The organism is Phytobacter diazotrophicus (genome assembly GCF_052061655.1).
Classification (GTDB): domain Bacteria; phylum Pseudomonadota; class Gammaproteobacteria; order Enterobacterales; family Enterobacteriaceae; genus Phytobacter; species Phytobacter diazotrophicus.
This window is the reverse complement of the sequence record NZ_CM125428.1, coordinates 2,456,272-2,683,455: the sequence shown is the minus strand read 5'-3', so window position 1 is coordinate 2,683,455 and position 227,184 is coordinate 2,456,272. Positions and strand designations below refer to the sequence as shown.

The window sequence follows — 227,184 nt, the reverse complement described above, 5'->3', positions numbered from 1 at the left end:
ATACCGTACTCAGTTGATGAAAGACCTTGCCACTCTGGTGGACAAAGAAGTGGCCAGCGGTGAAGAAGCGGGGGCGATTGCGCAGTCCGGCTACGACAAAGCGCTCTACACTTTCTGCGGGTTGTTGCTACTGGCACTGATTGCCACCGGGTTCATCGCCCTGGTTATCTCCCGTAGCCTCTCTCGCCAGTTAGGCGGCGAGCCTGCTTACGCCGTGGAGATCATGAATGAAATTGCCTCGGGTAATCTGAAAGCCGACGTCAAACTGAAAGACAACGACACCCAGAGTCTGCTGGCAACCATCAAGTTTATGAATAGCAAGCTGGCCGATATTATCGATGGCATCATTCATGGCAGCGAAGCTATCTCCCTTGCCGCCAGTGAAATTTCTCAGGGTAACAACGACCTGTCTCAACGTACTGAGGAACAGGCCGCCTCACTGGTGCAGACTTCGTCTAACATGCAGCAGATTACGGAAAACGTAAAAAGCAACGCCGACAACGCCCGCCGGGCCAGCGAACTGGCGCGCGAAACGTCACAGACCGCCGTAAAAGGCGGAAAAGAAGTGGATGATATGCTCAAGCGGATGCATGAAATCTCCGACAGCTCGCAGAAAATCGTCGATATCATTTCTGTGATTGAAGGAATTGCCTTCCAGACTAACATCCTGGCGCTCAACGCCGCCGTTGAAGCCGCCCGCGCCGGTGAACAGGGTAAAGGTTTTGCCGTGGTCGCCGGTGAAGTGCGTACTCTGGCGCAAAAAAGTGCCAACGCCGCGAAAGAAATTAAGCAACTTATCGAAGGGACCGTCCATAAAATTACCGACGGCTCTCGTTATGCAGACACCGCAAGCCGGGCGATGGAGCAGATCGTCACCTCTGTTAATAAAGTGACCGATATTGTCGCGGAGATTTCCGCTGCCTCGACCGAGCAGCATCAGGGGATTCGTGAAATCAGCGTCGCCATCGACCAGATGGATCAGGTTACCCAGCAGAACGCCACGCTGGTGGAACAGGCCGCTGTCGCTGCTCACTCCATGTCTGAGCAAAGCGAACAACTGCGTAACTCCGTGCGTTTCTTCCAGTTAAAAATGCAAGACTCACGCTAAGAAAACGTGACGCCGGGAAACCGGCGTCTCTCAATCACCGTCACCCTTCTTCATTCCTTCGCAACTCTCTTCTGACATTCCTGATACTACATCCCAGAAAAACCCTTAGCATCATCCTGGAATACGGCTGGAATTTAGGTTTAGTACAAAGACCTGGTTACCATGCCACAACATCTTTAAAACGTTTCCAGATTTGAAAATCTACTGACAGGCGTTGCCGAAGGATCGGAATCAAACATCAGGGAGGATAATGATGGCAATAGGATATTTTTTAGTCAGAGGCGACAAAACCACCTGTGGCGGCGTCATTATTGAGGGGGCAGATGATCATACCATCATGGGAATACCGCAGGCACGAGAGTTCGATAGCGTAACCTGCGGCAGATATTCTGGCGTTTATAAAATAATAGGGGGTGTTCCCCAGACATTTCTTCAGGACAAAATGATGGCAGGGACGCTGCACAGCATGAGTAGCTGCCCATGCCGTTCTCGATTTATCGCATCTCAGCTCAACGATACATATGAAACAGGCGGAGGGGGCCGTGAGCCAACACAGCACGCGCAATCTGCCCATAAACCAAATTTGACCGCACCTGCTCCTGAACAGGAAAAACAGGAAGAAAAGCGCGAAGTGACGCTAACGATTGGCATTTTCTTTGATGGTACAGGCAATAACGCCGTCAATGCCGCAAACATGATGAAAGCATGTACAGCCGAACACTACCACATTTCAGGCAGGGAAGCCGAAACGCTTCTGGGTAAATGCGCACGAGATAAATTCGGTGTTTCAGGTATCGGCGCGACCAGTTATTTGGGGTATTACACCAACGTGCATTGGTTAGCGACGTTGTATAAACAATATTTTTCGCCAGAAAGTACTGAGATTCAGCATCCCATTTATATTGAGGGTATCGGAACTGAATCGGGTAAACCCGACAGTACTATCGGCCAGGGATTGGGGATATCCGACACGGGTGTTATTGCCAAGACAGACAGAGCCGTAGCTGTTATTGGTGAGCATATTCAGACAGTCCTGGCTGAATTGAATAATAATATTCCAGATACTCAGTTCATCATCCAGTCCCTCCAGTTCGATATCTTTGGTTTCAGCCGTGGCGCGGCAGCAGCCAGACATTTTGCCAACCGGGTATATGCGCGAGACCCGGCCATCATTAGCGCTATCCAGGATGGCATGCGAGGTATGTCCTTTACGGGGATGCCCGCCGGAAAGACCCGTTTTATCGGCATTTTTGACACTGTGGCTGCGATTGGCGCTCCGACAAATGGGTTCAATCCCCATAATGCCGACACAGGAGCAGTAAATATTGTGCTTCGTCCCGGCGTGGCAGTAAAAGTCTTTCACATCACGGCGGCACATGAATGCCGGTTCAATTTCGCGCTAAATAGCGTAAAACCCGCATGGCCGGAGCTGGCATTGCCAGGCGTACACTCGGACATTGGCGGAGGGTACCTGCCATTACTGGAGGAAAATCTTTTTTTGACGCGCCCGCAAACGGATACCGTGCCGCTCCGTCAACCCGGAGAAGAGACCAGAGGTTACTATCAAACCCTAAAACAAATGGCAATCCTCGATAATTACCCCTGCATTGCCCCGATCATGCGTACCAGTGAAATTTCTGCAGAGACCTGGTTTGATGACCGCATGCCGTCTGATCGCTACGGAGAGCCACAAAAGCGCAGCTATGCGGCATTAACGTTGCGACACCGAAATGTCAAAAACGACTGGTCGAAAGTAGTGCTACGAGTGATGCTCGATGCAGCGCAGGATGCGGGGGTGTTATTTGAGGATATTCAAGAAAACGATAATTTGAATCTTCCTCCTGAGCTGATTCCGCTTTGTAAAAAAGCGATTTCAATGGGAAAAGCCATGCGCTCCGGCCAGCAGCCGGAAAAATTTAGCGAGACAGAATTGAATTTAATCGCCACAAACTATATTCACTGCTCGGCGCACTGGAATGCCATTCTCACTGATTCGAGCGGCGTTATTCGTGGTGGCGCTTCCCCTGCCGAGCTGATTGGTTTTGTTAACCGGCCAGATGAAAATTGGACTCGAACGGTTTATAACATGGATGGGAAAAACGCATGATGTCAAAAATCCCCGCAGCCCTGATTTTGTTGATGGCTTTAAACGGCTGTCAGGCACATACACCGCAGACCCCGGAAGAAACCGGCGAAATGCCATACGGTAAGTGGCAATTCGCCTTTTTTACCCCTCACGCTTTACCCGCTGATGTCACGCGTGCGTTGATTATTGACAGCGAAGATGTCGTTTATACCTTCGGCACGCTTGATAGAGTACCCGGCTATCCCGGGACCATAGGAACCTGGAATAACCGGGTCCGGATGCATGCACATTTCAACAAAGCGCGCCATCCACCGGCCATGATGTTGTTCTGCTGGGACTCGGTGATCGACAAAAAAACGTACGAGACACGGATTGTGTTTCACCGCTCCATCCACGACACCATGATGACGCCAACCGGGAAAGATCGGTTAGGCAACACGGCATGGTACAAGACCCTGCTGATTGGTCTGGCACCGGAAGGGAAAGTCCGGATATGGCTGCAGAACAGCGCAGCGGGCGATAACCTTCCCGTTCAGCCACGAAGACTCACCACCCTGTCCGGGGATAAACTGGATGCCTGCAAAGGAATAACTAACCATTCTCAGGGTTATGGTTACACCAAAACAACCCGGGAGTTTATCAAGGATAAAACCTATCCCTACGGTCGCTGGTGATCCTGGCTGAAATAACGGACTGTTCCATGGACGGAGAAATCTATGACACGCAAAACCCCCGCAGCCCTGATACTGCTGATGGCTTTAAACGGCTGTCAGGCACATACACCGCAGACCCCGGAAGAAACCGGCGAAATGCCTTACGGCAAGTGGCAGTTCGCCTTTTTTACTCCTCACGCCTTACCCGCCTTTGTCACGCGTGTGTTGATTATCGACAGTGAAGATGTCGTTTATACCTTCGGCACGCTTGATAGAGTACCCGGCTATCCCGGGACCATAGGAACCTGGAATAACCGGGTCCGGATGCATGCACATTTCAACAAAGCGCGTCATCCACCGGCCATGATGTTGTTCTGCTGGGACTCGGTTATCGACAAAAAAACGTACGAGACGCGGATTGTGTTTCACCGCTCCATCCATGACACCATGATGACGCCAACCGGGAAAGATCGATTAGGCAACACGGCATGGTACAAAACCCTGTTGATTGGTCTGGCACCGGAAGGGAAAGTCCGGATATGGCTGCAGAACAGCGCAGCGGGCGATAACCTTCCCGTTCAGCCACAAAGGCTCACCACCCTGTCCGGGGAAGGTCTTGATGCCTGTAAACAGGTGCCGACACTGATTGATTTTAATTACAGTATTCCTGATGGATATGACCAGTACGTAAAAGATTTCATCAAAGATAAAACCTACCCCTACGGTCGCTGGTGATCCTGGCTGAAATAACGGACTGTTCCATGGACGGAGAAATCTATGACACGCAAAACCCCCGCAGCCCTGATGCTGCTGATGGCTTTAAACGGCTGTCAGGCACATGCGCCGCAGACCCCGGAAGAAACCGGCGAAATGCCTTACGGCAAATGGCAGTTCGACTTTTTTACCCCTCACGCCTTACCTGCTTTTGTCACACGTGCGTTGATTATTGACAGCGAAGATGTCGTTTATACATTCAGTACACTCGACTACACCGAGTCCGATCCTGCGGTTGTCGGGACCTGGAATAACCGAACGGGCAGCAGGAGTATTCGCTTCAACAAAGCGCGCCATCCACCGGCCATGATGTTGTTCTGCTGGGACTCGGTGATCGACAAAAAAACGTACGAGACACGGATTGTGTTTCACCGCTCCATCCATGACACCATGATGACGCCAAGCGGGAAAGATCGGTTAGGCAACACGGCCTGGTACAAAACCCTGCTGATTGGTCTGGCACCGGAAGGGAAAGTCCGGATATGGCTGCGAAGTAGTGCAGCGGGCGATAATCTTCCTGTTCAGCCACGAAGACTCACCACCCTGTCCGGGGAAGGTCTTGATGCCTGTAAACAGGTGCCGACACTGATTGATTTTAATTACAGTATTCCTGATGGATATGACCAGTACGTAAAAGATTTCATCAAAGATAAAACCTACCCCTACGGTCGCTGGTGATCCTGGCAAAAAGGATCTCTGGCTGATCCTTTTTGTTTTCAGTTCATAAATCGGTCTTGCGAAAAACCATTTTTACTGGGCTACCTGACCACCGCCTTCGGCTCCATAAACGCCGCTATCCCCCAGCGCCCCATTTCGCGACCGATCCCTGAGTGTTTAAAACCGCCAAACGGCGCTCCGGCTTCGTGTGCCAGGGTATTGATTTGCACCCGACCGGAGATGATACGCCCGGCGATACGCTGCGCGCGTTGCACATCTGCCCCCAACACCATCGCGCTAAGACCGTAATCCGTGTCGTTAGCGATTGCTACGGCGTCGTCATCGTCGCGATAGGGAATAATCGACAATACCGGGCCAAAAATCTCTTCACGGGCGATGCGCATACTGTTGTCCACATCGGTAAAAAGTGTCGGTTTCACAAACCACCCCTTCCCGCTGTTTTCCGGACGCCCTTCTCCGCCAGCCAGCAGACGCGCTCCCTCTTGCAGGCCAAGGTGTATATATCCCTGTACCCGCTGCCACTGTTTTTCGCTGACCATCGGGCCAATGTCCGTTTGCGGGTCGAGCGGGTCACCGGATTTCACCGCCGCAACCGCTTTGCGCAGCGCCTCTTCACACTCGGTTTTGCGCGATTGTGGTACCAGAATTCGCGTACCGGCGATACAGGCCTGACCGCTGTTCATAAAACCGGCCTGGATGGCAAGCGGTACCGCTGTCGCCAGATCGGCATCGTCCAGAATTAAGGTCGGAGATTTACCGCCAAGTTCCAGCGTCACGCGTTTAAAACTTTCGGCGGCATTACGTAAAATCGCCTTACCGGTCTGCGTCGAGCCGGTAAACGAAATTTTGGCAACGTCCGGATGACGGCTTATGGCCTCACCCACCACCGCGCCAAAGCCGGTAACGATATTGCAAACACCCGGTGGTAGCGCGGCCGTATGCAGCGCTTTCATCACCACATGGGTTTGTAACCCGCTCATCTCGCTTGGTTTGATCACCGCCGTACAACCAGCCGCCAGCGCCGCGGCGAGTTTGCCGCAGATAAACCCGGCGTTACTGTTCCACGGTGTAATAAGCCCAGCCACCCCGAGCGGTGTCATCTTCACCTGGGCTTTGCCAACCGCAGTGGAAAATTCAAATTGCCGTAAATCATGTATGACCTGATCAATCACCGCCACCGGATAACTGGCCATCCACGCGGAACGTGACGCCGGGGCACCGTACTCCTCGATAATGGCATGCAGCAGTTCATCCTGACAGGCGGCCATGGCATCACGCATTCGCTGTAAAACTGCCAGCCGCTCTTCAACACTTGTGTGCGACCAGTGAACAAAGGCCGCTTTTGCCGATGCAATTGCCCGCGCGGCGTCATCGGCATTTGCCATACGTATCCGCCCTGTTACCTCGGCGGTAGAAGGGTTATATAGATCGAAATAGTCCTCGCCCTGGGACCGGGTAAATTCGCCATTGATCCAGAGATGTTCAAGCTGTCGCATAGTGTCCTCCACGGTTAATGCAGCCAGTCTGGCACAGCTTTATCGCGCCGATAATCCGGGTTATCCTGCAAGGGTTGTTTCGATTATCAGGATAATCTATGCATCGTTCAGGTTTGATTGAACTGGAAGTGGTGATGGCGGTGCTGCGTCGGGGAAGCTTTCGTGCCGCAGCCCAGGAGCTGGGGATGTCGGCAACGGCGGTCAGTAATGCCATCGCCGGGCTGGAAACGCGTCTTGACGCCAGACTTTTTAACCGCACGACTCGCAGTGTCGCGCTCACCGAAGCCGGACAGCGTTTTGTCGCCCGCATCGGTCCGGCATTACAAGAGATCCAGCAGGCCGCGGACGAAATTCACAGCCTGCCTGATGAGCCTTCCGGTACCTTACGCATTAATGTACCGCAGGCTATCGGACAACTTTTTCTTGATGAACTGGTGATTGCTTTCCTGTCGCGCTATCCGCAAATGCGCATGGAAACCGCCAGTGATGCCCGCATGATCGATATTGTCGCCGAAGGGTACGACGCCGGGGTTCGTCTGGCGGAAGCGGTTCCACAGGATATGATTGCCGTGCCGCTGACGCCGGATATTCACATGCGGGTGGTCGCCACGCCACAGTGGTTTGCTGAACACGGCACGCCGCTCACCCCGGAAGCCCTCACCCGACAGCAAGGTATCTGCATGCGAATGTCGCACGGGGGGATTTATCGCTGGGAATTTGCGCGTCACGGCGAACAATTTGCCATTGCCGTGCCGCCGAGACTTGCCACCACCGATCTGTTTACATCCATTGCCGCGGTACGCGCCGGGCTCGGCATCGGTTTTTTGCCGGAATTATATATTGCAGATGATTTACGTTCAGGCCGGCTGGTCAGTGTGCTCAATGAGTGGACACAGCCCTTTCAAGGATTGTGTTTGTATTACCCCGGTCATCGCCATATCCCGGTGGGTTTGCAGGCGTTTATCGCCTTTATCCGCGAGTACAGGCAGCACTCACTGTAACCCGGCGCGATCCAGACTATAAATAGTCGCTAAAGGTCAGTCCACTTTCAGAGTGGTATAACAGCTTGAAAAACGCTACGGGGTGATCGTGGGTGATACCCGCATTCATAAGCGCGAAGAGACTGTGGCATTTTTACGGTAAGTGGCGAAAGCAACGCGGGAATGGCTTAAGGCCTGAAGGGGAACATGTCCCCTTTCAGGCAACTACTCAGGGCAAAGTACTGACGAATGAGATATCCCATGCCGTGGCAATAAGCGAAATACTGACGACCAGACCCATAACTACAGGCACCGCTCTTTCCAGCTTTTCCATTGCTTGTCCCTCTCTTTCGTTCATGTTGCGCCAGACTGCGGCAACAACGGATTCCCCTGGCCGAACGTATCGGCACTGGTGTGGCATAGTAAAGTATAGAAAAGATCTTCCGTCCTGACAGACCTTTTCACATTTTTCCGCCGATTCTGATGCGCGTATATTTGTTACTCTAAAAAGTATGTTGTAACTAATTCCATGCGAAAGAAAACCCGGCACAAGCCGGGTTCGTCACACGCCTAACAGAATGCCATTAGCACAGCGGTTTCACAGCCTGACGCATGCCCTGCAGCAGGATAGCGTCGAGATCCAGGGAAACCTGTTCTACCAGTCCACTGACTTGAGTCAGGTCCTGCTCCCAGTGTTCGCTGACCGACAATACCGCTTTAACCAGATCGCTAGTGCTGATCTGATGATCACCATGTTGGCCCCACAGTTGCTGGTAACGGGTGATCCAGTGGGCGTCATCCTGCACCGGATAGGCTTCGCCATTGCGGTCTGCACGGTAGAAGGCGATCAACGCGGCCAGCGCAAAGGTCAGGCGCGCAGGCAGTTTACCGGTAGCTTTCTGCCCTGCCAGCAGTTGCGGCAGAATGCGGGTGCGGAATTTGGTCATGCCGTTCAGGGCGATAGAGAGCAACTGATGTTTGATATACGGGTTACGGAAACGCCCGGTCACCGCGCTGGCAAAGGATTCCAGCTCATCACGCGGCAGGTCGAGCACCGGGATAATCTCTTCATAAATCGCTTTCTCAACAAAGGCACAGATTTCGGTATCGTTCATGGCCTCACCCACGGTATCGAGGCCCGCCTGGAAGGCAACCGGAACCAGTGCGGTATGCGCGCCATTCAGAATAGCGACTTTGCGTTCTTTATAGGGTTTGATGTCGTCGACAATCAGCACGTTCAGCGGATATTTGTCCAGACGCAGCTCGGCGGCCAGTGACTGCGGCCCCTGGATCACAAACAGATAGAAGTGTTCTGCGGTGTCGAGGAAATTGTCATGGTAACCCAGTTCCGCTTCAATTTTTGCCACTTCATCGCGCGGATAGCCAGTTACGATACGGTCAACCAGCGTTGAGCAGAAGGTGTTAGCAGAATCGAGCCATGCCACGAACGCATCGCCCAGCGCCCACTCCTGCGCATAGCGCAACACCAGTTCACGCAGCGCGTCACCGTTGTAGTCAATCAGTTCACACGGGATGATGACCCAACCTGTATCTGCCGCGCCGTTAAAGTGGCTAAAGCGTTCAAATAGCAGACGGGTCAGTTTCGCCGGGTAGCTCACCGCCGGTGCGTCATCGAATTTGTCGCCTGCGTGATAGCTGATACCGGCTTCGGTAGTGTTGGAGAAGACGAAACGCATCTCTGGGTTGTGCGCAAGTTTAAGGAACTCATCGTACTGCCCGTAAACACTGATTTCACGATTCACGGAACGGATCAGACGTGAGTCGCTAACCGCTTCGCCCTGCTCATTCAGGCCACGAATGATAGTGGTATACAAGCCGTCCTGGGTACTCAGAGAGGGAGGGAAGTCGCTGTCGATTGGACGAACAATCACCACACCGGCATTGAGGTCAGTGTGTTCATTCAATAAATCGATCTGCCAGTCGACGAAGGCACGCAGAAAATTGCCTTCGCCAAACTGAATCACACGCTCAGGGTAGGAAGCGCCGGGGAAATCGCGACGGTTAACTGTGTTCACAATGGGTTCCTTTTTTGATTAGTCATACAACCTAGGAAGATTGGTGTAATAACTTACCAAACTTTTCGACCATGAACCCCTGTTTTGATCAAAGCGAGACAACATTTCCAACGGCAATCACAAAAATACAACACCCGTCACAAAAACTTATAAAAGACACTCGTCGCCGTCATCGCCCCATCCGGCATTAGGGCATAGCGCGGGATCTCACCGACTTTTTGCCAGCCGCACCGGGTATAGAAAGATTCCGCCCCGCTCCCGGTACTGGTGTCCAGCACCAGTACCGTTTTTCCCTGCTCACGGGCAACGATTTCAAGGTGTGCCATTAATTTAGCGGCGATGCCCTGACGGCGCGCACGTTCATGCACCAGTAGTTTGGCGACATCGGCACGATGCGGCTGGTTTTCGGGCTGGTTAACAATAAGCTGAACGGTGCCGTTTATACGGCCTTCACTGTTTTCATCTACCAGTACGACACGTTCATTACGCCCTGCGCTGTCGGCCACACCCTGCCAGAAGGCGCGAGATTTTTCCCGCCCGAAAGGCAACATAAAACTGACGGACGCCCCGCCCTGCACGCAGTTTTCTAATACGTCACAGAGTTCATCAATACGGGCATGGATTTCGCGGGCATCAAGGAGGCGAACAGAAGAGGGAGTGGTCATTTTTATTCCTTAAAAGTAACCACTATGCGATTTACATATTTTTAACACAACATCCCGTGCTATAGGTTTTTGCTATGACGCTAGCGTTCGCGATGGTTTTTCGTCTTCATGGCGTACATTTTGGCATCCGCATCTTCCAGCCAGGCTTTTATATCGCCATTACCGTTATGATCGAACTCACTTACCCCCCAGGAAAAGGCAAGCTTCCAGGGTTTGCCCGACGACAAGTTCCAGGCCTGGGTCTGCTCCACCAGATACTCAACGGCAATCCACGCCCCTTGTTCATGGGTGTCGGAAAAAAGTACCGCGAACTCATCCCCACCATAACGCACTAACAAATCCGCTTCACGGAAGCTTTCGCGCATCACTTTCGCCATTGAGCGCAGGGCTTCATCACCCTCGCTATGGCCCCAGGTGTCGTTGATCTGCTTGAAACCATCGAGATCCAACCACGCCAGCGCTAGCGGCTCAGCGCGACGCCTGGCGCTATTAATCGCAAACTTCACAAGATTATCAAAAGCCCGGCGGTTAAACAGGCCGGTGAGTTCATCGGTGGTCGCGGCACTCATCACCGCAAACTCATTTTCCACGATCAGCGCAAAATCTTTCAGAATATCCACCTCGGCGGATGAGAAAGCGCGCGGGGTGCGATCGAGAAGGCAAAATGAACCGACCAGCGCACCGTCGGGCAGGCGCAGTGGATAGCCCGCATAAAAACGCAGATGGGATTCTCCTGTTACCAGGGGGTTATCACAAAAGCGCTCGTCGCTACCGGCATCGTTGACGATAAGCGGCGTTGTGCTGAGGATGGTGTGTCCGCAAAAAGAGAGATGGCGCGGCAGGCTTTCGTGGGCGGTTCCGTCACTGGTTTTAAAATGCAGTGTCTTTTCACCCACCAGGGTCACCAGCGCGATAGGAACATTGAACAACCGCTTTGCCAGCCTTGTCAGGCGGTCGAAACGTTCATTCGTTCCTGAATCAAGCAACCCGGATTCGCGCAACGATGCCAGGCGTTTTTCCTCATCAAAGGGAATAGCAGGAGTTTTCATAAAGAGCCTATCTCGCTAGTCAGTATCGGCAGGTGTCCGCGTTTATAAGGCGTGATCGAGCGATCGATTCGCGGTGTACAGGATAAAGCTTAGCGTATTCAGCACGTTTGTCAGTGTGAGTAGATTTGATTTTTACCGCGACGTTTTGCTTTATAGAGGGCGTCATCCGCCGCTTTCAGCCAGTCGGTAACGTTTTGCATCCCCTGGGTCGCACTGGCAATGCCAATACTCAGGGTACAGTGGAAGGCATATTCCTGAGTTACGCTCATCACAGCGGCGGAATCCATTATGCGCCCGGCAACGGCGAGCGCCTCTTCCTGTGTGGTGTCAGGAAGCAAAATCACGAATTCATCCCCACCCAGGCGCGCCGGGGTATCGGTTTTTCGCGTCGCGGCATGCAGAATCTTCGACACCGTGACCAGCAACGCATCGCCCACTTTGTGACCAAACCGGTCATTCACTTCTTTAAAGTTATCGATATCGATGAACATCAACATTGAATTGCGCGGCAGTTCACGCAGTTTATCCAGCTCATACTGGATACGTTTTTCCAGCAGGCGGCGGTTGGCAATATCCAGCAGCGGGTCCATCATCGCAATACGTTCCAGCTCGCGGCTTTTATTTCGCAGCTTTACGGCGATGTTGTCGGTCAGTACGCTGAGCGCCAGCATATAAATGGCAATCAGGGGCAACGTCGTGAACATGGTGCGCTGAGACACCTCAACATAAAAATCCATCCCCTGCGCAACCCAAGCCGCCGCAAAGGCAGCCAGCATCACCATCCCCGCTTTGCGCATCAGCTCAACGCCACCCGCCGAGAGGCGATCGGCGAGCAGGATCGTGGCAATGACTACCGATGGCAGGGGGTTAACCGACATCATGGCAATCCAGAAGCCACCCGCACCAGCGTCTAAGATCAGGTTTTGATGTTCCAGCGTCAGGGGAGTATCGGAGCGGCGGGCACGAATAAACGCCAGCGTCGGCCAGATAAAGGCATTAGCACCAAGTAAGAGTATCAGCCACAGGGGGCGATGGAGTTCCAGCAATACGGAGAGAATGGGAAAAAAACAGAGAAATGTCCCAAGAATACGCATCAGGTACATGCGTCTGACGAACCTGCCGCCAGTGATCCGCTCGCTTTTTTTCAAATTGTCAGATCCATTCATGGCGCAAGTTATTTCCGATACATATACTCGGTTATAGTATTGACGAAGAAAATTTGTAGCAAGTAATTTAATAACTTATCGCTATCGTTTTACCTTCTAACAATACTAATGCGCGCTTTCGAGACAGGCAGACCGCTGTCAAAAACCGACTGAGGATTTTAATGTGTCGTCGATTGGCGTCTCGCGCATACTGGCGCAATTTCGCCCTGCATTTTTGGAGCGATAAAGATACTCATCCGCCTCTGCGAGTAATTTATTAAAAGCCTCCGTCAACGAGCCGGAAAGTACCTTTCCGTTGCTGACACCAATACTGACCGTCAGGCGCAGTGTCTGGTTATGCCAGTGAAAAAGATGCTCCTCAACCGACTTACGAAGCCGTTCAGCCAACATAAAACCCTGCTGTGGAACGTCCGTGGCAGCTATCACCGCGAACTCTTCGCCTCCCATCCGGGCAATAACCCCCTGCTCCCCCAATTCCTGACGAACCTTCTGCGCAAACGCGGTGAGCATCCGGTCGCCGCACTCGTGCCCGTAGTTATCGTTAACGCTTTTGAAGTAATCGATATCCAGCAGCATGACCGTCAGATGTTTGTTGGCAAAGCCATTACTGTCATGGTTGAGCACTTCATACATGCCAGAACGGGAGTAAACACGGGTCAGAAAATCGTAGTCCGCGCGCAAAGATACATGGCGCATCAGACGGTTGATGGTTTCCACACTGACAGAGACGATGACCGGGCAAATTGCCATTGTGGCGATCCCCAGTCGGGCAGAAAACATGCGCGACATCTGCAACGGCGAGGCGACAAAAATATTGATCAACCCGTTGGCTACCAGGATGATTTCCAGCCCGCCGGTTATCAATGTCAGCAGGCAGGTCAGTGGCAAGGAGAAAGTGACGGCGCACCAGATAAGCGCTGGCAGCGGGAATGCCAGACTGCCCGCTCCCCCTACCCACACCGAGGCCAGCACGGAGATAATCAACGCCAGTACTGGCAACAGCGTTTTGCTAGTTAAAGCCAGCCGCGTATCCGGCCAGACGGCGGTCAGGATGCAAGGCAGGATCAGTACACCCGTCGAGAACTGCTCGCTGAACCAGTCACCAAAGAGCATCAGGAAATCCTGATTGATGACCACCCCCATCGAGCCGAAGGCACCGAAAAGCGCGCAGAGCATTGCCGACACCAGACAGTAGCCAAAAAGATTAAGCGCGTTTATGGGTTGCGGCGCATGACGCATCAGCCGCTGCTCGCGTTGCACCAGTTGCGCCATGGTTATGATAAAAACCATGTTAGAAAAGTTAATCACCACCGACGACCAGCCCCACGAGGTGGTTACGCCGTCGTAGAGGAGCATCGCCACAAAGCTCATCAGATAGTAAGGCCAGCGCTGTAAAAAAGCGTAACGGGCAAAGATCCCTGCCATCACTGCATTTAGCGGCCAGAAGAGCGAAAGCGCCTCGACCAGACGCAGCATCGCTCCAACAAAATAAAAGAGCGTGGTGATCAGAAAAATCACCGTCGCATTGATGAACGGCTGATCATTTCGCAGCAGGCGAAATGTGGGCGAAAAAAGAGCGCGCATTACATATCAATCCCAGGTAAGGATGTAGCAGGTCATTTCGACGCGGTAAAGACGGCGTATAGCTTAACATGTAATGTCGATATAACAGGCCTTTAACATGTGTTTGCCATTTAATTCATTAGTGTTATGAATTCATTTGCAGGACCAGCCAGTGATAAATCACCCCAACGATATAACGCTGCTGCACATCCGTGAGTTCAACACCGGCTGGAATACTGTGCCATTTTGCCAGACACCCCCGACAGCAGGTAGCCGTGGCATGCTGGGCAATAAAGACCGGATGCCCACGCATCGGCGTCTGTTTGCCATCATTCTGCGGTAGCGCGGGGGCCAGACGCCGGGCAACAAAATCGGCCGCATGTGCCGCGATAACCTCTGCGCCTTTATCCACACAGTACTGTCGCTCTTTTGTCCCTAATCGAAAGCGGGAACGAAAAGTGGAGCGGGCAAGCCGTGCAAACAAAGCGTCGTAGTCAGACATCAGTACACCGAACGCCCCAGTTGTTGGGTCAGCGCCTCCAGTAGGGCAATCCCCGCCAGTGAATTACCCGCCTCGTCCAGTTCCGGGCTCCAGACCGCAATGGCCATCTCTTGCGGCACAATTGCGACAATGCCGCCGCCCACGCCCGATTTTGCCGGTAACCCGACACGCCAGGCGAACTCACCGGCATTTTGATACATGCCGCTGGTTGCCATCAGCGCGTTGACCTGGCGTGTTTGTTGCGGCGTTAATACCGGTTGCGCAAGGTGCGGCGCCGTGCCTTTATCGGCCAAAAAGAGAAAAGTCCGCGCCAGTTCGACACAGCTCATTTTCAGCGCGCAGTAGTGAAAGTAGTTTTGCAGTACCGTGGCAACATCATTATTGAAGTTACCAAAGGATTTCATCAGCCAGGCAATCGCCGCGTTACGGGCGGAGTGTTCGAACTCGGAGCGGGCCACCACGCTGTCGAACGCGATATCAGGCGTGGCGGACAGTTTGCGCACGATTTCCAGCATCCGCTGGCGCGGGGCGCTCAGGCGGCTTTGCAACATATCGCAGACCACCAGCGCACCCGCATTGATAAACGGATTACGCGGTTTGCCCTGCTCTATTTCAAGTTGCAATAGAGAATTAAACGGCTGACCGGACGGGTCTTTACCGACACGCGTCCAGATTTCGTCCTCCTCGTAATGGTTCATCGCCACCACTAGGCTGAGGACTTTCGAAAGTGACTGAATGGAAAAGCGCTCGTCGGCATCACCCGCCTGGAAATGTTCACCGTCGACGGTACAAATGGCGATGCCCAATTTGTCCCCGCTGACGGTCGCCAGCGCGGGAATATAGTCTGCCACTTTCCCCAGACCTTTCAGCGGGCGTACCTGCTCAAGCAATGCTTCAAGTACGCTGTTATCCATGACTGTCGCCACACCCGATCCTTACTCGCAGCCGTAAAATGGGCTGCGAGTATAGCAAAAATCAGGCCGGGAGACGAAAGCGGGAAACGGCCTGCATAAGCGCGTGAGAATCATTATGCAGTTGCACGGACGCTTCGGTGGCATCCGTGACCAGCTCCCCGGTGCGGCGCGCCACCTTATTGAGCGAATGCAAACGACGGGTCATATGATGAATGCTCTCCCCCTGGCTTAGGGTCGCCGTGGAGATATCGTTCAGTAATCCGCTAAGATGCCCGACCAGGCCGGTGACCTGTTGCAGGTTATTTTCCAGTTTACTGACCGCGTGGGTACCGTCGTTAATGCCCTGCAAAGAGTGGTTGATCAGTTGCTGGATGGTTTGCGTCGAATGGCTGCTTTTACGCGCCAGCAGCCCCACCTCTTTGGCCACCACCGCAAAGCCGCGCCCGTGGTTACCCGCGTGCGCCGCCTCAATGGCAGCATTGAGCGCCAGAATATTGGTCTGGAACGCCACCCCTTCAATCAATTCGACGATACCGCGCATTTCAGACGCCCGGCCCACAATCGCCTGCATCGACTGGTTTACCGTCTCCATCATGCTATCGCCCCCCGCCGCGACTTTGCGCGCTTCATCAGCACGTTCACTGGCAAGCTGGGCATAGCCGCTATTGCCTTCAACATGGGATTCAAGGGTCGCGATATGTGCCGTCACGTCCTCAAGCTCTTGTGCCTGGCGGGTCGATTGCTGATACAGCTTCTGGTTGCCCTGCGCCAGGCTATCAATGTTATTCACCATCGAACGGGTGGCGTGACTCACCTGGCTGACCAGTTGCTGTAACCCGTGTTGCATGGTGTCGACGCTCAGGACAATCTGATCAATTTCACGGTTGAAGCGTTTGACCTCCGGCAATGGCGTGGAAAGGTCACCGGCGGCCAGGGTATTGATATGGGCAATAAGCCGACGCAGCGGTGAAATTACCCAGCGCGACATGCCAAACCAGACTGCAATGGCGATAACCACCAACAGCACGGGCACCAGCACAAACACCTGTTGCAGGCGCGCTAGCCCGCCCATTAAGGTCAGGCGACCTTCATCGGCCCGCTTTTCACTGGCCTGCTGGAAGCGCGCGTAGTTGTCGTTAAAATCGGCCTGAAACGCCTGGGCCGGAACGGCAAAGAACGCATCGATAGAATTGGTTTTCACCAGCCCGTCGGCCTGTTCTTTTATCGCCCCGTAGAAAAGCTGGTAACTGTTGATCAGCCCGTCATCTTTCGGTGGATTCATCGCAAGCCAGCCCTGCCAGGATTTCTGCGACGTCGCAAGCGCAGCCTGCGCCTCATCCATCAGGCTATGCCAGCTACCGTCAGAACCGGTCTCTTTATCCTGCATAAAATAGACGCCTGCGCGGTTAAGCAGATCGCTTGCCGCCAGTAACGCCACGCGGGCTTCATCGACTTTTACCTGTTGCAGGTGGGTTTGTTGATTGAGTTGTTCGTTATGCTGCGCATCGCGCAACGACAGGGTGAGAACGAAGGAGGAGGCAATCTGGAGTGCGGAAAAAAGCCCTATTATCCAGAAGATACCTGCCAGTAAGCCAAACTGCCGTGGTGTCAATTGCCGAAAAATTCGGCGGAAAATTTGCTTTAAGTTCATGATATTCTTCTATAACCTCACGATGCCCGCGAGTTTACGAAAGAAGTATGACGAAACCATGACATCCGCAGACGGCGCGCCCCCGCAAGGGCGCGCATAAGATCACAGGCGATCTTTCCATACGGTTTGCACGTTACAAAACTCGTGCAGACCGAAATGCGACAACTCACGACCAAATCCGCTTTTCTTCACACCACCAAACGCCACGCGGGCATCGCTGGCGCTGTAACCGTTAATAAAGACACCACCACACTCCAGGCGGGCGGCAAAATCCTCTGCCAGCGCCATATCGGCGGTAAAGACCGTCGCTGACAGACCGAAATCACTGTCATTGGCCAGTTCCAGCGCATGTTCCGCATCGCGCGCTATGGTGATGGCTGCCACCGGGCCGAACATCTCCTGACGGAAAGCGGTCATCTCTGGCGTCACATGGGTCAGCACGGTTGCCGGGTAGTAGTTCCCTGCCCCGGATGGTTTTTCACCGCCGAGGGCCAGGGTTGCCCCTTCGCTGACCGTCGCCAGTACCTGAGCGTGCAGTTCATCACGCAGGTCATAACGCGCCATCGGGCCAAGGTAGGTTGTCTCATTCAGCGGTTCGCCCTGGGGTAAGGCCGCCGCCGCCGCGATAAATTTCTCCGTGAAGGCATCGGCAATGCTGGCTTCAACAATAAAACGTTTAGCCGCCGCGCAAACCTGCCCGGTGTTCTGATAACGTCCGGCCACTGCTGCTTTCACGGCCAGATCGAGATCCGCATCACCAAGGACGATAAACGGGTCGGAACCACCCAGTTCGAGCACACATTTTTTCAGCGCGGCACCGGCCTGAGCGCCAATCGCCGCCCCGGCACGCACGCTACCGGTAACGGTTACCGCCGCAATGCGCGGATCGTTAATCGCCTGGCTCACGCCGTCGTTAGTGGCATTCACCCAGCCAAAGACGCCCTGCGGCACCCCGGCTTCGGCAAAGATTTTACCTGTCAGCGCCGCACAACCCAGCACATTCGGCGCATGCTTAAGCAGATAACTGTTGCCCGCCAGCAGAATCGGCACCGCACCGCGCAGCACCTGCCACAGCGGAAAGTTCCACGGCATCACCGCCAGAATCGGCCCCATCGGACGGTATTCAATGGTCGCCCGGTTGTGTTCAACCTGGGTGGCTTCTGAACCCAGCATCGCCGGGCCATGTTCGGCGTACCAGTCGCACAGGTTGGCGGATTTAGCGACTTCGCCGCGCGCCTGGGTTATCGGTTTGCCCATCTCTTGTGAAATCAACTGCGCCATCGCTTCGCCGTGACGGCGCAATACCTCACCGACCGCACGCAAAACCTGCGCACGCTCTTTGACACTTTTTTGCCGCCACTGGCGATAGCCTCTGGCGGCAAGTTCCAGGGCAGCGTCGACGTCTTCACGGCTGGCCCAGGGGGTAGCCGACAGGGTTTCTCCGGTCGCCGGATTCACAGAAATGGCATGGGTGGCAGATGAAATTGACATAATTCGCTCGCTTTCGCTGTTCAGGTATTGCGCTATCGTCGCTGAATTTGCTATTCCTGAAAACTGAATAATATTAACTTCACTATTCACGAATGGAGAACGTTATGGATTTAACGCAGCTTGAGATGTTTAACGCCGTGGCGCAGACCGGCAGCATTACCCAGGCCGCGCAAAAAGTGCATCGTGTGCCGTCGAACCTGACCACCCGCATTCGCCAACTGGAAGCCGACCTGGGTGTGGATCTCTTTATTCGTGAAAACCAGCGGCTGCGTCTTTCCCCCGCCGGGCACAGCTTTTTGCGCTACAGCCAGCAGATCCTCGCGCTGGTTGATGAAGCGCGGATGGTCGTGGCCGGTGACGAGCCGCAGGGCTTGTTTTCGCTCGGCTCGCTGGAGAGCACCGCAGCAGTGCGTATCCCGGCCACACTGGCGAAATATAATCAGCGCTATCCGCGCATTCAGTTCGATCTGGCAACCGGGCCTTCCGGCACAATGATTGATGGTATTCTCGACGGCACGCTGAGCGCCGCCTTTGTCGATGGGCCGGTGATGCATCCCGGTCTGGAAGGCATTCCGGTTTACCGTGAAGAGATGATGATTGTCGCCCCGCACGGCCACGAACCGATCACCCGGGCCGCCCAGGTGAATGGTTCCAGTATTTATGCGTTTCGCGCCAACTGTTCCTATCGTCGCCATTTTGAGAGCTGGTTTCACGCCGATCAGGCTGCCCCCGGTAAAATCCATGAAATGGAGTCCTATCACGGCATGCTGGCCTGCGTGATTGCCGGTGCCGGACTGGCGCTTATTCCGCGCAGCATGCTGGAAAGTATGCCCGGTCACCACCAGGTCGGTGCCTGGCCGCTGGCGGAAAACTGGCGCTGGCTGAACACCTGGCTGGTGTGGCGGCGCGGTGCGAAAACCCGCCACCTGGATGCCTTTATTGAAGTGCTGAAAGCCGATCCGCAGTCAGCCGTTTTTCCATAAAAATACTCAGCGGATCTTCTTCATAAGGGGCAAAAGCCTCCCGCTGCTGGTATCCGCAGCGTGTATAAAGACGGACTGCCGACTGCTGTTTAATGCCCGTCTCCAGGCGCAGCGTATGGCACTCACGCGCAACGGCCGCCGCCTCCAGGGCATTCAGCAGCTTATCCCCCAGTTGCTGACCGCGGTGGCGCTCATCTATATAGACCCGCTTCATCTCACCGGTACCATCGTCGTTAAGCACAATGGCACCGCAGCCGATCATCTCTCCGGACGTATGTACGATGGCTTGCATGATTACGCTCTCAGGTGGCAGGGTTGCCAGATCCAGCAGGTGATTACTCTCCGCCGGATAGAGCTGGGTTTGATAAGCATCCAGGGCGGCAATCAGAGTACGAATGCCCGGCTGGCTCGCCGAGGCGGGGATAAAGGTATACATGGGCTCTCCTGTTATGGTTCTGTTAAATTACGCGCAAACCCTGCTCACTTCGCCATACAATTAACTTATATATCCCTCTCCGGATTGCATAAATCGCGCCTGCGGCGGTAATTTACGCTCACGCGTAATCGTGATAACGGAAGAAAAATGAATACCAGAGCCCGCAAAGTGATGATCATCGGTACTGGCAATGTTGGCGCATCGGCGGCTTACGCCCTGCTGAATCAGAACATTGCCGAAGAGTTGATCCTTGTTGATTTGAACCGCGATCGCGTTGAAGGCCATGTGCAGGATCTGGCGGATGCCGCCGCGTATATGCCGGGCATGATGCATATCACCTGCCGCGATGCCGCCGACTGTGCCGATGTGGACATTGCGGTCATCACTGTCTCCGGCGGCCCGCTTAAACCGGGGCAGACCCGCCTGGACGAGCTACAAAACACCGCGCGTATTGTTAAAAATATCGTGCCGCAGATGATGGAAAACGGCTTTAACGGCATCTTTCTGATTGCCACCAACCCCTGCGACATCATCACCTGGCAGGTGTGGAAACTCTCTGGCCTGCCGCGCAGCCAGGTCATTGGTACCGGCGTGTGGCTGGATACCACCCGGTTGCGGCGCGCGCTGGCGCAGACGCTGGATATCGGCGCGCAGAGTATTGATGCTTTTATCCTTGGCGAGCATGGCGACACCCAGTTTCCGGTGTGGTCGCACTCGTCGGTCTACGGTTCGCCGATTGCCGATGTCTGGAAGCGCCGTACCGGGCAGACGATCGATTTTGACGGACTGGCGGAGAGCGTGCGCAAGCACGGTTTTGAAATTTACGCCCGTAAAGGCTGCACCGAGTACGGTATTGCCGGGACCATTGCGGAAATTTGCCGCAATATCTTTACCGGAAGCCACCGCGCGCTGGCGATCTCCTGCGTACTTGACGGTGAGTATGGCGTAAGCGACGTTGCTATCGGTGTCCCCGCGGTCCTGACCCAGAGCGGCGTACAGCAGATTATTGAGTTGCAGCTTGAAGAAGACGAAGTGGCGAAATTCAACCACTCCGTATCGGTAATAAAAGCCAATATCGCGCGCCTGCCCTGATAACGTGGCCCGGTTATTCCGCGATGGTTAACCGGGCAGGTAATACAGCAAGTTTCTGGCGGATATCGTCACCCAGGTGACTGTCGGTGACAATATCCGTCAGTGAATCAAGACGGGCGACGTTAAACAGCGACCACGCCCCGTATTTACTGCTGTCGGCCAACAACACCCGGCGCTGCGCATTATCAATCAATGCCCGTTTCAGCGCCGCCTTCTCTTCGGTTGGCGAGGTGATGCCTTTTTCCAGATCCCAGCCGTTGCAGCTTACGAATGCCAGATCCGGCCAAATCCCCTGCAACAGTTTACGACCATGATCGCCGATGCAGGACTGGCTGGTGTCATCAATACGCCCACCAATAATTGTCACTTCGATTTGCTTAAACTCGGAGAGGAACAGCGCAATGTGCAAATCGCTGGTGATCACCCGCAGCGGCAGATGCGTCAACTGACGGGCAAGTTCAATCATGGTGGTACCGGCATCAAGGACAATCGCGTCACCGGCTTTTACCAGCGACGCGGCCGCACAGGCGATGGCATGTTTTTCCGACAGGTTACGCTGCATTTTCTCATGCGTCGTCGGCTGCGAGGGGATAAACCGGTTAAGGGTAACGCCGCCGTGTGAACGGCTTATCACCCCTTCCTGATCGAGTTTGATCAAATCGCGGCGAATGGTGGCAGGAGACGCATTGGTGATGGTCACCAGTTGGTCTACCGTTACCAGATTATGGCCTTTCAGATAATCCATAATCTGTTCTAACCGGTTATATCCCTTCATATTATTCTCGTGTGATTTGCATAGCTAACTGGATGGAAACCGCCATGCTCTCCGGTTTCGCTTTTCCGGTCCAGGCGATATCAAAGGCGGTGCCATGATCCGCAGAGGTACGGATAAACGGCAAACCAGCAGTGATATTAACCCCATCGTAAAAGCCCAGCAATTTTAACGGAATATGTCCCTGATCGTGGTACATCGCCACCACCATGTCGTACATCCCTTCGTTGCACTGCATAAAGACCGTATCTGGCGGGCACGGGCCGTAAACATTGATGCCTTCGGCTTTCATGGCCTCAACCGCCGGACCTACGGTGGTGATCTCTTCATCGCCAAACAGGCCATTTTCTCCGGCATGCGGGTTCACCCCGGCCACCGCGATACGCGGATTTGCAAAGCCAACGCGCTTGAGGAACCTGTCCGCCACTCGAATCACCGTCTTGATACGATCCTGATTCAGGGTATCAAGGAATTTACGCAGCGCGATATGCGTAGTGACATGAATCACTTTGAGTTTATCGGTATAGAGCACCATCGCGTAATCATTAATGTTGGTCAGTTTCGCCAACAGCTCAGTATGCCCCGGATAGTGGTGGCCGCCTAAGTGCAGTGCTTCTTTATTCAGCGGTGCGGTGGCAATGGCTTTCACATCACCGGCCATCGCCAGCTCGGTCGCACGACGTACGCAGCGGTAGGCCAGATCGCCTGCCTGGGCTTGTACTTTACCGGGTTCCAGCGCCTGCGGATCCGCCAGCGGTTCATCCAGCACGTTAATCACGCCAGGGGCAAAATGGGCGTCGCTGACCAGGTTAATAATGCGCAGTTCCGCATGCGGCGTGATGTTCAGCGCCAGGATACGGTTAAATGTTTGGGCACAGCCCACAACCACAACCGGCGCGCCGGACAGTTCCCCTTCGACCAGCGATTTAATAATAATCTCCGGGCCAATCCCCGCAGGATCGCCCATCGTTACGGCAATAATGTTAGTCACTCGACTTCTCCTCAATAAAATGCAAAACCTTGCGCAACGTGGTTTCGTCGCCGAAACCGCCCGCTTTGGTCATCACTGGTCGTTGCCATTCGCAACCTGAAAAATATCCCCAGGGCACGCAACCTGCGGCGCGCCCACGAATCTGAAACCCTTTTGCCCCGAGCGCCCTGGCGACCGCTATCGCCACATCACCGCCCGAGAGATAGAGACCGTCAGGCGTACTGTGTTGCAGCACATCGCGGGTAAGTGCGCCTAAATAATCACAAATCCGCTCGCCGCACTCAGCGCGACTCACTCCCCAGCGCTCGCACAGCGCCGCCACCTGATGGCGCGCCTGTTCATCCGGGCAGGTATGGATCAGGCAATGGCGTCCACCGTTAAGCGCGGCGACAATCGCGGCGCGATAATCGGTGGCTGACGACTGAAAGACGTCATTGATATCAACAAAGATGTGTTCGCAGCGTGGATGTTGCGCGGCTACGCTCACCTGTTTTTGAGCGATTTCACTCATTGAGCCGACAACCGCCAGTACCACCGGCTGTTTTTGCGGCGCCAGACGACGTGACAGGGCATCACATAACCCGGCGGAACCCACCAGCAGCGGCCGTTCACTCGCCTGCATGGCATGGGTGATGATGTCATCCAGATCGGCGTCCGTTTGCGCATCCACCACCAGCAGCGCTGGCGCTTCCGCACTGCCACTCAAGAGCGCGGCAGGCAACTGCGAGGGCGTGATGTTCTGGCTATGCCCGCTAAACAGCGCCCCCACGTCCGCACGGGTAATCGGCGTTTTCGGATCGCTGGCAAACTCGGTGTCGGTAAGCAGCACGCCATTGACCAGGCATTTCCCCTCGCGGGTAATGCGCCCTGCCGCCGGAAATGCCGGGGCGAGAATCACTGCCTTCGCCCCCGTAACCCGTAGCATGGCCATCACTTCCGCCCCCGGATTACCGCGCAGCGTGGAATCTATCTTTTTCACCAACCACGCGGGTGAAGAGAGACGCAGTACGCTTTCGGTCAATGCTGCGACCTTCTCGTACGCCGCCGTCGCCGTCATCGCCCGGCTGTCGCTGTTATAAATGAGCGCCTGCGCATCGCTTTGATATGTCGCTTCCAGTGCCACTTCTACACGCATTCCTGTCTGCGCCAGGCTTACGCCCGCATCGTTTGCGCCTGTGAAGTCATCGGCCAGAATCACCACTTGCTGGACCGCGCTTTGTTTGTTCATCCCTACTCCGCGTCGTTACGTTCTGGCTATGATTATATTCAATCATAATTGATTATATGTGAGCAAGATCAACTTATTTAATTTGCGAATAAATTATAAATTTATGCCATACAGTGACCGTGATTGAAAAAAGATGATTGAGTTCAATCACCACAAAGACAGACAGGAGAACGTTGTGGTAACAATAAACAGCACCCTGATAAGCGGCGCAGGGGCCATTCCCGCTATCGCGCCTTTGCTTACGGGTAAAAAGAAACTCTTACTGGTCAGCGATGGCAACGTCATCAAACTTGCCGCAACGCAGCAAATTCTGACGCTACTCCAGGCAGAAGGCCGACTGGTACAGATTATTGACAACGTACCGCCGGAACCCAGCCAGCATGATGTCGCCCGTATTCTCGCCGATGCGCCAGACGCGGCATTTGATCTGGTCGTCGGTATCGGCGGCGGCAGCGTTCTCGACGTCAGCAAACTGTTATCGGTACTTTTTCACCCGCGCTCTCCGGGCCTTGACGCTCTGCTGGCCGGGGAAAAGCCGACCGCACGCGTACCGTCTTTACTGATTCCGGCCACCGCCGGGACTGGCTCCGAAGCCACACCGAATGCGATTCTGGCGATCCCGGAACAGAACACCAAAGTGGGGATCATCTCTCCGGTGCTGCTGCCGGATTATGTCGCCCTGCTGCCGGAACTGACCACCAGCATGCCTGCGCATATCGCCTCTTCTACCGGTATTGATGCGCTGTGCCACCTGATCGAGTGCTTTACCGCCACGATCGCCAACCCGGTAAGCGACAACGTCGCCCTGACCGGTCTGCGTAAGCTTCTGCACAACATCGAAACCGCCGTCAGTGAGCCACACAACCTGGCCGCGCGCCTCGAAATGTTATGGGCCTCTTATTACGGTGGGGCGGCGATCACGCATGCGGGTACCCACCTGGTGCATGCGCTCTCCTACCCGCTGGGTGGCACATATCACCTGCCGCACGGTGTCGCCAATGCCATTCTGCTGGCCCCCTGCATGAAAGTGGTGCGCCCGTATGCCGTCGAAAAATTTGCGCAGGTGTGGGATCTGGTTCCGGGCGCGGATACCACGCTCAGCGATGAGGATAAATCCCACGCGCTGGTGGATTACTTTGCCGCGCTGGTAAAACGCCTCAACCTGCCGGACAACCTGGAGGCGCTGGGGGTGCCGCGCGCGGATATTCCGTCGCTGGCCGATGCCGCCCTGAACGTTAAGCGCTTGATGAATAATGCCCCCTGCACTGTTGATCACGCCGCCGTGCAAGCGATTTACCAGACATTGTTTCACTGATTTTTCATGGAGAGATGTGCAATGAGTAAGAAAATTGAAGGCGTGCTGACGGCGATCGTCACGCCTTTTGATGAAGAAGGCGGATTGAACGTTCAGTCACTAAAAGAACAGGTCAACCGCCAACTGGCTGCCGGAAACGGTATTTTCTGCGGCGGCACAAACGGTGAGTTTTTTGTGCTGAATGAGCAGGAAAAAATCACCGTCACCGCAGCCTGTGTTGAGGAAGTGGCCGGTCGCGCCAATGTGGTGGCTCATATTGGCGAGATCGCTACCCGCGAAACGATTCGTCTGGGTAAACAGATTGAAAAGCTGGGCGTCGACGCGGTATCCGTGATCACCCCCTATTTTGTGCCCTTAAAACAAAACGAATTAATTAACCATTATACCGCTGTCGCTGATGCCCTTAGCGTCCCGGTATTTCTCTATAACATCCCTGCCCGCACCGGGAATACTCTTGAACCGCAAACCGTTCGCGTGTTGGCGGAACATCCAAACATTATTGGCATTAAAGACAGCGCAGGCAGCTATGAAAGCCTGAGCGGATTTCTGAACGCCGTAAAAGATATCGATAATTTCGATGTCCTTAACGGACCGGACTCCCTGATTCACCGGGGATTCGTGGAAGGGTGTTCAGCCTGTATATCTGGCCTTGCGAACGTCGCCCCGAATGAAATTAATGCGATCTGGTCGCATTTCAGGGCTGGCGACGTGGAAGGTTCTCGTCAGGCGCAAGAAAATGTCACCGGCCTGCGTACCGATCTCTATAGCGTAGGGTTCTCTCCGGCGGCGGTTAAAAAAGCAGTACAACTGATGGGCTATAACGTCGGCGAAAGTCGTTATGCCGTTTCATTCACCGAAGAACAACAACTGCAAATTCGCCAGATAGTGACGCAGTACGTGCGTTAAGGCGTTTTTCATTCGTCATTAGAATATTGGGCACCTCAGGTGCCCTGGCTTCACTCGCCCCAAAGAGAGGCAAAGATGAACACGTTTACTTCACAAGATACCCTGATCATTGTCGGTATAGTCATTGCCTATATCGTCTTTACCACCTGGCTTACCTTCCGTTTACGCAGTAAAAACTCCGGCGATTTTATGGAAGGCTCGCGCGCAATGCCGGCCTTTCTGGTAGGCATCTTATTGATGTCTGAGTACATCGGCGCAAAATCCACTATCGGTACCGCACAGGCCGCGTTTGAAGGTGGGATTGCCGCCTCCTGGTCCGTTCTGGGCGCGGCTATCGGTTTCCCGTTGTTTGGCCTGCTGCTGGTAAAACGTATTTATAACACCGGCAAAATCACCATCTCCGGCGCGATTGCGGAGAAATACGGCAACAGCACTAAGAACATCATTTCTATCATCATGATCTACGCGTTGTTGCTGGTAAACGTCGGTAACTACGTCAGCGGCGCGGCGGCTATCGCAACCGTGTTGAAAGTGAGTCTGCCGGTAGCAGCCTTTATTACCGCGATTGTCAGTACGTTCTACTTCGCTTATGGCGGGATGAAAGGGGTCGCCTGGGTTACCCTGCTGCACAGCGCACTGAAATATTTTGGTATCCTGGTGATCATGGGCTTCGCGCTGTACAAAACCGGTGGTTTCACACCTATGATCAGAGAGATGCCGCACTTCTACTGGACCTGGGACGGTAACTTTGGCCCAAGCACGATTTTCGCGTGGTTGATTGGCACCATTGGCTCTATTTTCTGTACTCAGTTCGTGATTCAGGCCATCTGTTCTACCAAAGACGTGAAATCCGCCAGACGTTCGACCTGGATTGCCTTCTGGTTCTGCCTGCCTATTTCCCTGGCGATTGCGGTGATCGGTGTGGCGGCAAAATACCTGCACCCGGAAATCAGCAGCCTGTACGCCATGCCTATCTTCCTGCAGGATATGAATCCGTGGATTGCCGGACTCGTGACAACGTCACTTGTTGCCTCCATTTTCGTGAGTGTGAGTACCGTGGCGCTGGCTATCGCCTCGCTGGTCGTCAAAGATTTCTACGTGCCTTACCGCAATCCAACGCCGGAACAGGAATTTAAAGCGACGCGCTGGCTCTCTCTGTTTATTGGCTTCCTGCCGCTGATTTTCGTGCTGCTGGTCCCGGAAGTGCTGAAACTGTCGTTCTTTACCCGTGCTATTCGGTTGTCCATCACCGTGGTCGCTGTGATTGCCTTCTATGCGCCCTTCTTTAAAAGCACCCGTGGTGCGAATGCTGGCCTGATTGGCGCCTGTGTCGTCACGTCTGTCTGGTATGTGCTGGGCGACCCGTTTGGTATTAACAATATGTATATCGCGCTGATTACCCCTGCGGTGATTATGGTTCTTGACCGTCTGATCCCGAGTAAAGAACACCCAAAAGCGCCAACACCCGTTCAAAATAGTGGAGTTTGATATGTCCGTTACCGTTAATCGTGATGGTGTGATTCGTCAACAGGAAGACGCACAGGTACTGAGTGCAATGCTGCCCTCACCCTGCCCGCAAAACCACGCGGCCAACATTCTGCCGCTACCTGATGGCACACTGATGTGTGTCTGGTTTGGTGGCACCCAGGAAGGGGTAGCGGATATTTCCGTGTGGGGCTCACGCCTCGCACCGGGCAGTGAGCGCTGGAGTGACGCGGTGAAGCTGTCTGACGATGCCACCCGCTCTGAGCAGAACCCGGTGCTCTTTCTGGCACCGGATAACGTACTGTGGCTGATGTGGACCGCGCAGATCTCCGGCAACCAGGACACGGCAATCGTCCGCTATCGCCAGTCGACCGACCTAGGTGTCAGTTGGGGTGAGATTGCCACGCTGCTTGATAAGCCTGGCACCTTTATTCGCCAGCCGATCACCGTGCTGGAAAATGGCAACTGGCTGCTGCCGGTCTTCTATTGCCGGACAAAACCGGGCGAAAAATGGGTGGGGAATGATGATGTCAGCGCGGTGAAAATCTCCGCCGACCAGGGGAAAACCTGGCGTGATGTGGACGTTCCGCAAAGTCTCGGCTGCGTGCATATGAACATCACCGCGCTACACAACGGCACGCTGGTCGCGCTCTTTCGCAGCCGCTGGGCGGATAACATCTATTACAGCCAGTCCACTGATGGCGGTGAAAGCTGGTCCGTACCGGAACCGACAACGCTGCCTAACAACAACTCGTCTATTCAGGTCACGACACTGGCGGACGGTAATCTGGCGCTGGTCTTTAACCACATGAGTGCCGCCGGTGCGCTGGAACGTCGCGCCTCCTTGTACGATGAAATTGATGATGGCGACGGACGTAAAGAGCCGGAAGTGACCGATGGGCGAAGCGCGTTCTGGGGTGCGCCGCGCGCGCCGATGACCGTGGCGATATCGCCTGACGGCGGGAAAAGCTGGCCGTGGCAGCGTTATCTTGATGAAGGCGACGGCTATTGCATGACCAATAACTCCCAGGAAAAACTGAACCGTGAGTTCTCCTACCCGAGCATCAAACAGGGTGCGGACGGCAGTTTGCATATTGCTTACACGTATTTCCGCCAGGCGATTAAATACGTGCGCGTATCACCGGAATGGGTTAAGGAGTCAGTGTGATTTTTGGCAATCTTAACGCCCTGCCGCAGGCAGGGTTACCTGCGGTGTTGCGCGATATTCTCGCGCTTCCCCAGTGTTCGCTCGATGCACTGCAGGCGCGCGATGACGGACGTTTTCAGTTACCGGGCGCAGAATGGTTCTGTACCCTTGGCCCGGCCAACACGCAACGGCGTGAAGACCGCCATACGGAATATCACCACCAGTGGGCGGATATTCAGGTACTGCTGACGGGGGAAGAAATTATCTGCGCCGGTACGCAAAATACGCCGCTGGCAACGGATGAGGAACGTAAACCGGATCTGTTTATCACCACAACCGCAGAACTGCCGGTCAGTATGCTACTGCAAGCGGGTGATTTTGCCGTGTTCTTACCAGGCGAACCGCATCAGGCACTGTGCGCGGCGGCGGAACCCATGACCGTTCGCAAAGCGGTGTTCAAAGTGCCGCGTTCACTGCTGGGGAGGTAAACATGCCACATGCGATTGTAACGGGGGCAAGTTCCGGGATTGGCGAGGCCATTGTCAGCCGCCTGCTTGAGCAGGGGTGGAATGTCACCGGGCTTAGCCGTTCAAAAATCACACGCGACAACACACATTTTAACAGTGTCTGTGTCGATCTCAGCGACAGCGCGGCGCTGCGTGATGTGCTCAATACCCTGCCTGTGCCCCATTCGGTCATTCATGCCGCCGGAATGATGACCGCCGCGCCGCTTGGCGAAATAACGCCTGAGGTCAGTCAGCGGTTGTGGCAATTGCATGTGCTGGCAGCGGAAACGCTGGTGAACCACTTCGCCCCACAGATGGCGTCCGGGGGCAGGATCGTGGTTATCGGTAGCCGGACATCGCGCGGCGCGGCGGGACGATCGCAGTATGTTGCTACCAAGGCGGCGCTGGTGGGAATGGTGCGCAGTTGGGCTGCAGAGCTTGCGCCGCGAGGTATCACGGCTAACGTGGTGGCGCCGGGGGCGACGCAAACGCCGATGCTCAGCGCGCCCGGACGCGAAAGCTCGCCACCTAATATGCCGCCCATCGGACGGTTGATTAAACCGGAAGAAGTGGCCGCGCTGGTGGGATTCGTCCTGTCACCGGACGCGGCGGCCATCACCGGTCAGGAACTGGTGATATGCGGCGGCGCATCGCTTAAGTAACCCAAAAGGGGTGACACTGTCACCCCTTTAACTTTCTCAACAGCTTATTTTTAACCACGCAAATAGACTTTGCCAATCAGATAAGTGGTGGCCTGGCCGCCAATCAATACCCTTTCGCCACGCGCTTCGCAGCGCAGTTCACCGCCACGGGCTGAGAGCTGGCGGGCCTGCAAAACAGTCTTACCGAGCTTATCCGCCCAGTACGGAATCAGCATGCTATGAGTCGAGCCGGTTACCGGATCTTCAGGTACTGATTCACCCGGACAGAAAAAGCGACTGACAAAATCGTGCTCGTCGCCCGGTGCGGTAATACAGACCATTTTGTTTAAGGGGATCATCGCGGCGATATCCGGGGTAACGGCTTCGACCTGCTGTTGATTGTCCAGCACCACCATGTAATCGCGTGCCACACGCACCTCTTTAGCCTGGGTGATACCGAGCGTTTCAAACAGCAGCGCAGGCGGCGTTTCCACCTTTTCTGTTTGCCAGGCCGGGAAGTCCAGCGTCAGCCAGTCACCTTTGCGACTTACGGTAAGCGGGCCAACAAAGCGGGTAGTAAAGTTAATATGCGTCTCGGGGTAGTCCAGATATTCGAAAATCACATGGGCTGCGGCAAGCGTGGCGTGACCACAAAGGTTGATTTCATACTGCGTGGTAAACCAGCGCTGCTCGAAACCGTCGTCGTTACGAACAAAGAAGGCGGTTTCCGACTGGTTATGTTGTTGCGCCATTTTCAACAGCACGTCATCAGGTAACCACTCCGTTAGTGGACAAACGGCGGCGGCGTTGCCGCCAAACGTACGGTCACTGAACGCGTCCACCATGTAGAAGTCGATTGTATGCATAGCCTTTCCTCTTGTTTTCCTTTTTGTTTTAGTTCGTTTTTCCCTTGTATTGCTTTTTGTTTCAACTGGCATCGTTGTGCCCCGCCGAAAAATGAGACATTGATCACAAAAAGTTTGTATTTTGAGCAGAATTAGATCTAAGATCTGCACATCTTCTTCTCCTGCTACCGCTCCCAAAATATATGACAACACAAATGGTTTCACGAAAAGTCGCGTGGCTCCGGGTGGTGACGCTTGCCGTTGCTGCGTTCATTTTTAATACCACTGAGTTCGTGCCCGTGGGGCTGCTGTCGGACATCGCGCAAAGCTTTGACATGGAAACACCGCAGGTCGGTATTATGCTGACGATCTACGCCTGGGTTGTGGCGCTGATGTCGCTGCCGTTTATGCTGCTGACAAGCCAGGTGGAGCGCCGTAAGCTGCTGATTGGCCTGTTCGTCCTGTTTATTGGGAGCCATGTTCTCTCCTTCCTGGCGTGGAATTTCCATGTGCTGGTAATAAGCCGCATCGGTATCGCTTTCGCCCATGCCATTTTCTGGTCTATTACCGCCTCCCTGGCCATTCGCCTCGCCCCGGCAGGCAAACGCGCACAGGCGCTAAGTCTTATTGCTACCGGTACGGCGCTGGCTATGGTACTGGGTATTCCGATTGGTCGCGTCGTCGGGCAATATTTTGGCTGGCGTACCACCTTCTTCGCCATCGGTTTTGGTGCGCTGGTCACCCTGCTGTGTCTGATCAAACTGTTGCCGAAACTGCCCAGCGAGCACTCCGGTTCGCTGCGTAGCCTGCCGGAACTGTTCCGTCGCCCGGCGCTATTGTCGATTTATTTGCTGACGGTCGTGGTGGTTACCGCCCACTACACCGCCTACAGCTATATTGAGCCGTTCGTGCAAAATGTGGCGGGCTTTAGCGGTAATTTCGCCACCTTACTGCTGCTGATTCTCGGCGGTGCGGGGATCTTTGGCAGCGTGCTGTTTGGCAAGCTGGGCAATAAACATGCCTCCGGTCTTATTAGCGGCGCAATTGGCCTGCTGCTCATTTCGCTGTTGCTGCTGCGCCCTGCGGCAGGCAGTGAGATGAACCTTGCCGTGTTGAGCGTCTTCTGGGGTATCGCGATTATGATTATCGGCCTCGGTATGCAGGTGAAAGTCCTGGCGCTGGCACCGGACGCGACTGATGTCGCCATGTCACTGTTTTCGGGCATTTTCAATATCGGGATTGGCGCGGGCGCGCTGGTCGGTAACCAAATCAGCCTGCAATGGTCAATGTCAGCCATTGGCTATGCGGGTGCCATTCCGGCGCTGGCCGCGCTGGTCTGGTCGGTCGTGATTTTCCGTCGCTGGCCGGTATCGCTTGAAGAAAGGCAGCAACCGCACCATATGTAATGCCTCACCGTCAGCGGGTCGCAGTTGCGCTACCGCTGACGGTATTTATCTCCCCGCATCAGGCACTGGCGGCCATCAGCGTAACGGCTGTCACATCAGGCAGCGGCGTGGTAGGTCGTAATGATTTCCAGCACGCCATTAATGATAAACTGCACCCCCATACAGACCAGCAAAAAGCCCATCAGACGAGAAATAGCCTCAATTCCACCCTTTCCTACCAGCCGCATTATCGCCCCGGAGCTGCGCAGACACCCCCAGAGGATCACCGCCACGGTGGCGAAAATCAGTGGTGGCGCAATCCACAGCACCCATTCAGGAAAAGCGTTGCTTTCGCGCACGGTCGACGCGGAACTGATGATCATCGCAATCGTCCCCGGCCCGGCAGTACTCGGCATCGCTAACGGCACGAAAGCGATATTGGCCGTCGGTTCGTCTTCCAGCTCTTCCGATTTGGTTTTGATCTCCGGCGCTTCATGCATTTTTTGCGGCGGGAAAAGCATACGAAATCCGATAAAGGCCACGATAAGCCCACCGGCGATACGCAACCCCGGAATCGAAATCCCGAAGGTGTTCATCACCACTTGCCCGGCATAATACGCCACCATCATGATGGCAAAGACATAGACAGAGGCCATCAGCGACTGGTGATTGCGCTGGGCGCTGTTCATATTGCCGGCGAGCCCTAAAAAGAGCGCAACGGTGGTGAGCGGGTTTGCCAACGGCAGTATCACCACCAGTCCAAGGCCAATTACTTTCAATAAATCCATCATCTAATAAGGCTCTCCAGGGCCAACAAACGTACCGGAGAGTATATCTTCATCGCGACCTGCCCGGCAGTGGCTTTGCTTATCTCTTTATTAATTAAGAAAAAACAAAGACATAGCTAACGCAAAAAGCAGACATAACGCGGCTTTAGCAAATCGTGGCATACGCTAATTCATTCAGTTGACTTATACTTGCCTGAGCAATAATATCTGCCGTGACTAATATACTTGCCGGGGCAACCACTGTGAAAAGCACAAGTGATCTGTTTAACGAAATCATTCCACTTGGTCGCTTGATCCATATGGTTAACCAAAAAAAAGATCGCTTACTTAACGACTATCTCGCGCCGCTGGATGTCACCGCCACGCAGTTTAAGGTGCTCTGTTCTATCCGCTGCCAGGGATGTATCACCCCGGTCGAATTAAAAAAGATCCTCTCTGTCGACCTTGGTGCGCTTACGCGCATGCTTGACCGACTGGTCTGCAAAGGCTGGATCGAAAGAAATCCTAATCCGCATGACAAACGCGGCGTGCTGGTGCAATTAACCACCGACGGCGCCGCGTTATGTGAGCAATGTCATCAATTAGTAGGGCAAAACCTGCATCAGGAATTAACAAAAAACTTAACGGCAGAAGAAGTGGCAACTCTGGAGCACTTGCTCAAGAAGATCTTGCCGTAACGAAAAAGAGGTATGACGATGTCCAGACGCAATACTGACGCCATCACTATTCATAGCATTTTGGACTGGATTGAAGATAACCTGGAATCGCCGCTCTCACTGGAAAAAGTGTCAGAGCGTTCGGGTTACTCCAAATGGCACCTGCAACGGATGTTTAAAAAAGAGACGGGGCACTCCCTGGGACAGTACATTCGCAGCCGTAAGCTGACTGAAATCGCACAGAAGCTGAAAGGCAGTAATGAACCGATCCTGTATCTCGCGGAGCGCTATGGGTTTGAATCGCAACAAACCCTGACGCGCACGTTCAAAAACTACTTTGACGTGCCGCCACACAAGTATCGTGTGACAGAAATACCCGGAGAGTCTCGCTATCTATTTCCGTTAAACCACTGTAATTGCTAATCGCCTGTTTTAAAGACGTATCGAGGAAATCATGAAACGTATTGCCTGTGCCGCCCTCACCGTGATGGTGTTACTGACCGGCCAGAGTTATGCGGAACAATTCGCACACACTGCGAAACAGAACCCACGTGACACAATGGTAATGCCCACCTCCCATGAACAGTCGCCTTTCGACTTTAACCACATGGGAGCCGGGAGTGATAAATCCGACGAATTGGGCGTGCCTTATTACAACGAGCGCACCTAATCGTTTTGCCCCGCCTTCGGCGGGGCTTTTTTTATCTCTTACGCCTGAACTGCCCGACGTAAGCGAAAACCAAACACATTGATGTACAGCCCCGCCATAATCAGCACCGCCCCGCCAAGTTGCAACAGGGACAACGACTCACCCAGCAGTAGCGCGGCACTGGCCATCCCGACCACCGGCACCAGCAGCGACAGCGGCGCCACGCGCCAGGTTTCATAACGCCCAAGCAGCGAACCCCAGATACCATAGCCGACAATCGTCGCCACAAACGCCAGATAAACCAGCGACAGAATAGTCGTCAGGTCAATACTGACCAGGCTTTGTCGCATCGACGCCGGGCCTTCAAAGACCAGCGATGCCACCATAAAGGGAATAATCGGAATCAAGGCGCTCCAGACCACCAGCGACATGACCGGCGGGCGTGAGCTGTGGCTCATGATTTTTTTATTGAAGATATTGCCGCAGGCCCAACTGAACGCCGCCGCGAGGGTAAGGGCAAAACCGATCATCGGGATGTGTTGCCCGCTCAGGCTGGCCTCAATCAGCACCAGCACGCCGAAGACCGCCAGCGCAATGCCCGCCAGTTGTTTCCCCTGCAGACGTTCGCCGAACACGCCTGCGCCAAGGATGATAGTGAAAAACGCCTGCGCCTGCAGAACCAGTGACGCAAGGCCCGCAGGCATGCCGAACTTGATGGCGCAAAACAAGAACGCAAACTGCCCGAAACTGATGGTCAGACCGTAGCCCAACAGTAAGCGTAGTGGCACTTTAGGGCGCGCAATAAACAGCAGTGCCGGAAAGGCCACCAGAACGAAGCGTAAACCCGCCAGCATAAGTGGAGGCATGTTGTGCAGCCCGACTTTGATCACCACAAAATTCAGGCCCCATACCACCACAACCAACAGCGCCAGCAGTCCATCTTTACGCGTCATTCTTCGCCTCTGATTTTTAAACTTTTGTAAAAATTTACGTTAACGCAAAAAACAGTCCAGAGACAGATCATTATTTTTGGCAGGTCAGTTTTGGCATCCACGGATAAATCAACCGATGTACATCACGCTTTATGCATGTTATTGCTGTTAGACATCACAAAAAACTATAACAACAGGCATTGTCGGGCAGGAAAATGATCTCAACACAAAAGCGCTCTACCGCCGCGCTACTGGCGTCGTCGTTGCTGTTAACCATTGGCCGCGGCGCAACGCTGCCATTCATGACTATCTATCTCAATCGCCAGTACGCCATGTCCGTTGACCAGGTGGGTTACGCGATGACGACGGCGTTGACCATTGGCGTGGTCTTTAGTCTTGGTTTCGGTATCCTGGCGGATAAATTCGATAAAAAGCGCTATATGTTGCTGGCCATCGCCGTCTTCCTGCTGGGTTTTAGCGCGATTCCACTGGTCAGCCATGCCGGTCTGGTGGTGTTATTTTTCTCGCTCATTAACTGCGCCTATTCGGTATTTTCGACCGTTCTGAAAGCCTATTTTTCCGATACGCTGGGCGCGGCGGCGAAAGCGCGGATTTTTTCGCTCAACTATACGTTTATTAATATCGGCTGGACCGTCGGGCCGCCGATCGGCACGATGCTGGTCATGTACAGCATCAATCTGCCCTTCTGGCTCGCGGCCTTCTGCTCCGCGATACCCTTGGTGTTTATTCAGCTATTTGTTCGCCGCGTGCGCGTGGCGCAGAGCAGCGAAAACAGCGTGGCCTGGTCGCCATCGGTGTTATTGCGTGACCGCGCGCTACGCTGGTTTACCTTATCCGGACTGCTGGCCTCCTTTGTCGCCGGGTCGTTTGCGTCTTGTATTGCGCAGTATGTCATGTCAATCGCCGACGGCGACTTTGCCGAGAAGGTCGTTGCCGTAGTACTGCCGGTGAATGCCGCAGTAGTAGTAACGTTGCAATATGGGCTGGGCAGTAAGCTGACGGCAAACAACCTGCGCCCGTTAATGGCCTTCGGCACCGTCTGCTTTGTGCTGGGGCTGGGCGGGTTTATGTTCTCAGGGGATAATCTCTGGTTCTGGGGCGTGTCGGCCGCCGTCTTTACCCTTGGCGAAGTGATTTATGCCCCCGGCGAGTACATGCTGATCGATAACATTGCCCCGCCGGGGATGAAAGCGAGCTACTTCTCAGCCCAGGCGCTGGGCTGGCTGGGCGCGGCAATGAACCCGCTGTTAACCGGGATTATCCTGACCACCCTGCCGGCATGGACGCTCTTTGTCATTATGATGGTCACCATCGTGCTGGCATGGCTGATGATGCTGCGGGGGATGCAGGCAAAACCACTGGGTGCGTTGCAGACAAGCTAACGCCCGTCTGTGCTTTAGCGGTTCGGGCGGATCTGCGGCGAGTTGTCGAGCAAACGAATGGCGGGAACAAAGCAGGCCGCCACCGTCGCCAGCACCACCGCCAGCGCGCAGGCCAACAGGACAGGCGTGCTGCCATAGTGCTGCGCCAGCGGACCGGCGGCAATTTCACCAACCGGGATCGCAACAAACGAGCCCAGCGCATCATAGGCATACACCCGCGCCAGTTTTTCAGGCGGGATATGGGTTTGCAGTGACTGCGCCCAGACCACGCCAAACAGACCAAAGCTCACGCCGGCCAGGAAGAAACCAGCCATCAATGCGGTCGTCGTGGGATAGATTCCCAAAGCCAGCAACGGCAACGCGCAAAAGTTAACCAGTATCACACCAATAAACAGATCGCGTCGGGGACGCCAGCGCAGCGCAATCAGCGAACCGGCAATCAGGCCAATGCTCTGCGCCGCCACGCCGAGCCCCCAGCCGGTACGGCCAAAGGTTTCATCCGCCACGATGGGGCCGAGTACCATCGCCATCCCACTAAAGGCTGCATTGACAATAGTAAACTGCACCACAATCGCCCAGACCCAGGTACGGGCGATAAACTCTTTCCAGCCATCGCGCAAATCCTGCAGGATATTTGATTGCGTTTCATGTGATGCGATTGCCCCAACACGAATCAGTAAGTAGAGCGGAGCCGAGGCCGCAAAGCCAAGCGCATCAATCGCCAGCCCCCATCCAGGACCGATAGTGCTGGTGAGCATACCGCCAAGCGACGCACCAATCACCGTACCGCCATACACGCCAAGCTGGATAAGAGCATTCGCTTCCCGCAGGGTACGCAGGGGCACCGTCTGCGGCACCATCGCCGAAGAGGCAGGCAACGCGATGCCTGCCGCCGCGCCGTTAAGCGCGCCGAGCACAGCCAGCAGCATAATGGTTGCGCTGCCGTCGAGCACCAGCCAGGCCACCATCCCCTGGGCCACTGCCGCTACCAGCGAAGAGGAGACCAGCACCAGGCTTCGTGAATAGCGGTCCGCCAGCACACCGCCGAGCAGCAAGAAGATAACGTTGAAGAGTGAACGTGCCGCCACAACCAGCCCTAAGTCCGTCGCGGAGCCGCCGATATCCAGCACCGCAAACGCCAGCGCAATCGGGGCAATGCCGTTTCCCAGCACGGTCAGCAGGCGGCCAAAGAACAGGTAGCGAAAAGAAGGAGAGTGAAAGGCCCGTTGGCCCCGCGACGCCATCACCTCAGTGTCCACAAATCTGCTCCGATTTATCCCTTTTTGTCGCCATTAATGGCTCCCTTGTGTCTGGTTCTGGCCTGGCCGAATAAATAAAGAAAGGACATGCAGGGTGACCTGCATGTCCAAAGTATTCTGTTTGTCGTTATGACTGGCGGATTACCACACCTCTTCCGCTATCTGCGTAACCAGGCGCACTTTATCCCATTGTTGCTCTGCTGTCAGCGTGTTCCCCTCCTCCGTTGAGGCAAAACCACACTGCGGGCTCAGGCAAAGCTGGTTCAGACTGACATATTTCGCCGCTTCCTGTAAGCGCGCTTTGATGCCTTCCGGGTTCTCCAGCTCCCCATTTTTGGTGGTAATCAGCCCCAGCACCACCTGCTGTTTGCCTGGGCGAATAAAGCGCAGCGGCGCAAAATCACCGGAGCGGTCATTGTCATACTCAAGGTAGAACGCATCGACATTCACGCTGCCAAACAATACTTTCGCCACCGGCTCATAGCCGCCTTCGGAAATCCAGGTAGAGCGAAAATTGCCGCGACAGACGTGCAGACCAATCGTTAAGTCCGCCGGTTTGCCTTCCAGCGCTTTGTTCAGTACGCGGGCATAGATTCGCGCCAGCTCATCCGGGTCTTCACCACGCTCGACTATCTGGCGGCGCTGATCGTCAGAGCACAGGTAGGCCCAGACGGTATCGTCCAGTTGCAGATATCGACAACCTGCGGCGTAGAACGCATGGATCGCGTCACGCCAGGTGGTCGCAAGATCGTCAAAATAGTCTGCCAGGTCCGGGTAGACGGTGGCGTCGATATCTTTACGGCCACCACGGAAATGCAGCACGCTCGGGCTTGGAATGGTCATCTTCGGCTGGGCATTACCGCTGATGCTTTTCAGGTAAACAAAGTCTTCCAGCATTGGGTGATCGCCAAAACCGAGTTTCCCGGTCACCCGCACGCCGTGTGCTTTGGTCTGCACACCATTGAACTGGATGCCTTTATCCGCGTCGTAACGCTCAACGCCCTGCAGACCATCAAAGAAATCGAAATGCCACCAGGCGCGGCGGAACTCCCCGTCGGTCACCACATGCAAGCCGCAGTCACATTGCTGCTGAACCACCTGACGGATAGCCTCGTTTTCCACTGTACGCAGTTGCTGTGCGCTGATTGTGCCCTGCGCAAATTGTTGACGAGCCTGTTTAATGGCATCCGGACGCAGGAAGCTGCCTACTACGTCTGCGCGGAACGGGGCCTGATGACGCTGCTGCATGGTGATCTCCTTGCACGCCGGGCCAGATAGTTTCCCGGCGTGATAGTTCATTATTTGAATTTTTAGCCTTCTGGATGGCTAAACGTCCAAATAAAATGTCATACGCAGCATCTGTGTGGCAAACGAGATTTTCTCATCACACATGAAAAAAATTCATCTTGCCGCGAAACTGTACCCTTCATCTTCCCAGCCGGTTATCCCGCCGATCATAATTTTCACCGCCAGCCCCAACCGCGCCAGTTTGAGCGCCGCACGGTCTGCCCCATTACAATGGGGGCCTGCGCAATAGACAACAAAGAGGGTATCCTGGGGCCATTGCGCCATGCGTTCTGGTGTCATTTGCGAATGCGGCAGATGGATCGCGCCGGGAATATGGCGCCTGGCGAAGGTCTCCGGGCTGCCCACCACATGTAACAACACAAAATCTTGCTCCTCGTGGTTTAACGCGTGGTGAACGTCGGCGCAATCTGTCTCGACGCTCAGGCGGCGCAAAAAGTGGCTGGCGGTAATCTCAGGTGAGGCGGCAGGAACTTCCGATACATAGCTCATAGTGCTTTCTCCAGGTTTGTGTTAACACTAATGTAACGAAAACAGGACACAGCGACTGTATAGCTTTATGCCAGATAACCGCAAAAACATGACAATTTCACTGCCCCACGAACATCAACACCTGGTCGTCGCTCTCGCTTATGACGGTTTATGTACTTTTGAGTTTGGCGTCGCCGTGGAAATTTTTGGTCTGCCACGCCCCGAACTGGGCGAGAACTGGTATCGCTTCGCCGTTGCGGCGGTGGATGAAGGGGAACTGCGTGCGACCGGCGGTATCCGCATTGTGACCGAAGGCGGCGTGGAACTGCTCGAACAGGCCGATACAATCATTGTTCCAGGCTGGCGCGGCGCGCAAATGCCGGTACCGGAGACGCTTTGCCAGGCACTTCGCCAGGCCCATCAGCGCGGATGCCGGATAATGTCTATTTGCTCCGGGGTCTTCGTGCTTGCCGCGGCCGGGCTCCTCAACGGACGAAAAGCGACAACCCACTGGCGCTACACTGATCTGCTGCGTCAGCGCTATCCGGCAATCGAGGTGCTGGAAGATGCGCTCTACTATGATGAGGGCCGCGTGATGACCTCTGCGGGTAGCGCGGCAGGCATCGATCTGTGTCTGCATGTTGTCCGCACCGATTTCGGTCGCGACATCGCCAATAATGTTGCCCAGCGTCTGGTGGTTCAGCCCCACCGCGACGGGACACAGACGCAAAAAGTGACGGCACCGGTGGCCCGTTCGCGGGAGAGCCAGTCGCTGGGTAAACTGTTTGATTTTGTGCACCAGCAACTCGCCGCAAGCCATACCGTTGAGTCGCTGGCCCGTCATGTCGGCATGAGCCCGCGCACGTTTTTACGCCGGTTTGCGGAATCCACGGGCACTACACCCGCCCGCTGGATTTTGCAGGCCCGTCTGCGGCGGGCCGAAGAGTTGCTAACCCAGTCACGAATGAATATCGACGTGATTGCCGAACAAATCGGTTTTAGCAATGGTGCCGCCCTGCGTCATCATTTTCAGCAACATTACGCACTCACCCCAGGACAATTTCGCAAAAAATTTACGCTGGTGAATAAATAGTTCACATAATTAAGCTATTGTTTAGATTCAATGAGGTAGTATTCCATTCAACGCGGCAAATAACGAAAGGTAAGTGAGGTTAGTATTATTCGATAAAAGGAGAGTATCCATGTTAGGAAATATGCATGTTTTTATTACAGTGCTGGGAATCATTTTATTTTCTGGTTTTCTTGCTGCTTATTTTAGCCATAAATGGGACGACTAATGAACGGAGATAATCCCCCACTAAACAGGCCCCTCGCGCCGATACGCCGCGAGGGGCCTTCTTTTTTGTCGTAATGCAGGCAAAAAAAAACCGCCAGTTCACACTGACGGTAAAATGCTTGCATGGATAGATTTGTGTTTTGGTCTATACGCTACCCTGTAGCCACAGGATTAACGGATCACGTTTAATCTACCCATCGTTTCCTAAATAAAGACTAAACGATGGCAAACTAAGCCCCGGAATCACATTTGTCATGGCCTTAATGTGACGCCACGCAAAATAGTGGGCCTTTATTTCCCTTTCATTACCAGACTCGCTGCCTGCGTAAAAATGGCGTCCTCCACCCCGTCGCCCCTGTTTCTGCCCTGACGCTCTATCTCTTCGATGATATTGTCCCGATTAATAACCTTACCGCCCGAAATCAGCCCAATAACGGCGGCCCCAATGGCTAATCCAATGAGTCCCGTACGCTCGTCATTGAATTTCATACCGTTCCCTCACTTTTTGACCTCTTTGTTGGGTCAGAAAAAATTTAGCATAGGGTTTACAGGCCGCCATTCATCGAGGTTAAAAAGCGATAAAAATCTTACTGAATGCAGGGTTTTTAGAGGGGAAGTCACCATATTGCGTATCCTGATAATAGAGACGAAAGACATCAATTCCGGCTAATCATCTGATTTTGCAACGGGCAAAACTGCCATGTCGGCAGAGCGTTGCCTGGTAGCATTCTCTGCCCCGCAGGCGAAAAAAAATGTAACGAAACCTGACATTCTGCGACTAAAGCGTGAGAGGTAAGCGCGTTATGTAACGTATCCGTTGCCTTCTTCTGCGGCAGTGCTGTCTCCTAACGGGCCGAAAGAGGTCACCCCTGTGCGCAATAAAACCGCCATCGTCAGACTGAAGATCATGACCGCCTTTTACAGACCAGGCAGGTGCCATTTTTAACGGAGCATAAGAGTAAAAATACGCAGGCAAGAAGACGATAAACAAATAGGGGTATAAGAGAGGATAAAATTTAAACCCCGGCCTTCGCCAGGGCGTTTATTATGCAGCTAATCTTGCATTATTATTCAGTGCCACTTCAGCCCATAATGTTCGCGGACGACCTTTTCCAGTGCGACGCGATCAACGGTTACTGCCGCCCGTTCTTCGGGAATGGCCAGCCGATATTCGCAGCCGGGGATAATGGTAGTTAGCCGATGCAATCTTTTTTTATAACGGATCCATTTCATATTCATCCCCTACCTCTACAGCGCAATTCATTCTTGCTTTATTTTATTGTAGTCAGGGTAAACCTTGAGCGTAATGATAAAGATCATCTATTTATTTTGTTTTATGAAAAAAACTAACGGGATACAGATTGTGGTGGCACAAATGTTAACATAATACGTCTAAATTTGCGTATCTGATATACAAGCAAACGTACAAAAGATATTCAGCCATCCTTCATATGAAAGTTGCATTTAAAATAAATAATGCGTTGCGCAAACACGCGGCTATTTTACCAGTCTGTTTCAGAAATACGCTTTGACGCTCAGTATCCCGCTTAAAAATAACCCACGGGATATCTCTTTTAGCAGCAAAACGTTCTGTCAGACGACGGATTCTTCCTCATGTCGCTGTTTGTCATACTCTTTTTGCGCAGCCTCCAGAGTCGGACCATGTTCCAGCGCCCAGTGGTAAAGCGCCTCGAAAGGTTCACGCAGCGAATGTCCTAAAGGGGTAATGCTGTATTCCACCCCAACCGGCATGGTGAGCAGCACTTTTCGGTATATCAAACCGTTGCGTTCAAGGCGCTTGAGAGCATCAGCAAGCGCCTTGTGGGTAATGCCATCCAGGCGGCGACGGATCTCATTGAAGCGCGAGGGTTCCGTGCACAGTACGGTCAGGATCAGAATCGACCATTTGTTGGTGATGTGCTCAAGCACCGGACGCGTTTTTCCTACTTCTCTCAGGCTGTTGCAATCAATTTTTGTCATGTCGGTATATCCATTGATATCTGGTATAAACAAAGTGCGTAATTGATACTAAATATAAAACTTATATCATCTGTTTTCCACTCACTGAGGAGAGCAATGATGAACAGACTCAATAATAAAGTGTCCGTCGTACTGGGCGGAGCCAAAGGCATCGGTCTGGCGATTAGCCAACGTTTCGCCCACGAAGGTGCCGCCACCTGGTTTACGTCTCGTCGGGATGAAGAGTTGCAGGCCGCCGCTGCCACCATCGGAAACAATGCCCTGCCATTGCGCGCCGATGTCAGCCAACAAAGCGAGCTCATCCGAATTATGGAAAAAGTGCAGGCCGAATCCGGTCATATTGACGTGCTGGTGATTAACGCCGGTATGTCGGAACATGCGACGCTGGAACAGATTTCCGCCGATCATTTTGAGCAGATTTTTGGGCTGAATGTCCGCTCTCCGGTGTTTGCGTTGCAGGCGGCCCTGCCCCTGCTGAAACCCGGCGCCAGCGTGGTGTTAATTGGTTCGATAGCCGACGTTATTGGCTCGGAAGGTTATGGGGTCTACAGCGCCAGCAAAGCCGCACTGCGATCTTTTGCACGTACCTGGACACGTGAACTCGCCCCTCGCGGTATTAGGGTGAATGTCGTCGCACCTGGTCCGGTGGACACGGAGATGATGGCCGCCGCATCGGAGGCGTTCCGTCAGGGGATCATTAGCGCCATTCCGTTAGGCAGAATGGGCACGCCGGAGGAAATTGCCAGCGCCGCGCTGTTCCTTGCCAGTGATGACAGTCGCTATATCGCCGGTGCGGAAATTTGCGTCGATGGCGGGCTGACCCAGGTGTAATAAAGACCGTGCTGTAAAGAGGCCGCTATGCGGCCTTTAATCAAACCCTTTTATATTCTGGAAAACAAAGGGGTAAAAATTGTCTTTATTGGCAAGCTTGTTCATGTGGCTGCGGTGCAATTTCCACAGCCCAGTGTCACGATCATCTAATATCCACATCGCCAAAGCAGCGGCCCGTTCTGGCAATGAAACACGTCGTGACTGGCCGCCTGTGCAGTATATTAGTGTAATTCAGAGAGAATTCTGTCCGGCGATACGCTGCCCAGGAAAGTATGGGCGGAGCTATCGAGCACAACCATCGCGGGCGTTACCTCTACGCCCAGCCGGTCTGCAAGTGCAGATTGTTGAATGATCAGATTTTTACATTTTTCCGTGCTGTCATTTGCCGGTAAAAATCCCGCCATCGCATTTTGCAGGCTTTTCGGACGATCTGACGCACACCATACTCTGGCCATATCTTCGATAACCGAATCTTTTATTGATGACGGAACCACTGTCAGAAATGACATGGTCAAACCTGCATCCGTATATTTCTTTATATTTTTGACGACGAAGCTGCAATAGACGCACTGATTATCTACAAAAACTAACAACTTGTGTTTTTCCGGACTGGCCTGAAAGGTAATAGGTTCAAGCGCAGGTAAAGAGTGTGAGATATCTTCATAGGCCATCTGCGGCGTGGTATCAGTGGCGGGGACAGACGACGCCAGCGCTGCAGAACTGGCTGAAATCATAAAAACTGCACTTAATGCTTTAAGAAAACCCCTCATTCCCTTTTTCCTTCCTGATTTGGTATCGGATTAACGCTACTGTGACGGTGCCAGTAAACGCCTTATCCATTATTTTTTCAGCATTTTATTGCATAACTGTGTGTCGTTTCGTTTAAGCAGGTCATCCCCGCAAGTCCGAACAGTGAAGCTGCGACATCACCTGCCACCACACTGGTGCATCCATAATGTCCTGAATAACGCCCATTATCGTCATTTAAGCCATTCCTTTCTTCCTTATGATTCTTCCATCGAATCAATTGTGACTGAAAGGAACCTGCTATGAACATCGCTACACACTCCAGTAAAGGCACAGCCGTGATCACCGGTGCATCAACCGGCATCGGTGCTATTTACGCCAATCGCCTGGCACGCATGGGTTACGACCTGATTATTGTTGCCCGCAATCACAACCGCCTGAATCAGATGGCAAGCCATATCACCGCCGATACGGCCCGCAATGTTGAGGTGGTGGCGGCCGATCTTGGCGATGCCCAACAACTTAACGCCCTGGAGAAAAAACTGCGCGACGATGCCAGCATCACTTTACTGGTCAACAATGCGGGCACGGGCACACACACGCCGCTGTTATCCAGCGATGTCGACCAGATGCAGGCGATGATTAACCTGAACGTGGTTGCGCTGACTCGCCTGACGTACGCCGTTGTTCCCGGATTCGTCGCACGTGGCAACGGCGCCATCATCAACATCTCTTCCATCGTCAGCATCGCACCGGAATTGTTAAACGGTGTTTACGGCGGAACAAAAGCTTTTGTGCTGGCCTTTAGTCACTCCTTGCACCACGAACTGGCCGACAAAGGAATACAGATCCAGGCCGTATTGCCAGGCGCAACGGCAACACCGTTCTGGGATAACGGCGGACTCCCGCTGGAGCAACTCGATAAAGCGATAGTTATGAGCCCTTATGACCTGGTGGATGCCGCGCTCGCGGGCTTTCTGCGCGGTGAACTTGTCACCATCCCTTCTTTGCACAACGAAGCAGAGTGGCTGGCGATGGAAAACAGCCGCAAGGCCATGATGCAACACCTTTCGAGCAATACCCCGGCTGAACGCTACCGCGACAGCGCTGGTCGCTAACCCTTTTATCCAACAGGAATGACATGATGAAACTCACCGGAAATACTCTTTTTATTACGGGCGGCACCTCAGGTATTGGTCGCGCCATCGCCGAAAAATTTCACCAGCTTGGCAATCAGGTGATCATCTCTGGTCGTCGTAAGGCGCTCCTGGAGAGCGTGACTGCCGCCAATCCGGGTATGGATTATGTGGTCCTGGATGTCACCAGTGCTTCAGATATTAAAAACGCGGCACAGCAAGTACTGTCTCGCTATCCGGCGCTGAACGTAGTGATAAATAACGCAGGGATTATGCCGTTTGATAATCCCGCCGCGGAACTGGATGACGAGATTGCCACCACGCTGCTGGATACCAATCTGCTGGGCACCGTTCGGGTGAGCGCCGCGTTTGTTGAGCATCTGAAACAGCAAGATGATGCGGTACTGATCAACAACAGTTCCATACTGGCCTTTTTGCCACTGGTCACTAACGCGCTCTATTCCGCAACCAAAGCCGCGATCCACTCTTATACCCTTTCCCAGCGCTTTTTGCTCCGCGACGCGGGAGTGAGCGTGATAGAGATTGCACCGCCGTGGGTGGACACCGATCTGATCTACAAAAGTGGCGATGCACGGGCAATGCCCTTAGCAGACTTTATCGAACAGACCTTCGAGAAACTGGCTACGGATAACCCCGAAGCCATTGTCGATAGCGTGCTCCCTGCCCGCGCCAACCCCGGTGCGAATGAACACGCAATGGTGAACGCGTTTAATCAGGCGATGGTTGAAAACCCAATCCCGGTTGCGTGATCGGATGTCGGGCAGGCAACTGCCCTTCGCTGGAGTTTATGATGCAAAACCACATTTCCACGCCGCAACGCCGCGCGCTCTGGGCGCTGAGTATTGCTTATTTTATTCAGGCAACAGGTTCCCTTTCCGTTGCCGGTAGCCTGGCGCCCATTTCCCATGAATGGGGACTGAGCGATGCGCAAAGCGCCCGTTTGCTCTCTATTTTCGGCCTGACGTTTGCCCTGGGTGCGCCGCTGGCGCAAGTGATGTTTGGCACGATGATGCGCAGAACCCAGGTCCTGGCAGGCATGCTGGTGTTCGCGCTGGGGGCCGCTATTTTTGCCGTCGCGCCGAATTACGCATTGCTGGTCATATCGCGTATTGTGATGGGGCTGGGGGCGTCGCTGATAGGTCCGGTGCTGGTGGCGTTGGGCGCTGAGTTAGTGTCCCCCAGGGAGCGTGGCAGCGCCATTGCCATGATTTTGCTGGGCGTGTCGATGGCAAGTATGGTGGGTATTCCGCTGGCCGCGTGGATAGCCAATGCCTGGGGGGCACGGTGTTTGTTTACCCTTGTCGCGCTGGTAAGTCTGATCACCGCTACAGGTGTGTGGCTGCTGGTGCCGAATGAGGTTAAAGGCGTCGATATCCGTTTGCGTCATGTCGGCCAGGTGCTGACCGACGGTAAATCGCTGTCCGCGTTTTTGGTGGTCTTTTTTATCACCTCCGGGGTATACGATATGTATGCGTTTATCTCGCCGATGATCCGCGACCGCTGGCACGGTGCGGCCACCGATGTCTCTATCGCGTTAACGGTTATTGGCGTGGCAGGCATACTGGGCAACCTTTTTGTCAGTCGTGCTGCACGCGTTTACAGTGCGGAGCGTTTACTGATCATCGGTATGACCTTGCTGGTCGCAGATATGCTGCTGATAACGCTGCTACCCGCTCAACTGGCGTGGTTGTTTATCCTGCTGGTGGTGTGGGCCTTTTCAACGGACCTGCTATGGCCAACGCAGCAGCGGCGCATCGTGGAAATCTCCTCAGCAGAAACGCGGGGGATTTCGCTGGCTTTAACCAGCGCCTTTATGTTCTGCGGTATTGGTTTTGGCTCAGCGGTCGCGTCCTGGCTTTATCCTCTGAGCGGTTTTTACGGTGTGATGATAAGCTCGATGCTGTTTTTGTTGCTGGCATTGGCCAGCCTGGGTATATCGGAGCGGCTACGCGCCCGTTCTGCGCAATGGGTAAATGTTGAATTGCCATAAAGAGGTTGCAATGCACCGGATAGGATTGATTATTTCTGACCACTTTCAGATGCTGGCATTGTCGACATTGACGGTATTTGAGTTTGCCAACTTCGTGGCTGAAAAGCCTTTTTACCAGTTGACAGTCTATTCCGAATCCGGTGGCAAGGTGCGTTCCTCCTCTGGTATTGGCGTGGATTCCGAACAGTTGAGCGACGAAACCCTGGTTGATTCCTGGCTGGTGGCGGGGGTGCTTTCCCCGGTAGAGGAGCCCGCAAGCCCGGCGGTGATTCATTTTCTGCAAACCTCTGCCCGAAAAGCACGCCGTATCGCGGGCATCTGCACCGGCGCCTTTGTGCTGGCACAGGCCGGGCTTCTGGCGCAAAAACGGGCCACCACACACTGGGCGCACTCCCGCAGTTTCACCACGCTGCATCCCGGCGTTCAGCTTGAAGATGACCGTATCTTTATTATCGATGACACCATCTGGACTTCGGCAGGGATGACCGCCGGGTTGGATATGGCGCTCGGTATGGTGGAAAAAGATCTGGGCGCGGAGATTGCCCGTATTGTGGCACATCGCCTGGTCATGAATCAGCGCCGTTCAGGTGGCCAGACACAGCATTCCGAAATGCTGGCGCTGGCGCCTCGCTCAGATCGCCTGCAAAGCGCACTCGAATATGCCCGCAACAACCTGCATAAAACGCTGACGGTAGAACTGCTGGCCGATGCCGTGCATGTCAGCGCCCGCCAGCTCAGCCGCCTGTTTCGTCAGGAAACGGGGAAATCTCCGGCGAAAGCTATCGAAGGATTACGGCTGGAAGCGGCAAGATTGATGATTGAACAAAGCCGCCTCTCCCTGGATACCATTGCCCGTGAAGCCGGTTTTCGCGACCGGCGTCATATGCGGGAGGTTTTTATTCGCGGCTATGGTATTCCGCCGCAGTCACTCCGTACGGGCAGGTAGTATTAAGCAGTAAGGTGCGTGTCTGCCCGCGTCCCCGGTTTTTGCAGACTCGCTTTTCGGTAGACGGACGGGGTGATGCCATAGCGTTTTTTAAAGGCTTTGGTGAATGATGACAGCGACAAAAAACCACACCTTTCGGCAATGATATCCACCGCCAGAACCCTTTCATCAATTAGTAACCGCGAGGCCAGCGCCATACGCAAATGTGTCAGCCACGATTGTGGCGTCTGGTGATAACTGTGCGCAAAATATCGGGCAAAGGTTGCGCGCGATAAAAAACAGCGCTCAGCCATTAACTCAAGGGTCCACGGGTACGCCGGATCCGCGAACACTGCTAATAACGCAGGCGTCAGACGCTTATCACTCATCAGCCGGAGCATACCCGGAGGCGGTTCTCGCAGTGAAAGTAAAATCCGCAGCATCATCGCCAGCAGCGTATTTGCCAGCCCTTTAACCATCGCCATACTGCCTGGCAAACTGTTCTGGCTTTCACGGACTAACATCGTCAGCAACATTTCCAGCTCCGGAAAGCTTTTGCGCTCCGCAGGCTGAAGATGGATTAGCTCGCTCTCTTCGGCGAACAGCCAGGTGCAGTCCGCCCCAAAATAAAACTCCCCGCACAACACCTCGACGGACGGTCCCGGACCTTCCGTGCGTACCTGCGTCAAAATGCCATTATGATGCCCCTGCGCGGGTACCACTTGTCCCCAGTCCACCAGGCTTTCAAGGATATGGGGCGAACCCTGAGGAAGCAGCAGAATATCTCCGGCACGCACGTTAAGGGTTTTACCTGCAATGTGCAGGCGCGCCTCCCCCCGCATAATGACATGCCATGGCACAATGCCGGCTGGCAGTTGCTGATGGTCAGCAGCCCATCGCCCGTTAAACCGACAATGAAGGTTAACCACGCATTGCGGTGCCAGCACAGCCAGTAATGAACTGAGGTTATCCACGCGCACTCCTGAGACGATAAGACAAAAAATAGCGGATTTGGGGGCAATAATAGCATGGCCTGCGCCCTATGATGTGTCCATCGCCAATACGGTGGCGCACATTAACTGACAGGAGAACACCATGAGCCGTTTAACCGCAATTCAGGTCGAAAATGCCACAGGCAAAACTGCCGAACTTTTCACAATGATCAAACGCGCAATGGGTAAAGTGCCAAACGCGTATCAGACGATAGGTATCGCGCCCGAGATCCTGGGCCAGGCGCTGCAACACAATGCCACGCTGGCAAAAAGTACGCTGAGTAAACAGGAGCTGGAAGCCATTAACCTGGTCGTGAGTGAACTCTCCGGCTGCGATTACTGCCTGGCCGCGCATACCTTAACGGGCAAAATGGCCGGTTACAGCCTCGCGCAAACGCAGGCACTGCGCCGGGGCGAATATCCGGATGATGCCCGTATTGATGCGCTGGTGAAATTCGTCGCAACCGTGGTCTCAACCCGCGGAACGCTGGCGGAAGAGACGGTAACCCGCTTCCTGGCGGCAGGTTTTAACGACCACCAGGTTATAGAAATAATCAGTGCGATCAGCGCGATTCTGTTCACCAACATGGTCAACCGCGTCAACAATACCGTGGTGGATTTTCCACCCGTAAACTAAACACACTCGGACATTAAGATTTCTATCATGGCGGTGACGGGTTCCTTTGCACATCATTACCCGCTCCGCCTTTCTCACGGGCAGGCACGGCCTGACGCACTACAATTTTTCCACCAGCGTTTTTAATTGCCTGAGTAAATCGTCTTTTTCATCTTCATCACTGCCTCCGTACGGCCAGGTAGACTGGCGAATAACCAGACGCGTCGGCAACAGCTCACGGATCCGCATCTGCGGGGCGGCCATCTGCTGAATCAACAACTCCACGGCGCGCTTACCGAGCTTGTTGAAATCCTGCGCGACAGTAGTCAGAGGCGGCTGGAAATAGAGGCTATCCGCTGTGTCGTCATAGCCGGTGACAGATACTGCCCTGCTACCGGTGCGATTGAGCTGTGCCAGCGCGCTCAACACCCCCAGCGCCATCTGATCGTTCGCTACGACAATGGCGCTGATCTTCGGATATTGATGTAACAGCTCAAAAGCTTTGTGCCAGCCGCTGGCCGCGCTCCAGTCGCCGAAGACCGTCACCGCATTACGCACACCGTGACGATGCAATGCTTCACGCCAGCTACTGAGCCGCATCCGCGCGGAGACCGAACTTTCCGGCCCCGCCAGTAAGCCAAACTCCCGATGCCCTAATTCCCACAAATGCGTGACGCAGGCACCGCAGCCCTCCATGTGATCAAAGCGCACACAGCAGACATCGGTCTCCGGCGAGATATCCAGAAACAGACAGCAGATATCCGGGTTCTCACTCACCAGTTTTTCCGCAATGCTCCCTTCCAGCGGCAGATTAATAATCGCGCCGCGGATGTTTTGCGCGCGAAACTCATTCAGTCGCGCCTGTAATGAGGGGTAATCGGCCGTCGCGGGCATCGCGATCGCCACCTCCAGCTCGTGGGCGCTGGCGTGACTTTTGATCGCGGCGGCTATTTGCGAAGGGGCATGCAGCGTTAACGACGCGGTAATCAGGCCAATCGACGGCGCCGATTTCCCGGCCAGTAATTGTGCCGAGCGGTTCGGCACATAGTGCAACGCCTGCATCGCGCGGATGACTTTATCGCGGGTACGTTCAGCCACCACCTCGGGTTTATTCAGCACGCGTGACACGGTTTGCTCCGAGACACCCGCCTCACGCGCCACATCTTCCAGTGTTGCCGTACGGCGTTGCATCGCCCTCTCCTTAACCTTGTGATAACAATGTCGCTCGCTAACATTCTATGTCGAAAAGACGACAAAAAACGGCGACTTTGGCATGGTTTCGTGATCGTGAATGGGTTTCACTTTCCCCAATATTGTGGCACCAAACAAAATATCTGATAACTCATCCATCTTGTCGGGCGAATGACATTTCATTTTATTATCAGGTATAGCGATGCAACATTACGATTCCCACGCGCGTCGTGGCCCCCGGTTCCACGATGTGCTTGCCCGTGAAGACTGGCAAAATCAGACCATTACGCACCTTAACCGCCTAGCGGCTCACCCGACGTTTACCAGTTGGCGAGACGTTTATGCCGCAAAGGAAAATCAGCCCTCAACGCACCGTCGTCTGCTGGACGGACAGTGGCAGTTTGCCCTGGCGCGCAGCCCGTTTGAGGTGGACGCCTCCTGGCTGGAAAGCGATCTGCCCGGTAGCCGCAGCACGCCAGTTCCTTCGAACTGGCAAATGGAAGGTTATGACACACCTATTTACAGCAATGTGCGTTACCCCATTGCAACCACCCCGCCGCGCGTGCCGGAAGAGAACCCGACCGGCTGCTACTCGCTGCTGCTTAACGTCGATGCGCACTGGCTGGATGAAGGGCAAACGCAGGTTATCTTTGATGGTGTTAATTCTGCCTTTCATCTGTGGTGTAACAGTGAATGGGTCGGTTACTCGCAGGACAGCCGCCTGCCTGCGGCCTTCGATCTGAGCCCTTATCTTCATACCGGCGAGAATCGCCTTTGCGTGATGGTGATGCGCTGGAGCGCAGGGACCTGGCTTGAAGATCAGGATATGTGGCGGATGAGCGGGATCTTCCGTTCGGTCTGGCTACTGCATAAACCTGCGCTGCACCTGAGCGATGTCCAGCTCACCCCACAGCTCGATGCGCTGTATCGCGACGCTGAACTGGTGGTTAACGTCATCGTCGCCGCCCCGACGCAAATGCTCGAGAACCTGACGGTCAACGTCGAGTTGTGGAACGACACACAGCGCATCGTCAATCATCAGCAACCGCCCGGTTCGCCGGTGATTGATGAGCGCGGCAACTATGCCGAACGCGCGGTGATGCGCCTGCCGGTCGAACGCCCGGCGCTGTGGAGTGCGGAGACACCGAACTGCTACCGCGCAGTGGTCTCCCTGTGGCGCGGCGATGAGCTGATCGAAGCCGAAGCCTGGGACATCGGTTTTCGTAAGGTTGAAATTGACAATGGCCTGTTGAAGCTCAACGGCAAACCGCTGCTGATCCGCGGCGTCAACCGCCATGAGCATCACCACCAGCGCGGCCAGGTTGTCACCGAAGAGGATATGGTGCAGGACATTCGGCTGATGAAGCAGAATAATTTTAACGCCGTGCGCTGCTCCCACTACCCCAACGCCCCGCGCTGGTATGAACTCTGCAACCGCTATGGTCTGTACGTCATCGACGAGGCCAATATTGAAACCCACGGTCTGGTGCCCATGAGTCGTCTCTCTGACGATCCGTCATGGCTCCCGGCATACAGCGCTCGCGTCACACGGATGGTGCAAAACAACCGCAACCACCCGTCGATTATTATCTGGTCGCTGGGCAACGAATCCGGCGGTGGCGGTAACCATGAAGCCATGTACCACTGGCTTAAGCGTAACGATCCGTCACGCCCGGTGCAGTACGAAGGTGGCGGAGCAAACAGCACGACAACCGACATTCTGTGTCCGATGTATGCCCGCGTGGAGAGCGATCTGCTGATACCGGCGGTACCGAAATGGGGGATCAAAAAGTGGATCAGCCTGCCGGGTGAGCAGCGCCCGCTCATCCTGTGCGAATACGCGCACGCGATGGGCAATAGCCTGGGAAACTTTGCGGATTACTGGCGGGCATTTCGTGATTATCCACGCCTGCAGGGTGGCTTTATTTGGGACTGGGCCGATCAGGCGATCACCAAAACCTTTGACGATGGCAGCGTCGGCTGGGCCTACGGCGGCGATTTTGGCGATAAACCCAACGACAGGCAGTTCTGTATGAACGGTCTGGTGTTCCCCGACCGCCGCCCTCACCCTTCACTTATTGAGGCCAAACATGCCCAGCAATTTTTCCAGTTTACGCTGCTGGCGCAAAACCCGCTGCGCATCAGTATTACCAGCGAATATCTGTTCCGCGCGACGGACAACGAAACACTGCACTGGCAGGTTCAGGCCGCAGGTGAAACCGTTGCCCATGGCAGTGTAGCTCTGGATATCTCGCCGGAGGGGCACAATGCGTTGACGCTCGCGAAGACGTTGACGCTGCCCACCGGTGCCGAAGAGGTGTGGCTGACGCTGGAGGTTATCCAGCCGCAGGCCACGGCCTGGTCAGAAGCCGGGCATCGTGTCGCCTGGCAGCAGTTCGCTCTCGCCGCCCCGCTGGTGCTGCGAACGCCTGTACGCCCGGCGAATGCACCAGAGCTTGAGGGCAGCGACAGCGCCTGGACGATACGCTGCGGCAGCCAACAGTGGGTTATTGACAGGCAAAGTGGGCTGCTTACCCACTGGCAGGTCGACGGCGTGGAACAGTTACTGACACCGCTGCGCGATCAGTTCGTGCGTGCCCCGCTGGACAATGACATTGGTGTCAGCGAAGTGGAACGCATCGATCCTAACGCCTGGGCCGAGCGCTGGAAGAGCGCGGGGTTGTATAACCTCACCGCGCGCTGTGTGCAGTGTGAGGCGCAACGTCTGGCCCATGAGGTGGTGATAGACAGCCGCTGGCACTACCAGAGCGGCGATGGCGTGGTAATTGTCAGCCACTGGCGAATGACCTTTGATGCCGAAGGCAAGCTGCATCTGGCGGTCGATGGCGAACGCGCAGGCACTTTACCGCCGCTGCCGCGTGTCGGGCTGAATTTCCAGGTGCCGGATCAGTCCCAACCTGTCTCCTGGCTGGGCTTCGGCCCGCATGAGAACTACCCGGATCGGCGCGCCAGTGCCTGCTTTTCCCGCTGGGCGTTACCGCTCGCTGAGATGACAACACCCTACATTTTCCCCGGCGAAAACGGCCTGCGTTGCGATAACAAAGCACTGGACTGGGGGCACTGGCACGTCGCGGGAGATTTTCATTTCTCTGTGCAGCCCTATAGTACCGCGCAATTAATGGAGACCGACCACTGGCACAGGATGCAGCCGGAAGATGGCGTCTGGATAACCCTCGATGGCTAGCATATGGGTATCGGCGGTGATGACTCCTGGACGCCCAGCGTACTGCGGCAATGGTTGCTGCTTGAGACACGATGGCAATATCAGTTAACGATCCACTTCCAATAATAATCGGGGGGCGTTAAGCCCCCTGGCATACAGGCATAACAAGATGGAACAGTCACAATGAAACTCTCTCAACTCGCACCAAGAGAACGACATAATTTTATCTACTTTATGCTGTTCTTTTTCTTTTACTACTTCATTATGTCGGCTTATTTCCCTTTTTTCCCGGTCTGGCTGGCGGAAGTTAACCATTTAACCAAAACCGAAACGGGAATTGTCTTCTCATCTATCTCGCTGTTTGCGATTATTTTCCAGCCGGTGTTTGGCCTGATTTCCGATAAGCTGGGGTTACGCAAACACCTGCTGTGGACCATTACGGTCTTGCTGATCCTGTTTGCCCCGTTCTTTATTTTTGTGCTCTCACCTCTGCTACAAATGAATATTTTCGCCGGTGCGCTGGCAGGAGGGATCTATTTAGGGATCGTCTTCTCCAGCGGTTCTGGCGCTGTCGAAGCCTATATTGAACGCGTCAGTCGCGCGAACCGTTTTGAATACGGTAAAGTTCGCGTTTCCGGTTGTATTGGCTGGGCATTGTGCGCATCGATAACCGGTATTTTGTTTGGTATCGACCCTAACATTACGTTCTGGATCGCCTCCGGTTTTGCTCTGGTGCTCGGCGTACTGTTGTGGATGTCCAAACCCGAAGGGAGTAACAGCGAGTTGGTCATCGACGCGCTGGGCGCCAATCGTCAGGCATTCTCAATGCGAACCGCCGCCGAACTGCTGCGGATGCCGCGTTTCTGGGGCTTTATTGTTTACGTGGTTGGCGTCGCCAGCGTCTATGACGTCTTCGACCAACAATTTGCCAACTTCTTTAAAGGCTTTTTCTCCAGTCCGCAGCGCGGGACCGAAGTCTTTGGCTTCGTCACCACCGGCGGGGAACTTCTCAACGCCACGATTATGTTCTTCGCACCTGCCATCGTGAATCGCATTGGGGCAAAAAACGCACTGCTGGCCGCCGGGATTATTATGTCAGCACGTATTTTGGGGTCCTCTTTCGCGTCGTCTGCGGTTGAAGTGGTTATCTTAAAAATGCTGCATATGTTTGAGTTGCCGTTCCTGCTGGTCGGCACCTTTAAATATATCTCCTCTGCCTTTAATCCAAAATTGTCGGCCACGCTGTTCCTGATTGGCTTTAACTTATCGAAACAGCTTTCGGGGGTGGTGCTGTCGGCGTGGGTCGGACGGATGTACGACACCGTTGGCTTCCATCAGGCGTACCTCATTCTGGGCTGTATTACCCTGAGTTTTACCGTTATGTCGCTGTTTACCCTGAAAGGCGGTAAAACGCTGCTGCCGGAACCAGGATATAACAGCGCCGCGTGATAACACGCCATGCAAGGGGTGACCAGGTCATCCCAAAAACGCGACGGCAGGCTATCTGGTACTGATGCGCCAGATAGCCGTCCGGGCGTGTAAGCGGTTAAAATAAAAAATATAAACGTTGCTTAATTAATTTCGCTATGTCTTAATAGCGCCATCGGTTTGGAATACAGACCTTATGAAAGCAGTTTTAGTAAAGCAGTCCTCAGTTCAAGTGTTATCCATAGATATCCTTCTTCGAGAGCCTCCTCCTAAGTGCCAAATAAGTCACTCTAACATTACAGGCCATTATTGCCACTCTGCGTGGCCCATAAAATTAAGGAAGTATCTATGTCTAATAAAATGACTGGTTTAGTAAAATGGTTTAACTCCGATAAAGGTTTTGGCTTTATCACTCCTGACGATGGCAGCAAAGATGTATTCGTACATTTCTCTGCAATCCAGAGCGACAGCTACAAAACGCTTGATGAAGGCCAGAAAGTATCCTTCACTATCGAAAGTGGCGCTAAAGGCCCTGCTGCCGGTAACGTTACCGCGCTGTAAGTTGCGCGCATTATCAGTGATGTTTACAACAGCGATGAAGACAATAGTCTGAGCAGATAAAATCTACTGATAAAAATAAACCCGCCGAGTGCGGGTTTTTTATTGCCTTACATTCAGCCAGCGGCTCGCTTTTATTATTTCCGGTTAGCGGACCGGTTATTAAACAGCCAGTGCATGAATTACCCCGGGGTAATTCACCCTCTGTCCTTGCAGCCCTTTCAACGACAGAGGGTTGTGTTTATTTTTTCAGACAGATGTTCCCCGCACCCGAATAGGCTCTTTGATAGCATTGACGGACAACAACCGCTGGAGCGCATTAATAGCGGTGTCCGTAAGTTCATGCCCTTTTGTCAAGACCATCAGTCCATTCGATGTCAGAATATCTTCCTCAACCACCCATCCGGGCAGCAGTTCGCGAATATGGGCAGAACGAACGCCACTCACGTTTGCGCGAAAATCTGACAACGCCTTAATGATGTAGTCGGGCAGTGGTGGCGTGGCCGCACGCAGAATTTCCCATGGCCGCTCCAGGCTCCAGCCACGGACGGCATGTTTTTCCAGTTCGAGCGCTGCACGCAGCAAATGCGCGCCTCGCAAAACCTCCAGAGGGACATTCGGCGCCGGCTCTTTCGCCTGGTGACGTATAATTCCCGCGACCAGTTCGAGGCGAGGAATGTTCTCAACCAACCGCCCGGCAACCTCCGGATGACCAAGCAGCAGTTTTTTCTCTTCATCCGTCAGTTTACGCTGGGCCGCATCGGCCTGGACGATATCCGCAGGAATACCGACACAGCCTATCTGGCTTAGTGACGCCGCGATGGTGTAAATCCATTCATCGGGCCACTCCAGTTTCGGCAACGCATGATTCACACATGAATACGCGAACGCGGAGCGCTGAAAAGCCCATGGCGCGACCATCGCGAGCACTTCGGTCAGCGTTTTCACCGAAGCGGTAAGCGTGGTGGCAAGCAACTCTTTTTCGGCACAAATAAGGCGATACTGGCGCACCGCCTCATTTAGCGTGGCAATCAGTTCGTCTTTTGGACAAGGCTTACACAGATAGCGAAAAATGGCGCCTTTATTGATAGCCGCAATTGAAGATTGCACATCGGCCTGACCGGTCAGCAGAATGCGAACACTGTCGGGAGAGATTTCCCGCGCTTTCGCCAGGAAAGTCGCCCCGTCCATGCCTGGCATACGCATATCGGACACGATGACAGCAAACTTGTCGCCCCAGCGAACGGCGTCAAGCCCGGCCTCACCGCTCTTTGCGACCACTACATCAAATTCCCCAAAAAGATTTCGCTCAATGGCGGCGAGCACATTGGGTTCATCATCCACGCACAGTACCCGAGCGAGGGCAGTATCAGTCATGATGGGTCTCCTTTATATGAGCAAGCATTTGCTGCCACAGAGGGAGCTGGTTCAGCATGCCTGTTTGTTCGAGATAATCGTTATCGGGTACGTTATTGTTCGCCAGCGCGACCGCAACATGTACGGTACCGATCGCACCGAAGCTATTATTTGTAAGGCGTGAAGGCTGAGCTTGCCGGGCAACGATCTCGACGAGATCGTCGGGCAATCCCCACAACGCCAGCATCCACGCGCCCAGAGCGGCGCGGCTCGTGGGGGAATGGCCTTTAATATCGGGAAGCAGCAGAGCAATATTGGCGAGCAATGCGGCGGTCGACTCCAGGCCCTCGTGGCAACACATGCGAGCGGCGAGTTGCGAGGCGAGAAAGGCCTTACGTTGTAACTCACTGACATCAGGGTCACTGTTCGCTTCGGTAAAAAATTCAGGTGTCTGGATTAATGACGATATCTGCTCCAGCCCCAGGTGGGTGATAGCACTGCCGATATCGTGAATTCGTGCCCCTCGTGTGAACCAGGCCGAATTTGCAATCTGCATAAACCTGGCCGTCAGCGCGGGATCGCGCCTGATGAGATCGGTTATGCGCGGGATATCACAGGCAGTCCCGGAAAGGCATTGTCTCAGTTCGGCGAATATCTCAGGTGTGGCAGGCAGGTGGTTAATATGCCCCGTTAAATCAATGAGCCCCGGATCGTCAATAGCCTGGCGTAGCGTGAGCGTGTTTTCGATCATCTCGATCAGTGCCGTACTGTCACACGGCTTAGATACAAACCGGTGCGCGACCTGGAGCATTCGTTGGGTTGATGTGGGCTCTGAATAGCCAGAAAGGATGATCCGTACCGTACCCGGCCAGCAAGCGCGAACCTGGGTGAGCAACTCAGCCCCATCCATAAAAGGCATGCGCATATCCGATACCACAACATCTGCCGGAGTCTGTTCAAGCATCGCCAGCGCATCAGGACCACTACTTGCAAAGCGGCATTCCCAATCAGGGTTATACATCATGACCGCTCTCTCAATGCCCGAGAGTATGCGGTTTTCATCGTCAACAAACATCACCTGCATGCCGTTCATCCCTCTTTGCGACTATGAAGCGGAAATTGCAATATGAACGTTGACCCCACACCTTCCTCAGACTCGCAGCGGATATGTCCCATGTGTTTGTCGATGACCGTCGAGTAGACAATCGCAAGCCCCTGCCCCGTCCCCTTACCGACGGCTTTGGTCGTGAAGAAGGGATCGAAAATACGATCCAGGATACCAGCGGGTATGCCGCTACCATCGTCCTGCACCCGTATTTCCATAAAGTCACCGTTTTGCTCAGCGGAGATGACAATACGGCCTTTTTCCTTAACGCCTTTCTGCAGGGTATCAGCAATCGCATGGGCGGCGTTGACCACTAAATTAAGTATGGCCTGACCAACCATATCGCGCAGGCATGGCAGCAAGGGCAAATCGTCGCCAAAATGGGTTTCCAGATCAGCGACATATTTCCACTCATTGCGCGCGACCGTTACGGTTGTACGGATGACTTCACGGATATCGACAGATTCTTTCTCATTTTGCGATGGGTGAGAAAACTCCTTCATGGCAGCGACAATTTTCGCAATGTGCTCAAGGCCTTCCAGGGACTCATCTAACGCTGAGGGAATCTGGCTGCGCAAAAAATCAATCCGGGCACGTTTTAAAACCGTGTCGAATGCCTCTATCGTCGGCTCATTGTCCAGTTTCTCACGCGCAACGTCGACCACCGCAAGCGCAGCATCAAGTACCTTTGTCAGCGTTGCATGGGCGGTTTTCACAAAACCAACATTGTCCGAAACATACTGAGTCGGGGTATTAATCTCATGCGCAATACCTGCGGCAAGCTGACCAATAGACTCCATTTTCTGCGCTTGCAACAGTTGGGCCTGCGCTAACCGTAATTCCGATAATGCTTTTTCAAGCTCGCGCCGCTCGTTCTCGAGTTCCATCGTCTTACGAGCAACGACTTTCTCCAGACCAATATTCTGTTCCAGAATGGCAAAAGGCGTTGTATGGCTATGCCTGGCCTCTTGTGCAATACGACGTTTCAGGACATCGATTGTTTTATCGCGGGCAAGAAGTTTGCGCTCATAATCGGCAAGTGACAGGCCCGCATTGGGTTCGTGGGTAAAAGAAGACATAATTTATCCTCCGATAGCGACGCCTGTGAATGTCTGGTTTACGTGCAGCCCGTTGTACTGCTCGCCGTAGGTAGAAAAACCGATCACATTGTTCTGGCGCATAATGTCGCTAATCGGTTCTTCAAGCCCTTCTTCTTCAAACTGGAGGCGGCGAAGAATACAATCGCAACCGATGATGACACGCGGGTCAGGAATTATTTCATGAACTTTTTCAAACGATTGCCTGAAGGTCTCGATGGGGTCTTCTGCTCTGCCAATCGAAATAATCAACCCCTCTTCAATCGCGCAATAGCAGGTTAACGAAAAATCGGCATTCCATTTCTGAATGGAGCGTACATAAGGTTCATCGCCAAGCGAGAGCACCAGCGGATTGCGAGAAAATATCGTGGGCGTTAACTCGTCCACGCTCAGGCCGAGAGATTCGGCGTAGACTTGTGCAGCAGGTTCGCCGTTAATTTCAAAAATGATCCGTTTCTCCGGATCGGCTTCGGTAATCACCAGTTCCACATCGCTGGGAACAAAGTGTTGAATTTTAAACGTCGCAAGAGGAGAGTGGGTCTCAATGACCGCAAAAACCGCTGCGTCTGATACAAATTTACCATTACCGTCGTAAATGAAGCTTTGTTCAAAGCGCAGGTCATCCCCCGCCGATCCCCCGATGATAGGCACATTCCCTATCTGCTGATAAAGATTAGCCACAAGTCGCTCTTCTGCCATCGAAAGCCCATCGACAAGCAACAGACCGAAGCGATTAATATTCGGCCTTGCCTCGCTGTCGAGACGGATTTTTTCAGCCATGTCCGCAATAACGGCGGAGTATTCAACTAAAGGATGAATCATAAAAGCGGAGGCCCGAAATTCGCTCCCTAAGCCCAGGCCGAGCATCCCTGAGTGCTGAAAACCATCCAGACCAATTTGCCCGGAGGAGGTGCATCCTATAAGCGTGCATGAAAAGGTTTTTTTTAATTCGCTGCCTAATATTTCAAGATCATAATCCGGAGAGCAAAAAAATAAGATGGTTTCAATATCCTCATGACCGATCTTATTGGCAAATTCAGCTACAGCCTGGACAGGATCGCGTAATTCACTACTTGCATATTTTAGTTTGACATTCACGGCATATTCTCCGGCTGAGAAAAGCGATAGTGTTTATTTTAAACAGTACATGCTCAAAAAGATGCTCGTCTGGATTCAACAGTTGGGGAGTCATAAAAGCTGCCACCAGGCCACTTGTGAATGCCTGTCTTAATTAGTTATACATGCATGGCATTTCTCTTCAAAGACGCACGTGAACTTTCTTTTCAGGCCGCCGTCTGGATCACTTTTGTTACCCTTTCATCCAAAACCCGGCTAATTAACGTACGTCTGTTTTTCGTTCGGCAAAATAGTGCGCAGGGGTGCTGCCCATCGTTTTTTTGAACATGGTGATGAAGGCATTCACCGATTCATACCCCAGGTTTGCTGCCACATTTTGTACCGAGACGCCGCTTGCCAGCGCCTGGAGCGCAAGGATCAGATGGAGCTGCTGACGCCATCGTCCGAAGGTTAGCCCTGTCTCGCGTAGCATCAAGCGTGCCAGCGAGCGCTCGCTGAGCGCCAGCCGTTTAGCCCACGCTTTAAAGGTGCTGCGATCCTCCGGATTAGTGACCAGCGCATCTGCCATGGCACGTATTTTGGGATGGGCCGAAACGGGCAGACTTAATTTCTGCTGCGGCATGGTGGCTAACTCGTCAAGCGTCACTCTGGTCAGTCTTGCGACATGGCTATCGGGCGGGTAATCGATGCCCTCACGCGTTAAGCGGTCCACCAACTCTTTAATCAGGGATGAAATCGCCAGCGTGCAACATTTTTCCGGAAGCGCAGTGGCGCCGGGTTCAATAAACAGATAATTGAGATGGGCGTTCCAGGTCGCTTTAGCGCTGTGAGGAACACCGCCCGGTATCCAGACTGCGCAATTTGGCGGCACTATCCATATGTCATTTTCGGCGCGACAGATTACCGCGCCATACAGCGCAATGATCAATTGCCCTTTGCGATGTGTATGTACCGGCACTTCGGCCTCGTAATCAATAAAATCAAGATGCCGCGCCACTGCCGGGCACGAGGTGGCATCAGGGTCAAATAATGTTGTAACGAATTGGGGCTTCATGTGATTGGCAACATTTAGGTATTTTTTGACAGAATAGAGTATTTAATAGCATACGCAAGCCGGTAATAATCCCCGGCATGAACACATTCGCTCTCTTTCACAGTCATTTTTTACGCGCTACCAGCAAGCTATTACGCCGTGTGGCTTCTCCCGCACTGCTGAACGACGCTAACGCGTTGCTCTATTCTGCAAAGACTTTTACCGCCGCGATGCTCGCCTATTTTATTGCGTTGTCGATAGGTCTTGAGCGCCCGTCATGGGCCATCATTACCGTCTACATTGTTTCGCAAACCTCGGTGAGCGCATCACTGAGCAGAAGCCTTTATCGCCTGGCAGGTACGGTCATCGGCGCCGGAGCGACCGTTTTGATCGTGCCCACTTTCGTGAACATGCCGGTGCTTTGCAGCGTGATGCTCACAGGCTGGATAACCTTCTGTCTCTATTTATCCCTCCTTGTACGCACTTCACGTGCGTATGCTTTTGTATTAGCCGGTTACACCGCGAGCCTGATTGGTTTTCCTGCGGTGTTTGATCCCGGCACTATTTTTCATATCGCCATTCTTCGCGTGCAGGAGATCATGATTGGTATTTTCTGCGCCGCACTTATTCACAGATACGTATTGCCCGCGCGTATTTCAGGGGTGTTCAACAACAAATTAGCGCAGACATTACACTCGGCCCGGCTGAAAATTGCCGACACCTTAGCAGGCAAACCCGATGAGCATTCCGATAGCCTTCATCTGGCGCTGGCACTGCAGTTTTTGCAGGGTATCAGCCACCATATCCCTTATGACTTTGCCCTTTCTGCGCCGGTCCGCCAGGCACGAAAAGCCATCCATGACAGGCTGGCTCGTCTGTTAATTGTGAATTGTGAATTACGCGATCGCTTACCGACGCCAGAACAGATACCCGTCGAGCTGCGGTTGTTGCTAAAGGATGTCCAGGCCTGGCTTACTCATGAGGGAGAAAGCGAGCAGATAATCAGCGCAGAGGCGCTAAAAAAACGCAGTGAACAGTTAACGGCGTTATACGCTTCGCAGACACCAACAATGACAGATGCGATACGGGCCAGTTTTACGCGCCACCTGACAGAGGCCATCGTGCTTTTACAGCAATGCGAACGCCTTTCTGATGCGGTTCGCCACGCGAAAAACACCCCTGCGCTGATGGAGGTCAAGGCTGCAAAAGGCTACGTATTCCACCGGGATCACCTTAGCGCTGCACGCACAGCGCTGGGGGCTTTCTCGATAATCTTAAGCGGCTGCCTGATTTGGATTTACTCAGCCTGGCCTGATGGCGCCACGGCGGTCTCTGTTCTTGGGGTCTGCTGTACGCTGTTTGCCAGTTTCGACACGCCAGCCCCCCACCTTGTGAAATATATTATGGGTTCCGTCTGGGGGGTACTGATAAGCCTGTTCTATAGCTTTGTCCTTCTTCCGCAAGTGACCGACTTCGCGGTATTGGTTGCGGCACTTGCCCCCGCCTATTTGCTGGCCGGATCGCTCCAGGCGCGCCCGCCCACCACATTTATGGCCATGGGGATCACCCTCACCCTGCCTATCCTTTGCGAATTAGGCGCGCATTACAGCGGGGACTTCGCTGTAGCCATCAATACCTCTATTGCCTTGTTTGCCGCCATCGGCTTTGCCGTGGTCAGCATGAGTTTGTTGCAAACGGTGCAGGCAGACGCGGCCATTAACCGTCTGCTGAAACTCTGTCGACGCGATATCCGGCGCAGCGTGAAAGGTGTTTTTAAACCCGATGAGACGCACTGGACCAATCTGATGATGGACAGAACTGCCCTTTTACTGCCGCGTTTGCAACGCAGTGAGCACGCCTCAGAACAGGTGCTTGAGCACATGTTGCACTATCTGCGTATTGGCCTCTCTGTCATGCATTTACGCCACTGTTATTCGCTGGCGGAAAGAAAAACAGCCAGGGAGATCAATGACCTGCTTTACCAGCTTATTCACACGAAAGACATACCCGCCGTACGCGAGCGCATTGCGTCAATGATTTGCCTCTCTCTGCCTGCGCCAGATGAACAATCGCGCCAGGTTGTCGACAGGCTTGTTGACCTGTACTGCGCACTGCGAAGTAGCAAGAAGGAGCAAGAAAATGCTGAATGACATCAATATTGGGGGGGTATTTCTCCCCGGTCTGCTGGTCATTGCGCTTATTAGCCTGGCCTGCACGCTGTTACTCGTGCCGCTGTTCTCTTTCAGCAGGTTTTATTGCCGTTTGCCTTGCCGCCCGCTGATTAGTTTCTCACTGTATATCGTCACTTTTTTCCTGTTCCTGCAGGACGCTAACGCGCTGGGGTTATTTGCATGAAATCGTTTCTCTCTTTATTGACCCGCTATGCGCTGACGCTAAGCGCAGCCGCCGTGTCAGCTATTCTGGCTTTCATGATGTGGAAGCATTATGCGCAGACGCCCTGGACCCGCGATGGTCGGGTTCGTGCGGATGTAGTGCAAATTGCGCCGGATGTCTCAGGGCCGGTTATCAGCGTGGCTGTCAGAGACAATCAGTGGGTGAATCGTGGCGATGTTCTCTATTCCATCGATCCGCACTGGTTAACGCTGGCGTTGCTCAGCGCGCAGGCTGATGTCGATGCTAAACGTCATGAAATGCTGATGCGCCAGGATGCCGCCAGACGACGTGTGCAGATAAAAGGCATGATTTCCGGTGAAGATTTGCAGCAAACAAGCAGCGCGGCGAATATCGCAACGGCCAATTACCATGGTGCGCTGGCTGCGCTGGAACTGGCTGAACTCAATTTATCCCATGCCACCGTGCGGGCGCCGGTTGCCGGTTATGTCACACATCTGAGGCTTCGCCCCGGCGACTACGCAACTGCCGGAGAAACAAAGGTAGCCATCGTCGACGCGCAAAGTTTCTGGGTGGTGGGTTATTTTGAGGAAACCAAACTGCGCCACATTCGCGTGGGAAATACCGCGCACATTGCGCTGATGGGCTTCGAGCCCGTCCTGACCGGCCACGTTGAAAGTATCGGGCATGGGATTGGTGATAATAATGACGACACGGGCGGTCTTGGCCTGCCACAGGTTGAGCCGACTTTTAACTGGGTACGTCTTGCCCAGCGCATCCCGGTGCGTATTCACATCGATAACTTGCCGCAAGGGGTCGAGTTAGTGGCAGGCTTGTCGGCAAGTATCTCCATCGCACCTTAGGCCACGCTGGTTGTGGCAGTTATCCAAATCATTCCCCTTACGGCGTGGATAGCACCGCGCCGGTTGTCTCTTGTGGCGGTCGGAATGACGTTTCTCGCGTCCCGTCACAATAACATTCGGTGCGCGTGGAAAATAAGATATATTCCGGAGGAAAAATTCAGCGTCCTTTTACGCTCTTTCTTAAGCGTTTTTAAATTCTGCGCGCGAATTTGTCGGCACACGATGAGTTAAATAGATTTAAAAATTATTCACCCGCAGGTGCCAGGCGTATTTAAAATTGTTATTCTGGTTGTGCTTAATCACCTCTCTCCTTAAGGAGCACCCATGCCAGAGTACTGTTTTTTTAAAAAGGGTAAGCATACCGTTGCTCTGAAAAAATCAGATGAACAACGCGCATTTCAGTTGACTGAGCAGGGTTATGAAAAGCAGTTTGAAGAGGTCATCGCCGCGAATGAAAAACAGGCGCTTGCCCGTTTTGCTGATATTCGCCGGGAAAAGGAAATCGATCAGCATAACTTCCTGGCAGGCGCTATTGCTATGCCGCTGATAGGCGTTATGACGGCGGCGGCAACGTCTCTTTTCAAAAAGAAGAAAGACGCAAGCAAAACATAACGCCCTTACATGAAGGGGCACCGGATTGACGGGCCGCAGTCCTGAACGTTGCAGCCCGCCAGCGGTGATAATCGTCACTGCGACAACATCCCCATTCACGCGTGAGCAGGGTTTATCTGTTTTATCGCCAGTTCCACGACATCTTTACTGAAAGAAAAATCACCGCTCAGTAACGCCGCAGCGTCAAACCAGCGCGCTTCAAAGACATCCGACGCGGCAGTCGGTTCTCCCCCCTGCCAGGCACAAACGACCGGGATCAGCAGATAATGGTAAAGAAGCTCGCCGGCGGCGTTGTAATCGAATGCTTCCAGGGGCACATCCGTCGACTGGTAAATAACCCTCAGCCCGGTCTCTTCGTTTACTTCACGCAACGCGGCCTGTTCTATGGTTTCGCCTGCCTCGATTTTTCCACCCGGAAAACCCCAAAAACCTGCGTCAGGTGGGTTAGAGCGACGTACAAGCAGTACACGAGATTCATGGACGATCACCCCCAGTACGGCGGCAACGGGATGTATGGTGTGTGGCATGATACGCTTTCCTGCGCGCACTGGCCGGGAGCGCCCGGCGCAGCGCCCTTAAATACGATTAATTTTTCACCCACTTACTCGCAGGCGCCTGATAGTTGCGAAAATACGCCACGACACTTTCGACATCCGTGGAAAACGGCAGCATATCGGCGTAACGGGCATGCATGAATCCCTCGGTAACCATTTTCTCCACCATCGCCTGTAGCGGATCGTAATAACCGTTGATATTCAGGAATGCGCAGGGTTTGTGGTGAATACCGAGTTGTGCCCAGGTCCACTGCTCGAAAATCTCTTCCAGCGTACCCGCACCACCAGGCAATGCGATAAAGCCATCCGATAGCGCCGCCATTTTGGTTTTTCGCTCGTGCATATTTTCCACGACGTGAAGTTCACTCAGCCCCTGGTGCGCGATCTCCTTTTCAAACAGACCTCGCGGCATAACCCCCACCACGTGGCCGCCGTGCGCCAGGCAGGCATCGGCAACGGCGCCCATCAGGCCAACCTTACCGCCACCGTAGACAAGAGAAATGTCGGCCGCCGCGAGGGTTTTGCCCACATAGCGCGCCGTTTCGATATACAGCGGATTTTCCCCGGAAGATGAACCACAAAAGATACCAATCGCTTTCATTACAACACTCCGTTGTTAGTGGAGGCGGTAATTTACCATATCTTTGTGTCAGCTTATTGCGCCTGTGGGTTGGACAATGTCGGTCGGCACATTCAGGGACTTAAATGCGGAACAGTAAATTTAATAAGCTCAGTTTTTGTTCCGTAATTGTTGCGTACACTCACGTTAACCATTAAGGAGGTACGTATGAATATCGATAGCTGGCTCAATCAACTGCTTAACGCGTTCACCGAACAACATAAACCTGCATGGATGCCACAATGCCTCTGGCTGTCACCGCAGCAAAAGATAACGATTATCCGGGAGTTGATCTGTCCGCTGAGTAAAAAGTAAAAAAATCATCTGGCGTCAGGGAGGCCAGATGATGTTGATAAAAAGTTCGGCCTCCCTACCAACAGCCGGGGCGTCCGTCAGTCCGGAAATTCACTCCTCTTCGGCTTCCAGTGCCCGCTTGATATCATTAAGTTTTGCTGTCTGGCGGCGCATCTCCAGCAGGTAGAGCGCTTCATAGGCTTCGATACCCACGAGGTTTTGTTCACCCAGCATATCTAAGTCCTCTACCAGTAACGCGATCTCTTCCGGCGTGATTTTCGGTCTCATCATCACTCTCCTTCGGGTTAAACAAGCCAGCTTTGCGTCAAAAGACAAAGGGTAAGTATAACGGCAGTGGCTCCTTTTAACGAAGCAGCTGCCTTTTGTTGGCCTGGTGCTATTCGTACTTGTTTCGGTGTCGCTGGCAGTAAAGCAGAAGATAATCTTCAAATGAGGGGGGTAAATTGAACGTTATCGCCTGTTGCACCACGTGAATACCGTAATGTTCAAAATAATCACTACGGGTTACGCGAAACTGGTCGATGAGGATTAGCGGTTTAGGATCAGACAGCGTGCTTTTTTGCTCGTCGATAACCTTCACTAAATACGTATCGGCATCTGTCGCAATAACATCATAACGAACAAGGCGATCGCCGGATTCGGCTGACAGGTAGTGCGTTTTTATGGATGAGTAAATCATTGGCTTACTCCTTTTATACGCGACTTATCAGAAGTATATCCGCTTAAATGAGGAGTGAAATAGTAGCGTTCACATTTCTTAGATTCGTATTTACGTCTTCCAGGTGATAATCCATTTCTGCCAAACGTAGACACAGCCCACATTGACAGGCCCGCTTATCCAGGCAGGCCATGGTCAAATAAATTTACCCTTTCATTGGGGACGCAAGCGGTCCACCAACGATCTCTATTTCAACGTCATGACAGATCTCAAACCCTTCCGTAAGGCGCCAGACACCGGTCATTATTTTTCCTGTATCCATATTCTCAACTTTATCATGGGTATAGTAAGCCACCTGCACAATACCCTGGTGCTGGATCCAGTAATAACCCTCTTTCATGGGTACACTCTGCGAGTTACTCGCCGGAATGAGTGCTATGCAAGGTCACTCAAAATACGCGGCAAAAGATAAAGACCCAACAGGAGAATTGAGTCATTCAGGATGTGGAAACCGTGATGCCGGGTGCCTCCCGGTGTTCCTGACGGTCAGTCAGAAACGCATTCGCTATTCGCGACTTGCATGGTATGAAGACCAGCCCCACCGCTGAGGGGGATTCATCACGTCAGAACGATTGTTTGTCGGCTTGCCATACCGAACCGTTTAAGTTTAGCCGTAAAAGGTACGTTTCACCAGCCTGGCCCGCCGCGTATGTGCGCCATAACGAATTAATGCAAAGTAAACACATTCTTGACTACCACATCGAAAATAGATAGCGAAAAAACTCAACTTCTTTTCCACCAGGCCGTTAATATAAATATGGGATAAAAAGTGAATGCAGATAGCCTGTCTGCGCGAGGAGAGAAAAATGCCGAAAATTTCTTTTGATCCTGAGTCCGGTGAACATAAGGTCATTGGTGTGATCACAACCGTCAATGTCACGCATGGCGGTTCCCTCTTCATTACTGAGACCGAAAACGGCGGCGTAACGACAACCACCGTCGAGTTTAATAACGGGGGATACGTCTCTTCTACACCAAACGAGGAGGGATTATGTGTCGCCAGCAAAGATGTGCTGATTACCTATACTGACGATCCGAATAACAAAGGCGGCATCACAATGAATGTGACCATGGATGAAAGCGTCAAATAAACGTCTGAGTACGGGTAATAAAAGCGTCGCTTTCAGGTCCTGCGGCGACGCTTTTAACGATGATTTATGCATTTCCTCTTTTGCTGCCTGATTAACTCATTTTGCCATACATAGAAAATCCTGATTCTTATGAATGGACAATTGAATATATCATCATTCCTGTTGAATGTTTAACTGACTAAACCATTTTGTCTGGAAAACACCTTAACTTTCATTTTGAATGTTTCGAGGTCGTCTTGCTCCGCAAGTAATATGATATTTCCGCGAATATTATTGATTTGCTGTCGGTGTACATCCGTCAGTTTTTGCGCGGCTACAGGCTGGAGGAGGATAGCGGAGAGCGTTATTAATTTTTCGCCTGACCGTTCAGATATCGCCCTGATAGCATCTGGGAAGTACCCAGGCGCACCGGCCATCACGCTGTTTATAATCAAGAAAAAATCGTCCATCGCGCACTCCCTCTCTTGAACGGGTTTTAGTACGGATTACTTCTATTAAATTACTTTTAATGTATAGCCTGGCAATAACGTTGTATTGCTATTATCAGCACAGTACAACACTGATTAACAAGAATTAATTATCGAGAAGAAGATCCCGATTAAGAAAATCACAATGTACTGCCCGCTTTGATGTCAGAGACAAACAGCCACCTGATTCGACGGCACAAGCGAATGACCGTCGAACCGGTGCGGAAAGCAGGTTATGAGGGAACCGAGCCTTCTTGCGCCGTCTGTTTTGCCAAAGTACGCGCCAGAATCGAAGAATATAACGGTTTTCCACCAAGAAATTGTGCGAGTAACGTCGCACCGAGGCAGGTAATAATCATCGGCAGTATGAGCTGATAATTATCTGTCATTTCCAGCACCAGGACGATCCCCGTTAGCGGAGCACGAACGGACGCAGCAAACAACGCCCCCATCCCGGCAATAGCAAACGTACCGGCTTCAAGCCCATAGGCCGGGAACAAATCCGCGACACCCACACCATAGGCGGTGCCGAGCACGGTACCTAACGCCAGCATTGGCGCGAAAATTCCACCAGGCGCCCCGGAGCAAAAACAGAGCAGCGTTGTGAGCAGACGGACCAGAAACATTACGATTAAGGCATAAAACGTAAACCCACCGCTGGCCGCATCAGGGATCAATTCAAAGCCGCCTCCTGCCCCAGGCGCATAAAGCAGCGCAAGGATGCCACATCCGCCGCCTATACATCCCCCTACCACCAGGGTTCGCCATGTTCGCCCGGCATAGATATGCTGAAAACCATCCTGAAAAAGAAAGACGAGACGATTGAATAATACGCCGACGAGGCCAAATAACATCCCCAACACGAGATACAGCCACAGCGTATTGACTGGCGCATTGGATAACTGCCCTACGGCGATGACCGGGCTTTCGCCATTAAATGTGCGAAATACAATGCTTGCCATGATCACGCCAATAAAAACGGCTTTGATGGAGATAAGGTTATAGCGAAATTGCGGCCTCATCTCTTCGAGAATAAAGAGAATACCCGCCAGCGGTGCGTTAAACGCTGCCGCCAGACCAGCAGCCGCCCCCGTTGCCAGTAATGAATGGCGCGCCTCACCATGTTTTATCCGCAACAGGTCAGAGACCATTCGGCCAATATTACCACCGAGCTGAACGGTAGGCCCTTCTCTACCGAGCACCATGCCTGCGCCGAGCGTTCCCATACCGCCAAAAAACTTCACCGGTATGACACGCCACCAGCGTACAGGGCGTAACTCTTCCAGCGCGCCTTCGATTTCAGGGATACCTGAGCCCGACGCCTCAGGCGCAAAACGCCTGACGAGAAAATAGCCCATCACCGCCAGCAGCCCGGAGATAATAAAGGCCATAATCCATAGCGCCCACCCGCTTAAGTCAGCCTGATGCAGAAAACTTATTCGCCAGTGCTGCACGGCATTGACGGCGCGAAAGAATGCAACGCCAGCAAACCCAACGAGCGTACCAACAATAGCAGCACAAATTAATACGGCGACGGGCGTCCGGTCACGGTACAGCAACGCTTTGAACATGCTCTTGCGTGCCAATTCCGTGTCAGGAACTTGCACATCTGATGAACCAGGAACAATCATTTTTTGCAATGTCATCTACCAACAAGGGGGGAGAGTTTAACGCACCTTGAGCCGACTAAACAAAAACGATGTCGTTACAGGACGTATCACTTCCCTTAAAACAGGTCCCTTCGCGCGGAATAACGCTCTGTCGTGTTGCTGTCAGCCCGCTGTCGTGTGGGTGTCGTGTTGCTCTTATCTGGCCCCTGGCATACTTCTGCCGGGTAAACATTCAGCCAGGAGAATAACCATGACTATTTTCACCATCCTCAGTCATACCCCGCTGTGGGTATGGATACTTTTTGCTTTTCTTATAATGCGGGGTTATGCCGCGCTCTCAGAGCGCGAAATGAATATCAGTCAGTTGTTTATTTTACCGCTACTCTTTCTGATTTGGGGAGTATGGGGTTTAAAGGAAGAATTTAATTTTAATGTTGCTTCATTAGTGGGAATGTTCAGCGGACTTGCGTTGGGTATTGTGGCCGGATGGCGGTTATGGAAAAACCAGCCTCGTTTAAAAAATAAACCGCATAGCGAAAAGATTATTCGCGCGGGCACGCCTCTGACACTGGTTTTTATTATCATGGGTTTTGGCTCGAAATATTGTCTGCTGGTTTGGTTGTCGTTGCATCCGGAGGGACACTATGCAGTACAATTCAGCGCTCTGTTCGGCGTTATTACCGGACTCGTTGATGGGTTGTTCTGGGGTGGAACGCTGAATCTGTTTTTCTCATGGCGCAAAATGTCGCCGCATGCACGAGGCGCTTAGGCAGACTCTGCGGCACTCTGGCACACCCTTTTGGTAAATTATGCGGCCTGCTGTAGTAACGCAGGCCCACGGAACATAATTACTCGCCGTTGAGTACCAGCTTATTATAGGCCTCTAATAGTTGCGTCTGAGAAACATAACGGTCGGCCACGAAAGAGATGGCGCCACATTTACCATTGCTAAACGTCACAAAGGTTATCTCTATCGCCAGGCTTTTTACAACCGCGCCGGGATAGATACAATTAATCTTACGTTCATAAGGTCTGACGTCGATTAATTCAGCAGGTTTATCTTTGATAAATAAAAGGACTTTCCTCATCTGGCATTCACATTAATTAACAGACACCTGAGTGGAATGTAATTATTACATGACACTGGCTGGCATCTTAATTTCAGGAATAATCTGAGAGCACATAACGCTCATCAAAGCGTCATGTTTTCCGGATTTATTTTATCCCTCCCTTACAGCCGAAAAAAAGCAAAGCATTCTGTGAAGATCAGGCGGCATTAAAAAATAGTCAAACGTCATGCGACCATCGATTAAAGGTAGACATACTTAATGAATAATTACACCAACACATTATTTCATTATCAACTATGTCGTTTAAATCACATTGCACCGCTTCGGTTAGCTCTTAAATTTAGCATTTATGTAGCATTTAATTACCACGGATAAAAAACCGGGCATCTGCCCGGTTTTTTATCCTATTTCTGGCCCTACTCGCTCAGGCCACGATTTTTCAGCATCGGTTCAATTTGCGGATCATGACCGCGCCACTGGCGATAAAGTTCAGCTAAATCAGTACTATTGCCACGCGACAAAATCGCTTCACGGAATCTTTGCCCATTTTCACGGGATAAGCCGCCCTGCTCCACAAACCACTGGAAGCCGTCGTCCGCCAGCATTTGCGTCCACAGATAGGCGTAATAACCCGCTGCGTAACCACCACCGAAGATATGGGCGAAGTAGCTGCTGCGATAACGGGGCGGTACCGCTGCAATATCAAGCCCTTCGCGGTGAATTGCCTGCGCTTCGAAGGCATCGACATCGCTAACCTGAGTCACGCCATCCAGACTGTGCCAGTTCATGTCCAACAAAGCCGCACTCAGCAACTCCGTCATGTCATAGCCTTTATTGAACCGGGTACTGCGCAACATTTTATTGCGTAGCGCTTCCGGCATCGGCTCACCGGTTTGATAATGGCGCGCATAACGCGTGAACACCTCAGGATGGCTGGCCCAGTGCTCGTTAATCTGTGACGGGAACTCAACAAAATCACGCGGCGTATTGGTCCCCGACAGGCTGGCATAGCGCTGGCGGGCGAACAAACCATGCAGCGTATGGCCAAACTCGTGAAACAGGGTGATGACATCGTCCCACGATAAGAGCGCCATCTGCCCGGCGGCCGGTTTCTGGTAATTGCAGACATTGTAAATAACCGGTTTGGTGGAAAGCAGCGTCGATTGCTCGATGAAATTCCCCATCCATGCGCCGCCGCTCTTTGAATCGCGGGCAAAGAAATCGCCATAAAACAGCGCCAGCCCTTCATCATTCTGATCGAATATTTCCCAGACTCGCACGTCCGGGTGGTAAACAGGAATATCGGTACGTTCTACGAAATGAATACCAAAGAGTTGGCTCGCAGCATAGAACACCCCTTCGCTCAGCACTGTGTTGAGCGCAAAATAAGGGGTTACTTGTGATTCGTCGAGATCATATTTTGCGCGTCTTACCTGCTCGGCATACCACGGCCAGTCCCAGGCCTGGGCGGTGAAGCCCCCCTTCTGTTCATCAATGACCTGCTGAATATCCGCCAGCTCACGTTCAGCGCGGGCTCGTGCCGCCGGAGCAATACCGCGCATAAAATCAAACGCGGCCTGTGGATTGCCTGCCATCTGGTCGGCCATTTTCCAACTGGCGTAATCCGGGAAGCCGAGCAATGACGCCTGTTGCGCCCGTAATTGCGCCAGACGCAACACGATAGCGCGCGTGTCATTGGCATCCCCGCGCGACGTACGTGACCAACTGGCAGTAAACAGCTTTTCGCGCGTCTGACGGTCCCGCAGCGCGGCCAGCGCCGGTTGCTGTGTGGTGTTTAATAGTGAAAGTAGCCAGCGATCGGTCAGCCCTTTTTCTCGCGCCGCATCGGCTGCGGCGGCGATAGCGTCATCGCTCAGTCCGTCGAGTTGATGGAGATAATCCACCACCAGACCACCGGCTTTGTCTGCCGCCAGCAGGCGCTGATTAAACTGGCTGGTGAGCGTCGCCGCCTCGGTATTTAATGCTCTCAGTACCGCTTTATCGTCAGCGGAAAGCGTCGCGCCAGCCAGTATAAAGCGCTGATACATCACCTCGACCAGCCGTAAAGATTCATCATCCAGACCGGCTGATTCCCGATTGCGCCAGACGGATTCAACGCGCGCAAACAGGGCGTCATTGAGATAAATATCATTCGCCAGTTGCGCAAGTTCAGCGGAGAACGCTTCGTCGAGTTGCTGTAAAAAATCATTGGTATGCGCGGAGGTCATCGCGAAAAAGACACTGGTCACTCGCGTCAACAACTCACCACTGCACTCCAGCGGCAACAGGGTATTATCAAACGTGGCGGGAGCCGGGTTTTGCGCAATGGCGGACACCTCGGCGCGTTTTTCCTCAACCCCACGGTCGAATGCGGGGCGATAGTGATCCTGATGGATAAGATCGAAGCGCGGTGCCTGATAAGGCAGCGTGCTGACATCGAAGAAAGGATTCGTTACCGACATAATTTACTCCTGAATGCGGTTAGTTACCCCAGACCAGACATCCATGGTATTGGCTGTGATGATCTATCAGTAGCACAAAGTGAAGATTTTTTGCCAGGCTTAACTTAGGTTACCGCCACCGAGCGGTGCGTGCTATGGTAATACACCACAAAAAGCGTTGAGGAACAGCAAGATGATAATTTTGGTTACCGGGGCAACAGCGGGTTTTGGTGAGAGTATCACACGTCGTTTTATTGAAAATGGACACAAAGTCATTGCAACAGGCCGCCGTCAGGAGCGCCTGCAAGAGCTGAAAGACGAACTGGGCGACAATCTGTTTACCGCGCAAGTTGATGTGCGTAACCGCGCAGCCATTGAAGAGATGCTGGCAAATTTGCCTGCTGAATGGAAAGAGATTGACGTGCTGGTGAATAACGCCGGGTTAGCCCTGGGACTCGAACCTGCGCATAAAGCCAGTGTGGACGACTGGGAAGCCATGATCGACACCAACAACAAAGGCCTGGTCTATATGACCCGGGCGGTGCTGCCGGGCATGGTGGAACGCAATCGCGGTCATATCATCAACATCGGTTCGACCGCGGGGAACTGGCCGTATGCCGGTGGTAACGTCTATGGCGCCACCAAAGCGTTTGTGCGTCAGTTCAGTCTGAACCTGCGCACCGACCTTAACGGCACCGCCGTTCGCGTAACCAATATCGAGCCGGGCCTGGTGGGCGGTACGGAGTTCTCGAATGTGCGTTTTAAAGGCGATGACGCGAAAGCCGAAAAAACCTATGAAAATACCAACGCCCTGACACCGGAAGATGTGACCGAGGCGGTCTGGTGGGTGGCGACGCTGCCAAAACACGTCAATATCAATACCCTGGAGATGATGCCAGTAAGCCAGACCTATGCGGGTCTGAGCGTACATCGCGCAGGCTAATTTTCCCGCCCCGGCCTGCGGGCCGGGTATGGGAACGGCGTCTATTTAATGGTATGGTAGATGGGTTAACCTCTTAAAAAGTAAGTGCGAATGATCGTTGAAACCCAGCTCAACCCGACGCAACCCGTCAACCAGCAAATTTACCGTATTCTCCGTCGGGATATTGTTCATTGCCTGATTCCGCCGGGAACCCCGCTTTCTGAAAAAGAAGTCTCGATCCGTTTTGACGTTTCACGTCAGCCCGTGCGTGAAGCCTTTATCAAGCTGGCGGAAAACGGTCTGATTCAAATCCGCCCCCAGCGCGGCAGCTATGTAAATAAAATCTCCCTGGCTCAGGTCCGTAACGGCTGCTTCGTGCGTCAGGCCATTGAGTGTGCGGTCGCCCGTCGCGCCGCCGGGATGATGACGGACAGCTATTGTTATCAGCTTGAGCAGAATCTCAATCAGCAACGCACTGCCATTGAGCGCAAGCAGTTAAATGATTTTTTCCAGTTGGATGATGAGTTTCACCAGAAGCTCGCGCAGATTGCCGACTGTCAGCTTGCCTGGGATACCATTGAAAACCTCAAAGCGACCATGGACCGTGTGCGCTATATGAGCCTTGACCACGTATCACCTCCGGAAATGCTGCTGCGCCAGCATCAGGATATTTTTGATGCGCTGGAAAAAAGAGACGCCGATGCGGTGGATCAAGCGATGACCCACCATCTGCAGGAAATCAGCGGTTCTGTGAAACTCATCAGCCAGGAAAATCGCGACTGGTTTAGCGAAGAGTAATTTCCCTCCTCCTGTTTTGTTTTTAAAACGTCGTGCTGTTTTTGTGCACTAAAAAGTGTGACGTTGATCAAAAACAAAAAATCATCTTAGCAAAAGCGTTTTCATAAGGCGTCCGTGACGGGGACGCCTTATGCCCCGGCATGTTTTGCGGATGATAAAAGGAGAAACCACCATGATGACTTATGATCGTAACCGTAATGCAATCACCACCGGCAGCCGCGTCATGATTAATGGCACAGGTCGTACCGGGAAAATTATCGCTATCCATGCCAATGGAATGACGCCAGCTCAGCTGCGTCGTAGCAAAACGGTAGAAGTGGAAGGTTGTGAAGGCCAGTTTGAACCTGTTGAACTGATTCGCCTTGGCCTGCACTAATGGTGTGATGCCGCCTGAGGGCGGCATTTAGATCAGAATTTCGCCGCGTACTGTGCAACCGTGGCTTTCGCGCCGTTCGCCAGCAATGCCTGATAGGCGCGCGTTACCTGTTCAACAAAGGTCGCATCTTTCGGCAGCTCAGTGCCAAAAATCGCCTCAATACCCAGCAATGCGTTAACGCGCGCTTCCCCTTCTGCACTGCCTGCTACAGCCTGCTGAATCACAGCTAGCAGCGGATCGCTCACTTCAATCGCATCGCCCTGCTCATCAACGCCGCCCACATAGCGCATCCAGCCTGCAATCCCCAGCGCCAGCAGATCAAAGGCATGCTGATGGACACGGTGCCAGCGCACGGAATCCAGCATACGCTGAGGCAGTTTCTGGCTGCCATCCATCGCAATCTGCCAGGTACGGTGACGCAACGCCGGGTTGCTGTAACGCGCAATCAGCAAGTCCGCGTAATGCGCCAGATCGACCCCTTTCACTTTCAGCGTCGGGGCCTGCTCCTGCAACATCAGGGCATGGGCAGCGCGACGATAGTTGTCGTCTTCCATGCACTCATTGATGTGCTGGTAACCGGCCAGATAGCCCAGATAGGCGAGGAAAGAGTGACTGCCGTTGAGCATACGCAGTTTCATCTCTTCAAATGGCACCACGTCAGCGACGAGTTCGGCCCCGGCTTTTTCCCATTCCGGGCGACCTGCCACAAAGTTATCTTCAATAACCCACTGACGGAACGGTTCGCAGGCCACACCCGCCGGGTCGCGCACACCGGTCAGTTGTTCAATTTTATCCAGCGTATCTGCCGTCACGGCAGGAACAATACGGTCAACCATTGTTGACGGGAAGGTCACGTTCGCGTCAATCCAGTCGGCCAGATCTGCATTAACCGCACGGGCATAGGCGCAAATAACGTTACGTGTGACATGGCCGTTTTCCGGCATGTTGTCGCAGGACATCACAGTGAAGGCCGCCAGCCCTTTAGCTTTACGACGCGCCAGCGCTTCAACAATAACCCCGGCGGCAGATTTCGGCTGCTGCGGATTTTGCAAGTCGGCGGCAATAAACGGGTGATCGAGCATCAATTGCCCGGTAGCCGGAGAGTGGCAATAGCCTTTTTCCGTAATCGTCAGTGACACAATCGCCACCTGCGGTTCGCACATCGCCGCAAGAACCGCTTCCAGACCATCAACCTGGGCATGCAGTGCACGTTTGGCGACACCGACAACACGCGCAGTCCACGCATCAGCAGACATTTCCGCCACGGTATAGAGATTATCCTGCGCTTTCAGATCAGCAATTTGCTGTTCGCCGACAATCAGGTTGACCTCACAGTAGCCCCAGTCGCTGCCATGCTCTGTTGCCAGAATGTCAGCATAGACAGATTGATGTGCGCGATGGAACGCACCGAATCCCAGATGCACGATGCGCGGGACAAGACGTTGACGGTCGTATGCCGGAACAACGGCATTCGCCTTTAACAGCTGATTTTCCATGGTTTTACTCATTTGATAGTTAAAAATCGCTTCATTGCGGTGAGTGACATCATCATGCTGTAAACCATCTCATTTGATTGGTATGACATCTTTGATTCAAGTCAACTACCATACAAGAAGGATGAGGTTTTGCAGTTTGTTTTTACTGAATTCATCCCCCTCCCAGAGAGGGGGCAAGAAAAGAGTCGTAAGTCTGGTTTTTATTATCAGTGTTGTCCCCACTGTTGGTACTCACCCTGGCGTTGGCGCGGCGCGGTCTCAGGCATTAGCGCCAGGCCAATCACCGAAATCACACCTAATACGATGACATACGCTGCCATACCGTAATAATGCCCACCGGTCATTTGCAGGATTTTCACCGCTACCAGCCCCAGAACACCGCTACCGATCAGCGATCCGACCTGCCAGATCAGAGCGATACCGCTGCAACGGATATGCGTCGGGAATAATTCCGGGAAGAATGATGCCTGGGGTGCGTAACACATGCTGTGGCCAAAGGTAATAACCATGACCATCGCTATCTGCGTCAGCCAGTAACTGTCCTGATTGATGGCGAGGAAGAACGGAACAATGGCAAGCACCTGCAATAAAGCCCCGGCGATGTAAACCGGTTTACGGCCAATTTTGTCGCTTAATGCCCCCATCGCCGGGATGGCAATAATTTCCAACAGTACGGCGACGATCATGGCATCCATCAGGATATTGGCGCTTAAGTTATTCGCTTTACCGTAGGCCAGCACAATCACGGTAAACATGGCGAAGGTACAGGCTTCGATTAATTTCGCGCACACCCCTTTCACCACAATCCCCGGATAATGACGGATAACCTCGACAACCGGACGGGATTCAACCGCTTTGGTTTCGCGGATTTTGGCAAACACCGGCGACTCATCAATACGTAAGCGAATAAACAGGCCAACGATGACCAACAATGCGCTCAGCAGAAAAGGAATGCGCCAGCCGTAATCCATCATCGCCTCTGGCGAGAGAACGCCGTTGAGTAAGGCAAAGAGAGCCATTGGCAACAGGAAGCCAGCCGGTGCACCAATTTGTACCCAGCTCGCAAAGAAGCCCCTGCGCGCCGGCACAGAGTATTCGGCGGTCATTAATACCGCCCCCGCCTGCTCACCTCCTACGCCAAAACCTTGTAAGACGCGGATCAGGATGAGTAATACCGGCGCCCAGATACCGATTTTTTCATAGGTTGGTAATAAGCCGATGCAGAACGTTCCCAGCCCGACGATTAAAATTGTGATAACCAGTGCTTTTTTACGCCCGACTTTATCGCCGATGTGACCAAAGACGATGCCGCCTAACGGACGGGCTAAAAAGCCCACAGCATAGGTGGCAAATGCGGCCAGGGTACTGATAAGAGGATCGGTACTGGGGAAAAAAAGGTGACCAAAAAACAGAACAGCGGCCGTACCGTAAGCGAAGAAATCATAATATTCCGCCGCAGTACCGATGGCCGACGCGGTGGCGACACGTTTGATAACAGGTGTGTTATCTGTTGCGTTTTTGATATCCACTGAACTTACCATAATCGTATTCCCGAGTAAGAAGCTTGTTATTTGGGCAACATCCTTATCAACGTGTTAACTACCAGTTCCACAACGTGCCATCTTCCAGCCGGGCGACCGGCAGACACGCTGGATCGTAGGGGTATTTTGCCGCCAGTTTTTCATCAAACTCGATGCCAAGGCCTGGTTTGTCGCCTGGATGCATATAACCGTTATCAAAGCGCCAGCTATGTGGGAAAACTTCGAGCATTTGCTCTGAATATCCCATGTACTCCTGGACACCGAAATTCGGTACCCACAGGTCAAAATGCAGCGCCGCAGCATGGCAGATCGGCGAGAGATCGGACGGACCGTGCGAACCGGTACGGACCTGGTAGAGTGAAGCGAAATCAGCGATACGACGCATACCTGTTATCCCACCCGCATGGGTAATCGTGGTACGGATATAATCGATAAGCTGCTCTTCAATAAGTTGTTTGCAGTCCCAGATACTGTTAAACACCTCACCCACCGCAATCGGCGTGACGGTATGCTGGCGAATCAGACGGAAGCACGCCTGATTTTCAGCCGGCGTCGGGTCCTCCATCCAGAACATACGGAACGCTTCAATGCTTTTACCAAAGCGCGCGGCCTCAATTGGCGTCAGACGATGATGCATGTCATGCAGCAGATGTTCGTGGAAGCCGAATTTGCTGCGCACGGCGTCGAACAGTTTGGGGGTAAAATCGAGGTATTTCTCGGTGGACCACAGTTGCTCTTCCGGCCACAAACCTTTGGTTGCCGGTTCGTAGGCGAGCCCTTTACCTTTCGCCATGCCGTAGGTGGTTTTCATTCCCGGTACGCCGCACTGCACGCGAATCGCTTTAAAGCCCATCTCTTTGTGCCGCGCGTAATCTTCCAGCACATCATCAATGGTGTGACCCGTTGTGTGGCAATAGACCATCACCCCATCGCGGGAAGCGCCGCCCAACAACTGATACAACGGCATGTTGGCGGCTTTAGCTTTGATGTCCCACAGCGCCATGTCTATCGCGGATATCGCCGACATCGTGACCGGGCCACGACGCCAGTACGCGCCTTTATAGAAAAACTGCCAGATATCTTCAATGCGGTGTGCATCGCGCCCGATTAACTGTGGGCAAAGATGATCTTTCAGATATGAGGCCACGGAGAGTTCGCGACCATTGAGGGTGGCATCACCTAGTCCAACAATGCCTTCATCGGTGGTGATTTTTAATGTAACGAAGTTACGCCCCGGACAGGTGACAAAAACCTCGGCCCCAACAATCTTCATTTTTCGTTCCTTACACCTTCATTGTGATGCAAGAAATTTATCTTTACGCATACTACCATACAAGTATAAAAGACAAGAAACCGATCCGTGATCACAAAAAAAGCGCCTGGATTTTACGCGCACCAAACGACGCAAGGCCGCGCCAGCTCTCACTGGTGCGGCCCTGGTAACCCTAAAGCATGTCTCTTAACGACATGACGTTTTACCTGACGCCACCTAAGCGGCAACTATGACTACCGGGCAGGCACATTAATTCGCCTGATGAATAGAACTAACCGCCTGATTCCGCCCCTGCACTTCGGCAGCATCTTCCAGGATGCTAAGATCGCGGTCTTTGACTTCTGGCATCAGAATCGCCGACACCAGGCCAATCAGTGAATAGACAATGACCATCGCCAGAATCGGCAGCCAGGAACCGGTCATGTTGCAGAAGATCCCCGCCAGAACCGGGCCAAAGCCTACCGCCACCAGACCACCCGCCTCTTTGGATATCGCCATCCGGGTAAAGCGATTACGCGAACCGAAGATTTCAGCCATGGTGATATTTTCCAGTGCGAACAGCCCCAGTACGGCAAAGTTATGGATAACAATCAACGCCGTCATGATGACGCCCGGACTGTAGCTCTTATCCACAACAATCGACAGCATCGGATACGCCAGAATGATCGCCGAGATATTCAACAGAATGTAAGGCAAACGGCGACCAAATTTGTCCGACAGCCAGCCCAGCAACGGAATGGTGACAAAACCAATGATGGAGCTGATCATCAACGCATCCGTAGGGATAGATTTATTGAACATCAGCGTCTGCACCAGATACCCGGCAAGGAAAGTTTGAATCAGACCCGAGTTACCAGCCTGGCCGAAACGTAAGCCGGTCGCCAGCCAAAACGATTTGCTCGTAAACATCGCCCCCAGCGAACTTTCTGATGACTTACTCTGCGCAGGTGCGTGTTCGCCTTCGTTAACTTTCTCAAATACCGGGCTTTCTTTGAGGTTCATTCGCAGCCAGATAGCAAAGATCATGACCACAACACTCGCCAGGAACGGAATACGCCATCCCCATGCCAGCAGTTCTTCTCTGTCGAGAGCAAAGAACATCACCGCCCAGATAGCCGTTGCGCTCAGCGTACCGCAGTTAGTGCCCATCGCCACCAGCGAAGAGATAATGCCTCGCTTCCCTTTTGGCGCATACTCTGCCAGCATGGTCCCCGCTCCGGAAATTTCCGCACCGGCACCCAGCCCCTGAATAATACGTAACGTCACCAGCAACACAGGGGCAAATATGCCAATTTGCGCATAGGTTGGCAGTACGCCAATTAATGTCGTGCAGATCCCCATCATGGTGATGGTAATAAACAGCACTTTTTTGCGACCAAGACTGTCGCCCATTTTGCCGAAAATAAACGCACCGACAATACGTGCGATATAGCCTGCACCGTATGTTCCCATCGCAAGAATAAGCGCCATCGCTGCGGATTGTTCAGGGAAGAATATTTCATGAAAAACCAGTGCTGCGCCTAATGAATAGAGCTGGAAATCCATAATTTAGAGCGTTATTGCACGCCTCTATGGGATTGTCTGTAATTCCTGAGGATTTATCAGTTACTTGCCGCGTGTGAAATGCATCTTTCGTTCTTTTGCATATCACCTGCGGCGTTTTCATGTCCCATCCATGCCCCATCACCACCATTTGCATAGCTCTTTGCAGAACCTAACCTTACAGAGAAAATCGAACGCGACGGGTAATTTCATTCAGTTGTCATCAGGTATTAAAAACAGGAATAGAAGATGCTTTTGGCAATTACACCTTAGCGCTGACACTTGATGTCAGCAGAAAATGCGGCCCGAACATACGAGCAAGGGCCGGTAATCATTTGAGCGGCACAAACAACATCACACCATAAGTGTCAACTTTCAGGCCTACTTCGCCGTCCTGGCCTGCTCAACTTTCAGGCGTTCACTGGCACCGAGACGAAGCTGGTCTAGTTGCTTGATAATCCCTCCGGCATCAACCATAGGATGAGGCTGGCCAGGCTGGCGTTCTTTGAGGCGGGCAACCGTTTCAATCATTCCATTGCTGAAAGGGTGTGCAGTGAGGTGTACTCTTATCGGATTGCGCGGATCGTTCACCATTTTTTTGATGCGATCAATACTGCTGATGTAAGCCTCAACCTGCTTTGGTCCGTCTATTGCGTTTAAGCCAAGACCACCCACGGTAATGGCTTTATAGGTTTGTTCACCATCCTTAACGTCATAAACATATGATGTAGTGCCCCAGGTATGTCCAGGTGTTGCAAACGCCTGAATATGTGTATCTCCCACGGTCAGTATTTCGCCATCCTTGATCTCAAGGTCGGCAACAGGTGGCATGGTCCATGCTCCTGGCTTACCCTGTGACTTTTGAGCATCCTGACGTGCTTCGATCCAGCCTTCATGGGTCATGCCGACTTTCGCGCTGGTCAAGGACTTGAGGCGAGAAATGCCTCCAGCGTGATCAAAATGACCATGCGTTACCAGAATCAATCTGATATCAGCAGGGTCAAAACCGAGTTTTTTGATATTCTCAAGGAGCCTGTCGGTGTACGGCTCATACAACGTATCGATTAAAACCAGGCCGTCACTTGTTTTCAGTAGCCAGGCCGATACCCAGCATATTCCGACATAGTAAACATTATCAAAAACCTTAAAGGGGGGAATTGACTGGATTTCACTGTTATTCAGCCACTTGCCTAACTTCTCTGGCATTTTTCCGGTTCGTCCAAACTCTGTGAACAAACCATTAATGGTTGATGATGGACCACAGCCTGCCATAGGTGTTGCCCCTGCTGCGTTGGTTTCTGATGTCTGAGCGTTCACGGCCCCTCCTGTCATCAGGAGGATTAAGGTCAGTAAAAGAGAGCGGGCTTTCAGCATGTTGCATTCCATTGTAGATTGAACAGGCTTTGTACTATAGTTGCTTAATTCGAACGAATATACCGCTAAAAAAGCAATAATGAGTTGCACAAAACGGACGTTAGGGGAAATATGGACCGTCTTACAGCCATGAAGGTTTTCATCAATGTGGTCGAACTGGGGAGCCTGACGGCCGCTGCAAACAGGATGGAGATTTCACGAGCCATGGCAACCCGCTACATTGCTTCGCTCGAAAGTGAGCTCCGGGTACGATTGCTACACAGAACCAGCCGTTGCCTCGGCCCGACCAGTGACGGCTGCAATATTCTGTCTTATTGCCGACAAATTATTGCACTGAATGAAGATATTGATTTGGCCACAGCAGGCAGACACACCGAACCTCAGGGGCTGATTCGTGTGGCCAGTAGTATATCGTTCGGGCAGTCTTATCTGGCGGGTGCCATCACACGCTATGTTGAGCTATTTCCAAAAACTTCAGTTGAAATGGTGCTAGGGGATCATGCGGTAAACCTGAATGAGGGATCTGTCGATCTGGCAATCATTGTGGGTAGTGAACCCGCACAGGGCATGATTTCACGTTTGCTGACCCGCTGCCCTTCTGTTGTTTGCGCGGCTCCGGCCTATCTCGATCGCTACGGAGTACCCGGTCATCCTGAGGACTTGCGCCAGCACAACTGTCTTAATCACACCCGTTTTGGTAACACGTGGCGTTTCTGCCCTCCGTCGGAAGAACCGAACATGCCTGTTATCGAAGTGGAGGTCTCAGGAAGTATTGCTGCAAATGATGCCATGGTACTGCTCTCTGCAGCACTGAACGGAAAAGGGATCGTACATTTACCCGCTTTCGCATGCTCATCGGATATTCAGTCCGGGGCACTGGTAGCCTTGTTTGCTGACTACCAGTTACCCCAACTGGATGTGTATGCCGCATATGCCTCGCGTAAGTACTTACCCGCAACCACCCGGTCGCTGCTGGATTTCCTGTTAACCGATATCATCCGTTCTTAGGGGATTTTTGTAATCATAGCCATATGGGCTACAAGCTTGCGACAAACGTCAAGCGATTTGAATGAAACAGGTCAGGTTGGTTGTAGAAACTACCGTTATGTTGTGCTGGGTCAGCTATGAGCGAGGAGCGGAAGTTCGCGGCTGCTTTCCGCTGACGAAGGCTTGGTACATAAGTGAAATGAGGACCAGTCAGATGCATTTTATGAATAATTGCTATTATTTTTCATTCTCAGGCGTTCTATAAATAATCTGAACGCTGCTGAATTGTTTTTCCGCTCTGGATAGAAGATATGGTAACCCGGAAAACTTTGACACCACTCTTCTAACATGCGCACAAGCTTGCCTGCGTTCACTAACTCTCTGGCCTGGGCTTCGGTAAGACAGGCTATCCCCGCACCCTGTACTACTGCCTCAATGATCAGATCGGTATCATTGAAAGTAAGCTGTCCATCAACTCTTACGTTGACTTTTTTTCTTCCGTCGTCAAACTCCCAGATATAATTTCCTCCATTTGTTGGCAGTCTGAAATTAATGCAATTATGAGCTGCCAGCTCAGCCGGATGTTTCGGTAATCCGTAGCGTTCAATATACGTGTGGGAAGCAACTACTGACATTCTCATATCCGGGCTTATGCGAAGTGCAACCATATTCGTTGCGACTAATTCGCCAAGGCGGACCCCCGCATCAAATCTTTCGGATATGATATCCCTGAATCCGGAATCAACGCTGATATCAAATTTTACGTCAGGATAATCTTCGTTGAACGTCCTGATAACAGGAAACAGAATTTGCCTCGCTGCATAGGGCGGAGCAGTAATACGAATAGATCCTGACGGTTTTTCCCTTAACGCTCCGACTTCGTTGAGACCCAGAGCGATGCTCTCAAAAGCGGGCTGCAGAGTGTTATAAAGCTGTTCTCCGGCCTGAGTCAGGGAAACCTGGCGGGTTGAACGTGTAAAAAGCCGTACGCCCAGACGCATTTCAAGCCGTTTAAGGGCATGACTCAAAGCAGACTGTGATGTTTCCAGTCGCACCGACGCTTTTGTAAAACTGAGCTCCTCAGCAAGAGTGATGAAAGTATTTAAGTCAGTTAAATCAATCTTATTCATGATGAATTATTCAGGATTTATTAATTTTCAGTATAACCATTATACTGGTTTATGTCTTAATTTCATTTTTCTGTTCATTTATAGTTCAGTTTCTGCCGTAGTTAAACACAAAGCCTCGCAATGCAGGGCAAAGGACAGGTACAGAAAATGAACAGCATCTCACGACGTACTCTTCTGGCGGGTTCCGCCTCAATTGCAGCGATATCATCCCTTACGGGCATCCCTTCATTCGCCGCAGTGAATAAAGACCCGAAAACGGGGACCACTCCTTACTCTCCCAATGCCGGCATTTATCGCCACACGCTGGGGTCGGCAGAGCTTTATTCAATCACAGATGGTTCAAACAGTTTTCCGCGCAGGGATAACTTTGTCTTGAATGCCAGCCCACAGGTTGTCGCATCGGAACTTACAAACAATTTTTTAGATCCGGACACAATCACGCTGACCTTTACTCCTGTGCTCCTTAAAACAAAAGGTCAAACGGTAGTGATTGACACGGGGCTGGGGGAAAATGCGTTTCAACAAAGTAAGGGCATCGGGGGGCAGTTCCACCGGAACCTTTCGGCAGCAGGATTCAGTACAAAACAGATTGATAAAGTTTTAATTACGCATTTTCATGCTGACCACATCGGAGGCTTAATTACGGCTGATAATAAGCCAGCATTTCCGGACTCACAGATTTATGTTCCGGCAGCAGAATATGCGTTCTGGATGAGTGACAGCAATATGAAAAATGCCGCCACAGAAGGAATAAAAACGAACTTTGAACGTGCCAGACATATATTTGGCATAATTGGAACCAACCTGCATAAATTCGAACCCGATGAAGAGGTTGCCCCGGGGGTAACGTCTATTGCAACCCCCGGCCACACCCCGGGCCACTCTTCATTTATAATCAGTTCTGAAAATCACACCGCCATTGTTCAGGGGGACGTGACAACGCATCCGGCTCTGTTTATACGCCATCCTGAATGGCATGGATGGTCAGATATGGATCCTGATTTGGCTGAAAAAACTCGTCGACAACTTTATGACCGGATTGTGAAAGATAAGATCCTTCTTCAGGGTTTTCATTTTTCATTCCCCTCGATGGGACATGTAGTTAAACCTGATGATGGTTACCAGTTTGTACCTTTAATGTGGGATCCATCGTGACAGAACGGGCATCATCATGAATGCCAGTACAGATACATGAATCGCCACGGGTTTAACAGACACCTCAGAGTCATTTAAGATGGCTTAAAGAGAGGTGCCCATGAGCGGTAAGCGTTATCCCGAAGAGTTTAAAACTGAAGCAGTCAAACAGGTTGTTGATCGCGGTTATTCTGTTGCCAGCGTTGCAACACGTCTCGATATCACCACCCACAGCCTTTATGCCTGGATAAAGAAGTACGGTCCGGATTCTTCCACTAATAAAGAACAGTCAGATGCTCAGGCCGAGATCCGCCGTCTCCAGAAAGAGCTGAAACGGGTTACCGACGAACGGGACATATTAAAAAAAGCCGCGGCGTACTTCGCAAAGCTGTCCGACTGAGGTACGCCTTTATCCGTGACAACTCCTGTTGCTGGCCTGTTCGCCTGCTCTGTCGGGTGCTGGATGTTCATCCCAGTGGTTTTTACGCCTGGCTTCAGCAGCCGCATTCACAACGCCATCAGGCAGACCTGAGACTGACAGGACAGATTAAACAGTTCTGGCTGGAGTCGGGATGCGTCTATGGTTATCGCAAAATCCATCTGGATCTGCGTGACAGCGGGCAACAGTGCGGAGTAAACAGAGTCTGGAGACTGATGAAACGTGTCGGAATAAAGGCTCAGGTCGGATACCGAAGCCCGCGGGCACGTAAAGGCGAGGCCAGTATCGTGTCACCCAACAGGCTCCAGCGACAGTTCAATCCGGATGCTCCTGATGAGCGTTGGGTAACGGACATAACCTACATCAGGACCCACGAAGGCTGGCTGTATCTTGCCGTTGTTGTTGATCTGTTCTCACGCAAAATTATCGGCTGGTCCATGCAATCCCGGATGACAAAGGACATTGTCCTGAACGCACTGCTGATGGCTGTATGGCGGCGTAATCCCGAAAAACAGGTGCTGGTTCATTCGGATCAGGGCAGTCAGTACACAAGCCATGAGTGGCAGTCGTTCCTGAAATCACACGGCCTGGAGGGTAGCATGAGCCGTCGCGGTAACTGCCATGATAATGCGGTTGCAGAAAGTTTTTTCCAGTTGTTGAAACGTGAACGGATAAAGAAAAAGATCTACGGAACGCGGGAAGAAGCCCGCAGTGATATTTTTGATTACATCGAAATGTTTTATAACAGTAAGCGTCGGCATGGTTCTAGCGAACAGATGTCACCGACAGAATATGAAAACCAGTATTATCAACGGCTCGGAAGTGTCTAGATTATCCGTGGCGATTCAAGTATCTTTTCAAAGCCCTCCATGTGGAATATGAAGTTAACACTGATGCTAATGACTTGGACATTCTGAAAATTAACCGTACTTCGAATTGGGGTAAAACTGACTTTGCATATCTTACCAGCGCCCTGAGACTGGAGATTTGTCGAAGCGAAAATTTAGTAACCAATTCAGACGGGGAAAATCATATGTGGCTGTTTCATCAGATTAATGAGTAACTACCAAAAACCAAAAAAAAGCCTGCTCGGACGAACAGGCTACAAAATATCAGGAAAAGACTTTTATCATGTGGCGCCGGGTGCCTCCCGGTGAAACGCTGACTGGCTGCAACGTTCCGCATGCATATAAACTCAAAGGCTACCAGTAATGCCCCACCGCAAAGGGGGATTCACCACTTGGATAATGTAATTTTTTTATTCACATAAGGTCAAGCAATTGCATGATGTGTGCGTGTTTAACGAATTAGTTTTTGTGCATAAACCGAAAATCAACTTCAAGGTTGCTGATGATGTCTGCATACATTTCCAATCCCAGAATAAAACAAGCCAGCAATATCAGCGCGGTTATCCATTTTCTCATCTGCAATCCTTTGGCCGCCAACGTTGACATCATCGGCAAGCATCAGTCTGTACAGATAATAATGTAGCATGCAACCTGCTGCGAAGCATCCAGCCAACAGGAAGGTGGTTGTTGTTATTTTCATGCGTTCTACCCGCTATCGTTTCATCAAATATATGCGACAGCGGGTAAACAATCGTTCAACTTGCAGTCAACGGATATGCGCGATTTCCACAAGCGCAGTCTGATATTTGTTAAATCCGCTTACTGATACGGGACGTTCAAACGAAGTTTCTGCAGACTCTGATTCCAGCGCTGCTCCATAGAGGCCCCACAAAATTAGAAGCTAATTATCACTTTCTTTTGCCGCAAGTCTGATAATCACTTCCCGGCCCATCATCAGAGCCCCAGTAAGGTTTATTGCCAGAAACAATATCCCTCTGCTCTTCTTTGTTTTCACATTGATGTAAACCAGGAAAAGCACGGCTGGGAGCAACGCTCATCCCCACATTAGAAATGCTGGAACATCCTGAGATGATAAACATAACGCAAATTGAAATTAACTTTTTCAACGTCTGCCCCTGTAACAACTCAATTAACTAATAGACCGCAGCCACTAAATTAGCAGTTTACCTGCCAGAATTATCGCTGAGTTTAAAGGTTGTACAGCCGCCAGACTGTCAAATGACTCACACACTCCAGAAACAAAAAAGCCCCGCGAAATGCGAGGCTCTGAATTTGTTGCTTACGAACAGGTATAAAATCCCATCGTTGGAAGAATCCTAACCACTTATTTTGAACATTGCAAGTATTGTGTCGATATAATCCGCAAAAATGGTGCTAACGTGTGACCTTCCGTAATTGTGCCTCCGCGAACGCTTCTTCCTGCCAGCATTTTGTTACCAGCTTATCTATCACCTCTGCATATCCGCTGTACCATTGATACTGCGTAAGGTCAGGAACGATCTTTTCCACAATGACACGCGCCAGGCTGGTAGGCACACGGCTGAACCGGTTTCCATTGCAGCGACCGCAAACCTTCATGACAGGAACACCAATCAGTTTTGTGCGTTTCTCATCAAGGACAGTCCCCTTTCCTTTGCATCCGCGACAGGTGGTACTGATAACGCCCTTTCCATCGCATTGCGTACAGATGTCCTCAACTTGTTCATTTTTAATTTTTGGCTCGACGCCCTTAACTCCCGGATGCTTAACAACATCCTTTTTGGAGCGGAGGATCCCCTTTCCATCACAGTGAGGACACATTGATTTGCTGGCCGCAGACCGGGAATAGTCGGCATATGCAAACTGCACCAGAACAGCCAATATTTCGGTGCGTGCTTTATCGCTGAGTTTCATCAGTACGGGATTTCTAAGAGATTGTGCGTACCGCATCAAGCCCTCTATAGCTGTCTGCGGATCGCTAATTCCAACCTTAGCCAGGAACAGCGAGAAACCCAGGGGGGCTTTTGACTGCACCATTCCCTGAGCAGCCATTACATCGGTTATTGATAGAGCATCATTGCTTGTCGCCGGAGTTTCATCATTGAGCTTCGGTGATTTTGGCGAATAGAATTTCGGCAAGGATTCGAGGTTCATGCTGCTGCTCCCGCTGTTTGCTGTGTGGTCTGTTTAACTGGCTCGCTATGGCGCTTTACGGCGGGCTGTTTCGCCCGCGCTACGCTTTCGGCCTGGTACTGGATGTAATGGTCGATTCTCACGCTCTCACCTTCCCCTCTTTCAACCAGATAACCTGCGTGCGGGCCATCCCCTCCAGTGCGCAGACATGCGCATATTCGGCGTCGACCAGCCGGGTACGGCGATCGATTTCGTCATAGCAGGCTGAGCATGCGATTGTTGCAATGAGGTCAGGCGGTTTTATACCTGTGCCGCATAAGCCGGCGAGTCGTATATGCGCCAGAACGCTGGTTTCATCGTTGCCGTTACAGACGCCGGGTATGCGTACCTGACATTCACGTCCGCGAGCGGCTTTGCATAAGTCAGTCATTACGCCTCCTGCTTATCGCGTAATTGCTGAAACTCGCAGTTCTGTGGAATGGTCAGAGCCAGGCCGAATTGTGCGCACCAGGCTTCGACTTTGCAGAGAAAATCGTGCATTTCCCCGGTATCAAGGTCGGAGGTATGCCGCGGCTCCCAGTGAGTGGTTTTCTCTCCGGTAATGAAGTCGGTATAGGTGACCTCTGTACAGCCGAGATAGGTTTTCTTGAGATTGCGTTTAACCCATTCCGGTGTCGCGTCAGTACGCCCGGATTTGATGAGATACTTGCTGATTTCGGAGTACCACATGTGGCTGAGGCTGTTCTGAGAAATGCTGCGCTTCTCGCGCCAGGGCTTTATCTGGAGGCGGTAGCACTGACCATCGTTAAGGAACGGCTGGAGTTGCTGACCAACGGCGGCAAAATTGCCGCGGTGGAGTTTGATGCCGTTTTGAGGAAAGTTCACGCTTCACCTCCGAAGAGGTCAGGCGCTGAATGCAGAAAATCGCAGTTGCATTTCTGCATCTGAGACAAGGTGATGTGTGGCTTGTGTTCGCGCATTTAAGTCCCCTCAAATGCGCACAGGTCGTCAGTTGTTCAGGCTGATACTGGTATTATGAACAGGTGTACAGAAGAAATCAACGAACCAATAAATGCCAGTTATTGGATTTGTTGCTTGTTTAAAAACTCTTCCAGGCTTTTGATTTTATGTGTTTTTACATATTCATCAATATCAAGGAGCATTGGTTTCATTCCTTCAACAATTTTTTCTTTGACTTCGGAATTTAATGCATCAATGCTGTAAATATATGTTTTATAAGACTCAAAATGACTAGCCCCTTTTGCTTGATACCTTAATACTTGCATTGCATCTAATCCAATCGAACCAACTTCTAAAATACGAAATTTTTCTTTATCTATGATACTAGATTCTAGAACCGTATAATTACTTAATTCCTGTTTGTACTTTAACAAAATCTCATTCTTTTCTCTTTGGTATTCTTGCTGTATTGGATAAAATATTTTATAGGTATAATCCCTAACATCTTCCAGCATGCAATATAAAAAAGCATTATAATATGCTGCCTTCATATCTTCTATGATTTCAACTGGGGTTTTAACTTCAATAAGTGACTTTTCAATATCTGCAACATGTTCATACAGACTTCTGCGGGTTATACCTTTATGTTCTTTAAGTTCTAATGATGCGGATGCTATGGATATGCTACACAGTGGGATCAAAACAGAACGCATTTGATTAACAATCTTTTCTGCCTCATTTAATTTTTCCCTTAACTTAAAGGTAATATTAAAAAAATTAAACTCATGAATATTATCGATCTCTATCAATCCAAAAACAAAAAGGATAAAACCTGCTGATACTGATACAGCCCCACCGCCGACATTACCCCATAAAGAGCCTATCACGCCTATAATAACGAACAGAATACCAATATAATAAATAGCATTCTTATTCGATTTTTTTACATCTTCACAAGTCATATATTAATCCTTTGTAAATAGAAGACCATATTATCGTGACATTGGGATTATATCAGGCCGAGTTCTCTTTCATTAAGCACAATTCACGCAGATTTGCACGCACAAGTGCCTCAGCGAACGGCAGCAGTAGCGCGTTGCCACACCGGGCCACCGGTTCTCTGGAAAAAATAGATTACGTTAGGTCTGTTACTCCGACTCACCAATAAATTCTGGTGCCAGGTCATGAGGAAAATTCCACTTACACCCGGTTTTCTCACTCAATCTCTCGATAATTTTGAAAATTTGGGCGTAAACATACTCATTAACAAATTTAACCAAGTCCTCCCATTCATTTCTTCCGCCGACATGCATACTAATTTCATAATTTATTTTTATATAAAATTCTGCGCCATCAAATTCTATCTCAGGAGATTTTCTAACTGAATCATGCTCTCCATTGTGAGCATAACGCTCATTTCTCATGCTGATAAGTTCTTTGTGAAATGGTTTGAGATTCTTGGGAATCTTTCGATCCGATATACGACTTACATCCTTACCATCAGCAAATAAACGAGAATAAGTGACAACAAATGCTGTGGTTAACATTTCTTGTTCATTAACGGAATCCATAGTACATTCAAATCCAGTGGTGCGGAGTCTATGAAGCATATAGCGAAGGCTTGCGACAGTTGTCATCACCTTCGTTAAGCGCATCAAATTTTTAACATCTTCATCAGCCTTTTCTAACAACTCATTTACGCGTGAAATGTATCTTTCCAGCTCATCTCTAATTTCATCTTGGAGGCTGTTAAGTGCTTCCTGGATGGGCTTTGTTGAATAAATCAGATTTCGGGTAAGTCTCCCCCGTAGCGGGTTGTGTTTTCAGGCAATACGCACGCTTTCAGGCATACCTGCTTTCGTCATTTTGTTCAGCGCTCGTACCAGGGCCATAGCCTCCGCAACCTGACCATCGTAGTCACGCAGCGTCAGTGACCCCCCGAACAGCTGTTTTACCCGGTACATTGCCGTTTCCGCTATCGAGCGACGGTTGTAATCTGTTGTCCATTTCCACCGCGCATTACTCCCGGTCATTCGCTGATTAGCCACTGCACGGTTACGGTCTGCATATTCACCGGGCCAGTAACCCGCACCTTTTCGGGGAGGGATAAGCGCGCTGATTTTCTTACGCCGCAGTTCATCGTGACAGAGCCGGGTGTCGTAAGCGCCGTCTGCCGATGCTGCCCTGATTTTTCTGTGAGTCTGCCGGATAAGACCCGGGAAGGCTTCTGAGTCCGTCACATTGTTCAGCGACAGGTCTGCACAGATGATTTCATGTGTGTTGCTGTCAACGGCTAGATGCAACTTTCGCCATATACGACGGCGTTCTTTGCCGTGTTTTTTGACTTTCCATTCGCCTTCACCAAAGACCTTCAGCCCGGTGGAATCAATCACCAGATGCGCGATTTCACCCCGGGTGAACGTTTTGAAACTGACATTAACCGACTTTGCGCGCTTGCTGACACTGGTGTAATCCGGGCAGCGCAACGGAACATTCATCAGTGTAAAAATGGAATCAATAAAACCCTGTGCAGCCCGCAGGGTCAACCTGAACACGCGTTTAATGACCAGCACAGTCGTGATGGCAAGGTCAGAATAGCGCTGAGGTCTGCCTCGTGAAGAAGGTGTTGCTGACTCATACCAGGCCTGAATAGCTTCATCATCCAGCCAGAAAGTTATGGAGCCACGGTTGATGAGGGCTTTATTGTAGGTGGGCCAGTTGGTGATTTTGAACTTTTGCTTTGCCACGGAACGGTCTGCGTTGTCGGGAAGATGCGTGATCTGATCCTTCAACTCAGCAAAAGTTCGATTTATTCAACAAAGCCCCAGTGAAGTACAAACATTCGGTTTACCAATTGAACAGGGATAACACTCACCGCAACTAATAACCGGATCAACCGAAACACGCTCACCGATACGTTTTTTATCAATCCCTTCACCCACCGCGTCGATAATGCCGAAGAACTCATGACCAATAACGCGCGGGTATTTTGCAAAGGGATTATGGCCACGATAAATATGGCTGTCTGAACCACAAATTCCGGCGAGTTTCACCTTTACCCTGACTTCGCCTGCTGCGGGTACAGGCAATGGACGCTGTTCAATGACCAGATTATTTGGCTCGCTGATAACCACACTTTTCATACGTAAATTCCTTACATCCTTTATTGCGATGAGGCGAATTTACGCAACTGAGCTACTACCATACAAGTATAACGATCAAAAAAGCTGCGAGCGATCACAAAAAACGGGCGCTTACGCGCGCCCCCACCCGGCAATGATAATCAGCATGCCGCAAAGTGCGATGGCGGCCCCCGTCCAGTCATACAGGCTGAGTTTCACACCTTCTACCACCCTCAGCCATAATAAAGCCGTGCAGACATACACCCCGCCATAAGCGGCATAGACTCTCCCGCTGGCGGCAGGATGCAGGGTCAGCAGCCAGACAAAAAACGCCAGCGCTAACGCTGCCGGGATCAGTAACAGCGGCGTAGCGCCCCGTTTCAGCCACAGCCACGGTAAAAAGCAGCCGACGATCTCACATAAGGCAGTCAGGAAAAATAGCAGGGTTGTTTTGATCATCTCTCGCGTTTTCATTGTGTCGTGGTTGAACTATCTTAACGGATAACCCACTAATATGTGGACACCCGGTAGGGTATCCGCCCAGGGATGAATCGAGTAGAATTGCTCTGTAGCTTTTAGATCCCCTCAAGAAGGAAATTGCAATGAACATTTCACTTAGCAAACGCCTGTGCCTGACGGCAATGCTGACGCTGGGTGCCATCGTGTACACCGCCAGTGCCCCAGCGCAGACCAATAAGTTAGTGATTGAATCCGGCGACAGCGCGCAAAGCCGCCAGCAAGCAGCCATGGAAAAAGAACAGTGGGATGACACCCGTTCGCTGCGCCACAAAGTTAACAAACGTGCGGAAAAAGAGTGGGATAAAACTGACGTCGCCTTTGACGCACAGGATAATTGCCACAAAAGCGCTAACGTCAACGCATACTGGGAACCCAACACCCTGCGTTGCCTTGACCGCCGTACCGGTCGTCAGATTACGCCATAACCCCTTTCGTACTACGGGCGTTTCCCCACGCCCGTCTTTGCTGTCGTCAAAAAGGATGTCCTATGACCGACGTTGCCCATGTCAAACTTCGCCCGCTCGAACGTGAAGATCTGCGTTTTGTGCATCAACTGGATAACAACGCCAGCGTCATGCGTTACTGGTTCGAAGAACCGTATGAAGCCTTTGTCGAGCTGTCAGATTTATATGACAAGCATATTCACGATCAAAGCGAACGCCGTTTTGTGGTGGAATGTGATGGGGACAAAGCCGGACTGGTCGAGCTGGTTGAGATTAACCACGTCCACCGCCGGGCCGAGTTCCAGATAATCATCTCGCCAGAGCATCAGGGAAAAGGTCTCGCCACCCGCGCGGCAAAGCTGGCGATGGATTACGGCTTTACGGTGTTAAATCTCTATAAGCTCTATCTGATCGTGGATAAAGAGAACGAGAAAGCCATCCATATCTACCGTAAACTCGGGTTTATGGTGGAAGGCGAATTGATTCACGAATTTTTTATTAACGGCGAGTACCGTAATACTATCCGCATGTGTATTTTCCAGCAGCAATACCTGGAAAACCATAAAAGCAGCGGCGGGACATTGCTGAAACCCACCGCACAGTAAGCGCGGTGGTGAATGCCATTAATAGTATTCGATGGTGTTCTTAATGCTGTATTTCTTCGCAACAGAAGGCGTCACGCTCGTATCGACAATCTCCAGTTGGCAGGCTACCGGGTTATCATGCTTGTCGTACTCGCAGGTCTGTTTGACATTACCCAGTGGTTTATCATTCAGCGTGCTGACCGACGTATAATCGAGCTTCTTACCTTTTATATTCGATGGGGTCGAGACAACCGACAGATGCATATCTTTCGAGATTGTTGATTTGCCCAGTGGATAGCCTTCGTCATCGTAACGGTAGTTGACTTCAACATCTTTACCACGCGCGGAAGAGATAAAGCCGCGCTCATCCGTATCCCACGTCAACCCCGCACTGGGAAATTCCGCCAACTGACATTTCCCCTGTAGACGAAGACGTTTTTCCTGGGTGTCCGCATCAAGGTAATAGTTGGCGTCCAGTACCAGTGAAACCCCGGTGTTGTTTTCAAGGTCATGCAGTTCCAGTGAATCGAAACACCCTTCTTTGGACATCGTGCCGCTGACGCGCTTCGATACCTCACCTTTTTCATTCAGTAATGTCTGGCTGAAATCTTTTACTGGACCGCGCAGTGGGTCAAAGTCGAATTCATTCGAAAAACTCGCCATCTCCGGCGTAAAAGATACAGGTCCTTTGTTGTCATCACACCCCGCCAGAATGGCCATCAGCGCGATGAGTATCATTTGTTTTTTCAATAGGTTCACCCAAATATCACAATGCGTTGCGCTTATCTTAGCAAATCTTGTAATTATTCGGGCAGAGACAATATCATTTCATCACATAAAGAGCGATTTCGCGCCCGTAAGGTTCCAGGCAACACCACAGACGGCCAGTAACAATAAAAAGAGCGCCGCACAGGCGGCAAAACGTCGACTTTGCGTGACAGGGAGAAAACGTTTGATGGCGACGATATAACCCGCCATGACGGCAAAATCGAACACGATCCACAGCAGGCAAAGCGTGGTAATGCTGGCGGTAAAATCGCGGCTAATGGCAATGAACTGCGGGAAAAATGAGACAAAAAAGAGGATATCTTTTGGATTGGAAATACCGGTGAAAAATCCGCGCATAAACCCACCTGCCAGCACAGCCTTACCCCCCTCCTGCACCGGCCTTTGCGCCCAAAGCTCACGTAATGACTGCACCGCCCCCCAGCCAATAAATACTGAACCGCCGATGCCCAGCAGCGCCAGATACCCTTTGTCGAGCGATACCGCTCCGGCGAGAGCGAGTACGGCCAGGGTTATCAATACCAGCGAGGAGAGATTTGTTCCCAGAAGGGTTAGAAACGCCCTGGCATACCCCACGCGCGCCGCCGTCCCGGTCACTAACAGCACAACGGGACCCGGTGTTAAGAGTAAAAAAAGCACTGCGATAACATACGCGCTCAGGAGCGCAAGATTTAGTTCAGCCATAACGCGTTTCCCCACATTATTTTGTTGTTCAGGGTAAAGGCGTGCGCACCGAATGAAAAACGAGTTAAACTGGCTTCAATCGTGAGTAAAACTCAATGTAAATAAATCGCAATGAAACAAAATATCCCTCATCTCTATGCCTTACGCGCCTTTACCGTAGCGGCACAATCCAGCTCATTCAGCCAGGCCGCCGAATTACTCAATGTTACCCCAGGCGCAGTCAGCCGCCATATCCGCACGCTGGAAGATCACTTCGCTTGCCAGCTTTTTGAGCGTAATGGGCCGAAGGTGATGCTTACTGATGCCGGGCGCATGCTGGCAGTACAGTTACAACAAGGATTTTCACAACTGGAGAATGCATGTCGGCAACTGCGCAGTACCCATGTACAGCTGCGGCTCAAGGCTCCTTCCACGCTGACGATGCGCTGGCTACTAAATGTGATGGCAGATTTCCGGGCGCAAAACGAGACGCCGGAAGTCGAGGTGTCCAGTATCTGGATGGATATCGACAATGTCGATTTCACCAAAGAGCCTTTCGATTGCGCCATCCTGCTGGGCAATGGACATTTCGGTGCGGGAACGCGCTGTTTGCGACTGTTTGATGAATGGCTGCTCCCCCTTTGCGCTCCTGATTTGCTTGATAAGGCGCGTGATAATCTGGCGGCCTGCGAGCTTATTCACCCCTCACGTGACCGCCGGGACTGGCGGCGTTGGCTTAACAACAGCAGTTTGTATAGTGGGTTGAGTCTGGCGGGCGGCAAAGTGTTTGATACCCTCGAACAGGGCATGATGGCAGCGATGGGGGGACATGGTGTAACAATTGGCGATCTTCTGCTCAGCCAGAGTGCGATGGATCAACATTTACTGGTCGCCCCCTTCCCGCAGGCGATCGCTTCCGGCGAGGGCTATTACCTGGTCTGGCCTGGCGATTCGGCACGGCAAAATAATATCGACAAACTTGCCCTTTTCTTGCAAAAAAATATCCCTCGCTATGTACATAGCGATATAACGATACAAAACTAAGATAATGCGCATTCCTGTTTTGCGCAGATTTCGCTTAGCCTTACTTCTCAGTGCCAGGCATATTGAGCATTATTAATTAATAAGGAGTCGCAAATGAAACATTCACTCTGGTTAGGTGCACTATTGTTCATCGGCTCGGCATCTGTTTATGCCGCACCGGATTCCTGTGAAAGAGTAAAAAACGATATACAACAACGCATTATAAATAACGGCGTACCAGAATCAGACTTTACGCTTACCATCGAACCCAACGATCAAAATAGCGCGTCGGGTGCTCAGGTTGTGGGCCATTGTAGTAACGATAACTGGAAAATTCTTTATACCCGCACCCGGGGTAGCGCGAATGCACAATCGGGGGAAATAACGCCGCTAGAAAGTGACAAACCCGCCGCACAGTAAATTCATTGCCCTACAAAAATAATGGGGATTGGCCCTCTTCTTGATCCCCATTAAGATCCCCCTGACTCTTATTAAGTAGCATCACTCTCATCGTTAGCATGCTCGTAATTTCGACGGGTAATATTTTTCTATTATAAGCTATAACGGAGTGAGCTATGTCCATTGTTGAGAGTGGTGGCGGGATCAGCCGCCGAACACTCGTGAAATCAACTGCGCTGGGTTCGCTGGCGCTGGCGGCAGGCAGTTTTTCGCTGCCTTTTGGCATGCGGACCGCTGCTGCAGCGGTTCAAAGCGCCCTGCAACCCGCAGAGGATAAAGTCGTATGGGGCGCCTGCTCCGTCAACTGTGGCAGTCGCTGTGCGTTGCGTTCACACGTACGCGATAACGAGGTCTACTGGGTCGAGACAGATAATACCGGGGAGGATGTTTACGGTAATCATCAGGTTCGTGCCTGCCTTCGCGGACGTTCAATCCGTCGTCGTATCAACCATCCGGATCGCCTGAACTACCCCATGAAGCGCGTGGGTAAACGTGGCGAAGGTAAATTCGAACGCATCTCCTGGGATGAAGCACTTGATACCATCGCAGGTAGCCTGAAAGGGATTGTGGAAAAATACGGTAACGAGGCGGTGTACATTAACTACTCCTCCGGTATCGTCGGCGGCAATATCACCCGTTCTTCCCCTTCTGCCTCTATTATTGCCCGCCTGATGGCCATTTACGGCGGCTTCCTCGGCCAGTACGGCACTACAGTACGGCGCAGATCGCCTATGCGATGCCTTACACCTACGGCTCCAACGAAGGCAACAGTACGTCAGACATCGAAAACACCAAACTGGTGGTGATGTTTGGCAACAATCCGGCTGAAACCCGTATGAGCGGTGGCGGCATTACTTATTTTCTTGAACAGGCGCGCGAACGTTCCAATGCGCGCATGATCGTTATCGACCCGCGTTATACCGATACCGCTGCCGGGCGCGAAGATGAGTGGATCCCGATACGTCCGGGCACCGATGCCGCACTGGTTGCCGGTATCGCCTGGGTATTGATTAACGAAAACATGGTCGATCAGCCATTCCTGGACAAATACTGCGTCGGGTATGACGAGAAAACCCTGCCAGCGGGCGCGCCAGCCAATGGTCATTACAAAGCCTATATTCTGGGCCAGGGCGACGACGGCATTGCCAAAACGCCGCAATGGGCTTCTGCCGTGACCGGCATCCCGGTCGACCGCATTGTGAAACTGGCGCGTGAGATTGGTCAAACCAAACCCGCCTGTATTTGCCAGGGCTGGGGTCCGCAGCGTCAGGCAAATGGCGAATTAACCGCCCGCGCTATCGCGATGCTGCCCATTCTGACCGGTAACGTCGGTATCAACGGCGGGAACAGCGGCGCGCGTGAGTCCACCTATACCATTACCATTGAACGCATGCCGATGCCGGAAAACCCGGTAAAAACCAAAATTTCCTGCTTTAGCTGGACCGATGCCATTGAGCGCGGCGCAGAGATGACCGCCCTGCGTGACGGTGTTCAGGGTAAAGACAAACTCGACGTCCCGATCAAATTTATCTGGAACTATGCCGGTAACACCATCACCAACCAGCATGGCGACATCAACCATACCCATGACGTTTTACAGGACGACAAGAAATGCGAAATGATTGTCGTCATTGAGAATTTCATGACCTCATCAGCGATGTACGCGGATATTCTGCTGCCCGATTTAATGACCGTTGAGCAGGAAGATATCATCCCGAATGATTACGCCGGGAACATGGGTTATCTGATCTTTATCCAGCCGGTTACCGCACCGAAATTTGAGCGTAAGCCGATTTACTGGATAACCAGCGAAATCGCCAGGCGCCTGGGGCCGGATATTTACCAGAAATTCACCGAAGGGCGTACACAGGAAGAGTGGCTTAAGTATCTTTACGCCAAAATGCTGGCAAAAGATCCCCAACTGCCGTCCTATGAGGATCTGAAAAAAATGGGGATTTACAAGCGTAAAGACCCCGCCGGGCACTATGTGGCCTATAAAAAATTCCGCGACGATCCGCAGGCTAATCCGCTGAAAACGCCCTCGGGCAAAATTGAAATCTACTCCAGCAGCCTGGCCAGGATTGCCAATACCTGGGAGATTCCAGCAGGGGAAGTGATCAGTCCGTTACCGGTTTATGCCTCGACGCCAGAAGGCTGGGACGACCCGGCGCGTAGTAAATATCCGCTACAGATGTTCGGTTTCCATTACAAATCCCGTACCCACTCCAGCTACGGCAATATCGATATCCTTGAGGCCGCCTGCCGCCAGGAGGTGTGGATTAACCCGATTGATGCGCAAAAACGCGGCATCGTCAGTGGGGATATGGTCAGGGTGTTCAACGGACGCGGAGAAGTACGCATTGCCGCTAAAGTCACTCCGCGCATCATGCCGGGAGTGAGCGCCATGGGCCAGGGGGCGTGGCACAACGCCGATATGCAAGGCGATCGCGTTGACCATGGTGGCTGCGTGAACACGCTGACCACCCATCGTCCGTCACCGCTGGCGAAAGGTAACCCGCAGCACACCAATCTGGTCGAAATCGAAAAGGTTTAAGGAGTAGCCGATGACCACACAATATGGATTTTATATCGACTCCGCGCGCTGCACCGGCTGCAAAACCTGTGAGCTGGCATGTAAGGATTACAAGAACTTAACCCCGGATGTCAGCTTCCGCCGCATTTACGAATACGCAGGGGGAGACTGGCAGGAAGATAACGGCGTCTGGCACCAGAACGTTTTCGCCTATTACCTCTCCATCGCCTGTAATCACTGCGAGGATCCGGCCTGTACCAAAGTCTGCCCCAGCGGGGCGATGCACAAACGCGAAGATGGCTTTGTGGTGGTGGACGAAGATATCTGCATCGGCTGTCGTTACTGCCATATGGCCTGCCCGTACGGTGCGCCGCAGTTCAACGCTGAAAAAGGCCATATGACCAAATGCGACGGCTGCTACAGTCGTGTCGCCGAGGGCCATAAGCCGATTTGCGTGGAATCCTGCCCGCTGCGTGCGCTGGACTTCGGCCCCATTGAAGAGCTGCGTAAAAAATACGGTGAGCTGGCGGCTGTCGCCCCGCTCCCGGCGTCGCACTTCACGAAGCCGTGCATCGTGATTAAACCTAACGCCAACAGCCGCCCGACAGGGGATACCACCGGCTATCTGGCAAACCCGCTGGAGGTGTGAGATGGGTAACGGATGGCATGAATGGCCGCTGGTGCTGTTCACGGTATTAGGGCAATGCGTGGCAGGTGGCCTTATCGTCACCGGGATGGGCTGGATGGCGGCGAAAAACGATGCGCCCGGACAGCAGCGAATTACGCGGAGCATGTTCTTTCTTTGGGTGTTAATGGGCATCGGCTTTATCGCCTCCATGGTGCATCTCGGTTCGCCGATACGCGCACTGAACTCACTCAACCGGGTGGGCGCCTCTGCGTTAAGTAACGAAATCGCCGCTGGCTCGATTTTCTTCGCCGTAGGCGGCTTCTGGTGGCTGGTGACAGTGCTGGGTAAAATGCCGGCTACGCTGGGCAAATTCTGGCTGGTGGTCAGCATGGTGCTGGGCGTAGTATTTGTTTGGGCTATGAGTCGTGTCTATCAGATTGATACGGTACCAACCTGGCATAACGGATACACCACCGCCGGGTTCTTCCTCACGATGCTACTCGGCGGCCCGCTACTGGCGGCACTGCTGCTGCGTCTGGCACACGTCACTTTCAATGGCGCGACCTTCGCCTCGCTGAGCGTGGTGGCGCTGCTGGCAAGCCTCGGTCTGGTGATTCTGCAGGGGATGAGCCTTGCCGGGATCCACAGTTCCGTGCAGCAGGCCAGCATGCTGGTGCCAGCCTGGAGCGAAATGCAGGTCTGGCGTATGGTCCTGCTCGCCGCAGGCCTCGGCTGTTGGCTCTGTCCGCTGATCATGCGAAAACAGCCACGTGCTGTCAGCCTGCTTGCCGGTGTCATACTGGTGGTTGCAGGCGAATTGATTGGGCGCGGTCTGTTCTATGGGTTACATATGACTGTCGGTATGGCGGTTGCAGGTTAAGCAGAGATTCCGGGAACGTAATGACTGACACTTTTTACACAGATGATTTCGCTTTTTCGGCACGCATTCTGGGGGCGCTGTTTTACTACCCGCCGGAAAGTGAACAGACGCAGGCGCTGATCGCCGCATTCCGTCAGGGGGAATGGCAAACCCAGTGGCCGCTGGCGCCGGAGGCGTTGACCCCGCTCGTGCCGTTATTTTGCGCAGAAAGCAAAGAAACGATTCCCGAGGCCTGGCAACGGCTATTTATCGGCCCGTGGGCGCTGCCTGCGCCGCCCTGGGGATCCGTCTGGCTGGATAAAGAAAGCGTACTCTTTGGCGACTCCACGCTGGAGCTTCGCCAGTGGATGCGTGACAACCACATTGTCTGGGAGGCCAGTCAGAATGAGCCGGAAGATCATTTTGGCACCCTGCTGATGCTGGCGGCCTGGCTTGTTGAGAATCAGCGCTACGCCACCTGTGATGAGCTGCTTGCCTGGCATCTTCTGCCCTGGGCCGGACGCTTTCTTGAGATTTTTGTAGCGGAAGCCCGCCACCCGTTCTGGCAGGCGGCTGGCAGGCTTGCCCAGTTAACGCTTAGCGACTGGCAGAGCCGTTTATTAATGCCGGTTGCCCAAAAAGCGTTATCGCGTTAATCCCTCACAATGCGCCCTTAAGGTGACAACGTCACTTTAAGGGCGCATTTTTAAGACAATTCTTTAGTTCCCGCTCTTAGCCGTTATCCCATCAGCGATAGCGTAAATCCTCCGCAAAATCCGCAGGTTAAAAGATTCGCGCCAAACTGGAATCCTTCCCAGGTGCTTGCTATAGCTCAAATACCCTGCCGAACATGGCATAACAACACGCAACTCTCCGTTGCCATAACGCATGCACACAGGGAGACACACTGCAATGCACACTTCCGCACTCTCACGCGCCCTGCTGTTTACTGCGACGATTGCCGTCGTACTGGCGCTCCTGGTTTGGGGTATTGGTCTGGATACAATCAGAGCCCGCCAGGTGGATTTGGTCTATCTCGGGCAACAACATTTGATTCTGGTGTTCAGCTCTATGTTCTTTGCTCTGCTGGTGGGTATTCCCAGCGGGATTGCGCTTAGCCGCCCGGCTGCGCGCGGTGTCGCCGAATACGTGATGCAGATTTTTAACGTCGGTAACACGCTGCCACCGCTGGCCGTACTCGCGCTGGCGATGGTCATCATCGGGATTGGTGATAAACCCGCCATTATCGCCCTTTTTCTGGCCTCACTGCTGCCCATTGTGCGTAACACCTATGCGGGGCTCTGCTCGGTTCCGGCATCGCTGCTGGAAGCCGCAAACGGTATCGGTATGACCAAATGGCAACGGCTGTATCAGGTGGAGTTGCCCAATGCACTGCCGGTGATCCTCTCCGGGGTGCGTATCGCCACAGCCATCAACGTGGGCACCGCACCGCTGGCCTTTTTAATCGGCGCCAGCAGTTATGGCGAGCTGATCTTCCCGGGCATCTATCTGAACGATTTCCCGACATTGATTCTGGGTGCGGCGGCAACCGCGCTATTTGCCCTGATTCTGGACACGCTGCTGGCGGCGCTTGGGCGTTTTTTGAGCCCTCACTCAGCCTGAACCCAATAATAAGAAAAGGAATCCCTATGAGACTGACTTCACGCCTGTTGGGGCTATTGAGTGCCACGCTGCTTTTTACGGTAAGCGTGCGCGCCGCCCCACTGATTCTGGCGACCAAAAGTTTTACTGAGCAGCATATTCTCTCGGCCCTGACGGTGCAGTATCTGCAAAAGAAAGGGTTTCAGGTGCAGCCGCAAACCAACATTGCCACGGTGATTTCCCGTAATGCGATGATCAACAAACAGGTTGATATGACGTGGGAATATACCGGCACCTCGCTGATTATCTTCAATCACATTAAAGAGCGTATGACGCCGGAACAGTCTTACGAAACGGTAAAACGACTGGATGCAAAACATGGCCTGGTGTGGTTAAAACCTGCCGATATGAACAATACCTACGCCTTTGCGATGCAGCGTAAACGCGCCGAGGCCGAGCATATAAATACCATGTCGGACATGGTGGCGAAGATTGAGCAGATTCGAAAAACCGATCCTAAACATAACTGGATGCTGGGGCTGGATCTCGAATTCTCCGGGCGTAGCGACGGTATGAAACCCTTCCAGCAGGCCTATAACCTTGAGCTGGACAGGCCGCAAATCCGTCAGATGGACCCCGGGCTGGTCTATAACGCCGTCCGTGATGGCTTCGTCGATGCCGGTCTGGTCTACACGACGGATGGCCGGGTAAAAGGCTTCGATTTGAAAGTGCTGAAAGATGATAAAGGCTTCTTCCCCAGCTATGCCGTGACGCCAGTGGTGCGTAAAGACACGCTGGAGGCCAATCCGGGGCTGGAAGAGGCGCTTAATACGCTTTCTGGTCTGCTCAACAACGACGTCATCATGACGCTCAACGCAAAAGTCGATATTGACCATCAGACGCCACAGCAGGTGGCGCACGACTTCCTGCGTGAGAAAGGTCTGCTGTAAGGAGCGCCTATGGATACGATTCACTACATGATGGATAACTGGAGCTATCTGGCAATGCTCACCTTCCAGCACCTCTGGCTGGTGCTGCTTGCGGTCGGTCTGGCAATTGTGACGGGCGTGCCGCTGGGCATCCTTATCGTAAGGCATAAATGGCTGGCAACGCCCGTGCTGGGGCTGGCAACGATTGTGCTGACCATCCCGTCGATTGCCTTATTCGGCCTGATGATCCCGCTTTTCTCGCTGATCGGTCAGGGGATTGGCGCCCTGCCCGCTATCACCGCCGTCTTCCTCTACTCCTTGCTGCCGATTGTGCGTAATACCCATACCGCGCTGGACAGTCTGCCTCCCGGCCTGCGTGAAGCCGGGCGCGGCATTGGCATGACCTTCTGGCAACGTCTGCGCTGGGTAGAGATTCCCATGGCGCTGCCGGTGATTTTCGGCGGCATCCGTACTGCGGTGGTGATGAATATTGGCGTTATGGCCATTGCGGCGGTCATTGGCGCAGGCGGCCTGGGGCTACTGTTGCTCAATGGTATCGGCGGCAGCGATATCCGCATGTTGATTGCCGGGGCGCTGATGATCTGTTTACTGGCCATTGTGCTCGACTGGTTACTGCATCGCTTGCAGGTGGTTCTGACACCGAAGGGGATTCGATAATGATAAAACTGGAAAATTTAACTAAACAATTCACCCAGAAAAACGGCCAGACCGTGAAGGCCGTTGACAATATCAACCTGCACGTGCCGCAAGGTGAAATGTGCGTACTGTTGGGCCCGTCCGGCTGCGGCAAAACGACCACGCTTAAGATGATTAACCGCCTGATTATGCCCAGCAGCGGTAAGATCCTGGTCAATGACAAAGATACCAGCGACATGGACACTGTCAGCCTGCGTCGTAATCTGGGCTATGTTATCCAGCAGATCGGTCTGTTTCCCAATATGACCATTGAAGAGAACATTACCGTGGTGCCGCGCATGCTGGGCTGGGATAAAGACCGCTGTAAACGCCGTGCCGAAGAGTTAATGGATATGGTGGCGCTGGATGCGAAAAAATTCCTTCACCGCTATCCGCGTGAGATGTCCGGCGGTCAGCAGCAGCGTATCGGGGTGATTCGCGCACTGGCGGCGGATCCGCCGGTCCTGCTGATGGATGAACCGTTCGGCGCGGTCGATCCCATTAACCGCGAAGTTATCCAGAATCAGTTTCTGGAGATGCAGCGCACGCTGAAAAAGACCGTCATGCTGGTCAGCCACGATATAGATGAAGCGTTAAAGCTGGGGGACCGGATTGCGGTGTTCCGCCAGGGGCGTATTGTGCAGTGCGCCAGCCCGGATGAGCTGCTGGCCAAACCGGCGAACGAGTTTGTCGGCTCTTTTGTCGGCCAGGACCGTACATTGAAACGTCTGCTGCTGGTTTCCGCAGGGGATGTCACCGACCAACAGCCGACGCTGACGGTACGTGAGTCGACGGCGGCTCAGGAAGCGTTCGCGATGATGGACGATAACGATATTCGCGCGATTACCGTGGTGGATGGCGACGGTAAACCGCTGGGTTTTGTGAAGCGTCGCGAAGCGCGTGGCGCGCAGGGTGATTGCGCCGGGCTGTTGCATCCGTTCCGAATTACCGGGAAAGCTGAGGATAATCTGCGCGTGGTATTGTCGAAGTTGTATGAGAGTAATACCAGTTGGATGCCGATTGTTGATGAAGCCGGGCGCTACAACGGGGAGATTTCACAGGATTATATTGCAGATTATTTAAGCTCCGGCAAAACACGCCGGGTGCTGAATATTCACAGCGATGCCTGACCCCGGCTGGCGCGACGCTTAGCCGGGCTACGTATGAGGTATGTGCCGCACCAAACGCGTAGCCCGGATCAGGCGCTTGCGCCGCCATCCGGGTCTGGCTGCCGGTTTACGCCAATACACGCTCGGCGGCCAGCATCCCTTTCGCCATCTGCAAATTGATATACTGCGCCAGGTCGCGCTGTTCGGCACGCGGCAGATAAGGTAACTCACCCACCAGCGGCGCAGGCAACTTGCGGCTGAGAACATTAATAATTTCAGCGTAATGCGCAAGCCCTGGGTTAATGCGGTTAGCCACCCAGCCAATCAGCGGCAGACCATCGCTGGCAATCGCCTGAGCGGTCAACAGCGCATGGTTGATACACCCTTCCTGTATCCCCACTACCATCAACACGCCCATTTGCTCTTGCACAACCCATTCGGAAAGCGGACGCAGATCGTTCATCAGGCTACGCCAGCCGCCCGTCCCTTCCACCACCACATGATCAACCTGCTCGCACAGGCTGGCCAGGCCATTGGACAACAGGGTGTAATTAATCGCAGAACTGTGCGCCACGCTACTTTCATCTTCGCTAAACGCAATGGGATTGACAGCAGAATACGGTAAATCAATTGAAGACACGCTTTGCAGCACCAGCGCGTCTTTATTGCGCAGGCCTTCCGGTGTCTCTTTGCTCCCTTTAGCGACTGGCTTGTAACCCGCGACGGTACTGCCACAAGCGGCCAGCGCCTGTAGCAGCGCGCGGGACACCACTGTCTTGCCGACAGACGTATCAGTACCCGTTACAAAGAAACGCTTAAGCATCGCTAACTCCACCGTTATGCTACGAAAATATAAATCAGGAAAATAATTCAGTAGCGAAAGTCTACGTTAGGGATGCGGTGTTCAGCTTGAGATAGCGCAATTTTTAGTAGAACAGTGTAAAAATGTTACCCCTGCAACAAACGAATCAACAAGGATCCGTTATACATCGCGTCCTTCACTAGTGCCGCACCTGCCATAGTGCCCTGATTGGTGAATTGTGTGCTTTCGACGGCGATATGTTTGCTGTAGGCGGGCAGCGCCTGCTGGCGAATGCAGTCAGCAATCGCCGGGAAGAGGATATCCGCCGCCTTACTGAGCGGCGAACCGATGAGAATTTTTTGCGGATTGAATAAATTCACCATGATGGCGAGAATGCGACCGACATTCGCCCCCACGCCACTGATAATGTCTTTCGCCAGTAAATCGCCCTGTTGAGCCGCTTCACATAACGACTCTACCGTCAGCGGCTGTTGGTGCAGCATGGAGCTCATGGACTGGCTCATGCGTAGCTGCGCCAGTTCCAGCACGCTCTCCACGCTGGCAATGGTTTCCAGACACCCGTGATTACCGCAGTAACAGCGTTTACCGTATGGGTCGACCTGCGTGTGGCCGATCTCCACCAGGCTACTGCTACCTGCGTGAAGCAGGCGACCATCGGTAATGACACCGGCCCCAACGTTATGGTCGATAACCACCTGGATAACGTCACGCGCCCCGCGCGAAGCGCCAAACAGCGCCTCTGCCATGGTCCAGGCGCTGATATCATGCTGCACATAGACCGGCACACCGGTGTGCTGTTCCAGCATTTCACCCAGCGGCATATCTTTGACGTCTTCATAAAACGGCATGCGGTGCACAATGCCATGTTCCGTGTCGATAATCCCCGGCAAGGTGATAGCAATGGCGGTTAAACGCTCCAGCTTCTGCTGATGACGGATAAAAAACTGATCGATATGAACAATGATGCGCTGCAGCAGCGGCTTTTCGTCGGTCAGCGGAAGCTCCTGACGCTCTTCCACCACCAGTTTGCTACTTAAATCGCGTAAGGAGAGGAAAATCTCCCCGCGGCTGATGCGCAGCGAGAGATAATGCCAGGCTTCGGTCTCCACCACCAGCCCAACGGCAGGCCGCCCGCGGCTGCCCGGCTCCTGAATTTCGGTCTCCTGTACCAGGTGCGCTTCAAGCATTTCCCGCACAATCTTGGTAATACTGGCTGGCGCAAGCTGCGCCAGACGTGACAGATCGATGCGCGACACCGGGCCAAGCTGATCAATCAGGCGGTAGACAGCCCCTGCATTGGTCTGCTTAATTTGATCAATATGCCCAGGCTGACTATCAGCAACCACCTCTTACTCCCTTTATTTTTGAGCTCGAAATAAACTTTGGGATATGGTGAAGCACTTCAATAGTCGCCGTCAAATATTTACGTAGGCTTGTGATTTACCGCACGTTTTGCGGGCGTATACTGTCCACTTTTTATGCATTCGCCGCAGAAATGAGTTGCTGCCTGAAACGCTGTGCCGCTGTGCCCTGTTCATGATGCTTTGCCCATACGAGCCACATTTCCGATACCGCATCCGTTTCCAGAATCGGTACCCAACGCATTTCTGTCAATTGCACACGCCGGAATGAGGCGGGCAGAATCGACACCCCAAGTCCCGCCGCCACCAGACCAATAATGGTCATCGCCTCCCCCACTTCCTGGGTAATCGACGGTGTCAGGTTATAACGGCGCAACAACCCAAGAATATCGTCATACAACCCGGTTCCCACATGCGGGTCGAAAAAGACAAACGGCTCCCGCGCCAGCTCGGCCAGCGATACGCCGCTTTTCGCGGCTAAAGGGTGATCGCGATGAATCATCGCCAGTAGCGGCTCGCGCAAAATCACCTGCCAGGCCAGCGTGTCAGGCAGCAAGGTATTGCGCATCAATCCAAGGTCAAGTTTGCCCTCATTGAGCGGGGCAATCTGCTCACGGGTATTGATTTCCCGGGTCTGGATATGCACATCCGGGTAAGACTGGCGAAACGACGACAGGGTGTCAGACACTGCGCTAATAAACGGTGCCGATGAGGTAAAGCCAATGCGCAAATCGCCGGTTTCCCCCTGATGCAGGCGGGACGCCCGGCTAACGGCATCATCTACCTGGCTTAATATCTGCCGACTATCTGCCAGAAATTGTCGACCTGCGGGCGTCAGCGACACGCTGCGGTTGGTACGCGCCAGCAGCTTCGCGCCGATTTGCTGCTCAAGGATTTGGATTTGTTGGCTCAGCGGCGGCTGGGAAATATTTAACCGCGCCGCCGCATGGCCAAAATGCAGCTCTTCGGCGACAGCAATAAAATAACGGAGATGGCGAAGCTCGATATTCATATTTTAAACATATCATTTGAGATTATTAATATATTAGACAGAACAATGACCGTTTCATACCCTTAAATACATCCCCGCCTGACCGGGATGTAAACTTAAGGATTTCAAGTGAGCCGTACAACTACCGTTGACACTCTTCCGGCAAGTGGTGTTGATGAAAATAATCGTCCTTTGCCGACACAATTTATTAAACGTGGTACCCCCCAATTTATGCGCGTCACCCTGGCGCTCTTCTCCGCCGGACTGGCCACCTTCGCCCTACTTTATTGCGTGCAGCCTATTTTGCCGGTGCTGTCACAGGAGTTCGGCGTCTCTCCGGCAAACAGCAGTATTTCACTCTCTATCTCTACCGCCATGCTGGCCATCGGTCTGTTATTTACCGGACCGTTATCAGACGCGGTTGGCCGTAAGAAAGTGATGGTGACGGCATTGTTGCTGGCCTCATGCTGTACGCTGCTTTCAACGCTGATGACCAGTTGGCACGGCATTCTGATCATGCGTGCCCTGATTGGGCTGTCACTGAGCGGAGTTGCCGCCGTGGGCATGACCTACCTTAGTGAAGAGATCCACCCCAGCTTTGTCGCCTTTTCCATGGGGCTATACATTAGCGGCAACTCGATTGGCGGCATGAGCGGACGCCTTATTAGCGGCGTGTTCACTGATTTTTTTAACTGGCGTATCGCGCTGGCGGCGATTGGCTGTTTTGCACTGGCTTCCGCGTTAATGTTCTGGCGTATTTTGCCGGAATCTCGTCATTTCCGTCCGAGTTCGCTACGCCCGCGCACCCTGTTCATTAATTTTCGCCTGCACTGGCGCGATAAAGGATTGCCCTTATTATTCCTTGAGGGTTTCCTGTTAATGGGCTCGTTCGTTACCCTGTTTAATTACATTGGTTATCGGTTGATGCAGTCGCCGTGGTTTTTAAGCCAGGCGGTGGTGGGGTTACTTTCCGTCGCCTATTTAACCGGTACCTGGAGTTCACCGCGCGCCGGGGCAATGACCGCCAAATATGGTCGAGGGCCGGTGATGATCGCCTCGATTGCAATTATGCTTTCCGGTCTTTTATTAACGCTGCTCCCTTCACTGTGGGCGATTTTTATCGGTATGCTGCTTTTTACTGCCGGTTTCTTTGCTTCCCACTCCGTCGCCAGTAGCTGGATTGGCCCACGCGCGCGCCGCGCCAAAGGGCAGGCTTCATCGCTATATTTATTCAGCTATTATCTGGGCTCAAGTATCGCGGGTACGCTTGGTGGTGTGTTCTGGCATAACTATGGCTGGAACGGTGTGGGCGGCTTTATTGCGCTGATGCTGTTACTGGCGTTATTTGTCGGCAGCAGACTGCATCGCCGCTTACGCTAAAGCGGTATGAGTTAACATAGGGCCCCGGTCTATTTTCGGGGCTTTTGCTCTGTGCCCTGGCAGATCAGAACATCCCCAGTATCGACGATGCCCCTAATAATTCACGTACTGCGTCAAGCACCATAAGAGCAAATATGATCCACACAAAGGGATTCATCATTTAGGCTTTAGGGTTGATTCAACGTATGTCACCTGCGACTTTTTCATTATGGTTCAGTTGGTAATGTCCCACCATAAACCGGCGAATAATCTTGTTTGTCCGTTGATAAGTGCCTGAATCTCTGTACTCTCATTCATATCGTTCCGAACCCGCTTGCAGAGGCAATATGGATAACAATCAAAACTATCAATCCCTTACCCGCACTTTCACCCGCCTGAGCCGTTTCCAGCACCTCTCCGCCATCGTCGGATGGGACATGTTCGCCATGATGCCGCCAGGGGGCAGCACCGCCCGTGGTGAGGCGCTGGCTGAACTGGGCGTGCTACAACACCAAATCCTGACTGACAAAAAGGTTGGTGAATGGCTACGCAATGCCCTGCAAGAAGATCTTAATGATGTGGAACAGGCAAACCTGCGCGAGATGACGCGCCACTACCAGCAGGCCGCGCTGCTGCCGGAATCACTGGTGGAGGCCAAAGCGCTGGCGGGCAGCAAGTGTGAACATGCCTGGCGCACTCAGCGTCCGGCAAATGACTGGGCCGGGTTCAGCGCGAATCTGAAAGAGGTGGTAAAACTCAGCCGCGAAGAGGCGACGATCCGCGCCCAGGCGAAAGGCTGCTCGCCGTATGACGCGCTTCTGGATATTTTCGAACCGGACATGACCAGCGCCCGTCTGGACGTCCTGTTCGCCGATCTGAAATCCTGGCTCCCGGACCTGCTGCAGCGTGTGGTTGACAAGCAATCGCGTGAAACGCTGATTGCCCCCGTCGGCCCGTTCCCCGTCGCCACCCAGCGCGAACTTGGGCTGGAAGCCATGACGCTGCTCGGTTTCGATTTTAACGCCGGGCGTCTCGACGTCAGCGCGCATCCGTTCTGCGGCGGCGTGCCGGAAGATGTCCGCATCACCACCCGTTATGATGAAAATGAACTGCTGAGTGCGCTGTTTGGCGTGGTGCATGAAACCGGGCACGCCCGCTACGAGCAAAACCTGCCGCGTCAGTGGCTGGGGCAACCGGTCGCGCTGGCGCGTTCTACCGCCATCCATGAGTCGCAAAGTCTGTTTTTTGAAATGCAGCTTGGTCGCAGCGAAGCCTTCCTGAAACGTCTGCTGCCCGCAATTATTCAACGTTTCGGTGCACAACCCGCGTTTGAAGAAGGTAACTTCATTGCCTGGAATCAGCGCGTTAAACCCGGCTTTATCCGCGTCGATGCCGATGAAGTCAGCTATCCGGCCCATGTGATCCTGCGTTATGAAATTGAGCGAGCATTGATTAACGGCGAAATAGAAGTGGACGATATTCCTGCCCTGTGGAATGAAAAAATGCAGGCATGGCTGGGCTTGTCCACCGAAGGTAACTACCGTAACGGCTGTATGCAGGATATCCACTGGACGGACGGCGGGTTTGGCTACTTCCCGTCGTACACGCTTGGTGCGATGTATGCCGCTCAACTTTTCCAGGCCGCGCGAAACGCCCTGCCAGGGCTGGATGAGGCTATTGCGCAAGGTGATTTTTCCGCACTGTTTGACTGGCTGCGGCAGAATATCTGGCAGCACGGCAGCCGTTTCTCCACCTCGCAGTTGATTGAACAGGCCACCGGCGAGGCGTTGGACAGCCGCTATTTCCGCCACCATTTAACGTCGCGTTATTTGTAATCATCCCCGGCACAGTTCACGCACCGCGCGCTGAACTGTGCCAGCCCATCTCTTTGAAAGGCAAAAATATGGTTGTGCTTCACCCCATGTCTGAAACGGAATTTGCAGGCTTTCTGGCCTATTTTATTCCCGACTATGCTGCGGAGATTGCCGCTAATTATCACCTGTCCCAGGATGAGGCGTTGGTGCAGGCAAAAAGAGAAATTGCCAGCAGCTTGCCCGACGGTGTGAAAACGCAAGGTCAAAGCCTGAAAAGCATCGTGCATGCAGAAAACGGCAGCGAAGTGCAGATTGGCTATTTATGGTACCGGGCGAATGGGGAGGATCAATCGGCATTTATTTATGACTTTTACCTCCTGCCCGCGTTTCGCGGTAAGGGGCTCGGTAGCCGTGCGATGCAAAGTCTGGAGGCTCTGCTGGCAGGCGAAGGTATCCGGCAAATCAAATTACGCGTCGCTGCCGAAAATGCGCATGCCAAAAACGTTTATGAAGCGAATGGCTATCAGGTCACCGGCTATAACATGAATAAATTGCTTTGAAGCATGCCGGGGGGACACGCCGGGTCTCCAGACTGGCTTTCAGTCCCCCTTTCTGACTTTATTCGTGCAATCACGATGACGCCACCTTACGCATGTTAATTCATCAACTGACAACAACAAACATAACCTTTTGAAAATAAATATTTTACCCATCATACAGAAACCGCAAGCTGTGACTCCCGGCTCGTTTGTACATCCCGTTACACGCCGAAACCAATCACTCACGGAAAGATAACATCTCTGTCGGTATAGTCTCTTCAACGGCCCCGCAGTGGGGTTGAACGATGAAACCAAATTCGAGGATATCAGAATGAAAAAAGTATTAGCTCTGGTTGTTGCCGCTGCTATGGGTCTGTCTTCTGTTGCGTTCGCTGCTGATACCGCAGCCACAACTGCAGCTCCGGCTACTACCACCACTACTGCTGCGCCTGCCGCTGCACCTGCTGCTGCGCCGGCTAAAACCACGCATGCGAAAAAAGTTCACAAGAAAAAAACCGTTGCACAGAAAGCTCAGGCCGCTAAGAAAAAACATCACAAAAAAGCAGCAGCTAAACCAGCTGTAGAGCAGAAAGCTCAGGCTGCTAAGAAAAAACACCACAAAAAAGCAGCGGCTAAACCGGCTGTAGAGCAGAAAGCTCAGGCAGCTAAAAAACACCATAAAAAACACGTAAAACACACTGCAACTAAACCAGCTGCTCAACCGGCTGCATAAGTTACCGTGTAATACCCCGCCTGCTGTACAGGCTGAGTAAATCGTCGGCGCTGAACCCTGAGGTGAAGCGCCGTTTTTCTCTGGAGGGCCTATGCTGCGACGTTATCGTTTCGAGTTCATCCTGTTAATGCTGATTGTCTGCGCGCTCATTGCCCTTCGGCTTTTTCTTTCCTGATGTAGCACGCTGATTTTACTCCCACTTTTTTCTCGCCCCGTCTATAGTTTATAAACCTGGGTTCACATTTAATAATCATAATTACCCCACCAGAGTGTGATATGCGAAAAACCGTTGTGCTATTGCTGGGATCGTTTTTTCTCTTTTCTGCTTACGGACATGCCGACGATGGTGATGATGACACCATTGATGCGGCTCAGATCAAGACGCTGTTCTTTGGTCATGATGATCGCGTTCGCGTTACTACACCGACCCGCTCCCCCTGGGATGCGATTGGGCAACTGGAAACGGCCAGTGGCAATTTATGTACCGCGACGCTTATTTCTCCTCACCTGGCCTTAACCGCCGGGCATTGTCTGTTGACGCCGCCGAACGGCAAACCGGATAAAGCGGTAGCGCTGCGTTTTGTTTCGCAGAAAGGAACCTGGCGCTATGAAATCCACGGCATCGAAGGGCGCGTCGACCCGTCTCTGGGTAAACGGCTGAAACCCGATGGCGATGGCTGGATCGTGCCGTCATCCGCCGCCCCCTGGGATTTTGGGCTGGTTGTGCTGCGTAACCCGCCGTCCGGCATTACACCGTTACCGCTGTTTGTGGGTGATAAAGCGGCGCTGACGGATGCGCTAAAAGTGGCAGAGCGCAAAGTGACGCAGTCGGGTTATCCGGCCGATCATCTGGACACGCTGTACAGCCACGAAAATTGCATTGTTACCGGCTGGGCGCAAAACAGCGTGCTGTCGCATCAATGCGATACGTTACCCGGCGACAGCGGCTCGCCGTTGATGCTGAAAACCGCCGAAGGCTGGCAGCTTATTGCGGTCCAGAGTTCAGCCCCGGCCGCCAAAGATCGCTGGCGCGCCGACAACCGGGCCATTTCGGTGACCGGTTTTCGTGACAAACTCGAAGCGCTGGCAAAAGAGTAAATCAACCCTGCCGCAGATGACGCAAATGTAAGATGTCGTCCAGCGGCATGGGTTCGCTAAACCAGTAGCCTTGTAACTGGTCGCAACCGGCCAATCGTAGCATCTTCATCTGTTTTTCATTTTCCACGCCTTCGGCCACCACCATCATTCCCAGCGCACTGGCGATGCGAATTGTGCCACTCACCAGCGCCGACGCTTGTTCATCATCATCCACCAGCCCGGCCAGGGATTTATCAATTTTGATCGTTTCAAAATTGAAGCGACGCAGGTAGCCGATACTGGAGTATCCGGTACCAAAATCGTCCAGCGCGACCGACATGCCCAGCGCTTTCAGGGTGGTAATGGCGATATGCGCACGCTCCGGATTTTCCACAACATAGGTTTCGGTCACTTCCAGTTGCAGGCGTGCTGGCGGGAAGCGCGTACTTATCAACACTTTCGCCACCTTGTCCTCAAAATCCGGGTCGCGAAATTGCGCCGGGGAGATATTTACCGACAATTTTAAATCGCTGTGCGCCTGCAGATCGTTACAGGCGCGACGCAGAACAAACTGCCCCAGTTCGTAAATCAGCCCACTGGTTTCCGCAATCACAATAAAATCATCGGGTTTAAGTTCGCCAGCCGGGCGGCGCGGCCAGCGGACAAGTGCTTCGACGCCAACCATCGCCAGGCTACGCGCATCCATAATGGGCTGATACCAGACATCGAATTCACCGCGCTCCATACCGTTACGGATATCATTTTCAATCAGCAATTGCCGCTCACGGGCACTGTTCAGCGCCGCATCGTAATGCGTGATGCGCCCTTTGCCGATACTTTTTGAGTGATACATGGCGATATCGGCACGGCGGAAAAGCTCAGTACTGGTGCACTCCACCAGCGTGCCGCTGGCGATGCCAATACTGGCTCCAATATGGATCGTCCGCTCTCCCACCTGGATGGGGTTATTCAGATACGCCAGGACATACTCGGCAAATCTTGCGGTCTGCTCCTCTGCCCAGGGGCCGCCAACGGTCATGGCAAACTCATCGCCCCCCATCCGTGCCAGCATCCCCTGCGTCGGCACTTTCTCCCGTAACGTCTGGGCGATGGTTCTGATCAGTCGGTCCCCCACATCATGCCCGTAAATGTCGTTCACATCCTTGAACCCATCAAGATCGACAAAGGCGACGCTCATCATACTGGTGTCGCCCCGCGCGGCGAGTTTATCGAGATGTTCAATCAGGGCGCGGCGATTAGGCAGGTGGCTCAGCCAGTCGGTTAGGGCAATCTGGCGAGCAATATTTTCCCCTTTCGCCAGCTTATACAACCCGGCGCTGCTCAGGATAATAAACAGGAGGATCAATTCCGATGCCAGCAGGGCGATTTGACGAATATTGGCAGAAGCCGCCTCGGCCGCCTCCGCGCCCGGCAGGCGCCGTGACCAGTCTAACCAGCCCAGCACCTCCCCCGCCGAACTTTCCAGCGGCACGGCGAATTCATCCGGCTTCTGCTCCGTGAACGCTAAATCGGCTATCTGGAAGGTATCGCCCAGCTCTTTAAGGATTTGTGTATTCAGGTGGCGGGTGATCACCAGATAACGCCGGGTATTATCATTAACCGCTAAATTACCCACCATCGGGCGGATAAGGCCAATCCCTATAAATGCGGTGCCGCTGCGGGTACGGGTAATCCCGGCATAAATTTCATTGCTGGAAATCAGCGAAGCCGAATTATTACGGATGAGCGCCTGTAAACCCTTGCCAAAAAAATCGAGCGAATGTTCCGTAAATGTGGCGCTGTGAAACGCTCCCCATAAGACGTTGAAGTTTTCATCAAGAATAAAGGTGCCGTCATAGAGATTATTGACTTTAAATCCCTCGCCCCAGGTTTTATAGAGCCATTGGGTATCGAGCTGTGGGCGATACGCTTCCCGCACCGCGTCATCCCAGACGGCGTTATCAATGACCAGCGAGCGCACGCGATTTACCGAGGTCTGAATCGCCCCCTGCACAGACAGCGCGGTGCGATGTTCATCAATTTCGTTGGCTTTACTACTGATCAGATGCAACGAAAGATAAAGCAGTGCAACGATGGAAAAAATAAGCCCAATCCCTGCCAGGAAGATCATGACGAACAGGGTTTTGGCATTCGGGATATTCCGCCAGCTAAATGGGTTCAACATGCACTGCCCCCTCTATCCTTAACAGGAAAAACAGCCAGTTGAGGACTTCCGTTAACTAAGCGTATTACAGACGGTGGATTTCGCTGCCCCAAATTCGGGCAGCGATCACATCAGGCGAGTTTTATTAGTATCATACCAACAATCAATAAGATAACCCCTATCCAGCCTTTATTATTCAGGCGCTGGCCGAAGAGGATCCAGCCCGCCGCCAGGGTCGCGGCAATGCCGAACCCACCCCAGAGCGCGTAAGCCACTGACAAATCTATACCTTTTACCGCCTGAGACAGCGCGGCAAAGGCACCAAGCACCGCCACCAGCGAGCCAATCCCGTATAATTTATGGCGAAAACCCGCTGAAAATTTAAGGAAAATATTGCCGACGATCTCCAGAACGATAGCCACCGCCAGCCAGACGCCGTGAACCCACTCAAACTGTTGCATTGCGGCGCTCCTGCGGCGTCTTAGCCGCTTTCCGGGTGCCCGATTTGATAAGCACAATCCCGACCACCAGCGTCATCAGCCCGGCAATTTTCATCGGCGAGAGCACTTCATCAAACAACACAACGCTAAACAGGGTGATCAATAAAATACCGATCCCCTCCCACAGGGCATAAGCCACCCCGAGGGCAATCTTTTTAACCGCGAATGATAATAAAATATATGACAGTGCAATCATCACCAGCATCAGAATAAAACCGGTGTGTCCGTTGGTCACACTTGCCCACTTCATTGATAATGTGCCGGTTATTTCAGCCACGATGGCCAGCGCTAATAATATCCAGTAAATCATCATGCTTCTCCTGCTTGAGAATATAATCCTGCAGGGTTCTTCCCTAACGGAAAACCCGATGCGTAAAAAATAAAAGTCGCGTAATTTACGCGAGCCTAAGCAGAGAGAAAAGGACTATAGCGCCGAGCGCCAGTGTTGTTCGCCGGAAAGCAGAAAGACAGAAGAAGTAAGACGGGAAAAGCCAGAAATGAACGTCCTGAACAGATTATCCATAAAATTACAATATCCGCACATTGCTTCTCATCGTGGCGGAACGATTGTCCTCAGTAGTAAAACACGCCCTATTTCTACCACAGGGCCTGTTTTTCCTCAAATTCTTTTCACTTCTTTACCTGTGCTCACCGGGTTTGTGGAAATGGCATCACAGCCGCTGGTGAAAAATATCGGCGGCGGCAATACAGATTATTGTTCCGATTTCATCGCCAGCGCACGGTCTTCGGCGAGTAAATTCCACGAGGCAATAAACAGCCCGGCAATCATTGGCCCCAGCACAAAACCGTTAATGCCAAAGAATTGCAACCCGCCAAGCGTAGTCAGCAAGATTAAATAATCGGGCATCCGGGTATCTTTGCCGACTAATAATGGCCGCAGGATATTATCAGCCAGCCCGACCACCACGACAAAATAGAGCGTCATCATTGTACCGGTGATAATTTCCCCGGTGGAGAAGAGAAAAATAGCCGCCGGAACCCAGATAAGCGCCGTACCGACCGCCGGGATCAGCGACATGAACGCCATCAGCGAACCCCACAGCAGGCTGCCGTTAATGTCGGAAAACCAGAAGCCGAAGCCTCCCAGCGCCCCCTGCACAATTGCTACCACCAGTGTCCCTTTCACCGTGGCGCGGGAGACGCTGGCAAATTTATGGAACAGGCGGCGTTTGATTTTGTCCGTCAGCGGAATAGCCGTAAATATTCTGCGAACCAGCCGGGAGCCGTCTTTCAATAAAAAGAACAGCAGATAGACCATCAGACAGAAACTGACGGTAATACTCAGGGTATTTTTACCAATAATCACCGCGCTGCCCGCCAGATATCGCCCGGAGCTCAGCGCCACACCAGATAATTTTTCGCGAATGGCGCCGACAGAGTCAAAGTCATTTTCACGTAAATATCCCTGCGCCCAGCCGGGCAGATAACTAATACTGTCAGTAAAGAGCTGTGGCAAATCCGTGGCGTTATTTTGCAACCGTTGATAAAGCGCATTAATTTCCGCAATCAGTGACGTGACAATAATCATTAATGGAATAAAAACTAACACGCAGATAAGCAGTACGGTCAGCAACGAAGCAATACCGTCACGCCCCCGTAACCAGCCGGATAATTTCACCCGCAGCGGATAAAAAATAAGCGCCAGAATAACGGCCCAGATAATGGCTGCATAGTACGGCTGGATCAGGCTAAAAAACGCCACACTGACCAGCAACAACAGAACGATAAAAAAGAAATTATGGGTTTTCAATGCCGTCATTTTCGCCATCCAATGGTTAAACTGCTGCTAAGTGTAGTGGCTGGCCCACTGAATGTAAAAAACGTCCGCCGCCGCGAAATAATAAAATAGCGTTTTTTCCCGTATTATTCTCATGGTTGCCTGCGGCCAGGCGATGGCCTGAAATACCCGAATCGCGCATTTTTTCATCATCCAACAAAAATCCTTGTGTCATCAATCCCTTCACAAAAATCGCAGCGAGGCGGCTTGATCGATGCCCCTTCCTGACGATACTGTATATAAACACAGTAATACATAAAAACAGTAACCATGGATGTTTCAGCGGCGAAAGCCTCACCTTTATCAGGACGTCTACAGGTTTGTCAGGCAGCCTTATGCCTGCCATTACGTGGGAGCGACATGCAATGACAACCAGCGCTTTTCCCAGCCCGGCGGCCGATTACATCGAAGGTGCGATCGACCTGGTGGCACACTTGATTAGCCACCCGTCAGCAACCTATGTGCTGCGCACCGCCAGCGATGCCATGTGCGGCGCGGCGATCCTGCCCGGCTCCTTACTTTTAGTGGATAGCAGCCTGCAGCCGGCGGATGGCGATATCGTCGTCGCCCGCCTGCTGAGCGGTTTTACCGTCCGGCGTTTACGCCTCTCACCACCGCGCCTGGTGGCAGAGAACGAAAACTATCGCACGGTGTACATTGATGAGGAGGAAGGCGCACATATCGTGGGCGTCGTCACCACCATCATCACCACGCCCCGGCGCAGCCTGCACGTGCGCGCAGCCAGCGTGCGGGGGTGAAGATGCGGTCATACCAGGCGGATACCGGCGTCGATAAAAAAGAGCCCCCCGGTACAGCCACGGGCGTCATCGGAGGCGACAAACAGCGCCATGGCGGCAACGTCCCGGCCTTCAAGGGTGATATCCAGCGACTGCATAGCCTGGATCTCCTTTTCAGATTCCGGCGTGCGCCACAGCGCCTGCTGACGTGGGGTGGAAATCGCCCCCGGCACGATGCAGTTAACGCGAATGCCCGATGGCCCCAGTTCGCGCGCCAGCGTCTGGCTTAGCCCGACAATCGCCGCCTTTGACGTGGTATAACCGGACATGCCCGGTCTGCCCTTCATAAAGCTGGTGGAGCTGGTCAGAATAATGTTGCCGCCCTCGCCTTTTTGCATCAGCGCGGCAACGGCCTGGCTGGCAAAGAATTGGTGGTCAAGATTCACCGCCAGGCTCTCGCGCCAGGCTTCCGGCTCCACCGTGAAGGTATTGGTCCGGTCGTCACGGGCGGCGTTATTGATCAGCACATCAATGCGGCCTTCCTGGGCGGCAATGTCGTTGATCGCTTCGCGCAACGCGGCAATATTTCGCACATCGACCGGATGAAAACAGGCGCCTCGAGCTTGCGCCAGCGCACTCCCCGCCGTCATATCAATATCCAGAAAGTGTACCCGGCTCTCCTGCTGGCGAAACGCCGCCACCAGATCCGCGCCAATTCCGCTGGCCCCGCCGGTGATCACCACCACTTTGTTTTGCAAACTCCCGTAACGGGTATAACGATGTTCGGTCATCTTTCTGTCCCATCTGGCGCCAGTAACGCCTGCATTATAGAACCGTTGAGGGTAGCGCGTTTGACGCCAGACAGATAAGCAATGGTTGCGCCAGCCTGGCGCGCCACACCCCCAGGTTAAGGTGACATACCCATGGGCGCTGACATTAAGTGACAACGTCACGTGATAACCCTGCTGGCGCGGTTCCGGCAGCGCCTTTTTGACAGGCGGCATCATTAATCCATCGACGCCAAAGATAATGGCTTTCCTGTTCATTACCTCCCTTAGCGTTAGTTGATTCGCACGCCGCTTGCGGCATCAAATAGATGAGCATGACGGGCATCCGGCAGGATTTTCAGCGTTTCACCCGGCAGTGCCGCCACGCGCTGATGAAACAGCGTGGTCACTTTTTGCTGGCCGATATTGAGCAGAATCTGCGTTTCCCAACCGGTGGGTTCCACCACGTTGACATGGGCATCGATCGACGCCGCAGCCGTCAGCACAAAGTGCTGCGGTCGTACCCCGTAGAGCACTCGCTGCCCGATATCCAGCCCCGGCGTCTGGGCTACCGGCAGGGCAATGCCGTCATCGGTCATCACGATGCCAGGCCGCTCCACGTGCCCGGTGAACAGGTTCATCGACGGCGAACCGATAAAGCTCGCTACAAAGGCGTTGGCCGGGCGGTCGTACAACTCCAGCGGCGTGCCTACCTGCTCAATATGCCCGTCGCGCAGCACCACGATACGGTCGGCCATGGTCATGGCCTCAATCTGATCGTGGGTGACGTAAATCATGGTGGTGTTAAGCCGCTGATGCAGCGCCTTGATTTCAGTGCGCAGCTCCACGCGCAGTTTGGCGTCGAGGTTAGAGAGCGGCTCATCAAACAGGAACAGACGCGGGTGGCGCAGGATCGCGCGGCCCATTGCCACGCGCTGGCGCTGCCCGCCGGAAAGCTGCGACGGTTTGCGCGCCAGCAGCGGCGTCAGCCCTAACGTGTCGGCGGCCTGGCGCACCTGGCTGTCAATTTTCGCCTTCGCCACGCCCTGCATTTTGAGCGAGAAACCGAGGTTATCCGCCACCGTCATGTGCGGATAGAGCGCGTAGTTCTGAAAGACCATCGCCATGTTGCGCTCCTGGGGCGAGAGATCGTTAATCACCTCGCCGTCCAGAATCAGCTCGCCGCCGTCGATACCCTCCAGCCCGGCAATCATACGCAGCAGCGTTGACTTTCCACAGCCGGACGGCCCCACCAGGGCAATAAATTCGCCGTGGTGAATGGTCAAATCCAGACCAGGGATAATGGTCTGCCCGTTAAAACGTTTTGCGATGTTGTTGAGTGTCAGGGTTGCCATTATTAATCCTTAAGTCCACCAGCGGTTAAGCCCTGTACCAGATAGCGCCGCACCAGCAGGGTGAAGGCAACCACCGGCAACATCACCAGCGTGCCGCTGGCGGCAATTTTGCTCCACTCCCACCCTTCGTATTGCAGGAAATTCACAATGGCGACCGGGGCGGTAATGGCGTTAGTACGGGTTAAAATCAGGGCGTAGAAAAAGTCGTTCCACGAGAAGATGAAACAGAGAATGGCAGTCGCCGCGAGGCCCGGTTTGACCAGCGGCAGCGACACCCGCCAGAAACTGCCCCACAGGGAGCAGCCATCCATCCACGCCGCCTCTTCCAGCGTGACCGGAATGGCGGCAAAGAAGGTCTGCATCAGCCAGATAACGACCGCCAGGTTAAAGGTGAGATAGACAATCGCCAGTCCGATGACGGTGTCCTGCAAGCCAAGCCAGCGAAAGGCGAGAAAAAACGGAATGGTAAAGGCGATGGGGGGCGCCATGCGCGTCACCAGGATCCACAGCGCCACATAACGACGGGCGCGAAAGCGCCAGCGCGTCAGCACCCAGGCGGCAGGTACGCCGAGCAGGAGCGAAAATACTGTGGAAATCACGCTGACCATGAGGCTGTTGCCAAACGGCTGCAGGAAATTCCCGGCAATCAACTGGCGATACGCCTCCAGCGTGGGCGTGAAAAACAGCGTCAGGTCGAACGCATCCATTGACGGGCGCAACGACATGATGACCATCCACAGGAAAGGTGAGAGAAACAACACCAGCAGCAGTAACGCCGCCAGCGTGCGTTTGCCTTTGAAACGCCACTTTTTGCGCCGCGTAACGGTGAACGCGAGCGGACGGCGTTCATCAGTGTGCTGTACTGTCATCATTCCACCCCGCACGGCCAATCAGCCAGCTTAAAATAAACACCCCGACCAGGATCACCACCGCGATGGCGCTGCCGTATCCCCACCAGGAAAAGTTAAAAGCCTGAATAAAACCATAGTAGTTAGTGACTTCCGTCACCGAGCCCGGTCCGCCGTCCGTGAGGATGTAAATCAGCGGAAAGGCTTTGAAGCTGTCGATCAGACGAAACAGAATGCACACCGCCAGCACCGGTTTGAGGTGCGGCAATACGATGTAGCGGAAAATGGGCTTTGTTGAATAAATCAGATTTCGGGTAAGTCTCCCCCGTAGCGGGTTGTGTTTTCAGGCAATACGCACGCTTTCAGGCATACCTGCTTTCGTCATTTTGTTCAGCGCTCGTACCAGGGCCATAGCCTCCGCAACCTGACCATCGTAGTCACGCAGCGTCAGTGACCCCCCGAACAGCTGTTTTACCCGGTACATTGCCGTTTCCGCTATCGAGCGACGGTTGTAATCTGTTGTCCATTTCCACCGCGCATTACTCCCGGTCATTCGCTGATTAGCCACTGCACGGTTACGGTCTGCATATTCACCGGGCCAGTAACCCGCACCTTTTCGGGGAGGGATAAGCGCGCTGATTTTCTTACGCCGCAGTTCATCGTGACAGAGCCGGGTGTCGTAAGCGCCGTCTGCCGATGCTGCCCTGATTTTTCTGTGAGTCTGCCGGATAAGACCCGGGAAGGCTTCTGAGTCCGTCACATTGTTCAGCGACAGGTCTGCACAGATGATTTCATGTGTGTTGCTGTCAACGGCTAGATGCAACTTTCGCCATATACGACGGCGTTCTTTGCCGTGTTTTTTGACTTTCCATTCGCCTTCACCAAAGACCTTCAGCCCGGTGGAATCAATCACCAGATGCGCGATTTCACCCCGGGTGAACGTTTTGAAACTGACATTAACCGACTTTGCGCGCTTGCTGACACTGGTGTAATCCGGGCAGCGCAACGGAACATTCATCAGTGTAAAAATGGAATCAATAAAACCCTGTGCAGCCCGCAGGGTCAACCTGAACACGCGTTTAATGACCAGCACAGTCGTGATGGCAAGGTCAGAATAGCGCTGAGGTCTGCCTCGTGAAGAAGGTGTTGCTGACTCATACCAGGCCTGAATAGCTTCATCATCCAGCCAGAAAGTTATGGAGCCACGGTTGATGAGGGCTTTATTGTAGGTGGGCCAGTTGGTGATTTTGAACTTTTGCTTTGCCACGGAACGGTCTGCGTTGTCGGGAAGATGCGTGATCTGATCCTTCAACTCAGCAAAAGTTCGATTTATTCAACAAAGCCACAGAAAGAATGCGAGAGTGGTTATCAGGAACATAATGGCTGTCTGTAATGAAGAAAAACCGGCTCGTTGTTCATCCTCAGGATACTGGACAGCCACCACCGAAGCGCAGACAAGTCGGCTATATGAGGCGCCAAGAAATAAGGTGATAAACAGACCTGCATTATGATAACCCACCGCAGGAATCAGCAAACTTGCCACAAAGAACAGCGTTGATAGTGTTGCCAGCATTAGCGTGGATAAACGCGCTGTTAGAACCCCTGTTATTTTTGTAGACAGATAACCTGCAATCCCGCCACTTAAGAACAATACGGGCAACAGGTTTTGTTGTGCTGCCATATACTGCGTCATTAATGGCGTTATTATGGGAATAATCAGCATTGGACTAAATTGTGCCAGAGCCGTACAAGAGGCAAATAATAAGGTTTGCGTATCAATAGGCAGTCTGGTTTTCACGCCTGATGAGACCGTATCCCTGGGGATGATAAAGACTATCAAGGGTAAAGAGACCAGGCAAAAACAACTGATTAACCACAGCGCGGTATGCCAGGCATAGCGCGAGCACAAAAATAATATAACGGGCATTCCTATAATGCTTACCATCGAAAATGACGCAATCACCGTCGCCAACATTTTTCCGCGCAATTGTGCCGGTGCATTATTTATCAATAGACTTGTCCCCACCCCCATTGTCGTACCGCCCACCAACCCTGCGCAGAATCGTAGTATAAGTAGAAGACTAAAACTGGAGGTAAATGTCATCAAAAGTGTCAGCAAGCCTAACAGTGTCATATTGGCGATTAAAAAACGTTTCTTATTGAAACAACCAATCCAGTAAAAAGCGACAACGCCCGAAATGACTGCCCCCAATGTATACATACCGGACACATAGCCTGAGAAGGATACGGGAACGGCAAAGTCTGCTGCCATAAAGGCAAAAATAGGGTTGAACATCATATATTCCAGCGCATTCGTGAACTGGATAAAAGCCATTACAATAGCAATACGCATAAGGGCTTTATGATTAAACGTCTGTATGGCCTGAGACATAGCAAGCAACCTGTGGATGAAAGATATCTGAGTGTAACTGCTATCAATGCTGTGCATTAGATGGTAAAAATGGCACTTATTGTTATCAATAATGGGATAATTGATGCGAGCGGCCCTGGATTTTACCAGCGTGAAAGTGTTCATTGCTGTGGTTGAAAGAGAGAGTTTTGTGGGGGCATCGAAAGTTCTTGAAATGCCAACATCCAACGTGAGTCGTTGTATTTCTCAGTTAGAAGAAAAACTGAATATTCAGCTCATTGAGCGCAGCACCCGCCATATGAAACTCACCCAGGCGGGGCATCTACTCTACATCCGGGCGAAGCCACTACTGGAGGCGCTTGAGCAAACTGAGACAGAATTAACGTTGCGGCAGATGCAACTCAAAGGCCCATTACGTATTTGTATTCCCAATGAAATAGGTCCTGCATTGCTGGGTTCTGTTATTGCCGATTTCGCCTGTCAGTACCCGGAGCTGGAGATCAGCTGCGTCACAAATTTGTCAGGTTTAGAATCCCTCCGCGATGATCTTGATTTAGCTGTCATTGTTACCCGTGGTCAGATGGATGACAGTGACTACATCGCCCGTCATCTGATGACTATCCCTTGTACCGTTGTTGCCGCCCCCGCCGTCATTCAGCGTTATGGCACCCCTTCTCATATACAGCAATTTGAAGAGTTACCCTGTATTACAACGGTCAGTGCGCTGAAAGGCGCCCCCTGGCAGTTTGTCGATAAAAAGGGGGGATTCGAGACAATTAAGGTTAACGGGCATTATCGGGTAAACAGCGGAGAGATGGCAGGACGAGCCGCTATAGCAGGCGTCGGTTTTGCAATTCTGGCGAAACAAGCCTGCCAACCCTATATTAGCGATGGCCGGTTAATCGAGGTTGAGTTTGAGCAATCGGCAGCGCCATTGCAATTATTCGCGCTTTATTCAGATCGGCGTTTTTTGCCTGCTAAAACAAGAGCGCTCATTGATTTCATGCACCAGAAATTAAGCAAGATATCCTGAGCAATATAAGGCGATATTGAATCGCCACTGAGCGTCCCGTCAGCACAATAAATATCTTCGTAACACAGAATATTTGCTTAATGCCAGGGGTGGAAGTGGAAGTGGAAGTGGAATTATCTGGCAGAATTTTCGCATTCCAGGTGGGGATTCCGACGGCGCAAAGTTGATATTAATTACCGGGCATATCGGTAAGATTACTGTGTCTTATTCATAGCAAAACTTAAAATAAGCCCGGAGAAAAGCATCCCCAGGCTTTATTCTATGGTTAAGCTGATTTGTAACGTGCTTCCAGCTTGTCCAGAAAATCAACCAGTACCTGGTTCATTTCGCTGTAATCGTGCGCACGCAGTTCTTCTGGTGTATTAACGAAGCGATATTCTGCGGCGCGGTCCAGATCTTGCGCAGAATGTTCGATCAAATGCTCCACAATATCCGGCGTCAACTCCATGTGGCACTGGAAACCAATGACACGATCTGTGTATGAAACGATCTGACGTGGGCATCCCTCACTGTAAGCGATGATTTTCGCATCCGGCGTCAGACCCGGCATATCGTTATGCCAGTGGCCAACTTCGAGCGTCTTCGCAAAGTGAGAGAACATCTCATTGTTGCTACCGTCTTCTGTCAGCATGATCGGGAATTTACCTATCTCTTTTTCAGGGCTGTGTGCGAACGACGCGCCCAGGGCTTCACCGATCAACTGTGAGCCAAGGCAGACACCCATAACCACCTTACCGGTATTAACAGCAGAATAAATGAGCGCCTGCTCGGCTTTAGAATCGAAGTGCGGACATTCTTCCACTGTTGTGGCTGGATCTTGCGGGCCGCCCATAACGATCAGGAAATCGATGCCTTCAGCATCGGATGGCAACGCATCTCCTGCGTATACGCGTGAAAAAGTCACATCATGACCGTGGCTTCTGGCCCATGTTTCATATACGCCTGGGGCTTCAAAACTTTCATGTACGATAAAGTGTACTCGCATTAGGATAGGCTCCTGTAATACCTATGATATTCTGCAAATTCAATGACGCCTCCATCCAGTAAAGCTTTACTTCGGATGGTTCCAGGGTCGATATCATAAGTGCAGGAGCTAAATCTGAAATGCCAGGTAGTATAGATAAAGCGCCAAGACATGATGAAGCCACAGGGTGGTCAAGCACCGCGATAAGTTATCAGCGTGGAGAGACTGACCCTCCCCATCACCATATTGAGGGGCAACTGCTGTTTGCCACCAGAGGAGTTATGCTGGTTGAAACAGAGAATAACCGATGGGTAATACCGCCTCAGCGTGCATTATGGCTACCGCCTCTTCAGATCCATAGTTACAACCTGCTTTCACATACTGACCTGCGGGCCATCTATTTCAGCCGCAGCCTTATCGCAGAATGCGCGAATTTTACCAAGAGTAATCAGGTGCATGTGATTACGGCTACAGCACTGGTGAAAGAGCTGATAGCCGGGCTCTTTAGTGATGACTACAACAAACCGAGCCAACGGAAAATGGCTTTGTTACTTCTGGAGATTCTCAGCGAGGCGCCCCCCTTAGCTGCGGAGCTTCCAATGCCGCATGATGAGCGATTAGCCTGTGCGGCCAGAGAATTATTGGTTAACCACCGTTGGGAAGCATCGCTTAGCGATCTGTCTTTTATCGCCACCATGTCCGAACGTACATTCTCGCGATTATTTATTAAAGATACGGGATTTAGTTTTAGAACATGGAAGCAGAGAGCCAGGATTTGTGCTTCGTTAGATCTTCTCGCCAATGGCGTCTCAATTAAACAGGTCGCTTATCAGCTTGGCTTCTCATGCCCGGCTGCATTTACAGCCGCTTTTCGCGCCATCCTGGATTCAACGCCACGCGATTTTTTACCTTAATCCATTATCGGTGTGGAACGTCTTCCTGATGCCCGGCGTTCGCCCGGTTCTGGCGGTCATTTTTCTCTGGATGACAGCACACAACATTCTTTATACGTTTATCGGCCCCTTTCTGACACTATCGGGCCTGCCCTCGCAAATCGGCCTTATCCTGCTTCTTGATAATGTCGGTGCTGCATCATTTCCATGGGCGCTCCTGGCGTTTATGGCTCTCGCATTTCTCTGCGCGTATTTCGCCAAAAAACATGCTTTCAGGCCTGGGGCCAGACATCATTAATGGGTCACCAGGCTGGAATAGACATAACGATGTCCAGCCTTAACACGACGGGGCTGCGCTGTACTTCTGACAGGTACATACCAGCCCTCCCTTTGCATCAACACGACGCAGACAAGGATTAACAACACCTCACGACAGGCGCTTTATCCGGCAGGTCGTAATCCGCGAAGAAGCAAATTCAGCGCGGCAATGCCCTGTGCAAGGCGCTTATCGCTTTCATGACCGTCGGCAATCCAGAACGCGGCTTCTGCCAGGCTTCCGTAAATCAACGATGCCAGCCCCTGCGGGTCGGCCTCTTCAATAATGCCTTGCTCGATCAGATCGCGAATCAGCGACTGCATTGAATGCACGCAATGACGCTGTGATTCAGGTGAGAAACCGCCCAGTACCGCCTTTGCATCGCGCAACATAATGCGTTGATATTCAGGCTCCAGCGCCATCTCAAGGCAAGCCCTGCAACGGTTGCAAAAACCTTCCCACGGATCTGTTGCAGCACTGGAAATCGCCTGCAGGCGTTGATCCATTTCGTTATCGATCTGGTCCACCACCGCGGCCAGCAAGCCTTTTTTATCGCCGAAGTGATAATAGAGCGCGCCACGCGTCAGCCCTGCCTGCAACGTCAGATCATCCATCGAGGTTTCAGCGTAACCAAATTCTTTAAAAAATTGACGGCCAGTCGCCAGCAATGTCGCTCTTGTCTCTTCCATCTCAGCACGGGTACGGCGAACCATGATTTTTCCTTTACATACGCAGTGAATGATTATTTACATACAGGGCGTATGAATATAGGATTACATTCATACGCCCTGTATGAATTGTCGCTGCGCCACCGCGCTGTGGCAAGCAAATGCGAATGGAGAATGAGATGGCAACGCTCTATCGAGACCTTTTTTCTGCACCCGGCACTGGCCGGTTTACCGCTGCCGGCCTGCTGGCACGACTCCCATTGCCGATGGCCGGAATCGGAATGATCACGCTGTTTTCGCAAAAACAGGGAGCCTATGGCCTGGCGGGGGCGATTTCAGCCACCTTTGTGCTGGCCTACGCCCTGCTGTCGCCGCAGATCTCTCGCTATGTGGATCGCTATGGACAATCGCGCATTTTGCCTGCGGCGACCGCGGTCAGTATCTTCGGTTTTCTCATCCTGATAGCCGGTTCTCACTGGGATGTCGCCCGTTGGATCCTGTTTCCGGGCGCCTTCCTGGCCGGGTTTATGCCCAGCATGTCAGCCATGGTACGAGCGCGCTGGACGGCGCTCTATCGAGGAGATCCCCGTCTGCAAACCGCCTATTCGCTCGAAACGGTACTTGATGAACTGACGTTTATCATGGGGGCACCGCTCTCTATTGGCCTCTCCATTACGCTGTTTCCGCAAGCGGGCCTGCTGCTGGCTGTCTTTTTGCTCATCTCGGGGGTTTTTACCCTGGTGATACAGCGGGGTACGGAACCGCCAACGGTGACAACCACGCGCGCCACGGCGCACCGGGGATCGGTGATGGGGATGAAAAGTGTACGGCTTCTGACACTGCTTATGGTCGGGATGGGCATGATTGTCGGCACGGTGGATATCGTGAGCGTCGCTTACGCCAGAGAGTGGGGATATCCGGCGGCGGCCAGCCTGATTTTAGCCGCCTATGCCATCGGTTCGTGCCTGGCTGGGTTGCTGTTTGGTTCATTCAGGTTAAAAACTCCACTCAGTCGACTGTTGTGGCTGGGGGGGCTGGCAACCGCAGCTACCACGGTTCCTCTGATCCTTGTTACCCACCTCACCACATTGACCCTCGCCGTGCTGGTGGCAGGCCTCTTTTTTGCTCCAACGATGATCGTCGCCATGTCGCTCGTTGAACGCCAGGTGGATGAACATCAGTTAACTGAGGGCATGACCTGGCTACTGGCCGGGCTGAATGTGGGGGTTGCGCTGGGCGCGGCGATAGCCGGGCAGGTCGTTGATAACAGCGGAGCGCGGTTCGGTTTCTCCGTTGCGCTCTGCGCTGGCGTCACTGTACTGCTCATCGCATTCCTGAGCCATTTAACGCTTCGTCGTCAGGATAATTGTGCCTGATACGCTGTTCACATAAGGAACTGATTAATGAATATATTATCTGGCGCGACAACGGCTCGCGGTTTATGGACACCGGTCCTTGCCGTCGGTCTGGCGACATTTTCTGTGGTGACGACGGAAATGCTGCCAGTGGGGTTGCTGACAGCCATCGCCGGGACGCTCTCTGTCACGACAGGAAACGCGGGGCTGATGATTTCTTTACCGGCACTCCTTGCCGCGTTATTCGCGCCGTTTGTGGTTATCGCATCGGGGGGTATAGATCGCCGCGTGATACTGTGTGGCCTTCTGGTGCTCTTAGTGATGGCCAATCTTACCTCGGCACTGGCGCCCAACCTGACCATTATGCTGATAGCGCGGGCACTTGTTGGTTTCTGCATGGGCGGAATATGGGCGATTGCGGGCGGTCTGGCGGCGCGTCTGGTACCGGAAAGCGCGGTGGGTCTGGCGACATCCATTATATTCGGCGGCGTTGCGGCCGCATCGGTACTGGGTGTGCCGCTGGGGGCGTTTATTGGCGATGCGATTGGATGGCGCTGGGCATTTGGCTGCATGGCACTTTTCAGCACACTCGTACTGGTGCTCCATCTTGCCGTTATCCCGACGCTGCCTGTGGCTGTCTGTGCCAATATCGGCCAGTTCTTTGCACAACTGGCTAACCGCAAATTACTGGCAGGATTGCTCCTGACGCTGTTGCTTGTCACCAGCCACTTTGCGGCCTTTACCTTCGTACGCCCGCTGTTGATCTCCGTGTCAGGATTCAATACCCAATGGATTGGGGCGATCCTCTTCGCTTACGGTATCGCCGGTATTATGGGTAACTTTCTTGTGGGCATCTACGCTGCCCATCATACGCGGCTCACCCTAATGGCCGTCGCTACCGGGCTGGTAGTGACGCCGGTGCTATTTCTGAGCAAAGGGCAAAACATCATGGGTGGCGGCGCTATTTTGATTTTCTGGGGGCTGGCATACGGTGGGCTGTCAGTTGGGCTGATGACCTGGATGATGAAAGCGGCGCCTCGGGCCGTGGAAATTGCCGCAGCGCTTTATGTCGGCATTTTTAACACGGGAATTGCCACAGGCGCATGGGCCGGAGGAAAGCTCGTCGACGCGTTAACACTGACTGCCCCTCTCTGGCTGGCCAGCGGCTTAGCGATTGTCGCGCTGCTGTTGACCGTAATGGCGGGTTTCACTTCGACCCGAACAGGATGACACCATCTCAAGCTGGGGGGTAAAAGCACGTACTCCCCGGCTCCTAAGGTGAGAAGATCACATGTGGATTTGTATGAGCCCTGCACACAACCTACTTTTTGCTTTCGCCCGAAACCCCGTGGATCTTCGCAGAGTGTGAATTCGCTCACGCTCGTCTTGCCATAGCAGATTATGACTGGTTGGTAGCGAAACGTTTATGACTCCTCATACGGCAAAGCGGTAACTTTGCTCGCGTCTCTACATCATCAAGCTTCCTGTATGAGGAATCGAGGGTATCATGAATAAAAATTACTCTATCAGTTGCCTGTTTTTCCTGTTCTTCTTTATCGGCTGGGGGTGTTGCTATCCCTATCTGTCACTTTGGCTGACGGAAACCATTGGTATCAGTTATACAGATGTCGGCCTTGTCTATTCATTTACGGCTATCATCGCGGTTTGTGTGCAGCCGCTTTTTGGCTTTATTTCAGACAAACTTATCTATCGCAAACATCTGATGTGGATGCTTGCCATCATTATTACGTTGTTTGCCCCTTACTGGATTTATATCTTCGCTCCATTGCTCAAATACAATGTGATACTTGGCGCGCTGGCGGGCGGGGTCTATATCGGAATGGCCTATGGCGCTGGCTGTGGCATTTGCGAAGCCTATATTGATAAGGTCAGCCGTGCCTCCGGGTTTGAGTTTGGCCGTGCGCGCATGTTCGGCGGGATTGGCGCCGCTATCGGTACGTTTGCAGCGGGTAAGCTCTATGGCATCGATCAGAACATGATTTTCTGGCTGGCCAGCGCTGCCGGTGTCTGCCTGCTGGTCACCGTCTGGAAAACCCAGGTCGATACATCTCCTGTCGGCCTGCAGCCACAAAGCAAAGCCACACCTGTGACTTTTAACGATGCGGTTGCCCTGTTGAAGATGAAAAAATTCTGGTTCTTCGCCATCTATATGATTGGCGTCGGCGCAGTTTATGAAACCTACGACCAGCAGTTCGCTATCTACTACAGCCACTTTTTCGAGAGCAAAGCACGAGGCGCAGAAGTCTTCGGCTACCTGACAACCGGCCAGATCTTCCTTGATGCACTGGTCATGTTCTTTGCCCCCTGGTTCGTCAATAAAATCGGTCCGAAAAACGCGCTGCTGTACTGCGGTATGATCATGAGCCTGCGAATTATCGGCTCTGCCTGGGCGATCGGCCCGGTCTCCATCAGCTTGATAAAGCTGCTGCACGGCTTTGAAAGCTCAGTACTCCTGGTTGCCGCATTAAAATACATCGCTGCAAACTTCAATCCTTTCCTTTCCGCCACCGTGTATCTGATTGGTTTCCAGTTCGCCAAGAGCTTCAGCTCCATTTTTCTCTCCACTGGCATTGGTCATATGTACCAAAGCATGGGTTTCACCAGCAGCTACGTGGTACTTGGCAGTATCGCCCTGTGCTTCACCCTGCTCTCCTTTGTCACGCTCGATAAAGCGCGATTTTTCGCCCCGCAGCCCGCAGTCGCACACTAACTTCACGAGGTAATCTGGATGTCTGATTTATATTATGGTGCCGCTTATTACGATGAATATATGCCGGAAGAACGCCTGGCGAAGGACATTGCGCTGATGCGTGAAACGGGTATTAATGTGGTGCGTATTGCGGAATCCACATGGAGCACGCTGGAACCTCAGGAAGGGGAATACAATTTTTACCATATCGATCGCGTACTCGACGCAATGCACGACGCGGGTATAGCAGTAATTATCGGCACACCGACCTACGCCGTACCCTCATGGCTTGCTGCAAAACATCCGGACATATTGGTCACCACCGTCAATGGCCAACAGAAATACGGCCCACGGCAGATTATGGATATCGTTAATCCCACTTTCCGCCGCTATGCGGAAAAAATTATCCGAACACTGATGGCGCATGTGCAGCACCACCCGGCCATTATCGGCTGGCAACTGGATAACGAAACCAAGCACTACGATAATGTCGGGCACTATATGCAGGCGGGATTCGTGCGCAGCCTGCGGGAAAAATACACCAGCCTCGACCAGTTGAATCACGACTTCGGCCTCGACTATTGGAGCAACCGCATTGATAGCTGGCATGACTTCCCGTCGGTCGAAAACACCATCAACGCCAGCCTCGCCTGTGCTTTTTCGCGCTATCAGCGCCAGCAGGTGACGGAATATCTGGCCTGGCAGGCAGAAATAGTGCGTGAATACGCCCGGCCACAACAGTTCGTGACCCACAATTTTGACTTCGAATGGCGCGGCTATTCGTTCGGCGTACAACCACGGGTGGATCACTTTGCCGCCGCGAAAGCGCTGGATATCGCCGGGGTCGACATTTATCACCCCAGCCAGAAGCATCTGACCGGACGGGAGATCGCTTTCGGTGGCGCCATCACCCGCGCGCTGAAGGGGGGAAATAACTATTTCGTTCTGGAAACACAGGCGCAGGGCTTCGCCCAGTGGACACCTTTTCCGGGCCAGTTGCGGCTCCAGGCTTTTAGCCACGTGGCAGCGGGCGCGTCAATGGTTTCCTACTGGCACTGGCATTCCATTCACAACTCTTTTGAAACTTACTGGAAAGGATTGCTAAGTCACGACTTTTCGCGCAATGCCACATGGCAGGAAGCGGCGACTATCGGTGCTGATTTCGCCCGCCTCTCACCTAAACTAGCCGGGCTGCGGTCAGAAAACGATGTTGCCCTACTCATCAACAACGAAGCGATGGACGCGCTTAACCAGTTTCGTCCGGGTGATGCCCAGGGCAATGTCTATAACGATATCTTCCGTCGCTTCCACGACGCACTGTACGACGACAATATCGCTCTGGATATTATCAATGACGTCAATGAGGATACGTCACGCTATAAAGCACTAATTGTGCCTGCTCTTTACGCCGCTGATGACGGATTGCTGGAACGTATAAACCGCTATATTGAGCAAGGCGGGAGGGCATTGATTGGCTTTAAGTCAGGATTTAGCGACGAAAATGTGAAAGTGCGCACCAGCACACAGCCGGGGATTCTGCACAAAGCCTGTGGCGTGAGCTATAGCCAGTTCACATTGCCAGAGGAGGCAAAGGTTATTGCCTGTACACCAGCGCTTGATTGCCGGGAAAACAATGACGCGGAATTATGGATGGAGCTTCTGACACCCGCGCCAGGCACCCGCACCCTGCTGCGTTATTCTCATCCGGCCTGGAGTGAATACGCGGCGGCTACAGAGGCGGATTACGGAAATGGCCGGGCGCTCTATGTCGGCTTTCTTCCTCACAAGCTACTGATTAGTCAGTTATTTGATAGTCTGACCAGAAACCAGAACTTACATTCACGTACCTCCGGCTACCGCTATCCGTTGGTCACCAGAACGTTGCGTAATTCTGACGGTAAACTTATACATTTCCTGTTTAACTATAGCGGAGATAACCAGGAGACTATCGCGGAAACAGCAGGCACTGAGCTGCTAAGCGGCAAAACGATGACCCACGGCGAGCCATTGCAACTTAAGGCGTGGGAAGTAAAAATTATCGAAAGCTAACAATCACATAATCCCCATGCGGAGAAGGTATGGAACTTGATATCAATGAACTTTTGCATTTTTCACCATTGGTAAAAACCTTCACCTTCAACGCATGGGTGGTTGCCGGTTTTACCCCCATCACACGAGGCTCACAGCTCGACTACTATATTAATCGTCCGCTGGGAATGAAGGGCTATATCATCACGCTGACCCTGCGTGGCCAGGCACGAGCGAACGCTGGTGGGCGGGAAATTTTATTGTGCGAAAATGAACTGGTGCTGTTTCCACCGGGTGTTCCCCACCATTACGGGCGAGATGAGCATAGCGAGTACTGGGACCATCTGTGGATATACTTCATTCCCAGGCCCTGGTGGATAGACTGGCTTAAATGGGATCACACCACCTATGGCATTAGCAAAACCACGGTGGACGATCCCATGCAACAACAGGCGCTGCGAGAGTTGTTCCATGAAGTGATCCGCTATCACAACGACACGTCACCCATCTCCGAAGCAATGGCCATGAATGCGCTGGAACGATTGATCTTAAGCTGCTTCCAGTTACAGCAAATCAGCAAACGTCATGTGCATGACCCACGCATTAATGCTGTGTGCAACTATCTGAACGAACACATCACGCAAGAGATAAAAATAGAGACACTGGCGGCTATGGTCTTTTTGTCGCCTTCGCGGCTGGCACATCTTTTCAAGAACGATCGCGGGCAAACCATTCACGCCTGGCGCGAAATGCAGCGTATTAATCGCGCAAAATGGCTTTTACAAACTACAACGCTGCCGATGAGTAAGATAGCAGCCTCGATAGGCTATAACGATCCGGTTTATTTCACGCGTATTTTCCGCAAACATAACGATATCCCGCCGGGGGAATACCGTAAACGCTATATCACCATGAAATCGCTTCAGGTTTCTTCTCTTTCGTAAAGAGGCCACGCTGTTTCAGGTAATGACGTCGAAATATCAGCGCCATGCGCAGAGCTGATGGTCGCCTCTTTCCACAATCCCTTGGCAAAAACGAACATTACGTGTGTTTTGGCAGAGAGCCATCTATTACGGAAACTGGATCTCAGAAAAAGATAACCCGTGGTGCGCGACGTAGCGATTAGCTGAACGCGCCATCCTCTTCATACTCACCACAGCCTGAATCACAGCCCGGAGATGCAAATGTCCCCGTTTCCCGGCGCACCCCATATTTCTCTTTCCGGGTGGAGGTACAACGAAAAAGGTGTCTGCGCCGCTGCTCTGTAATGGTGCGAAAAATTGCACCATGCACACTCTCCTGACAATGACCTGCCGATTACTCAACGTTTATGTGCAATGTGCACACTTCATTGTGTTACCTCTGCCCGGCTATTTTTGGCATACCTCTTGCTATTTGTTGCATAGCCATTCAGATAGCCACTCAGAGGTTTCACAATGTCAAACAGCAATGATTTTCCGCTCGTCGAAGCGCCCGCCTCCGGGCGTAAAGGCGTATTTTCGATCTCCATGGTTTTGTTCAGCTTTACTTTTTTTACCGGCACGATGTTCGCAGGCGGCAAACTTGGCGTCTCCTTTTCTATCGTTAATCTTTTATGGATTGCGGTTATCGGTAACTTCTTGCTGGCCCTCTACGCCGCTTCGCTCGGCTGGATTGCCGCCCGTAGCGGGCTGAATACCGTACTGATGGGCCGCTTTTGCTTCGGAGAGATCGGCAGCAAGCTCGCCGATTTTATTCTCGGTTTTGCCGAACTGGGCTGGTACGCCTGGGGGACGGCAACGGTCGCCATCTCACTGGTCAAAATCCTCGCCCTGCCCGCCGCCATGACCATCCCGCTAATGATCCTGTTCGGCATCCTGTTCTGCGTCACTGCGCTGGTGGGTTACAAAGGTCTGGACGCGCTGTCTCGCGTGTCGGTGCCGCTGATGTTTATTCTTTTGGTGGTGTCAATGTACCTTGCCGCCCATCACGCCGGTGGCTGGCAGGCGATGACCAAAATTGAACCGGGCGAAACCATGACCTGGTCTGCGGCTATCACCATGGTCTTTGGCACCTTTGCCAGCGGCGCGACCCAGGCAACAAACTGGACCCGGTTGGCCAATTCCAGCCGCACCGCTATCGTTGCCAGTATGAGCAGCTTTCTCATCGGTAACGGGCTGATGATTGTTGCCGGAGCGTGGTGCGCTATCGTCTATCAGCAGGCCGATATTGTGGAAGTGCTGATTTTGCAGGGGCTATCGGTCGCCGCGGTGGTGATGCTGTGCCTCAACCTGCTGACCATTCAGGGGCCGACGATTTACAACGTCTCGGCCGCCGCCTGCCATCTGCTGCGCAGCGAGCGCCGCCGTACCCTGACCGTGGTCGCCGCTGGCGTCGGCATTGTGCTGGCTATTGGCGGTATGTATGAAATGCTGATCCCATTCCTCGTTCTCCTGGGCAGTATCATTCCGCCCATCGGCGGCGTGATCCTTGCCGACTACTGGTTTTATCGCGGCGGTCGTTATCCTCTGCTGCAAACGGCCCGTTTACCGCGCTTTAACTGGTTGGGACTGGGCGCCTATGCAGTGGGCGCAGTGGTGGCGTATCTGTCGCCGTGGATCGCCCCGCTGGTCGGCATTACCGTCTCCGCGCTGCTCTACATCGCCCTGACGCGTCTGAGCAAACGTCAGCCCGCCGCTGATTCGGTCGCGGAGCAGTAATTATGAGCCTGACGGTCAGCGAAATCCTCGCCCTGGAGGAACTCTCCCCTATGCGCCTGCGTGCCGGTAAACAGGGGCTGCAACTGGCGGTTCGCTGGTACTACGTGGCGGAAAATGAAAATATCGCCGAATGGATCATGGGTGGAGAACTGGTCTTTATCACCGGCATCAACCATCCCCGCGATGAAGACAACCTGATTCATTTACTGATGGAAGGCAAACAGCGCGGGATAGCCGGCATGGTGATCCTCACCGGTGACGCGTATATTCAGGCGATCCCCCCTCGCCTGATCGCGCTGGCCGACGAGCTGGGCATTCCGCTGATCGAACAGCCCTATCTGTTAAAGATGGTGATTGTCACCGAACGCATCGGCACTGCGCTGGTGCGCAGTGAAAGTGCTCTGCAATCGCAGCGCGATATTCTGTTGCAACTGTTAACCGGCGATTTTCCCGATCTGCACATCCTGCAGCAACGCGCTATCCACCAACAACTGGATTTTAGTCGTCCCCTGCGGGTGGTGGCATTGCGTCTTGAGGGGATACAAAACCTGTTTCGCCAGTTTCCACCGGGGCAGGCCGAGGCCTGGTTACAGCAGGCGCGACGTATCATCCGTCAGCGATTGCAGCAGCAGCTCAATCAACAGGAGAATCCCTTTCCGCTGGTAGAGCGCAGCAATATGTTTATCTTCCTGTTGCCGGATGAGGACGGTGAGTTTTATCAGCAGAAAACGTGGTTAGCACAGTGGCTGCTCGCGTTGGCGGAAGGTGACGACAGGCTATCGCTACTGTGTGGCCTTTCCGCTCGGGTGCAGCAATTACAGGACTATCAGCGCGCGCTATCGCAGGCGCGTCAGGCCCTGGATCTTAGCGATACTCTGCGCCCGGCCCAGCGCATTACCGACTATCAACAACTGGGATTTATTAAGCTCCTCTCTGCCATCGGCGACCCTGCGCTGCTGAGCGATTTTATGCACGACACTCTTGGCTGCCTGATAGAACGCGATCGCAAAAGTCCGTGGCTATTGATGGAGACGCTGGAAACACTGCTCCAGGAGAACGGAAACGTGGTCAGAGCCGCCGAGCGGCTTGGCATTCACCGCAACACGTTACATCAACGCATCCAACGCATTGAAAAGCTGACCAGCTATCCGATTAACCATCCGCAATTCCACCTCAACGCCTCGGTCGCGTTAACGATCTGGCGTATGTCACAAAACCATTTACGGGAATACTCATGAAAATTATCAACGCACGCCTGCGCCATAAAGAATCGCTTTATACCCTCGACTTACATGACGGCGTGATCAAGAGCATCACCCCGCAGGCCGCCGTGCAGACGGCTGACCCCAGCGATATCGACGCGCAACAAAAGCTGGTTATCCCGCCGTTCGTTGAACCGCATATCCATCTTGATGCCACCCTGACGGCGGGCGAGCCGGAGTGGAATATGAGCGGCACACTGTTTGAGGGTATCGCCCGCTGGAGCCAGCGCAAAGCGAGCGTAACGGTTGAAGATACGCGCCAGCGGGCGCTGAAAACCATCGGTATGCTGCGCGATAACGGCGTACAGCACGTGCGCACCCATATTGATGTGACCGATCCTTCCCTGACAGCGCTTGAGGCGATGCTGGCAGTGAAAAAGGAGGCGGCCCATCTTATCGACCTGCAAATCGTCGCCTTTCCGCAAGAAGGCATTGAATCCTTCCCCGGAGGCCGCGAGTTGATGACGCGCGCTATTGAGATGGGCGCCGATGTGGTGGGTGGCATTCCGCACTACGAAAATACCCGCGATAAAGGCGTCAGCTCGCTGGGCTTTTTGATGGATCTGGCCCAGCGCCATGGCTGTCTGGTCGATGTGCATTGCGATGAAATCGACGACCCGCAATCGCGCTTCCTGGAAGTACTGGCAGAAGAAGCCCGGGTACGTGGGATGGGTGCGCAGGTTACCGCCAGCCATACCTGCGCCATGGGCTCTTACGACAACGCCTACTGCTCGAAACTGTTCCGCCTGCTTAAAGCGTCGGGCATCAACTTTATCTCCTGTCCGACCGAAAGCATTCACCTGCAAGGGCGCTTCGACACCTGGCCGAAACGTCGCGGCGTAACACGGGTGGCAGAGCTGGACCGCGCCGGGATCAACGTCTGTTTTGCGCAGGATTCCATTCAGGATCCGTGGTATCCGGTGGGCAACGGCAACATCATGCGTATTCTTGATGCCGGTCTGCATATTTGCCACATGCTGGGATATGAGGATTTGCAGCGCTGCCTCGATCTGATTACCGATAACAGTGCCCGTGCGCTGTGCTTAGGTGATAACTACGGCATTGTCGAAGGGCGCCCGGCGAACCTGCTTATTCTGGATGCGGAAAATGACTACGATGCGGTGTGCCGCCAGGCCAAAGTGCTGACCTCTGTTCGTCACGGTAAAGTCATCATGCAGCGCCAGCCGGAAGAGATTTGCTACCCGGTCTGACACGTTCCCCTCGCCCGGCCGGTTAATCTGTCGGGCCAGATAACCATCACCACAGCCGCTGGTTTTCATCATCGCGCAGATAAGGATCACGCGGCTCGCCTGCCAGACAGTCACTTATCGGCTTTTGCGTCTGACATCATAACAATACGGGTAGCCCTTTTCGCCATGGCCCGTAAAGGGTGAATTTTTACGCCCGATTTCTGTTTCCGGTAGTGATGGGTATTGGTGACAACGTTAAACGGCACGACCTGATCTTTCATATGTCTGTTATCACGCAGCAACGACGCGTAATCCTTGTTAAGTGCGAGTAGCATTGCCGCAAGAAGCGTCAGGTTCACCAGAATATGGCTCAGCCACCAAAAAAGGGTATCTGCGGGATTCCCTGTTTTTTTCGTCGGTATAAACATCATCGCCGCCGCAGGTAAGAGACCAAGAAACAGCAGGCAGAGCGCCAGAGGCAGAGAGAAAGATGCGATGAGTTCAGCCGTCGGCGCGCCTTCAAAGAAATCCTGCACTCTGCTGTGGTCGATAAGTATGTCGTAGCGAAGCATGACGTAAGTACAACCCGCGCTGACAACCACCAGCCCGGCTAACAAGGGCTTACGTAAATACGGCAACATCATAACCGGTGTCAGGAAAAGGTTTATGCAGCAGAAAAGGGAAACCGGCAGGCTGATAAAGAACAGCACCTGCTGAACACAGGTGAACTCAACATGCGACCACAATGTTTGCCACAGCGAAATATTACCCAGGGTCGTAAAAAACAGGGCTGCGACCCAGGTCAGTTGTACCGGGTTGAGCCGAAACGACGAAAGACGAAGAAACATGCTCTGTTCTCAGCGTGTTAGAAATGTGCTGAGTATCAATAAGTCAGTGTCAGGAAGTTGTTAAGGTATTCAGCCCATTTATGAATACGTCAATTTTCTTATGACTCGCCTGCTTATTATCGAAGATAACCCCGAACTGATTGCCAATCTCTATGACTTTTTCGAGCCTTTGGGTTATGTGCTGGATGATGCGCGTGACGGTGTCACAGGTCTGCGTATGGCAACGCAGAATAACTACGACGCTATTCTTCTTGATCTTATGCTGCCGCGTATGGATGGCATGACACTCTGTAGCAAACTTCGCCGCGACTATCAAAACCCGGTGCCAGTGCTGATGTTGACCGCACGCGATCCCGTCGATGACCGTGTGCAGGGGTTTGCGCTTGGGGCTGACGATTACCTTATTAAACCTTTTTCTCAGAGGGAACTGGATGCCCGCATCCAGGCGCTGGTCCGCCGGGCTCAGGGCCGACAAGTTCAGGGGACGCTAAAATGGGAAGATCTGCTCGTGGATGTCAGTGCACCGCAGGCATGGCGCCAGGGGCAAATCATCAATTTGACACCCAGCACACATAAATTGCTGTTGTGTCTGATGCGTGCGGCACCGGGTGTTGTTAAAAAGCATGAGATGGAGTATCTGCTCTGGGGCGATGAGCCGCCGGAAAGCGGTGCGTTACGCACACATATTCATGATTTGCGCCAGCGTATTGACAAAAACTTCACACCTGCACTGATAGAAACAGTGCATGGCATCGGTTTTCGCCTGCACAGGCCTTTCGAGGCTTCTCAAGAATAACGACCAGGGCAGCCCAGTAATCATGAAAACCCTTTACCGTCAGATGACGCTCAAAACGCGTATTACTGTTTCGTTTGTCCTGCTGATGGTTGCCGTCATGGCGGTTCTTGTCGTAGCCGAACAGCTTGACTACGATGAGCTCAGAGCCTGGGCAATGACAAAAAACCTCGACGAGGCGGCACCGCATCTGAAAGAAGAGGTTGCCAGTGGCGTAGTGCCAACCCTGCCCGCCGGTAGCCTGCTGTATGACGCCCAAACCGCCCCCGATGCTCTGCTCCGGTACGCACCGGGTTACCACCTGTTGGAAGCGTCGGCCTACCGCCACCTGCTGGTCTTTGAACGCAATGCGCAGCGCTTCTATTTTCTGCAGGATGGCGAACCCTACGCCGGGCTTGAGTTGCTGATCGACGGTTTCGCACCGTTTGTCATCGTGGTGTGTATCCTGGGTGCATTCTGGATGGGGCGCCTCACCTCAGCGCGCGTTACCGTTCCGATAACCCGGCTGGCGAACGCAGTACAACGCAACCAGAAGCCCTTACCTTTTATGGATTCTAATGATGAAATCGGCGTGCTGGCGCGTGCATTTGCCCAACACAGTGATGAACTTGAGCGGTTCTTGCACCGTGAGCGATGTTTTGCGGGCGATGCCAGCCATGAATTACGCACACCGCTGGCTATCATTGGCGGTGCCGCAGAAACGCTGGTGCATCAGTTGCCTGCTGACAGCCATTTAGTGCCCGTTGCCGAGCGCGCCGTGCGCACCACGCAGGAAATGGAGCGTCAACTGACATGCCTGCTTTTACTCTCGCGGGATCCGCATACGCTTCCCATCGCCAATGTCTCGCTACGCCCCCTAATCGAAGAGTGCATGGCGCGTTGCCAGCCCTGGCTGGCACGAAAAAACGTCAAGCTCAGGCTGGACGCGCCACAGGACATCCATCTGGCGACCAACGCTGAACTGGCACGCAGCGTCATATGGAACCTGCTGCGCAATGCGTGCCAGTACACCGTTGAAGGCGAAGTTCTTTTGACGTTACGCGGTGCCACGTTAACGGTCACGGATACCGGTCCTGGGCTGCCGTCCAGCATTGCGCCTCACCATTTTCAGCGCTTTCAGTCTGGCTCTCCTCAACATGGCGAAGGGCTTGGACTATCGATTGTTCAGCGCATTGTCGAGCATCTGTGCTGGCACATGTCGGTCGACAGTTCACAACAAGGCTGCTCTTTTACGCTGATCATGCATCGTCTTGTCTCGCCAGACGATACCCTGGAATAAGCCTGCGTATCACAGAGCATCCTCTTTCGAGGAATAATTTGCGCATGCGTTTATTTGATCTCAGCCAGTTCGCCAAATATCCCTGTAGGGCTGAAAACTGTTTAAAATCACGATTACTGTGAGTTTCACTCATCATATGTAAGTTTTTGAATTTAGAACTTAATGTTAATTTCGCAATTAACACAACAGCGCAGCACTCAGTTAATATAAATACTAAACCAATGCCAATAATAACGACCATGACAATGGTTTCATGGCTATATTTGAGGCGGGCGAGAGAATTTTGGTTAAAATGTAATTGCTGTATGATGCCAGCGTCACTCAACGCGATATATACAGCCTGAACAGGGAGCACTTGATGGTCAGCACACACGTTTTTATCGCAGCCAGTCTTGATGGTTACATCGCCCGAGAGGATGGCGATATCGACTGGCTGTTGCAACGCGATGATCCGACAGAAGATCATGGGTATGCGGCGTTCATCGCAGACAAAGATTGGATCGTGATGGGCAGAGGGAGCTATGAGAAGGTGTTGACCTTTGACCCATGGCCTTATGATCGCCCCGTGCTGGTGCTCTCCCGACAGCTAATCGATACTCCAGTGCCTGAGGCGCTAAAGGGCAAAGTGCAGTTCTCATCCCGCACGCCAAAGGAGGTCGTTGCTGACCTGGCAGCGCAGAACGTACATCGCGTCTATATCGATGGCGGGCAGGTGATCCAGTCGTTCCTGCGCGAAGGTCTGGTCGCCGATATTGTTATCACTACCGTTCCAGTCCTGCTCGGTTCGGGAAAACCGCTGTTCGGATCCCTGCCCCAGGATATCGATTTGACGCTGTTATCAAGCCGCAGCTTCCCGTCGGGTCTGGTACAGTCGCACTATCGGCTGACGCCACAAACGGTATAGAAACTTAGCGGCGGCCTGCACCAAAGCGGTATCACCGCCCTGCTGCGACTGGAACTGTTCTGCTGAGCGATATTATCAGCCAGCCCGGCAGTGTTGCGTCGGCAGTTCTGGCCGCCAGACGCAAGAGAACCGCTCACGAATGCGTGAATAACGCCTGATCAATGCAGCCCTGGCCGATTAAAGTGCTACGCACAGCCTCAAGAAGCGGGGTATGCGGTTCGTGGCCTAAGAAAGCGATCAGTTTTGCGTTGTCCATCTGTATTGTCTGTTCCCATAAATAGCGCATCTCCTGCATTTCATGCAGCGTGGTGTTAAAAGGTGCCATCACCGAGATGAGCCACCAGGGAAATGCTTTTACCTTCGCGTTCACACCCGCAAGCTGTGCGACACGCTGTATGGCTCCGGCCATTGCCGTACCATCGGCATCCCAGTGCCCTCGCATATGAAAACAGGCAAAAGAGTCGAGTTGATCGCGACGCGCCAACAGCGCAACCAGCGTTTCGGCGACATCCGGCAGATAGGCCCACTGATGGCCGGTCCCGGCTTTGCCGGGGTTTTTAATTATCCGCGGGTGTTGCCCCGGTTTGATCAATCCCTGCGAAAACCAGTTGTTGCCTGCGTCAGGGCCAAAGAAATCACCGGCGCGCAGAATCAGCACCTTTCCGCCACGCTGCGCGTAAGCGAATAAGGCCTTCTCCATTTGCACCCGTATTGCCCCTTTTCGGGTGACAGGATTTTGGGGAGAGTCTTCCCGCAAGAGTGGAAAGGCGTCCGGGCCGTAGTTGTAAACGGTGCCGGGAAGAACGATTAATGCACCATTTCTCTCTGCGGCATTGATGGTGTTCTGTAACATTGGCAAAACCAGTTGTTCCCAGTTCCGATAACCGGGCGGATTAACAGCATGGACTATCACACTGCATTCTGACGCGGCAACCGCGACCTGCTCAGCATTCAGCGCATCACCCTTTATCCACGTCATGCTCCCGTGTTCTGCATTCTGCGGGGCGCTGCGACGCAACGCATGAACGTCCCATTTTTCGCGGATGAGTTTACGGGCGATTTCGCCACCGATTCCGCCTGTTGCGCCCAGGATGAGTACCTTGTTTGGGTTTTTCATTGTCTTACCTCTGCCGGATGTCTGCTTGACATCGTAGTGCCTGTGCGAGCTAAATGTAATTGCATAATATCAGACAACAGGTATGCATTTTTGTATGAAGCTAAATATTCCATGGGAATGGTATCGAACCTTCCTGGCGGTGATGAAAGAAGGCTCCCTGTCAGGGGCAGCACGCATGCTTTCCATCACCCAGCCCACTGCGGGGCGTCACATAGCAGCACTGGAATCCGCCCTTGGTCTGGTTTTGTTTACCCGTTCACAGACGGGCCTGCAGCCTACGGATGCGGCAGCCGCGCTGCAAGGCCATGCGCAAGCGATGGAAAACACCGCCAGTATGATTGAGCGTTCGGCTGCCAGTTTCAGTGCCCACTCCGCCGGCTTACATGGCGTGGTTCGCGTTTCGGCGAGCGAAATCATCGGCACTGAGGTGCTGCCACCCCTGATTGCACGAATTAAAGAAGATTATCCGCAGGTTACCGTTGAACTGGTGCTGTCTAACCGAATGCAGGATTTATTGAACCGGGAAGCGGATATAGCGGTACGCATGAGCACACCGGTGCAGGAACAACTGATTGCGCGTCGGTTGGGCAGTATTGAAATTGGTCTGCATGCCTCGCCGTCCTATCTGGCACGCCACGCCGCACCGCAGAGTATTGACGCGTTGTTCACCCATACGCTTGTGGGCTTTGATAAAACGACGCCCTTTATTTTACAGGCACTGAAACACTTTCCTCAGTTAAATCGTGAACGCTTTACCGTGCGCACTGACAGCGATGTGGCGCAATTGAACCTTATCCGCGCCGGTGCGGGTATCGGCATGTGTCAGATTCAACTGGCCGATTTCCCTGTTCCGTTAAAGAGAGTGATGCCTGATTTCTTTGCGTTTCATCTTGATACCTGGCTGGTGATGCATGAGGATTTGCGCCACAGCAAGGCCTGTAAAACGGTGTTCGATATTCTCGCTGAAGGCTTACAGGCTTATATCAATCATGTGAGGACATGAAGACGCCCACGTCAGGCCAGCGCCAGCAGGTGACGGAATATCGGCTTCTCGCGCCTGGCAGCCCCTCTGCCCGCCAGGCTTGTCTGAGCAGTCCCTGAGATGGACGTAAAATGTGAGTTTTTAATTCACCCTCAAAAAATCGCGACAACAACGCTGACAGGCAAATTAACGTTTCAAAGCCACTATCTGTAAATTTTTAGCCTCAACGACATCACCTTTTGTTGACACGAATGCGCTGTGTACGACATCCCCCGTACGTTTATCCACTAAGGAAATATGTGGCTCATCATGCAATATATTTTTATGCCCCCATTCCATCAGGGAAATAAGAAGCGGTGCCAGCGATCGGCTTTTTGGTGTGAGAACATATTCATAGCGTTCACGTGTCCCCTCTTCCTGATAAGGGATTTTGCAAAGCAGACCGAGTTCAGTCATTTTTTTTAATCGGTTTGCCAGTGTCTGTTTTGCAATTTTTGTATGTGCGCGCATCGTCTCAAAGCGCGTCACCCCGTAAAAAGCCTCTCTTAGAATTAACAAAACCCATTGATCGCCAAGGAGTTCCGCTGCCGCCGCAAGCCCGCAAAGTTCAGGTAACAGGTACGGTAATGAATTATCTTTTGACATGTGTAGATTTGCCTCTTAACCTAAGTATGATTTTAAGACCTAGCTAATTAAGGAGAATACAATGCCCTTCGTAAATGTGCAAACCATCAAAGGGATTTTGAGCCCGGAGCAAAAAAATGAACTTCTACGTCGTATGACTGACCTTATTGTTGAAATTGAGGGAAAAGGCGATCCTGAGTTTCGGCGTTCGGTATGGGTCCGAATTGACGAGCATGAACCGGAACAGTGGAGTCTGGGGGGAATACAACCCACATCGGAAATGATTGCTGCAAAATTTGGCTCACCGCAGCGACCATAATTTAGCAGAGATAGTGTATCGGTGAGGGTTCTGGATTAAAGCAGGCTAATTTATTAATTAACCTGCTTTACTGCTCACCAATGCGGGATAAATTACGCGCGATAAATTACATCCCAATATTACGCAGTTTTTCACCCGTCATAAGACGACGTTCAATATGTTCCAGCGTCACATTTTTGGTTTCCGGAATCAGCCAGAACGTTAATGCAATGAAAGCCAGATTGAGTGCGGTGTAGAGCCAGAACGTACCCGCCGCGCCAATCGCGTCAAGCAGGGTCAGGAAGGTTGCGCCGATAATCATGTTCGATACCCAGTTTGTGGTGGTTGAACAGGTAATACCGAAATCACGGCATTTTAAGGGCTGGATCTCAGAGCACAGGATCCATACGACCGGTGCCGCGCTCATCGCATACCCTGCAATACACATCATCGTCATACCGACAGAAAGCCATGAAAGACTGCTTGATGGCGAACCGTTATCGAACTGCATCAGGCAGTATCCGAGGATCAGCGTGCCGATAGCCATCACGCTAAAACCGATTTTCAGCGCAGGTTTACGCCCGGCTTTATCGACGGTGAATACCGCAATAAACGTGGCGAACATAAAAGTTAGCCCAACCACAAGGGTGGCGATCATCTGCTGCTCAGTGGTTGTAAATCCAGCCATTTTAAAAATGCGTGGCGCGTAATACATAATAATATTCATGCCCGTGAACTGCTGCATCGCCTGCAACAGCATGCCAAGGTACACGGCTCTGCGCACATTACGATTAGCTTTGAACAACTGGAAACCACCCTGCGTCAGCTTCAAACTTTCGCGGATCTCGTTCAGTTCATCGCGCGCCTTTTCAGAGGTATCGCGCAACATACGCAGTACCTCTTCCGCCTCAATGTGTCGCCCTTTTTGGGCCAGCCAGCGTGGGCTATTGGGCAGAAACACGACCAGAATAATCAGGACAACCGCAGGCAGCGCCAGCACACCGAGCATGGCTCGCCAATTGCCGCTGTAGCTGAAAGCAGTATCGGAAAGGAATGCCAGCACAATGCCTAAGGTAACCATCAACTGGTACATGCTGATCATCTTTCCACGCACATTTTCGCTCGCCATTTCAGAGAGATAAAGTGGTGCAGTGTAAGAGGCAATGCCGACCGCAACGCCCAGCAGCACGCGGGAGAGCAACAACACCTCGACATTGTGGGCGAAAGCAGAGCCCAGTGAACCTGCGACAAAAAGTATTGCACCCGCCATCAGGCTGTACTTACGGCCAAGGCGAAATGATAACCACCCGTTGAAAAGCGCACCTAGCGCTGCGCCCAGCATCATGCTGCTGACTACCCACTCCTGTAAACGGCTGGAAAGCGCAAAATGTTCGGAGATAAAGGGCAATGCACCGGAAATCACCCCGATATCCAGACCAAACAACAGCCCCGCAACAGCAGCCGAGATAGAAACAAACAAATTCATGCGTCGGGTATCACGTAGCGCGCGCGGTAACACTACAGAATCACTACTCATAGAAGCCATTTTTCCTGCCTGCAAAAAAGTAAGGTATCGAATGAAAGTAAATCAGCGGCGGGCCAGAGTGTCAGTGAGCGACATGCGAAAATATGGACGAATTTGCTGTAACCTGTGTTTCTGTGATGGACTTTACAATTACACAAAAAAACACAAAAGTGACGACATTAATTAAGTTATTAATTTAAAAAAATAACTTAAATACCATCTCTAAAAAATATGGATTTTTGAATTTGTAGAATATGGATTAACCAGGTGAGTTTTTGAATATTGACCCACCTGTCGCGTTCTACCTTTTCAGCGCTGTTCTCCGCTATTGCAGTTCCTGCTGCCGCCACCGCCTGACATGGTCGACAAGGGCACGGAGTTTGGGCGCCATATTGCGGCGATGAGGAAAGTAGAGATAGAAACCCGGGAAATAAGGCAGATAATCATCCAGCAGTGAGACAAGTTGCCCGGTCTCAACAAAAGGTCTGAATGTATCCTCCGTGGCAAACGTAATCCCGCCACCGGCCAGCGCGAGCCGCAACATCAGGCGCAGATCGTTCGTCGTGATCTGCGGTTCAATCGCCAGATTGAAAGGTTCCCCCGCCTCCTCAAATTCCCAGCGATAAGGGGCGACATCTTTGGCAGGACGCCAGCCGATACAACGATGGTGAATCAACTCACGTGGGTGCACAGGGGCGTTGTTCGCCGCGAGATACGCGGGCGAGGCAACCGCCATTTCACGTTGCTTTCCGGTAAGCGGGACGGCAATCATATCCTTTTCGATCACCTCTCCAAGCCTTACGCCAGCGTCATAACCCGCAGCCACAATATCAAACTCTTCATCGGTCACGACAATATCAACCGTTACGGCAGGGTTGTCCGCCGCAAACGAAGCAATCAGCGGGCCAGAAAGAAACGCTTCGGCTATCGAGGTCACTGCAATCCGCAGACATCCTCGCGGCACATTGTCCGACGCTATCTCTTCGAACGCCGCGTCAATACTGGATAACGGTGATGACAGAGATTCTCGTAGCCGTTCCCCTGCTTCCGTCAGGGTTACTGAGCGAGTCGTACGCATGACCAGCATTGTGCCGAACGCATCCTCAAGCCGCCTTATTCCCTGGCTGATCGCCGATCGGGTGACGCCCAGGCGTGCAGCAGCGGCGCTGAAATTACGCTCTTCTGCCACGGCGAGAAAAACGGGTAAGAGATTGAGATCAATTTTCATTGTTTAACGTTGCTAACCAGTGAGTCCAGTCAAAGCAGAGTACTGGAAACAATCGTGAAGTTCTATGATCGTTTCGAACTCAACTAAAGGAGCATGCAATGCAGAAAGTGATATTAATTACCGGCGCATCAAGCGGGATTGGCGAAGGGATTGCCAGAGAGCTTGGAAACGCAGGCGCGAAGGTGTTATTAGGGGCTCGCAGGCTGGAGCGTATCGAAGCCATTGCCGCAGAAATACGCAGCGCGGGCGGTGTTGCTCAAGCACGAGAGCTGGATGTCACCAGTCGCCTGTCGATGGCAAGCTTTGTGCAGGACGCGCTGGATAAATGGGGCCGCGTCGATGTGCTGATCAACAATGCGGGTATCATGCCGCTTTCTCCGCTTGCCGCAGGTAAACAGGATGAATGGGAGCGTATGATAGACGTCAATATCAAGGGTGTGCTCTGGGGCATTGGCGCTGTGCTTCCCGTGATGGAAGCGCAGGGTTCCGGCCAGATTATCAATATTGGCTCGATCGGCGCCCTTGCTGTCGTACCAACCGCCGCCGTCTATTGTGCCTCGAAATTCGCGGTCCGCGCGATTTCGGATGGATTACGTCAGGAAAGCCCCACTATTCGCGTGACCTGTGTCAATCCAGGTGTTGTGGAAAGTGACCTTGCCTCAACCATTACGCATCCGCAAACCAGGGCGGCGATGGATGTCTACCGTTCTGTGGCACTAAAACCTGCGGATATTGCCCGTGCCGTGCGGCAGGTCATTGAAGCCCCTGAGAGCGTCGATACAACAGAGATCACCATCAGACCAACCGCATCCGCCAACTGACACGCCTGACTGATAGCGGATAGCTGTCTGTTATTATTTCCCGCCCCTATGACAGATCAGGCATGAGCACGCGTGGATGAGCCCCAATCCACGTAAGGCTCATCCTGACAGTCCTGTTTTTTATAAACAGAGCGTTTTGCGAATCCATAGCGTATGAGCACTGTTCATATGGATTCAGCAAAACGCGGCGGGCTTTCGCTATGGAGCGCCTCAGCGTCAGTAGACGCCTGAACGTTACTTCCACAACTTATGCGCAATTTCCTGCAATTGCTGGGCGATATCCTGCAGGTTAATCCCCTGCTCCTGCACTGCCCCGGTTGAATGACGGACGATAAGCTTTGCTGGCAACACAGACGAACTGCGCGCTGAATCACCGTGGCCGCTATCAAGCAGACGACGCACCGCTTCCTTGCCCTGCAAATCGAGATCCAGCGAAACGGTGGTCAACGCCGGATGGAAGAACGAACTTTCGTAGGTCCCGTCATACCCCACCACTGATTTCTCCCCCGGAATGGCGACCTGATGTTGATGGAATGCGCTCAGCACGCCGAGCGCCATCTGGTCGTTCCCCACCAGCACGGCGGTGAAATTCGGTGTTTCACGTAACATCTGTAACGCGCCTGCGTAACCGCTTTGCGCATCCCAGGTGCCATGAAAAACAGTCACCGGTTTCAGTCCATAACTGTTAAGCGTGTCGATCCAGCTTTTGAGCCGCAGCCTGGCCGACACGGAGGTTTCCGGCCCGGCCAGTAGCGCAATCTCCCGATGGCCCAGTTCATAAAGGTGTTTGACGCTGGCACGGGTGCCGTCAGCCGGGTTAAACGAAACGTTAAACACGGAACTGTAGGGATCGACATCGAGGAACAGGCAAACGATGTCATCGTTGTCAGCCGCGATGCGCTGGGCCTCTTCGGTTTCCAACGGCACGTTGATGATCACTTTGTCTACCAGTTGAGATTTCAGTTCGTTGATGGCGGATTGAATGTCTTGATTGACGTTCTCATCGATCATTGAAATCAACACCTGGTAGCCATCGAGGTTGGCGTAGCGTTTCACCGCCGCCGCCACCTGCGAAGGGGCATGGAGTGCCAGCGAGGTGGTCACCAGACCGACGGTCTGGCTTTGCTTACCCACTAACTGCTGCGCCAGCCGGTTCGGTACATAACGCAATAACTCTATGGATTTCTCCACTTTTAAACGCGTGGTTTCGGATACATTGGCAGATTTGTTGAGTACCCTGGACACGGTCTGGTAGGAGACACCCGCATGGCGGGCTACGTCTTCCAGCGTTGCACTTTTAGACTTCATGGTCCGGTTCCTTATGTTGTTATACGCCAAGTGTAACAGGGGCGACCTGAAAAAACGCTCACCACACATTCCCCCGCCTCATTTTAACAAAATAAGTATGACGCTCACAACCTCCAGCATTGTGAACAGATTCGCTAACGGTAACAAAAAACGCTGATTTATTTGCAGTTAATCACATATTCACAATAGTTAGTTTGCCTGTTTTTACATTTAGGCATTTTATGACACTGCTTATGTGAACGTAATACAAAACAATAAGAGGAATGATATGAACACTACGCTACGCACTCTCTCTCTTGCGTTAGCCACTGCGCTGACTTCAACATCTTTGCTGGCTGCGACATCTGTCCCTATCGACTTTCACGGTTACCTGCGCGGCGGTGTAGGCGTGTCCGGCGATGGCGGACAGGTTGAGTGGCAAAAGAACAAACTGGGTCGTCTGGGTAACGAAACCGATACCTACGGTGAGCTGGAACTGGGTTCAGAAGTCTATAAAAAAGATGACGTGAGTTTTTACCTCGACAGTATGGTCAGCATGGTTTCCGACGGTTCTAACGACAACGAAACCACCATTGGCGACGATGCGCAGTTCGGCTTGCGCCAGTTGAACCTGCAAATTAAAGGGCTTATCCCCAACGATCCCAATGCGGTCATCTGGGGCGGTAAGCGTTACTACCAGCGTCACGACCTGCACATCATCGATACCAAGTACTGGAACATCTCCGGTTCCGGCGCGGGGATTGAAAACTACAGCGTCGGGCCGGGAGCCGTCTCGGTAGCCTGGATCCGGGGTGACGCCAATGACGTTGATTACCGCGTCGATAATGACAATGACGTTAATATCAACTATATCGACGTTCGCTATGCGGGCTGGAAGCCGTGGTCAGGCGCCTGGACCGAGTTCGGCATTGACTATGCGATGCCAAATCCGACGAAAAAGCAGAAAGAGTACGGCGGCTTATACGAAGCGGATGACGGTGTGATGGTGACCGGCGAAATCAGTCAGGACATGTTTGGCGGCTACAACAAACTGGTGCTGCAATATGCCAACAAAGGGCTGGCGCAGAACATGGTATCGCAGGGCGGCGGCTGGTATGACATGTGGCATTATGTCAACGATGCCAGCGGTTACCGCGTGATCAACACCGGGCTCATTCCGATTACCAGTAAGTTCTCGCTGAACCACGTGCTGACCTACGGCTCTGCTAACGACATTACGGAATATACCGACAAAACCCGTCTGGTTTCACTGGTGGGCCGCGCACAGTATCAGATGACCAACTACGTGCGCCTGATCGGTGAAGTTGGTGGCTTCTACCAGAAAGATGACTACAAAAACGGTACCCACTACAAACAGAGCGGCGAAAAATACACCTTCGCGGTGGGTCTGGCAGATGGACCGGAATTTATGTCACGCCCTGAGCTACGTGTCTTTGCTTCCTATTTAAATGATTCAGAAAATGGCAAATCATTTGAAGATGGCACCAAAAATAACACCTGGAACTTTGGCGTACAGGTTGAAGCCTGGTGGTAAATAAACATTCTCTTTCCCGTTATCGCTTAATTGGCTACATCTGTTAATACCGGTTGCTTATATAAATAAGCCCCTGGTTATGTCCAGTGCTGCCGTCGCGATATAAGGCGAGATGATTTTGCTTATTAATGCATTACCCTCGTTATTTATCTCCGAGAACTGCCGGGTTATTACCTGACAGTATTTATATTGCCTTTGCTTTTCTTTTTTGTATTTCGGGATACCCTCACGGGTATCCCTTTTTATTTATGTGCGGGAAAAGAAGTGTTCATCCAGTAATTTGCGCAGCGCATCTGACTGTTTGCCAAATATCGCATGCACCTGCTGACCGAGAATAATCACCCCCAGCGCCCCTTCATGTTGCAGCGCTTGCGGATCCACAACGGACAGATCTTTCACCGTCACCCGTAAACGGGTCAGACAGGCATCCACGGTCTCAATGTTCTCCGCACCGCCAAATGCCTTTGCCAGCCGCTGGATCAATTGCAGCTCAGCTTCGCTGATGGGCACTGCCGCGGTATTTTTCGGTTCAGAGAAGTAGTGCAGGAAAGATTTAAGACTCACCATCATCGACTCCTGATTTTCAACAGATAAAAAAAAGCCTGCCCGAATGGGCAGGCGCATAAGTCAGACATTACGCCTGACGGCGAACAACACGGCAATCCCACGGCGTCAACACCAGCGAACCACTGACCGACGCGGCGGACAGGCAATCCTGATAGCCCTGCGGCAGAGTGATCGTCTGCTGCTGGGCGCTAAAGTTCTGAATAAAAACAAACGTGGTTTCCCCGTCGGTACGCGCTGTTGCCACAACCCCCGGCGGGAAATCCTGCTCAACGGCACGCGGCAGCGCCAGTTCATCAATAAGGCTGGCAAAGAAATCGCGCTGGAACGCCAGGTCGTTGCGTGAAGCAATGTGCCATGCTTTACCCTTGCCAAATTGATTGACCGTCACCGCCGGGCGGCCGGCATAGAAGTCATCCCGATAAGTAGCCAGCGGTTTGGCGCTCTCGGCATGAATCAGTTCACACAGATGGCGCACCTGATACGGCCCCTGTAATCCGGCATCGTTCCCTGCCAGCCCCTGCACCAGATTGCGCTCATTGTCATCCAGGCAGTCGATCTCCTCGGCCCAGACGCCAATCAGTTTGCGCAGCGGGCCAGGGAAACCACCGAGATAACAGAGGTCGCTCTCGTTCACCACGCCGGTCCAGTAAGAGGTAACCAGATGCCCGCCCGCCGCGACAAACGCTTCGGCGCGCTGCGCAAACCCCTCACGAACCATGTAAAGCATGGGCGCGATCACCAGTTGATAACGGCTCAAATCCGCATCGGCGTTAATGACATCTACCGCAATGCCTTTTTCCCAGAACGGGCGGTAGTGTTCATTTACCGTTTTTTCGTACTCCATGCCTTTATTGCGCGGCCCTTCAGCATCGTCCAGCGCCCAGCGATTTTGCTGGTCAAAGATGACCGCCACACGCGCATCGGTGCGACATCCCATCACCGGGGCGAGTTTTTCGAGCATGTCGCCCAGCGCGCACACTTCACGCCCGACTCGGGTATCAAGATGACCAACATGATCGATAATCGCACCGTGGAACTTCTCTACCGAACCGCGGCTTTTACGCCACTGGAAGTACTGCACCGAATCCGCACCGTGCGCCACCGCCTGCAACGAGGACAAGATATGCATCCCCGGCTTTTTCACTTTGCTGGTTGGCTGCCAGTTGGTGACGCTCGGCGTTGACTCCATCAACACAAACGGCTTGCCTCCTTTTAGCGAGCGCATCATGTCGTGGTACATCGCGGTGTAGCAGGCGAGCTGCGTCTCATCTTTGTCCCGGTGCCACATGGGGTAGCTGTCCCAGGAGATGAAATCGATCGCTGGCGCAAGCTGCCAGTAGTCGTAATCGTAGAAATACTCCATAAAGTTGGTGGTCACCGGAAGCTGCGCATTCGCCGCTTTCAGCGGGGCAATTTCATGGCGGCAGAAATCGGTAACCTGCGCGGTGTTAAAGCGTCGCCAGTCCAGATTCAGCCCATGGATCGACACTTCGCCCTGCGGCGACGGCGACTGAATTTGCGACCAGTCGGAATAGGTGTGGCTCCAGAAATCGCTCCACCAGGCGTGGTTAAGGTTTTCCAGCGTCTGGTAACGCGCTTTCAGCCAGTCACGGAATTTTTGCTGGCACAAATCGCAGTGACATTCACCGCCGTACTCGTTGGAAATATGCCAGCCGAGTACCGCCGGATGCTGCGCATAGCGCTCTGCTAGCAGCGTATTGATTTTCAGTGTTTTTTCCCGGTAGACCGGCGAGGTCATGCAGTGATTATGCCGCCCGCCGTGCAGTGCCGTGACGCGATCGCGCCCGACGCGCAGCACTTCCGGGTATTTCTGCGACATCCAGGCAGGCCGGGCGCCGCTCGGTGTGGCGAGGAAAATATGAATTCCCGCCGCATATAATTTCTCAATAACCGAATCCAGCCAGCCGAAATTAAATTCCCCTTCCCGAGGCTCCAGTTTTGACCAGCTAAATATCCCGACCGACATGACATTGCATTTTGCTTGTTTCATCATGGCAATATCGTCATCAATAATACCGGGGTAATTCTCCCATTGCTCCGGGTTATAGTCCGCGCCATGCAATAGCGAGACAACCTTCGGGCTTAAAGGCGCAAATTTATTCATATTAAAGATCCTGAAATTTACAACACCAGAGTTAATTAAATACTTTTACCGAAGGCAGCACTTTTCCCTGACAATCAAACAATGCCTGGTTTTCCCGTGCATTTCCCTCTTTCCATTTGTCGTTGATATAGTTCATTCCCGCCTGTGTCGCCCAGGTATTTCCGGGGACCGCAATCCAGGTCGGCTCCCAATAAAAAATACCCTTGCCGCGATGGCTCTGAACATTGATAACCGACTGCATTAAATCGTGGATATAGTCATATTGCCCCTGCACGGTGCCTGGGTAGCCGCCCGCTTTCTCTTCTTTTTCCTGGAAGCTATTTTCGGCGTTATCGCAGTTGGCCAGCGTATAGGCGTAAGCCGCTTCCACCACAATCACATCTTTGTTGTAGCGTTTGCTGATGTCGTCCATATTGGCCTGCAACGCGCTGATCGGCCCGTTCCAGTAGGTGTACATCGACAGGCCAATCACATCGAACGGCACATTGCGTTTCGTGATTTCATCAAACCACCAGCGGAAGGTATCGTTTTTGGTGCCTTCGGCCAGGTGCAGCATAATCTTCACCTGTTCGCCGTTTTTCAGATTCTCCTTGAGCCCGTCAATGGCGGAATTAAGTAGCCCTGCCAGCCGGTCAAACTCACCGCCACCCTGCCCCCAGCTTTTGCCTTCCGGCCACAGGATACCGGAGTTAATTTCATTGCCGATTTGCACCATATCCGGCAACACGCCCTCCTGTTTAAAGCGGGCAATGGTGTCACGGGTATAGTCATGGATCGCGGTTTTTAGCTGCGGATAATCCATTTTTTCCCAGGCTTTCGGTTTGAATTGTTTGCCCGGATCGGTCCAGAAATCACTGTAGTGGAAATCGAGCAGCAACTTCATGCCCTGCGCTTTCGCGCGTTTTGCCAGCGCGAGCGTGGTCGCCAGATCATTATCGCCCCCGCCGTATGCCTGGCCTTGAGCGTCCTTCGGATCGACCCACAAACGCAGACGCACATAGTTCACGCCATTGGCTTTCAGGATAGCGAGCGCATCCTGCGGCTGATTCTTGTCGTTATAAAACTTCGCCCCGTGCTTTTCGGCATCCAGCAGCGTTGAGATATCTGCCCCTTTAATAAAGTCGGCAGGCATGCCGCTGAACGGGCGCGTCTTTAACGCGTCGGCGGCAAAAGAACTGGCGGACAAACTACAGAGACAAACAGCAAGCAGAGCGGGTGTAAATCTTTTCATGTGGTTATCCTTTAGTGCTGCCGGAGGTCAGGCCGGAGACGAAGTATTTTTGTAAGGCAAGGTAGAGAATGGCCACCGGCACGGCGATCAATACCGCGCCCGCCGCGTAGGTGGTGTAACTGGCCCCCATTTTTTGTGCCACCAGGTTGTACAGACCAATCGGCAGCGTGTATTTGTCCGGGGTGCGTAAAATGGTGCTGGAGAGAATGAAATCCCCCAGCGGCCCGGTGAAGGAGAACAGCGCCACGACCGCCACAATCGGCTTTGACAGCGGCATGATTATCTCGATAAAGATGCGGAAGTTGCTGGCACCGTCCATGCGGGCCGATTCGTCCAGGTCGCGCGGAATGGCATCGAGATACCCCTTCATCAGATAAGTATTCATCGGGATCATCCCGGCAACGTAGATCAGCACCAGCGCCATATGACTGTTAATCAGCCCCAGCAGTTGCGACAGCACGAAGATGGCGATGAGCGCAGAGAACTGCGGGATCATCTGCAACAACAAAAACAGCATCAGGCCATTCTGCCGCCCTTTAAAACGGAAGCGCGAAAAGGCGTACGCGGTAAAGCTGACGCTGATTAAGGTCAATATCATGGTCAGCAGGCTGATCTTCATTGAATTCCAGTACCAGGTCAGGTAGTTCACCTGGCCGTTAAACAGATCGGCATAGTGCTGGAACGAGAGGTTCTCCGGGATTATCGATGTGCTGAGCAGGCTGTTACCGGCGTTCAGCGAGGCACCGACCGTCCATACCAGCGGATAGATAATGACAAGCGATACCAGCACGATAACCAGCCAGGAGAGCGACAGGCGGATCCACTTTTCGCGGCGGATACTTTGTGATTTAGCCATTTTTCTTCCCTTATGCCATGTCGTCGTTTTTAAAGGATTTGGTGGCACGGAACTGCCACAACGCCAGGCCGACAACAAAAATCGACAGCAAAATAGTGATGGTCGCGGCAATCGCATACTGCGATGAGGACATCGTCAGCTTGTAGATCCATGAAACCAGGATATCGGTGCCCCCGGCGTTCGCCCCTGCCACCGCCGGGCCGCCGTTGTTAAACAGGTAGATAATGTTGAAATTATTAAAGTTAAAGGTGTACTGGGTGATGATGATTGGCGCGATCGAATAGAGCACCAGCGGCAGCGTAATCGTGCGTAACCGGGTCCAGGTGCTGGCACCGTCCATCTTCGCCGCCTCGTACAGATCATCAGGAATGGCCTGCAATACCCCGGTGGTCATGGCAAAGACAAACGGGAAGCCGAGCCAGGTTTGCATCATGATCAGCGCCGTCTTCGTCCAGAAGGGATCGGTAAGCCACGCTTTCGGCGCAATACCAAAGAAAGCCAGAATAGCGTTGTTAATCACGCCAAAGGAGTCATTAAACATCCCGGCAAAGACCAGAATGGTGACAAAACCCGGCACCGCCCACGGCAGAATAAAAATGGTGCGTACCAGGGGCTTAAACCGCAGATCTTTCTGATTGACCAGAATCGCCAGCAGTACGCCAACGGTGCATTGCAGAGTGGTTGCCAGCAGCGTCCAGACCACCGTCCACTGCAACACATCAAGAAACGTCGAGCGCCAGATCGAGAGGGTAAAAATATTGACGAAATTCTTTAATCCCACCCAGTCCACCAGTTTGGCGGGCGGCGTGTGGTAGAGGTTGTAATTGGTAAAGGCAATGGAGAAGCCGAACAGAATCGGGAAAATCACCACAAACACCAGCAGAATAAAGCCGGGGGTGATCATCAGATAGGGAAACCCATCGCTGAGCAGCATTTGATACTGCTTGCGCACGCTATTAAGCGGCTTACCTTCATCGCGCTTTTTACCGTTAATCCATGCATCGCGCAGCGACAGATACCAGACCATCACGCCAAAGGCGATGATCAACAGGCTGATGATCCCTTCCGCCAGTAAAAAGATGGAGTTATCACGCGGCACCTCTTCGCCAAGGGTATATAACCCCCAGAGTCCTTCGCGCAGAAAATCATAGAAAATGCCGGTAAAACTGCTCAACAGTACAAGGAAGATAAGGCCTTTTAGCCACTGACGGTGATAGAACTGACCAAAGCCCGGCACGATGGCCAGCAGCAGCCCGCACCACGCATGACGCCCTGCACCTTGCGTTTTGGCAAAATTCTCGCTGGGACTGATAATCACGTACGACTCCTTTTCGACAACGGGAGGTTGCCCTCCCGTTCTGCTACAACAAGCGGTTACTGGTTACTGGCCTGCATGGCTTCAACTTGCATATGGATCTGTTTGGTGGCGGCATCAAGCGCGGCCTGCGGCTCCTGCTTGCCGGTCAGGCTCAGCTCCAGCGCCGCGTTTGCCGGCCCCCAGACTTCGCCCATCTCCGGGATGCCCGGCATGGCCGTTGCGCGCGCGGCCTGCACCGCGACCGCACTGGCTTTCTCGTCGTTTTTGATCATCGGATCGTCAATCATCGCTTTCTGCGCCGGGATCTCGCGGGTAGCGATATAGCGCGTTTTCACGTACTGCGGCTGGTTGATAAATTCGAGAAATTGCTGCGCCAGTTGCTTATCTTTACTCCAGGTGGAGACCACATAGCCTTTTACGCCCAGGAAAGAACTCATGGGTTTGCCATCCGGCAGATTTGGCAGCGGCACCACGCCGTAGTTAACGCCAGCGGCCTCATACGGCTGGAAAGCCCACGGGCCGTTAATCACCGCCGCGGCTTTTTTCTCGGTAAACAGTGAATCAATGGCGTTCAGCCCGTTATCACCGAGGATCCCCGACGGGAAGACCCCTTCGCTGTAGAATTTTTTCAGGAAAGTGACCGCTTCCACCGCGCCGGGTTTATTCAGACCGATATCTTTCGGGTTGAAGCCGCCCTTGTCGTTTTTCCCGAACAGGTAGCCGCCCATCGGACCGATAGCGCCCCAGCTGTAATAGATTTGGTCAAACTTGGCCAACAGACCGTATTTATTCTGCTCACGCTGTTTCTTCGAGTAGTCGAGCCACTCCGGCAGGCTTTGCAGCGGTTTGTCGATGAGGTCTTTGTTGTAAATCAGCACCAGCGTTTCGACCGCTTTCGGCACGCCGTACAGCGTGTTGTCCAGACGGAAGGCGTTGATGGAAGCCGGGGTAAAGGCGTCAACCTTTTCTTTGTCCAGATTCAGGGGGGCCAACAGCCCTTGCACAACCGCGCCACCCAATTGATCATTGGGGATGACCAGCACATCCGGCCCGATGCCTGCCGGGCCATCCAGGCGTAATTTTTCCAGTTGCTGCGCGTAGGGCATCTCCTGAACATTCACTTTAACGTCGTACTTTTGCTCAAAGTCTTTGACGGCGTCCTGAATACCAACGGACTTTTTAATGTCTTCCCAGACGTTAAGCTGCTTTGTTGCCGCATGCGCCGACAGGCTAATAAGCTGGCCGGCAGCCAGTGCAGAGAGGATCAGTGCGGTAAGTGTTCTCTTTTTCATTATCACCCTCATGTCAAGGTATAACATTTTAGTGGTTTTCATGGTGCGACATCCGATGAGACAACGTTAAAATCACCTGATATCACTGGGGTTAAAACGTATTCATGCGCTCAATTCGATTTGTTATACGTTACGCTTGAGTGACTAACAAAACGAGAATTAACTGTCAGTTGTGTGACAGACACAACAGAAATGGAAATTCGATATAGGGCGCTAAAACACTGGAAGTTATAGTCTGAGCATGAATTTTCGCGGTTGAGCAAGCCTGTCGCCTGATTGTTATACGTAAAACAAAAGCATCCGACAACGCGCTTATCGCTGCACATAACGGCTACTAATTTCGGGGAACGTTGATGTCCAATATACGACTGAGGAATGTCACCAAGCGCTTTGGCGACACGGTGACGCTGAACAATGTGAATCTGTCGATTGAAGACGGTGAGTTTGCCGTGTTTGTCGGCCCTTCCGGCTGCGGTAAATCGACCATGCTGCGCATGATTGCTGGCCTGGAAGAGGTCAGCGAAGGGGAAGTCCTGATTGGCGACGAGGTGATGAACGATGTCGCCCCCGCCCATCGCGGCGTGTCAATGGTGTTCCAGTCTTACGCGCTCTATCCACATATGACCGTGGCGGAAAACATGGGGTACGGCCTGAAGGTCAATAAAGTCCCGAAGGAGGAAATTCGCCGTCAGGTAGAGATGGTCGCCACAACCTTACAGCTCAGCCATCTGCTGGACAGAAAACCGAAACAGCTCTCCGGCGGTCAACGCCAGCGCGTGGCGATTGGCCGCGCGATTGTGCGCAACCCGCGCGTGTTTATGTTTGATGAACCGCTCTCCAACCTCGATGCCGAACTGCGCGTCGAGATGCGTCTGCATATCGCCCGCCTGCACCAGGAGCTGAAAACCACCATGGTGTATGTCACCCACGATCAGGTAGAAGCGATGACGCTGGCCGATAAAATCGTGGTAATGAATTACGGCAATATTGAGCAGATGGGCTCGCCAATGGCGCTCTATTACAACCCGAAAAACCGCTTTGTCGCCGGGTTTATCGGCTCGCCGAAAATGAATTTCCTGCCTTCGACAGTACAAGCATGGCAGCCTGGCGAGTTGACGGTAACGCTCGCTCAGGGGCACACATTAACGCTGGCAATCACTACGTCGCCTCTTGAACCTGGCGCGGAAGTCACGCTGGGGATACGCCCGGAACATCTCTCTACGGATGTCACGCGCGGCACGCAACTGGAGTTCCAGTGCGAAGTGGTGGAGCGACTCGGCAACAATACCTATCTCTTCGGCCAGTGCTATGGTCACGACAACATTAAAATCCTCCTCCCCGGCGATGTGCACTTCCGCCCATGGCAAAAAATCACACTCGCGTTTGACAGCCAGCACTGCATGATTTTTGACAATGACGGGCTGCGTGTCAGCAAAGATATTGCCCTGCCAAACCATGAATAAACACGCGGCAACATCCGCACAGTCGGTTACCCCTCTTCGGAGGGGGCTTTTAAACAAGGTCACTCATGATGCAATTTAATCCGGTCGATCACCCGCATCGCCGTTACAACCCGCTGACCGATCAATGGGTTCTGGTGTCGCCGCACCGCGCCAAACGCCCCTGGCAGGGGGCTCAGGAAACCCCGGCGAAACAGACCCTGCCGGCCCATGACCCGGACTGTTTTTTGTGTCCGGGGAACACGCGCGTCACCGGCGATAAAAACCCCGATTACCCCGGCACCTATGTCTTCACCAATGACTTTGCGGCACTGATGACCGACACGCCGGATGCGCCGCAAAGCAGCGATCCGCTGATGCGCAGCCAGAGCGCGCGCGGCACCAGCCGCGTTATCTGCTTCTCGCCGGATCACAGCAAAACGCTGCCGGAACTGAGCCTGAGCGCGCTGGAGACGGTGGTGAAAACCTGGCAGGAACAGACCGCCGATCTGGGCCGTACTTACCCGTGGGTTCAGGTTTTTGAGAACAAAGGCGCGGCCATGGGCTGCTCGAACCCGCACCCGCATGGCCAGGTGTGGGCCAACAGCTTTCTGCCCAATGAAGCCGAACGCGAAGACCGTCTGCAGAGCGACTATTTCCGCCAGTACGGCTCCCCCATGCTGGTGGATTACGCCGGACGCGAGCGCCAGGACGGCAGCCGCACCGTCGTTGAGACCGAACACTGGCTGGCCGTGGTGCCCTACTGGGCGGCCTGGCCGTTTGAAACGCTGCTGTTACCCAAAGCGCATATCCGGCGGATCACCGACTTAACCGACGCGCAGCGTGGCGACCTGGCGCTGGCCCTTAAGCTACTGACCAGCCGCTACGATAACCTGTTTCAGTGCTCCTTCCCCTACTCGATGGGCTGGCACGGGGCCCCCTTCACCCAACAGGATCAGAGCCACTGGCAGTTGCACGCGCATTTTTACCCGCCGTTATTACGCTCCGCCACGGTACGTAAGTTTATGGTCGGTTATGAAATGCTGGCTGAGACGCAGCGTGACCTGACGGCAGAACAGGCGGCCGAACGTCTGCGCGCGGTCAGCGATATTCATTTCCGCGAATCCGGAGTTTAACCATGAGTCTGAAAGAGAAAACACAGTCCCTGTTTGCTGAAAAATTTGGCTACCCTGCCACTCACACTATCCAGGCGCCGGGGCGCGTAAACCTGATCGGCGAACATACCGATTATAACGACGGGTTTGTGCTGCCCTGTGCCATCGATTACCAGACTGTGATCAGTTGTTCACCGCGTCAGGATCGTACCGTGCGCGTTATCGCCGCCGATTACGACAACCAGCAGGATGAATTCTCACTCGACGCCCCCATTGTGACCCACCCTTCACAGCAGTGGTCAGACTATGTGCGTGGCGTGGTGAAACATCTGCAAAAGCGTGACAACAGCTTTGGCGGCGCGGATCTGGTGATCAGCGGTAACGTGCCGCAGGGCGCGGGCCTGAGCTCGTCCGCCTCACTGGAAGTGGCGGTCGGCACCGTGTTTCAGCAGTTGTACCACCTGCCGCTGGACGGCACGCAAATCGCCCTGAACGGCCAGGAAGCGGAAAACCAGTTTGTCGGCTGTAACTGCGGCATTATGGACCAGCTTATCTCGGCGCTGGGTAAAAAAGGCAGCGCGCTGCTGATCGACTGCCGTTCGCTGGGCAGCAGGGCGGTCTCCATGCCGGAGGGCGTCTCCATCGTCATCATTAACAGTAATTTTAAACGCACCCTGGTGGGCAGCGAGTACAACACCCGTCGTGAGCAGTGCGAAACCGGCGCGCGTTTCTTCCAGCAAAAAGCGCTGCGTGACGTGAATATCGATCAGTTCAACGCCGTCGCGCACGAACTGGACCCGGTGGTTGCCCGCCGCGTCCGCCACGTGCTGACCGAAAATGCGCGTACCGTGGAAGCCGCCAGCGCGCTGGAAAAAGGCGACCTGCAGCGTATGGGCGTCCTGATGGCGGAATCCCATGCCTCCATGCGTGATGATTTCGAAATCACCGTACCGCACATCGACACTCTGGTGGAGATCGTGAAAAACACCATCGGCGATAAAGGCGGCGTGCGCATGACCGGCGGCGGATTTGGCGGCTGCGTGGTCGCGCTGGTGCCGGAAGCGCTGGTGCCTGCGGTGAAAGAGGCCGTTGCGGCACAGTACGAAGCTAAAACCGGTATTAAAGAAACCGTCTATGTCTGTAAGCCTTTGGCGGGCGCGGGACTGGCTTAAAAACACGCAGCGAAAGGATTCGTATCTTTTGATACGTACAAGCGTATTCAGGGAGATATGTACTCATCACCTTTGCAGCCTTTCGGGAAATGTTCCCGGAAGGCATTCCTCAGACGGCGTTAGCCCCCGCGTCACACTCAGATCAGGCGTTAATCCAGACTATTTTGAATTACTCAGCCATTCATCCACGGTGAGTGAAAACAGAAGGCTTGGCGGCGCATCGTTAACATCATAAATGTCTTTGATATAGCGTAGCCCTGCTTTCTCGAGCACCTTGCGCGACGCCAGATGGTTTTGTCTTACGACAGCGGAAATCTCGGTAAACGCGATATTTTCAAATCCATATCTCAGCGCATAGGTTGCAAATTCTGTGGCCAGGCCTTTTCCCCATGCGTCAGTGGAGAATCGATAGCCAAGGTTATTAATCATAATATCGTCGTAACTTCGAATGCTCAGCCCGCCAAAACCAATGATTTTTTCAGGACGATCGCGCAGTGATATTGCCCAGTTTCCGAACCCGTGAGTGTGCCAATGGTCGAGCCAGCGAATGAGCACCGCTTTTGCATAATCAATGTCCGGGTATGGCCCGGCGGGGTTAAATGTGTTCGTCGCCGGATCACCATAAATCCTGAACAGATCGGCGACGTCTGATGCCAGGACAGGACGCAGAGATAAGCGGGATGTTTCAACGTGCAAATTAGACTCCTGAGATGTCATTGCGAGTACTCTGACTTAGGGATCTCTGATTTAAGCACACTTTTGTTTTGACGTTATCGCATTGATGCGGGGCGGGATATGTTCGCAATTCGCTCATAGCAGACCAGACCGCGCTTCGGCCTGTCTGCTTCGTGCCAGAACTTACCCGGCGTATCTGTGGCGCTGCAATCTTATGAGCGCTCACTCTGATGTTCGGGGCGGTTATTGACGGAATGTCGGGACGAACAGCAGACGATACCGGAGACAATCAGAACCAGTGTGACGATATGGTAGCTGTGTAGTTCATTGCCCAGAAATACGACGCCCATAATACCGCCGGAGACAGGGATGAGATGGGTGTAAATCTCACTTCGGGTAGTACCAATCAGCGATACGCCTTTATTCCAGAACACATATGACAGCCATGACGGGAAGATAATCAGATAAAGGATACCGATGATAACAGAGGGTGACACACTATAAATAACGCCCCGATACGCCTCTGCAAACGCGGCATGGAGAATAAACATCGGTACGAGTATTACAGTACCCAACAGGGAACTGAAAGCGACAAAGGATGTATTTGTTACCGTGGTGTCTTTAAAACGCAGAAATGCGCAGTAAAACGCCCAGCTCAACGCGGAAATAATGGTCAGCACATCCCCCAGGCCAAAAGCCTGCATCCGCCCGTTACCGCTGGCACTGGAAAATGCGAGGTATAGCACCCCCACCGTACTGGCCACGACACCCGCAATATTGCGCGCTGAAATGTATTCACGGAAAAGAAAATGGTTAATAAGCAGAACGAGGCAGGGTGTGCTGGAAATATAGATAGCTGCGTTAAGGGAAGTTGTGTACTGAAGGCCTATGTATAAACTGAGCGGGAAACAGACCTGCCCCAGGAAAGAGAGGAGAATGTTTATGCGAATATGCTTTCGCATCGAGGCGAAATCGACGCAGAATCGCTTCCAGTAAAACGAAAGCATCAGCAGGGTTGTCCCTCCCCAGCGGATCAGACTCAGCCCGTAGGGGTCAACGTACTGAACCAGTATATGCCCCACAACATAGTTTCCACCCCAAAAAATGGCGGCCAGCGCCAGCAGTAAGTAAGCCACACATCCACTCCTGTTCAGCATAATCAAAAACCCGGAGATCCCTCCGGGCCAATATCATCATCAGAGTTGCATCAATTTCTGCATCAGTTGATCGTAATAGCGCTCCGCGGTCCGCAGCCTCAGTAAACTGCCGAGATAGAACTCCCGGCGGGTCTCAGGGTACTTCCCGGCAATCACATCAATGACGTTATAAAGCCAGTCATCCCCGTGTTTGATATCAATGGTGATATGTTCCGTATAATATTTCACATCACGATCGATAAGGCCCAGACGCAGACACCCATTTACCAGTTTTTCATACTGGGGCGGATCCAGCACCTCCGTCATAGCCATTACCCCAAGCAGTTTGTAATAGTGGCTTCGGTTAACAGAACCGATCATGAAGGCATTATGTCCGGCCAGTGCTTCTGCCCCGTACATGTCGATATAATGGTTTTCTGGCAGTTTTATATCCTGCCGCGCCAGCACATCCTTATAGAGATTGACATGCGTAAACACATTGTCACCATGCCCTATTTCATCCCACAGGTTTTCACTGATAGTACCGCGGGTTTCCGGCTGGGAGCCAATCAGCGTATAGGCAACCAGATCAAAGAAAATCAGATTGAGTGCGCTGTCGCTTTTGAAGAAATAATAGAGTTGCTCCGTTGAAGCATCCTTTTCCAGAAACTCAAAAAGGGGGTGATGCGAAGCATTATGTGCATGCCACACCGTTTTTAAAAAATCACCATAACGCGGGGCTGAATTCACCTCTTCGGGTAGAGAAAGTTGCCCGAACTCATGTTCCAGCCATTCATTCTCGATGGTTCTTTTAATTTCCAGCAGCGCCGGGTCGTACTGCCGGGATGCAGGGGCGGAGAGCGGATGAGCCAGAACACTCTGGTAAATAATAAAAAGGGCATGCTGGGCAATTTTCTGGTCCGCAACTGCGCCCTGATGATAGGCCCGGTGCGTTATGTCACGCAGTTTTTCGCTATCTGGTGTTTTATTCGTTTCACCATTGATATAGCTGAGCAGGCTCTGCGTGAAACCATACATATCTTCTTTAAAAGCCGGTTCGATCCTACGGATATTAAACATGCTGATTTCCTTTGTTATTAGGCACGCTAATTTTGTGGTTATCAGCAGGGCAAGTTTTGTGATGCAGATCACACTAAAAAAGCATATATTTTAACAATAAAAGCCTTTTAGATTGCCGCTTACCTGGTATTGTTTTTCATGAAATGTTCAGCGAATAATAATATTCTTGTCATCAGATGGCAGAGCCATTGTTTTATGATGTTTATAATTTTTCGCTAACGGCAGAATAAAATAACCGCGTAAAGTTCGAAGGGAATTTCGCAATTTGATGAGCCAAATTTTGATTGTAATTAATGGCAAAATAACAATATCAGTACTACGTTATTAAATTCTGATCGTAAAAGAACGACTATGCTAAATAGACAGATGATTTCCAGCTCGTCCCTTTATGCTGGCCGCTTCGCGCCAAAGCGGATATAAAATTTCTGCTGTACAGAATGAAGCAGAAGCCTGCTTTAGCGGCCATCAGCAAATTTCTGTCATCTGCGAAAGTGACTGTTTTATCACCTGAAACGAACCATGTTCTTCAATTTGTTCAGACAATTCAGAGCCGCGCGCATTATCCCTTAACTGGCATTTCCCGGACACGGCCTGAGTGCATGTGGCGCAGGCTCTGTCCTTTAAGTTCCAGAGCCTTATATAGCCTCTTAACACGCTTTCCAATATATCATTGAGACATGCTGTTAAGCTTTTCTTTTAATTTCAACAAATTATCGTAATACTCCCCGCCTTTCTTAACCCTCTGAAGTTCAAAATCGACCATCTGCCTGAAGGAGCGACCCTGCTTATTCACCGGGTTGGGATCAGCACCGTTGTCCAGCAGAAAAAAAACCTTCTCAAATTCGGATCTAAAAAAAGCCTCGACAAGTGGCGTTTGGCCTAAGGAGTCTCGTGTATTGATATCGGCTCCCCGCTTGATTAGCAGCGCCAGAGGTGAATTATTTGTTGATTTAATTGCCGAGAAAATAAGGGCCTCATGATACACCTTATCCCTGGCGTTAGGATCCAGCCCACCATCGAGCATCGCCTTCAGCCAGATGTCCTTGTCAGCTTTTGCGGTAATTTCAGCAGGGCTACCCGGCATATTCATTTGCGGCTGTAGAGGATCTGCTCCCGCGCGAACCAAATCCGTTATGATCTGCAATCGCTCAGGAGGGTTATTATTGTAAAAAGACTCATTCATTGCGAAAAATAAAAGTGTCAGCTCCTCGGCTCCCGGGCTATTAAGATCAGTATTTTTCGCCAGATGGAGAATGGCCTCACGATCTGCCGCCTGGATAGCCTTAGCCAAAACCAGTTGCGAACCCGTAAAATATTTTTCCGGTTCTATTTTTTTCATATCATTGCACGCCGATAAAAGAACAAACAGAAAAGAAAAAAGAATCGCGGATGCGATTTTTTTCACGCTAAACCCTGCTTTTAATGATTCCAATGTCCTCGTCCTTCTGCGCTTCGATACAGTCAATGACCTGTGTCATGCTATGCTTGTCCATTATGCTTCCGGTGCCGCCAGCAAGTCCGACGGTTTTACCTATCGCATTAGGGATCATATTTGAAATGCCTACCTTCGCTGCAAAAAGAGACATATCATAATTCGCATCAATCAGGTCTGTAATACTCACTTCTTGAACTTTAGTCAGCACCTCACCATTGACTCTGTAGGCAGTTATCGCAGAACCATCCCCTATAATCTGACCACCATATTTCTCAACCGTACCGCTGTTCAGCCCTGCGGCATTGAATGTCCATGTTGACTTGCCGCTGGCAACTCCGGCAGCTGAAGCCAATCCTCCGCCAAGGGAGTGACCTGCAATATCCACATTACTGCCAGTTTGAGCAATGCTCTTACCGATTTGGACCGCATTTTTATAATAAGTCGAGTTCAAACCCATTCCCTGGGCACCATTATTGCCCCAGTCAGCCATTTTCTCCGGGCGGGTCCCCCGAAAAACAACCGTCGGTTTCATATCACTTCCAAATACATAATCGTCCGGTGCATAAACGCGGGCAATAAAATCGGGATCGACAGGGCCATCCGAGAGCATTGATGACTTAAGCCCGATTGCGGATAGCGCTTGCTCATCATTACTGATATCAATCCACCCTTCAGGCACATCCGGCATGGTTTCAAGCGCATTTATCGGTTGCCCGGCACGGCCATAGACATTCTGAGCAAGTTTTGCTTTTTCGACTGCGATATTATTCTCAGCAAGCCGGTTAGCGGCGGTCTGCGCATCAGGATACACACTACGCTGGCCTTTACTGATGAGATTTTTTCTCGCCTGCCAACGTTCAGCTTTTGTGAGTGGGCGGTCAGGCTCATTTATTCGACTACTACGGCCACCGCCAGCACTGGGTTCTTCACCTCGCATAGCTGAATCAGCACGCCTAAGTTGACGTTGACTTAGAGGAATGTCTGTTGGCGCGGGACGATTACCGAATGTGCTGACCATTTCTTCATATCGACGGATGATAGAGCTAACCGGATAGGCATCAGGCAGCGTCGTAGCATGAAGTTGAAGGCATCCCTCATTATCAATGAAGAACAGAGCGACCGCGGGCGACCACAAACCAAAGCGATCATCAATAGCCACCATAATGCCACGCTCAAGCTCCACTGTGGCAACAGTACGGATGTCCCGACCAGCCTGATAAGGATTTGCTCCACTTTGTGACTGAAATTTATCCTGACGACTTAACATCGAGTTCAGCGAAGAGGGGGGCATCGTTCTGATTCTTTGCACGGCAAGGTCAGGATGGACGATGAAGGGAAAGCGCCATGGAGCAACTTTTTCCTCGAAAATGTAAGTCAATGCCATGTAACTTGTCATGATATTGACTCCTGGAACACATCATTCCATTTACTGGTATGCATTTGTTATCCTTAACAAAAAGGATTGCTTAGCGGGTGGGCATGAAGCCTGCTGGCTCGCAATTTCTAGCCCGGTTCAATACAGAAGTATATAAACTCTTCCAGTTATTTAAAGTACAGGTGCCTAAAGTCGCCTGCCAGGACCAGTGGTTATGTTCACAAGACATCGACGCAATAATAAACGGCAATAAAATCAACTAATTCAGCTATCGTCCTGTAAGTTTTATTGGGAAATTGGTCGACATGGGAGGCGCTGAGTTTTCGCCCCCGTCCTCCATACATGTTCATAACAGACCTGACAATTCTCTAGTCTGTCTGCCTCAGGCGAATAAAAAAATTTTCTTTTATCAACCTTGTCTGCGTTTCCACTCATCGACCACATCACCCAGATTTTTGGGGGTATCATTGCGGATCCAGGCCATGAAATCACGGTCGAAACGGAAGTTTTCCCCGCATTGTTCCATCATGAAACGACGAACGTTTTGCGTGTTTTTGTAGTGTTTATCTATGGCTGTGGAACGGGTGAGCAATGCGCTATGCCAGTCAATTTTCAACGTCCCAACTCCCGGATTGTCTATTAATTAAAAAATGGCAGCTTAGCTTTTGGGTTACCATTATGCGTCAGAAACTGCACAATGGCCTCAACCACCCCGGCCGCCAGGGGAAGCGATGCGTTTGTATAAGCCGCATTATTCTCTTCCCTGTCATCAGAATTCACCGCTTTAAGAACATGGTTTACATCCGGTAAAAGAACAAGGGTTGCTTTCGGGTTGGCTGCCTTAAACTGTCGGGCATCATATTCCGTTACCTGGAGATCGCGTTGCCCCTGTAATACCAGTACAGGTTTAGTAATACGCGCGATCAAATGAACTGGATTAAAGGAAAAAATGTCTATAAGAAACCCCTGCACTGCCGGATAAAATAAATGTTGCACAGCAGGATGCCTGTTCTGAACATTAACATGTCTACCCTGCTCCAGTTCGTTAATAACAAAAAACGCATCGTCCAGCAGAATTGCATTTTGCGGATTGGCTTTAAGCTGTTCTCTTAACACATCCCCCAGCGGGCGCGAAGGTGTTGCGACCAGCATTAAACCATAGACATCAGGTTCCTGCGCCGCCGCCAATGCCACGATCCCCCCCTCACTGTGCCCGAGAAGCCAGATACAGGGGTTTTCCAGACGCTGTTGCAATACCGTTATCCAGGAACGTACGTCTTCTACATAATCACTGATTGTCACAGCATTGGCGTCCGTTATCGCCGCTGAACTGGCAAACATTCCACGCTTATCCACCCGCAACGTTGCGATACCTTTCAATGCCAGATTTTCAGCCAGAAGCCGATACGTTGACGCATTAACCCCAAGCGGATTATTACCATCGCGGTCCGTCGGCCCTGAACCGGGAATAATCAGAATGACCTGTTCTGGCTTCGCACAGGGGCTAAGCAAGGTGCCTTTGAGAGAGTCTTGCGGGCCGGGTGCTTCCAGCAATGTTTCATATATGGTGTTATGCATAGCCAGGTGAGTCATATAAAGTTAGGGTGTAAAAAATACCAACGGCATTTTTTGTAATCCTTTGAATATAGGAATTAAAATGCAGACAATCCATATAGTTTTACTTTTATATTTGTGGTGATGCAAGATGATCACAAAACAATGTAACCAGAGGAAAAGAGACGTTCTGTTTGAGATACCTGATGAGTTTCTTTTCTTTCACAATCAAGGAGATTAAACTCATTTCACCTTAATCCGAGCACTCAGGTATTTCGTCTTGAATCGCATTGTTAAGCTGGCGTGCCCTGCGCTCTTATTTTCGCTATTTACGCTCTCCGGCTGCTCATTATCCCCGGCGATTCCGGTTTTAGGTGCAGCATTTCCCGGCTGGTTCTTCTGCTTATTAGGCGCCGCGCTGTTACTTATTCCCTGCCATATCCTGATTGTGCGTCAAGGATGGCAATCGCGATTTTCTCCACTGGTCTTCAGCTATCTGGCGCTGATGTTCCTGTTCGCCACGATTCTGTGGTTCCTGTTCTTCGTAAACTAGATCCCTATGACCCAATCCCGCTCAAGCGTTATCCGCAAAAAATGGCCCCTGCTGGCGCTCGTTCTCGCCGCGATCGTGGCGCTGATTCTGGTTATCTGGCAGCTACAAACCTCGCCGGAAACCAACGATGCCTACGTTTATGCCGACACCATCGACGTGGTGCCGGAAGTGAGCGGGCGGATCGTCGAAATGCCGATTCGCGACAATCAGCGGGTAAAAAAAGGCGATCTGCTGTTCCGCATCGACCCGCGTCCCTACCAGGCGATGCTTGATGATGCCAAAGCGCGGCTGACCACGCTTGATGCGCAGATTATGCTGACCCAGCGCACGATCAAAGCGCAGGAGTACAACGCGCAGTCGGTCAGTGCCGCCGTTGAACGCGCTAAAGCGCTGGTTAAGCAGACCACCTCTTCACGCATACGCCTTGAGCCACTGGTACCGCAGGGGTTTGCCTCACAAGAAGACCTGGATCAGGCGCGAACGGCCGAAAAAGCGGCGCGCGCCGAACTGGAGGCCACCCTGCTGCAGGCGAAACAGGCTTCCGCGGCCGTGACCGGCGTTGATGCCATGGTGGCGCAGCGTGCGGGGATCCTGGCGCAAATTGCGCTGGCCGAGCTGCATCTCGAATTTACCGAAGTGCGCGCGCCGTTTAACGGCGTGGTGGTGGCGCTGAAAACGACGATCGGCCAGTACGCCTCGGCCCTTAAGCCGGTCTTTACCCTGCTGGATGACGACCACTGGTACGTGGTGGCAAACTTCCGCGAAACCGACTTGCAGAGTGTTCGGCCCGGCGTTCCGGCCAGAATCACCGTAATGACCAACCATGGCCGCACCTTCGAGGGCGTAGTCGACTCGGTCGGCACCGGCGTTCTGCCCGACGGCGGCAGCGTCATTGAAGGCCTGCCGGTCATTCAGAAGAGTATCAACTGGGTCCATGTCTCCCAGCGCTTCCCGGTTAAAATCGCCGTCAAAGATCCCGACCCGAACCTGTTTCGCATGGGCGCTTCCGCCAGCGCTGTTCTCCAGCCGCAATAAGGAGACGGCATGCAAAGCTTGTGGCCGTTTCTGACCCGGGAACTCCGCGATGCGCCGGGGCGGGCGAACTATACCCTGCGCCTGACGCTCAGTTGTGCGGTGCTGATTGTGCTGTTTATGACGCTGCATATTCCCTTCCTCGCCGTGGCGCTGATCGTGGTGTTTTACGTCAGCCAGCCTAACGTCCTGATGATTAAGCTGGTCAGCGTGGTTTTCGTGGTGACCGTCAGCGTCGCCCTGGGTGGCGTACTGCTGATTATCAAGTGGACCTATGACTATCCGCTGATTCGCCTGGTTGCCTCGGTGATCCTGTTCTTCTGTGCGATTTACCTGATGCGGGTCCTCGGCAAGCTGGGGCTGGCGTTTTTCGTGGTGGCGCTGGCAGTCATCTACGCCCAGACCTTCCCGTCGATGACCAGCCAGAGCGAAATTCTGGTACGCCTGCTGCTGTGGCTATGGGTGGCGATTAACACCGCCATTCTGGTGACGCTGCTGGTCAACGCCTGTTTTCAGCAAGCCTTCCCCGGCTATCAGTTTAAAGCCCGGCTGGTGGTCATGCTGCGCCAGACGGCGCGGATTCTTAGCCAACCGGATGGCGGGGCGCCGCAACCCTCCTTTAAAGAGATCGCCGGCCAGTTTAACCAGTTGCAGTCCCTGTACCAGCAGGCCGCGCGCGCCACGCCGGAGATTGCCGCCAGCCCGCAGGCCTGGCAATCGCTGATGGCCGCCGCGCTGCGCTGTTACCATTTGACGGCACTGTTACAGCCGGGCCGCGACCATTCCGATGCGCGCCAGCGGATAGCACGCGAACTGAACGCGCTGGCGGATAATCTGCCCAGCCCCACGGCGGCGGATATTGAGCCGTTGAGGGTCCCACGCGATAGCGATAACAGCGCCATATTGCAGGAGATCGCCAGGGTGCTGGCGCGGCTGGCGCGCGGCGAAACCATCGCGTTACCGCAGGGTGAAGTGGAAAAAGCGCCGCTGCTACTGCCGGACGCGTGGTCCAATCCGGCCTATCTGCACTTTGCCCTGAAAACGCTGCTGGCGACGCTGCTGTGCTACGTTTTCTATACCGCCGCCGACTGGCAGGGCATCCACACCATTATGCTGAGCTGCGTCATTGTCGCCCAGCCGGGTCTGGGCGCTACCCTGCAGAAAACGTGGCTGCGTATCGGCGGCGCGCTGCTGGCGACGCTGATTGCGCTGCTCCTGATCGTCTTTGTGCAGCCCTGGACCGACTCGCTGAGCGGCCTGCTGGCGATGACCCTGCCGGTGTTCGCGCTGGCTGCGTGGATTGCGGCAGGCTCAGAGCGCATCGCCTACGCCGGGATCCAGATAGGTTTTACCTTTGCGCTGGCGTTCCTGAGCTGGTTTGGCCCGCTCAGCAACCTTACCGAACTGCGCGACCGGGTTATCGGTATCCTGCTCGGCGTGCTGGTCTCCTCGATTGTACATCTCTATTTATGGCCGGATAGTGAAGCCCCGCAGCTCAAAGCGCGTCTGGCGCAGCTTTATCGCCTGCTGGCGCAGACCCTCTCCTCAAGCGACGATGAGGTCCAACTGGTACCGCTATTTGCTGCGCTGACCGAGAGCGAAACCTTAATCAACCGGGTAGCCGCCGAGCCGCTGGGAACCTACGCCCACCCGTGGCCGGAAGCCAAAAACTGGCCGGTGCGGGCGACGTTCCATCAGGCGGAAGAGATCCTGCGCCTCAGCGAAGGCTATCGTCTGTACGCCGCGCCGGGGGATACTTTTTTACCCCGCTGCGCCCGGCGGCTTGAAGGCTACGCTGCCGATATCGACGCGCAGCAAACTGCCGTAGAACGCTCTCTGGCGCTTCTCCCGGACCCGGCGAATCCATTTGGCGCGCCGCTGGTCAACGCGCTGGCCGCCCTGCCGGCGTGGCCATTTGCGTCTTCCGATATTCCGCGACAGGCAATGCAATCATGATTAAAACCTCTACTCTCCCGCGCGCCGCGCGATCCCCGGTGTTTGCCTTCGCCCTGACGCTGTTAACCGGGTGCGCATTAATTCAGGACGATCCCGGCCAGGTTCCGCTGGTCAATCCGCAGCAGGCCGAGCTGGCGCAGGTGATCCATCTGGCGAATAGCGGCTGGCCGACGGCGCGCTGGTGGGAAGGCTATCAGGATCCGCAGCTAAATATGCTGGTCAATCGCGCACTGCAGAACTCCCCCACCATGCAGGCGGCGCGGCTGCGTATTTCGCAATCGCAATCCACGGTCGAGCTGGCGCAGTCGGCAATGGGCGTGCAGGCCACCGCCGTGGCGGCGCAAAACCGTCTGCGGGTGACCAATAAACAGTTCACCTGGCCCTACTCCTTCTCTCTTCCAGTGGATAAAAACGGCCCCTGGTACACGCTGAATACGGTTGGTGTCGGGGCGACGCTGAATATCGATTTATGGGGCGCCGACCGCGCCCGCGTTGCCGCCGCGATTGGCGAAAAGAACGCCCGCCAGGCGGAGACTGCCGGCATCGAGCTGGATCTTGCCAGCAGCGTGGCCCAGCTCTATTTCGCGATGCAGGCAACTTTCCAGAAAATCGCATTACTTAATCAGCTGGAGGCCATCGCCAGGCTCTCGGTGCAGGCGCATGAGCATCGTACCGCGCGCGGCGTGGAGGATAGCGTCGATGTCGCCAATGCCCAGGCGGAGCTGCTGGCGGCGCAGCAGCAGGTGATTACGGCGCAGGGGACGCTGACGCAGTATCGGGAAACGCTGCGGGCGCTGATCGGCGCCGATGCGCATAGCATGCCGGAGATTCATCCCGTGGCGCTGCCGGCGCTGCAGGAGACGCTCCCGGACTCGCTCTCGTTTGAGCTGCTGGCCCGCCGCCCGGATCTGCAGGCGCTGCGCGGCTACGTCAGCGCTTCGATGAACCAGGTGGACGCGGCAAAAGCGGCGTTTTACCCGCACTTCGATATCAAAGCCTTCTGGGGCTACAACGCGCTGAGCGTCGGCGATCTGTTTAAGTCCTCATTCCAGCAGATCAACCTGCTGCCGGGGCTCTATTTGCCACTGTTTGACGGCGGGCGCTTAAACGCCAACCTGAAATCGACGCGTACGGCGAGCAATATTTTAATTAAGCAGTACAACCAGGCGGTGCTGGACGCGGTGCGCGACGTGGCGATTAGCTCCAGTCAGTTGAACGATTTGAACCAGCAGGCCGCGCTGCAGCAGCAGAAAGTCGCGGCGGCGATGATGACCACCCGCAGCGCCAGCGCGCACCATCAGCGCGGACTGGTTAGCTACTATGCGGCGCAGGAGGCGCGTCGTCCGGCCATCGCGCAGCAGCTTTTGCTGCTGGATATCGAGGCCCAGCGGCTCAGCACCGATATCACCTTGATTAAAGCCCTGGGCGGCGATTACCGCGGCCCACAGTCTGCCAGACAGTGAAAATGGAAACAGAGACGTTCAGCGCGTGTTTTTATGAGCAGAAATTGCCGTTTTTTTTGGAGCCAATGCGCTCATGGCGGTAAATTTGATAAATCATAAAACTAAGAATAAAGGGAAAACCATGCTGATACAGCAAGCGCCACAGCTTGAAACAGAGCGCCTGATTTTAAAGCAATATACGCTCGACGATTTCCCGGCGCTATTTTAAGGACTACATATGGTAATTGAACTGAGTTTTCTTGAAAAAATCGTCAATACAAAGAAGATGCCCTGGCCGTCTGACACAGGACACAATCGGCGCTGTGTCCAAAACGAGAATGTTCTACCGTGCTTGCTTTCTCAGGCAAAAGTGGTGTGTAACTTTATCCATATCACGTAAAGCAATAAAGCCGGCTCGTTCATAAAAAGTGAATGCCGATGATGGTGCGTTGGTGTTGATAAAATAAAACCAGAGGCCAGCATCTTTAAGTATTTCACTGAGCAAACCGCTGCCAACATGATTTCTTCTCCATGCCGTGTCTACATAGAGATGCCTCAGACGTCCGGTGCCAGTTATTTTCGTAAAGGGATCGATGTTAAGTCCGCACACGCCAACAATTAAATCATCAGCATAAGCCCCAAGCAGTTTTTCTCCGGGCCTGTCAAAGCGGTTCTGTCCGTTTAACCAATTTTCTTCCAGTCGGTGTAGCATGTTAAATCCTTCAACCATGCTCTTTAATTTTAACTCCGTAAACCCTGGGCTGGCCGGGGTAATGTTTGTGAATTGGATATTCATGAGCCGTTCCAATGATTTCGGTTTGCATAGCTTGGGCAGAATTGACCGCGCGTCCAGGGGAAATCTGCCGTGCCCGGATGTCCCCTGTACGCCAGAAGCGGCCCTAAGGGCATTAAATGAGTATGGATATTTTAAAAATTCGGGTAACCGACAGGTTGGCCCGGAAACGAAGCTAAAGCGGCGCAACGTTCTCAACTACATGCTGGAAAACGTAGGGATCGGAAAGTAGTTCAAATTCTTCGTTACTCGGGTACGTCACCGCTACGTGATAGCTTTCTCCGGCAAATGCCTTAACCGACTGCAGATCCTGCCAGTAAGTCGCCAGGAAAAAATGCTCCCATTCCCCCTGGGTTTCTCTACGCACAAAAGCGCCTCTGTTCCCAGATATGCTCTTTGAATGCTTTACACCAGTATTCTCAAGGTGTTTCGCAAAAGCTTCAGCATGTTTTAGCGGAACACAACCGTGCCAGGTCCTTACAATCATTAGTGTTTCCTCTTTTCGTGGTAAGAATGTAACCATACCATCGAAAGTCACTTTATGGCGTATTTTCCAATGAGTATGCCTCGTCACTCAAAAGCTCATTATTGGGATAAGCCAGCTTCCCTCTTCTTGTATGTCCGCTCCTCGCTCATAGCCCCCGCTCCAATATCTCGTTTTTACACTAACTACGCGCAGAGGGGTCTGATACCCCTCGTTTACCAGATAACGGTATCCTTCCCTGGTCATCTGACTTTTTCTGGTTGTGCCCCCCGGCAAGTTTGCTGTCACAAAACCTCACGCAACCAGGCATCCACCTCCTGCACAAGGCGCAGGGGATTGTTGCCCTGACAATGGGCGTCAGCGCCCGTTTCTGCATCCAGCATCGTTAATCGCTTATTCGCCGACGGAATGGCGTTGTGCCATTCGATGCTCTGCTGCTTCCATACGGCACCCTCCTGGCCGCCAACAACGGTGAGAAAGGGAACATTAACCTTGGCGGGAGCGGCGGCGGCGCTTTGCCACTTATCGGCCAGGGCTGTCAGGTTATCGACGCCAGCCTTCCAGAGCAGAACTTGCATATTGCGGTGGGCTGCTTCCGATGGAGCGTGCGTTTCTTTCTTCGTTGCTCCGGCGGCGGCAAGGAATAATTCTTCGGGACGTGAGAGCGCGGGTGTCGCGGCAATGGCCGCAAGACGTGGCTCTTCCGCTGCCGCACGGCAGGCGAAATAGCCTCCAAGGCTCATGCCGAGCATAGCCAGCTTCTGTGTATTCACGCCGAAACGGGCAACCAGAGTATCGATCACTGCACCGATCGGTCGTTCGATTTCAGCTTCCCAGTACAAGCTCTGTTCTGCCACCAACCCCTGCCCCGGCAGAGCGACCAGAGCAACCGCATAGCCGCGTTCCAGATAATAGCGCCCCTGTGACAGAAAACGGTCCTCATGGCAGGTATCCGCGCCACCGATAATCAGGATTGTCGGTGCTGCCTGGTCGTTTGCAGGGAAAAAATGGCCCGGTAATTTACCGCCGGAATAAGCGACCTCAAAGCGCGTTGTCGGTAAGCCCAATTCTTGCATGGCCTGATCAAACAACTCCTGGCCTTTGCGAAACAAAGCCGAAAAATATGCGCCCGGCAGGACGAACTGCCACGCTGAACGGTAGCAGGCAAACGCTTTAAGACGGGTTTCACCGGCTGCGCGCATTACGCCCTGTCCGGCCCAGCGCTCTGCCTGTGCCGCGAGCACCTCACCTTGCCGCTCGAAGGCCTGTGTCCAGGTGTCAGGGTTACCGTCCTCGATGTGCGACGCAATATGAAAGGCTTCGCCCACCGAAAGCCCGCCCGTCGGCCCCCAGCCCAACGCGCCGAGGAAGAATAAATCCATATTCGGATCGGCAAAGCGGTAACGCTGGGTAAGACGCGCTGTCGAGTAGTCGCCGCGTAACATGCTGTTTTGTTCGGTCATGATGGTTGTTCCTTTTTGGTTCGGAGCAGATCGTGTGGCGAAGGCGCTGTTTTGGATAATCTGGAAAAGTGAGGCCACTGACGAACCGTTTCACGTGCGTCGATTTGTTTAGTGAGTCCATCATTCTGATCACCGGCTGGTCAGCATCTGCTTACGGGATTTCCTCCGGAGAGAAAATGCGTCTGTCACAAAAAGGACTATAAGGAACTGGCAACCGGTCGTCATTGCGAAGAAATGACAAATTATTATTCAATCTTGCCACATGGCGAGACGTCTGAGCATAATGGTGGGATGCCAATACTTAATCAGTCGCTGGCCGGTGCCGATTGGATCGACCCGGACACACTCCCTCGCCCAATTGTAACAATGGGCTTTCTCCTCACTGACCTGAATGGGTTTGAGCTGGAAGCGCATGCCCACCAGAAAGGGCAGGTCATGTTTGTGCAAAAGGGCGCGCTGAGCTGTGAGGTTGCCGGAGGACTATGGATTGTGCCGCCGGGCAGCGCGATGTGGATACCCGGAGAGATCGTTCACAGTCTCAAGGCTGCGGGTGGCCTGGAGGGGTACAACACGTTCATTGCGTCAGACTTAGCGGCGGGCTTGCCTGCGACGTGCTGTGCCATATCGGTGACGCCTCTGCTGCGCGAATTATTGATCCGCTCTGCGCACCTTCCCGCTTTTTACCAACAGGGTGGCGCTGAAACCCGCCTTTTTGATGTGATGATCGATGAACTCACCACTGCCCCGCCCGAGAACCTTCACTTACCCATGCCTGCCGATGCACGTTTGCGCCGGATGGCGGACCTGATGCTTCAATCGCCAGCAGAAAAAGGAACGTTGAGCAACTGGGCAAAGCGGCTTGGCTTCAGCGAGCGAACGCTTGCGCGTCTGATAAGCCGACAGACCGGTATGAGTTTTGGCCGCTGGCGACAGCAACTGACGATCATGCTCGCTGTCGAATGGCTTGCAAAGGGATTATCGATCCAGCAGGTTGCCGGTTCGCTCGGCTACGAGAGCGTACCAAGCTTTACAACCCTTTTTCGCAAATTACTGGGAACATCTCCGGGGCGTTACATGGCAGAACGCCACCGGAATGCACAACTAATGAAGCGCTGAGCAGAGTTGTGGCGCGAGTTTCATCCATTACAGGCTGGTTTCGCTGGCATCCAGCGCATTAGGGATGTCTAATCGGAAGCTCATCAGGAATATCCAGTAGTTGAGATGACTGCTTTGTGCCAGAAGCGGATATTGTATGAACGTTAGTAATTTAGCAGGCTCATCCCCTTTATCTAATTTCTTGGATATCTCCTTAGCAGTACCTGAAAGGGACGACAAGGGTTGAATGATTGTCCTTAAGGGACATAAATCCAGCCTGGTCGTCACGTCACTGATACGGCATTCCTTTAAAGATGCCTGCGTCGCTCGTTTCATTCACGTCAGAGTCTCAATACTGAACCGTGAGAATGACACTTCCTGTTGTATGACCCGCCTCCAGAACCCGGTGTGCTTCTGCTGCGTCGGTAAGGGTAAATTCAGCGCCAATGTGATTTTCAAGTCCTGCCAACAGTGCTGACATAAGGTCGGCCGCTCCCTTTCTGTAAAGCGCAGCATCATCTGCATAGGCGAGTGAACTGGGTCGCATCAGTGCTATAGATCGAGCAAATCCCAGTTCTTCCACCCGCACAGGAGGTATAGGGCCGGCAGGCTGCCCAAGACTGGCGACAGTGCCAAAAGGGCGGACCACGCTGAGCGTTCTGGAGAGCATTGTTCCTCCGATACCGTCGATGGCCAGATGCACGCCATACCCTTCAGTGATGTCGCGGACTTTCTCCGGCCATGCGGCGTCTGTATGGAGCAAAACTTCACTCGCGCCAGCAAGGCGGGCCGTTGCCACTTTTTCCGGTGAGCCCGTTGTACCAATAACCCTGGCCCCCTTCATCGTTGCCCAGCGAGTCACTATCTGCCCCAGCCCCCCGGCAGCAGAATGAACCAGTATCCAGTCGCCAGCCCTGACTTCCCTTACTTTGTTGAGCAACATATGTGCGGTAAGGCCCCGAAGCATCGTACTACCGGCTGTACGTGTGTCCACACCATCCGGAATCCTGATGAGGCGGCTGGCAGGTATATTGCGGGATTCAGCATAAGCGCCCATCGGATTTCCCGTATAGGCAACGCGGTCACCTGCAGCAAAGGCGCTGACGTTACTGCCCGTTGCTGTGACTACGCCGGCCCCTTCAAAACCAGGCACCGCCTGGGGATATGGCTGGGGGTAGAGTCCTGAGCGAAAATAGATGTCAACGAAATTCACGCCGATTATTTCGTGTCTGATACGAACTTCATCGGGACCGGGACTGACTGACTCTCTTTCCACCGCTTTAAGAACCTCAGGGCCACCCGGCTGGCTGATAATCATTGCTAACGACATTATTTTTTCCTCACTTATGAAGTGAGAAAACTATAAATGAGTTTATTGCAGGAAGAATACAGGTATAAAAGCACCATACATGTGTAAAAATGCACAAGAGGTGAGATATGGACTGGCAGGATTTACATTTTTTTTTCGCCCTTGCCCGGTGTGGTTCCCTGTCTGCCGCGGCCAGGGAGCTTGGCGTGGACCACGCCACGGTGAGCCGCCGGATTGCAGCCCTTGAAAGTTCGCTGGGCCTCAGGCTCACAGAGCGCCTGCCACGCCGTACCATGCTTACCGGGCATGGGCGGATTATCGCCTCCAGCGCTGACGAAATGTACCGCATTGCAGACCGTATTCGAATCCAGGCGAGGTCATTGTGTGCCGAACCAGCCGTGCCTATAAATATCAGCGCGTCACCTGCCGTTGCAGCACACCTCATTGCGCCTGCTATAGCAGGCTTCACCCGGAAACATCCGGGTATCACGTTGTCATTATCCGGCGTTTCGCATCATGTTCTTCTGAATAAAAGTGAGGCTGACGTTGCGGTTCGCCTTGAAAGGCCTGACGATCCAGACCTGATGACAAGGCGTATAGGTACTATGCGCTTTGGTCTTTATGCTTCTCGGTTCTGGCAAGAAATTCCTCAGGAAGACTGGGTTTTTATTGCTTATGACAGCACGCTTGCACATGTCACGCAGCAGCAATGGCTTGAATCACTGCTGAACGGGCGGCGTGTTATCTTTCGGGCAAGCGATCTGATGGCGCAGCAACAGGCTGCCCGGAAAGGATTGGGCATCGTTACTTTACCCTGCTTTATGGGTGATAATGACAGCGAACTGGTAAGGCTGCAGGAAAATCTGCCTTCGCCCGTGAGGAACATTTGGCTGGTTGCCTACCCTGAAATTAAGCGTAATCACTCTGCTGTCGTGGTGATGGATTTCCTTGCTGAAATCATTGGCCGGTCCTGCCCGCCTGACAAGAATATCTGAGTTTTTCTTGTTAATTTCTCATGTTATATGTCTGACAGGGCTTCCCGTTAATTAATATCGGTACGATTTGAGTTTTATCTCCGCCAGGTATGATTCAAACTCACCTGTTCGCTTTTCACTCTTAGCGGGCATTATCTGATGCAACGTCTACTTTGTGTCAGGCGCAGGCATTAATAATGTTGAGATATGTTAATTTATGGGGAGCAGGTCAACAAACAAAAGGAGAAGAAGATGCAAATCAAGTTTGGGGTGTTGTTACTCGCGGTGCTTGTGCCATTGACATCGACTGCAGCAAAAGGGAGTTTGTTTTTTTCGGTCGGTAATGAGAAAACTTCTTTTGACTCTGGATGTGTAAAGTCAATTGATTATGTAGAGAAGGATGAGACAGGTGCAGAGAATTTAATCTTTAGATTTTCCGATGAATGTGGCAAAAGGTTGTCGGACATGACCCGACAGAATATCGGAAAGCATATGACCATCGCCTACGATGATAATAAAATCACTTCCGCTGTGATTGCCTCGCGCCTGAGTACCAGCTTCAGAATATCCACAAAAGACATACCAAGAACACTGTTGATGCAAATACTTAATGATTATGAAGATGTTCGTGATTAACCAGAAAAAAGCGGCAAATAATCATAATTTATTTGGCAATGTAAAAGTCATTCATAAATACAATGTCCGCTTTTCGCTCATAGCAGACCTTCAGATCAGTCAGTTTGACCGCTCCGAGCCAACAGCGGACGTTACTACTCCCCAGGCTCGCATTAATCAGTTTACGGTGCGGCTTATTCATCTTCCTCCTATACAAATGGCACGAACGGAAAGATATCACTCCCCCTCCTCCTGTATATCTACATCCACACAGAGTCATTAAGAAAGGGAGGCATGGAGATGCTCAGAGGTAAAAGAGCGGTTATTACCGGTGGAGGTGGAGGATTTGGCCAGGCACTGTGCGTGTGGCTGGCCCGAGAGGGTGTCGAAGTGGATTTTTGCGCGCGGCGGGCTGAAGATATTCAAAAAACCTGCAGCATCATCACTGCTGAAAGCGGCATTGCAAAAGGGTATATCTGTGATTTAGCCCGATCTGAATCCGTTTCTCAGTTTTCTTCACAGCTTTTAACCTCAGACAAGCCCATAGACATTTTAATTCTCAATGCCGCTCAGTGGTTGTCAGGGAGCTTAGACGATCAGCCTGACACAGAAATTATTAATACCGTCAGTTCAGGTCTGACAGGTTCGATCCTGTTGACTCAGGCGTTGTTACCTGGGTTAAGACGTTCAGACAGTGCGGATATCATCTCAATAATATCTTCATGTGGCGTCCCGAATTTTACGGACTCAATTGCGCATCCCGCTTTTTTCGCCAGCAAACACGGTCTCAGCGGGTTTACAACTAAACTGTCGCAGCAGTTGTCCGAAGAAAATATCCGTGTTACCGGGCTGTATCCGCCGGATTTCGAACTTACAGGGTTAGAGACGTCTGTCGATGGTCAATCCAGGATGGGGGAACGTCTTTTGAATGGACGATCGGTCTGGGAAACGATTCGTTTCGTGCTGACGCAACCGCGCAGTTGCCATATCAGTAGCATCTACTTTCAAGGTCCAACTCGCGAGGACCTGAGTGGCAGGTCAAACGCCTGAGGCTCGGCTTTTCCCATGACAGCCTTGCCTAATCACGCAGCGAAAAGCTCATTAATAATGATGAATAAAAGTTGTAGCTCAACCCCTGTCACAGGGTTGAGCCACTGCTTATTTATGCGTCGTGCTGAGTCACCGTTTCGGGTTGTTGCAGCAGCGACCGTACCGTCTGATGGCGGTGCCAGTACCAGGCCAGCACTTGTTTGAATCTCTCAATCTCTTTCTTCAGGCCCGGCAGAGGAATTTTGCTGCGTTTTTTGCCGTGGGCGTTCGGCTGCACATGTTGTACGTGCAGGGTATCCCGGCCAAAATTTCTGAGGACGTTGATATTCTTAACATTATCCCAGTCCAGCAGTTCAGCCGTTTTCGGCAACACAATGCCCTGCCAGGTGATTTCGACCTGCGAACCGTCTTTCAGCGTAAAGGGAACATTCGGGAAATACTTAAGGACCAGTGCGGTCTCCTCTTCTCCCGTGGGCTGATAGCGCCAGGCCAGGCTCTCTTCATGCGTAGACGAGAAATCACGCTCATATTTCTGCCAAAGCTGCTGTTCGATGTTGTCGGCAACGGGCATTAAATCAACCCAACTCTCCGTCGGGAGTTCCGCTGCCACCGCAGCATAGGCGGTTTCTTCAACAGAAAAACCAACGTTACGCATCCTCTCAGTCAGCGGTGGGTGTGAATCAAAAGGATGCGGCACATTATGTTCACGCATGGCACTGATAAAACCGGGCGAATTTACATGTGCAGGCAAACCGGCGGCGATGGTTTTGCGGATCCCCAGTTCACTCTCATGCAGCGCGTTATTGGCAAAGAGCTCCCTCTCAACTTCATAGCGATAACTCGCATACGCTGAAATTTTGATCAGGGATTCGATGATCGCGGCAGGTGAAATGAGCGCGGAGGCATTGCTATCGGCAACGAACTCACGTTCACGGCTGTTGCGTTGCCATGCCAGTTCAAACAGCATGCGATACAAATACAGCGGATAGTAGACGATGAGCGTGGCCACATTCTCGCTCATCAGGGCAATATAGAGATCGAAACGGTGCAGCTTTGGCCCCAGTAACGCACCCGATGCCGTGTCGCCTTCATGCAGGTGAGTCAGTTCATGAACCATGACGCCATCAGCCTGCGCAAGCGTCAGTTGGCGCAACAGCGGAATACTGACATAGAGTTTGCGGCCCGTTAACAGATGGTCATTAACGCGCAGCGGTGCTTCTGTTACGTAGAAATTGGTGTCGATACCGGCAATAACATGGTCAGGCGGAGTTGTTCCTACTCTGGCAGCCAGCGCATCAATCCGTGACCACAGTGCAGGGGCGGCTTCGCGGCTCACGACTTCGCCTTCGATATTCTCCTCAGGCGGGAGCTTTTTAAAGATGCCTTTGATGATGTAGTAGATACCCGCCAGCACCATCAATCCGACTAATATAACCAGTTTTGGATAGTAGGTTTGTGTGAAGAAGGCGGTTCCCCAGAAAGAGAGCCAGACCAGCATCCCCCCTTGAACAATCACTTCAAGTGAACCTGCTAACATCAGGAATGGCCGTGCCAGCATCAGGCTTAACAACTGGCTCTTACGGTTTCTGAAGGCCAGCGCGCTGAATAACACGATCATCAGCAGTACAAAACAGCCGGCAATCAACGTCCAGAATGCAACGTTGTCCATCATGTAGAACTGCCAGAGTTCAGAACCCGGTGCGCAGACCGCTTTTTTATAGTTGAGCAGATCTTCGGTAACCGGGCCGCAAACGCTTGAAGGTGGATTCTCTTGCAGGAACCCGGCAAGTTTCCCGGCATCCTGGTGTTGTTTTTGTGCATCCTCAATAAAGAATTGCGTGTATTCCTGATTGAGTGATCTATTCCCGTACTCAGCAAAGCCTAATGTGATTGCTGGTATAAGAAACAGGGTTAACAGTAGCCAAAAAAGTACTTTTGTATAACCCATTTTCAATTCCGTTATGCTTTTCAACGTTATTAACTCATCCACTGTTTATAATGGGAAAAACTGCTTTCGCGGAAACTACCGGAAGGCGTTTATGTACAAGTTAAAGAGGAAAGTACCCTCTTACTATGCTTACACTATTTTACAAATGGTAGATTCTGATTGTAAACCTACCTTTGTTAGTAATGGAAACGGCAAAGTTATTTTCAGCAGCAATTTCAGTTTGGGATGGGCACAATGGTTGCAGTATTAAATTAAGGCCTCTGAAAAAATCAGGAAAATATCTTGTTTAACCGTGACGTTACTGAGTAAGCACCAAGGATAATTCATGCTATAAACTATATTTACCACAATAAAAACAACAAGTAACAAATCATCCCTTGGTTAACAACACCTGTTCGTGCGCAATAGGATAATTCGTAATTTGCATTATTATTTTTCATATCAATAAAGATAAGGAGACTCTACCTTTATGTTCCCACCCTTTATTTGTGTGGTTTTACCTGCGTTTTCGGGCATAAAAAAGGAATTCGAAATGGAATATGCTATCCCGCCTTGCTGCCTGCTTACTTAGCTTCTACGCTGTAACCCCTGCATTTTTAAAAAAAGGAAATAACACCATGAGGAGCTCACCATGAAGTTCAAGAATATATCTAACCTGTCAGCCGCAATATTCTTTAGCGTAACGCTGGGTTGCACAGTTAATGTGGCATCAGCCGCCGAAGTGCAGACGACGGAACAAAAAGCTGCCACGACTGAAACAATCTCTCTTCTGGATGGAAAGCAGGAATTCCAATTACAGGGCTATGAGGTTCAGCCTGTTCCTGGCGGTACGCCTGGGAAAATGTATGTCAATAAACAGGCTAAACGTGTGCTCATTATTGGCGAAGAAGAAATTCCGTTGGCGGCCCGTGCTGCCAGTGAAGATGATTTTCTCACTGGCCTGAAATCCATTAAAGATCAGCAGAAGCAAGCCTCTCCCTCTTATAAGGTTGTCAGTGAAAAAACGGAGCACGTGAAGGGATTGAAGGTTTATCACATTGAAGCCACCAGCAATATGGACGGTACTGACGTGTTTCAGGCAACCTTAATTGCTGTCGCCAACAAAAAATTCACCATTATTCAGGTCATTTCGAACCAGAAAGATAAACCGGGTCACATCACAGCGGTAAACAATATTCTTGGCAAATGATTTGACAGGCGCGCCCGGGAAGGCCCGGGGGCGTCTGTTCCCCTCCCCCTCTTCCCGGAGGAGCAAGGTAACTGAACCTGCACACTCGCAGACTTTAGCGCATCACCTCGACATCCCCCAACTTTATCACTCACACTTAATCCAAAGACGTAGTCTGCGCGGGCATTGTGCTTTACACTGCGCGCTGCAAAAATTGAGTAGATAAACGATTAATCAGGCGGTAATGGCGATGAACGGAACAATCACAACGTGGTTTAAAGATAAAGGTTTTGGATTTATCAAAGATGAAAACGGCGAAAACCGGTACTTTCATGTGATTAAGGTCGCCAACCCTGATCTTATCAAGAAAGATGCCGCAGTGACCTTCGAACCAACCACCAACAACAAAGGCTTGTCCGCGTATGCGGTCAAAGTTATCCCGGAAAGCAAGTACATTTATATTGCAGGTGAGCGCCTGAAACTCGCCTCGATCAAGTCTTTCGTGGTGTTCAGCGAAGAAGTGCCAGTTGAAACCGGAATCGATAAAGAAAATGCAGTGCTGTCGGTGGGGCTTCTGATGAACAACATCAAGCCGAAATCCGCGCAGAAACCTGGCGAAATGCGCTCGGTAAAAAAACTGGCGATCACCACCTTCCAGGGCACGACATTAATCTTCTCGGAAGATGAAATTGACGTTGAAGCCACGGTGAAAATGCTCAAAGTCTGACATCATCAGGCTGACCCTGTACCGACCTCGTGCGGGGTCCATTCGCCGCCTGTCGGCACGATTTTCAGCCCCTTTTGGATGTTGCCGTATTAATCCGGCAATTTTCGCTCGGGCAGTAAAATAAGACTGCTATTATCTAAACCACATCGGCAGCATCAACTGGCTCAGACCTTAGGGAAAGACTTATGAACAACGAAATACCGCTTAAATTTTATGACATCGTGGATGAGTATTCGACGGAAAGCGAGAAGCCGGTGAGCGAGCAAGAACGCGATACCCTGGCGCACTATTTCCAGTTGCTGATCACCCGTTTAATGAATAACGAAGAGATCAGCGAAGAAGCGCAGCAAGAGATGGCCCGCGAAGCCGGTATCAGTGAAAAGCGTATCGATGACGTCGCGAATTTCCTCAATCAATGGGGCAACGAGTAACGCCCCATCAGTCTGTATCGGGAAGGCGGCAGCCTGCGGTGACTGTCCCCTTCTCGCTTAGCGTCTGCCTGGCGCACTCATGCCAGGCGGATATGACCTCACAGCGTAAACGACCCTTCCATCGTGATCACACTGTTGCCGCCCACCCGTACAACCGGTTTGCCCTGCGAGGCGTCATACTCTGCCAACAGCAGGCTGGCACGCCCCATATCCACCCCCTGACTTATGCGCAAAGAGAGCGTGGTCTTAGCGTGAAGCGAAGCCAGCAGCGCCGTCACTGCAGCCGTCGCACTGCCTGTCGCCGGGTCTTCGGTCATCCTCGGCGTAAACATCCGCGCCTGCAAATCACAATCCTCTTCCTGTGTTGTGTCCAGGGTATAGGCATAAATGGACACGGCGCCGTCCAGTGGCAGAACAGCCCGGAAACCTTGTAAATTCGGTACGCAGCGGCGTAGCGCATCGCGGGAGGCGAGCTCCACAATCAGAAATGGCAGCCCCACCGAGGCTACCAGCGGCTGATGTAAAGCCGTGCTGATGCAGTCTGCCTCCAGCGACAGACAGGCGGCGACCTGCTCCGGGCGCACTTCAGAACGGCAGGTTAACGGCTCCGGCACCCGTAGTTCGGCCCCGCTCATCACACCATTCTTTTTGAGCAGACGAACGGGTACCAGACCCGCCGCTTCTTCAAACTGCAATATCTCAGGCAGTGTCTCGCCGTTCGCAGCCGCATAGCTTGCCAGCACAAAGGCAGTGCCGACATTGGGATGCCCGGCGAAAGGAATTTCCCGCGTGGGGGTAAAAATGCGCACATGCGCCGTGTTTGCCCTGTCGGCGGGCGGCAGTACAAACGTCGTTTCGCTGTAGCCGAACTCAGCGGCAATCTGCTGCATTTGCGTGGAGCTCATCCCCTGTGCATCTAAGACGACGGCGACGGGGTTGCCAACAAACGGGGTATCCGTAAAAACATCTGCGATGACATAACGTCTTTTCATTCTTAGACCTGAATTCAATGAGGTACATAACCACGAGTATCACAATTTAGCGGTCAGCACACCTGCCAGTTTTATTAGCATAAAAAATATCATGTATAGTAGACTCAATCGCTGCCTCTTTTTAAAAAAGGAATCAGATATGAAAAACGAGACGAGAAAACCCTTAATCCGTATTTGTCAGGGTCTGCACTGAAAATGATTATTTCTCAATTATAAAATATTTCAGGAGATCGCATGCATACATTAGTGAGTTCATCTGTTTCTTTTTTTGAATCTTACATTCAAAAACTACCCCGCTGTAATCATACAAGACGGCAATATTTCTTACTTTTTCTGACCGGTATTATCTGTTTGACAGGCGGTGCGGCATGGAGCGCGGCATATCTATTTGCTGGCAAGCCGTATATCTCCGTATTATGTTTATCTGTTATTCTTGTTGGGTTTTATGCCATCAAGATAGTATTCAATGGGATCACAAAGAAAAACACGCTTATATTTTCTCATATGATATTGATTGTATGCATTTTGATCCCTTTGACAGATTATCCGCTTGACGCCATACCCCGCTCATCCCACTCTTACCTGTTGGTATACGCGGTTGGCGGGGCTTTATTTCTCAGGCATGAGCGGTTCTATGTAAAAACAGTGATGCCCTTTATTGCCTTTGCATTCTATTTGATCTACGCGGTGTCAGATATCTCCTTCACCAGTGAGTTACTTCATCCTCCCGAACACATCATGACCACAGGTGTTTTCATAAACTATTTTACTTCTGTTGCGCTTATTTTTGGGATATTAATCATCTTCCGGGGTGATTACACTAACGAGAAGTATCTCACCTATGCGTTATCGAAAGCTATAAAAACAAACCAACTTTCTGTCTATTATCAGCCACAAATCAATCGCCAGGGAAAAGTGGTTTCAGCAGAAGCCTTACTGCGCTGGAAACATCCCGTCAGAGGGTTTATACCACCAGATTATTTCATCCCGATTGCTGAGGCATCCGGATTAATTTTACCAATCGGCTATTGGATTTTAGAGCGCGTGAGCAATGATATCCACGCGATAAAAGATAAGATAAAAGACATCACTGTTTCTGTAAACATAAGCCCCATACAGTTGATGGATGCTGAATTCCCCGACACATTAGACAGCATTCTCAATAAAAACAAGCTTAGCTTCAAAAGTATTAAATTTGAAATCACCGAAGGTGCTTTTATTTATGATAAGAAGTACATATTAAATGTCATGAATGATATCGCCCGCAAAGGTGCGTTATGGTCACTTGACGACTTAGGCTCTGGTTACTCTTCATTAAATATCTTAAATGAAATGCCATTCAGTGAAGTAAAAATCGATAAGCATTTATTAAAAGGTATTGACCATAGTTTAAAAAATAGAGTGATTTTAGAAAAAATCATCGAGATTGCAAACGATGTTGGTATGAACATCGTCGTCGAGGGTATTGAAACACAAACCATGGCTGACACCGTTTTTAAAATGGGGTGCGATCTGCAACAAGGCTACCTTTATGCAAAGCCGATGCCTTTAGATGAGTTCTTATTATTTTGCGAGCAAAGTAAGACACACGTTGCCAGCGATAATCCGGATGTCACTGATGCTTATTTTCCACCATGTCTGACTGATAATAATGATCAGGCGTGACAGATAATGGCGGCGGTAGCCGCTTCGCCTGACAGAAGCGTTTTATAAGGTAATTTCAGAAAAGAGAGGGAAAAGCACGAAACGCAGGCCAATGCGCTATCAGATCGACTGCGATTAGTGAAGAATCGCTTATGTCCATTGCGTCATCTCTTTATCTGCTGGAACCATGCCATCATCTAATCATGATCGTCTCTTTTTAAATTCCCTTAGCAATTCGGCGGTTAAAAGCCAACTTCTTCCTTTTCAATACAGATTGCGAATAATAGCACAAATCGTTCAATAAATTTGTTGCATTAAATTTATGCAACATTCCATCGATCAATCGAATTAACTCCAATAGACATAAACTATCAATAATTTAATTTTTTTAGTTTTTAACGATCAATAGCTAAGCATAATCGGCTTTATGCCGATGTGTATTAAATGCCCTCTGCAGGAGCAGAGAGGCATAACTTCAAATTTAACAAGGAAAGAATAATGAAAAAAGTTAAGACCAACAGTCAAACACAAGGTTTAAGTATCAAAAATAAAATATTACTGGCATTTAGTGTGATATTGCTTTTGATGGTTTTTATTTCAGCAAACTCTCTATTCAGGCTTAATGAAGCCAAAGATAAAATATCCAAGATCGTAACGGAAGACTATCCAACGACTGCCCTTGGCAATAATGTCATAAGAGAGGTCAATAACGCGACAACGTTATTACTTAACGCAATTATAGAAAAAGAACCAGAGAGAAAAGATCAGCTTTTGCAGGCATTGAATGCTAAAAGTAAAGACGTAACGGCGTTATATGAACAGCTAAAGGAAAAAGCAGACGATGAACCCTCACAATTATTATTAAATAAGATATCTGAATTTCGCTCAGCTTACATTCAGTCACGCGCTTTAGTGATAAAAAATCTTAAAACCGATCCTGAGGCCGCCGTCAGTGAGTACACCACTCACACCCGCGCTTATGAAAGTCAGTATCAGGGGAAAATAATGGAATTTATCGATCTGCAACGTAATGAAATGCAGACATCCTATACGGGTTTTCTCGGTGACTATGCCGTGAGCAAGGCGACCATGATCGTTGTTTCACTGATCTGTTTGGCCCTTGGTATCATCATGGCTATTCTGATTTCACGTGCTATTGTCCGCCCTATCAATCATGCTGTAAGCGCAGCAACCCGTATTGCAGAGGGCGATCTGGGTACCGATATTGTCATCACCTCTAAAGATGAAACGGGAATTCTGACAGGGGCTATTGCCCATATGCAGCAAGAATTACGAAAAATTGTGACGGAAATTCGCAGTGGTGCGGAAAATATCGCGACGGGCGCCTCTCAAATCATGGCTGGCACGCGGGATTTGTCAGCGCGAACGGAGGAACAAGCCAGCTCTGTAGAACAAACCGCCGCTTCGATGGAGCAAATTTCCGTAACGGTGAAAAATACCGGCAGTAATACGGCAAATGCTTCCCTCCTTTCAGAAAATGCCAGCATCACGGCCAAAGATAATGAAAAGTTAATGTCATCTCTCACCCACGAGATCCACAATATCACCAATTCAGCGGACAAAATGTCTGACATTATTAGTCTGATCGATTCTATTGCTTTCCAGACCAATATTCTGGCACTTAACGCAGCGGTCGAAGCCGCCCGCGCAGGTGAACACGGAAAAGGATTTGCGGTCGTTGCCCAGGAAGTTCGCGTTCTCGCGCAAAAAACCGCAAATTCATCAAAAGATATTCGTTCTCTGATTGAAAATTCCATGCAGCAAAGTTCCCGCGGCCTGGATATGGTGCGCCAGGTGAGCGGCAAAATGGATGGTCTGGTGCAAAACGTCGATAGCGTCTCAAATATACTTAAAGAGATCGAACAGGCGAGCCTGGAACAAAGCGAAGGGGTGCATCAAATTAATATTGCCATCGGTCAGATTGATACCACGACCCAGCAAAATGCGGCCCTGGTTGAAGAGTCTGTGGCAGCATCAGAAATGCTTAATGAACAGGCCAGAGTGCTTAAAGATCTGGTCAGTGTATTTAAAATGGCCTGAATGCCCGTATAACATCTGTTATTTATAGTTAATGACCAGACAATCCGGTAATACATTAACACGGTTACCGGATTGTCTTATTTATCGCAAGGAAACCTGACAGTTGAGCCAGCGCACTGCCAGGCGACATCGCGACCTCAGCCCCTTGCTTGCCACTCTTTTTTAAGCAGCGCATAGACAAAAGTAGAGTCGTAACGTTCTTCGCCCTCTTCATCTGTGAACGAGACAAACTCCTTAAAGCAGCCTTCCTGTCGCATATGCAGACGGGCACAGAGTTTTTGCGACGGCAGATTATAGTCTTCCACATAGGCATACAGGCGCCGGGCCTCTTTTTGCGTAAACAGATAAGCAAACAGCGCGCTCACCGACGCGGTGGCAAATCCCTGCCCTTCGTACTGCGGGTTGAAGTGCCAGCCTACACTCCAGGTATGCGGATCGGGCTCGCCGCTGTTATCGGCAAAAAGATGCCCCACAAGCGCGTCACTTTCTTTAAGGCACACCGCGAACTGGCTCTCATCGCTGGCGCGTTTGGCCACCTCTTCTTCGGCTTCTGCCAGGGAACGCATTTTCTCATCATAAAAACAAGGCACACGCGGCGATGCCATATAAGCAAAAAACGCCGCCGCGTCTTTACGGTGAAAACGCCGAATAATAAGCCCTGGCATGGTCGTTAAAATCATCTCACTCCCCTGTTCATTATTTTCCCTTTCGCGCCGCCTCAATAAGATCGTCGCTCTTCGCGAGTTCCATAAAAAAAGCGGCGCAGAGTCCAGATAAGCAGCGCCAGTAACGCAATTGCCCCCAGCACCGCAAAAGCCACGCTGTAGGAGTATTTTGCCGCAATAGTACCCGCAAGGCCCGGACTGAATGCCGCACCAGCTCCCTGCAACAGCATGACAAAGCTTTGTCCGGCATTGGTATGACCGCTGCCTTCCAGCAACTTGACGATGTAGCCCGGAACCGCAACACCCAGAAGGCCTGCCGCCACGCCATCCATAATCTGCACCGGTATCATAAAGAGCGGGTCGGCTGAGGTACAGGCCAGCGCCGCACGCAGCGGCAGCACTATTAATGCCGCCGCAATCAGTAGCGGGTAGCCATATTTTTCCGCTCTGGCCGCCGCGAATAAGGCTACGGGGATCATCACCAGTTGTGAAATGACAACCGTCGCCGCCGCATACACGCCCGCGCTTATCTCCCCGCCCGGCGCCGATGCCACGCGCATACTGAGCATCGGCAACAGCGCGGCGTTAGCCAGATGAAAAAGCAGCAGCGTGACCCCGAGAGTAATGACCGCAGGATGTGTGATAATAACGGACAATTTGGGAAGCGCCGCAGGATCCGCGCTGGCGCTTAATCCACGAGCGACGCGGTTATCAATATCCTCATGGCGAATAGCAAACACCGCCATCGTGGCGCAAATCGCCATACCGGTCATCAAAATGAACACGGCATCTGTGCCAAAGTAGAACACCAGCACACCCGCCAGTATTGCGGCGCTCATATTTCCGCCGTGGTTAAACGCCTCGTTTCTGCCCATTTGATGGTTAAAGCCGGATGAGCCGGTTAACCCAAGCGTGATGCCAGTCAGCAAAGGGGCAATAAAAGCCGCAGACACGCCCGTGACGAGCTGAGAAAAGCCGACGATATAGAGTGTCGGGAATACCCAGAGCAGCAGCGTCGCGGCGGTGATAAGCAGACCGCAGGTAATAAGAATTGCCCGCTTATGCCGTGACGCATCAGCAACCAGCCCGGAGGGCATCGTGGCAAGCAGGCCTGCCAGACCACCAAGCGTCATCATCCAGCCAATGCTGTCGGTTTGCCAGTGATGTTCAGTGAGGAAGATCCCTAAAAAAGGGCCAAGACCGTCCCTGACATCCGCCATGAAAAAATTCACTAAACACAGTGCCTGTAGCGATCGTAAAGACATGAAACCTCTTCTTAGGTGGCAATCCAGCGATGGTCTCGCATTCACAAAACGGAAATATGTGCCGTTGTTTGCACGCGGCCCTTCACGCATTCCATTTTAAAATCAGCAGGTTGAAAACCTACGTGTCGCGTAATACTCACAAGAAGAGAGAGTAGCGAGTTTTCAAGTCAGTAGCATGATACATAAATGTAACAAATGATTCCGCTGGGCTTTTTTATGTCAGCATCTGGTTTAGGCTGCGTAACGTCGCGGGCGCGGGCGCGGGCGCACCTGTTACATCCGCGACAATTATCGTTATAATCACGCAAATTCTTTACCAGGTTAGAAAAGACGATGACAAAACTCACCTTACAAGAGCAGATGCTGAAAGCAGGCTTAGTGACCAGCAAGAAGATGGCCAAAGTCCAGAGAACGGCCAAGAAATCACGCGTTCAGGCTCGTGAGGCAAGAGAGGCGGTAGAAGAGAATAAAAAAGCCCAGATCGAGCGCGATAAGCAACTGAGCGAGCAACAAAAGCAGGCGGCATTATCAAAAGAATATAAAGCGCAGGTGAAGCAGCTTATTGAGATGAACCGGATTGTGATAGCCAAAGGCAATATCGATTTCAACTTCACCGACAATAACCTTATCAAAAAGGTCGTTGTGGATAAGGCAACGCAGACACAACTGATCAATGGCCGTCTCGCCATCGCGCGTCTGGTGACCAACAGTAACGGCGACAGCGAATACGCGATTATCCCCGCCGTCGTTGCGGATAAAATTGCCCAGCGCGATGAGAGTTACATTGTCTTAAACAGCGCGCTGAGCGAAGAAGTGCAGGACGAAGACGATCCGTACGCCGATTTCAAAATTCCTGACGATTTGATGTGGTAATCCGCAGCGTTTAATACCCCTTTCCAACCGCACTTATGTACCGCGCCGGGCATCCTCCCGGCGCCTCATCCGGATCTTTCCTGTTCAGAACGGGCTGGCGTGGCAGGCGTTGATCGGCGCTGCGCTGACCGGATGTACGAAATGCAGTTCGCTGGCGTGCAGCATCAGTCGTGGTGTTCGCGCCGTGCCCGGTAGCGTCAGGCCGCCATACAGATCGCAGCCCAGAATCGGATGACCCAGGTGCTGGCAGTGAATGCGCAACTGATGGGTGCGCCCGGTCTCCGGGATGAGTGTAACCCGCGTCAGTGGCAGTAACGCCCCGTCTTCCCCTTGCTGATAAAAACGCTCCACGACCCGATAGCGGGAGCGTGCCGGTTTGCCGTGAATAGCGCAAATCGACATCAGCGGAAAGAGCGCCGGATCTTTGCCGATCGGTGCGTCAATCACTCCGTCGTCATCGGCAAGATGCCCACACAGCAACGCGGTGTATACCTTGCTTACCGTGCGCTGGCTAAACTGGTGGCAAATCGCGGCATTTATCGCTTTGTTGCGTGCCACCACCATCAACCCGGAGGTGCCGAAATCCAGGCGGTGGACCAGGGTACAGCCGGGGAATAAGTTAACCAGCCGGTGATGCACCGAGTCGAGGTTTTGCGGGTTTTTCCCGGAGAGGCTGAGCAGCCCGGCGGGTTTATTGATCAGCACCAGATGTTCGTCCTGCCAGAGGATCTCAATCTCGTCATGGCACGGCGGGGCAATAAAGGTATCGATAATCTCAGACATCAGGCTGCCCGGCAAAAAAGTGAGAGCGGATGATAGCGAATTCTCCGCCGCCTGGCGAATCCGGGCTTTACTGCACCTGTTCGCGCCACAGGGCGATCTCCTCATCAAGCCAGGCGATGAAAAGCGAGATTTCCCGCGCTTTCTCCGCCTGTGGAGAGGTCACCAGCCAGTAGTGCCAGGGATACGGCGCTGTGAACGCCGTTATCTGTACCAGCTCACCCCGCGCGATAGCGTCCCGGACCAGAGAGCGTCGCTCAAGCGCAATACCGCGTCCCAGCCGCACGGCTTCAAGGACCAGGTTTGAATCGTTGATGCGCAATCCCGCAGGCACAATCTCTTTTTCCAGCCCGGCATTCAGACACCAGCTTTTCCACGACTCCGTCGAAAAGATAATGACGCTCTTCGCCACCTCTTGCGGTGTGGCGGGTAAGTTGCCCTTGTTGTAGCCAGGTGCCGCAACGACAATCAGCTCATCAGAAAAAAGAAAGCGGCTGTCCATGCCTTCCCAGTCGCCCTGCCCCATACGGATAGCAATATCGATGCCTTCCTGTTGCAGGCTGGTCACCGTCAGGCTGGCCTGCAAACGAATTGAAATCAGGGGATATTTTTCGCGAAAGCGCATCAGGCGAGGCAGCAACCAGTGATTGCCAAAAGACGGCACCGTCGCCAGCGTCAGTTCCATCGTGCGCGGCTTTACCTGAACCAGCCGGGTGGCCTCCGAGATGTGGTTCAACGCCTCGCGTATCTGTAGCGCATAGAGCCGCCCCTCTTCGTTAATCTGCACCCCACGCCCGTGGCGGATAAACAGTTTTACGCCTACCAGCGCCTCAAGGATTTTGATTTGCTGGCTGATGGCGGAATGGGTCACGTTCATCTCTTTTGCTGCCAGCGTCACGCTACCCAGGCGTGCAACCGCCTCAAAGCTTCGCAGGCTGGCGATAGGGGGGAAATCCGACATAGTGCTTTCCTCAAACACAGGGCCACCAGGTTAACGTTACTACCCAACTGGCGTTATTACAGAGGCCACTGATAACCCGCATGGTGGTATGCCCGCTAATTTTAACGCCGTCTACAGGCTGAGCGATAACCGCGCAAGATGTTAGAAACACTAACACATAAGGTTAGAAACCCGTGATATTCGCCCACGACGATTTACGGTAAGGTCTCTCTGTTTTCGTTACCGGGGCAAGTGTCGCGGTCAATCACTTAACGGCTGTTGCTGTGTAGGAGCAGGAATCACGATGAAACTCATTGGCATGATGGACTCGCCTTACGTCAGGCGTGTTGCGGTATCCCTGGAACTCTATGGCATCGAATTTGAAAGTATGCCGCTGTCAGTTTTTCGCTCATTTGAGGCGTTCGCCTGCATTAACCCGGTCGTCAAAGCACCGACACTGCTGCTGGATAACGGTGTGCAGTTAATGGACTCATCCCTTATTTTGCATTATTTCGAGACCCTGGCAGGCGCAGACCAGAAATTACTCCCTGCGGAGCCTGGCGCGCTGGCACAGGCTCTTCGCCTGCTGGGGGTGGCGCTTGCCGCCTGCGAAAAAGCGGTGCAAAACATTTACGAACACCATCTCAGACCGGAAGAAAAGCAGCATCAGCCATGGGTAGCACGTGTGACCCAGCAATTGTTAGCCGCCTGCCGGGAGTGGGATACGCTGCTGGCAGGCGGCGCTGCCGCCCTGCGCCCCGATCAGGTTGCCGTCACCAGCACGGTGGTGTGGACCTTTATTCAATCGATGCTCCCGAATGTGGTGCTGGTCGACGATTTTAAAAACATTGCGTCACTTGCCCGCTCCTGTGAGGCGTTGCCCGCCTTTAAAAAATATCCCTTATGCTAAAAACAGGTCGGGTTAATGACGTGATTTATTAACCCGCATCCGCACGTTAAAACGCAGTGATTTTTCTTCGTTTTTTTATGCCGTTATCTATACTCCAGATACCCTGCTCTTATCCGTTAAGGTTACTTGTGTTAGCAACTATCCTCATCGCGCTTGTCGCCGCGATCCATGTCTACATTCTGGTTCTCGAAATGTTCTTGTGGGATACCAAAACCGGCCGCAAGGCGTTTAACCTGAGCACCGATTTTGCCCGCGACACCCGCGTGCTGGCCGCCAATCAGGGGCTGTATAACGGCTTTTTAGCCGCCGGTTTACTGTGGGGGTTATGGCTGGGCGATGCCGGGTTTCAGGTCAAGTTTTTCTTTCTGGCATGCGTGTTGATCGCCGGGGTGTTTGGCGCGGCAACCGCCAGCAAGAAAATCCTCTATGTTCAGGCGCTACCGGCGCTTATCGCGATGGTAGCGCTCTTGATGCAATAAATGACGAACGATGGCGGAGATTAATCGTTCCGGGTCTTCTTGTGTTCCAGGTTTCGCGTTTCAAGAAAGCGGACAATCACGACGAAAAAGACGGGAACAAAGAAAACAGCGAGTAACGTTGCACTGATCATTCCGCCGAACACCCCTGTTCCAATGGCATGTTGCGTGCTGTCACTTGCCCCTTTGGCAAGCATCAGGGGCACCACGCCCAATGTGAACGCTAAAGAGGTCATGAGTATCGGGCGCAAACGCTGTCCTGAAGCGATGAGGGTCGCTTCGATGACGTTTTTGCCCTGGTGCATTAATTGTCTCGCAAATTCAATGATCAGAATGGCGTTCTTGGCGGAGAGCCCAATCAGGGTTATCAGACCGACTTTAAAAAAGACGTCGTTCGTCATCTGTGCGACGATGACCGCCAGCACGGCGCCGAGCAGCCCCAGCGGAACAACCAGCATAACCGCGAAGGGAACAGACCAGCTTTCATAAAGCGCGGCGAGCACCATAAATACTACTAGCATCGACAGTACAATGAGCCCCGGAAGCTGCGATGCGGAGGCCTTTTCCTGTAATGAACTGCCTGCCCATTCGCCCGCAAAACCCGACGGTAAGTTTTTTGCAAGTTCCTCCATTGCCGCCATTGCGGTGCCTGTAGATTCACCAGAGGATGCACTTCCGGTAATTCGAATGGCAGGATAACCCTGGTAGCGATTCAGTTGCTGCGGCGCGACATGCCAGGCAAGCGTCACAAACGTGGACACTGGCAGCATCTCCCCCTGGCGGTTTTTAACCGATAAACGCAATAGCTGTTCCGGCTGCATACGAAACGGCGCATCAGCCTGAACAATGACCTGCTGAACCCGCCCATTATTGATGTAATCATTGACATAGTTAGACCCCGTTGCGACAGAAAGGGTTTGATTGATTTCATCAAACGAGACCCCCATGGCTTCGGCTTTTTCCCTGTCAATGTTAAGGGCCAGTGTTGATCCCTCCGGCAGACCATCAATATAGACATCGCTCAAATACGGGTTCTTATTGGCGCGCTGGACGAGTTCATCCGCTGCCTTTTTTAGCGCCTGATAGCCCTTCCCTCCCCGGTCTTGCACATAATAAGTGAACCCGGATGAAGTCCCCATATCAGAAATAGCCGGAGGAAGCAGACTCATGGTTACCGCGTCGGACACGCTCTCCATTCTTGATTGGATATGGTCAGCTTCATCCTGTGCGCTTGTCCCTTTGCGGTGTTTCCAGTCCTTGAGTGTGGTGAAAGCCATCGCCGAGTTCTGACCAGAGCCCGAAAATCCAAATCCGAGGATCATGATATTGCTTTCAATCGCCGGTCGGCTGGCGATTTCCTCTTCAAATTTTTGAACCACTTTAAGCGTACGCTGCATCGTCGCGTCTGAGGGAAGCTGGATTGACGACATAAAGTAGCCTTGATCTTCATCCGGTAAAAACGACGATGGCAATGAAGAGAGACCCAAAAAAAGCGCCATGCACAGCGCGGCATAGAGCACCATCATCCGTCCGGTCCGTTTCAGAGCAAATCCGAGGCCGGATGCGTAAAACGCAGTAAGCGCATGAAACCGACCGTTGAACCACACGGAAAACGCGCGGCCTTTGCGGGAAGCATGATGATGCGGCTTTAAGATCGTTGCGCAGAGTGCTGGCGTGAGCGTCAGGGCCAGAAAGGCGGACAGTAAAATAGACACTGCCATAGAGATACAGAACTGCCGATAAATAATTCCGACAGACCCTCCGGCAAATGCCATCGGGATAAATACCGCCGTAAGCACCAGGGTAATACCAATGATTGCGGGCGTGATTTCATGCATAGCTTGCCGCGTGGCTTCCTTCGGGGAGAGCCCCTTTTCTTCCATCAGGCGTTCGACGTTTTCGACCACGACAATGGCGTCATCAACGATAATGCCGATAGCCAGCACCATGCCAAACATGGTGAGAATGTTGATGGAATAACCGCTTAAAAGCATCACCGTAAAGGTGCCCAGCAGCGCCACAGGTGCCACAATGGCAGGAATCAGCGTACAGCGGATTTTATGCAGGAAAAGCAGCATGACAAGGAAGACCAGAACCATCGCTTCAACGAATGTCTCCACCACCTTCATTATGGAAAGTTTGACGAAAGGTGCCGTATCAAAAGGAACCGTAAATTCCATTCCCTCAGGCAGTACACCCGACAGCTCAGCCAGCCGCGCGCGGACTCCGGACGCCGTGTTGATAGCATTTGCACCGGGCGAAAGCTGGATAGCGGCCGCCGTTGCGGGTACGCCGTTTTCACGTATACCAAAGGTATAGCTTTGTAACCCGGATTCAACGCGGGCAATATCGGCCAGTGTCAGACGCGCACCGGAGACCGCCGATTTAAGGGTGATATTACGAAACGCCTCAACCGAAGTAAGTTGCCCTCTGACGGTGATCGGATAGGTAACGGTCTGACCCGCGACCGCAGGCTCGTCTCCCGTTCTGCCGGGTGAAACAATCACGTTTTGCTGACTCACGGCGGTGAGTACGTCCGTAACAGAGAGCCCATAACTGTGTAATTTCATGGGGTCAAGCCAGATTCGCAGTGCTTTTTCACCGCCAAAGAGCTGGACTTTCCCCACACCCGGCACACGTCGCAGTTCATCCGTCAAATTTCTGGCGAAATAGTCGCTTAAATCCGCTTCCTGATATTCGCCGGTGGGAGATTTTAAACCCACCATCATCAGAAACCCGGAATTAGCAGCCTCAACGTTAATACCATTTTGCCGCACAGCCTGCGGTAAACGCGGCTCCACAATCTTGATCTGGTTTTGCAGGTCCATCTGGGCGAGTTTAATGTCTGTACCTGGCCTGAACGTTACCGTGATTGAGGCCATGCCGGTGGTATCACTGGACGATTCAAAATAGAGTAAGTTATCCACCCCTGAGATCTCGCGTTCAATAAGCGAAACGACAGAGGTGTTCATGACATCCGGGCTGGCGCCGGGATAACTGAGCGAGATGATAATACCAGGCGGTGCGACCGCCGGATATTGTGCGACGGGCAGTCGGGGGATGGACAATATGCCGGTCAGAACAATAAACAGTGCGACCACCCAGGCAAAAATGGGTCTTTCAATAAAAAAATGCGGCATCAGAAATAATTCCAGTCAACTGACATAACGTTCATAAAAAAATAAAGCGGCTCACTAACCTGCTCCACGCCACCCAGCGCAAAGTCATCTGTGAAAAATGAATGCCAATGATAAGAAGCTGATATTGACCACGTATGGCAGGTTTATGGAAAGAGTGTGGAGCCAGACATTGTTCTACATTTATGTATCATTCCATTATTTCATTGTAAAAAAAGTCCAAATCATTCGCATCAATAAGTACACTGGCGTACCAAAGAAAAAGACGCTCAAAAAACACCCATAATAAAATATAAAATCATCCAGTCCCGGCATGATATTGAGAAGTAAATTGAACACCAGAATAGTATAAATAAAGACAACAATGACATAGAACGTTATGACGGCTAACTCCTTTAACGCCCCCGGTTTCTTTTGGATGATAAAAAAGAAAAAAGCGATGACGACACACGCAAGCGCCAGAGGTAACGAGAGAACCGCCATATCCGTTTTCTCTTCAATAGCGTGCGCAACAAACAACCACGGAAACAGCAATACGCATGACACCAGAAAATATAAAAAAGAATCCCAAATTACCTTTTGAAAAATACGCTCAATGTCTTTCATATTGTTTTCCCTGACACAATCTGGCACGCATAAATTATGCATAAAGCGCTGGCTTTAGACGTTATAAATTTTGAAAATGAATAGCGATCGGAATCTGGCCTGGTTTCTCCAGATGAAAATGATTGCATCAGATTGTTGATTGTTTATTTCGGGATTGTGTAGCGAGTGTGGAGAAGCCCTCACCTACTCTACGTTTTTTTGGCAAAACGCATGGATATGAAACTTTTTCGAGTTGCGACTGTCAGATAGTACTTAACAGGGAGTAATATTAGGCATACAAACTTTACACATATTGTATTCAATAACCTTTAAACAATTACGACATAAGATTTTTTAAGATAGAGTAATTTCTATCATCGGTACTGATGGAAGATAAAATGAACAACGATAACCTGATCATTGTCGCTGAAGACGATGATGAAATTGCCGACATCCTGATAAGCTATTTGCAACGCGCAGGTATGAAAACCATCCGGGCCAGGGATGGTGAGCAGGCAATAAATTTTACTCGCCTGCACAAGCCAGACCTCATCTTACTTGATATCCATCTGCCTGTTTATGACGGATGGAATGTTCTTACAACCTTGCGCAAAGAGAGTAACGTACCGGTTATCATGGTGACGGCACTTGATCAGGATGTCGATAAACTGATGGGGCTGCGGCTCGGGGCAGACGATTATGTGATAAAACCGTTTAACCCTTCGGAGGTTATTGCAAGGGTTGAAGCTGTACTGCGCAGAACGAGAGTGAACACAGAAGTTGCAAATACAAGGCCGATAAGAACGCCTTGTCTGACCATTTATCCTGATGATTTTTATGTTGAGATAACCGTCGCGGATGAGGTCGTCACGCCGGTATTGACGACAACCGAATTTAAACTTCTCACCTATCTGGCGCGAAATCCGCGTAAGGTATGCTCACGCGAAGAGTTACTTGATGCCTGTCTGCCAGAAGGTGATTCACTGGACAGAACCGTGGACAGCCACATGAGTAAACTGCGCAAAAAGCTTGAGAATGCGGGGCTCAAGGGGATCCCGGAGAGTATCAGAGGGCTGGGTTACCGCCTGGGTGAGAATAAATGAAAAAAGACCCTATTCTTAGTCGTCAAATATTGACCTATATGGTGTCGCTCACCTTCATTATTATTGCTATCGCCATCCTGGGCTCTTATTTATTTTATAGTTTCTTAATTTACTATCTGCCGGGGGGTGCCCTGACAGGAAATGAAGATGAGATGACCCTGGTGGACTGGCTGTGGATCATGATTGCTTCGCTGACCAGTCTGGTCGTTTCTCTCTTCTTTACGGTGAAACTCTCTTCAAGAATTTTGACGCCGCTAAATGCGGTAGCGTATAGCCTTAAACAGATTTCACAGGGCAATCTTGACGCAAGGGCAACCTGTACAAGCTCGCAGTTGGGAGAGATGAATAATCTGGTCAATGATTTCAACGAAATGGCAGAAAAACTGCAGACACTGGATATTCAGCGCAATTTATGGAATTCAGCCATCGCTCATGAACTTAGAACCCCGGTGACTATTCTGCGAGGACGGCTGCAAGGACTGGTTGACGGTGTGTTCGAGCCAGCGCCCGTACTGTTCCAAAATCTGCTTAAGCAAACCGAAGGTCTGGCGCATTTAATCGAAGATCTGCGGGTTGTTAGTTCTTACGGCGGAGCCGGATATACGCTAACCCTGAGTGAGACCGACCTTGAGGTAACGATTACCAGTGTGCTGGATAACTTTTTGCCGGAGTTTCAGCGCGAAGACTTTACTATCGCAACCGAACTTGAGCACCAGCGCTGTTTCTGTGACCCTATGCGTATTATGCAATGCCTGACCGTGCTTTTTGATAATGCCTTAAAATACTCATCATCACGATCGCTACGGGTAAAAAATGGCATTGTCGGAAAAGAGAACGTCATCCTCGTTGAAGACAGCGGCCCTGGTATTCCTGAGGAACTCCACAGTCTCTTATTTCAGCCTTTTCAACGCGGAGAATATGCAAGAAAGAGTCACCCTCAGGGGTGTGGCTTAGGATTATCGGTGGTCAGAGCGATCATGCTCGCCCACGGCGGGAATGCTACTTACACCCTGACACCAGAAAATCACTCAATTTTTACACTGTCGTGGCCGGTGAGCCAGGACCAAAAATAACCGCGCAGGCTCAATTGAGCCTGCTTTTACATAACGTCAGATCCCACATCTCCCCTAATTTTACGTTCCAGCTTGCTGGTGTGATCTTTAGCTTCCCGCGCCTGGGGCTTAATGTTATTTCACTAAAATAAATTTCATCCCCTTGCAGCATCAAATCGACACGACCATAGTCAATCTCTCCTGCCAGTTCCTGAGCCGCAATAATGGCGTTATAGAATAATGGTGGCTCCTCAATGGCATCAGGTGTGTTTGGGTATTCCATCTGGAAAGGTTGTAGCTTCCATGATCTGTCATAAACATTAATATACTCATTGCCGCTTTCATCGGTAAAATCGGCTTCAACAAAACAAGCCACACCATGAAAGCAATGTATTCTTAACATTTCAGGCGTCTTTTTTTTCACCGCCCCAGAAAAAATATCGATATACTCTTCGCAGAGAATAACCGGTGTTATAGATTTGTACTGCCACTCTCTGGTGGTGTAATACATATTTTTATTGAGGGCAAGCTTCAATTTATTTAATGCTTTCACAGGCTCAAAACTGCCTTTATCGGTACAAATTACCGCACTTCCACTGTCATGATTACATTTTAACACAAAGCGTTCGGGTAACTGGCTAAAGTCAATATCTTCCACACTGTGATAGACGCCAATCAAGGGGATGGTTTTAACCCGTTTGGTTCTGGCATGGACATATTCCCGAACGGCGAGTTTATCTGCCAGTAGTGTATAAAGAGGGTTGCGATCAAATACCAGCCGATGACAAATTTTCTCACTTAATGTCACTGGCTTAATCAGGTTTGACGGGCGTTCGGAAACTTTGTTAAGCGCGGCTGTATGAAAGTACAGATCCGTAGTAACAAACACCCTGCTTTTTCGGATTAAATATTCAGCGTATTTGAGAATGTAATTAAGTTTATTCATGATTCCTCCTGGACACAATCGATATTGTGTCGGAGGATGATTGATTTATATTGTTCAGTTAATGGAGAGAGTATGGAGCTCGCGGCGCTAAATCATGCTTGTCTATTTAAATGCCCAAGCCTGCGGGTTTTCTGAGGTAAAACACAATGCTTTACAACAGCGACCACCGCAGCGCAGTGGTCGCCATGACATTATAAAGATTTACCCTCTTGCGCCTTATTTTCGGCCGCTTCAACGTCACGATACCAGCGCGGGTGATGTTTCTTCGCCCAGCGGCGGCTGACTTTGCCTTCAATCATGCCTTTAATCGAGCCTTTCACCCAGAACGCCATATACATATGGATCAGAATGGCGTGAATCAGCACAATCGCGGCCGTCGCGTGGATTAATAAACTCCAGCGCACAAAGGTGATGGAGAAATAATGGGCAAAATAGGGTCGCCAGATAATAACGCCGGTGATCAGCAGCACAACAATCAGGCTCATGATGCTCCAGAACATCATCTTCTGCCCGGCGTTATATTTCCCGACATCCGCCACTTTATGCTCGTTACCTTTCAGTACCTCAATAATCCCTTTAAACCACGGAATATCCTGCTTATCAGGAATGTTGTGATGCACAAAACGGACAAACATAAACATCAGCAGAACGAAAATCAGTACGCCGAAGAAGGGATGCAAAATGCGCCCTACCTGCGGCGTCCCGAAGGTTTCGGTTAACCATTGCAGGGTGGGAAAAAAGAGCGCGATGCCGGAAAGCGACACCAGAAAGAAACTGATCACCACCGTCCAGTGACAGGCGCGGTCAATAAACTTTGTGCGCAGGATCATTTTGCTTTTACTCATGGCCGTTCTCCTCTTCGTCGTCATCCGTCTCTTTGTTCGGCCCTATTCCCACATAGTGGTAAATCAGCCCGGCAAAGGTGGCGATAAACCCGGCAGCGGAGAGCGGTTTGAGCACGCCTTTCCATAGATTGACCGGCGTGGAAATCTGCGGGTCGTTTGGCAGGTTGTGATACAGCGCAGGCTGGTCCGCATGATGCAGAACATACATCACGTGCGTGCCACCCACGCCTTGCGGGTTATAGACGCCCGCGTTGTCGTATCCACGCTTTTTAAGCTGCTCCACGCGGCTTTCGGCCACGTTCAGCATCTCTTGTTTGGTGCCAAACTGAATCGCCCCGGTCGGGCACGTTTTCACGCACGCCGGTTCCTGGCCGACGCTGACCCTGTCAACGCAAAGTGTGCATTTATAGACACGGTTATCGTCCGGGTTCAGCCGTGGGATGTTAAACGGACAGCCAGCAATGCAGTAACCACAGCCAATACAGTGCTCGGACTGAAAATCCACAATCCCATTGGCGTACTGAACGATCGCCCCGGCAGACGGGCAGGCCTTAAGACAGCCGGGATCCGCGCAGTGCATACAGCCATCTTTGCGAATAAGCCATTCCAGTTTGTCGTTCTGCGTGGTTTCGCTAAAACGCATCACCGTCCAGGACTTCGCGCTCAGGTCGGTCGGATTGTCATACACGCCGTTGCAGTAGCCCACCTCGTCGCGAATATCGTTCCATTCAGAACAGGCGACCTGGCAGCCCTTACAACCAATACAGACGCTGACATCGATAAGTTTTGCCACTTCCGCGCGGAAGTCCCGCGCCTGAGGCGGCGGCGTCAGCCCGTTGGTTGCGGAACGCTTGATAACATCTTGTGATTGCATAGCCATAGGTTCCCTCCTTTACACGCGCTCGATGTTAACCAGAAACGCCTTGTACTCCGGCGTTTGCGAGTTGGCATCACCGACCGATGGCGTCAGCGTGTTGGCAAGGAAGCCTTTGCGCGTTGCCCCTTCAAAACCCCAGTGACAGGGTATGCCGATCGTATCCACTGGCTTACCGTCTATGGTCAGCGTCTGCAGACGTTTCGTCACCACCGCTTTCGCTTTGATAAAGCCGCGTTTCGAACTCACTTTCACCGTATCGCCTGCCGCGATGCCCTTTTTCTGCGCCAGCGCTTCACCAATTTCGATGAACTGATCGGGCTGAGCGATAGCGTTGAGACGCGCGTGTTTGGTCCAGTGGCGGAACAGTTCGGTAATGGAATAGGTGGTCGCGACATACGGGAAGGCGTCCGCTTTGCCCATATTGGCGATATCGTCATGGAAAATACGCGCCACCGGGCTGGAAACCACCGCCGGATGCAGCGGGTTAGTGCCAATCGGTGACTCAATCGGTTCGTAATGTTCCGGGAACGGCCCGTCGTTCATTTTGTCCAGGGAGAACAGGCGCGCCACCCCTTCCGGGTTCATGATAAACGGCCCGACATTACTGCCCGGTGCGGCCTGGCTGTAATCCGCCACGTCCATCCCGCTCCACTTTTTGCCATCCCAGTGCAGCAGCGCACGTTTGGCGTCCCACGGTTTCCCTGCCGGGTCGGCAGAGGCGCGATTATAGAGGATACGGCGGTTCGCCGGCCACGACCATGCCCAGCCCGGCGTACAGCCAAGGCCATACGGATCGCTATTGTCGCGGTTGGCCATCTGGTTGCCCTGCTCTGTCCAGCACCCGCAATATACCCAGCAAAAGCTGCTGGTGGTGCCGTCGTCACGAAGCTGGGCAAAGCTGCTGAGCTGCTGGCCTTTTTTGGCAATCAGTTGCCCTTTGTCGTCATAAAGATCGGCCAGCGCCATTCCGTTCGCTTCACGGGCAATCTCTTCCGGATGCGGATCGTACGGGTCTTTATAGTTCCAGTTGATGTTCATCAGCGGTGCCGGATTTGCCCCCCCTTCCTGCTGATAAAGCTCACGCAGGCGCATAAACAAGCGCCCGAGGATTTTGCCATCGTGCAACGCTTCGCCTGGTGGCTCCGCCGCCGCCCAGTGCCACTGTAGCCAGCGCCCGGAGTTGGCAATCGAACCGTTCTCTTCGGCAAAACAGGATGATGGCAGACGGAAGATTTCCGTTTGGATATCCGCAGGATTGACGTCATTCATCTCCCCGTGGTGTTGCCAGAAATTCGACGATTCCGTTACCAGCGGGTCAATCACTACCATGTATTTCAGCTTCGAGAGCGCGCGGGAGGATTTGTTTTTATCCGGAAACGCCGCCAGCGGGTTAAAGCCCTGCACGATGTAACCGTTAATCTTCCCTTCCAGCATCAACTCGGCCTGAGTCATCACGTCATAGAGGCGATCCCACTTCGGCAGCCAGTCGTAACCCCAGTTGTTCTCTGCCGTCGCATGCTCGCCCCAGAAACTTTTCATCATGCTGATAAAAAATTTCGGTGTGTTTTGCCAGTAGTTCACTTCATTCACCCCCAGCGCCGGCGGGGTGATTTGTGAAATATAGGTCTGGTAATCCGGCTGTTTTTCCGACGGCAGCGGCATGTAGCCGGGAAGATTGGTCGACAGCAGGCCAAGGTCGGTATAACCCTGAATGTTAGAGTGACCGCGTAGCGCGTTGACGCCGCCGCCCGCCATACCGATATTCCCGAGCAGCAGTTGCAGCATAGCCGCGGCGCGGATGATTTGCGCCCCGGCGCTGTGGTGTGTCCAGCCCAGCGCATAGAGGATGGTTGCGGTGCGATCCGGCACGCTGGTGCTGGCAAGGATCTCGCAAATGCGGTTGAAATCGGCCAGCGAGGTGCCGCAAAGGCGGTTAACCATTTCCGGCGTGTAGCGTTCGACGTGTTTTTTCAGCAGGTTCCAGACGCAGCGCGGATGGCTTAACGTCTCGTCACGCAGCGCATTGCCCTTTTCATCCAACTGATAGAACCAGCTCGATTTATCGTACTGGCGTTTTTTCGCGTCATAGCCGCTGAACACGCCATCTTCAAACTGATAGTCGTCGCGGATAAGCAGGCTGGCGTTGGTGTAATGGCGCACGTAGTCGTGTTGAATGCGATCGTTTTCCAGCAGATAACGGATGACGCCCAACAGGAACGCGGTGTCCGATCCCGCACGGATGGGCGCATAGAGATCGGCCACGGCGGCGCTGCGGTTAAAGCGCGGATCGACCACCACCACGGTAGCGTCATTTTTCGTTTGTGCTTCAACGACCCACTTAAAGCCCACCGGGTGAGCCTCGGCGGCGTTGCCGCCCATGATCAGCACCACGTTGGCATTTTTAATATCCACCCAGTTGTTGGTCATCGCACCGCGACCAAAGGTGGGTGCCAGCGCGGAGACGGTCGGCCCGTGGCACAGGCGTGCCTGGCAATCGATAGCGACCATTCCGAGGCTGCGGGTAAATTTGCCGTCGAGAATGCCGGTCTCATTACTGGCGGCCGAGGAGCAGAGCATCCCGGTGGTGGTCCAGCGGTTGACGGTCTGCCCCTGCGCATTTTTTTCGATAAAGTTCGCGTCACGGTCATCTTTCATTAACCGCGCAATGCGGTTAATGGCGTCATCCCAACTGATACGCACCCATTTATCCGAGCCTGGCGCACGGTATTCAGGGTATTTCAGGCGCGTTTCGCTGTGAATATAATCCAGCACGCCTGCCCCTTTCGGACACAATGAACCCCGGCTTACCGGGTGATCCGGGTCGCCTTCAATATGGTAAATGCTTTCTTTAACGTTTTTGGCCGTATCGCCAAGGCTGTACATCAGCATGCCGCAACCGACTGAGCAGTAGGTACAGTTATTACGCGTCTCTTTTGCTTTTAAGAGTTTGTATTGACGTGTTTCCGCATGAACGGAAAAAGATGATAAAAATCCGAGAGATGCAACAGTGGTTCCTGCCATACCGCCCGCGCAGATTCGAAAGAACTGCCTCCGGCTGAGCTCCATGTATCCTCCAGCTTAAACTTAAGACATGAAAAGGGACGGAGATTATAGGGTCAATCGAAGCGGGAAACCATTACTCTTATGTGGTTATTGATACAGGTCAATTTTTTGATTGTATTGAAGAAAAGGGAAACTGATCGCAACGGGTTATTTGTGTGGTTAAACGTCTGTTTCGCCTTATCGCTTTTTAAAAAGATCGATGCAGGAAGCGGCTGTCCCCGGCAAAGAAACGCGTCGCCGGGTGGCATCAGCGACCTGCGTTGCGCAGCACGGCAAGCAGCGTCTGCGTTGGACGGGAAGCGGCTCAGTAACTTTTTGCAGATAAGTGTTGACGAGGTAGAACGATCGTTCTACCTTTATCACATGAACAAGACGCCAGGCACTACCCGAGAAAAAATCCTGACTACCGCTGAACAGTTGATCTATCAGAACGGTATCCACGCCACCGGCATGGACCTTCTGGTTAAGACCTCAGGCGTAGCAAGGAAAAGCATTTATCGCTATTTCGCGACCAAGGATGACGTGGCAGCCGCCGCGTTGAATGCGCGTGATGAACGCTGGATGCAGTGGTTCAGAAGAGAATCTGATAAAGGCGATACGCCTCAGGCTCGCATTCTGAATATGTTCAGCGTGCTCAAGAGCTGGTTTGAGTCAGACGGTTTTCGCGGTTGCGCATTTATCAACACGGCCGGAGAAGTGGGTGACCCTGACGATCCCGTCCGCCAGATAGCAAAACGGCATAAACAAAAATTGCTCGATTACACGCTCGAACTCACTACGCAACTAAACATTCAACAACCGGCCGCGCTGGCCAGACAACTGCTGATTCTGATGGAAGGCGCCATCACCCTCGCCTATGTGATGGGGGATAACAGCGCCGCCGACAATGCAAGGGATGTTGCGAAACTTTTGCTGGAGCAGGCCCCTGCATAAGGCCTGAGTAACAAAAACGCTTTCTTTTGAAATATCCACCTTTGCAGGAGACGTAAGCATGCCCGATATTCAACCTCGCCCCCCCCTTCCTCCTTTCACGCGCGAATCGGCGATTGAAAAAGTGCGCCTCGCAGAAGATGGCTGGAACAGCCGCGATGCCGAAAAAGTAGCGCTGGCCTACTCGCTGGATACGCAATGGCGTAACCGCGCTGAATTTGCCAATAATCGTAAAGAGGCCAAAGAATTTCTCAGCCGCAAATGGAAAAAAGAGCTGGAGTATCGCCTGATTAAGGAGTTATGGGCGTTTACTGACAACCGTATCGCCGTGCGGTACGCCTATGAATGGCATGATGATTCGGGTAACTGGTTCCGCTCTTACGGCAACGAAAACTGGGAATTTGAAGCCGATGGCCTGATGCGCCGCCGTTTCGCCTGTATCAACGATATGCCGATTAAAGAGAGTGAGCGCAAATTCCACTGGCCGTTGGGACGTCGCCCGGACGATCACCCAGGTCTTTCGGAACTGGGTCTGTAAAGTTATCGCTTATCTTATGTGAAGACCCCGGTCAGGGTTTTAACCGGGGCTTTTCTCAATTCAACATGAACGGTAAATGTTCATAAACGTCATGAGACCCGTCCAGTGAAGTGAATTATCTTATCGCGTTATGGGTAGCCCCATGATTGACGTTTGCCCGGCAACGTTGCCGACCCGCCAACTGTTTTCAACGGTTCACTGACACTGTTTCTCTTTCCAGAGAATTAACGCGCGCTAAAACAGAGCCTGCCCGGCAAGATGACCTATTCCCATCGACAAAACCATGGCCATGGTGCTCCAGAAGGTAATCCTGATGATGGCCCTGACCGGATTGGCTTTGCTCACCGCCGAGGATATATAACCCAGGACAGCAAGTGATAACAGGGTCGAAAGAATAATAAAGAACGAAACCAGCGCTGCGGGAGCGAGCCAGGCAACGATGAGGGGCAACGCCGCACCGGCAGAAAAGCTCCCAGCCGAAAAAAGGGCCGCCTGCAAAGGCCGCGCAGAGTTTGTAGCTGTCAGCCCAAGTTCTTCCCTGGCATGGGCATCAAGCGCATCTTTCTTCATAAGCTGCTCTGCAACCTGCCTGGCAATGGCGGGCTCCAGCCCCCGTTGCATATACAGGGAAGTCAGCTCCTGTACCTCTCCCTGATAATCTGTTTCCAGTTCCTTTTTTTCCTGGGCGAGCGCCGCGTTTTCTGTATCAGACTGAGAGGAGACGGAAACATACTCCCCGGTTGCCATCGACATCGCCCCAGCCACCAGCCCGGCAACACCCGCCAGTAAAATCGCTGAAGGCTCAGGCTTTGCAGACGCCACCCCAAGCACAAGACTGGCAGTGGAAACAATGCCGTCATTCGCCCCCAGTACAGCAGCCCTCAACCATCCCACGCTTTCAATGCTGTGTCGTTCAAGATGCATGTTTCTGTTTTCCAGTAAATGTGCAGGTTAATAACACCAGTATTGCTCATATATAAAAATGCGCATTCCACGATTGTGGCTATTCAATCTTAAGATTGTATTAACGCTGAATAATGGCTATTGGTTAATCCGGAGATAATATTATTCAGGATGTTTCTGGCGAAATGATAATAGATATCATAGTCGTTCAGTCATTATACAAAAAAGGGGATTTTTAATTATTCTTTTAATTAGAAAGATACCGGCTGGTTTATTTTCAGGCGTGCAGGCTTTATTGGTACACTCGAAGAGGTTGCCGCCATGGTGACTTATCTGGCCGATCCGCAAGGGGTATTATCGGCTGCGTTTTTACTATCACTGGCGGGCTGAACCTTTACTTTTTGTTTTTACGCCGCAAAAGTCCGGCTTACGAATGGTCTTAATCGGCTCGAATACAAGCCGATTAAGCCAGGATTACACCGTCGGAACGGTGCCACCATCTATCACATATTCCGTGCCGGTGATGGTGGCGGCATACGATGACGCCAGAAAAGCAATAAGATTCGCTACTTCGATGGGCTTGGATGGGCGCCCCAGCGGGATCCCGCCGAGTGCCTTCATGATTATCTGCTTTCCGCCTTCGTAATCAGTTCCCGCCTGCTGCGCCAGTCGCTCCGCCATTGCTACCGAGGCTTCTGTTTCAATCCAGCCGGGGGCAACGCGAACCACGCGAATGCCTTTTGGCGACACCTCTTTCGACAGGCTTTTGCTGTACGCCGAGAGCGCCGCTTTGGCCGCCGCGTAGCCGGTTGTCGATTCTGGTAACGGCAATTCACGCTGGATAGAGGTGACGTGGATGATTACCCCACTCCCCTGCGCCAGCATCCCTGGTAGCAGTGCCCGATCCAGGCGTACCGCTGGCAGTAAATTAAGGTTGAGTTCCTGCTGCCACTCCTCTTCGCCCAGCGCCGCAAACCCGCCGCCGGGTGACGTAGAGCCCCCCGCCACATGAATGATGACGTCGACACCCCCCAGATGTACTTGCACAGCTTGCGCCACGCAGGCACATCCTTCAACCGTGGTGAGATCTGCCGCCACGAAGGCATCGGCAACAGATTCCGTAGGTATATGGCGTGCGGTGGTTAACACTGTGGCACCCAACTGTTTTAATAGCCCGACAACCGCTTTACCGACGCCTTTGGTGCCTGCGGTCACCAGCACGCGTTTGCCATGGAAATCAAGATTTAAGGCCATCATACAATCTCCAGTGTATTGATTTTTTCACCCGCCAGTCCGAAAGCATGCCTGAGCGTTACCGGGCTGCCGGGAAAATTGCCGACAACCGTCGAAGTGACAATGACACGCTCGCCTTCGCTATGCATTTCAAGCGGCTCAACGCTGTAGTCAAACGCGGCCTGCGCGGCACGTTGCCATGCCGCGATCGCCGTGTGTCCCTGATGGGTTTTACCTTCATCTTTTACACTAGCGTCGGTGGTAAAACAGTGCTGAACGCTGGCGATATCGCCGCCATTACTTATCGCAAAATAGGTCGCAATTGCATGTGGTAAGAGTAAAGACATGGCTCCTGACTCCCGTTATTTACAGTGCGGGTATATTCAACATAGACTGTGAAATTAACAAGTACGCACGAAAAAGTGAGCTACTGAATTATGAGTAAGTTATATACGCCGGAAACTGCCGCAAGCGGCGTGGAACAGGTTCTGCGCCTTCTCGAAGGCCGATGGAAATTAATTATTCTTTTTCATTTGTTCGATGGAAAAGTACAGCGCTATTCCGATTTTGAAAAACTCATCCCCGCTATTTCGCAGAAGATGCTCGCCCAGCAGTTGCGACAACTGGAGTCCGATGGTCTCGTCTCGCGCACGGTGTATCCACAGGTGCCGCCAAAGGTAGAATATCGACTCACCGAGTGGGGCCAGGCGCTTTGCCCGGCACTCGATGCAATGCTCAAATGGGCTGAAAAACGCGAGGCCTGCTGAACAGCGAGGCCTTTGATAACGCGGTAAAGCGGTATGTCCACATCCTTACGTTGCTTCTCTTTTTACTTTTCCTGTGAATTAATTCTCCGGGAGAACAAGCGAATTTAGAACGTGATCCTGCCACTTACCGTTTATTTTGAGATAAGAACTGGCATACCCCTCTTTAATAAACCCAAGTCGTTTGAGGGTATTTGCGCTGCGTAGATTATCGGGGAGGTGATTCGCCATAATACGATGCAAACCATAATGTGTATGGATATGGTGAATCGCCTCGCTGAGCACTTCTTGCATCAAACCTTTACCCTGATAAGAGAGATCGATTGAAAATCCAAGGTAACACGCCTGAAAAACGCCATAGACAAAGTTAGTAAAGTTGACGTTGCCAATGGCTTTGTTGAATAAATCAGATTTCGGGTAAGTCTCCCCCGTAGCGGGTTGTGTTTTCAGGCAATACGCACGCTTTCAGGCATACCTGCTTTCGTCATTTTGTTCAGCGCTCGTACCAGGGCCATAGCCTCCGCAACCTGACCATCGTAGTCACGCAGCGTCAGTGACCCCCCGAACAGCTGTTTTACCCGGTACATTGCCGTTTCCGCTATCGAGCGACGGTTGTAATCTGTTGTCCATTTCCACCGCGCATTACTCCCGGTCATTCGCTGATTAGCCACTGCACGGTTACGGTCTGCATATTCACCGGGCCAGTAACCCGCACCTTTTCGGGGAGGGATAAGCGCGCTGATTTTCTTACGCCGCAGTTCATCGTGACAGAGCCGGGTGTCGTAAGCGCCGTCTGCCGATGCTGCCCTGATTTTTCTGTGAGTCTGCCGGATAAGACCCGGGAAGGCTTCTGAGTCCGTCACATTGTTCAGCGACAGGTCTGCACAGATGATTTCATGTGTGTTGCTGTCAACGGCTAGATGCAACTTTCGCCATATACGACGGCGTTCTTTGCCGTGTTTTTTGACTTTCCATTCGCCTTCACCAAAGACCTTCAGCCCGGTGGAATCAATCACCAGATGCGCGATTTCACCCCGGGTGAACGTTTTGAAACTGACATTAACCGACTTTGCGCGCTTGCTGACACTGGTGTAATCCGGGCAGCGCAACGGAACATTCATCAGTGTAAAAATGGAATCAATAAAACCCTGTGCAGCCCGCAGGGTCAACCTGAACACGCGTTTAATGACCAGCACAGTCGTGATGGCAAGGTCAGAATAGCGCTGAGGTCTGCCTCGTGAAGAAGGTGTTGCTGACTCATACCAGGCCTGAATAGCTTCATCATCCAGCCAGAAAGTTATGGAGCCACGGTTGATGAGGGCTTTATTGTAGGTGGGCCAGTTGGTGATTTTGAACTTTTGCTTTGCCACGGAACGGTCTGCGTTGTCGGGAAGATGCGTGATCTGATCCTTCAACTCAGCAAAAGTTCGATTTATTCAACAAAGCCGTTGCCAATTATTTTCTTCTCGCCTTGCATCGTGAAGACAATTGACAGATTTTTCTTTTCTTCGAATTCATTATGAGAGGTTTTTATCCTGGCGATAATGTTTTCTCTGCAAAAGTACGCTTCATCGCGCAAGGGTTCAAATTGCGAAAAATAGTCTCTGTTGTCCACGATATAACACTGAAAGCTTTCAGCTAAATCTTCTGTTAATAACCAGGCATCAGTTCGTTGTGTTGAGAATAATTTCACTTTCCGTCTTCCGGGAAATTAATGGGGGAGTGAGTGTATTGCTTAATTCCCGCTATTTCAAACATTTCAAATATTCACACAGTGAATATAAAGTCCTCGCCCACGCATTCTTATTTCATTATCCTTAACGATCACGTTACGTGAGTCCCCTGTATGGTCTCTTACATAATGCCGACATGCATGGCCGTACGATGGGTTTCGCAAGAGGCCCAAAAGCCTCAGATTAACGCTGTTTTCCTGTACAAACGGCTGCTATCAATCCGGAAACAACAAAAAATTTGTACCATAAGTCCCTGCCGACAGCGGCGTGAAAACGGATAAGAAGGTGCTAAAATTTACAAAGAGGATATATCTTCATAATGTGGAGGCAATATCTTCCATAGATCACTCGAATATGTGTTAAAAGTAAATGATTCTCAGTAATACTTAGCAGCAAAACAATTAAGGCCTGCTTAATGGATAAACAAGAACATATTTATGCAGAGATTAAAAAGGCTCTGCGTGACGCACCACCTCGCGCTAAATCGGCTGAAATGCACCTGCAACTTATTAAATATGCTGATGAGTTGAAGCATGTCCCTAGCGACGTTGTGTGTGACCGAATTGGGGTTAATCAATCATTCAGAACAGTGGTCAGTAAAATGATTAAAATTGTCAATCGCCTGAAAGCAGCCGGACTGGATGTTTCGAAAATTTGAGGGACTTTAGCCGTGGCGTCTCTGATGACGTGAAAACAAAACCCAATCAGCTTGCTTTTAATTGTAGTTAAAGCGTCTCTTTTCACCGTTAGCACTGACGCCGAGTGCCCTATCGGAAGATGCACACGCGCGCTTCTCACCACTGAATACCGGCTTTTCACATTTAAACTACGACCCGGTGTAAGTGGGTTTCACTCCCCACGCCTCGCCATACGCTGGCACTCATCTTGCATTACTTTTTTACCCGTACGGAAACAATGAAGGCAGAAAAGATGATTGACTACCATGTCGCGATTCGCGGTGCGCTGTTTGATATTGCCCAGGTCTGCGATAACGCAGACGATATCGCCCTTAATGCGCGTTTTATTGAGGATGGGCTGCTGTTTATTCGCGACGGAAAGATCCAGGCGCGAATGACCTGGCAGGAGGGAGAACAACATCTGGATGCGCAAAAAGGCTACACCGACAGGCGCGGTAAGCTGCTGATACCTGGCTTTATCGATGCCCATGTGCATTACCCGCAAACGGAGATGATTGGCGCGTTTGGCGAACAACTGCTGGAGTGGCTGACCACCTACACTTTCCCGGTAGAGAGCCAGTTTGCCGATGAGGCTTACGCGGCAGAGATTGCCCGTTTCTTTATTGGTCAGTTGCTGAGCCACGGTACCACCACGGCAATGGTGTTCTGCACACTGCATCCGGGGTCGGTCAACGCCCTGTTTAGCGAAGCGTTGCGCCTCAACATGCGCCTGATCGCCGGTAAAGTGATGATGGATCGCCATGCACCGGATTACCTGAGTGAAACCGCCGAAGAGAGTTACCGGCAAACACGTGAGTTGATCCAGCGCTGGCAACATCAGGGGCGACTGGGTTACGCCCTTACGCCACGCTTTGCGCCGACCTCAACACCCGAACTGCTTGATGCGGTGCGCCGTTTGCGCGAGGAATTTCCGCAAACCTGGCTACAGACGCATTTAAGTGAAAACCCTAATGAAGTGGCGTGGGTGAACGATCTCTGGCCAGAGCATGCTCGCTATCTCGATGTTTACCATCATTATGGGCTGACCGGCGAGGGCAGCGTATTTGCGCATGGCATCCATTTGCATGATGAGGAGTGGCAGTGTCTGCATGATACCGGCTCCGCGGTGGCGTTCTGCCCGACCTCGAATCTGTTTCTCGGCAGCGGGTTGTTCCGCCTGCCCGCCAGTTGGCAGTACAAGGTACGTATGGGCATTGGCACGGATGTAGGCGCAGGCACCACGTTCAGCATGTTACGTACGCTGGGTGAGGCCTATAAAGTGGGCCAGTTGCAAAGCTATCGTCTGCGCGCCAGCGAAGCGTTTTACCACGCCACCCTTGGCGGCGCTCATGCCTTGCGTCTGGACGATAAAATTGGCAATTTCGCCGTCGGGAAAGAGGCCGATTTTGTGGTTATCGACCCGGCAGTCACGCCGTTGCAGCGCCTGCGTAACGAGCGCAGCAAGGATATTTATGAGCAATTGTTTGTGCTGATGACCCTCGGCGATGAGCGCAATATCAGCGAGACGTGGATTAATGGCCAGTGTGCATGGGGAAATGAGGACGCGCAGTGATACCTTTCCCGGGTAGCGGCGCAAGCGCCTTACCCGGGCTACCCTACCGAACGTAGCCCCGGTAAGCGGTAGCGCCACCGGGGGGAGTCAGCCGCACGTCAAAACGCAGCCAAAATTAGCTCCCGCGATAGGTTGACCAGCCGCCGGGAGCAATTAAAAACGGCAGATGGAAATGTTCCTCTGCCCCTTGCGCAACCACAAAATCAATTTGCGCGCAGGGAAACAGCGTCACCACATCCTGCTTCGCAAACCACTCCCCCGTCTGCGCCACCAGCCGGTAACGCCCCGGCGTCAGCGGCACGGGAAACGCACCAATTCGCCCATTCCCGTCGGTGATTCCCTGTGCCAGCACGTGCTCATCACGCGCCAGAAAGACCGTCACACCGGGTGCCGGTTTGCCGGTAGAAATATCAAGAATATGTGTACTGAGGCTGCTCATTCGCCAATCGCTCCTGCCAGTCGTAATAAGGTAATTTCCCGTAACTGCTCCAGCGCCACCGCCGTCTCTTCGGCATCACTGTGGGTCAGCCGCTGCCTGAGCGCTTCTAAGATCTCTTCTGCGCTGCGCCCTTTGGCGCGAATCAAAAAGACCCGGCCAAAACGCGCTTCATAATCTGCATTTCCCAACCGTAACGCCTCGGCCAGTTGCCTATCATCTGCGTTCACCGCCGACTGCTCCTGGCGCGATAACACGGCATGCGCCTGCTGCCCGCCAGGTTTTTCGCCAATACGCGGATGCGCGCTCAGCGCCTGTTCAAGCTCGGCGCCTCCCCAGGATTGCGTCAGCGCCTTCGCGGTATGGTGCAACGCGGCAAGACTGGCAAACGGACGCGCGGCAACCAACGCCGCCGCCCAGCCAGGGAGCGCAACGCAAGGCTGTAACAGCGCCATCGCGGCATCAGCTTCCAGTTGATTAAAGTGATTCAGCGCGATCATCGTGACTCCTTGTCTTCGCAGCGGTAGCGGGTTTTTCTTCCGGAATAATCAGATTCAGTACAATCGCCACCAGACCACCGCAGGTTGCCGCCGAGCCAAACAGATTACCGATAATCGCCGGGAAATGGGCGAGAAAAGCGGGTACGGCTTCGACGCCCATACCGAAACCAAACGCCAGCCCGACAATCAGCATGTCGCGGCGGGTTAACGGGTTCTGGGTAATGATGCGGATCCCGGCCGCCACCACACAACCAAACATCACCATGGTCGCGCCGCCCAGTACCGGCAGTGGGATCTGGCGCAGAATTTCACCAAACGGCGGAAACAGCCCAAGCAGAATCAGTACCACGCCGATATAGCGCCCGACAAAGCGGCTGGCGACGCCGGTCATCTGGATGACGCCATTGTTTTGCGCAAAGGTCGTATTCGGGAAAGCGCAAAGCATCGCCGCGATCATACAACTGATGCCATCGGCGAGGATGCCGCCTTTCAGCCGGGAGCGAAAGGCGCTGTCATCAATTGGCTGATGAGAGATAAGGCAGTTGGCGGTGAGATCGCCTACGGCCTCAAGAATACACACCAGTGACACCAGCGCCACGGGCAGGAAAATGGCGCCATTGAACTGAAAACCAAACGGGAACAGCGCGGGCAAACGAAACCAGGTTTCGCCCAGGCCATTAAAATGAAACTTACCGGCAAGCGCCGCCGCAATACAACCTACAGCAATGCCGACCACCACAGACGAGAGGCGCAACCAGCGGTTCTTCGCACAGCTCAGTAATACAATCACCGCCAGCGTGCCTGCGCCAAGGGCGATATTGCTCATGCTGCCAAAATCTTTCGCCTGTACACCGCCGCACCAGTTATTCACGCTGACTTTAATCAGGCTGATACCTATCAGGGCAATCACGCTACCGGTAATGACAGGCGTGAAGATGCGTTTGAGCGGCTCAATAAAACGGCTGACGATAATCGGCACCAGCGCGGCAACGACATTCACACCAAACAGCATCGCCATCACATCCTGGGCAGTGCCACCCTGCCCTTTGACCCACATCCCACCAGCGATAGCCACGCCGAGAAACGCAAAACTGGTGCCCTGCATGCAGATCATCCCGGCCCCAATGCCCCATACGCGGTTGGATTGTAAAAACGTGCCAATACCCGAGGCCAGCAACGACATGCTGATGAGATAAGGCATCCACTCGCCCAGTCCCAGCGTCGCGCCAATGATGAGCGGCGGCGTGATGATCCCGACTAACCCGGCCAGCACATGCTGTAACGCACTGAAAAAAGCGGGCAGCGGCGGGATCTGCTGTTCCAGCCCGTACAATAAACCGTTGTTTTTTTCATCAGACATGGTCTTGCATCCTGTTATTTATGAGCGTCAACGGCCTGATGCACAAAGCAGGCCAGAGTCAACAATCCCTGCCATCACTGTGAAACTTTAGATTCCTGCCTTTCATTAAAGAAATTTTTGATTCACAAAAAGGCAACACTAATGCAAATACGCACAACAATAGTGCAACACAACAGTGCATTGCACGCTTTACCCTGTGGTTACGCGTCTGCACATTCTGGTACGCAAATTGCTGAACCTCTGATACGCAGATAAAAGGAGATCAGAATGAAAGCACTGGTGATTGGCGCAGGTATTGGCGGGCTGAGCGCTGCCGTAGCGTTAAAAAACGCAGGCATCGCGTGTGACGTCTTTGAGGCGGTAAAAGAGATCAAACCCGTCGGTGCGGCGATTTCCATCTGGCCCAACGGCGTGAAATGCATGCGTCATCTGGGTATGGGTGAGATGATGGAGACTTACGGCGGCCCAATGCGCTTTATGGCCTATAAAGATTACCGCCAGGGCGAAACCCTGACGCAATTTAGCCTGGCACCGCTGGTTGAGCGGGTTGGTGGCCGTCCGTGCCCGGTATCGCGCGCAGAGTTGCAGCGCGAAATGCTCAATCACTGGGGACGCGATAAGGTGCAGTTTGGCAAGCGTGTAAGCAACGTGGAAGAGAACGCCGACGGCGTTACCGCGTGGTTTACCGATGGCACTACAGCGCACGGTGATTTCCTGATTGCCGCCGACGGCAGCCATTCGGCGCTGCGTCCTTACGTGTTGGGCTACACGCCGCAACGCCGCTATGCGGGTTACGTCAACTGGAACGGCCTGGTGAAGATCGACGAAGCGATTGCCCCGGCCGAGCAGTGGACCACTTTTGTCGGCGAAGGCAAACGGGTGTCGCTGATGCCGGTTTCTGATGGGCGTTTTTATTTTTTCTTCGATGTGCCGCTGCCTGCCGGGCTTGCCGAAGACCGCACCACGCTGCGTGACGATTTAACACGCTACTTTAGCGGCTGGGCGCCGCCGGTTCAGCGGCTGATCGCCGCACTTGATCCGCAGACCACCAACCGCATTGAGATCCATGATATCGAGCCGTTCGATAAACTGGTGCGAGGCAAAGTGGCATTGCTGGGCGATGCCGGGCACAGCACGACGCCGGATATCGGCCAGGGCGGCTGCGCGGCAATGGAGGATGCGGTGGTGCTGGGGGAGATTTTCCGTACGCAGACCAACATTGAAAGCGCGCTGCGAGAGTATGAAGCGCAGCGCTGTGACCGGGTGCGCGATCTGGTGCTCAAAGCGCGTAAACGCTGCGATGTTACACACGGTAAGGATATGGCGCTGACGCAGGCCTGGTATCAGGAACTCAAGGAAGAGAGCGGCGAGCGCATTATCAACGGTCTGTGCGACACCATTCAGGGCGGGCCATTAGGGTAATCGGCTCACAGGCAACGATACCCCGTAGCCCCGGTAAGCGGCAGCGCCACCGGGGATCAGACCAACGGCGGGTGGAGAATCTGCATCTCCTCCATCACGGCGGTCAGCTTCTGGATGACCATCTGCGCCGGACGGGAAAGCTGGCGCGAGGGGGCGGTGCACAGCGCCAGAGTCAGCGGACGCAGCAGCTTGTTACGCAGCGGGACAAACGCCAGTTGCCCGCTCTTCACCTCATCCAGCACATCCAGCAGGCTCAGCACGGTGACGCCGCTACCCTTTAACACCAGCGATTTGATAAGCCGGATATCGTTACAGTTGATGGTGTTTGCCGGGGCCAGATCGTAGTGGCGATAGAGCATGCCGACACGATCATGCACAATCAGGGGCGCTCCGGGCAGGATATGTCGCGCCTCGCTCAGCTCGCCCAACGACAATGCCGATGCCTGGGCCATTTCATGATCCGGGCGCATCACGACCCCCATCTCCAGCTCGGCGAATGCCAGCACGTTTAACCCTGTCTGCCCCTCCGGATCGAGGATCAAGCCAAAATCGAGATCCGCCTGCCGCACTTTCTGGCTGACGGTATGGCTATCCGCGACCTGTAACACCAGCTCCAGCCAGGGTTGCCCGCTAATAATATCGGCCAGCGCACTGGCAAAGCTCCCCTCGGCCAGCGCCTGCACCATCCCCACGCTAACCGTGCCGCGCTTAAGCCCCTGCAACTCATCAAATTTCTGCCGGGTAAGCTGAAACTCTTTTTGCCAGCGCAGCAGATTGTCGTAGAGCAATTCTCCCGCGGTGGTCATCCGTAAGCCTTCCGGTAGCCGTTCAAACAGCGGCGTACCAAACGCTTCCTCGGCCTGCAGGATCTGTCGGTTAATGGCTGAGGGAGAGATATGCAATTTTTCGGCGGCACGGCGCAGGCTACCGCTGCGGGCAACTTCGGCGAAGTAGAGGGCGAAACGCGAAAATGGACTCATGCAGCACCTGTACACTTTTTTGCAACGGGGCAGTGAATTAATGGTGATGGATGTGCACACCCTAATATGACAACAATAAAGTTACAACAATTAAACAATTGCTTTTCCGTGAGCAGGAAGGATGACCATGAATACAGCACTCCCCACCCCACCCGCCCGTTGCACCTTCGAACCGGAGGACTGGTTACGTCTGGCAAAATGCTGGCATCCGGTCGCCCGCGCCTGTGATATTGGCGCCGCGCCGGTCAAAGCCACGCTGCTGGATGAACAACTGGTGATTTACCGCGTGAAAGGTCAGGTGGTGGTCGCCCGCGATGTCTGCCCGCATCGTGGCGTGCCATTAACGCTCGGTTTTCACGACGACGAAGGGATTGTCTGCCCCTACCACGGGCTGCGTTTCGGCGAAGATGGCCGCTGTAACCGCATCCCCTCCAGCCCCGGCCAGGTGGTCCCGGCGAAACTCAACCTGTTAACCTATGCGGTTGAAGAGCGCTACGGTCTTATCTGGACGTGCCTGGCGTTTGACGCGGAAAACCCCCAGCCACTGCCGACAATGCCGCACTGGGAGGACGCTGGTTTTCAGCAGATCAACTGCCCCGCTTTTGAAGTGAACGGTTTCGCCGGACGGCAGGTGGAAGGGTTTCTCGATGTGGCCCACTTCGCCTGGATCCACACGGCAACCTTTGCCGATGCCAACAACCAGG

At 52.4% G+C, this 227,184-nt stretch carries 226 protein-coding genes and 6 pseudogenes (2 of these 232 cut by a window edge); 109 read left to right on the top strand and 123 right to left on the bottom strand.

Annotated elements, in window-relative coordinates; translation table 11 throughout:
* The 5 genes from ACS0RQ_RS13200 to ACS0RQ_RS13180 form a co-directional block, all read left to right on the top strand.
* On the top strand, positions 1-1,108 hold the 3' portion of the coding sequence (locus tag ACS0RQ_RS13200; protein ID WP_271850520.1) for a methyl-accepting chemotaxis protein. 470 nt of this gene lie to the left of the window's left edge; only the last 1,108 of its 1,578 coding nucleotides appear in the window; its start codon lies beyond the left edge, outside the window; the stop codon is at positions 1,106-1,108.
* A 253-nt stretch (positions 1,109-1,361) separates the two neighbouring features.
* Positions 1,362-3,215, top strand: a complete 1,854-nt coding sequence (locus ACS0RQ_RS13195) for a type VI secretion system family protein (protein ID WP_271850582.1) — start codon at positions 1,362-1,364, stop codon at positions 3,213-3,215.
* Entirely contained in the window at positions 3,212-3,868 is a 657-nt protein-coding gene (locus ACS0RQ_RS13190) for a DUF2931 family protein (protein ID WP_271850521.1), read from the top strand. The genes ACS0RQ_RS13195 and ACS0RQ_RS13190 overlap by 4 nt, the downstream gene beginning before the upstream one ends.
* Before the next feature lie 42 nt (positions 3,869-3,910).
* Positions 3,911-4,582, top strand: coding sequence for a DUF2931 family protein (locus ACS0RQ_RS13185; protein ID WP_271850522.1), 672 nt, complete (start codon positions 3,911-3,913; stop codon positions 4,580-4,582).
* A 42-nt stretch (positions 4,583-4,624) separates the two neighbouring features.
* On the top strand, positions 4,625-5,299 hold the full coding sequence (locus ACS0RQ_RS13180) for a DUF2931 family protein (RefSeq protein WP_271850523.1): 675 nt from the start codon (positions 4,625-4,627) through the stop codon (positions 5,297-5,299).
* An 80-nt stretch (positions 5,300-5,379) separates the two neighbouring features.
* Here the strand turns inward: ACS0RQ_RS13180 and ACS0RQ_RS13175 are convergent, their stop codons facing one another.
* Complete coding sequence (locus ACS0RQ_RS13175; RefSeq protein ID WP_271850524.1) at positions 5,380-6,795, bottom strand: aldehyde dehydrogenase family protein; 1,416 nt, start codon at positions 6,793-6,795, stop codon at positions 5,380-5,382.
* 98 nt (positions 6,796-6,893) lie between these two features.
* On the opposite strand from ACS0RQ_RS13175, the gene ACS0RQ_RS13170 reads away from it, so the two are divergent.
* Positions 6,894-7,796, top strand: coding sequence for a LysR family transcriptional regulator (locus tag ACS0RQ_RS13170; RefSeq protein WP_271850525.1), 903 nt, complete (start codon positions 6,894-6,896; stop codon positions 7,794-7,796).
* A 208-nt stretch (positions 7,797-8,004) separates the two neighbouring features.
* Here ACS0RQ_RS13170 and ACS0RQ_RS13165 read toward each other — a convergent pair whose 3' ends face one another.
* The 10 genes from ACS0RQ_RS13165 to sad all read right to left on the bottom strand — a co-directional run bounded on the left by ACS0RQ_RS13165 (position 8,005) and on the right by sad (position 18,812).
* Positions 8,005-8,133, bottom strand: a complete 129-nt coding sequence (locus ACS0RQ_RS13165; RefSeq protein WP_271850526.1) for a hypothetical protein — start codon at positions 8,131-8,133, stop codon at positions 8,005-8,007.
* Between the two features lie 226 nt (positions 8,134-8,359).
* Complete coding sequence (locus ACS0RQ_RS13160; protein ID WP_271850527.1) at positions 8,360-9,811, bottom strand: tagaturonate reductase; 1,452 nt, start codon at positions 9,809-9,811, stop codon at positions 8,360-8,362.
* Between the two features lie 137 nt (positions 9,812-9,948).
* Positions 9,949-10,476 (bottom strand): GNAT family N-acetyltransferase, encoded by a 528-nt coding sequence (locus ACS0RQ_RS13155; RefSeq protein WP_271850528.1) that lies wholly within the window; start codon positions 10,474-10,476, stop codon positions 9,949-9,951.
* 80 nt (positions 10,477-10,556) lie between these two features.
* Positions 10,557-11,525: a sensor domain-containing diguanylate cyclase gene (locus tag ACS0RQ_RS13150; protein WP_271850529.1), complete on the bottom strand. Its 969-nt coding sequence runs from the start codon at positions 11,523-11,525 to the stop codon at positions 10,557-10,559.
* 110 nt (positions 11,526-11,635) lie between these two features.
* Complete coding sequence (locus ACS0RQ_RS13145) at positions 11,636-12,628, bottom strand: sensor domain-containing diguanylate cyclase (RefSeq protein WP_271850583.1); 993 nt, start codon at positions 12,626-12,628, stop codon at positions 11,636-11,638.
* A 201-nt stretch (positions 12,629-12,829) separates the two neighbouring features.
* A complete protein-coding gene (locus ACS0RQ_RS13140; RefSeq protein ID WP_271850530.1) occupies positions 12,830-14,275 on the bottom strand; it encodes a GGDEF domain-containing protein in 1,446 nt (481 codons plus the stop codon).
* Positions 14,276-14,399: 124 nt separating this feature from the next.
* Positions 14,400-14,756 (bottom strand): DUF4186 domain-containing protein, encoded by a 357-nt coding sequence (locus ACS0RQ_RS13135; protein WP_271850531.1) that lies wholly within the window; start codon positions 14,754-14,756, stop codon positions 14,400-14,402.
* Positions 14,756-15,682, bottom strand: coding sequence for a glutaminase B (glsB, locus tag ACS0RQ_RS13130; protein WP_334633291.1), 927 nt, complete (start codon positions 15,680-15,682; stop codon positions 14,756-14,758). Before glsB ends, ACS0RQ_RS13135 begins: the two co-directional genes overlap by 1 nt.
* 49 nt (positions 15,683-15,731) lie before the next feature.
* Positions 15,732-17,321: a methyl-accepting chemotaxis protein gene (locus ACS0RQ_RS13125; protein WP_271850533.1), complete on the bottom strand. Its 1,590-nt coding sequence runs from the start codon at positions 17,319-17,321 to the stop codon at positions 15,732-15,734.
* Between the two features lie 102 nt (positions 17,322-17,423).
* Entirely contained in the window at positions 17,424-18,812 is a 1,389-nt protein-coding gene (gene sad, locus ACS0RQ_RS13120) for a succinate-semialdehyde dehydrogenase (RefSeq protein WP_271850534.1), read from the bottom strand.
* A 104-nt stretch (positions 18,813-18,916) separates the two neighbouring features.
* On the opposite strand from sad, the gene ptrR reads away from it, so the two are divergent.
* Entirely contained in the window at positions 18,917-19,795 is an 879-nt protein-coding gene (ptrR, locus tag ACS0RQ_RS13115; RefSeq protein ID WP_334633293.1) for a putrescine utilization regulator PtrR, read from the top strand.
* On the opposite strand, the gene ACS0RQ_RS13110 is transcribed toward ptrR, so the two are convergent.
* The gene (locus tag ACS0RQ_RS13110; protein ID WP_271850535.1) at positions 19,749-20,231 is read right to left on the bottom strand and encodes a GNAT family N-acetyltransferase; all 483 of its coding nucleotides are present in this window, start codon (positions 20,229-20,231) and stop codon (positions 19,749-19,751) included. The genes ptrR and ACS0RQ_RS13110 overlap by 47 nt on opposite strands.
* A gap of 147 nt (positions 20,232-20,378) precedes the next feature.
* Between ACS0RQ_RS13110 and ACS0RQ_RS13105 the strand changes: the two genes are divergently transcribed.
* Positions 20,379-21,323, top strand: coding sequence for an L-lactate dehydrogenase (locus tag ACS0RQ_RS13105; protein ID WP_271850536.1), 945 nt, complete (start codon positions 20,379-20,381; stop codon positions 21,321-21,323).
* A 13-nt stretch (positions 21,324-21,336) separates the two neighbouring features.
* Here ACS0RQ_RS13105 and ACS0RQ_RS13100 read toward each other — a convergent pair whose 3' ends face one another.
* Genes ACS0RQ_RS13100 through dtnK form a run of 3 tightly spaced genes read right to left on the bottom strand, consistent with a single transcriptional unit; the run spans position 21,337 to position 24,314 of the window.
* Positions 21,337-22,098, bottom strand: a complete 762-nt coding sequence (locus ACS0RQ_RS13100; protein ID WP_039078932.1) for a DeoR/GlpR family DNA-binding transcription regulator — start codon at positions 22,096-22,098, stop codon at positions 21,337-21,339.
* A gap of 1 nt (position 22,099) precedes the next feature.
* Positions 22,100-23,086, bottom strand: coding sequence for a D-threonate 4-phosphate dehydrogenase (locus ACS0RQ_RS13095; RefSeq protein WP_271850537.1), 987 nt, complete (start codon positions 23,084-23,086; stop codon positions 22,100-22,102).
* Positions 23,079-24,314, bottom strand: a complete 1,236-nt coding sequence (gene dtnK, locus ACS0RQ_RS13090; RefSeq protein WP_271850538.1) for a D-threonate kinase — start codon at positions 24,312-24,314, stop codon at positions 23,079-23,081. Before dtnK ends, ACS0RQ_RS13095 begins: the two co-directional genes overlap by 8 nt.
* Positions 24,315-24,489: 175 nt before the next feature.
* Here dtnK and ACS0RQ_RS13085 point away from each other — a divergent pair, with 175 nt between their 5' ends.
* The 6 genes from ACS0RQ_RS13085 (at position 24,490) to ACS0RQ_RS13060 (ending at position 30,335) form a co-directional block, all read left to right on the top strand.
* Positions 24,490-25,629: an iron-containing alcohol dehydrogenase gene (locus ACS0RQ_RS13085; protein WP_271850539.1), complete on the top strand. Its 1,140-nt coding sequence runs from the start codon at positions 24,490-24,492 to the stop codon at positions 25,627-25,629.
* A 21-nt stretch (positions 25,630-25,650) separates the two neighbouring features.
* Positions 25,651-26,535 carry a dihydrodipicolinate synthase family protein gene (locus tag ACS0RQ_RS13080; RefSeq protein ID WP_039078929.1) on the top strand — a complete coding sequence of 295 codons (885 nt, stop codon included), beginning with the start codon at positions 25,651-25,653 and terminating at the stop codon, positions 26,533-26,535.
* Positions 26,536-26,610: 75 nt separating this feature from the next.
* Positions 26,611-28,023 carry a sodium:solute symporter family protein gene (locus ACS0RQ_RS13075; protein ID WP_271850540.1) on the top strand — a complete coding sequence of 471 codons (1,413 nt, stop codon included), beginning with the start codon at positions 26,611-26,613 and terminating at the stop codon, positions 28,021-28,023.
* Position 28,024: 1 nt separating this feature from the next.
* A complete protein-coding gene (locus ACS0RQ_RS13070) occupies positions 28,025-29,188 on the top strand; it encodes a sialidase family protein (protein ID WP_271850541.1) in 1,164 nt (387 codons plus the stop codon).
* Positions 29,185-29,655 carry a NanQ anomerase/TabA/YiaL family protein gene (locus ACS0RQ_RS13065; protein ID WP_271850542.1) on the top strand — a complete coding sequence of 157 codons (471 nt, stop codon included), beginning with the start codon at positions 29,185-29,187 and terminating at the stop codon, positions 29,653-29,655. Before ACS0RQ_RS13070 ends, ACS0RQ_RS13065 begins: the two co-directional genes overlap by 4 nt.
* A gap of 2 nt (positions 29,656-29,657) precedes the next feature.
* Complete coding sequence (locus ACS0RQ_RS13060) at positions 29,658-30,335, top strand: SDR family NAD(P)-dependent oxidoreductase (RefSeq protein ID WP_271850543.1); 678 nt, start codon at positions 29,658-29,660, stop codon at positions 30,333-30,335.
* A gap of 50 nt (positions 30,336-30,385) precedes the next feature.
* Here ACS0RQ_RS13060 and ACS0RQ_RS13055 read toward each other — a convergent pair whose 3' ends face one another.
* On the bottom strand, positions 30,386-31,180 hold the full coding sequence (locus ACS0RQ_RS13055; RefSeq protein ID WP_334633299.1) for a PhzF family phenazine biosynthesis protein: 795 nt from the start codon (positions 31,178-31,180) through the stop codon (positions 30,386-30,388).
* A gap of 182 nt (positions 31,181-31,362) precedes the next feature.
* On the opposite strand from ACS0RQ_RS13055, the gene ACS0RQ_RS13050 reads away from it, so the two are divergent.
* Positions 31,363-32,565 carry a sugar transporter gene (locus tag ACS0RQ_RS13050; protein ID WP_271850545.1) on the top strand — a complete coding sequence of 401 codons (1,203 nt, stop codon included), beginning with the start codon at positions 31,363-31,365 and terminating at the stop codon, positions 32,563-32,565.
* A gap of 95 nt (positions 32,566-32,660) precedes the next feature.
* On the opposite strand, the gene ACS0RQ_RS13045 is transcribed toward ACS0RQ_RS13050, so the two are convergent.
* Positions 32,661-33,335, bottom strand: a complete 675-nt coding sequence (locus tag ACS0RQ_RS13045; protein WP_271850546.1) for a MarC family NAAT transporter — start codon at positions 33,333-33,335, stop codon at positions 32,661-32,663.
* 239 nt (positions 33,336-33,574) lie between these two features.
* On the opposite strand from ACS0RQ_RS13045, the gene marR reads away from it, so the two are divergent.
* Genes marR through marB form a run of 3 tightly spaced genes read left to right on the top strand, consistent with a single transcriptional unit; the run spans position 33,575 to position 34,658 of the window.
* On the top strand, positions 33,575-34,009 hold the full coding sequence (marR, locus tag ACS0RQ_RS13040; protein ID WP_039078921.1) for a multiple antibiotic resistance transcriptional regulator MarR: 435 nt from the start codon (positions 33,575-33,577) through the stop codon (positions 34,007-34,009).
* An 18-nt stretch (positions 34,010-34,027) separates the two neighbouring features.
* Complete coding sequence (gene marA, locus ACS0RQ_RS13035) at positions 34,028-34,411, top strand: MDR efflux pump AcrAB transcriptional activator MarA (RefSeq protein WP_139153698.1); 384 nt, start codon at positions 34,028-34,030, stop codon at positions 34,409-34,411.
* Between the two features lie 31 nt (positions 34,412-34,442).
* Positions 34,443-34,658 (top strand): multiple antibiotic resistance protein MarB, encoded by a 216-nt coding sequence (gene marB, locus ACS0RQ_RS13030; protein ID WP_271850547.1) that lies wholly within the window; start codon positions 34,443-34,445, stop codon positions 34,656-34,658.
* 38 nt (positions 34,659-34,696) lie between these two features.
* Here the strand turns inward: marB and eamA are convergent, their stop codons facing one another.
* Complete coding sequence (gene eamA / locus ACS0RQ_RS13025; RefSeq protein ID WP_079498234.1) at positions 34,697-35,590, bottom strand: O-acetylserine/cysteine exporter; 894 nt, start codon at positions 35,588-35,590, stop codon at positions 34,697-34,699.
* Between the two features lie 194 nt (positions 35,591-35,784).
* On the opposite strand from eamA, the gene ydeE reads away from it, so the two are divergent.
* Positions 35,785-36,972, top strand: coding sequence for an efflux MFS transporter YdeE (ydeE, locus tag ACS0RQ_RS13020; RefSeq protein ID WP_110295260.1), 1,188 nt, complete (start codon positions 35,785-35,787; stop codon positions 36,970-36,972).
* Positions 36,973-36,986: 14 nt separating this feature from the next.
* Here the strand turns inward: ydeE and ACS0RQ_RS13015 are convergent, their stop codons facing one another.
* The 3 genes from ACS0RQ_RS13015 to ACS0RQ_RS13005 all read right to left on the bottom strand — a co-directional run bounded on the left by ACS0RQ_RS13015 (position 36,987) and on the right by ACS0RQ_RS13005 (position 40,028).
* Entirely contained in the window at positions 36,987-38,216 is a 1,230-nt protein-coding gene (locus ACS0RQ_RS13015) for an MFS transporter (RefSeq protein ID WP_271850584.1), read from the bottom strand.
* A gap of 156 nt (positions 38,217-38,372) precedes the next feature.
* Positions 38,373-39,479: a cobalamin-independent methionine synthase II family protein gene (locus ACS0RQ_RS13010; protein WP_039078915.1), complete on the bottom strand. Its 1,107-nt coding sequence runs from the start codon at positions 39,477-39,479 to the stop codon at positions 38,373-38,375.
* 153 nt (positions 39,480-39,632) lie between these two features.
* Positions 39,633-40,028 (bottom strand): rhodanese-like domain-containing protein, encoded by a 396-nt coding sequence (locus tag ACS0RQ_RS13005; protein WP_039078914.1) that lies wholly within the window; start codon positions 40,026-40,028, stop codon positions 39,633-39,635.
* Between the two features lie 67 nt (positions 40,029-40,095).
* Between ACS0RQ_RS13005 and ftrA the strand changes: the two genes are divergently transcribed.
* Positions 40,096-41,100, top strand: coding sequence for a transcriptional regulator FtrA (ftrA, locus tag ACS0RQ_RS13000; protein ID WP_039078913.1), 1,005 nt, complete (start codon positions 40,096-40,098; stop codon positions 41,098-41,100).
* A gap of 109 nt (positions 41,101-41,209) precedes the next feature.
* On the top strand, positions 41,210-41,305 hold the full coding sequence (mgtS, locus tag ACS0RQ_RS12995; protein WP_271850549.1) for a protein MgtS: 96 nt from the start codon (positions 41,210-41,212) through the stop codon (positions 41,303-41,305).
* A 290-nt stretch (positions 41,306-41,595) separates the two neighbouring features.
* Here mgtS and ACS0RQ_RS12990 read toward each other — a convergent pair whose 3' ends face one another.
* From ACS0RQ_RS12990 to ACS0RQ_RS12980, 3 genes are all read right to left on the bottom strand, one after another.
* On the bottom strand, positions 41,596-41,793 hold the full coding sequence (locus ACS0RQ_RS12990; RefSeq protein ID WP_039078911.1) for a hypothetical protein: 198 nt from the start codon (positions 41,791-41,793) through the stop codon (positions 41,596-41,598).
* A gap of 582 nt (positions 41,794-42,375) precedes the next feature.
* Positions 42,376-42,537, bottom strand: coding sequence for a hypothetical protein (locus ACS0RQ_RS12985; RefSeq protein WP_158276519.1), 162 nt, complete (start codon positions 42,535-42,537; stop codon positions 42,376-42,378).
* Between the two features lie 360 nt (positions 42,538-42,897).
* Entirely contained in the window at positions 42,898-43,284 is a 387-nt protein-coding gene (locus tag ACS0RQ_RS12980) for a winged helix-turn-helix transcriptional regulator (RefSeq protein ID WP_271850550.1), read from the bottom strand.
* A 99-nt stretch (positions 43,285-43,383) separates the two neighbouring features.
* Between ACS0RQ_RS12980 and ACS0RQ_RS12975 the strand changes: the two genes are divergently transcribed.
* Together ACS0RQ_RS12975 and ACS0RQ_RS12970 are read left to right on the top strand one after the other, a co-directional pair.
* On the top strand, positions 43,384-44,115 hold the full coding sequence (locus tag ACS0RQ_RS12975) for an SDR family NAD(P)-dependent oxidoreductase (protein ID WP_039078909.1): 732 nt from the start codon (positions 43,384-43,386) through the stop codon (positions 44,113-44,115).
* Between the two features lie 48 nt (positions 44,116-44,163).
* Positions 44,164-44,259 (top strand): annotated as a pseudogene (locus ACS0RQ_RS12970) (MBL fold metallo-hydrolase); the annotation flags it as partial.
* 77 nt (positions 44,260-44,336) lie between these two features.
* Here the strand turns inward: ACS0RQ_RS12970 and ACS0RQ_RS12965 are convergent.
* Positions 44,337-44,885, bottom strand: a complete 549-nt coding sequence (locus tag ACS0RQ_RS12965) for a thioredoxin fold domain-containing protein (RefSeq protein ID WP_132441142.1) — start codon at positions 44,883-44,885, stop codon at positions 44,337-44,339.
* A gap of 279 nt (positions 44,886-45,164) precedes the next feature.
* Here ACS0RQ_RS12965 and ACS0RQ_RS12960 point away from each other — a divergent pair, with 279 nt between their 5' ends.
* From ACS0RQ_RS12960 to ACS0RQ_RS12945, 4 genes are read left to right on the top strand one after another with little or no spacing between them, the layout of a single operon-like run.
* Complete coding sequence (locus ACS0RQ_RS12960; RefSeq protein WP_271850551.1) at positions 45,165-45,980, top strand: SDR family NAD(P)-dependent oxidoreductase; 816 nt, start codon at positions 45,165-45,167, stop codon at positions 45,978-45,980.
* 26 nt (positions 45,981-46,006) lie between these two features.
* Positions 46,007-46,768: an SDR family oxidoreductase gene (locus ACS0RQ_RS12955; protein WP_334312440.1), complete on the top strand. Its 762-nt coding sequence runs from the start codon at positions 46,007-46,009 to the stop codon at positions 46,766-46,768.
* A gap of 41 nt (positions 46,769-46,809) precedes the next feature.
* A complete protein-coding gene (locus ACS0RQ_RS12950) occupies positions 46,810-48,009 on the top strand; it encodes an MFS transporter (RefSeq protein ID WP_271850585.1) in 1,200 nt (399 codons plus the stop codon).
* Between the two features lie 10 nt (positions 48,010-48,019).
* Positions 48,020-48,955 carry a GlxA family transcriptional regulator gene (locus ACS0RQ_RS12945; RefSeq protein ID WP_039078904.1) on the top strand — a complete coding sequence of 312 codons (936 nt, stop codon included), beginning with the start codon at positions 48,020-48,022 and terminating at the stop codon, positions 48,953-48,955.
* A 2-nt stretch (positions 48,956-48,957) separates the two neighbouring features.
* On the opposite strand, the gene ACS0RQ_RS12940 is transcribed toward ACS0RQ_RS12945, so the two are convergent.
* Entirely contained in the window at positions 48,958-49,908 is a 951-nt protein-coding gene (locus ACS0RQ_RS12940) for an AraC family transcriptional regulator (protein WP_271850553.1), read from the bottom strand.
* A 121-nt stretch (positions 49,909-50,029) separates the two neighbouring features.
* On the opposite strand from ACS0RQ_RS12940, the gene ACS0RQ_RS12935 reads away from it, so the two are divergent.
* On the top strand, positions 50,030-50,563 hold the full coding sequence (locus tag ACS0RQ_RS12935) for a carboxymuconolactone decarboxylase family protein (protein WP_271850554.1): 534 nt from the start codon (positions 50,030-50,032) through the stop codon (positions 50,561-50,563).
* A 99-nt stretch (positions 50,564-50,662) separates the two neighbouring features.
* Here the strand turns inward: ACS0RQ_RS12935 and ACS0RQ_RS12930 are convergent, their stop codons facing one another.
* Complete coding sequence (locus ACS0RQ_RS12930) at positions 50,663-51,733, bottom strand: LacI family DNA-binding transcriptional regulator (RefSeq protein ID WP_271850555.1); 1,071 nt, start codon at positions 51,731-51,733, stop codon at positions 50,663-50,665.
* Between the two features lie 202 nt (positions 51,734-51,935).
* Between ACS0RQ_RS12930 and ACS0RQ_RS12925 the strand changes: the two are divergent.
* The 3 genes and pseudogenes from ACS0RQ_RS12925 to cspE all read left to right on the top strand — a co-directional run bounded on the left by ACS0RQ_RS12925 (position 51,936) and on the right by cspE (position 56,906).
* Positions 51,936-55,043: pseudogene (locus ACS0RQ_RS12925) on the top strand (beta-galactosidase).
* 57 nt (positions 55,044-55,100) lie between these two features.
* Positions 55,101-56,366 carry an MFS transporter gene (locus tag ACS0RQ_RS12920; protein ID WP_271850557.1) on the top strand — a complete coding sequence of 422 codons (1,266 nt, stop codon included), beginning with the start codon at positions 55,101-55,103 and terminating at the stop codon, positions 56,364-56,366.
* A gap of 327 nt (positions 56,367-56,693) precedes the next feature.
* On the top strand, positions 56,694-56,906 hold the full coding sequence (gene cspE / locus ACS0RQ_RS12915; protein WP_016495754.1) for a transcription antiterminator/RNA stability regulator CspE: 213 nt from the start codon (positions 56,694-56,696) through the stop codon (positions 56,904-56,906).
* Between the two features lie 246 nt (positions 56,907-57,152).
* On the opposite strand, the gene ACS0RQ_RS12910 is transcribed toward cspE, so the two are convergent.
* The 5 genes from ACS0RQ_RS12910 to ACS0RQ_RS12890 all read right to left on the bottom strand — a co-directional run bounded on the left by ACS0RQ_RS12910 (position 57,153) and on the right by ACS0RQ_RS12890 (position 62,592).
* Positions 57,153-58,280 (bottom strand): response regulator, encoded by a 1,128-nt coding sequence (locus tag ACS0RQ_RS12910; RefSeq protein WP_271850558.1) that lies wholly within the window; start codon positions 58,278-58,280, stop codon positions 57,153-57,155.
* Positions 58,273-59,343: an HDOD domain-containing protein gene (locus ACS0RQ_RS12905; protein ID WP_334633313.1), complete on the bottom strand. Its 1,071-nt coding sequence runs from the start codon at positions 59,341-59,343 to the stop codon at positions 58,273-58,275. The genes ACS0RQ_RS12910 and ACS0RQ_RS12905 overlap by 8 nt, the downstream gene beginning before the upstream one ends.
* Positions 59,344-59,348: 5 nt before the next feature.
* On the bottom strand, positions 59,349-60,443 hold the full coding sequence (locus tag ACS0RQ_RS12900) for a sensor histidine kinase (RefSeq protein WP_107222783.1): 1,095 nt from the start codon (positions 60,441-60,443) through the stop codon (positions 59,349-59,351).
* Positions 60,444-60,446: 3 nt separating this feature from the next.
* A complete protein-coding gene (locus ACS0RQ_RS12895; protein ID WP_039078896.1) occupies positions 60,447-61,559 on the bottom strand; it encodes an FIST N-terminal domain-containing protein in 1,113 nt (370 codons plus the stop codon).
* 238 nt (positions 61,560-61,797) lie between these two features.
* On the bottom strand, positions 61,798-62,592 hold the full coding sequence (locus ACS0RQ_RS12890; protein WP_271850561.1) for an AraC family transcriptional regulator: 795 nt from the start codon (positions 62,590-62,592) through the stop codon (positions 61,798-61,800).
* Between the two features lie 77 nt (positions 62,593-62,669).
* Here ACS0RQ_RS12890 and ACS0RQ_RS12885 point away from each other — a divergent pair, with 77 nt between their 5' ends.
* From ACS0RQ_RS12885 to ACS0RQ_RS12870, 4 genes are all read left to right on the top strand, one after another.
* Positions 62,670-64,721 (top strand): FUSC family protein, encoded by a 2,052-nt coding sequence (locus ACS0RQ_RS12885; protein WP_334633316.1) that lies wholly within the window; start codon positions 62,670-62,672, stop codon positions 64,719-64,721.
* Positions 64,711-64,926: a DUF1656 domain-containing protein gene (locus ACS0RQ_RS12880; RefSeq protein ID WP_108701225.1), complete on the top strand. Its 216-nt coding sequence runs from the start codon at positions 64,711-64,713 to the stop codon at positions 64,924-64,926. The genes ACS0RQ_RS12885 and ACS0RQ_RS12880 overlap by 11 nt, the downstream gene beginning before the upstream one ends.
* Positions 64,923-65,786: an HlyD family secretion protein gene (locus ACS0RQ_RS12875; RefSeq protein WP_039078892.1), complete on the top strand. Its 864-nt coding sequence runs from the start codon at positions 64,923-64,925 to the stop codon at positions 65,784-65,786. The genes ACS0RQ_RS12880 and ACS0RQ_RS12875 overlap by 4 nt, the downstream gene beginning before the upstream one ends.
* Before the next feature lie 324 nt (positions 65,787-66,110).
* Positions 66,111-66,398, top strand: coding sequence for a hypothetical protein (locus tag ACS0RQ_RS12870; protein WP_039078891.1), 288 nt, complete (start codon positions 66,111-66,113; stop codon positions 66,396-66,398).
* Between the two features lie 95 nt (positions 66,399-66,493).
* Here the strand turns inward: ACS0RQ_RS12870 and ACS0RQ_RS12865 are convergent, their stop codons facing one another.
* Both ACS0RQ_RS12865 and ACS0RQ_RS12860 read right to left on the bottom strand, forming a co-directional pair.
* Positions 66,494-66,925, bottom strand: coding sequence for an NUDIX hydrolase (locus tag ACS0RQ_RS12865; protein WP_039078890.1), 432 nt, complete (start codon positions 66,923-66,925; stop codon positions 66,494-66,496).
* A gap of 58 nt (positions 66,926-66,983) precedes the next feature.
* The gene (locus ACS0RQ_RS12860; protein ID WP_039078889.1) at positions 66,984-67,553 is read right to left on the bottom strand and encodes an LOG family protein; all 570 of its coding nucleotides are present in this window, start codon (positions 67,551-67,553) and stop codon (positions 66,984-66,986) included.
* 186 nt (positions 67,554-67,739) lie between these two features.
* Here ACS0RQ_RS12860 and ACS0RQ_RS12855 point away from each other — a divergent pair, with 186 nt between their 5' ends.
* Positions 67,740-67,886: a hypothetical protein gene (locus ACS0RQ_RS12855; RefSeq protein ID WP_271850563.1), complete on the top strand. Its 147-nt coding sequence runs from the start codon at positions 67,740-67,742 to the stop codon at positions 67,884-67,886.
* Between the two features lie 90 nt (positions 67,887-67,976).
* Here the strand turns inward: ACS0RQ_RS12855 and ACS0RQ_RS12850 are convergent, their stop codons facing one another.
* The 3 genes from ACS0RQ_RS12850 to ACS0RQ_RS12840 all read right to left on the bottom strand — a co-directional run bounded on the left by ACS0RQ_RS12850 (position 67,977) and on the right by ACS0RQ_RS12840 (position 68,944).
* The gene (locus ACS0RQ_RS12850; protein ID WP_125124603.1) at positions 67,977-68,156 is read right to left on the bottom strand and encodes a hypothetical protein; all 180 of its coding nucleotides are present in this window, start codon (positions 68,154-68,156) and stop codon (positions 67,977-67,979) included.
* A 106-nt stretch (positions 68,157-68,262) separates the two neighbouring features.
* On the bottom strand, positions 68,263-68,565 hold the full coding sequence (locus ACS0RQ_RS12845) for a hypothetical protein (RefSeq protein ID WP_193793479.1): 303 nt from the start codon (positions 68,563-68,565) through the stop codon (positions 68,263-68,265).
* Positions 68,566-68,749: 184 nt separating this feature from the next.
* Positions 68,750-68,944, bottom strand: a complete 195-nt coding sequence (locus tag ACS0RQ_RS12840; protein WP_071194289.1) for a hypothetical protein — start codon at positions 68,942-68,944, stop codon at positions 68,750-68,752.
* 466 nt (positions 68,945-69,410) lie between these two features.
* Between ACS0RQ_RS12840 and ACS0RQ_RS12835 the strand changes: the two genes are divergently transcribed.
* Positions 69,411-69,695, top strand: a complete 285-nt coding sequence (locus ACS0RQ_RS12835) for a hypothetical protein (RefSeq protein ID WP_039078886.1) — start codon at positions 69,411-69,413, stop codon at positions 69,693-69,695.
* Between the two features lie 170 nt (positions 69,696-69,865).
* Here the strand turns inward: ACS0RQ_RS12835 and ACS0RQ_RS12830 are convergent, their stop codons facing one another.
* Both ACS0RQ_RS12830 and clcA read right to left on the bottom strand, forming a co-directional pair.
* Positions 69,866-70,144 carry a hypothetical protein gene (locus ACS0RQ_RS12830; protein WP_271850564.1) on the bottom strand — a complete coding sequence of 93 codons (279 nt, stop codon included), beginning with the start codon at positions 70,142-70,144 and terminating at the stop codon, positions 69,866-69,868.
* A 251-nt stretch (positions 70,145-70,395) separates the two neighbouring features.
* Positions 70,396-71,733, bottom strand: coding sequence for a ClC family H(+)/Cl(-) exchange transporter (clcA, locus tag ACS0RQ_RS12825; RefSeq protein WP_499079319.1), 1,338 nt, complete (start codon positions 71,731-71,733; stop codon positions 70,396-70,398).
* Between the two features lie 289 nt (positions 71,734-72,022).
* On the opposite strand from clcA, the gene ACS0RQ_RS12820 reads away from it, so the two are divergent.
* Positions 72,023-72,541 (top strand): DUF6622 family protein, encoded by a 519-nt coding sequence (locus ACS0RQ_RS12820; RefSeq protein WP_271850566.1) that lies wholly within the window; start codon positions 72,023-72,025, stop codon positions 72,539-72,541.
* 79 nt (positions 72,542-72,620) lie between these two features.
* On the opposite strand, the gene ACS0RQ_RS12815 is transcribed toward ACS0RQ_RS12820, so the two are convergent.
* Together ACS0RQ_RS12815 and dcp are read right to left on the bottom strand one after the other, a co-directional pair.
* A complete protein-coding gene (locus ACS0RQ_RS12815) occupies positions 72,621-72,860 on the bottom strand; it encodes a hypothetical protein (protein WP_271850567.1) in 240 nt (79 codons plus the stop codon).
* Between the two features lie 398 nt (positions 72,861-73,258).
* Positions 73,259-75,304 carry a peptidyl-dipeptidase Dcp gene (gene dcp, locus ACS0RQ_RS12810; RefSeq protein ID WP_271850568.1) on the bottom strand — a complete coding sequence of 682 codons (2,046 nt, stop codon included), beginning with the start codon at positions 75,302-75,304 and terminating at the stop codon, positions 73,259-73,261.
* Between the two features lie 172 nt (positions 75,305-75,476).
* Here dcp and ydfG point away from each other — a divergent pair, with 172 nt between their 5' ends.
* From ydfG to ydfZ, 3 genes are all read left to right on the top strand, one after another.
* Entirely contained in the window at positions 75,477-76,226 is a 750-nt protein-coding gene (gene ydfG, locus ACS0RQ_RS12805) for a bifunctional NADP-dependent 3-hydroxy acid dehydrogenase/3-hydroxypropionate dehydrogenase YdfG (protein WP_271850569.1), read from the top strand.
* A gap of 90 nt (positions 76,227-76,316) precedes the next feature.
* Positions 76,317-77,003, top strand: a complete 687-nt coding sequence (locus ACS0RQ_RS12800; RefSeq protein ID WP_039078880.1) for a GntR family transcriptional regulator — start codon at positions 76,317-76,319, stop codon at positions 77,001-77,003.
* Between the two features lie 172 nt (positions 77,004-77,175).
* Positions 77,176-77,379, top strand: a complete 204-nt coding sequence (gene ydfZ / locus ACS0RQ_RS12795; RefSeq protein WP_039078879.1) for a putative selenium delivery protein YdfZ — start codon at positions 77,176-77,178, stop codon at positions 77,377-77,379.
* Between the two features lie 32 nt (positions 77,380-77,411).
* On the opposite strand, the gene ACS0RQ_RS12790 is transcribed toward ydfZ, so the two are convergent.
* The 5 genes and pseudogenes from ACS0RQ_RS12790 to blaCAR form a co-directional block, all read right to left on the bottom strand.
* Entirely contained in the window at positions 77,412-78,875 is a 1,464-nt protein-coding gene (locus ACS0RQ_RS12790) for a mannitol dehydrogenase family protein (RefSeq protein ID WP_271850570.1), read from the bottom strand.
* Between the two features lie 206 nt (positions 78,876-79,081).
* Positions 79,082-80,416, bottom strand: a complete 1,335-nt coding sequence (locus ACS0RQ_RS12785; protein WP_271850571.1) for an MFS transporter — start codon at positions 80,414-80,416, stop codon at positions 79,082-79,084.
* 58 nt (positions 80,417-80,474) lie between these two features.
* On the bottom strand, positions 80,475-81,689 hold the full coding sequence (manD, locus tag ACS0RQ_RS12780) for a D-mannonate dehydratase ManD (protein WP_271850572.1): 1,215 nt from the start codon (positions 81,687-81,689) through the stop codon (positions 80,475-80,477).
* A gap of 249 nt (positions 81,690-81,938) precedes the next feature.
* Positions 81,939-83,234 (bottom strand): annotated as a pseudogene (locus ACS0RQ_RS12775) (MFS transporter); the annotation flags it as partial.
* Between the two features lie 378 nt (positions 83,235-83,612).
* The gene (gene blaCAR / locus ACS0RQ_RS12770) at positions 83,613-84,605 is read right to left on the bottom strand and encodes a CAR family subclass B3 metallo-beta-lactamase (protein ID WP_420488906.1); all 993 of its coding nucleotides are present in this window, start codon (positions 84,603-84,605) and stop codon (positions 83,613-83,615) included.
* A gap of 111 nt (positions 84,606-84,716) precedes the next feature.
* On the opposite strand from blaCAR, the gene ACS0RQ_RS12765 reads away from it, so the two are divergent.
* Positions 84,717-85,613 (top strand): LysR family transcriptional regulator, encoded by an 897-nt coding sequence (locus tag ACS0RQ_RS12765; protein ID WP_334633323.1) that lies wholly within the window; start codon positions 84,717-84,719, stop codon positions 85,611-85,613.
* Positions 85,614-85,813: 200 nt separating this feature from the next.
* On the opposite strand, the gene ACS0RQ_RS12760 is transcribed toward ACS0RQ_RS12765, so the two are convergent.
* Positions 85,814-86,722 carry a LysR family transcriptional regulator gene (locus ACS0RQ_RS12760; RefSeq protein ID WP_334633325.1) on the bottom strand — a complete coding sequence of 303 codons (909 nt, stop codon included), beginning with the start codon at positions 86,720-86,722 and terminating at the stop codon, positions 85,814-85,816.
* A 147-nt stretch (positions 86,723-86,869) separates the two neighbouring features.
* On the opposite strand from ACS0RQ_RS12760, the gene ACS0RQ_RS12755 reads away from it, so the two are divergent.
* Both ACS0RQ_RS12755 and ACS0RQ_RS12750 read left to right on the top strand, forming a co-directional pair.
* Positions 86,870-87,877, top strand: a complete 1,008-nt coding sequence (locus tag ACS0RQ_RS12755; RefSeq protein ID WP_334633327.1) for an MBL fold metallo-hydrolase — start codon at positions 86,870-86,872, stop codon at positions 87,875-87,877.
* Positions 87,878-87,977: 100 nt separating this feature from the next.
* Positions 87,978-89,125 (top strand): IS3 family transposase gene (locus tag ACS0RQ_RS12750; RefSeq protein ID WP_085949497.1). Its coding sequence is split into 2 segments (ribosomal slippage): positions 87,978-88,215 and positions 88,215-89,125, totalling 1,149 coding nucleotides; the frame shifts between segments, so codons are not numbered across the junction.
* 508 nt (positions 89,126-89,633) lie between these two features.
* Here ACS0RQ_RS12750 and ACS0RQ_RS12745 read toward each other — a convergent pair.
* From ACS0RQ_RS12745 to ACS0RQ_RS12700, 10 genes and pseudogenes are all read right to left on the bottom strand, one after another.
* The gene (locus ACS0RQ_RS12745; RefSeq protein ID WP_334634798.1) at positions 89,634-89,843 is read right to left on the bottom strand and encodes a hypothetical protein; all 210 of its coding nucleotides are present in this window, start codon (positions 89,841-89,843) and stop codon (positions 89,634-89,636) included.
* A gap of 208 nt (positions 89,844-90,051) precedes the next feature.
* Positions 90,052-90,270: a hypothetical protein gene (locus ACS0RQ_RS12740; protein WP_334634800.1), complete on the bottom strand. Its 219-nt coding sequence runs from the start codon at positions 90,268-90,270 to the stop codon at positions 90,052-90,054.
* A gap of 268 nt (positions 90,271-90,538) precedes the next feature.
* Positions 90,539-91,297 (bottom strand): antitermination protein, encoded by a 759-nt coding sequence (locus ACS0RQ_RS12735; RefSeq protein WP_334634802.1) that lies wholly within the window; start codon positions 91,295-91,297, stop codon positions 90,539-90,541.
* Positions 91,298-91,415: 118 nt separating this feature from the next.
* Complete coding sequence (locus ACS0RQ_RS12730; protein WP_334634804.1) at positions 91,416-91,706, bottom strand: DUF1364 domain-containing protein; 291 nt, start codon at positions 91,704-91,706, stop codon at positions 91,416-91,418.
* Positions 91,706-92,161, bottom strand: coding sequence for a YbcN family protein (locus ACS0RQ_RS12725; protein ID WP_334634807.1), 456 nt, complete (start codon positions 92,159-92,161; stop codon positions 91,706-91,708). Before ACS0RQ_RS12725 ends, ACS0RQ_RS12730 begins: the two co-directional genes overlap by 1 nt.
* Positions 92,162-92,355: 194 nt before the next feature.
* A complete protein-coding gene (locus tag ACS0RQ_RS12720) occupies positions 92,356-93,198 on the bottom strand; it encodes a hypothetical protein (protein ID WP_334634809.1) in 843 nt (280 codons plus the stop codon).
* A 186-nt stretch (positions 93,199-93,384) separates the two neighbouring features.
* Positions 93,385-93,927, bottom strand: a complete 543-nt coding sequence (locus tag ACS0RQ_RS12715) for a hypothetical protein (RefSeq protein ID WP_334634811.1) — start codon at positions 93,925-93,927, stop codon at positions 93,385-93,387.
* A gap of 132 nt (positions 93,928-94,059) precedes the next feature.
* A complete protein-coding gene (locus ACS0RQ_RS12710) occupies positions 94,060-95,028 on the bottom strand; it encodes an IS5 family transposase (RefSeq protein ID WP_023279773.1) in 969 nt (322 codons plus the stop codon).
* 33 nt (positions 95,029-95,061) lie between these two features.
* Positions 95,062-95,379: pseudogene (locus ACS0RQ_RS12705) on the bottom strand (alcohol dehydrogenase catalytic domain-containing protein); the annotation flags it as partial.
* A 111-nt stretch (positions 95,380-95,490) separates the two neighbouring features.
* Entirely contained in the window at positions 95,491-95,817 is a 327-nt protein-coding gene (locus ACS0RQ_RS12700; protein WP_271850575.1) for a YnfA family protein, read from the bottom strand.
* Positions 95,818-95,960: 143 nt separating this feature from the next.
* Here ACS0RQ_RS12700 and ACS0RQ_RS12695 point away from each other — a divergent pair, with 143 nt between their 5' ends.
* Positions 95,961-96,302, top strand: a complete 342-nt coding sequence (locus ACS0RQ_RS12695) for a DUF1283 family protein (protein ID WP_271850577.1) — start codon at positions 95,961-95,963, stop codon at positions 96,300-96,302.
* Positions 96,303-96,364: 62 nt separating this feature from the next.
* Entirely contained in the window at positions 96,365-96,925 is a 561-nt protein-coding gene (speG, locus tag ACS0RQ_RS12690; protein ID WP_071194299.1) for a spermidine N1-acetyltransferase, read from the top strand.
* A gap of 18 nt (positions 96,926-96,943) precedes the next feature.
* Here speG and ACS0RQ_RS12685 read toward each other — a convergent pair whose 3' ends face one another.
* Positions 96,944-97,642: a YnfC family lipoprotein gene (locus tag ACS0RQ_RS12685; protein ID WP_271850578.1), complete on the bottom strand. Its 699-nt coding sequence runs from the start codon at positions 97,640-97,642 to the stop codon at positions 96,944-96,946.
* Between the two features lie 93 nt (positions 97,643-97,735).
* Complete coding sequence (locus tag ACS0RQ_RS12680; RefSeq protein WP_271850579.1) at positions 97,736-98,374, bottom strand: LysE family translocator; 639 nt, start codon at positions 98,372-98,374, stop codon at positions 97,736-97,738.
* 111 nt (positions 98,375-98,485) lie between these two features.
* On the opposite strand from ACS0RQ_RS12680, the gene ACS0RQ_RS12675 reads away from it, so the two are divergent.
* From ACS0RQ_RS12675 to osmV, 10 genes and pseudogenes are all read left to right on the top strand, one after another.
* Positions 98,486-99,397, top strand: a complete 912-nt coding sequence (locus tag ACS0RQ_RS12675; RefSeq protein ID WP_271850580.1) for a LysR family transcriptional regulator — start codon at positions 98,486-98,488, stop codon at positions 99,395-99,397.
* A gap of 93 nt (positions 99,398-99,490) precedes the next feature.
* Complete coding sequence (locus ACS0RQ_RS12670; protein WP_271850581.1) at positions 99,491-99,796, top strand: DUF1161 domain-containing protein; 306 nt, start codon at positions 99,491-99,493, stop codon at positions 99,794-99,796.
* Positions 99,797-99,951: 155 nt separating this feature from the next.
* Positions 99,952-102,389: pseudogene (gene ynfE / locus ACS0RQ_RS12665) on the top strand (selenate/tellurate reductase subunit YnfE).
* 10 nt (positions 102,390-102,399) lie between these two features.
* A complete protein-coding gene (locus ACS0RQ_RS12660; RefSeq protein WP_334634589.1) occupies positions 102,400-103,017 on the top strand; it encodes a DMSO/selenate family reductase complex B subunit in 618 nt (205 codons plus the stop codon).
* Position 103,018: 1 nt separating this feature from the next.
* Complete coding sequence (locus ACS0RQ_RS12655) at positions 103,019-103,876, top strand: dimethyl sulfoxide reductase anchor subunit family protein (protein ID WP_271851874.1); 858 nt, start codon at positions 103,019-103,021, stop codon at positions 103,874-103,876.
* 20 nt (positions 103,877-103,896) lie between these two features.
* Positions 103,897-104,511: a Tat proofreading chaperone DmsD gene (gene dmsD / locus ACS0RQ_RS12650; protein ID WP_271851875.1), complete on the top strand. Its 615-nt coding sequence runs from the start codon at positions 103,897-103,899 to the stop codon at positions 104,509-104,511.
* Positions 104,512-104,767: 256 nt separating this feature from the next.
* Positions 104,768-105,478 (top strand): osmoprotectant ABC transporter permease OsmY, encoded by a 711-nt coding sequence (gene osmY / locus ACS0RQ_RS12645; protein ID WP_271851876.1) that lies wholly within the window; start codon positions 104,768-104,770, stop codon positions 105,476-105,478.
* A 26-nt stretch (positions 105,479-105,504) separates the two neighbouring features.
* Positions 105,505-106,407: an osmoprotectant ABC transporter substrate-binding protein OsmX gene (gene osmX / locus ACS0RQ_RS12640; protein WP_271851877.1), complete on the top strand. Its 903-nt coding sequence runs from the start codon at positions 105,505-105,507 to the stop codon at positions 106,405-106,407.
* A gap of 9 nt (positions 106,408-106,416) precedes the next feature.
* Positions 106,417-107,064 carry an osmoprotectant ABC transporter permease OsmW gene (gene osmW, locus ACS0RQ_RS12635; RefSeq protein ID WP_039078848.1) on the top strand — a complete coding sequence of 216 codons (648 nt, stop codon included), beginning with the start codon at positions 106,417-106,419 and terminating at the stop codon, positions 107,062-107,064.
* Entirely contained in the window at positions 107,064-108,212 is a 1,149-nt protein-coding gene (gene osmV, locus ACS0RQ_RS12630) for an osmoprotectant ABC transporter ATP-binding protein OsmV (RefSeq protein ID WP_039078847.1), read from the top strand. Before osmW ends, osmV begins: the two co-directional genes overlap by 1 nt.
* Before the next feature lie 106 nt (positions 108,213-108,318).
* On the opposite strand, the gene bioD is transcribed toward osmV, so the two are convergent.
* The 3 genes from bioD to ynfL form a co-directional block, all read right to left on the bottom strand.
* Complete coding sequence (gene bioD, locus ACS0RQ_RS12625; protein WP_039078846.1) at positions 108,319-109,014, bottom strand: dethiobiotin synthase; 696 nt, start codon at positions 109,012-109,014, stop codon at positions 108,319-108,321.
* A gap of 125 nt (positions 109,015-109,139) precedes the next feature.
* The gene (gene mlc, locus ACS0RQ_RS12620; protein ID WP_039078845.1) at positions 109,140-110,360 is read right to left on the bottom strand and encodes a sugar metabolism global transcriptional regulator Mlc; all 1,221 of its coding nucleotides are present in this window, start codon (positions 110,358-110,360) and stop codon (positions 109,140-109,142) included.
* 130 nt (positions 110,361-110,490) lie between these two features.
* On the bottom strand, positions 110,491-111,387 hold the full coding sequence (ynfL, locus tag ACS0RQ_RS12615) for a multidrug efflux transcriptional activator YnfL/SxtR(Kp) (protein ID WP_079498191.1): 897 nt from the start codon (positions 111,385-111,387) through the stop codon (positions 110,491-110,493).
* 108 nt (positions 111,388-111,495) lie between these two features.
* Here ynfL and ynfM point away from each other — a divergent pair, with 108 nt between their 5' ends.
* A complete protein-coding gene (ynfM, locus tag ACS0RQ_RS12610; RefSeq protein WP_271851878.1) occupies positions 111,496-112,746 on the top strand; it encodes a multidrug efflux MFS transporter YnfM/SxtP(Kp) in 1,251 nt (416 codons plus the stop codon).
* Between the two features lie 64 nt (positions 112,747-112,810).
* Here the strand turns inward: ynfM and ACS0RQ_RS12605 are convergent, their stop codons facing one another.
* Entirely contained in the window at positions 112,811-112,870 is a 60-nt protein-coding gene (locus ACS0RQ_RS12605) for a KPN_01571 family protein (RefSeq protein WP_369944944.1), read from the bottom strand.
* 202 nt (positions 112,871-113,072) lie between these two features.
* On the opposite strand from ACS0RQ_RS12605, the gene ACS0RQ_RS12600 reads away from it, so the two are divergent.
* The 5 genes from ACS0RQ_RS12600 to ACS0RQ_RS12580 all read left to right on the top strand — a co-directional run bounded on the left by ACS0RQ_RS12600 (position 113,073) and on the right by ACS0RQ_RS12580 (position 116,909).
* Entirely contained in the window at positions 113,073-114,560 is a 1,488-nt protein-coding gene (locus ACS0RQ_RS12600) for a carboxypeptidase M32 (RefSeq protein ID WP_271851879.1), read from the top strand.
* 68 nt (positions 114,561-114,628) lie between these two features.
* Entirely contained in the window at positions 114,629-115,099 is a 471-nt protein-coding gene (locus tag ACS0RQ_RS12595; RefSeq protein ID WP_271851880.1) for a GNAT family N-acetyltransferase, read from the top strand.
* 310 nt (positions 115,100-115,409) lie between these two features.
* Complete coding sequence (gene asr / locus ACS0RQ_RS12590; protein ID WP_039078840.1) at positions 115,410-115,811, top strand: acid resistance repetitive basic protein Asr; 402 nt, start codon at positions 115,410-115,412, stop codon at positions 115,809-115,811.
* 91 nt (positions 115,812-115,902) lie between these two features.
* Complete coding sequence (gene ydgU, locus ACS0RQ_RS12585; RefSeq protein ID WP_090088754.1) at positions 115,903-115,986, top strand: small membrane protein YdgU; 84 nt, start codon at positions 115,903-115,905, stop codon at positions 115,984-115,986.
* Between the two features lie 101 nt (positions 115,987-116,087).
* Positions 116,088-116,909, top strand: a complete 822-nt coding sequence (locus ACS0RQ_RS12580; protein WP_071195522.1) for a trypsin-like serine peptidase — start codon at positions 116,088-116,090, stop codon at positions 116,907-116,909.
* A 1-nt stretch (position 116,910) separates the two neighbouring features.
* Here ACS0RQ_RS12580 and ACS0RQ_RS12575 read toward each other — a convergent pair whose 3' ends face one another.
* From ACS0RQ_RS12575 to ACS0RQ_RS12550, 6 genes are all read right to left on the bottom strand, one after another.
* A complete protein-coding gene (locus ACS0RQ_RS12575; RefSeq protein WP_271851881.1) occupies positions 116,911-119,073 on the bottom strand; it encodes a bifunctional diguanylate cyclase/phosphodiesterase in 2,163 nt (720 codons plus the stop codon).
* Positions 119,074-119,183: 110 nt separating this feature from the next.
* Positions 119,184-119,513, bottom strand: coding sequence for a multidrug/spermidine efflux SMR transporter subunit MdtI (gene mdtI / locus ACS0RQ_RS12570; protein ID WP_271851882.1), 330 nt, complete (start codon positions 119,511-119,513; stop codon positions 119,184-119,186).
* On the bottom strand, positions 119,500-119,862 hold the full coding sequence (mdtJ, locus tag ACS0RQ_RS12565) for a multidrug/spermidine efflux SMR transporter subunit MdtJ (protein WP_271851892.1): 363 nt from the start codon (positions 119,860-119,862) through the stop codon (positions 119,500-119,502). Before mdtJ ends, mdtI begins: the two co-directional genes overlap by 14 nt.
* Before the next feature lie 114 nt (positions 119,863-119,976).
* Positions 119,977-120,075, bottom strand: coding sequence for a protein YdgV (locus tag ACS0RQ_RS12560; RefSeq protein ID WP_418904010.1), 99 nt, complete (start codon positions 120,073-120,075; stop codon positions 119,977-119,979).
* Positions 120,076-120,264: 189 nt separating this feature from the next.
* The gene (locus ACS0RQ_RS12555; RefSeq protein ID WP_271851883.1) at positions 120,265-121,332 is read right to left on the bottom strand and encodes an AI-2E family transporter; all 1,068 of its coding nucleotides are present in this window, start codon (positions 121,330-121,332) and stop codon (positions 120,265-120,267) included.
* Positions 121,333-121,348: 16 nt separating this feature from the next.
* Complete coding sequence (locus ACS0RQ_RS12550) at positions 121,349-121,525, bottom strand: hypothetical protein (protein WP_271851884.1); 177 nt, start codon at positions 121,523-121,525, stop codon at positions 121,349-121,351.
* Between the two features lie 160 nt (positions 121,526-121,685).
* On the opposite strand from ACS0RQ_RS12550, the gene umuD reads away from it, so the two are divergent.
* Complete coding sequence (umuD, locus tag ACS0RQ_RS12545) at positions 121,686-122,108, top strand: translesion error-prone DNA polymerase V autoproteolytic subunit (protein WP_334312457.1); 423 nt, start codon at positions 121,686-121,688, stop codon at positions 122,106-122,108.
* An 8-nt stretch (positions 122,109-122,116) separates the two neighbouring features.
* Here umuD and ACS0RQ_RS12540 read toward each other — a convergent pair whose 3' ends face one another.
* The 6 genes from ACS0RQ_RS12540 to ACS0RQ_RS12515 form a co-directional block, all read right to left on the bottom strand.
* Positions 122,117-123,133, bottom strand: coding sequence for an SDR family NAD(P)-dependent oxidoreductase (locus tag ACS0RQ_RS12540; protein WP_271851886.1), 1,017 nt, complete (start codon positions 123,131-123,133; stop codon positions 122,117-122,119).
* A gap of 14 nt (positions 123,134-123,147) precedes the next feature.
* Entirely contained in the window at positions 123,148-124,209 is a 1,062-nt protein-coding gene (locus tag ACS0RQ_RS12535) for an ABC transporter ATP-binding protein (RefSeq protein WP_271851887.1), read from the bottom strand.
* Positions 124,210-124,211: 2 nt separating this feature from the next.
* Entirely contained in the window at positions 124,212-125,081 is an 870-nt protein-coding gene (locus ACS0RQ_RS12530; protein WP_271851888.1) for a carbohydrate ABC transporter permease, read from the bottom strand.
* Entirely contained in the window at positions 125,059-125,325 is a 267-nt protein-coding gene (locus ACS0RQ_RS12525; RefSeq protein WP_499079317.1) for a carbohydrate ABC transporter permease, read from the bottom strand. The genes ACS0RQ_RS12530 and ACS0RQ_RS12525 overlap by 23 nt, the downstream gene beginning before the upstream one ends.
* 75 nt (positions 125,326-125,400) lie before the next feature.
* Complete coding sequence (locus tag ACS0RQ_RS12520; RefSeq protein ID WP_023279773.1) at positions 125,401-126,369, bottom strand: IS5 family transposase; 969 nt, start codon at positions 126,367-126,369, stop codon at positions 125,401-125,403.
* A gap of 21 nt (positions 126,370-126,390) precedes the next feature.
* Entirely contained in the window at positions 126,391-127,449 is a 1,059-nt protein-coding gene (locus tag ACS0RQ_RS12515) for an MFS transporter (protein ID WP_334634446.1), read from the bottom strand.
* A 103-nt stretch (positions 127,450-127,552) separates the two neighbouring features.
* Here ACS0RQ_RS12515 and ACS0RQ_RS12510 point away from each other — a divergent pair, with 103 nt between their 5' ends.
* On the top strand, positions 127,553-128,461 hold the full coding sequence (locus tag ACS0RQ_RS12510; RefSeq protein ID WP_271851502.1) for a LysR family transcriptional regulator: 909 nt from the start codon (positions 127,553-127,555) through the stop codon (positions 128,459-128,461).
* Between the two features lie 265 nt (positions 128,462-128,726).
* On the opposite strand, the gene ACS0RQ_RS12505 is transcribed toward ACS0RQ_RS12510, so the two are convergent.
* Positions 128,727-129,446, bottom strand: coding sequence for a type 1 glutamine amidotransferase (locus tag ACS0RQ_RS12505; RefSeq protein WP_271851503.1), 720 nt, complete (start codon positions 129,444-129,446; stop codon positions 128,727-128,729).
* Between the two features lie 119 nt (positions 129,447-129,565).
* Here ACS0RQ_RS12505 and ACS0RQ_RS12500 point away from each other — a divergent pair, with 119 nt between their 5' ends.
* Positions 129,566-130,339 (top strand): AraC family transcriptional regulator, encoded by a 774-nt coding sequence (locus ACS0RQ_RS12500; RefSeq protein WP_271851504.1) that lies wholly within the window; start codon positions 129,566-129,568, stop codon positions 130,337-130,339.
* Positions 130,340-130,759: 420 nt separating this feature from the next.
* Here the strand turns inward: ACS0RQ_RS12500 and ACS0RQ_RS12495 are convergent, their stop codons facing one another.
* A complete protein-coding gene (locus ACS0RQ_RS12495) occupies positions 130,760-131,347 on the bottom strand; it encodes a TetR/AcrR family transcriptional regulator (protein WP_271851505.1) in 588 nt (195 codons plus the stop codon).
* A gap of 134 nt (positions 131,348-131,481) precedes the next feature.
* On the opposite strand from ACS0RQ_RS12495, the gene ACS0RQ_RS12490 reads away from it, so the two are divergent.
* The 8 genes from ACS0RQ_RS12490 (at position 131,482) to codA (ending at position 142,567) form a co-directional block, all read left to right on the top strand.
* Complete coding sequence (locus tag ACS0RQ_RS12490) at positions 131,482-132,678, top strand: MFS transporter (RefSeq protein ID WP_271851506.1); 1,197 nt, start codon at positions 131,482-131,484, stop codon at positions 132,676-132,678.
* Between the two features lie 27 nt (positions 132,679-132,705).
* Positions 132,706-133,887 (top strand): MFS transporter, encoded by a 1,182-nt coding sequence (locus ACS0RQ_RS12485; protein WP_271851507.1) that lies wholly within the window; start codon positions 132,706-132,708, stop codon positions 133,885-133,887.
* Positions 133,888-134,164: 277 nt separating this feature from the next.
* Complete coding sequence (locus ACS0RQ_RS12480; protein ID WP_271851508.1) at positions 134,165-135,388, top strand: oligosaccharide MFS transporter; 1,224 nt, start codon at positions 134,165-134,167, stop codon at positions 135,386-135,388.
* Between the two features lie 18 nt (positions 135,389-135,406).
* Entirely contained in the window at positions 135,407-137,416 is a 2,010-nt protein-coding gene (locus tag ACS0RQ_RS12475) for a beta-galactosidase (protein ID WP_271851509.1), read from the top strand.
* A 29-nt stretch (positions 137,417-137,445) separates the two neighbouring features.
* Positions 137,446-138,339, top strand: a complete 894-nt coding sequence (gene araC / locus ACS0RQ_RS12470) for an arabinose operon transcriptional regulator AraC (RefSeq protein ID WP_271851510.1) — start codon at positions 137,446-137,448, stop codon at positions 138,337-138,339.
* Positions 138,340-138,831: 492 nt separating this feature from the next.
* Positions 138,832-140,094 carry a cytosine permease gene (gene codB / locus ACS0RQ_RS12465; protein ID WP_079498153.1) on the top strand — a complete coding sequence of 421 codons (1,263 nt, stop codon included), beginning with the start codon at positions 138,832-138,834 and terminating at the stop codon, positions 140,092-140,094.
* Positions 140,095-140,096: 2 nt separating this feature from the next.
* On the top strand, positions 140,097-141,332 hold the full coding sequence (locus tag ACS0RQ_RS12460) for a PucR family transcriptional regulator (protein WP_271851511.1): 1,236 nt from the start codon (positions 140,097-140,099) through the stop codon (positions 141,330-141,332).
* Positions 141,329-142,567 carry a cytosine deaminase gene (gene codA / locus ACS0RQ_RS12455; RefSeq protein WP_271851512.1) on the top strand — a complete coding sequence of 413 codons (1,239 nt, stop codon included), beginning with the start codon at positions 141,329-141,331 and terminating at the stop codon, positions 142,565-142,567. Before ACS0RQ_RS12460 ends, codA begins: the two co-directional genes overlap by 4 nt.
* A 110-nt stretch (positions 142,568-142,677) precedes the next feature.
* On the opposite strand, the gene ACS0RQ_RS12450 is transcribed toward codA, so the two are convergent.
* A complete protein-coding gene (locus tag ACS0RQ_RS12450; RefSeq protein ID WP_271851513.1) occupies positions 142,678-143,394 on the bottom strand; it encodes a phosphoethanolamine transferase domain-containing protein in 717 nt (238 codons plus the stop codon).
* A 100-nt stretch (positions 143,395-143,494) separates the two neighbouring features.
* Between ACS0RQ_RS12450 and ACS0RQ_RS12445 the strand changes: the two genes are divergently transcribed.
* From ACS0RQ_RS12445 to ACS0RQ_RS12435, 3 genes are all read left to right on the top strand, one after another.
* A complete protein-coding gene (locus ACS0RQ_RS12445; RefSeq protein ID WP_271851514.1) occupies positions 143,495-144,190 on the top strand; it encodes a response regulator transcription factor in 696 nt (231 codons plus the stop codon).
* A 22-nt stretch (positions 144,191-144,212) separates the two neighbouring features.
* The gene (locus ACS0RQ_RS12440; protein WP_271851516.1) at positions 144,213-145,466 is read left to right on the top strand and encodes a sensor histidine kinase; all 1,254 of its coding nucleotides are present in this window, start codon (positions 144,213-144,215) and stop codon (positions 145,464-145,466) included.
* 358 nt (positions 145,467-145,824) lie between these two features.
* On the top strand, positions 145,825-146,370 hold the full coding sequence (locus tag ACS0RQ_RS12435) for a dihydrofolate reductase family protein (protein WP_271851517.1): 546 nt from the start codon (positions 145,825-145,827) through the stop codon (positions 146,368-146,370).
* 133 nt (positions 146,371-146,503) lie between these two features.
* On the opposite strand, the gene ACS0RQ_RS12430 is transcribed toward ACS0RQ_RS12435, so the two are convergent.
* Positions 146,504-147,487, bottom strand: coding sequence for an NAD-dependent epimerase/dehydratase family protein (locus tag ACS0RQ_RS12430; RefSeq protein WP_271851518.1), 984 nt, complete (start codon positions 147,485-147,487; stop codon positions 146,504-146,506).
* Between the two features lie 94 nt (positions 147,488-147,581).
* Here ACS0RQ_RS12430 and ACS0RQ_RS12425 point away from each other — a divergent pair, with 94 nt between their 5' ends.
* Entirely contained in the window at positions 147,582-148,490 is a 909-nt protein-coding gene (locus ACS0RQ_RS12425) for a LysR family transcriptional regulator (RefSeq protein ID WP_271851519.1), read from the top strand.
* A 165-nt stretch (positions 148,491-148,655) separates the two neighbouring features.
* On the opposite strand, the gene ACS0RQ_RS12420 is transcribed toward ACS0RQ_RS12425, so the two are convergent.
* Positions 148,656-149,114, bottom strand: coding sequence for a winged helix-turn-helix transcriptional regulator (locus tag ACS0RQ_RS12420; RefSeq protein ID WP_071195487.1), 459 nt, complete (start codon positions 149,112-149,114; stop codon positions 148,656-148,658).
* 61 nt (positions 149,115-149,175) lie between these two features.
* Here ACS0RQ_RS12420 and ACS0RQ_RS12415 point away from each other — a divergent pair, with 61 nt between their 5' ends.
* A complete protein-coding gene (locus ACS0RQ_RS12415; RefSeq protein ID WP_193793546.1) occupies positions 149,176-149,412 on the top strand; it encodes a tautomerase family protein in 237 nt (78 codons plus the stop codon).
* A 106-nt stretch (positions 149,413-149,518) separates the two neighbouring features.
* On the opposite strand, the gene araE is transcribed toward ACS0RQ_RS12415, so the two are convergent.
* Together araE and ACS0RQ_RS12405 are read right to left on the bottom strand one after the other, a co-directional pair.
* Positions 149,519-150,937, bottom strand: a complete 1,419-nt coding sequence (gene araE, locus ACS0RQ_RS12410; protein ID WP_115465160.1) for an arabinose-proton symporter AraE — start codon at positions 150,935-150,937, stop codon at positions 149,519-149,521.
* A gap of 304 nt (positions 150,938-151,241) precedes the next feature.
* Positions 151,242-152,144 carry a LysR family transcriptional regulator gene (locus ACS0RQ_RS12405; protein WP_271851522.1) on the bottom strand — a complete coding sequence of 301 codons (903 nt, stop codon included), beginning with the start codon at positions 152,142-152,144 and terminating at the stop codon, positions 151,242-151,244.
* A 98-nt stretch (positions 152,145-152,242) separates the two neighbouring features.
* Between ACS0RQ_RS12405 and ACS0RQ_RS12400 the strand changes: the two genes are divergently transcribed.
* Complete coding sequence (locus tag ACS0RQ_RS12400) at positions 152,243-152,965, top strand: SDR family oxidoreductase (protein ID WP_271851524.1); 723 nt, start codon at positions 152,243-152,245, stop codon at positions 152,963-152,965.
* A gap of 234 nt (positions 152,966-153,199) precedes the next feature.
* Here ACS0RQ_RS12400 and ACS0RQ_RS12395 read toward each other — a convergent pair whose 3' ends face one another.
* The gene (locus ACS0RQ_RS12395) at positions 153,200-154,273 is read right to left on the bottom strand and encodes a LacI family DNA-binding transcriptional regulator (RefSeq protein WP_039078794.1); all 1,074 of its coding nucleotides are present in this window, start codon (positions 154,271-154,273) and stop codon (positions 153,200-153,202) included.
* A 268-nt stretch (positions 154,274-154,541) separates the two neighbouring features.
* Here ACS0RQ_RS12395 and ACS0RQ_RS12390 point away from each other — a divergent pair, with 268 nt between their 5' ends.
* The gene (locus ACS0RQ_RS12390) at positions 154,542-155,807 is read left to right on the top strand and encodes a maltoporin (protein ID WP_039078793.1); all 1,266 of its coding nucleotides are present in this window, start codon (positions 154,542-154,544) and stop codon (positions 155,805-155,807) included.
* Positions 155,808-156,053: 246 nt separating this feature from the next.
* Here the strand turns inward: ACS0RQ_RS12390 and ACS0RQ_RS12385 are convergent, their stop codons facing one another.
* From ACS0RQ_RS12385 to ACS0RQ_RS12360, 6 genes are all read right to left on the bottom strand, one after another.
* A complete protein-coding gene (locus tag ACS0RQ_RS12385) occupies positions 156,054-156,374 on the bottom strand; it encodes a PTS sugar transporter subunit IIB (RefSeq protein ID WP_039078792.1) in 321 nt (106 codons plus the stop codon).
* A gap of 67 nt (positions 156,375-156,441) precedes the next feature.
* Entirely contained in the window at positions 156,442-158,499 is a 2,058-nt protein-coding gene (locus tag ACS0RQ_RS12380; protein ID WP_271851525.1) for a beta-galactosidase, read from the bottom strand.
* Positions 158,500-158,530: 31 nt separating this feature from the next.
* Complete coding sequence (locus ACS0RQ_RS12375) at positions 158,531-159,730, bottom strand: glycoside hydrolase family 53 protein (protein WP_271851526.1); 1,200 nt, start codon at positions 159,728-159,730, stop codon at positions 158,531-158,533.
* Positions 159,731-159,734: 4 nt separating this feature from the next.
* Positions 159,735-160,586, bottom strand: coding sequence for a sugar ABC transporter permease (locus ACS0RQ_RS12370; RefSeq protein ID WP_039078789.1), 852 nt, complete (start codon positions 160,584-160,586; stop codon positions 159,735-159,737).
* A 10-nt stretch (positions 160,587-160,596) separates the two neighbouring features.
* Entirely contained in the window at positions 160,597-161,904 is a 1,308-nt protein-coding gene (locus tag ACS0RQ_RS12365) for a carbohydrate ABC transporter permease (protein WP_039078788.1), read from the bottom strand.
* Positions 161,905-161,960: 56 nt separating this feature from the next.
* Positions 161,961-163,196, bottom strand: a complete 1,236-nt coding sequence (locus ACS0RQ_RS12360; protein ID WP_039078787.1) for an extracellular solute-binding protein — start codon at positions 163,194-163,196, stop codon at positions 161,961-161,963.
* A gap of 353 nt (positions 163,197-163,549) precedes the next feature.
* Here ACS0RQ_RS12360 and ACS0RQ_RS12355 point away from each other — a divergent pair, with 353 nt between their 5' ends.
* The 3 genes from ACS0RQ_RS12355 to galK all read left to right on the top strand — a co-directional run bounded on the left by ACS0RQ_RS12355 (position 163,550) and on the right by galK (position 166,922).
* Complete coding sequence (locus tag ACS0RQ_RS12355; protein WP_079498140.1) at positions 163,550-164,659, top strand: ABC transporter ATP-binding protein; 1,110 nt, start codon at positions 163,550-163,552, stop codon at positions 164,657-164,659.
* Positions 164,660-164,724: 65 nt separating this feature from the next.
* Positions 164,725-165,771: a galactose-1-phosphate uridylyltransferase gene (galT, locus tag ACS0RQ_RS12350; RefSeq protein ID WP_499052493.1), complete on the top strand. Its 1,047-nt coding sequence runs from the start codon at positions 164,725-164,727 to the stop codon at positions 165,769-165,771.
* Between the two features lie 2 nt (positions 165,772-165,773).
* On the top strand, positions 165,774-166,922 hold the full coding sequence (gene galK, locus ACS0RQ_RS12345; protein ID WP_108701173.1) for a galactokinase: 1,149 nt from the start codon (positions 165,774-165,776) through the stop codon (positions 166,920-166,922).
* Between the two features lie 159 nt (positions 166,923-167,081).
* Here the strand turns inward: galK and ACS0RQ_RS12340 are convergent, their stop codons facing one another.
* The 7 genes from ACS0RQ_RS12340 to ACS0RQ_RS12310 form a co-directional block, all read right to left on the bottom strand.
* The gene (locus tag ACS0RQ_RS12340) at positions 167,082-167,618 is read right to left on the bottom strand and encodes a GNAT family N-acetyltransferase (protein WP_271851983.1); all 537 of its coding nucleotides are present in this window, start codon (positions 167,616-167,618) and stop codon (positions 167,082-167,084) included.
* 191 nt (positions 167,619-167,809) lie between these two features.
* Positions 167,810-168,733, bottom strand: a complete 924-nt coding sequence (locus ACS0RQ_RS12335) for a DMT family transporter (RefSeq protein WP_271851982.1) — start codon at positions 168,731-168,733, stop codon at positions 167,810-167,812.
* Positions 168,734-168,793: 60 nt separating this feature from the next.
* Positions 168,794-169,813, bottom strand: a complete 1,020-nt coding sequence (locus tag ACS0RQ_RS12330; protein ID WP_334634298.1) for an iron-containing redox enzyme family protein — start codon at positions 169,811-169,813, stop codon at positions 168,794-168,796.
* 667 nt (positions 169,814-170,480) lie between these two features.
* The gene (locus ACS0RQ_RS12325; protein WP_334634295.1) at positions 170,481-171,218 is read right to left on the bottom strand and encodes an ankyrin repeat domain-containing protein; all 738 of its coding nucleotides are present in this window, start codon (positions 171,216-171,218) and stop codon (positions 170,481-170,483) included.
* A 1-nt stretch (position 171,219) separates the two neighbouring features.
* Entirely contained in the window at positions 171,220-172,644 is a 1,425-nt protein-coding gene (locus ACS0RQ_RS12320; RefSeq protein WP_334634293.1) for a Tle-like phospholipase domain-containing protein, read from the bottom strand.
* Between the two features lie 388 nt (positions 172,645-173,032).
* Positions 173,033-173,239: a DUF6434 domain-containing protein gene (locus ACS0RQ_RS12315; RefSeq protein ID WP_334634291.1), complete on the bottom strand. Its 207-nt coding sequence runs from the start codon at positions 173,237-173,239 to the stop codon at positions 173,033-173,035.
* A gap of 23 nt (positions 173,240-173,262) precedes the next feature.
* Positions 173,263-174,201 (bottom strand): alpha/beta hydrolase, encoded by a 939-nt coding sequence (locus ACS0RQ_RS12310; RefSeq protein ID WP_334634289.1) that lies wholly within the window; start codon positions 174,199-174,201, stop codon positions 173,263-173,265.
* A gap of 256 nt (positions 174,202-174,457) precedes the next feature.
* Here ACS0RQ_RS12310 and ACS0RQ_RS12305 point away from each other — a divergent pair, with 256 nt between their 5' ends.
* The 5 genes and pseudogenes from ACS0RQ_RS12305 to ACS0RQ_RS12285 form a co-directional block, all read left to right on the top strand.
* The gene (locus ACS0RQ_RS12305) at positions 174,458-174,730 is read left to right on the top strand and encodes a YtcA family lipoprotein (RefSeq protein ID WP_041851459.1); all 273 of its coding nucleotides are present in this window, start codon (positions 174,458-174,460) and stop codon (positions 174,728-174,730) included.
* A gap of 6 nt (positions 174,731-174,736) precedes the next feature.
* The gene (mdtN, locus tag ACS0RQ_RS12300; protein WP_334634284.1) at positions 174,737-175,765 is read left to right on the top strand and encodes a multidrug transporter subunit MdtN; all 1,029 of its coding nucleotides are present in this window, start codon (positions 174,737-174,739) and stop codon (positions 175,763-175,765) included.
* 9 nt (positions 175,766-175,774) lie between these two features.
* The gene (locus tag ACS0RQ_RS12295) at positions 175,775-177,718 is read left to right on the top strand and encodes an FUSC family protein (protein ID WP_334634281.1); all 1,944 of its coding nucleotides are present in this window, start codon (positions 175,775-175,777) and stop codon (positions 177,716-177,718) included.
* Positions 177,715-179,181: an MdtP family multidrug efflux transporter outer membrane subunit gene (locus ACS0RQ_RS12290; protein WP_334634279.1), complete on the top strand. Its 1,467-nt coding sequence runs from the start codon at positions 177,715-177,717 to the stop codon at positions 179,179-179,181. The genes ACS0RQ_RS12295 and ACS0RQ_RS12290 overlap by 4 nt, the downstream gene beginning before the upstream one ends.
* Before the next feature lie 121 nt (positions 179,182-179,302).
* A pseudogene (locus tag ACS0RQ_RS12285) lies at positions 179,303-179,383 on the top strand (GNAT family N-acetyltransferase); the annotation flags it as partial.
* Between the two features lie 120 nt (positions 179,384-179,503).
* Here the strand turns inward: ACS0RQ_RS12285 and ACS0RQ_RS12280 are convergent.
* From ACS0RQ_RS12280 to ACS0RQ_RS12270, 3 genes are all read right to left on the bottom strand, one after another.
* Complete coding sequence (locus ACS0RQ_RS12280; protein WP_334634278.1) at positions 179,504-179,956, bottom strand: GNAT family N-acetyltransferase; 453 nt, start codon at positions 179,954-179,956, stop codon at positions 179,504-179,506.
* 172 nt (positions 179,957-180,128) lie between these two features.
* Positions 180,129-180,440: a hypothetical protein gene (locus ACS0RQ_RS12275; RefSeq protein ID WP_271851950.1), complete on the bottom strand. Its 312-nt coding sequence runs from the start codon at positions 180,438-180,440 to the stop codon at positions 180,129-180,131.
* A 281-nt stretch (positions 180,441-180,721) separates the two neighbouring features.
* Complete coding sequence (locus ACS0RQ_RS12270; RefSeq protein ID WP_271851951.1) at positions 180,722-181,900, bottom strand: alpha/beta hydrolase family protein; 1,179 nt, start codon at positions 181,898-181,900, stop codon at positions 180,722-180,724.
* A gap of 234 nt (positions 181,901-182,134) precedes the next feature.
* Between ACS0RQ_RS12270 and ACS0RQ_RS12265 the strand changes: the two genes are divergently transcribed.
* Positions 182,135-183,016 carry an AraC family transcriptional regulator gene (locus ACS0RQ_RS12265; protein ID WP_499079316.1) on the top strand — a complete coding sequence of 294 codons (882 nt, stop codon included), beginning with the start codon at positions 182,135-182,137 and terminating at the stop codon, positions 183,014-183,016.
* A 27-nt stretch (positions 183,017-183,043) separates the two neighbouring features.
* Here the strand turns inward: ACS0RQ_RS12265 and ACS0RQ_RS12260 are convergent, their stop codons facing one another.
* Positions 183,044-183,331, bottom strand: a complete 288-nt coding sequence (locus ACS0RQ_RS12260; RefSeq protein ID WP_271851953.1) for a hypothetical protein — start codon at positions 183,329-183,331, stop codon at positions 183,044-183,046.
* A 13-nt stretch (positions 183,332-183,344) separates the two neighbouring features.
* Positions 183,345-184,325: a quinone oxidoreductase family protein gene (locus ACS0RQ_RS12255; protein WP_271851954.1), complete on the bottom strand. Its 981-nt coding sequence runs from the start codon at positions 184,323-184,325 to the stop codon at positions 183,345-183,347.
* A 107-nt stretch (positions 184,326-184,432) separates the two neighbouring features.
* On the opposite strand from ACS0RQ_RS12255, the gene ACS0RQ_RS12250 reads away from it, so the two are divergent.
* From ACS0RQ_RS12250 to ACS0RQ_RS12240, 3 genes are all read left to right on the top strand, one after another.
* Positions 184,433-185,299 carry a LysR family transcriptional regulator gene (locus tag ACS0RQ_RS12250; protein WP_271851955.1) on the top strand — a complete coding sequence of 289 codons (867 nt, stop codon included), beginning with the start codon at positions 184,433-184,435 and terminating at the stop codon, positions 185,297-185,299.
* A gap of 231 nt (positions 185,300-185,530) precedes the next feature.
* Positions 185,531-185,914: a SecDF P1 head subdomain-containing protein gene (locus ACS0RQ_RS12245; protein ID WP_222555970.1), complete on the top strand. Its 384-nt coding sequence runs from the start codon at positions 185,531-185,533 to the stop codon at positions 185,912-185,914.
* Between the two features lie 279 nt (positions 185,915-186,193).
* A complete protein-coding gene (locus ACS0RQ_RS12240) occupies positions 186,194-186,943 on the top strand; it encodes an SDR family oxidoreductase (protein WP_271849131.1) in 750 nt (249 codons plus the stop codon).
* A 112-nt stretch (positions 186,944-187,055) separates the two neighbouring features.
* Here the strand turns inward: ACS0RQ_RS12240 and ACS0RQ_RS12235 are convergent, their stop codons facing one another.
* On the bottom strand, positions 187,056-188,891 hold the full coding sequence (locus ACS0RQ_RS12235; protein WP_271848882.1) for a M48 family metallopeptidase: 1,836 nt from the start codon (positions 188,889-188,891) through the stop codon (positions 187,056-187,058).
* A gap of 631 nt (positions 188,892-189,522) precedes the next feature.
* Here ACS0RQ_RS12235 and ACS0RQ_RS12230 point away from each other — a divergent pair.
* The 3 genes from ACS0RQ_RS12230 to ACS0RQ_RS12220 all read left to right on the top strand — a co-directional run bounded on the left by ACS0RQ_RS12230 (position 189,523) and on the right by ACS0RQ_RS12220 (position 191,217).
* Positions 189,523-190,080, top strand: a complete 558-nt coding sequence (locus ACS0RQ_RS12230) for a DcrB/PsbP domain-containing protein (RefSeq protein ID WP_271848883.1) — start codon at positions 189,523-189,525, stop codon at positions 190,078-190,080.
* Between the two features lie 223 nt (positions 190,081-190,303).
* Complete coding sequence (locus ACS0RQ_RS12225) at positions 190,304-190,786, top strand: cold-shock protein (RefSeq protein WP_041851468.1); 483 nt, start codon at positions 190,304-190,306, stop codon at positions 190,784-190,786.
* Between the two features lie 185 nt (positions 190,787-190,971).
* On the top strand, positions 190,972-191,217 hold the full coding sequence (locus ACS0RQ_RS12220) for a YmjA family protein (RefSeq protein WP_271848884.1): 246 nt from the start codon (positions 190,972-190,974) through the stop codon (positions 191,215-191,217).
* A gap of 98 nt (positions 191,218-191,315) precedes the next feature.
* Here the strand turns inward: ACS0RQ_RS12220 and ACS0RQ_RS12215 are convergent, their stop codons facing one another.
* Positions 191,316-192,209, bottom strand: coding sequence for a PhzF family phenazine biosynthesis protein (locus tag ACS0RQ_RS12215; RefSeq protein ID WP_271848885.1), 894 nt, complete (start codon positions 192,207-192,209; stop codon positions 191,316-191,318).
* A gap of 234 nt (positions 192,210-192,443) precedes the next feature.
* Here ACS0RQ_RS12215 and ACS0RQ_RS12210 point away from each other — a divergent pair, with 234 nt between their 5' ends.
* Positions 192,444-193,874, top strand: a complete 1,431-nt coding sequence (locus ACS0RQ_RS12210; protein ID WP_271848886.1) for an EAL domain-containing protein — start codon at positions 192,444-192,446, stop codon at positions 193,872-193,874.
* Between the two features lie 477 nt (positions 193,875-194,351).
* Positions 194,352-195,914, top strand: coding sequence for a methyl-accepting chemotaxis protein (locus ACS0RQ_RS12205; protein ID WP_041851472.1), 1,563 nt, complete (start codon positions 194,352-194,354; stop codon positions 195,912-195,914).
* 137 nt (positions 195,915-196,051) lie between these two features.
* Here ACS0RQ_RS12205 and ACS0RQ_RS12200 read toward each other — a convergent pair whose 3' ends face one another.
* Entirely contained in the window at positions 196,052-196,594 is a 543-nt protein-coding gene (locus ACS0RQ_RS12200) for a GNAT family N-acetyltransferase (protein WP_271848887.1), read from the bottom strand.
* A 38-nt stretch (positions 196,595-196,632) separates the two neighbouring features.
* Positions 196,633-197,844 (bottom strand): MFS transporter, encoded by a 1,212-nt coding sequence (locus ACS0RQ_RS12195; protein WP_271848888.1) that lies wholly within the window; start codon positions 197,842-197,844, stop codon positions 196,633-196,635.
* Between the two features lie 333 nt (positions 197,845-198,177).
* Between ACS0RQ_RS12195 and ACS0RQ_RS12190 the strand changes: the two genes are divergently transcribed.
* Complete coding sequence (locus ACS0RQ_RS12190; protein WP_041851475.1) at positions 198,178-198,717, top strand: DUF2058 domain-containing protein; 540 nt, start codon at positions 198,178-198,180, stop codon at positions 198,715-198,717.
* 84 nt (positions 198,718-198,801) lie between these two features.
* Here the strand turns inward: ACS0RQ_RS12190 and ACS0RQ_RS12185 are convergent, their stop codons facing one another.
* Entirely contained in the window at positions 198,802-199,500 is a 699-nt protein-coding gene (locus tag ACS0RQ_RS12185) for an RluA family pseudouridine synthase (protein WP_271848889.1), read from the bottom strand.
* Between the two features lie 67 nt (positions 199,501-199,567).
* A complete protein-coding gene (locus ACS0RQ_RS12180; RefSeq protein WP_271848890.1) occupies positions 199,568-200,458 on the bottom strand; it encodes a LysR substrate-binding domain-containing protein in 891 nt (296 codons plus the stop codon).
* Positions 200,459-200,741: 283 nt separating this feature from the next.
* On the opposite strand from ACS0RQ_RS12180, the gene ACS0RQ_RS12175 reads away from it, so the two are divergent.
* Positions 200,742-201,347: a glutathione S-transferase family protein gene (locus ACS0RQ_RS12175; RefSeq protein WP_271848891.1), complete on the top strand. Its 606-nt coding sequence runs from the start codon at positions 200,742-200,744 to the stop codon at positions 201,345-201,347.
* Between the two features lie 128 nt (positions 201,348-201,475).
* The gene (locus ACS0RQ_RS12170) at positions 201,476-201,826 is read left to right on the top strand and encodes a DUF1304 domain-containing protein (protein WP_271848892.1); all 351 of its coding nucleotides are present in this window, start codon (positions 201,476-201,478) and stop codon (positions 201,824-201,826) included.
* A gap of 20 nt (positions 201,827-201,846) precedes the next feature.
* Here the strand turns inward: ACS0RQ_RS12170 and ACS0RQ_RS12165 are convergent, their stop codons facing one another.
* On the bottom strand, positions 201,847-204,963 hold the full coding sequence (locus tag ACS0RQ_RS12165; RefSeq protein WP_271848893.1) for a multidrug efflux RND transporter permease subunit: 3,117 nt from the start codon (positions 204,961-204,963) through the stop codon (positions 201,847-201,849).
* A gap of 195 nt (positions 204,964-205,158) precedes the next feature.
* Positions 205,159-205,566 carry a colistin resistant protein CrrC gene (gene crrC, locus ACS0RQ_RS12160; RefSeq protein WP_271848894.1) on the bottom strand — a complete coding sequence of 136 codons (408 nt, stop codon included), beginning with the start codon at positions 205,564-205,566 and terminating at the stop codon, positions 205,159-205,161.
* Positions 205,567-205,943: 377 nt separating this feature from the next.
* Between crrC and ACS0RQ_RS12155 the strand changes: the two genes are divergently transcribed.
* Together ACS0RQ_RS12155 and ACS0RQ_RS12150 are read left to right on the top strand one after the other, a co-directional pair.
* On the top strand, positions 205,944-206,648 hold the full coding sequence (locus ACS0RQ_RS12155; protein WP_271848895.1) for a response regulator: 705 nt from the start codon (positions 205,944-205,946) through the stop codon (positions 206,646-206,648).
* The gene (locus tag ACS0RQ_RS12150; protein WP_271848896.1) at positions 206,645-207,721 is read left to right on the top strand and encodes an ATP-binding protein; all 1,077 of its coding nucleotides are present in this window, start codon (positions 206,645-206,647) and stop codon (positions 207,719-207,721) included. Before ACS0RQ_RS12155 ends, ACS0RQ_RS12150 begins: the two co-directional genes overlap by 4 nt.
* A gap of 10 nt (positions 207,722-207,731) precedes the next feature.
* Here ACS0RQ_RS12150 and ACS0RQ_RS12145 read toward each other — a convergent pair whose 3' ends face one another.
* The 4 genes from ACS0RQ_RS12145 to fdnG all read right to left on the bottom strand — a co-directional run bounded on the left by ACS0RQ_RS12145 (position 207,732) and on the right by fdnG (position 213,434).
* The gene (locus ACS0RQ_RS12145) at positions 207,732-208,646 is read right to left on the bottom strand and encodes an ATP-grasp fold amidoligase family protein (protein WP_271848897.1); all 915 of its coding nucleotides are present in this window, start codon (positions 208,644-208,646) and stop codon (positions 207,732-207,734) included.
* A gap of 191 nt (positions 208,647-208,837) precedes the next feature.
* Positions 208,838-209,491, bottom strand: coding sequence for a formate dehydrogenase-N subunit gamma (fdnI, locus tag ACS0RQ_RS12140; RefSeq protein WP_271848898.1), 654 nt, complete (start codon positions 209,489-209,491; stop codon positions 208,838-208,840).
* Positions 209,484-210,371, bottom strand: a complete 888-nt coding sequence (fdxH, locus tag ACS0RQ_RS12135; protein ID WP_271848899.1) for a formate dehydrogenase subunit beta — start codon at positions 210,369-210,371, stop codon at positions 209,484-209,486. The genes fdnI and fdxH overlap by 8 nt, the downstream gene beginning before the upstream one ends.
* A 12-nt stretch (positions 210,372-210,383) precedes the next feature.
* The gene (gene fdnG, locus ACS0RQ_RS12130) at positions 210,384-213,434 is read right to left on the bottom strand and encodes a formate dehydrogenase-N subunit alpha (protein ID WP_271848900.1); all 3,051 of its coding nucleotides are present in this window, start codon (positions 213,432-213,434) and stop codon (positions 210,384-210,386) included.
* Positions 213,435-213,794: 360 nt separating this feature from the next.
* Here fdnG and ACS0RQ_RS12125 point away from each other — a divergent pair, with 360 nt between their 5' ends.
* Positions 213,795-214,364: a TetR/AcrR family transcriptional regulator gene (locus ACS0RQ_RS12125; RefSeq protein ID WP_125125659.1), complete on the top strand. Its 570-nt coding sequence runs from the start codon at positions 213,795-213,797 to the stop codon at positions 214,362-214,364.
* 58 nt (positions 214,365-214,422) lie between these two features.
* Entirely contained in the window at positions 214,423-214,899 is a 477-nt protein-coding gene (locus ACS0RQ_RS12120) for a nuclear transport factor 2 family protein (protein WP_108701148.1), read from the top strand.
* Between the two features lie 234 nt (positions 214,900-215,133).
* On the opposite strand, the gene ACS0RQ_RS12115 is transcribed toward ACS0RQ_RS12120, so the two are convergent.
* The 3 genes from ACS0RQ_RS12115 to ACS0RQ_RS12105 form a co-directional block, all read right to left on the bottom strand.
* Positions 215,134-215,823 carry a VIT1/CCC1 transporter family protein gene (locus ACS0RQ_RS12115; RefSeq protein WP_041851488.1) on the bottom strand — a complete coding sequence of 230 codons (690 nt, stop codon included), beginning with the start codon at positions 215,821-215,823 and terminating at the stop codon, positions 215,134-215,136.
* Between the two features lie 453 nt (positions 215,824-216,276).
* Positions 216,277-217,056 carry an SDR family oxidoreductase gene (locus ACS0RQ_RS12110; protein WP_271849132.1) on the bottom strand — a complete coding sequence of 260 codons (780 nt, stop codon included), beginning with the start codon at positions 217,054-217,056 and terminating at the stop codon, positions 216,277-216,279.
* Positions 217,056-217,382: a nuclear transport factor 2 family protein gene (locus ACS0RQ_RS12105; protein ID WP_271848901.1), complete on the bottom strand. Its 327-nt coding sequence runs from the start codon at positions 217,380-217,382 to the stop codon at positions 217,056-217,058. The genes ACS0RQ_RS12110 and ACS0RQ_RS12105 overlap by 1 nt, the downstream gene beginning before the upstream one ends.
* A gap of 90 nt (positions 217,383-217,472) precedes the next feature.
* Here ACS0RQ_RS12105 and ACS0RQ_RS12100 point away from each other — a divergent pair, with 90 nt between their 5' ends.
* Entirely contained in the window at positions 217,473-217,802 is a 330-nt protein-coding gene (locus tag ACS0RQ_RS12100; protein ID WP_271848902.1) for a winged helix-turn-helix transcriptional regulator, read from the top strand.
* 78 nt (positions 217,803-217,880) lie between these two features.
* Here the strand turns inward: ACS0RQ_RS12100 and ACS0RQ_RS12095 are convergent, their stop codons facing one another.
* Genes ACS0RQ_RS12095 through ACS0RQ_RS12085 form a run of 3 tightly spaced genes read right to left on the bottom strand, consistent with a single transcriptional unit; the run spans position 217,881 to position 219,492 of the window.
* Positions 217,881-218,189: a GNAT family N-acetyltransferase gene (locus ACS0RQ_RS12095; RefSeq protein ID WP_499079326.1), complete on the bottom strand. Its 309-nt coding sequence runs from the start codon at positions 218,187-218,189 to the stop codon at positions 217,881-217,883.
* Positions 218,190-218,245: 56 nt separating this feature from the next.
* On the bottom strand, positions 218,246-219,214 hold the full coding sequence (locus tag ACS0RQ_RS12090) for an IS5 family transposase (RefSeq protein ID WP_023279773.1): 969 nt from the start codon (positions 219,212-219,214) through the stop codon (positions 218,246-218,248).
* 17 nt (positions 219,215-219,231) lie between these two features.
* Positions 219,232-219,492 (bottom strand): hypothetical protein, encoded by a 261-nt coding sequence (locus ACS0RQ_RS12085; RefSeq protein ID WP_334634761.1) that lies wholly within the window; start codon positions 219,490-219,492, stop codon positions 219,232-219,234.
* 455 nt (positions 219,493-219,947) lie between these two features.
* Between ACS0RQ_RS12085 and ACS0RQ_RS12080 the strand changes: the two genes are divergently transcribed.
* Both ACS0RQ_RS12080 and guaD read left to right on the top strand, forming a co-directional pair.
* Positions 219,948-220,190, top strand: coding sequence for an HTH-like domain-containing protein (locus ACS0RQ_RS12080; RefSeq protein ID WP_271848904.1), 243 nt, complete (start codon positions 219,948-219,950; stop codon positions 220,188-220,190).
* 272 nt (positions 220,191-220,462) lie between these two features.
* The gene (gene guaD, locus ACS0RQ_RS12075; protein WP_271848905.1) at positions 220,463-221,782 is read left to right on the top strand and encodes a guanine deaminase; all 1,320 of its coding nucleotides are present in this window, start codon (positions 220,463-220,465) and stop codon (positions 221,780-221,782) included.
* Positions 221,783-221,897: 115 nt separating this feature from the next.
* Here the strand turns inward: guaD and uraH are convergent, their stop codons facing one another.
* From uraH to ACS0RQ_RS12060, 3 genes are read right to left on the bottom strand one after another with little or no spacing between them, the layout of a single operon-like run.
* Complete coding sequence (gene uraH, locus ACS0RQ_RS12070; protein WP_041851494.1) at positions 221,898-222,221, bottom strand: hydroxyisourate hydrolase; 324 nt, start codon at positions 222,219-222,221, stop codon at positions 221,898-221,900.
* Positions 222,218-222,718, bottom strand: a complete 501-nt coding sequence (uraD, locus tag ACS0RQ_RS12065) for a 2-oxo-4-hydroxy-4-carboxy-5-ureidoimidazoline decarboxylase (RefSeq protein ID WP_041851495.1) — start codon at positions 222,716-222,718, stop codon at positions 222,218-222,220. The genes uraH and uraD overlap by 4 nt, the downstream gene beginning before the upstream one ends.
* Entirely contained in the window at positions 222,696-224,078 is a 1,383-nt protein-coding gene (locus ACS0RQ_RS12060; RefSeq protein ID WP_271848906.1) for a nucleobase:cation symporter-2 family protein, read from the bottom strand. Before ACS0RQ_RS12060 ends, uraD begins: the two co-directional genes overlap by 23 nt.
* 267 nt (positions 224,079-224,345) lie before the next feature.
* Here ACS0RQ_RS12060 and hpxO point away from each other — a divergent pair, with 267 nt between their 5' ends.
* On the top strand, positions 224,346-225,500 hold the full coding sequence (gene hpxO / locus ACS0RQ_RS12055; RefSeq protein WP_222556870.1) for an FAD-dependent urate hydroxylase HpxO: 1,155 nt from the start codon (positions 224,346-224,348) through the stop codon (positions 225,498-225,500).
* Positions 225,501-225,556: 56 nt separating this feature from the next.
* Here hpxO and hpxR read toward each other — a convergent pair whose 3' ends face one another.
* The gene (gene hpxR / locus ACS0RQ_RS12050) at positions 225,557-226,480 is read right to left on the bottom strand and encodes a LysR family hpxDE operon transcriptional regulator HpxR (protein WP_107223142.1); all 924 of its coding nucleotides are present in this window, start codon (positions 226,478-226,480) and stop codon (positions 225,557-225,559) included.
* A gap of 127 nt (positions 226,481-226,607) precedes the next feature.
* Here hpxR and hpxD point away from each other — a divergent pair, with 127 nt between their 5' ends.
* Positions 226,608-227,184, top strand: partial view of a molybdenum cofactor-independent xanthine hydroxylase subunit HpxD gene (gene hpxD / locus ACS0RQ_RS12045; RefSeq protein WP_271848907.1) — the 5' portion only. The gene runs 461 nt beyond the window's last position; only the first 577 of its 1,038 coding nucleotides appear in the window; its start codon is at positions 226,608-226,610; its stop codon lies off the right edge, out of view.

Excerpts from the sequence above, each read along its gene's own strand:
- ACS0RQ_RS13195 (WP_271850582.1), top strand. The coding sequence starts at position 1,362 with ATGGCAATAGGATATTTTTTAGTCAGAGGCGACAAAACCACCTGTGGC.
- ACS0RQ_RS13190 (WP_271850521.1), top strand. The coding sequence starts at position 3,212 with ATGATGTCAAAAATCCCCGCAGCCCTGATTTTGTTGATGGCTTTAAAC.
- ACS0RQ_RS13185 (WP_271850522.1), top strand. The coding sequence starts at position 3,911 with ATGACACGCAAAACCCCCGCAGCCCTGATACTGCTGATGGCTTTAAAC.
- ACS0RQ_RS13180 (WP_271850523.1), top strand. The coding sequence starts at position 4,625 with ATGACACGCAAAACCCCCGCAGCCCTGATGCTGCTGATGGCTTTAAAC.
- ACS0RQ_RS13175 (WP_271850524.1), bottom strand. The coding sequence starts at position 6,795 with ATGCGACAGCTTGAACATCTCTGGATCAATGGCGAATTTACCCGGTCC.
- ACS0RQ_RS13170 (WP_271850525.1), top strand. The coding sequence starts at position 6,894 with ATGCATCGTTCAGGTTTGATTGAACTGGAAGTGGTGATGGCGGTGCTG.
- ACS0RQ_RS13165 (WP_271850526.1), bottom strand. The coding sequence starts at position 8,133 with ATGAACGAAAGAGAGGGACAAGCAATGGAAAAGCTGGAAAGAGCGGTG.
- ACS0RQ_RS13155 (WP_271850528.1), bottom strand. The coding sequence starts at position 10,476 with ATGACCACTCCCTCTTCTGTTCGCCTCCTTGATGCCCGCGAAATCCAT.
- ACS0RQ_RS13150 (WP_271850529.1), bottom strand. The coding sequence starts at position 11,525 with ATGAAAACTCCTGCTATTCCCTTTGATGAGGAAAAACGCCTGGCATCG.
- ACS0RQ_RS13145 (WP_271850583.1), bottom strand. The coding sequence starts at position 12,628 with ATGTACCTGATGCGTATTCTTGGGACATTTCTCTGTTTTTTTCCCATT.
- ACS0RQ_RS13140 (WP_271850530.1), bottom strand. The coding sequence starts at position 14,275 with ATGCGCGCTCTTTTTTCGCCCACATTTCGCCTGCTGCGAAATGATCAG.
- ACS0RQ_RS13135 (WP_271850531.1), bottom strand. The coding sequence starts at position 14,756 with ATGTCTGACTACGACGCTTTGTTTGCACGGCTTGCCCGCTCCACTTTT.
- ACS0RQ_RS13125 (WP_271850533.1), bottom strand. The coding sequence starts at position 17,321 with ATGAACTTAAAGCAAATTTTCCGCCGAATTTTTCGGCAATTGACACCA.
- sad (WP_271850534.1), bottom strand. The coding sequence starts at position 18,812 with ATGTCAATTTCATCTGCCACCCATGCCATTTCTGTGAATCCGGCGACC.
- ptrR (WP_334633293.1), top strand. The coding sequence starts at position 18,917 with ATGGATTTAACGCAGCTTGAGATGTTTAACGCCGTGGCGCAGACCGGC.
- ACS0RQ_RS13110 (WP_271850535.1), bottom strand. The coding sequence starts at position 20,231 with ATGTATACCTTTATCCCCGCCTCGGCGAGCCAGCCGGGCATTCGTACT.
- ACS0RQ_RS13105 (WP_271850536.1), top strand. The coding sequence starts at position 20,379 with ATGAATACCAGAGCCCGCAAAGTGATGATCATCGGTACTGGCAATGTT.
- ACS0RQ_RS13100 (WP_039078932.1), bottom strand. The coding sequence starts at position 22,098 with ATGAAGGGATATAACCGGTTAGAACAGATTATGGATTATCTGAAAGGC.
- dtnK (WP_271850538.1), bottom strand. The coding sequence starts at position 24,314 with ATGAACAAACAAAGCGCGGTCCAGCAAGTGGTGATTCTGGCCGATGAC.
- ACS0RQ_RS13080 (WP_039078929.1), top strand. The coding sequence starts at position 25,651 with ATGAGTAAGAAAATTGAAGGCGTGCTGACGGCGATCGTCACGCCTTTT.
- ACS0RQ_RS13075 (WP_271850540.1), top strand. The coding sequence starts at position 26,611 with ATGAACACGTTTACTTCACAAGATACCCTGATCATTGTCGGTATAGTC.
- ACS0RQ_RS13070 (WP_271850541.1), top strand. The coding sequence starts at position 28,025 with ATGTCCGTTACCGTTAATCGTGATGGTGTGATTCGTCAACAGGAAGAC.
- ACS0RQ_RS13060 (WP_271850543.1), top strand. The coding sequence starts at position 29,658 with ATGCCACATGCGATTGTAACGGGGGCAAGTTCCGGGATTGGCGAGGCC.
- ACS0RQ_RS13055 (WP_334633299.1), bottom strand. The coding sequence starts at position 31,180 with ATGCATACAATCGACTTCTACATGGTGGACGCGTTCAGTGACCGTACG.
- ACS0RQ_RS13050 (WP_271850545.1), top strand. The coding sequence starts at position 31,363 with ATGACAACACAAATGGTTTCACGAAAAGTCGCGTGGCTCCGGGTGGTG.
- ACS0RQ_RS13045 (WP_271850546.1), bottom strand. The coding sequence starts at position 33,335 with ATGATGGATTTATTGAAAGTAATTGGCCTTGGACTGGTGGTGATACTG.
- marA (WP_139153698.1), top strand. The coding sequence starts at position 34,028 with ATGTCCAGACGCAATACTGACGCCATCACTATTCATAGCATTTTGGAC.
- marB (WP_271850547.1), top strand. The coding sequence starts at position 34,443 with ATGAAACGTATTGCCTGTGCCGCCCTCACCGTGATGGTGTTACTGACC.
- eamA (WP_079498234.1), bottom strand. The coding sequence starts at position 35,590 with ATGACGCGTAAAGATGGACTGCTGGCGCTGTTGGTTGTGGTGGTATGG.
- ydeE (WP_110295260.1), top strand. The coding sequence starts at position 35,785 with ATGATCTCAACACAAAAGCGCTCTACCGCCGCGCTACTGGCGTCGTCG.
- ACS0RQ_RS13015 (WP_271850584.1), bottom strand. The coding sequence starts at position 38,216 with ATGGCGTCGCGGGGCCAACGGGCCTTTCACTCTCCTTCTTTTCGCTAC.
- ACS0RQ_RS13010 (WP_039078915.1), bottom strand. The coding sequence starts at position 39,479 with ATGCAGCAGCGTCATCAGGCCCCGTTCCGCGCAGACGTAGTAGGCAGC.
- ACS0RQ_RS13005 (WP_039078914.1), bottom strand. The coding sequence starts at position 40,028 with ATGAGCTATGTATCGGAAGTTCCTGCCGCCTCACCTGAGATTACCGCC.
- ftrA (WP_039078913.1), top strand. The coding sequence starts at position 40,096 with ATGCCAGATAACCGCAAAAACATGACAATTTCACTGCCCCACGAACAT.
- mgtS (WP_271850549.1), top strand. The coding sequence starts at position 41,210 with ATGTTAGGAAATATGCATGTTTTTATTACAGTGCTGGGAATCATTTTA.
- ACS0RQ_RS12990 (WP_039078911.1), bottom strand. The coding sequence starts at position 41,793 with ATGAAATTCAATGACGAGCGTACGGGACTCATTGGATTAGCCATTGGG.
- ACS0RQ_RS12985 (WP_158276519.1), bottom strand. The coding sequence starts at position 42,537 with ATGAAATGGATCCGTTATAAAAAAAGATTGCATCGGCTAACTACCATT.
- ACS0RQ_RS12980 (WP_271850550.1), bottom strand. The coding sequence starts at position 43,284 with ATGACAAAAATTGATTGCAACAGCCTGAGAGAAGTAGGAAAAACGCGT.
- ACS0RQ_RS12975 (WP_039078909.1), top strand. The coding sequence starts at position 43,384 with ATGAACAGACTCAATAATAAAGTGTCCGTCGTACTGGGCGGAGCCAAA.
- ACS0RQ_RS12965 (WP_132441142.1), bottom strand. The coding sequence starts at position 44,885 with ATGAGGGGTTTTCTTAAAGCATTAAGTGCAGTTTTTATGATTTCAGCC.
- ACS0RQ_RS12960 (WP_271850551.1), top strand. The coding sequence starts at position 45,165 with ATGAACATCGCTACACACTCCAGTAAAGGCACAGCCGTGATCACCGGT.
- ACS0RQ_RS12955 (WP_334312440.1), top strand. The coding sequence starts at position 46,007 with ATGAAACTCACCGGAAATACTCTTTTTATTACGGGCGGCACCTCAGGT.
- ACS0RQ_RS12950 (WP_271850585.1), top strand. The coding sequence starts at position 46,810 with ATGCAAAACCACATTTCCACGCCGCAACGCCGCGCGCTCTGGGCGCTG.
- ACS0RQ_RS12945 (WP_039078904.1), top strand. The coding sequence starts at position 48,020 with ATGCACCGGATAGGATTGATTATTTCTGACCACTTTCAGATGCTGGCA.
- ACS0RQ_RS12935 (WP_271850554.1), top strand. The coding sequence starts at position 50,030 with ATGAGCCGTTTAACCGCAATTCAGGTCGAAAATGCCACAGGCAAAACT.
- ACS0RQ_RS12930 (WP_271850555.1), bottom strand. The coding sequence starts at position 51,733 with ATGCAACGCCGTACGGCAACACTGGAAGATGTGGCGCGTGAGGCGGGT.
- ACS0RQ_RS12920 (WP_271850557.1), top strand. The coding sequence starts at position 55,101 with ATGAAACTCTCTCAACTCGCACCAAGAGAACGACATAATTTTATCTAC.
- cspE (WP_016495754.1), top strand. The coding sequence starts at position 56,694 with ATGTCTAATAAAATGACTGGTTTAGTAAAATGGTTTAACTCCGATAAA.
- ACS0RQ_RS12910 (WP_271850558.1), bottom strand. The coding sequence starts at position 58,280 with ATGACTGATACTGCCCTCGCTCGGGTACTGTGCGTGGATGATGAACCC.
- ACS0RQ_RS12905 (WP_334633313.1), bottom strand. The coding sequence starts at position 59,343 with ATGCAGGTGATGTTTGTTGACGATGAAAACCGCATACTCTCGGGCATT.
- ACS0RQ_RS12900 (WP_107222783.1), bottom strand. The coding sequence starts at position 60,443 with ATGTCTTCTTTTACCCACGAACCCAATGCGGGCCTGTCACTTGCCGAT.
- ACS0RQ_RS12890 (WP_271850561.1), bottom strand. The coding sequence starts at position 62,592 with ATGAAGCCCCAATTCGTTACAACATTATTTGACCCTGATGCCACCTCG.
- ACS0RQ_RS12885 (WP_334633316.1), top strand. The coding sequence starts at position 62,670 with ATGAACACATTCGCTCTCTTTCACAGTCATTTTTTACGCGCTACCAGC.
- ACS0RQ_RS12880 (WP_108701225.1), top strand. The coding sequence starts at position 64,711 with ATGCTGAATGACATCAATATTGGGGGGGTATTTCTCCCCGGTCTGCTG.
- ACS0RQ_RS12875 (WP_039078892.1), top strand. The coding sequence starts at position 64,923 with ATGAAATCGTTTCTCTCTTTATTGACCCGCTATGCGCTGACGCTAAGC.
- ACS0RQ_RS12870 (WP_039078891.1), top strand. The coding sequence starts at position 66,111 with ATGCCAGAGTACTGTTTTTTTAAAAAGGGTAAGCATACCGTTGCTCTG.
- ACS0RQ_RS12865 (WP_039078890.1), bottom strand. The coding sequence starts at position 66,925 with ATGCCACACACCATACATCCCGTTGCCGCCGTACTGGGGGTGATCGTC.
- ACS0RQ_RS12860 (WP_039078889.1), bottom strand. The coding sequence starts at position 67,553 with ATGAAAGCGATTGGTATCTTTTGTGGTTCATCTTCCGGGGAAAATCCG.
- ACS0RQ_RS12855 (WP_271850563.1), top strand. The coding sequence starts at position 67,740 with ATGAATATCGATAGCTGGCTCAATCAACTGCTTAACGCGTTCACCGAA.
- ACS0RQ_RS12850 (WP_125124603.1), bottom strand. The coding sequence starts at position 68,156 with ATGATGAGACCGAAAATCACGCCGGAAGAGATCGCGTTACTGGTAGAG.
- ACS0RQ_RS12845 (WP_193793479.1), bottom strand. The coding sequence starts at position 68,565 with ATGATTTACTCATCCATAAAAACGCACTACCTGTCAGCCGAATCCGGC.
- ACS0RQ_RS12840 (WP_071194289.1), bottom strand. The coding sequence starts at position 68,944 with ATGAAAGAGGGTTATTACTGGATCCAGCACCAGGGTATTGTGCAGGTG.
- ACS0RQ_RS12835 (WP_039078886.1), top strand. The coding sequence starts at position 69,411 with ATGCCGAAAATTTCTTTTGATCCTGAGTCCGGTGAACATAAGGTCATT.
- ACS0RQ_RS12830 (WP_271850564.1), bottom strand. The coding sequence starts at position 70,144 with ATGGACGATTTTTTCTTGATTATAAACAGCGTGATGGCCGGTGCGCCT.
- clcA (WP_499079319.1), bottom strand. The coding sequence starts at position 71,733 with ATGTTCAAAGCGTTGCTGTACCGTGACCGGACGCCCGTCGCCGTATTA.
- ACS0RQ_RS12820 (WP_271850566.1), top strand. The coding sequence starts at position 72,023 with ATGACTATTTTCACCATCCTCAGTCATACCCCGCTGTGGGTATGGATA.
- ACS0RQ_RS12815 (WP_271850567.1), bottom strand. The coding sequence starts at position 72,860 with ATGAGGAAAGTCCTTTTATTTATCAAAGATAAACCTGCTGAATTAATC.
- dcp (WP_271850568.1), bottom strand. The coding sequence starts at position 75,304 with ATGTCGGTAACGAATCCTTTCTTCGATGTCAGCACGCTGCCTTATCAG.
- ydfG (WP_271850569.1), top strand. The coding sequence starts at position 75,477 with ATGATAATTTTGGTTACCGGGGCAACAGCGGGTTTTGGTGAGAGTATC.
- ACS0RQ_RS12800 (WP_039078880.1), top strand. The coding sequence starts at position 76,317 with ATGATCGTTGAAACCCAGCTCAACCCGACGCAACCCGTCAACCAGCAA.
- ydfZ (WP_039078879.1), top strand. The coding sequence starts at position 77,176 with ATGATGACTTATGATCGTAACCGTAATGCAATCACCACCGGCAGCCGC.
- ACS0RQ_RS12790 (WP_271850570.1), bottom strand. The coding sequence starts at position 78,875 with ATGGAAAATCAGCTGTTAAAGGCGAATGCCGTTGTTCCGGCATACGAC.
- ACS0RQ_RS12785 (WP_271850571.1), bottom strand. The coding sequence starts at position 80,416 with ATGGTAAGTTCAGTGGATATCAAAAACGCAACAGATAACACACCTGTT.
- manD (WP_271850572.1), bottom strand. The coding sequence starts at position 81,689 with ATGAAGATTGTTGGGGCCGAGGTTTTTGTCACCTGTCCGGGGCGTAAC.
- blaCAR (WP_420488906.1), bottom strand. The coding sequence starts at position 84,605 with ATGCTGAAAGCCCGCTCTCTTTTACTGACCTTAATCCTCCTGATGACA.
- ACS0RQ_RS12765 (WP_334633323.1), top strand. The coding sequence starts at position 84,717 with ATGGACCGTCTTACAGCCATGAAGGTTTTCATCAATGTGGTCGAACTG.
- ACS0RQ_RS12760 (WP_334633325.1), bottom strand. The coding sequence starts at position 86,722 with ATGAATAAGATTGATTTAACTGACTTAAATACTTTCATCACTCTTGCT.
- ACS0RQ_RS12755 (WP_334633327.1), top strand. The coding sequence starts at position 86,870 with ATGAACAGCATCTCACGACGTACTCTTCTGGCGGGTTCCGCCTCAATT.
- ACS0RQ_RS12745 (WP_334634798.1), bottom strand. The coding sequence starts at position 89,843 with ATGAAAATAACAACAACCACCTTCCTGTTGGCTGGATGCTTCGCAGCA.
- ACS0RQ_RS12735 (WP_334634802.1), bottom strand. The coding sequence starts at position 91,297 with ATGAACCTCGAATCCTTGCCGAAATTCTATTCGCCAAAATCACCGAAG.
- ACS0RQ_RS12730 (WP_334634804.1), bottom strand. The coding sequence starts at position 91,706 with ATGACTGACTTATGCAAAGCCGCTCGCGGACGTGAATGTCAGGTACGC.
- ACS0RQ_RS12720 (WP_334634809.1), bottom strand. The coding sequence starts at position 93,198 with ATGACTTGTGAAGATGTAAAAAAATCGAATAAGAATGCTATTTATTAT.
- ACS0RQ_RS12700 (WP_271850575.1), bottom strand. The coding sequence starts at position 95,817 with ATGATCAAAACAACCCTGCTATTTTTCCTGACTGCCTTATGTGAGATC.
- ACS0RQ_RS12695 (WP_271850577.1), top strand. The coding sequence starts at position 95,961 with ATGAACATTTCACTTAGCAAACGCCTGTGCCTGACGGCAATGCTGACG.
- speG (WP_071194299.1), top strand. The coding sequence starts at position 96,365 with ATGACCGACGTTGCCCATGTCAAACTTCGCCCGCTCGAACGTGAAGAT.
- ACS0RQ_RS12685 (WP_271850578.1), bottom strand. The coding sequence starts at position 97,642 with ATGATACTCATCGCGCTGATGGCCATTCTGGCGGGGTGTGATGACAAC.
- ACS0RQ_RS12680 (WP_271850579.1), bottom strand. The coding sequence starts at position 98,374 with ATGGCTGAACTAAATCTTGCGCTCCTGAGCGCGTATGTTATCGCAGTG.
- ACS0RQ_RS12675 (WP_271850580.1), top strand. The coding sequence starts at position 98,486 with ATGAAACAAAATATCCCTCATCTCTATGCCTTACGCGCCTTTACCGTA.
- ACS0RQ_RS12670 (WP_271850581.1), top strand. The coding sequence starts at position 99,491 with ATGAAACATTCACTCTGGTTAGGTGCACTATTGTTCATCGGCTCGGCA.
- ACS0RQ_RS12660 (WP_334634589.1), top strand. The coding sequence starts at position 102,400 with ATGACCACACAATATGGATTTTATATCGACTCCGCGCGCTGCACCGGC.
- ACS0RQ_RS12655 (WP_271851874.1), top strand. The coding sequence starts at position 103,019 with ATGGGTAACGGATGGCATGAATGGCCGCTGGTGCTGTTCACGGTATTA.
- dmsD (WP_271851875.1), top strand. The coding sequence starts at position 103,897 with ATGACTGACACTTTTTACACAGATGATTTCGCTTTTTCGGCACGCATT.
- osmY (WP_271851876.1), top strand. The coding sequence starts at position 104,768 with ATGCACACTTCCGCACTCTCACGCGCCCTGCTGTTTACTGCGACGATT.
- osmX (WP_271851877.1), top strand. The coding sequence starts at position 105,505 with ATGAGACTGACTTCACGCCTGTTGGGGCTATTGAGTGCCACGCTGCTT.
- osmW (WP_039078848.1), top strand. The coding sequence starts at position 106,417 with ATGGATACGATTCACTACATGATGGATAACTGGAGCTATCTGGCAATG.
- osmV (WP_039078847.1), top strand. The coding sequence starts at position 107,064 with ATGATAAAACTGGAAAATTTAACTAAACAATTCACCCAGAAAAACGGC.
- bioD (WP_039078846.1), bottom strand. The coding sequence starts at position 109,014 with ATGCTTAAGCGTTTCTTTGTAACGGGTACTGATACGTCTGTCGGCAAG.
- ynfL (WP_079498191.1), bottom strand. The coding sequence starts at position 111,387 with ATGAATATCGAGCTTCGCCATCTCCGTTATTTTATTGCTGTCGCCGAA.
- ACS0RQ_RS12600 (WP_271851879.1), top strand. The coding sequence starts at position 113,073 with ATGGATAACAATCAAAACTATCAATCCCTTACCCGCACTTTCACCCGC.
- ACS0RQ_RS12595 (WP_271851880.1), top strand. The coding sequence starts at position 114,629 with ATGGTTGTGCTTCACCCCATGTCTGAAACGGAATTTGCAGGCTTTCTG.
- asr (WP_039078840.1), top strand. The coding sequence starts at position 115,410 with ATGAAAAAAGTATTAGCTCTGGTTGTTGCCGCTGCTATGGGTCTGTCT.
- ydgU (WP_090088754.1), top strand. The coding sequence starts at position 115,903 with ATGCTGCGACGTTATCGTTTCGAGTTCATCCTGTTAATGCTGATTGTC.
- ACS0RQ_RS12580 (WP_071195522.1), top strand. The coding sequence starts at position 116,088 with ATGCGAAAAACCGTTGTGCTATTGCTGGGATCGTTTTTTCTCTTTTCT.
- ACS0RQ_RS12575 (WP_271851881.1), bottom strand. The coding sequence starts at position 119,073 with ATGTTGAACCCATTTAGCTGGCGGAATATCCCGAATGCCAAAACCCTG.
- mdtI (WP_271851882.1), bottom strand. The coding sequence starts at position 119,513 with ATGCAACAGTTTGAGTGGGTTCACGGCGTCTGGCTGGCGGTGGCTATC.
- mdtJ (WP_271851892.1), bottom strand. The coding sequence starts at position 119,862 with ATGATTTACTGGATATTATTAGCGCTGGCCATCGTGGCTGAAATAACC.
- ACS0RQ_RS12560 (WP_418904010.1), bottom strand. The coding sequence starts at position 120,075 with ATGGATAATCTGTTCAGGACGTTCATTTCTGGCTTTTCCCGTCTTACT.
- ACS0RQ_RS12555 (WP_271851883.1), bottom strand. The coding sequence starts at position 121,332 with ATGACGGCATTGAAAACCCATAATTTCTTTTTTATCGTTCTGTTGTTG.
- ACS0RQ_RS12550 (WP_271851884.1), bottom strand. The coding sequence starts at position 121,525 with ATGACACAAGGATTTTTGTTGGATGATGAAAAAATGCGCGATTCGGGT.
- umuD (WP_334312457.1), top strand. The coding sequence starts at position 121,686 with ATGCCTGCCATTACGTGGGAGCGACATGCAATGACAACCAGCGCTTTT.
- ACS0RQ_RS12540 (WP_271851886.1), bottom strand. The coding sequence starts at position 123,133 with ATGAACAGGAAAGCCATTATCTTTGGCGTCGATGGATTAATGATGCCG.
- ACS0RQ_RS12535 (WP_271851887.1), bottom strand. The coding sequence starts at position 124,209 with ATGGCAACCCTGACACTCAACAACATCGCAAAACGTTTTAACGGGCAG.
- ACS0RQ_RS12530 (WP_271851888.1), bottom strand. The coding sequence starts at position 125,081 with ATGATGACAGTACAGCACACTGATGAACGCCGTCCGCTCGCGTTCACC.
- ACS0RQ_RS12515 (WP_334634446.1), bottom strand. The coding sequence starts at position 127,449 with ATGTCTCAGGCCATACAGACGTTTAATCATAAAGCCCTTATGCGTATT.
- ACS0RQ_RS12510 (WP_271851502.1), top strand. The coding sequence starts at position 127,553 with ATGCGAGCGGCCCTGGATTTTACCAGCGTGAAAGTGTTCATTGCTGTG.
- ACS0RQ_RS12505 (WP_271851503.1), bottom strand. The coding sequence starts at position 129,446 with ATGCGAGTACACTTTATCGTACATGAAAGTTTTGAAGCCCCAGGCGTA.
- ACS0RQ_RS12500 (WP_271851504.1), top strand. The coding sequence starts at position 129,566 with ATGCCAGGTAGTATAGATAAAGCGCCAAGACATGATGAAGCCACAGGG.
- ACS0RQ_RS12495 (WP_271851505.1), bottom strand. The coding sequence starts at position 131,347 with ATGGTTCGCCGTACCCGTGCTGAGATGGAAGAGACAAGAGCGACATTG.
- ACS0RQ_RS12490 (WP_271851506.1), top strand. The coding sequence starts at position 131,482 with ATGGCAACGCTCTATCGAGACCTTTTTTCTGCACCCGGCACTGGCCGG.
- ACS0RQ_RS12485 (WP_271851507.1), top strand. The coding sequence starts at position 132,706 with ATGAATATATTATCTGGCGCGACAACGGCTCGCGGTTTATGGACACCG.
- ACS0RQ_RS12480 (WP_271851508.1), top strand. The coding sequence starts at position 134,165 with ATGAATAAAAATTACTCTATCAGTTGCCTGTTTTTCCTGTTCTTCTTT.
- ACS0RQ_RS12475 (WP_271851509.1), top strand. The coding sequence starts at position 135,407 with ATGTCTGATTTATATTATGGTGCCGCTTATTACGATGAATATATGCCG.
- araC (WP_271851510.1), top strand. The coding sequence starts at position 137,446 with ATGGAACTTGATATCAATGAACTTTTGCATTTTTCACCATTGGTAAAA.
- codB (WP_079498153.1), top strand. The coding sequence starts at position 138,832 with ATGTCAAACAGCAATGATTTTCCGCTCGTCGAAGCGCCCGCCTCCGGG.
- ACS0RQ_RS12460 (WP_271851511.1), top strand. The coding sequence starts at position 140,097 with ATGAGCCTGACGGTCAGCGAAATCCTCGCCCTGGAGGAACTCTCCCCT.
- codA (WP_271851512.1), top strand. The coding sequence starts at position 141,329 with ATGAAAATTATCAACGCACGCCTGCGCCATAAAGAATCGCTTTATACC.
- ACS0RQ_RS12450 (WP_271851513.1), bottom strand. The coding sequence starts at position 143,394 with ATGTTTCTTCGTCTTTCGTCGTTTCGGCTCAACCCGGTACAACTGACC.
- ACS0RQ_RS12445 (WP_271851514.1), top strand. The coding sequence starts at position 143,495 with ATGACTCGCCTGCTTATTATCGAAGATAACCCCGAACTGATTGCCAAT.
- ACS0RQ_RS12440 (WP_271851516.1), top strand. The coding sequence starts at position 144,213 with ATGAAAACCCTTTACCGTCAGATGACGCTCAAAACGCGTATTACTGTT.
- ACS0RQ_RS12435 (WP_271851517.1), top strand. The coding sequence starts at position 145,825 with ATGGTCAGCACACACGTTTTTATCGCAGCCAGTCTTGATGGTTACATC.
- ACS0RQ_RS12430 (WP_271851518.1), bottom strand. The coding sequence starts at position 147,487 with ATGAAAAACCCAAACAAGGTACTCATCCTGGGCGCAACAGGCGGAATC.
- ACS0RQ_RS12425 (WP_271851519.1), top strand. The coding sequence starts at position 147,582 with ATGAAGCTAAATATTCCATGGGAATGGTATCGAACCTTCCTGGCGGTG.
- ACS0RQ_RS12420 (WP_071195487.1), bottom strand. The coding sequence starts at position 149,114 with ATGTCAAAAGATAATTCATTACCGTACCTGTTACCTGAACTTTGCGGG.
- ACS0RQ_RS12415 (WP_193793546.1), top strand. The coding sequence starts at position 149,176 with ATGCCCTTCGTAAATGTGCAAACCATCAAAGGGATTTTGAGCCCGGAG.
- araE (WP_115465160.1), bottom strand. The coding sequence starts at position 150,937 with ATGGCTTCTATGAGTAGTGATTCTGTAGTGTTACCGCGCGCGCTACGT.
- ACS0RQ_RS12405 (WP_271851522.1), bottom strand. The coding sequence starts at position 152,144 with ATGAAAATTGATCTCAATCTCTTACCCGTTTTTCTCGCCGTGGCAGAA.
- ACS0RQ_RS12400 (WP_271851524.1), top strand. The coding sequence starts at position 152,243 with ATGCAGAAAGTGATATTAATTACCGGCGCATCAAGCGGGATTGGCGAA.
- ACS0RQ_RS12395 (WP_039078794.1), bottom strand. The coding sequence starts at position 154,273 with ATGAAGTCTAAAAGTGCAACGCTGGAAGACGTAGCCCGCCATGCGGGT.
- ACS0RQ_RS12390 (WP_039078793.1), top strand. The coding sequence starts at position 154,542 with ATGAACACTACGCTACGCACTCTCTCTCTTGCGTTAGCCACTGCGCTG.
- ACS0RQ_RS12385 (WP_039078792.1), bottom strand. The coding sequence starts at position 156,374 with ATGGTGAGTCTTAAATCTTTCCTGCACTACTTCTCTGAACCGAAAAAT.
- ACS0RQ_RS12380 (WP_271851525.1), bottom strand. The coding sequence starts at position 158,499 with ATGAATAAATTTGCGCCTTTAAGCCCGAAGGTTGTCTCGCTATTGCAT.
- ACS0RQ_RS12375 (WP_271851526.1), bottom strand. The coding sequence starts at position 159,730 with ATGAAAAGATTTACACCCGCTCTGCTTGCTGTTTGTCTCTGTAGTTTG.
- ACS0RQ_RS12370 (WP_039078789.1), bottom strand. The coding sequence starts at position 160,586 with ATGGCTAAATCACAAAGTATCCGCCGCGAAAAGTGGATCCGCCTGTCG.
- ACS0RQ_RS12360 (WP_039078787.1), bottom strand. The coding sequence starts at position 163,196 with ATGAAAAAGAGAACACTTACCGCACTGATCCTCTCTGCACTGGCTGCC.
- ACS0RQ_RS12355 (WP_079498140.1), top strand. The coding sequence starts at position 163,550 with ATGTCCAATATACGACTGAGGAATGTCACCAAGCGCTTTGGCGACACG.
- galT (WP_499052493.1), top strand. The coding sequence starts at position 164,725 with ATGATGCAATTTAATCCGGTCGATCACCCGCATCGCCGTTACAACCCG.
- galK (WP_108701173.1), top strand. The coding sequence starts at position 165,774 with ATGAGTCTGAAAGAGAAAACACAGTCCCTGTTTGCTGAAAAATTTGGC.
- ACS0RQ_RS12330 (WP_334634298.1), bottom strand. The coding sequence starts at position 169,813 with ATGTTTAATATCCGTAGGATCGAACCGGCTTTTAAAGAAGATATGTAT.
- ACS0RQ_RS12320 (WP_334634293.1), bottom strand. The coding sequence starts at position 172,644 with ATGACAAGTTACATGGCATTGACTTACATTTTCGAGGAAAAAGTTGCT.
- ACS0RQ_RS12310 (WP_334634289.1), bottom strand. The coding sequence starts at position 174,201 with ATGCATAACACCATATATGAAACATTGCTGGAAGCACCCGGCCCGCAA.
- mdtN (WP_334634284.1), top strand. The coding sequence starts at position 174,737 with ATGACCCAATCCCGCTCAAGCGTTATCCGCAAAAAATGGCCCCTGCTG.
- ACS0RQ_RS12295 (WP_334634281.1), top strand. The coding sequence starts at position 175,775 with ATGCAAAGCTTGTGGCCGTTTCTGACCCGGGAACTCCGCGATGCGCCG.
- ACS0RQ_RS12290 (WP_334634279.1), top strand. The coding sequence starts at position 177,715 with ATGATTAAAACCTCTACTCTCCCGCGCGCCGCGCGATCCCCGGTGTTT.
- ACS0RQ_RS12280 (WP_334634278.1), bottom strand. The coding sequence starts at position 179,956 with ATGAATATCCAATTCACAAACATTACCCCGGCCAGCCCAGGGTTTACG.
- ACS0RQ_RS12275 (WP_271851950.1), bottom strand. The coding sequence starts at position 180,440 with ATGATTGTAAGGACCTGGCACGGTTGTGTTCCGCTAAAACATGCTGAA.
- ACS0RQ_RS12270 (WP_271851951.1), bottom strand. The coding sequence starts at position 181,900 with ATGACCGAACAAAACAGCATGTTACGCGGCGACTACTCGACAGCGCGT.
- ACS0RQ_RS12265 (WP_499079316.1), top strand. The coding sequence starts at position 182,135 with ATGACAAATTATTATTCAATCTTGCCACATGGCGAGACGTCTGAGCAT.
- ACS0RQ_RS12260 (WP_271851953.1), bottom strand. The coding sequence starts at position 183,331 with ATGAAACGAGCGACGCAGGCATCTTTAAAGGAATGCCGTATCAGTGAC.
- ACS0RQ_RS12255 (WP_271851954.1), bottom strand. The coding sequence starts at position 184,325 with ATGTCGTTAGCAATGATTATCAGCCAGCCGGGTGGCCCTGAGGTTCTT.
- ACS0RQ_RS12250 (WP_271851955.1), top strand. The coding sequence starts at position 184,433 with ATGGACTGGCAGGATTTACATTTTTTTTTCGCCCTTGCCCGGTGTGGT.
- ACS0RQ_RS12245 (WP_222555970.1), top strand. The coding sequence starts at position 185,531 with ATGCAAATCAAGTTTGGGGTGTTGTTACTCGCGGTGCTTGTGCCATTG.
- ACS0RQ_RS12240 (WP_271849131.1), top strand. The coding sequence starts at position 186,194 with ATGCTCAGAGGTAAAAGAGCGGTTATTACCGGTGGAGGTGGAGGATTT.
- ACS0RQ_RS12235 (WP_271848882.1), bottom strand. The coding sequence starts at position 188,891 with ATGGGTTATACAAAAGTACTTTTTTGGCTACTGTTAACCCTGTTTCTT.
- ACS0RQ_RS12230 (WP_271848883.1), top strand. The coding sequence starts at position 189,523 with ATGAAGTTCAAGAATATATCTAACCTGTCAGCCGCAATATTCTTTAGC.
- ACS0RQ_RS12225 (WP_041851468.1), top strand. The coding sequence starts at position 190,304 with ATGGCGATGAACGGAACAATCACAACGTGGTTTAAAGATAAAGGTTTT.
- ACS0RQ_RS12220 (WP_271848884.1), top strand. The coding sequence starts at position 190,972 with ATGAACAACGAAATACCGCTTAAATTTTATGACATCGTGGATGAGTAT.
- ACS0RQ_RS12215 (WP_271848885.1), bottom strand. The coding sequence starts at position 192,209 with ATGAAAAGACGTTATGTCATCGCAGATGTTTTTACGGATACCCCGTTT.
- ACS0RQ_RS12210 (WP_271848886.1), top strand. The coding sequence starts at position 192,444 with ATGCATACATTAGTGAGTTCATCTGTTTCTTTTTTTGAATCTTACATT.
- ACS0RQ_RS12205 (WP_041851472.1), top strand. The coding sequence starts at position 194,352 with ATGAAAAAAGTTAAGACCAACAGTCAAACACAAGGTTTAAGTATCAAA.
- ACS0RQ_RS12200 (WP_271848887.1), bottom strand. The coding sequence starts at position 196,594 with ATGATTTTAACGACCATGCCAGGGCTTATTATTCGGCGTTTTCACCGT.
- ACS0RQ_RS12195 (WP_271848888.1), bottom strand. The coding sequence starts at position 197,844 with ATGTCTTTACGATCGCTACAGGCACTGTGTTTAGTGAATTTTTTCATG.
- ACS0RQ_RS12190 (WP_041851475.1), top strand. The coding sequence starts at position 198,178 with ATGACAAAACTCACCTTACAAGAGCAGATGCTGAAAGCAGGCTTAGTG.
- ACS0RQ_RS12185 (WP_271848889.1), bottom strand. The coding sequence starts at position 199,500 with ATGTCTGAGATTATCGATACCTTTATTGCCCCGCCGTGCCATGACGAG.
- ACS0RQ_RS12180 (WP_271848890.1), bottom strand. The coding sequence starts at position 200,458 with ATGTCGGATTTCCCCCCTATCGCCAGCCTGCGAAGCTTTGAGGCGGTT.
- ACS0RQ_RS12175 (WP_271848891.1), top strand. The coding sequence starts at position 200,742 with ATGAAACTCATTGGCATGATGGACTCGCCTTACGTCAGGCGTGTTGCG.
- ACS0RQ_RS12165 (WP_271848893.1), bottom strand. The coding sequence starts at position 204,963 with ATGCCGCATTTTTTTATTGAAAGACCCATTTTTGCCTGGGTGGTCGCA.
- crrC (WP_271848894.1), bottom strand. The coding sequence starts at position 205,566 with ATGAAAGACATTGAGCGTATTTTTCAAAAGGTAATTTGGGATTCTTTT.
- ACS0RQ_RS12155 (WP_271848895.1), top strand. The coding sequence starts at position 205,944 with ATGAACAACGATAACCTGATCATTGTCGCTGAAGACGATGATGAAATT.
- ACS0RQ_RS12150 (WP_271848896.1), top strand. The coding sequence starts at position 206,645 with ATGAAAAAAGACCCTATTCTTAGTCGTCAAATATTGACCTATATGGTG.
- ACS0RQ_RS12145 (WP_271848897.1), bottom strand. The coding sequence starts at position 208,646 with ATGAATAAACTTAATTACATTCTCAAATACGCTGAATATTTAATCCGA.
- fdnI (WP_271848898.1), bottom strand. The coding sequence starts at position 209,491 with ATGAGTAAAAGCAAAATGATCCTGCGCACAAAGTTTATTGACCGCGCC.
- fdxH (WP_271848899.1), bottom strand. The coding sequence starts at position 210,371 with ATGGCTATGCAATCACAAGATGTTATCAAGCGTTCCGCAACCAACGGG.
- fdnG (WP_271848900.1), bottom strand. The coding sequence starts at position 213,434 with ATGGAGCTCAGCCGGAGGCAGTTCTTTCGAATCTGCGCGGGCGGTATG.
- ACS0RQ_RS12125 (WP_125125659.1), top strand. The coding sequence starts at position 213,795 with ATGAACAAGACGCCAGGCACTACCCGAGAAAAAATCCTGACTACCGCT.
- ACS0RQ_RS12120 (WP_108701148.1), top strand. The coding sequence starts at position 214,423 with ATGCCCGATATTCAACCTCGCCCCCCCCTTCCTCCTTTCACGCGCGAA.
- ACS0RQ_RS12115 (WP_041851488.1), bottom strand. The coding sequence starts at position 215,823 with ATGCATCTTGAACGACACAGCATTGAAAGCGTGGGATGGTTGAGGGCT.
- ACS0RQ_RS12110 (WP_271849132.1), bottom strand. The coding sequence starts at position 217,056 with ATGGCCTTAAATCTTGATTTCCATGGCAAACGCGTGCTGGTGACCGCA.
- ACS0RQ_RS12105 (WP_271848901.1), bottom strand. The coding sequence starts at position 217,382 with ATGTCTTTACTCTTACCACATGCAATTGCGACCTATTTTGCGATAAGT.
- ACS0RQ_RS12100 (WP_271848902.1), top strand. The coding sequence starts at position 217,473 with ATGAGTAAGTTATATACGCCGGAAACTGCCGCAAGCGGCGTGGAACAG.
- ACS0RQ_RS12080 (WP_271848904.1), top strand. The coding sequence starts at position 219,948 with ATGGATAAACAAGAACATATTTATGCAGAGATTAAAAAGGCTCTGCGT.
- guaD (WP_271848905.1), top strand. The coding sequence starts at position 220,463 with ATGATTGACTACCATGTCGCGATTCGCGGTGCGCTGTTTGATATTGCC.
- uraH (WP_041851494.1), bottom strand. The coding sequence starts at position 222,221 with ATGAGCAGCCTCAGTACACATATTCTTGATATTTCTACCGGCAAACCG.
- uraD (WP_041851495.1), bottom strand. The coding sequence starts at position 222,718 with ATGATCGCGCTGAATCACTTTAATCAACTGGAAGCTGATGCCGCGATG.
- ACS0RQ_RS12060 (WP_271848906.1), bottom strand. The coding sequence starts at position 224,078 with ATGTCTGATGAAAAAAACAACGGTTTATTGTACGGGCTGGAACAGCAG.
- hpxO (WP_222556870.1), top strand. The coding sequence starts at position 224,346 with ATGAAAGCACTGGTGATTGGCGCAGGTATTGGCGGGCTGAGCGCTGCC.
- hpxR (WP_107223142.1), bottom strand. The coding sequence starts at position 226,480 with ATGAGTCCATTTTCGCGTTTCGCCCTCTACTTCGCCGAAGTTGCCCGC.